Here is a 220,023-nt window from a genome sequence, read left to right as displayed (position 1 = left end):
GCGGCGGCGTCGAGGTGGCCGACGTTGCCCTTGACCGAGCCGAGGGCCCAGGACCCGGTGTCGCCGAACGCCCGGGACAGCGCCTGCACCTCGATCGGGTCGCCCAGCGAGGTGCCCGTGCCGTGCGCCTCGACGTAGTCGATGTCCGTGGGTGCGAGGCCCGCGCTGGCGAGCGCGGCGGAGATGACCGCGGCCTGGCCGGTGACGCTCGGGGCGGTGAAACCGACCTTCACCGCGCCGTCGTTGTTGACGGCCGAGCCCTTGATCACGGCGTGCACCGTGTCGCCGTCGGCGAGCGCGTCCTCCAGCCGCTTCAGCGCCACCACGCCGACACCCGTCCCGAAGACCGTGCCCCGGGCGTCCGCGTCGAACGGACGGACGTGCCCGTCGGGCGACACGAAGGACCCGTCCTGGTGCAGGTAGCCGGTGCCCGGGTTCGGGTCGACGTGGACGCCACCCGCCAGGGCGAGGTCGCACTCGCCGGCGAGCAGGCTCCGGCAGGCGGTGTGGGCGGCGACCAGCGCGGTCGCGCAGGCCGCGCGCAGTGAGACCGCGGGGCCCTTCAGGTCCAGCTTGTACGACACCCGGGAGGCCAGGAAGGCGAGTTCGTTGGCCACCAGGATCTGGGTCTGGCCCAGGGTGTCCACGATCTGCTGGTGCGAGTAGACGTGCTGCACATAGCGGTTGGTCCCCGCGCCACCGAAGACACCGATGCCGCCCCCGTACCGGGCGGCGTCGTAGCCGGCGTGCTCCAGCGCCTCCCAGGCCGTCTCCAGGAAGAGCCGGTGCTGAGGGTCCATCACCTCGGCCTCGCGGGCGGTGTACCCGAAGAAGTCCGCATCGAACAGGTCGCTGCCGGCGAAGGCGGGCGCGGCCTTGACGTAGTTCGGCTGCCCGAGGACTTCGGCCGGCACCCCGGCCGCCGTCAGCTCCTCGTCGGTCAGGGCGACGATCGACTCGACGCCGTCGCGCAGGTTCGACCAGAACTCGGTCAGGTCCCCCGCGCCGGGAAAGCGCCCCGCCATCCCGACGATCGCGACACCACCGCGCGCCGCCATCACCGCGTCGCCCGGAGGTTGTCGATGAGCGCGCCGAGGGTACGCACGGTGGGGCCCTCGTAGACGATGGTCAGCGGTACGGCCACCGCCAGCTCCTGCCGCAGTCGGTGGACGACCTGGAGGCCGAGCAGCGAACTGCCGCCCAGTTCGAAGAAGTTGTCCTGCACGCCGACACTCTCCATGCCGAGCAGCTCCTGCCAGATCTCCGCCACCCGGTGTTCGGTCTCGCCGTTCGGGGCGACGAACGGGTTGCGCAGGTTGGGGCGCTCGTGCCGTGCGGCCGGAGCCGGCACCTCGGCCACCGGGTCGGCCCACAGCTCCTGGCGAAGCGTCAGTTCACCGGTGGAGGTGATGATCTGCGCCTGGGGCACCGCGTCGAGCAGGGCGTCGAACACCCGCCGGCCCTCGGCCGGAGTGAGTGCCAACTCGCGCACCGCCGCGCCGAGTTCCGAATCCGCCCGATCGTCGTGCGAAAAGTACCAGGCTTCCCAGTTGACGCTGGTCCAGGGCAGGGCCGCACTGTGGTTCCGGTGGGCGAAGGCGTCGAGCGCGGCGTTCGCGGCGGCGTACGCACCGAAGCCGAGTCCGCCGAGCAGCGAGGCGATCGAGGAGCAGATGACGGCGAAGTCCACCTGCTGGTCGGCCAGCACCTCGTGCAGCACCTGCGTGCCGTAGAGCTTGGGGCCGAAGTGCCAGGAGGCCTCCTCCGGGCCCAGGGCCGCGACTTCCCGGTGGGCCGCCGTGCCGGTCGTGCCGGCGCAGTGCAGCACGCCGTCGATCGGGCCGAACTCCCGCAGGACACGCTCCTTCAGGGCGAGCATGGCCGTGCGGTCGGAGACGTCAGTGGCGGTCACCAGCACCTCGGAGCCGAGCGCCTCGATCTCCTGGACGGCACGGATCGCGGACCGGACCGCTTCCGGGTGCTGCGGATCGGCCCAGCTCTCCCGGGGCGGCAGACCCGTCCGTCCGAGCAGCACCAGGCGCACCTCGGCCCGGTCGGCGAGGGCGCGGGCCATCAGCAGGCCGATCTTCCCGAGGCCGCCGGTGACCAGGTACACCCCGCCGGGGCGGACCGGGGACCCGCCCCGCGGGCGCGGCGCGCCGGTCACGTACGTCGGCGCCCAGCGGTGCCGGCCGCGCAGCGCGATGGTGCGCTCGGCGGGCGGGGCGGCGAGGTCGGCCAGCAGCCGGTCGACCAACCCGGGTACGGCCTGCGGGCCTTCGGGGCGGAGGTCGAAATGGACGCAGCTGAGCGAGGGGTACTCCTGCGGCAGCACCCGGCACAGGCCCTGGACGGTGGCCTTCGGCGGGCAGAGCGGCTCGTCCCCGAGGACGGCGTGCACCTCGGAGGACAGCACGTCCCAGCGCTGCCGCCGTGTCATCAGCTCGGCTTCGGTGGCCTGGACCCAGTGGACCAGGCTGTCGAAGGAGCGGTGCAGCAGGGCCCGGACGTCCTCGGGCGCCGTGGCCCGGTCGGCGTCGTCGCCGACGCTCCAGCTGTGCACCACCCGGCCGGGCAGCGGCCCCTCGGCGCGAAGCGCCTCGGCGAGTCGGTCGAAGTGCTCCGGCCGGGCAGGGTCGAGGACGTACTCGCGCTCGCTCTTGCGGTGCCACTCGGCTCCCCGTGAGACCGTGCGCACGGTGGCGCCGAGACCTTCGAGGCGGTCGGCGAGGTGGTGGCCGACACCGGTCTCGTCCGCGAAGACGAGCCAGCGCTCGTCGGCCAAGCCGACCTCGGCGGGCTCCGGTGCGCCGGCCAGTCGCTGCCAGGACGGCGTGTAGAACCACTGGGGCAGGTCGCCGCGCCGCTGCTGGGCCGAGCCGCTGCCGGGCTGGGCGGTGCCGGGTTCGAGCCAGTAGGTGCGCCGTTCGAAGGGGTAGGAGGGGAGCGGGACCCGCCGGGCGCCGGCCGTGGCCGGGAAAGGGCGCTCCCGGCCGGCGAGCCAGAGGCGTCCGGCGGCCCGTAGGAGTGCGGTGCGGTCGCTCTGTCCGAGGAAGGCGCCGGGGAGGGACGGGAGGACGACCCGGTCGGTGCCGGCGGCGGCGGGGTGCTGGAGGGCCCCGGGGGTCAGGGTCGGCGCGGGGCCGATCTCGACGATCGCGATGTCCGGGACGGACCACAGGGTGGCCAGGCCGTCCGCGAACCGCACGCTCTCCCGTACGTGCCGGGCCCAGTACTCGGGGCTGGTGGCCTCGTCGTCGGTGATCCAGGTGCCGGTCAGGTTGGAGACGAACGGCACGGCCGGGGCGTTCAGCCGGACCGAGCGGACCAGTTCGGCGTATCGGTCGACGACCGGGTCCATCATCGGGGAGTGGAAGGCGAAGCGGGTGGTCAGCCGGCGGGTGGCGATGTCGGCGGCCAGCAGTTCGCCGGCCACCCGCTCGATGCCCTCGACGGTGCCGGAGAGCACGCAGGTCTGCGGGCCGTTGATCGCGGCGAGGCAGACCTCCGCGTCGGTGTACCGTGCGACGGCCTCCTCGGAGAGCGGCACGGCGAGCATCGCCCCCTCGCCCTGCTCCTCGATCAGCCGGGCGCGCTCCGCGACGAGGCGCAGGGCGTCGGGCAGCGAGAAGACCCCGGCCACACAGGCCGCGACGTACTCGCCCAGGCTGTGACCGATCATCACCTCGGGTTGGACCCCCCAGGCGGCCCAGAGCCTGACCAGGGCGTACTCGAGAGCGAACACCGCGGGGTAGCCGAGGCGTGGCTGGTCCAGCGGGTGCTCGCTGCGCTCCGGCTGGAGCAGCAGCCTGCTGAAGTCGAAGGGCTGCCCGGGGGCGGCGTCCGCGGACTCGTCGACGGTGAAAACGAGTTCGCGGATGTCCGTGCCGAGCAGCGGCTCCAGCAGTCCGGCGCACTCGTCCATCGCTGCCCTGAACTCCGGCTCCTGGGAGTAGAGTTCGCGCGCCATGCCGGGGAACTGGGAGCCGAAGCCGGTGAACATGAAGGCCACCGGCCGGTGCGGGGCCTCGGGCGCGGTCGCGGTGAGCAGCCGACCGTCGTCGCGGGCATCGAGCGCCACCAGCGCCTCCTCGGTGCCGCCCGCCACCAGCATCCGTCGGAACGGGAACGCCCGGCGGCCCTGCTGGAGGGTGAACGCGACATCGGCCAGCGGGAGTTCGGGGTGTGCCCGGAGGTGGTCGTACAGCTGGTCGGTGGCCGCCTCCAGGGCCTCCGGGCTCTTCGCGGAGAGCACCAGCAGCTGCTCGGCGCCGTCGGCCTGCCGGGGTTCGCGCGGCAGCTCCGGGGCCTGTTCGAGGATGACGTGGGCGTTGGTGCCGCCGAGGCCGAAGGAGCTCACCCCGGCGCGGCGCGGGCCGTCGCCCTCGGGCCAGGGCAGCAGCTCGGTGTTGACGTAGAACGGGCTGCCGGCCAGGGCGATCCGCGGGTTGGGCCGCTCGAAGTGCAGGGTGGGCGGCAGCTGCCCGTGCTCCACCGCCAGCGCGGTCTTGATCAGGCCGGCGATCCCGGCGGCCGAGTCGAGGTGGCCGATGTTGGTCTTGGCGGAGCCGAGGGCGCAACTGCGCTCCCGGACCCCGGAGTAGGCCGAGGCGAGTGCCGAGAACTCGATCGGGTCGCCCAGGATGGTGGCCGTCCCGTGCAGCTCGATGTAGCCGATGCTCTCGGCCGGCACGCCCGCGTTCGCCAGCGCGGTGGAGATGACGGCGGACTGGGTGGCGGCGCTGGGCGCGCTGAAGCCGGCCCGGCGGGAGCCGTCGTTGTTCAGCGCGGAGCCCTTGATGACCGCGTGGATGTGGTCGTTGTCGGTGATGGCGTCCTTGAGGCGCTTGAGCACCACCATCCCGACGCCGTCGCCGCCCACCGTCCCCTGGGCGCGGGCGTCGAAGGTGCGGCAGTAGCCGTCCGGCGAGAAGATGCCGTCCGGGCGGTAGACGTAGCCCTTGCTCCTGGTCCCGCCGACGGCGACACCGCCGGCCAGCGCGGTGTCGCACTGGTAGGCCAGCAGCGCCTGGCACGCCTCGACCACGGCGACCAGTGACGTGGAGCAGGCGGACTGGATGGTGAGGGCGGGGCCCTCCAGGCCGAGCTTGTAGGAGACCCGGCTGGCGAGGAAGTCCGGCCGGTTGCCGATCACCGTCTGCTTGTCGCCGAGGATCTGCGCGGCGCCGGGCTGGGAGGCGATGTTGAAGAGCAGGTAGGTGTTGTTGCCCGCGCCCGCGTAGACGCCGACCAGGCCGTCCTGCCGATCGGTGTCGTATCCGGAGCTCTCCAGGGCGGCCCAGGCGCATTCGAGCAGGACCCGGTGCTGCGGGTCCATGAGTTCGGCCTCGCGCGGGGAGTAGCCGAAGAAGGCGGCGTCGAACTTCTCGCTGTCCGCCAGCGGGTAGCCCGCGCCGACGAAGTCCGGGTCGGCCAGGGTGGCGGCGTCCACGCCCCGGGCGGCGAGTTCCTCGTCCTCGAAGCGGGTGACGGAGCAGACGCCCGCCTTGAGGTTGCTCCAGTACTCCTCGACCGTCCGGGCGCCGGGGAAGCGGCCGGCCATGCCGACGATGGCGATGTCCAGACTGTCGTCGAACTCGGAGAAGCCGTCGGCCGGTTCGGAGTACAGCTCGGAGTCCGGCTCGGCGCCCGCGGTGGGGTCCGGCTCGGGGGAGTACTCACTCATGGCGACCTCGCTTCGCTTGCAGCTGCTGTTGGCGGCGCTTCAGCAGGGCGTTCTGTTGAGTGCTCCTGCCGCGGGTGGCGGCCGGTGCCACCCCCTGCCCCTGCTGCGAGAGCAACTCGGCCTGGGCCCGGACGGTGGTGTGTTGGAACAGGTCGAGCAGCTCGACCTCCCGGCCGGTCGTCGCCCGGAGCCGGTGGTGCAGCCCGACCATGAGCAGGGAGTGCCCGCCGATGTCGAAGAAGTTCTGGTCGGTGCCGACCGCCTCGGTGTGGAGGACCTCCTGCCACACCTGCGCCACCAGCCGTTCCAGTTCGTTGCGCGGTGGAAGCGGCGCGGTGGCGGGCTCGGCGGGCCGGGGCAGCCTGCCGCGGTCGACCTTGCCGTGCCCGGAGAGCGGCAGCCGGTCCAGCGTCACCAGCGCCTGCGGCACCATGTGCGGGGAGAGCCGGTCCCGCAGGTGGCGCTCCAGCCCGGCGGTGCTGAACCCGGGGCCGTGCGGCTCGACGTAGGCGACCACCCGCCGGTCGCCCGGGACGTCCTCGCGGACGACGGCGATGGCGTGGCGCACCTCGGGGTGGCTCTTCAGTGCGGCCTCGATCTCGCCCAGGGCGACCCGGAAGCCGCGGACCTTGATCTGGTCGTCGCGCCGGCCGAGGAAGGCGATCGTCCCGTCGGCCAGGCGGCGGACGATGTCGCCGGTGCGGTAGAGGCGGGAGCCCGGGCCGCCGCCGAGGGTGTCCGGGACGAAGGCCGCCGCGGTGAGGTCCTCCCGGCGGTGGTAGCCGCGGGCGAGGTTGTCGCCGCCGATCAGCAGCTCTCCGGCGACGCCGACGGGCGTGGGACGGCCCGCGGGGTCCACCACGTGGGCCTGGGTGCCCGGGAGCGGAACGCCGATCGGCGCGGTCTCCCACTCCGCCTCCGGGTGGTCGGCCACGGCGAGGGTCAGCACACCGACGGTGGTCTCGGTCGGACCGTAGTGGTTGAAGACCCGGCAGTGCGGGACGAGGCGTTGGAGGGCGCGCAGCCAGCGCCAGTCGGAGGCCTCGCCGCCGACGACCAGCAGGCGGCGCGGCAGGAGTTCGGCGAAGCGCGGCGAGGTCTGGAGGGCCCGGAGGTGGGAGGGCGCGATCTTCAGGCAGTCGACCCCCCGGGTCTGCACCCAGTCGGCCAGCCTCTCCGCGTCCAGCGCGACGTCACGGGAGATCAGCTGTACCTCGCCGCCCGTGCACAGCGGCGGGGCGAAGGCCGTGACGCTGGAGTCCACCGTCAGCGGCTGCACCATCGCGTAGCTGAGCGGCCCGTCGATGCCGAGCCGCCGGATGACGGCGCGGGTGTAGCCGACGAGCTGGCGGTGCTCGATCACCACGCCCTTGGGCTTGCCGGTGGAACCGGAGGTGTAGAGCAGGTACGCGGCATCGCCGCTGGTCGAGCGCTCCGGCGGGCGGTTCTCCGTCGGGCGGCCCGCCAACACGGCCAGCTCGGCGTCGAGTTCGATCACCTGGTGGGCGGTGCCGAGCGGAGCCGTCGCCACCGTGATCCGCACGGCCGCGTCCGCGAGGATGCCGTCCCGCCGCTCGACCGGGTCGTTCGGATCCACCGGTACGTACGCGCCGCCGGCCTTGAGGATGCCGAGCACGGCCACCATCAGCCGCACGTCGCGATCGGCGCAGAGGCCCACCGTCACCTCGGGGCCGACCCCGGCCTCACGCAGCAGGTCGGCCAACTGGTTGGCCCGGGCGTTCAGTTCGCGATAGCTGAGGGCGGCGTCCGCGGCCCGGACCGCGACCGCTTCGGGGGTGCGGGCGGCCTGCTCCTCGAAGAGCCGGTGGAAGCCCACGTCCGTCGGCTCACCCGGGACGCCGTTCAGCCTGGCGACGGTCTCCTCCTCCTCGGCGGTGAGCAGGGGCAACTCGGCCACCGACCGGTCCGGATCGGCCGTCGCGCCTTCGAGGAGCCGGAGCAGGTGGTCCACCGCGCGGCGGGCGGTGGCGGGGTCCAGGACGTCGGTGGCGAACACCAGCTGACCGGTGAGTTCGCCGTCGGCGTGGCAGAGTTGGAGATCCAGGTCGCAGGAGGTGGTCTCGGGGGCGACGCGCGGTTCCGGTCGGCAGGAGAAGCCCGGCCAGAGGTGCACGACCTCGGCGGTACGGGCCTGCTCGGCCTCCGCCAGCCCGGTGCCCGCCAACCGGACCAGGTCCCGGAAGCTCCCGTCGGTCCGGGCGCGGACCGGCGTGGCCACCCCGGCGCCGTTGGTCACCCCGACCGCGAGCTCGGACTGTCCGCCGTACCGGTGCAGCAGTGCCAGGTAGAGGGCGAAGGCCGCCGCCGGGAGTCCCGCCCCGCAGGCTTCACCCAGCCGCCGCAGTGCGGCGGTCGCCCCGGCGGGGACGACGACGGGGACCGAGCCGGCCCGGTGGTCGCGCCGGGCCGGAGGCGTCCGGTCCAACGGGAGCTCCGGGGCGGCGGGCAGCTCGGCGGGGCGCCCCTCGGCATCGGGGCCGGGCACGGGAGGTGCGGGGTGGCGCAGTGTCATGAGGGAAGCCTTGAGGGGTCTGGGGGCAGGACGTACGTCACCCGTCTCGCCGGAACGGGCCACGGCTACGCGGATCGCTTGGTGCAGAGGTAGACCTGGTTGCGGCGGTGGTCGGCGGGGACGTCGATGATCTCGACCGACTCCGAGAGCGAGTGCAGCAGCGCCTCGAACGGGCCGGCGGCGTAGCGGTTGAGCCAGATGTAGCCGTCGGCCGTTTCCCGCCGAAGCAGCACCTCGGTCTCTCGCGGCACCTGGAACATGCAGATCACCACGGTGCGGCGGGAGACCCGGAACAGTTCGCGGACGGCGGTCTCGTAGTACGGCAGGCTCTCCAGCACGTGCCGGCAGTTCACCACGTCGAACGAGCCTTCGGGGTAGGTGAGGTCGGTGACGCTCATCTGCTCCCACCGGGCGTCGGGGTGGAGCGCGCGGCAGTCCTCGATGGCGGCCTCGTTGATGTCGATGCCGGTGTAGTCGACCGCCAGGCCCGCCGTCAGCAGGTGGCGGTAGGTGACCCCGGAGATGACACCGCAGTCGAGCAGTTCGAACGGTTCCTCGCCGTGCAGTGCCGCGATCCGCTCGGTCACGACCGCGTGCGAGGGGTGCCCGGCCCGGGACTCCTCGCCCATGTGAGCCATGTCAGAGGTGTGCGCCCAGAGCGATCTCGTGTTCACTGCGTTGATCCTCCGTACTGCTGAAGCGAAGCCGGACATGGCGGCACGGTCACCGGTCGGACCGTTCCGTGCTGGAGGCCGGGCGACGACCTGCTTCGGAGCGCCCCGTCGCGGCGGTCCCCGGGGCGGCCCGGCTGCCGTCAGCGCACCGGCTGGCGGTCAGAAAGCCGCACCTTCGGCGGACTCGGGGTCGTAGACGGCGTCCGGGCCGAACATCCGGGCGTGCTTCGCCGCGGCGAGGGCCAGCGTGCCGCTCGCGTCCCGGGCGGCCGCGACCTCGGCCAGCTGGTTGACCATGGCGGGCGTCGCCAGCCCCTGATCGCGCAGTTCGGGGGAGCGGGACATCAGGACCATGGCCGCGGTGGTGTAGCCCGCGTCGACCCAGGACTGCCAGATCGCGTCGCGGTCCTGCTCCTGGCCCGCGAAGAGCTCCTCGCGGCGGTCGTGCCGACGCGTGGGGACCGGGCTCCGGTCGCGGGCCTCCGTGCGCAGGCGGACCCGGCGGCCCGCGATGTAGGCGACGGCGGCGCCCTTGCGGATGGCGAAGTTCAGGGCCTGTGCCGCGGTGTCCACCACCGGCTCACCCTTGTCGTTCAGGGAGGTGTTGCACACCATCGGCACGCCCGTGGCCTGCCGGAACGCCTCGATCGCCCGGTGGAGCAGGGGGTTGGTCGCGGCGGACAGGGTCTGCCGCCGGGCCGAGCCGTCGAGGTGGAGGACGGCCGGGACCAGGTGGCGCTTCGACTCGGTGACGTACGCGGTTTCGAGCATGTAGGGCGAGGGCCAGGGGTCCTCGAACCACTCGCCGCTGTACTCCTCCAGGACGATCGGGGCGACCGGACGCCACCACTGCCGGCTCTTCCAGTCGTTCAGCAGGTCCTTCGACCGGGGTGAGCGGGGGTCGGCGAGGATGCTGCGGTGGCCCAGTGCGCGCGGGCCGATCTCGGCCGCCCCGTCCGCCCACACCAGCGGTCCGGCGGAGAGGTCCTCGACGAACTGGGCCTCGGTGAAGTCCTGGACGTCCTCGACGAAGTCCTCGAAGTGCCGCAGGGCGTCCTCGACATCGGTCAGTTGGGAGCCGTGGTAGGCGGATTCGAGCTTGAAGCCACCGCCCGGGAGCAGGCCCTCGCCGAGGAGGCCGAGGAGGCCGATTCCGAGGGACTGGCCGGAGTCGTTGGCGCTCGGCGGGGTGAGCAGGCCCTTGAAGCCGTAGCGGCGCAGGAGGAAGGAGTTGGTCGGGCAGTTGAGGGCGAAGCCCCCGCTCAGGGAGAGGTACGCCTGGCTCGGGTCCACCCCTGCCGACTCGAGCAGCCGGTCGACGTTGCGCACCATGACGAGCTCGCAGGCCGTCTGGACGATCTTCATGACGGCGGACTGCAGGTGCTCCTGCGCGCGGAAGCGGCTGTCCAACTCCATGGACGGCAGCTGGGATTCGGCTGCACGGATCACGGCCTGGACGAACGGGAGCGTGTCGACCAGCGGTACCCGCCGGCCTCCGTACAGTTCCAGCTCCCGCACCGCCGCCTCGGTGTCGAAGGCGATTTCGGTGGGGCAGGCCGACGCCAGGGCCATCAGGGTGCCGGGCTCCTTGTCGAACTCGGCTGACGCGGCGTCGTAGATGGGGGCCGGGGACTCGACCGGAGCGAAGTCGACGTCGCCCTTGGTGGACACGCAGCCGGTGTACCAGTACTTCTTGCTCGCCAGGTCGAGGCCGAAGTCGGGCCGGCCGTCCAGGGCGAGTCCGATGATGGTCTCGCTGCGGAACGCCTCGGAGTCGAGCAGCAGCCCGCTGTAGAGGTGGGCGAGGCTGTGGATCGGGAAGTCCTCGGCGCCGGCGGGTAGCTTGATGTCGGCGTGGTGCGGCAGGCCGGGCGTGCCCCAGGACAGGCTCACGTCCTCCGGGGAGAGCCCCTCGGCCGCGAGCAGCTCGGTGAGCACCTTGTGGTAGCGGTCGACGGTGAAGAGTGGCCAGAAGTGGTGCTTCTGTCCGCTGACACGCTCGAGCTCCCAGACCCTGACGAGTTCGACCCGCGAGTCGTGACTGCGCCAGAGCGCGATGTTCTGGTCATGGCGCGGTGCGATGACGGACAAGCTGCCGGGTGGGGAGATGTAGCTCGACAGGAAGTACTTCGCGGCTGGGTGCGCGGTCACGATGTCCCCTTCGGCGGTTGGACAGTGGCTACTTCTTCTTCGGGCCCGACGGTCCTGGAAACGGTCGGCGCAGGCGGTCGTGAGACTGCCGGGGCGTGCTCGACCGGGCCCCGGTGCGTACCGGCGGCGTCAGGTGCGACGGACTGCCCGGGCGGGTGCGATCGGCCTCGGGCCGGAATCCCGGCGGCCGCCTGCACGGAGGCTTCGGCCGGCTACGGGGCTGCGGGGTGGGATCGGCGGGGACGGACTCCGGTCCCCTCGTCCGGATGCGTCGGCCCCTGGGCAGGCGACGGGATCGCGTGAGCCCGGTCGTGCCGTCGTGCCGGAACTACTTCGAAGCGGCGATCCGCCCGTCGACGAGCTCGACCAGCTCGCCGACGTCGGCCACGGTGAACATGTCGACGACGTCCAGGTCGACGTCGAACGTGCTCTGGATCGAGACCATCAGGCGGAGCAGCGACACGGAGGTGGCTCCGAGGTCATCGAAAGTACTGTCCAGCGAGACCTCAAGGGGAGCGAATACTTCGGAAATCACCGACAGCAAGTTGCCGGGCTGCTCGTTCGACATTTCGTATTCCCAGATCTCTTCTATTCAAAGCTTATCCAGGTAATTGACCCTATGGCGTTGATGGCGCAGCGTCAAGACCCGTCTTTGGGTTGGGACGATACGTGGCACGATGTCCATATTGCGCCATGTAACACCGAGTGAAGGGGACTGAGTCTTCGGGTGCGAAACGGGCATGGCCAACGAACTGCCCTGTTGCTATATTCGGCCTGACCGGGGCTCGACAAGCCATGCCTACTCTGGGGTAGGCTGCCCGAGGTTTCACCGCACAGCCACAGTACTGGGGGTAGTGGTGTTAGAAATCAGCTTTCGGCCTCTCACGCCAATCACTGGCGCGGAGGTGGAAGGCGTCGATCTCGCTGCGGACCTGTCGCCGGCCGTCGTGGCCCGTCTCCGTGAGGCCCTGCTGCGTCACAAGGTCCTCGTTTTCCGCAATCAGCCGATGAACGACGCGCAACACGTCGAACTCACCAATGCCTTCGGCGGTGCCACTGCGGCCCATCCCATCGTGAACGGCCTGCCCGAAGAGCCCGCCGTGCTGCGGACCGCGCTGTCCGAGGAGCGGCGGGCGCTGATCGAGGCCGAGGCCGGCCTCAGCCACCCCTTGAAGGGGTCGACGCCGCGGCGCCTGCGGACCGAGTGGCATGTCGACAGCACCTTCGTGGTCAACCCGAACGCCATCACCATTCTGCGTGGTGTCGAGATTCCGCCGGCCGGCGGCGACACCCTCTTCGCCAATCTGGAAGCGCTGTACGAGGGGCTTTCGCCCTCCCTCCGGGGATACCTCGACACCCTCCAGGCGATTCACTCCCGGCATGCCCCGGAGGCGGCGCCCCGCCTCGACGGCAAGCCGGCCGGCCCCTTCGCGGCCGTCCATCCGCTGGTGCGGGTGCACCCCGAGACCGGTGTGCGCAGCCTGCTCGTCAGCGCCGTGTTCCTCCAGACCATCCGCGGTCTCAAGCCCCGCGAGAGCACGGCCCTGCTGGACTTCCTGCTCGACGAGCTCGCCGGGCGGGACGAGATCCACGCCCGGGTCCGCTGGGAGCAGGACACCCTGGTCATGTGGGACAACCGCGCCGTGGCCCACGCGGGGCCGGTGGACGGTCTGATGTTCCAGGAGGAGCGGATCGTGCACCGCACCACTGTCGTGGGCGACGTGCCCTGCGGGCCTGACGGCTTCGTCTCGCGTGCCCTCATGGGGGGTCGCTTCGACGCGCTGGCCTGAGCGCCGGCGCCGTGACACCAGGGCGGTCGTCCGAGCTCCGGCTTCGGTGCCGAGTTCCGGACCGGGGCCCCGAAAGGGCCATGCCGAGAAACGTCGTCGACGGGTCGCCCCGGTAGTCCATGTGCAGTCGAAACGGTCGTATGAAGATTCGCCGGCATCGGTACTCCGGCGTATGTCCGGGCCATTCGGTTCATTCTCCGGGAACCTTTGTAGGGGAAGCGCAAAATGCCGATCGTCAACCACCGTGAAAAGACCGAAGCACCACCCAAATACCACCTGTCATGTGTCGGCTGCGGCTGGACGTCCGATCCGGAGTTCAGGCTCCGATGTCCCCGATGTTCGAGTGCACTCGATCCCAGGCTGAACCTGGAGAACGTCACCGAACGTGACGGTGACCGGCCCGAGCTGACCTACCTGGACTTCCTTCCGGTCGAATCCGAGCACTTGCTAGACGCCGACGTCAGCGTGCGGACCCCCTGCCGTCCGGCCCCGCGCCTCGGAGCGGCCATCGGCCTGCCCCGACTCTGGGTGAAGGACGAGTCCCAGCAGCCGACGGGCACCACCAAGGACCGGCTGGCCTCGGTGGTCCTGGCCGTGTTCCGGCAGTTCGGGATCAAGGAGTTCGTCGCCTCCAGCACCGGAAACAGCTCCACCGCCCTGGCCCGCGCCGTGCAGCGCGACCAGTCGATGCGGGCCCACTTCTTCTGCGGCCGCGACTTCACCGGTGACCACGACATCGAGACCAACGACCGGGTGTCCCTCACCGTCGTGGACGGCAACTACGCGCAAGCCACCCAGGCGGCCCAGGAGTTCGCGGACCGGCACGGGCTGGTCTGGGAGGGCGGGTTCTTCAACTGGGCCCGCCGCGAGGGTCTGAAGCTCACCTACCTGGAAGCCTTCGACGCCATGGACGACGAGCCCGACGTGGTCGTCCAGGCCATCAGCAGCGGCATGGGGATGATGGCCGTACGCAAGGGCGTGGCAGAGTACCTCGCCTGCGGCCGGCTCACCTCCTCGCCCCGCTTCGTGATGGTCCAGCAGGACACCTGCGCCCCGATGGCCGTGGCCTGGCGGGAGGGACGGGCCGAGCTCACCGAGGACGACGTCATCGAGCACCCGACAGGTCTGGCCCGGGCCATCCTGCTCGGCGACGGCCGGGCCACCTATCCCTACATGCGGGACATCGCCGCCGAGAGTGGTGGCTCCATCGTCTCGGTGAGCCAGGACGAACTGGTCCGAGCCCGTACGATGCTCCGCGAGCTGGAGGGGCTGGACGTCTGCCACTCCTCGGCCGCGACCATCGCCGCGCTGCGCAACGAGGCCGCGGCCCGGCGGATCACCCCGGACCAGGTCGTCCTGGTCAACCTGACCGGCCGTGAGCGGTACACCGCCGCCGCCGCCGGACCGGCCCTCGCCACCGCCGCCACCGCCGGCTGAGCCTCCCCCTCTCCGAGCCGGATGCCACCGCTCCCGCCGGAGTGATGTGCCCGCCCCCACGTTCGCAAGGAATTCGTTGATACTCAGTCACCTCACCCCGCAGCAGGCCGAGCGCCACGCCGAGTTCCGTGCCTTCGCCGACCGTGTCCTGGTCCCGCAGGCGGACCGCTTCGATCGCGAGCAAGCGGTCTCCCGAGAGGTCGTCGCCGACCTGGCCGGGCAGGGCTACCTCGGCGCACTTCTCCCGAAGGAGTCCGGCGGCCTCGGCATGGACTGGGTCGAATACGGACTGCTCACCGAGGAACTGGGCCGGGGCTGCCAGTCGATCCGTAACCTCGTGGCCGTGGAGGACATGGTCGCCCACTCGATCCACAAGTGGGGAACGCAGGAGCAGAAGCAGCGGTGGCTCCCCCAGATCACATCGGGCCGAACGCTGGCGGCCTTCGCCCTGACCGAGCCGGACGTCGGCAGTGACGCCGCCGCCGTCGAGACCACGGCGACGGCCGACGGCGCCGATGTCGTCCTGCGCGGCACCAAGAAGTGGATCAGCTTCGCGCAGATCGCGGACCTCTTCCTGGTCTTCGCCACGTTCGACGGACAGCACACCGCCTTCCTGGTGGAGCGGGACGCTCCCGGCCTGTCGGTGGATCCGATCGAGGGCCTGCTCGGCCTGCGCGGCTCGATGCTCGGCCGGATCACCTTCGACGACTGCCGGATCCCGGCCGCCAACCTGGTCGGGCGTCCCGGCATCGGCCTCACCTTCGTCGCCTCCAGCGCCCTCGACCTCGGCCGCTTCAGCACCGCCTGGGGCTCGGTCGGGCTGGCCCAGACGTGCCTGGAGGCCGCGACGGAGTACGCCGGCCGCCGCACCCAGTACGGCACCGAGATCCGCAACCACCAGCTGGTCCAGCAGCTGCTGGCCGACATGCTCACCGACACCGTCACGGCCCGGCTGCTCTGCTACCACGCCGGGGTGAGCAAGGAGCGGGGGGAGACGGAGTCCGTCAACCACACCCTGCTGGCGAAGTACCGGACCTCGACGATCGCCGTCAAGGCGGCCGCCGACGCGGTGCAGATCCACGGTGCCCAGGGCATCGGCGCGGAGGCGTCCGTTCAGCGTCACTACCGCGACGCCAAGGTGATGGAGATCATCGAGGGCACCACGCAGATCCAGCAGAGCATGCTCGGTCAGTTCGCCGTCCGGGCGGCCCGGCTGTGAGCGAGCTCCGGACGGGGGCGGTGACCTACGGTCAGCTGTCGGTCCTGCGTTCGCTGGAGACCCACGGACCCGACCATCGGGCGGTCGCCAATCTGGTCAGTGTCTGGGAGGTGCCGTTCGGTCTCGGTGCGGCCCAAGTGATGGACGCATGGCTTCAGTTGGTGGAGAGACACGAGTCGCTGCGGACCACCTACGACCTGAGCGGCCCGACGCCGGCCCAGGTGGTCCACCCGTACCGCCCGTCCCGGGTGGCCGCGCTGGAGCTGGCCGAGGACAGCTTCGCGGCGGCCCTCCGGCTGGGGGCCGAGGCGGCCGTCGAGCCGATCGACATCGAGACCGAACTGCCGTGGCGCGCGTTCGTCACCACTCACCAGGGGGACGCGCTCCACCTGGTCACCGTGATCCATCATGTGGCGGCCGACAACGGTGCGCTGCGGGTGCTGGAGGAACAACTCGGTGTCCTCCTGGAGGGCGGGGCGCTCGGGCCGGTGGTGCAGCCGCTGGAGATGGCGCGGGAGCAGCAGGAGGAACCGGGCACCCGGAGCGTCCGGCACTGGACCGAGGCCTGGGGCCGGCTCGTCCCGGCGGACCGGGATCCGGAGGACGCCAGTGAGCGACGCCGGGCGTCGCTCTACAGCCTGGAGGGACTGACCGCCGCGCAGGAGCTCTCCGACCGGCTGAGGATCTCGGTCCAGTCGGTGGTGCTCGGCGTCGGCGCGCTCGCGCTGTCCCGGCTCAAGCGCGTCGAGCGGATGACCTTCGCGTTGATGGCCGCCAACCGGCTCACCCCCCGGTGGGTGCCGCTGGTCGGCTCGCTCAACCAGTTCGCCCCGGTGACCGTCACGGTCGACGAGGAGGCCCACCCGCTGGAGTACCTGCGGGCCTGCTACGTCCAGTCCATGACGGCGTACATGAACGGCTGCTACGACGTCGACGCGCTGAAGGAGAGCCTCCGGGAGGCCGGCCTGCCGGAGACGGACCCCACCGCCTTCGCCAAGCACTACAACTTCCTCGGCGATGTGGACGTGGAGCCGGCCGCCGGATCCCCCCTGCGCACCGGGATCGAGTGGCGTCCGTCCACCCAGCGATCGGGGCCGAACTTCCACCTGGCGGTGGCCACGGGGAAGGGAGTCCTCATCGGAGTGGGCGCGAGTCGCGACTATCTCGACGGAAACCTCCCAGCCGTTCTCGCGGCGTCGATCGAGGCTGGTCTGATCAATATGTCCAGAGGGTCCGAGAACTCCCTGGCGGATGTCTCGCTGGATAATCCGTGGCGAATTCTCTGAAGGGCAGCAGAATGCGGGGGGAAATGCTTCTCCCCCCGCACTCCGGCATCCTGCGGCCTGGTCGAGCCGGTTCTAGAAGCCTGCACAGATTCCGCGAAGCTGCTTCTTCATGATGAACACCTCCTGTCCGTGGTGACTATAGCCACAGGCGGTCGGGAGGTGGAAGGAAATTCTGGATAAGGACCAGGAAAGACGGTTAGGGTCTCACTCATGACGGATTCGTATGCCGACCCGGGAGCCCCGGATCACCGAAGTGCCGCGCGTTACCTGTGGTGGCTGACCATGAGTCAGCGCCGACGGGTGACAGGTGGTGCGGTGATCGGCACCCTCTGGATGGTCTGCCTCCTGCTGCCGCCGTACCTCATGCAGCGTGCGATCGACGACGGGCTCCAGCGGGGGAAGACCGGCGTCCTGGTCGGCTGGGTGGCCGCACTGGTCGGCGCCGCGCTGCTCAACGCATGGCTCGGCATCATGCGCCACCGCATCATGACGCGCGTCCGGATGGACGCCACCTTCCGGACCATCAAGGTCGTGGTCGCGCACTCCACCCGGCTGGGTGCCGAACTGCCCCGCAAGGTCACGGCCGGCGAGGTGGCCAGCATCGGTGTCGGCGACGTCGCGCAGATGAGCCAGACACTGACGATCACCGGCCCGGGCGTCGGTGCCGTCGTCGCGTACCTGGTGGCGGCCGCGCTGCTGCTGTCGGTCTCCGTCCCGCTCGCCCTCGTGGTCCTGCTGGGGGTGCCGTTGCTCGCGGTCGTGGTCGGGCCGCTGCTGGAACGCCTCCAGGGCGCGGAGTCCAAGTACCGCGCGCAGCAGGGGGCGTTGACCGCCCGGCTCGGGGACATCGTCGGCGGCATGCGCGTACTCAACGGCATCGGCGGTAAGGAGCTGCTGGCCGGCCGCTACCTGCGCGGATCGCGGGACCTGCAGTCCGAGGGCTACCGGGTCGGCGCCGTGACCAGCTGGATACAGGCGCTCTCGGTCGGCCTGCCCGCCCTCTTCCTCGCGTTGGTGACCTGGCTGGCCGCCCGGATGGCAGCCGAGGGCACCATCACGATCGGCACGCTGGTCGCCGTCTACGGCTACGTCGCCGTCCTGGTCGTGCCGGTCTCCAACTTCATCGAGGGCGGATACGACCTCACCAGGGGTCTGGTCGCCGCTCGACGGGTCGTCCGGATGCTCGACGTGAAGCCCGCCTTCGAAGACGCCGCGACACTCCGGCCGGCCCCTGGCGCACCGTCAGCGCTGTACGACGCCGACACCGGTGTGGAACTGGTCCCGGGTCGGCTGACCGCGATCGTGAGCGCTCGCCCGGCCGATTCCACGGCCGTGGTCGACCGGCTCGGCCGGTACAGCGCATCCGCTGCGACCTGGGGCGGCGTGCCGCTCGCCGAGGTCGCCCTGGCCGAGGTCCGCAGCCGGATCGTGGTGGCGGACAACGACGCCGACTTCTTCTCCGGCACGCTGCGCACCGTGGTCGAGGGCCGCTCCGAGCACTCCGACCCGTCCATCGCCCAGGCCGTCAGGGACGCCGCGGCGGAGGACATCGTGCAGGCACTGCCCGATGGCCTGGACACCGTGATCCAGGCCCAGGGCAGCAACCTCTCCGGCGGTCAGCGCCAGCGGCTGCGACTGGTCCGTGCCCTGCTGGCGGACCCGGAGGTGCTCCTGCTCGTCGAGCCCACCTCCGCCGTGGACGTCCACACCGAGGCCGCCATGGCCGCTGGGCTGCGCCGGGCGCGGACCGGACGCACCACCGCCCTCACCTCGACCTCCCCCGCCCTCCTGGAGCAGGCCGACACCGTCTGCTACCTCGTCGACGGCCGTCTGGCGGCAGCCGGCCCGCACCAGGAACTGCTCGCAACAGAGCCCGGCTACCGCGCGCTGGTGGCTCGCGGCGAAACCGCCACCGGGTCCACGCCCGCCGAGGAGGCCGTCCGATGACCGCTCAGACCGAGACCGACCCCGGACGGCTCCCGATCGCCGGTTCCGCCGAGGTCCGCCGGGCCGCCGTGCGTCTGATGGGGCAGGACCGCCGTGCTGTCGCCGCGATGCTGACCCTCAACGGACTGGCCGCGGCCGCCGGTCTGGGCGGCCCCTGGCTGCTGGGCCGGATCATCGACGACGTCCGGGGCGGCGCGGGGACCGGACACGTCGACCGACTCGCCCTCGGCATCCTCTGCTTCGCGCTCGCGCAGCTGCTCCTCGGCCGCTTCGCCCGCTACGCCGCCCACCGCTTCGGCGAGCGGACTCTGGCGCGGATCCGGGAGCGGTTCGTCGACCGGTCCCTCGCCCTGCCCGCTTCGGTGACCGAACGCGCCGGCGTCGGTGACCTGCTGACGCGCGGCACCGCCGACGTCGCCACCGTCGGCGCCACCCTGCGCGACGCCGGGCCGGAGGTCTCCGTGGCGCTCGTCCAGATCCTCCTGATCCTGGTCGCCATGCTCGCGGTCAACCCGCTGCTCGGCGTCTGCGGGTTGCTCTGCCTCTCCGGGGTCTGGTTCGCCACCCGCTGGTACCTGCACCGTGCACACGCGGGATACCTCGCCGAAGGCGCCGCCAACTCCGCGCTGATCGAGATCCTCACCTCCACCGCGACGGGGGCCCGCACCGTCGAGGCCCTGGGCCTCCAGGACCGCCGGATCGCCGCCACGGCCGAGGCTGTGGAGCACTGCCGGGCCACCCGTACCCGCACCCTCAACCTGCGCACCGTCCTCTTTCCCGTGGTCGAGTTCTCGTACGTCGCCCCGGTCGCCGGCATCCTGCTGCTCGGCGCCGCCCTGCGCGACACCGGCGCGGTCACCACCGGCGCGGTGGTCTCCTGTGCCCTCTACTTCTGGAAGCTCTCCGAGCCGATGGACAAGATCCTGCTCTGGCTCGACCAACTCCAGCGCAGCAACGCCTCCTTCGCCCGGGTCGAGGGCATCGGCCAGGTGGACGCCCCGGCCGTGACGGGCGGCGGCCGCCCCGAGGACGACCGGATCGACGTGGTCGACGTCCGGTACGCCTACCAGGGCGAGCGGGACGTCCTGCACGGCGTCGACCTCACCGTCCGTCCGGGTGAGCGGCTGGCCATCGTCGGCCCGTCCGGAGCCGGCAAGTCCACGCTGGGCCGGCTGCTGGCCGGGGCGGAGAGGCCGCGCACCGGACGGGTGACGGTGGGGCAGGTGCCTGTCGCCGAGCTCGACCCGGCCCAGTTGCGCCGACACGTCGTCCTGGTCTCCCAGGAGCACCACGTCTTCCTCGGCACCGTCCGGGACAACCTCCTGATCGCCGCGCCCGGCGCGACCGACCAGGAGCTGCACGCGGTGCTGGCCGCGGTCGACATCGACTGGGTGGACGAGCTGCCGGACGGGCTGGACACCGAACTCGGTGCCGGTGGGCTCCGTCTGGACGCCCAGCAGGCCCAGCAGCTCGCCCTGGCCCGGGTGGTCCTGGCCGATCCGCACACGCTGATCCTGGACGAGGCCACCTCCCTGCTCGACCCGACCACGGCCCGGCACACCGAGCGCTCGCTGGCGGCCGTGCTCAAGGAACGCACCGTGATCGCCATCGCCCACCGCCTGCACACCGCCCACGACGCGGACCGGGTCGCGGTCATGAACGGTGGCCGGGTGACCGAACTGGGCAGTCACGAAGAGCTGTTGGCGGCCGGCGGCGGATACGCCGGGCTGTGGAAGTCCTGGCACGGCGCCTGAGCGCCTTCCAGCCCTCCCGACCTCTCGACCAGTAGGAGCGGAACCCCATGCACTCGGCACCACCGCAGACGGCCCAGAGCTGGGTCCGGCCGATTCCCGGCCGGACCGAGCCCGGCCCCCTCCGGCTCTTCTGCTTCCCGTACGCCGGGGCAGGCGCCTCGGTCTTCCGGGGGTGGGGCGCCGGACTCCCGGAAGGAGTGGAGGCGTTCGCCGTGCAGCTGCCGGGTCGGGAGGACCGGTTCTTCGACCAGCCGATCGCGGACCTGGAAGAGCTGCTGGACGTCCTTCTCCCCGCCCTGCTTCCCTACCTCGACCGGCCGTTCGCCTTCTTCGGGCACAGCATGGGCGCCATCGTCAGCTGGGAGCTCGCCCGCAGGCTGCAGCGCGAGCAGGGGCTGGAGCCGGTCCGGATGATGGTGTCCGGCTGCCGGGCGCTACCGGCCCACGAGTCCAGGAAGCTGAGTGAACCCGACCTCTCCGACGAGGAGCTGATCAACGAGCTCCGCCGTCTCAACGGCACGCCGGAGCAGTTGCTGCAGAACCCGGACTTCGCCGCCTTCATCCTGCCGACCTTCCGGGCCGACCTCGCGCTGTTCGCCGGCTACGTCTACCGGCCGGGCGAACTGCTCACCTGCCCCGTCTCGGCCTTCGGTGGTGACGCCGACCCCAGGGTCGCCGAGGAGCACCTCGAGGGCTGGGCCGAGCTGACCACCGGTCGGAGCGAGGTGGAGGTCTTCCCCGGCGGCCACCTCTTCCTCAACGACCAGCGGGAGGCCGTGCTCCGGAGCGTGTCCCGGGCGCTCCCGGTCGTCGGCCACTGACCAGTACTTCCTTTCGATCCCAGGGGGCTCGCGTGGAGACAGTGTGGAATGTCGTCCAGGCTCAGGTGGAACGGACGCCCGAGGCAGTGGCCGCGCGGACGGCACGCACCTACACCTACCGTGACGTCGCCGCGCTGGCCGGAGACCTCGGCGAGCGGATAGCGGCGAAGGCCCGGCCGGGCTCCGTCGTGGCGCTCGACGCGTCCAGCCGGTTCAGTGGGGCCGTCGGCATCCTCGCCGCGAACGCCGCGGGCTGCGCCGTGCTGCCGCTCGACCGGCAGAGCCCGCCGGCCAGGCGGGCCCGGGTCCTCGACGACGCCCGCCCCGCCCTGCTGCTGCGCGAGCTGGCCGAGGGCGAGTTCGCCCTGGAGGAGAACGGACTTCCGTCGCCGCCGAGGGAACCGGACCTGGGTGAGATCGCCTACATCCTGTACACCTCCGGATCGACCGGGCAGCCCAAGGGCGTGATGGTGGGCCACGAGGCCCTGATCGACCGCCTCGCCGCGCTGGCCGAGCGGCCGGGGCTGGCGGCCGGCGAGAGCGTGCTGGCGATGGCCGCGCTGTCCTTCGACATCTCGCTGGTGGAGCTGATCCTTCCGCTGACCGTGGGGGCCTCCTTCACGGTGGTCCCGGAGGAGGTCCGGGCGGATCCGCTCACCTTCGCGGAGCTGGTGGCGGAGGCCGTGCCGGACGTCGTCCAGGCCACCCCCAGCTTCTGGCGGATGCTGACGGCCTCCGGCTGGAAGGGTGCGCCCGGAAGCCGACTGTGGACCGGCGGAGAGACGCTCACCCCGAGCCTCGCCCGGGAGCTGCTGCCCCGGTGCGGTGAACTCTGGAACGTGTACGGCCCCACCGAGGGAGTCCTCTGGTCCACGGCGGCGCGGGTGGAATCCGCCGAGCGGATCTCGCTCGGCGAGCCGCTGGCCGGGGTGGGCCTCCTCGCCGACGAGAGCGGTGAACTCCTGCTCTACGGGGAGGGGCTGGCGCACGGCTACCTCAACCGGGAGGAGCTGACGGCCGAGCGCTTCCTGCACGGCGACACCCCCGACGGCCGCCGCCGGGTCTACCGCACCGGGGACCGGGTCAGAACGGGGCCGGACGGCGCACTGGAGTTCCTCGGCCGCCTGGACAGCCAGGTCAAGCTGCGCGGACACCGGATCGAGCTGGGCGAGGTGGAGGCCGTCCTGGAGGAGCACCCGGAGGTCTCGCAGGCCGTCGTGCTGGTCCGGGACGCCGACCGGCCCGACACCGCGGCGCTGGTGGCCTTCGTGGTACAGCGCGCCGAGGCGGACCTCCAGGGCTGGTTGGAGGACCGGCTGCCGCCGAGCCACCACCCCGCCAGGATCACCGCCCTGCCCGCGCTGCCCCGCACCACCACAGGAAAGGTGGACCGGATCGGGTTGGCGGCCGGCCTGGCCGCCGGCGACCAGGTGGAGCCGGCTGCCGGATCGCCCGCCGCAGCACCCTCGGGGGACGTCCGGGCCCTGGTGGCCGAGGCGTGGCGGCAGACGCTCACCGCGGACTCCGTCGACGAGGACACCAACTTCTTCGACGCCGGCGGGAATTCGGTCCTCCTGACGGCGCTCCAGCGGCGGCTCACCGACGGCCTCGGCATCCGGGTGCCGATCAAGGAGATCTTCCGGTACCCGACCGTCGCCTCGCTGACCGACCACATCCTCCGTACGGAGATGCCCAATTGAACCTCTACTGCATTCCTTACGCCGGGTGCTCGGCACGCGTCTACGACCCGTGGCAGCGGCACCTGCCGGACGGCGTCACCGTCGTGCCGCTGGAGCTCCCCGGCCGGGGCTCACGCTGCGTGGAGGAGCCGATCGACGAGCTGGCAGCCCTGCTCGACGACCTGCACCAGCAGCTCGACCCGGCCTCGCCGTACGTGCTGTTCGGCCACAGCTACGGTGCTGTGATCGCCTTCGAGCTGACCAAGTCGCTCCGCTCCAGGGGCGCTCCGGAGCCGTCCGCGCTGCTGGTCTCGGCCAGCCGCGCGCCCCGGCTGCCGGCCGCCGACGCGGACAGCCACCTGCTCTCCGACGCCGAACTCACCGAGCGGCTGGCCGCGTTGGGCGGGACTCCGAGGGAGCTGCTGGAGAACGAGGAGCTGATGGAGATCTACCTCCCCGTGATCCGCGCCGACTACCGGATCCTCGGCGAGTACGGCACCGGCACCCCGGGTACGGTCGGCTGCCCGGTGGTGGCGTTCTACGGGGACGCGGACGACGAGGCGGACCTGTCTTCGGTCGAGGCGTGGGCGGACTACACGGACGGTCCCTTCCGCGTGGAGAGGATCCGCGGCGACCACTTCTTCCTGCACTCCGCCGAGCAGGAGCTCGTGGCCGCCGTCGCGGCGGTCTGTACGAAGGGGGAGCCGTGGTGAGTCCGGCCGTCGCACCGGTGGCCCCTGACCAGAACCCGGAGGGTACCAAGTGACCGCGACACAGGCCGCCCGCTGCCCCTACCGCGACGACGGCCGTCCGGCGGCCGACCCCTGCGCGGACTACCTCCCGCTGCGGGAGGAGGGGCCGGTCCGCTGGGACGAGGACCTGGGGGTGTGGATCGTCTCCGGGTTCCGCGAGACGACCGCCCTGCTGCGGCACCCCGCTCTGTCGGCCGCTTGGCCGCAGCGGGGCGCCACCACCCTGCACCGGGAGGGAGAGGGGGAGGGGCGGGCCGCAGAGGTCGTGCGCAGGTGGTTCATGTTCAACGACGACCCCGCGCACGCGGCAGCCCGCCGGGTCGTCGCGCCGCTCTTCGCGGCCGACCGGCTCGCCGCGATGCGGCCCGTCGTCGAAGAGCTGGTCGACGAGCTCCTGGCGGGGCGGACGGACCGGCTGGAGGTGATGGCGGAACTCGCCGTCCCGCTCTCCAGCCGGGTCATCTGCCGGATCCTGGGTCTGCCCGGGGAGGTCGCGCCCCGGCTGCACGACTGGTCTCCCGACATCGCGGCGCTGCTGATGGCGGACTACCTGCCGGAGGTCAGGACCAGGGGAAGTCGGGCCCTGCGGGAAATCGCGGACGTGGTGGACGAGGCCCTGCGCTCGGAGGTCCGCGAGGGCACCGGGCTCCGGCTGCTGCGCGACGCCCGCCAGGAGGGCGTCATCGAGGCCGCCGACATCTCGGCCACCGCGAGCCTGCTGATCTACGCCGGGTTCGAGACCACCTCGACCTTCATCGGCAAGGCGGTCCGGGCCGCGCTGCACGCCGATGCCTGGGCCGACCTGCGGAGCGGTGAACCGGGCGCGGCGGTCGACGAGCTGCTCAGGTTCGACACCTCCGTCCAGCAGGTGGCCCGGGTGGCCACCGCGCCGGTGGAGGCGGCCGGTCACCTGATCGCGGAGGGGGACCTCGTCCTGCTGATGCTCGGCGTGGCCAACCGCGACCCGGCCGTCTTCGCCGACCCGGACCTGCTGGACCACGGCCGCGAGATCAGGCGACACCTCGCCTTCGGCTTCGGCGCGCACTACTGCCTGGGGGCGGGGCTGGCGCGGATGGAGTCCGAGATCGTACTGGAGCGCCTCGCAGGCAGGTGGGCGGACCTCCACCTCGACGGGCCGCCGGTGACGAGGCAGCACTTCGGCTTCACCGTCCTGGAACGCCTGGCCGTGCGCGGCACGGCCTCGTGACGGCCGACCGCACGTCCCTGAAAGGAGAGTTGGGATGACACGAGTGACGAGCGGCTCCCCGGAACCGCGTGCCGGGGACAGGAGTGGTCTCTTGATGCAGGGCATCGTGAACGAACGGACGGTGGTCCGGATGCTCGGCGCGATCGTCGACGCGCATCCGGACGTGGTCGCGGTCGAGTGCGGCGAACGGAAGCTCACCTACCGTCAGTTCTGGGACGCGGCCGCCGCGGTGGCCGGGCGCATCCGGCAGGCCGAGGGCCACCGGAGCGGTTGCCTCGTCGGCCTGCTCTTCGACCGCGGCATCGAGGGCATCGTGGCGCAGCTCGGAAGCTGGCTCGCGGGTGCCGGGTACCTGCCGCTCGACCCGGCGCTGCCGGACGGCCGGGTGGCGGCGATCCTGCACGATGCCCGGCCGGTGGCCGTGCTGGCCCAGGAGGGGCTCGCCGGGCGGGTGCCCGCGGGCGTTCCGGTACTCGGCAGCGCCGGGGCGCCCCTGGCGTCGGTGTCGCCGGCCCCGCTGGCCTACGTCATCTACACCTCCGGTTCGACCGGTACGCCCAAGGGCGTCGAGGTCGGCCACGCGGGTCTGGCGAACCTGGTGTCCTGGCACCGGGAGACCTACGGCACCCGGCCCGGGGTGCGGGTCGGAGCCTTCGCCGGGCTGGGGTTCGACGCCACGGTCTGGGAGGTCTGGGCGGCTCTCGCGAGCGGGGCGACGCTGGTGCTGCCGACCGAGCGGCTGATCGTCGACAGCGCGGTGATCGCCGAGTTCATCGAGCGGAGCGCCATCACGCACTGCTTCCTGAGCACCCCGCTCGCCGAGCAACTGTTCGCCCTCCCGGCCCCGCCCGTCGGCCTGGCCGTCCTGTTGACCGGCGGGGACCGTCTTCGGGTGAGCCCGCCGGCCGGCTTCCCCGCCGCGGTCTTCAACCACTACGGGCCGACCGAGGCCACCGTGGTGACCACCGCCAGCGCGGACCTGCGCCGTGGCCCCACCGAGGGCGCGCCGGTGATCGGACGCCCCATCACCGGCGCGAAGGTCCGGCTGGTGGATGCCGACGGCGTCGAGGTCGCCGAGCCCGGCGTGCCCGGGGAACTGCTGATCGGAGGCGATGTCCTGGCCTTCGGCTACCGGGGCGACCCGGAGCTCACCGGCCGCAAGTTCGTCGCCGACCGGGACGGGAGCCGCTGGTACTCCTCCGGCGACCTCTGCCGCTGGACGGCCGACGGCGAGCTGGAGTTCGTCGAGCGGCGGGACGCCCAGGTCAGCATCCGCGGTCACCGGGTGGAGCCGGCCGAGGTCGAGCAGGAGATCCTGGCTGTTCCCGGAGTGGACCAGGCGGCCGTCGTCCACGTGCCGGACCAGGACGGCGGATCCTTGCACGCCTTCTTCTGCGGCGAGGCCGAGCCGGGCGACATCCGCGCCGCACTGACCGGTCGGCTGCCCGCGTACATGCTCCCCACCGGGCTGCACCGGCTCGTCGCGATGCCGCTGACACCCAACGGCAAGATCGACCGGAAGGCCCTGCCGGACACTCCGGTCGCAGCCGTGGCCGAGCCCTCCCCCCTCGGCGCCACCGAGGCGCGGATCGCCGAGATCTGGTCCGATCTGACCGGGAACCTCCCCCGCTCCGGGGACAGCTTCTTCGAGATCGGGGGGCACTCGCTGATCGCCGCCCGGGCGGTGTCCCGGACGCGTGAGAAGTTCGGAATCAAGATCGGGCTGCAGGTCATCTTCGACCATCCGGTCCTCGCGGACTTCTCCGCCGCGGTCGACGAAGCCCTCAGGAGTGCGGAGTGATGCAGGACCAACGGCCCGTTGTGATACTCGAGTTCGGGAACGAGGTGCCCCGGAGGACCTTCGCCGGCATCCTGCCCGACGGTTGGCGGGAGCGGACCCTCAGGATCGACCCGCTGCACTACCCCGGCCTCGCCGACGGAATCGTCGGGACGGCTGAGCAGGCCGCCCACTGGGCCGAGCGGATCACCGCTGCCGGGCCGCCCCCGGTCGCGGTGCTGGCCTACTGTTCGGCCGTCGGCCTGGCCTCGGCGCTGGTGCAGGCGCTGCCCGGGCCGGACGTCCCGCTCATCGTGCTCGACCCGGCAGCGGCCGACCCCAACGCTCCTCAGGCACTGCTGGACGACCTCGCCCTGGCCATGGACGAGTCCGCCGAGGTGCCCACGATCACCGGCCTGCCGCCCGGTGACGCGCTCACCCTGGCCGGCTCCTTCCTGCTCTCGGTGATCGACGGCTGCTCGCCCGGGCTCGACGAGGAGATCCTGGTCGAACTGACCGAGGGGCAGCGGGCCTGGCTCAGCTTCACTCTGACCGCGGCGGTGCCCCCGGAGGCCCCGCCGGCTCCCACCCACGTCCTGCTGAGCGAGGCGCTCGACTGGCCGGGCTCCGGGGCGGTGCACCGGGTCGATGCGACGGCGGAGGAACTGTTCCACGCGCCTGCCGTGAAGGTCCTGCTCACCGACCTGCTGGCCACCGGGGAGAAGGAGGCGCCGTCGCGGCCCGTCCCCGCAGAACGTGACGCCGGCCCGGCTGGTCCAGGCCGCGTCGGAAGCAGGGGAAGGTCTCTCTGAACCGGCCGTATCGGTCCGGGCGTTCTGTCAACCATTGATGTGAAGATTGGCTGGCCAAGTGGAAGACCCCTACGATTCCGAGGGTGACGGGGCCTGGTTCGAACTGTGGAACGGTCAAAGGGGGTTGTGGCTCCAGCACCAGCTGGACGAGGGCCGGGCGGACTCCAACCTTCCGTACTGGCAGCACCTGTACGAGGCGGTGGACATCGTCGCCGTGCGCCGTGCCGCGGCCTTCCTGATGGACCGGCACCAAGCGCTGCGGCTGTCCTTCCGGGACACTCCGGAGGGTCCGCGCCAGCGTGTCCTGCCCGAATTCGACCTGGACGTGCCGCTCGTCGACCTGACCGGCGCGGCTGATCCGACGGCCGAACTGAACCGGTGCGTCCGGGCCGAGAACGCGACCCCCTTCGACGAACTCGCCACCCCGCCGGTGCGGCTCAAGGTGTTCAAGCTGGCCGCCGACCACCACTGCCTCTACGTGAACGTGCACCACATCCTCACGGACGGCACCAGCATGGGCATCTTCATACGCGAACTGCTGCTCTGCTACCGAGCTTTCGCCGCGGGCGGAGAGCCGGAGCTGCCCCCGCTCCCGACGACCTACGACGCCTTCGTGCGGGGGCGGCGGGAGTGGCTGGCAAGCGACCAGAGCAAGGCCATGGAGGCGTACTGGCTCGACCAGCTGGCCGCCCCGCTGCCGCGGCTGCGCATCGGGGACTATGATGCGCCCGCCGACGAGGTGGTGAACGAGACGCTGGAGTTCGACGTCGAGGCCGACACGGCCGCAGGGCTGGCGGCACTGGCCAAGAAGCTGCGCGTCACGCCGCACATCCTGTTGCTCAGCGCCTACGCGGTCGCGTTGCGGGACATCAGCGGCGACGACGACATCGTGGTCTGCGTCCCGTTCTCCGGCCGGGACACCAAGGAGTCGGACGGGATGTTCGGCAGTTTCGTCAACCCGCTCCCCGTCCGGGTGCGGACGTCGGGTGCGGACCCCTTCGAAGAGGTCGTGCGCCGGACCAGGACCGTGAGCATCGGCGCCTATGCGCACAGCCGCTATCCGTTCACCCTGCTGCTCGAGAAGCTCGACGTGGAATCCCGACCCGGCCGGAACCCGGTCTTCTCGACCTCCTTCCAGTTCGCGGACTTCCTGCCCCCGGCCCGGCAGACCTCGCAGCTCGACCTCTGCCTGTTCGGCAAGCCGGACGGCGACCGGATCAGTCTGCGGCTCAACTACAACTCCCGACGGCTGGCGAAGTCCGAGGCCGAGGAGGTCCGGTCGGCCTTCCTGGCTGTCCTGCGGACGGTCGTCGAGGACGTGACGGTTCCGCTGGCCGCCCTGGCGGAGCCGCTGGCGCGGGCCCGGCGGGCCGCGCGGACCGTACCCGCCGGCCGTCGTCGGCTGGGTGCCCTGCGAGCCTCCCGGCCCGGGACGCCGAACGCCTGAACCGGTATCCCGCCATCTCACCGAAAGGAAGTGCCCATGGACGGACAGCGTGACGACGACGGCTATGTCGTGGTGATCAACTCCGAGGAGCAGTACTCCATCTGGCCGCAGGGCCGCGAGCTGCCCGCCGGCTGGCGGGAGACGGGCGAGCGGGGCTCGAAGGAGGCCTGTCTCGCGCACGTCGACGAGGTGTGGACGGACATGCGTCCGCTGACCCTGCGCCGGGAGATGGCGGGCGGGACCGACCGGTGAGGGTGGCGGTCAGGCCGCTCGCCGAGCGGCCACAGGCGGCCACGCGGCTGTTCTGCTTCCCGTACGCCGGCGGCGGTGCCTCGGTGTTCCGCGACTGGGCCGCCGCTCTGCCCGCCGACATCGAGCCGTGGTCGGTACAACTTCCGGGCAGGGAAGACCGGTTGGGCGACCCGCTGTTCGACCGGATGGGCGCGGTGCTCAACGACCTGGTGCCCTCGGTCATCCCGCACCTGGACCGTCCGTTCGCGTTCTTCGGCCACAGCATGGGCGCCCTGGTGGCCTGGAGCCTCACCCGCACCCTGCAGCGGATGGAGATCGGCTCACCCACCCGGCTGTTCGTCTCGGGGTGCGTCCCGCCCCAAGCCCGGGAGGAGACCGCGTTCCACGCCGGTCCGGAGGAGGAGCTGATCGGGAGACTGCGCTCCTGGTCCGCGACACCGGAAGCGGTTCTGGCGGACCCGGAACTGATGCGCCTGATGCTCCCGGTGATCCGGGCCGACCTCGCGGTGGTCGAGACCTACCGGTTCACCGGCGGGCCGCCGCTGACCTGCCCGGTCACGGCGTTCGGCGGGACCGAGGACGATCCCGCGGGCATCGCGGCGATGCCGCGCTGGGGCGAGCTCACGGCCGGCGGCTTCGACCTGCGGATGTTTCCCGGCGGCCACTTCTTCCTGCACTCCGCCCGCCCGGCCGTGCTCGCCGAGATCGCCGGGCGGCTCGCTGCCGTGCCCCGGCAGAACGGTCACTGACCCGGAGCCCTCCGAAACAACCATCCTCTCGATCGACGGAACTAGGTGGAACGACATGTCGCAGCGGTCCGTGATGGACGTCGTCTCGGATGTGTGGACGGCTGTCCTGCACACCGAGATATCCGGTCCTGACGCCAATTTCTTCGCGCTGGGCGGAAATTCACTGAAGGGTGCCAGAGCGATCAGCCGGCTGCGCGAGGAGCTGGGCATCCGGATCCCGCTCAGCGTGCTCTTCGACGCACAGACCCTCGTCGAGCTGACCGCGGCCATCGAGGCGATGCGGGAGACGGAGCCCGGCGCGGAGCAGACCATCGAGCCGTTCGAGGGGCGCTCGGACGAGGTCTTCCACGCGCCCACCTCGTTCACCCAGCAGCGGCTGTGGGTCGACGAGCACATCCAGGGCCCGAGCTCCCGCTACAACATCCCGATGGCGAACGAGCTCGTGGGCCCGCTCGACATCACGGCCCTGGGGCAGGCCGTCCAGGCGCTGGTCGACCGGCACGAGGTGTTCCGCACCACCATCAAGGCGGTCGACGGCTTCCCCGAGCAGGTGATCCGGGCCAGGGCCGAATCGCCGCTGACCGTGGTCGACCTCCGGGACGAGCCGGAGGAGAAGCAGGAGCAGGTCCTGGCCGGTCTGCTCCTCGACTCCGCCCAGCGGCCGTTCGACGTGGAGCAGGGGCCGCTGCTCCGGGTCGAGCTGTACCGGCTGGACGAGGACTGGCACGTCCTGCTCATCAACCTGCACCACATCACCACCGACGTGTACTCCTTCGAACTCGCCATCGCCGAGCTGCTGGAGCTCTACGCCGCCGCCGCCGGCGGCGGGATCCCGGCGGCCGTGAAGCCGCCGGTGCAGTACGCCGACTACGCCGCCTGGCAGCGGCGCACGGTCACCGGGACCACGCTCGAACGCCAACTGGACTACTGGAAGGACCGACTGCGCGGACCGCTCCCCGTACTGGACCTTCCGACCGACCTGCCGCCCCGGGAGACCGGCACGAGCCGGGGGGCGTCGGTGGACATCGAGCTGCCCCGAGCGGTGTCGCGGAGGATCCGCGAGCTGTCCAGGGAGCACAACGCCACTCCGTTCATGACCGTGATCACGCTGCTCAACGTGCTGCTCAGCCGGTACAGCGGCCAGACGGACATCGTGGTCGGCATCCCCAGCGCCAACCGTGACCTGCCGGAGCTCGAGTCCATGCTCGGGTGCTTCCTCAACACCCTCGCCGTGCGCAGCGACCTGTCCGGCGACCCGACGCTGGCCGAGCTGCTCGGCCGGGTCCGGGGCAGGGTCCTGGAGGCCTTCGCCCACCAGGACGTCCCCTACGAGCGGGTGGTCAACGCGGTCTCGACCGACCGTTCCTCCCGGCAGGGGCCGTTCCGGGTCATGCTGGCGTACCAGCACGCGGTCCCGGCGCCGGAGCTGGCCGGGATCACCGTCAACGACGTCGAGTTGGGCCTGAACCTTAAGGCGGTCAAGTTCGACCTGGTGTTCCGGGTCGTCGAGACCGAGTTCACGTACCGCCTCGCGGTCGACTACAACACCGACCTGTTCCTCGAGGACAAGGCCTGGCGCATCCTCGACCACCTGGCCGTGCTCGCGGCCGACGCGGTGGCCGCTCCCGCCAAGCGCCTCTCCGAGCTCACCATCCTCCCCGAGGAGGAGCGCCGTCAGCTCGAGCAGTGGTCCACCGCCGACTGCGGTCCCTACCCCACGGACCTCTTCCTGCACCGGCTGTTCGAGGCACAGGCGCTCAGGACCCCGGACGCGGACGCGGTGGAGAGTGGCGACGAGCGGGTCAGCTACCACGAACTCGACGGCCGGGCATCCCGGTTGGCCGACGAGCTGACGGCGCGCGGCATCGGCACCGACGACCTGGTCGGCCTGTGCGCGGACCCGTCGGTGGACCTCATCGTCGGCATCCTCGGCATCCTGAAGTCCGGTGCCGCCTACGTGCCGATCGATCCGCTCGCCCCCGTCGACCGGATGTCGTACGTCGTCGCGGACAGCGGGATGAAGGTCCTGGTCACCACCCCGGAACTGCGGGACCAGCTGCCGGCGGCCGTCCTGGAGGGCGTGGACGTGGTGAGCACCGCGCAGGACGGCGCGCGGGGCGGCGCCCCGGGGTCCGCGCTGCATCCCTCGCAGCTGGTGTACCTGATGTACACGTCCGGGACCACCGGCCGGCCCAAGGGCGTCGGCCTGCCGCACACCGCGATCACCCCGTGGATCCAGTGGGCCCAGGACATCCGCCCGATCGGGCCCGGCACCCGGGTGGTGCACAACCTCTCCTACCACTTCGACTGGTCCGTCGAGCAGATGTTCCACGCACTGACCGCAGGCGCCTGCCTGGTCATGCTGCCCCGTGAGGTCAAGGCCGACGGCCGGGCCACCGCCCGGTTCATCAACGAGCGGTCGATCCACATGCTGTACCTGACGCCGACCCAGATGCGCGGCATCACCGACGCCGGCCTGGAGATGCCGACGTTGCGGCACGTGTCCATGGGCGGCGAGAACCTGGACGCCGACCTGGTGGCACGGACCCGTGCGGTCGTCTCCGCCGGGTGCGAGATCTGGAACGAGTACGGGCCGACGGAGACCGCGGGCGCGGCCCTGGTCGGCCGGATGGGCGACGAGCCGCTGGAGCGCAGCTCCATGCCGCTGGGTGAGTTGATCGCCAACGCCTCCTGCGCGGTGGTCGACCGCTGGGGGAACCTGCAGCCCATCGGCGTGCCCGGCGAGCTCTGGATCGGTGGTGACGGCGTCGCCCGCGGCTACCGCAACCAGCCCGCCCTGACCGCCGACCGGTTCGCCCCGGACCCGGCCCGGCCCGACCGACGCCTCTACCGCACGGGCGACCTGGTGCGCCGCCTGCCGAACGGGGAGATGGAGTTCCTGGGCCGGGTCGACAGTCAGGTCAAGATCCGCGGCGTGCGGGTCGAGCTGGAAGAGATCGAATCGGTGCTGCGCGGTCACCCGGAGGTGGCGAACGCCGTGGTGCTCCTGGAGCCCGACCAGCGGCTGGTCGCCCACGTGGTCAGGACACCGGGCAGCGGGCTCGACGAGGCCGCGCTCCGTGCCCACCTCGCCCCGAAGCTGCCCATCGTCATGCAGCCGGCCGTGTTCATGTGGCTCGAGGCCATGCCGCTCTCCCCGACCGGCAAGGTGGACCGCCAGCGGCTGCCCCGGCCCGAGCCGATTCCTGTGCTCCCGACGGCCGTGACGCCGCCGAGCACGGAGACGGAGCGCACCGTCGCGGCGGCCTGGGCGGAGGTGCTCGGGTTCGCGGAGGTGGACGTGCGGGCCAACTTCTTCGAGGCCGGCGGGGACTCGTTCTCCCTGCTGGCGGTCGTCAGCCGACTGCGGGCCGAGCTCGAGCTGGACATCCCGGTGCGCGCCCTGGTCGACGCGCCGACCGTCGAGACGCTGGCCGCGCACATCGAGGCACTGCGCCGGGCGGCCCTCCGTCCGTCCGCGACGCCCCTTCCGTAGCGGACCCCAAGGTCCGGCGGTCAGTTCGACAACGATGGGAAGTGACGTCATGAGCGACACCGCGGCTCACGACATGGCGGCGGAGACCCTGCCCGATCTGTTCGCGGCCCAGGTGGCCCGTACCCCTGACGCCGTCGCGCTCGTCGGCGTCGACGGCTCTCTCACGTACGCCGAACTGGACGCCAGGGCCGGCCGGCTGGCGCGGTCGCTCATGGCCAAGGGGGTGGGGCCCGAAACGATCGTGGCGGTCGCGGTGCCGCGATCCGTGGAACTGCTGGTCGCCCTCTACGCGGTGCACAGGGCCGGGGCCGCGTACCTTCCGGTCGATCCGCTGCTGCCCGCCGAGCGTGCACGGGAGATGACCGAGGATGCCCGGCCCGTGCTGACGCTCGACAGCGAGGACGTCCGGCGGATGTCGGAGGAGGGCACGCCCGAGGCAGACGGGACCGGGTGGCCCTCGCCGCACCCGTCGAGCACCGCCTACGTCATCTTCACCTCGGGATCCACCGGCCGGCCCAAGGGGGTGGCCGTGTCCCACGAGGCCATCGTCAACCGCCTGCGCTGGATGCAGGCGGAGTATCCGCTGGGCCACGACGACCGCGTCCTGCAGAAGACCCCCGCCGGATTCGACGTCTCCGTGTGGGAGTTCTTCTGGCCGCTGTGCGTCGGTGCGCGCCTCGTCCTGGCCGGCCCGGACGAGCACCGAGACCCCACCCGGATCGCCGAGCTGATCCGCGCGGAGCGGATCACGACCGTGCATTTCGTCCCGTCCATGCTGCGCCACTTCCTCGAAGAGCCGACGACGGCCCGATGTGATTCGCTGCGCCGGGTGTTCGCGAGCGGCGAGGCGCTCTCGGCCGATCTGCGGTCACGGTTCTTCCGCGTCCTGGACGCCGAACTGCACAACCTCTACGGGCCCACCGAGGCCGCGGTGGATGTGTCCTACTGGCGCTGCGGCCCCGACGACCCGCCCGGCCCGGTGCCGATCGGTGCGCCGGTGCGGAACACCCGGCTGTACGTTCTGGACGAGCAGCTGAACCAGGCCGCGCCCGGTGTGGCCGGCGAGCTCTACATCTCGGGTGTCCAGCTGGCCCGGGGGTACGTCAACCGGCCGGGGCTGACAGCAGAGCGGTTCGTCCCCGACCCCTACGGCCCTGAAGGCAGCCGGATGTACCGGACCGGGGATCTCGCCCGGCGGGACACTGACGGGGTCCTGCACTACCTGGGCCGCACCGACCACCAGGTCAAGGTGGGCGGCGTGCGCGTCGAACTCGGCGAGATCGAGGCGACGTTGGCCCGGCACGCCGCGGTCGCCGACGCGGTGGTGGCCGCGAGGCCCGACGAGGCCGGCGAGACGCGGCTGACCGCCTACCTCGTACCCGACCCCGTCGAGGCCGCCGCGCTGCGGAACCTGTGCCGCCTCGAAGACGCCGGGCTCCTCGACCGGAAGGACCTGCAGACCCTACCGAACGGCATGGCCGTCGTCGCGTCCAACCGGTCGGAGGCGGACTTCCTGTACCGCGAGATCTTCGAGGAGGGCGAGTACCTGCGGCACGGGATCACGCTGCCCGACACCGGGGCCTGCGTCTTCGACGTGGGCGCGCACATCGGGTTCTTCTCGCTGGCGGTGGCCCGCTCCCGTCCCGGCAGCGTGGTCCATTCGTTCGAGCCGATTCCGCAGCTGTTCCGCATGCTCGAACTCAACACCCGGCTGCACGGAGTCGACGCCAGGCTGTTCCCGTGCGGCCTCGCCGAAGCGGCGGGTACGGCGTCGTTCACCTACTATCCGCAACTGTCGATCATGTCGGGGCGATTCGGTGACGTCGCCGAGGAGCGTGGTGTCCTGGAGGCCTTCGTCCGCAACGAGCAGCCGATGCGGGAAGCCCTTCCGCAGAGCGGTGCGGCGGATCTCGACGGTCTGCTCACAGAGCGGCTGCAACACACCGACGTGACCTGCGAGCTGCGCACGCTGTCGGACGTCATCGACGAGACCGGTGTGGACCGGATCGACCTGCTCAAGATCGATGCGGAGAAGAGCGAACACGCGGTGCTTCTGGGGCTCCGTGAGGAGCACTGGAACCTGGTCCGCCAGCTGGTGATCGAAGCGCATGACGCCCCGGGCCGGATCGACTGGATCCGGGGCCACCTGGAGGAGCGGGGGTACCGGGTCACCGTCGACGGGCTGGCGATGCTCTCGGAGACCGGTCTGGTCACCCTCTACGCGGTCCGCGGCGGGCAGCCGGCCTCAGGTGGCGGGGAGAGTGCCGCACCGGCGCACCGTGGGTCGGGTTGGTCGTCTCCGGACCTGTACGTCGAGGACGTGCGGCGCGAAGCGGAGCTCCGGCTCCCGCCACAGATGGTTCCGGACCACTTCGTGATCGTCGACGCGCTTCCCCTGACGGCCAACGGCAAGCTCGACCGGGCGGCACTCCCCGCGCCCCGGCGCCGATCGACCGGGAGAACGGCCGCTCCGCGCGACGCGACCGAGGTGCTGCTCCGCTCCTTGTTCGCCGACGTGCTCGCCGCACCCGACATGGGGATCCACGACGACTTCTTCCTTCTGGGCGGCAACTCGTTCGACGCGATCCGCCTGGTGGCCCGGATCCGTGAGGCGCTGGGCGTCGGAGTGACCGTCCCGAGCCTGTTCAAGGCCCCGACCGTGGCCGCCCTCGCCGAACTGCTGGCCCATGGATCCGACGGGGCCCCGTTCTCGCCCGACGCATGACCCTCTCGCGCGCCGCTCGCTTCCGCGGTGCCGTACCACTTCTGGTACCGCGGCGAGCCGACGAGCCCGGCGACGGCAGCACGTCACCGGGTGGTCATGCGGGAGCGTCCGAGGAGAAGGAGTGAGGCGTGGCCGACGGGGCGAGTTCGGCGAGTTGGCTGCCGAAGGCGCGCAGCAGATCGGGGAGCCGTCGCGACCAGGAACCGGTCAGCGGAGCCTGGACGACGCATTTCAGGGTCCCGTCGGGCAGTTCGCACAGCTGGAGCTGAACCTCGGCGACCGCGCCGACCGGCGGCACCGGAACGGTGTGCATCCTTACCGGACCGGCCGAATGCTCGACGCGCTGCCAGTTCTCGAAGGCGAACAGCACCTGGTAGACGGGCATCCGACCACCGGCGACGGTATCCACGGCCCGGACGATCTCGTAACGGGGCAGTGCGGAGCCCACGACACTCCGCCGCACGGCGGCCCAGACCCGCTCGACCACCCCGGGCGCGGACAGCTCGGGCATCCGCACCGGCAGGATGTTGATCAGGCAGCCGATCTCGTCCTGCTGCCCGGCCGAGCGGGCGGCCACCGGTGTGCCGACGCAGAAGTCGGAGCCGCCGGTGACCTCGGCCAGAGCCCGGCCGTACGCGGCCAGCAGCACCGCGAACGGTGAGCAGGCGCTGCGCCTGGCCTGGTCGCGCACCGCCTGCCAGGTGCTGGGCGGACAGGTGGTTCGGAGCTCGGCCGACCCACCTACAGCGAGCTCGTGCTGGTTCGGCGCCGGGCTGCCGTCCGGGGTGGGCAGGTCGGCCGCCCCCGCCAGCACGGCGCGCCAGTGCGTGGTGAGTTCGGCGTGTTGCGCCGGCGTGAGTTCCGCGGGCTCCACTCGTTCCAGCACGGGCAGATCGGTCGCGACGCCCTCGACGGCCCGTGCGTAGGCGCGCGCCAGATCGGCGGCGAACACCTCCTGGGAGAGACCGTCGAAAGCGATGTGATGGACCGCCAGGAAGACGGTGGCGCCCTGTGCGTCCGGGGCGACCGCGGCCCTGTAGACGCGGCCCGCGGCGATGTCGAAGGTGTCGGCGTTCAGCAGGGTGGCGGCCGCCTCCTCGAAGCCGGTGCCGGGCCCGAGGCGCAGCAGCGGCTCTGCGACGGGCTCCGCGAGGACCTTGCGGACCACCTCCTCGTGCTCGAACACGAAGGCGGTGCGCAGCGCCTCCTGGCGGCGCGCCACTGCCGACAGCGCTGTGTCGAGGGCGGGGAGGTCGAGCGGGCCGTCGACGCGGACCTGGGCGAGGACCCAGCCGGCGCGGCTCGCCGGGGCGATCTGCTCGGCGAGCCAGAGCTGCATCTCCAGAGCGGAGGCCGGCTGGACCCGCACCGTCGCGTGGTCAGTCACAGGAAAGCTCCTTGTCCGCGCCTGCGGGGTTGTCGGTGTCGATCGGAACGTCTGTGTCGCAGCTCGCGGTTTCAATCACGTCCGCGCCGTCGCAACGCGGCGCTCATGCGTTCCAGGGTCTCTTCCAGGACCTGCGGGGACGTGCCGAAATTGAGCCGTACGAATCCATCGCCGCCCGCTCCGAAGGCCGGACCGGAGAAGAGAAGCACCTTGGCCTCGTCGCGGAAGAAGGGCATGGGGTCCGGGCCGATCCCCACCTGCCGGCAGTCGAGCCAGGCAAGGAAAGTGGCCTCCGGAGTCCGGCATCGGATCCCCTCCGGGAGCCGCTCGGCCAGCAGCCGCCGGTTCCGGTCCAAGATGGCCAGAACCTCGTCCAGCCAGGCGTCGCCCGAGGTCCAGGCGGCCTTCAGCGCCTCGACCGCGAGCACTCCTACTTGGCCGAAAAGCAGCCCGCGCCGGGCGTCGACGGCATCCCGTACGGCCTGCGGTCCTATGTGTGCCAGCGCGCAGCGGATCCCGGCGAGGTTGAACGCCTTGCTCCCCGAGGTGAGGGTGACGGTGCGGGCGGCGATTTCCGGGCTGAGCGAGGCGAAGGGAATGTGCTGGTGCGGGGCATGGGTCAGATCCGCGTGCACCTCGTCGGAGATCACCAACAGGTTGAACCTGAGCACGAGTTCCGCGAGCGACTCCAGCTCGTCACGGCGGAACACCCGGCCGGTGGGGTTGTGGGGGTTGACGAGGAAGAGCACACGGCAGCGCCCCGAGCCCTCGTCCGCCGCGGTCCGCTCCATGAGTGCGGGATCGAACTCCCACCCGCCCTCGCCCTCCTGGATCGGAACGGTCAGCGCCCTGCGGCCGATCCTCTCGATGACCTCGACGAACGGCGGGCAAGCGGGGGTGTGCAGAAGTACCGCGTCGCCGGGGTCGGTGGCGATCTGGAGCGTCGCGAGCATCGCCTGGTTGATGTCCGTGAACAGCCGGACGTGCGCGGGATCAGGCCGATGGCCGTACCGGTGCCGCGTCCGCTCGGCGAACACCTCGCCGAGCGGGCCGCCGCGGCTCTCGTCGAACCACGGGGGGTAGCCGAGATCGCCGTCGGCGCGGCGCAGCAGGGCCTGGCGTATCGCGGGTGCGGTCGGGAAGTCCATGTCCGCGACCCAGGAGGCCAGCATGCCGTCGCCCGCGGTGGCCCACTTCTCCCCGTCCCGCTGTGACAGCCGGCTCAGTTCGAGGGAGTCGAGAGCGGTTGACGAAGTGTCGGCGTTCATAGTCCTGTTCCGTGTCGGTTGGATGGCGCAGCGTTGTGCGGACCAATGTCGGTGCAATGCCGCAGGACGGAGAGGAGGCCGGTACGGAAAGCCTGCGGCAGTAAACCGATCGCTCGGCAGAATTCCTGCGGTTCCGCTATCCCTCCAGTCGCATCCCCACAGTCCTGTCGGGCCGCAGGGGAGTTCCCCGAGTACTCAAGGGGAGCACACAAGGTTATGCGGCAGCCTTTGGCCTTGATGTGTGACGTCGGTCACATTGCGGGGTTCGCGACCCGCCGGTACTGTCGCCAACAGCGCCTTCCTCAGCCCGGATTAGACGCTGAGGCTAGTCGCTCGCAAAGCTTGGAGCCTCCTGGCCCGGCAGTCGGTGCGCACACGCGCCCATCCGATATTCACAGTCGAATTACATCTGCGATGTCGAGAATCTGTGACAGGAGTCAGGAATTGTCCTCCCATGCTGCCCAAATCCCTGCGGACCGGCCGCGTGGCGTCGATGCGCCCCGTTGCACGGGGGTGGTACGCCGAGAAATTCCCGGTCTCTACGCCGGCGCCGTCAGGGATGTGGCGGTGTCCTGCGCGACCGCCCCGGAGAGTGTGCTGCTCGCCGGCTTCGCCGCGCTGCTGTACCGGTATTCCGGCCAGAACCAGGTCGAGTTCCACGTGCGCCGCGACGGCGGTGAGGACTCGCTGCTCCGCTTCTCCGTCACCGGGGAGAGCACGTTCCGCGGACTGACCAGTGCGGCCGGTGCCGTGGCGGACCCCGGGAAGGAGCCCCCGCGCATCGGCGTACGTTTCGGTGCGGATCGGGCCGGCGAGGGCGGTCAGCCGTACGAGGTCGAGCTCGTGCTGCCCGTGGCCGAGGCGGCGTCCCGGTCGGCCGCTCTCCACTTCGACGAGCGACTCTTCGAAACGGCGACCGGCGACCGGCTGCTGGCCCACTTCCAGAACCTGCTCGAGGACGGCGCGAACCGGCCGGACCAGGCGGTGGCGGATCTCGTGCTTCTCACCGGGCCCGAGGTGCACCGGATCCTCGTGGAGTGGAACGACACCGCTGTCCGACTGCCCCGCGAGGAAGGCTGTCTGCACGAGGCGTTCGAGGAGCGGGCCGCGCGGTCCCCCGAGGCCGTCGCCGTGATCCAAGGAGCGACCCGGCTGACGTTCCAGGAGATCAACGTCGCGGCGAACCGGCTGGCACATCATCTGCGGGACCTGGGCGTCGGCCCCGACGACCGCGTCGGCCTCTACCTCGAGCACTCGCCCGATCTGCTGATCTCGATGCTCGGGGTACTCAAGGCCGGCGGGGCCTATGTGCCACTCGACCCCGGCTATCCGCAGGCCAGGGTGTCCACCATGATCACCGGTGCTTCCTGCGTGGCTCTGATCAGCCACAGCAAGCTCGCTGCCGCTCTGACCGGGGAGGACCCCGTACGGCGGGAACTCCTGGTGTTATTGGACCGCGAGACCGCGGCCCTGTCCGCTCGGCCCGATCACGATCCGAAGGCCCAGGCCGGGCCGGACAACCTCTGCTACGTCATCCACACGTCCGGTTCCACCGGAAAGCCGAAGCCGATCGCGCTGCGCCACCGGGGCGTGGTGAACAACATCGAGGATCTCAACTCCCGCTTCGCCGTGGGCGTCGGCGACAGTGTCCTCGGCCTGTCATCCCCGAGTTTCGACATGTCGGTCTACGAGTTCCTCGGGATGACGGCGGCAGGCGGCACTCTCATCCTTCCCGCGCCCGGCCGGGCCAAGGATCCGGCGCACTGGGCCGAACTGGCGGCGGACCACGGCGTCACGGTGTGGAACACCGCACCGGCGCTGCTGGAACTGGTACTCGATCACGTCGAGCGCGGCGGGGGCGGTGGGCCCTCACCGGTGAACGCGCTGCGGCTGATCATGATCGCCGGAGACTGGATCCCGTTGAAGCTGCCCGGACGCGCCCGCGGAGCCGCGCCCGATGCCAGGTTCGTCTCCCTCGGCGGGGCCACCGAGGCCTCGATCTATTCGACGATATTCGAGGTCGAGGCCACCGAACCCACCTGGAGGAGCATTCCGTACGGGCGCCCGATGGCCAATCAGCGCACCTACATCCTGGACGAGTCACTCCAGCCCGTTCCGCCGGGTGTGACAGGCGAGTTGTACCTCGCCGGCGTCGGCCTCGCGCTCGGCTACCTGGACCAGCCCGCCTTGACCGCCGAGCGGTTCATCGAGTGGACGTACGGCACAGTGGCCGATGAGCGGCTGTACCGCACCGGCGACTTGGCGAGGTTCGGTGCCGACGGACTGATCGAACTGATCGGCCGGACCGACCTTCAGGTGAAGATTCACGGGCTGCGGGTGGAGCTGACCGAGATCGAGTCCGTGCTCCGCGACCATCCTCTGGTCAAAGAGGCGGCGGTGACCGCACGGACCGACGCCGCCGGCGTCCCGGTCCTGGTCGGATTCGTCGTGCCGCGCGACGGCGAAGTCCTGGACCCGGAGGACGTCCGCAGGACCCTCGCGGCCAGCCTCCCGGCTCACATGGTTCCCGGCACCGTGCTCGTGCTGCCGGCCATGCCGCTGAGCCCCAACGGGAAGCTGGACCGCAAGTCGCTTCCAGCGGCCCCCTCACCGCACGGGGAGCGCCGTGGCGGCACCGTGCCCGAGGGTGCCGAGCCCAGCGGTCCGTGGGAGAAGTGGATCGCCGCCGTATGGCAGGACGTTCTGGGCATCGACGCGATCCGGCGTGACGACGACTTCTTCGCGTTGGGCGGCGACTCGATGAAGGCCATGCGCGGTATGGCGCAGGTGCCCGAGCTGACGTTGGTGGCTCTGCACAGCCATCCGACTCTGCAGAGCCTGGCCGCGTATCTTCAGGCCACGGCCGTTCTGCCCGGGGCGGCGAGCTCCGTCCCCGGACAGAGCGGGGCAGCGTAACGGGACGGGCCTGGCGGACGAGCCGTGGCGCACCGCTGTCCGCCAGGCCGCGTCGGGCCTCGGCCAGTCGTCGAGCAGCGCACGGTCCGTGGCGGTGGAGGTGTTCGGCCAGGCCGGTCGGCAGGTGCCGAGCGGTGCGGTCCACTTCTTCCGGCACGGCACGGCACGGCACGGACGGCTTCGGTGACCGGTTCCGGCCGGGTCAGGTCGCGCACCACAGCCCGTCTCGCCGGCCTCCCACCCACATCGCCGTCGTACCGCCCGGATCGCCCGCCCACGCGATCTGCGCGGCCGGAGACGGGACCTGTCCACCGGAACGGGCACGGAGCGACAACGGACACCCCGACAACCGCGTCGGTCCTGGCGATAGGCCGGATGGTTCGGGTGCGTCGAGTTCGCCGAGCTGTCGGGTGAGTTCTTCGAGGCGGGCCCGGAACTGACTGGATTGGCCGGCCGGTTCGCGTTCGCGGAAACCCCGGTCGAAACTCCCGGGCCGGCGCGCGCGCATGAATGGTCGAGGACTGGTGCGGGTGTGAAATTTGAAGACACGACCCAGTAAGGTCGAGTAAGATCTTACTGGTGAGTTCGAGGTCGTGCCGGGTGGGCCCTCGATTGAAGAGTTGCTGGACCGCCACACGAAGAATGCGGCCAGGCTTTGCGGACGTTCCGATCCTCGACGGATTGGGATGCGTGTTTTCCGGGAATCAGAAGAACGGGGGACTGATGGCCACGCACGCTATTCAGAAGATACACGCCGGGGGCGGCGACATTCAGATGCACCGCCCGGGGGAAGTGTCCGATCTGGACGCGTTCCGGGAACGGCGGCTGACGCGCAGGCGCCGGCTGTCGGATGACCTGGCGAGTGCGAGAACGGACAGCCGCTATTTCCCTGTGCTGTCGGTGCTGGCGCCCGTCATGACCCAATCCGAGGGTGAGATCACCTATCCGGGCGACCCGATGTGTCTCTACACGGCGCTGAGTGCTGCCGTGCACCGTGCTGTGGCGGACGCCGGCCCGCTGGAGGAAGCCGTGCACTACAGCGACCTCGCGCCCGAGTGGACACGGTTCCCGTCCAAGGAGTACCGGCTCTCCGCCAGTGACGACGGATACCGGGTCTACGGCACGTCACCCAACACCGACCAGACGGTGTTCGACCCCCGGGTCTGGGACGACGCGGCGCGCACGAGATGGCTGCGGCTACTGCGCGAGGTCCAGCCCAGGGTCGTGCTCATCAGCGCCGTGTCACCCGCGCACCGCTACGCGCTCGAAATCGCGAGGCTGGTCAAGTGCGAGGTCCCGGACGCCTTCGTCGTACTCGGAGGCCGTCATGTGGACGAGACCACCACCTGCACCCCCGACGGCCAGGCCCTGGTGCTCGAACCCAGCAGCACGGTGGCAGTCATTCAGGAGGGCAAGGTCCCCGGAGTGGTCGACGCCGTCGTCGGCGGCGAGGCCTACTTCGCTGTGGACCTGCTCATGCGGGCCCTCGCCCTTGCCACCGATCTCGACCGGCGTTGGGTGGACCGTGACCAGGTTCTGCCGTGCCTACAGGGGCTGCTCGCCGAAGAGGGCCCCGTGCCCGGCGCGTCGGTCGTCGTCCTGGCGGCGGGGAAGACCTTCGACGCCGTTCCGCTCCGTGGCCGAACGCTCGACCTCGCGTCTTTGCCCTCGCCGTACGAGGCATTCGCGATCCGGTCCCGATTCCCCATCTTCACCCGCCCCGGGACGGGGGAGGTGATGCGCACCGCGCACTTCATGGTGTCCAACGCCTGTCCGTACCGATGTAATTTCTGCTCCGAGTCGTCGCAGCTCGGCACTGGGCTCAAGCGGTTCAAGGACGACGCGATAGGTGCGGCGGCGGAGCGGGTCTGTGAATACGTCGGCTACGGCGCCGAGTCGCTCTTCTTCGACGACTCCGTCTTCTGGAGCGGTCGGTATCGGGACATCGAGAATTTCTGTGAAGAGCTCAGCCGGATCCGCCGGGACGAGAGCGGTTCACTCGAACCGCGTTACCGCAGGTTCGTTCGCGGGGAAGGCGATCTCCAGCGGTTGCGCGACCTCCAGTGGGGTGCTCAGCTGACCGTGGACACCCTTGTCGCGCTACATTCGGCTGAAGAGTCGTCAAAAATCCTGTGGAAGATGAAGGATGCCGGATGCAGCTACATCTACATCGGCATCGAGAGCATGTCGACGCAGGTCATGGACAACATTCACAAGAATATCCGCCGGGACGAACGGAAGCCCTGGCGGGAAAAGGTCAGGGAAGCTGCGGCCCTCGTCAAGGCGCAGGACCTGCAGCTGGGGACTTCCGTTCTCTTCGGTCTCGACGGTGAGACGCGGGACAGCATCGACGAGACCATCCATGAGGTGGGCCGTCTCATCGACGACGAGCTGATCGATCTGGCCAGCCCGAACATACTCACCTATCACCCCGCGACACCGGTCACGCGCCAGCACGGCATGCGGGACAAACTCGACTACCACTCCCCGCGCATCGACAACCGAAAGCCCTATATCTATTTCGAGGAAGCTTTTCCCGGTGTCGTCTCCGTCCTCCTCACCGAGGACGACATCTGGCACATTCACAGGGAGACCGAGAAACGCTGGGGCGGGGCCCGCAATGACGCTGCCGCGGTTCCTGTCCAGGAAGAGCGATCCGACAGCCCCGGCACGTCCACACCGGACAGCGGACTCCTCCGACGGCGGTGAGGAGATCTCGCCGCCACCGCACCGAAGCCCCGGTCCGCCGTGCCGCGCACGGCCGGCACCCGAACGCCACCGGTCCCGACCGGTAAGAACCCAGAAGGCGTCCATTGGTCACCATCGCACATTCCGAGCTCGACGTCTTTCCACTCTGCCTCGGCGGCAGCGTCTTCGGATGGACCGTCGACGAGCGGACATCCTTCCGCGTCCTCGACGCCTACGCCGCCGCGGGCGGGAACTTCATCGACACCGCCGACTCCTATTCCCAGTGGGCCCCCGGAAACACCGGCGGGGAGTCCGAGTCCATCCTCGGCAACTGGCTGGCCGCGCGCGGCCGGCGGGACCGTTTCGTCATCGCCACCAAGGTGGGCCGACTGAACGGACTGTCCGGGCTCACGGCGAAGGTCATCCGCCAGGCGGTAGAGGAATCCCTGCGCCGTCTGCGGACGGACCACATCGACCTCTACTACACGCACGCGGACGATCCGGAAACTCCCCTCGAAGAGACCCTCGCCGCACTCGACACGCTGATCACGGCAGGGAAGGTACGCCATATCGGCGCCTCGAACATCAGCGGCCCCAGGCTGGCCGAATCCCTTGAGGTCTCGAAGCGTTCGGGGCTCGCCTCGTACGTGGCGGTCCAGCCTCCCTACAACCTCATGGAACGCGAGCCCTTCGAGAGTGGGATCGCCCCGGTCTGCGAGCGCGAGGGCGTCTCCTGCGTCCCGTACTTCGCCCTGGCGCAGGGCTTCCTGACGGGCAAGTACCGCGAAGGCGCACCCGCCGTTCCCAGCGTCCGCGTCGACGCGGCACGACCGTACGGCGAAACGCCCCGCGGTCGCACGGTGCTCCGGACGCTGGACACGATCGCCGCCGAGCACGGCACCGCCCCCGCCGCGGTGGCCCTGGCCTGGCTGAGGGCGCAGCCCCATGTCGTCGCTCCGCTCGCCAGCAGCAGGACGCCCGAGCAGCTCGCCGAACTGATCCCGGGAGCGACCCTGGAGCTCTCGCCGGCCGAGGTTCACTCGCTGGATCTCGCCTCACGGACCACCGCGACGGACCACCACGCGCATGTCGGTTGACGGAGGAGGAGCTGCCGTGACCCTCACCCCCCACACCGCCCTGATCGGATTCGACGCCCTCAAGTCGTTCGTCTCCGTAGCGCGCGATGAATACGAGGCCTGTACCCCGCAGGAACCACCCTCCTGTTTCGCCCTCCTGCTCGGCACCGTCGACGACGGTGTCGCGGCCGTCACCTCGGTCCAGTTCGCGACCAACGTCCGTGCCACCGACCCGATGGCGCTCGAAGAGTTCTCGAGTTCCATAGCGCCGTGCTTCGGAAGCGCCTACCGAAACCCCCGCCGGGGATTCTGGTGCAGCTCGCAGGATCTGCTTCGTATCCACCGGCAGGCGGACCGTGACGGCGTCGAGATCCTGGGCTCCGTCCATCTGCATCCCGACTGGCACCGGATCGGCCCACCCGAAGAGCGAGGGCTGCGAATAAGCGAGGAGCCGACACCGATGGACCGCTACATGTTCGACAACAGTCGGTACCCGGTGAACATGATCTGCTATCTGGAATCCGGCCCACAGGGGGTTTCCGCCGCACTCGCGGCATGGGGCCCTCCTCCTGAGGACGAGGTCTCGGCGCCATGCCCGCGCCTCGTTCTGAGGTTCAGCGTGTCCTGACGAACGGCAGGCCCACCCCTCGCCACCGGCGGGACTCCGCCCGGTCACGCTCGCGGCTGTGGCGTGTTCCGGGCCCGCCCGCGGGCGGTGTGGACGGGCCCGGGTGTCGAGGGGCCGGGGCCGGCGTCGGCGTCAGAGCCGGGTGGCGGTGACGACGTGGTAGTCGAGGAGGCCGTCGCGCCAGGCGGTGAGGAAGTGGCGGGACCAGTGGGAGGGGGGGACGGCGCCGGTGAGGTAGCGGTCGAAGCCGGGCCAGACGTCGGCGCCGATGGACTGGGTGGTGGTGTCGGTGAAGCCGTGGCGGGTGAGGTCGGCGGTGAAGGCGTCGAGGGGGTGGGGGACGTCGAGGCCGTCGGCGAAGCTGGCGAGCATGATCTTGAGGCGTTCGGCGGCGTCGGGGCCGGGGGCGGTGAAGAAGGTGGTCACGACGAGGCGGCCGCCCGATCGCAGGACGCGGGCGGACTCGCGGGCGAAGCCGGTCAGTTCGCGGAAGTGCTGGGCGGCCTCGACGGAGAAGACGCCGTCCAGGTAGCCGTCGGAGAACGGGAGTTCGTCCGCCGAGCCCAGGGTGTAAGCCAGCCGATCGGGGTACGTCGCCAGGGCTCTCGCGTTGACGGCCCGGGCCCGCTCGATCTGGTCCGGGTGGATGTCCACGCCCGTCACCCCCGCGAAGCGGAACTCCCGCAGGGCGAGAGCACTCCCGAGGCCGCGCCCGCAACCCACCTCCGCCAGCCGCAGGCGCTCGCGCGGTTCGGGGAACTCCCGCAACACCCGCCGGTACAGCTGCTCCTGGCTGCGAACCCGGTCCTCGGGGGTCGGGGCGGCGAGGTCGATCCCCTGCCAGTAGCCGAAGTTGATGAAACCTCCGGCGAATGACGGGGCCGTGCTGAGGTCGTCGACGCCGTAGGTCTGGCGCACGGTCGGGGGGATGCGGTTGTGGTCCATGGGCCGCTGGGTCTCCTGGTCGGTGGGCGCCCGGCCGTCGGGCGTGCCGAGGTACGTACCCAAACCTGTGGTGGTCCGAACACGGTACGTGATGTCGGGGTCTCCGGTGTCCAGGGGGCGACGGGGGGCGTGGTGGTGCTCCGAGAGGACGCGGGGCACCACCACGCGACGGGGGCGGCGGGCGGCTACCGGGTGAGGGCGGCCGGGGCGTCGAGCCGGGTCAGCTTCTGCGGGTTGCGCACGACGTAGACCCGGGTGATCCGGCCGTCCTCCACCGCGAGGCTCACCACCGAGGGCTCGCCGCCGATGTCGATCCGGCCGGCCGGTGCGCCGTTGAGCCACACCGTGGCGGTGTCGAACGCGACCGGCAGCCGGCCGGTGCGCGCGAGCAGCGCCGCCACCGCCTCGGCCCCGTGCACCGGGGCGGCGGCGGCCGCCGCGATCCCGCCGCCGTCGGCGACCAGGACGACGTCCGGTGCCAGCACCGCCACCAGGTCCTGCAACCGTCCGGTGCGCAGGGTCTCCAGGAAGCGCTCCACCACCTGCTGCTGCTCGGAGCGGCTCACCCGCACCCGGGGCCGGCGGGCCGCCACGTGCCCGCGGGCCCGGCGGGCGACCTGCCGTACGGCGGCCGAGGTCTTGCCGAGGGCCTCGGCGATCTCCTCGTACGGCAGCTCGAAGACCTCGCGGAGCACGAACACCGCCCGCTCGGTCGGCCCGAGGGTCTCCAGCACGGTCAGCATCGCGAACGAGACGCTCTCCGCGAGTTCGACGTCCTCGGCGACGTCGGGGCTGGTGAGCAGCGGCTCCGGCAGCCACTGGCCGACGTACTGCTCGCGTCGGCGGGAGAGCGTCCGCAGCCGGTTGAGGCCCAGGCGGGTGACGGTCCGGATGAGGTACGAGCGCGGGTCCCGCACCCGGTCGTGGTCGGCCTCGGCCCACCGCAGCCAGGACTCCTGCAGCACGTCCTCGGCGTCGGCGGCGGAGCCGAGCAGCTCGTAGGCGACGGTGAAGAGCAGGGTGCGGTGGGTGACGAAGGGGTCCTCGGTCATGCCGGCGACGCCCCGGGCGCGTCGTCGGCGGCGCCGCGCCGGGCCAGGGGGGCCTCGCAGGAGTCCGAGAAGCCCTGGGAGCGGACGCCGTTCGCGGTGTTGTTCCTGGCGGCCATGTTGACGAAGGCCACGTAGGCGGTGAGTTCGACCATGGCCGCCGGGCCGAGCTCGTCCAGCAGGTGCTCGTACAGCTCGTCGGTGACGGTCGGCGGGGTCATGGTCATGGCCTCGGCGTACTCCATCACCTCCCGCTCCAGCGGCGTGAAGGCCCCGGACGCCCGCCAGTTCGGCACCTGGCCGGCCTTGGCCAGGTCCAGGCCCTGGTTCCGCGCCTGGAAGTAGCCGACGTCCAGGCACCAGCCGCAGCCGACCTGCGCGGCCACCGCCATGTGCGCGAAGGACTTGAGGCTCTCGTCGAGCGCGTCCCACTCGGCGATCCGGCGGGAGAAGTCCAGGTTCGCGGTGGCGACGCCGGGGTTGTGCCAGATCGCCTCGACGGGTTCGAGCTCCGTCCCGAAGCCCTTGATCATGTTCTCGCTCAGCTCGGCGGGCAGCTGGGCCTTCGGCAGTCGCAGTGCCATGGTGTCCTCCCGGTGCGGTGGTTCGGTGGTGCGGTGGTGTGCGGCGGGTTCGCCGGACATGAAGACACCGGAGGGCCCGCGGATGTGACAGGGCGATGCGAGAGCGGAGGAAAACGCTTTCCGGACGGGCCGGGTGGTTCGCTACAGTCCGCGGGTACCGCCGACCACCGCGAGGAGAACGACACCGTGACCGTCCCCGACGACCGCCCCGTCCCGCCGCTGACCGGCGGTGAGCGCGAGATGCTGCGCGGCTTCCTCGACTTCCACCGGGCGACCCTCGCCCTGAAGTGCGAGGGTCTGACCGACGAGCAGCTGCGGCTGTGCTCCAGCCCGCCCTCCACGCTCAGCCTGCTCGGCCTGGTCCGGCACATGGCGGAGGTGGAGCGGACCTGGTTCCGCCGGGTGATCAACGGCGAGGACCTGCCGCTGGTCTGGTCCGAGGACGGCGACTACCAGGTCGCGTACGACGCCGCCGGTGCCACCCGGGCCGAGGCCTTCACCGCCTGGCGGACCGAGGTCGAGCACTCCCGGCGCATCGAGCTCGCCGCCGAGTCCCTCGACGTCACCGGCCACCAGGCCCGGTGGGACGCCGAGGTGTCGCTGCGACTGGTGATGCTCCACCTGATCCACGAGTACGCCCGGCACAACGGACACGCCGACTTCCTGCGGGAGGCGATCGACGGGGTGGTGGGCGCCTGAGGAGCCCGGGGCCCGAGCCGCCCTACCAGCCGAGCAGGTGGGTGCGGTGGGTGAGGGCCGCCAGGACGGATTCGGCGGTGGTCTCGGGGGTGAGGGCGGTGGTGTCCAGGGCGTGGTCGGCGTCCTCGGCGGCCGGGCCGGCGTGCAGGACGACGTAGTGGAGGGCGGCGCCGGTGGTGCGGCTCTCGCGGCGGAAGGTGTCGAGGGCGGCCGGGACGGCGGGTGCCTCCACCACGACCTGGTAGCCACGGGTCGCGTAGGCGAACGCGGCCTGGGCCGCGGCGGCCAGGGCGGTGGCGTTCTGGCGCCCGGCCTCGGGCAGGTGGGGCGGTAGCTGGCCGCTGCGGATGACCCGCAGGAAGTCGTCCGTCCGCAGGTGGACGCTCGGGTTCAGCTCCCGGGCGAGCAGCTCCGCGACCGGGCTGTTCCCGGCCCCGTCCGGGTCGACGAGGACGAGGACGCCCCCGGCGCCCCGGCCGCCCCCGAGCTCCGGCCCACCTACGGTCGTACGGTTCACAGCTGCTGATCCCTTCGCGGGCCGGGGACGGTCGGGTAGCCGGGGGGCGGGGCGGTCGGCGTGCGAAGGGGCTGGTCGGCCCCTGTACCGGACAACCGACCGCCTCGTCCCTACGACTGATGCGTTTCGGGGATCAACCTAGTCCAAACGGGTGGCGGAGTCGTCCCCCATCCGGTTCCTGGGCGGGTCGGTGGGCCGGCGGAAGGCCGAGGTCCGGGGGTGGGGCCCTACCGGTCCTCGGTGCGCAGCACGATCGGGTTGGTGAGCGCCGCCATCGGCCCCCAGGGCAGGTCCGGCCCCATCGAGTTGCCCCTGCCCGGGGTGCCGTCCGCCTTCGGGTGGCGCACCTCGGCCCGGACGTAGGCGGCGAGCGAGGCGGTGGTGCGCCAGACCACGGTGCCGGAGCCGTCGGCGGGCAGCGACTCCTGGTGCAGCTGCCCCTCGTCGGTGAGGAGGCGGACCGTCCCGCCTGGCACCCCGGACACGGTGAGCCGGACGTCCAGCGGGGCGTCGGCCGGAACGGTCAGCTCCTCGCCGATGCCCGCCCGGCGGCCGTGTCCGGTGACGGTGAAGTCGAGCTGGACGGCGGAGGACTCGGCCAGCCAGCTGCGCCCGGCGCGCAGCCCGTCCAGGACCGCGTCCCGGGTGAGGTCCTCGGCCAGCACCACGGTGTGCGGGGAGCCGATGGGCTGCGGCTCGCTGTGCGCGTCGCTGTTGCCCAGGGCGGGCAGCCAGGAGCGGCCCTCGCGCAGGGCGACGGCGAGCCGGCCGTCCCAGGTGTCCACCGCCGACTCGTCGTCGTACGTCCAGGGGCCGTTCCACACCTCGACGGCGTCGGCCCCCTCGTAGCCGAACTTCCACTGGCAGGCGACGTACGGGCAGTACGGGTGCGCGGGCACCACCAGGCCGCCGGCCCGGTGGACCTGGCGGACGAAGCGCGGGTACTCCTCGTCGCGCGAGCGGTAGCGCCAGTCGACGAACTGGCCGGGCTCCAGGCCGAGGGCCAGCCAGTGGCCGTTGCGGGTGGTGATCTCCTCGCCCGCCAGGATCAGCAGGTCGGGGCCGGCCAGCGGGCCCCAGGAGGCGTGCGAGGAGCTGGTGTTGTGGTCGGTGGAGACGATGAAGTCCAGGCCGGCCGCGCGGGCCCCGGCCGCCACCTCCTCGGGCGTGCGCCGCCCGTCGGAGTGGACGGTGTGCAGGTGGCAGTCGCCCCGGTACCAGGCCCGGCCGCGGCCGCGGGCCCGCTCCGCCGGGTAGTGGGGGGTGAACCGCGGCCCGGGCGCACCGAACCGGAGGGTGACCTCGACGTGGTACTCCAGGCCCTGCGGGGCGATCTGGTAGGGGCCGAGGACCACGTGCCAGGTGCCGGGGTCGATCGGGCCGGGGAGGTAGCCAGGGGTCGCGGCGCCGCGGGAGAGGCTGAACTCGGTGCGGAAGCCGCCGGACCAGCCGCGGAAGCCGGGACCGCCGAGGTCGGTGCCCCGGTCGTCGAAGATGCCGATGTCGCAGGAGTTGCCGGGGGTGCCGGCCGGGACCGGGGGCTTGTCGTAGCGGTAGGAGACGGCGATCTCGCGGACGCCGTCGGGCACTTCGACGGGGAGGTGGACGAAGTCGGGGGCGCCGGTGGGCAGATGGCCGGTGAGGGTGAGGGTGCGGTCTGCGGGGGTGCCGCCGGGTGTGGTGCCGGGGGCGTCGGTGGGGGCGGCGCCGGCCCGGCCGGTGGTGGCGGTCAGGCCGAGGGCGGTGGCGGTGCCGGTGACGAGGCCGGTGCGGAGCAGGTCGCGGCGGGCGGGCTGTGAGTCCGGTCGGTCGGCGGGCTGGTCGGTCGGCTGGTCATGGCGCGGGGTGTGGGGCTCGGTCGGCATCGAGGTCTCCGGTTCGGGGCGGGCGGGTCGCTCGCGTGCCTACCCCGGCGAGTGAACCGGGGGTGAGTCGGGGTCCACGGCGGTGGGGCGGGCCGGTGAAGAGGCGCCGGGCGGGGGTGGGGGCGAGTTGCGGGGAGTGACGATTGGTCGGTTCATAGTCATGTCATCGGTTTATATGAGAACTAGTGCGAATGGGAGACGGATGTGTCGGTGAGGCGACGGACGCTGCTCATGGTGGTGGCCGGAGGAGCGCTGGCGGGATGCCGGACCAGGGCGACGGGCGCCGGCTCGCCCCTGCTCCCGCCGGCCGGCTCCGCTTCGGCGGCCTCGGCGATACCGTCCGACGCGCCGTCCGCTGTACCGTCCGCTGTACCGCTCGCGACACCCGCCGACGGGTCCGACGGGTCCGCCGAGGCCGCCGCCGCGCCGACGGCAGGGCCGGAGCCCACGCCCGCGCCGGGGGCCGCGAAGCAGCCGGCGCGGGAGCCGACCCGGGCCGAGGTGGTGGAGCGGTACGGCGGGCAGGCCCCGGGCGACTGGGGGCTGGAGGTGTCCGGGGTGATCACCGCGCTGCCGGACGGCGAGAGCGCCACGGCGCTCACCTTCGACGCCTGCGGCGGCCCGGGCGGCAACGGCTACGACGCCGACCTGATCGACTTCCTGCGGGCGCACGGCGTGCCGGCCACCCTCTTCCTGAACGCCCGCTGGATCGACGCCAACCCGGAGGAGTTCGAGCGGCTCGCCGCCGACCCGCTGTTCGAGATCGGCAACCACGGCACCGTCCACCGCCCGCTCTCGGTCACCGGCCGCTCCGCCTACGGCATCGCCGGCACGCGCGACGTCGGCGAGGTGTACGACGAGGTGGCGGGCAACTCCCACAAGCTCGCCGAGCTGCTCGGGCACCCGCCCCGGTTCTTCCGCTCCGGCACCGCGCACTACGACGACGTCGCCACCCGGGTGGTCGCCGACCTCGGCCAGCGGGTGGCCGGTTTCACCGTGAACGGGGACGGCGGGGCGACGCTGCGGGCCGCCGAGGTGCGGCAGGAGGTGGCCTCCGCCCCGCCCGGCGCGATCGTGATCGGCCATCTGAACCATCCGGGCGGCGGCACCGCCCCCGGGGTGGCGGCGGCGGTGCCGGGGCTGCTGGCGGCGGGACGGCGCTTCGTACGGCTCTCTGACGTGCTGTAGCCGGGCGGCGGAGGTCGTTCGGGGCAGGTGGCAGGTGGCAGGTGGCAGGTGGCAGGTGGCAGGTGGTTCGGGGCGGGCCGGCTGCGGAGAGCGGGCGGCTCAGGCCAGGCGCAGGCCGCCCGGGTGCTCCTCCTCGATGACCCGGACCAGCCAGTCGAAGACCGTCGGCCCCCGGCCCGCCCGGGCGGCGTCCAGCTGGGCGGTGATCTGCGCCCGGTTGGTGGGGTGGGCCCGCGCCAGCCGCAGCTCCAGCTGGCGGACCGTCTCCGGGTGGCCGAGGTGGCGGCGGGAGACCTCGTGGTGGCGCCACTCGATGACCCAGTCGCCGTCCTCGGGGGTGCCGTAGCCGCCGCGCAGGCAGTCGGCGAAGGCGTCGAGGTTGCGGCCGAAGTAGCCGTCCTCGCCGATGGTCCGTCCGACCGTGTCCCAGAAGTCCTCCAGGGTCTCGATCCTGTTGCCGTCGATCACATAGGTCACCGTCACGGGGTCGAGGATATGCGGCGCCGACGGCAGGTCAGGGGAGACGGCAGGTCAGGGAAGACAACGGGTCAGGGAGAGACGGCGATGGCGGTGGCGAGCAGCCCGTCCCGGACCGCCCAGCGGCCGTCGAAGCCGTCGATCCGGCGGCCGCCGACCACCGGGCCGGGGACGAGCAGCCGGGCGGTGAAGGTGCCGTCGGGGGAGAGGTCCAGTTCGGCCTCCGCGAAGTCCAGGAAGAGCAGGGTCAGCGGGAACCAGGCCTTGTACACCGATTCCTTGGCGCTGAACAGGATGCGGTCCCAGGGCACGTCCGGGTGCCCGGCGGCCAACTCGGCGAGCCGCTGCCGCTCCACCGGCAGCGCGACCGCCTCCTGGACGCCCTCGGGCAGCGGCAGCGCGGGTTCGGCGTCGATGCCGACGGAGGCGAGGGTGCCGGCCCGGGCCACGGCCGCCGCGCGGAAGCCGTCGCAGTGGGTGAGGCTGCCGACCACGCCGTCCGGCCAGCTCGGCGCGCCGCGCAGGCCCGGGACCAGCGGCCGGTACGGGACGCCGAGGCGGGCGAGGGCGGCCCGGGCGCAGTGCCGGACGGTGGTGAACTCGCGGCGCCGCTTGTCGACGGCCCGGGCGACGGCCGGCTCCTCCTCGGGCTCCAGCCGGGCCTCCGGCGGGTCGTCGTAGGCCACCTCGGTCACCACGACGTCCGGCAGCAGGTCCCCGATCATCCGTTCCCCCCTCGGTCGGCCGCGCGGGTGGTCGCCGCGCGGGACGAGGGTAACCCGGGTGGAGGGATCTTGGTGGGGGATCGGGGACCCCGGCCGGACGGCTCGGTCCGACCCGGCTGCTCGGAGGTGGCCGGACGTCGGCGCGGAGGCCGGCGCGGACGCTACTGCGTGAGCAGGCGGGCGAAGTCCAGCCCGAGGCTGCCGAGGACGGGCAGGGCGCCGAGGTCGGTCACGCCGGCCACCGGGATGCTGTAACCCTGGTTCACCTCGCGGGGTGCGGCACCGGCGGTGACGGGGGCGGCGGTCGGGAGCAGGACGGTGCCGAGGAGCAGGGCGGCGAGCGAGGTACGCATCTGAGGGGGCCTCCGGAGGCTCGGGTGACGGCCTGTCAACACCCTCCGTGGCGGGGCGGTCACGCATCTTCGCCCCTTCGGCCGCATTGGTAAAGATGCTTGCCTTGTGTTCATGGCAACATCGCGGAGGTCTGGACCACCTTGCGGTCGGGCGCATACGTTTCCTTCACGAGGGCGGACGTTCGGTCGGCGAACTGTCGTACGGGCGTGTCGAGTTCCGCCTGTCATGCACATGCTCTTCACCATGCCCTGCACCGCAACCGGAGGGAACGGACCATGCGCGCCATCGGAAAGAACCTCAGGATCCTCGCGGGCGCCCCGCTCGCCGCAGCCGCCCTGATCGCCCTCACGGCCGGCTCCGCCAGCGCCGCGATACCGATCAACAAGCCCATGACCGGCAAGGCCACCTACTACAACGACGCCGGCTACGGCGCCTGCGGCACCCAGATCAACGCCGCCACCCAGATGCTGGTCGCCGTCTCGCACACCTGGTGGACCACCGCCAACCCGAACAACGACCCGGTCTGCAAGGGCATTTCGGTCAAGGTGACCTACCAGGGCAAGACCATCACCGTCCCGGTGAAGGACCAGTGTCCCTCCTGCGACTCCACCCACATCGACCTCAGCCAGCCGGCCTTCGCCAAGCTGGCCCCGCTGGACAAGGGCGTCATCAGCGGCCTGAGCTGGCAGTTCGTCAAGGCCGGACGGAACGGCGAGACCGTCGAGCTCTCCGCCCCGATCACCGGCTCCACCCTCGGCTGAGGCCCCGGACGGCCGGGCCCGCCCCCGCCGGTTCGCGGGGGCGGGCACCGGGGCGGTCGCGGCCCGGGGGTCGGTCAGGTGGACAGCCGGTACTGCTCGGCCTGGCTCCCGCATACCGGCCGTTCGATCACAGCCGGATGCCGTCGCCCGGCGTCGGCGCCGGTGACTCCGTCGACGCCCGCGCCGCCCCGAGCGGCGGGGCCATCGCGAGCAGCAGCTGGACGGCCGGCGGCGCCGTGCGTGGGTTGTTGGCCAGCCCCAGGGTGACGGTCGGCACCGGGGTGGTGAGCCGGCGCAGGCAGACGCCGGGGATCCGGAACACCCGGGCCCGCCCCCCGGGGATCGGCGCGATGCCGTGCCCCGCCGCCACGGCCAGCAGCAACTGCTCGTCGTCCGGCTCCGCCCGGACGATCCGCGGCGCCCCGCCCGGCCACAGCTGCCCGGTGATCAGCGCGTGCATCCCGGGCCCGTTCTCGCGCGGCCACAGCACCGCCGGCTCGTCCGCGATCCGGTGCCGGCCGATCCGGGCCCGGTCCGGGCGAGCGGATGGCCGGCCGGAACGGCGAGCAGCAGCTCCTCCTCGGCGATGATCCGGCAGGCGAGCCCGGGAACGTCGAGCGGCGGCCGGACGAACGCCGCGGCCAGCCGCCCGGCGAGCAGCTCGGCGACGCCGTGCGACGTCCAACCGGTCTGCAGCGCGACGTCCAGCCGCGGGTACCGGTTGCGGAACTCCGTCACCAGGACGTCGCAGATCCCGCCCCGGGCGGACCGGGTGTACGCCACCCGTAGCCGCCCCTCCCGCCCCCGCGCCGCCGCCGCCACCCGCTCCTCGGCCGCCGCCACCTCCCGCAGCACCCGCCGTGCCTCCTCGGCGACCGCCCGCCCGACCGGCGTCAGCGCACAGCCCTTGCCGGTGCGCTCGACCAGCCGCGCGCCGAGCTGCCGCTCCCACGCCTTGATCTGCCGGCTCAGTGCAGGCTGCGCCACGCGCAGCCGGCCGGCGGCCCGGGTGAAGCTCAACTCCTCGGCCGGCACGGAGAAGTAGCGCATGCAGCGCAGATCCATCCGGCGATGACAAGGGCGGCTCATCGCTTCCGGACAGCACCGGTCTTGGACGGACTCCGGCGTGACCGGCTTTCCTGGAGACGGCCGCCGGCACCCCGGCGGGCCGCCCTTCGAGCGAGGAGTTCACGATGGACGTCGTCGTGGTCGGAAGCGGGATCATCGGGCTCACCACAGCGATCCGGCTACAGGAGAAGGGGCTTCGGGTCGTCGTGGTGACGGCCGACGGCCTGCTGTCGACGACCTCGGCCGTAGCCGCGGCCGTCTGGTTCCCGGTCGCCACCGGCACCAGCGGCCGGGTGGCCGACTGGTCCGCGACCGCCTTCGCCGAGTTCGCCCGCCAGGCCGCCGACGGCGTCCCCGGCGTCTCGATGCGCAGCACCCGCATGCTGGAGCACGAGGAGCAGCCGGCGGGCCTGCCCTGGTGGGGCGGCGCCGTCCCCGACCTGCGCCGGCTGACGGCCGTCGAACGCGGACCGGACTGCGCGGACGGCTGGTCGTTCACCGCCCCCGCCGTCGAGATGCCGCTCTACCTGCCCTGGCTGCTCGGCCGGTTCCTCGACCGCGGCGGAGGGATCGTCCACCGCCGCCTCGACACCCTCGACCAGGCCCGGGCCTGGGCACCCGTGGTCGTCAACGCCACCGGAATCGGCGCCCGGCAGCTCTGCGAGGACCCGGCCGTCCACCCGGTGCGCGGCCAGCTCGTCCTGGTCCGCAACCCCGGCCTGCCCACCTCGACGCGCATCCAGGACGACCCGTCCGGCTACACCTACATCTACCCCCGCAGCGCCGACGTCGTCCTCGGTGGCACCTTCGAACCGGACGACTGGAACACCGCACCCGACCCCGCCACCGCGGCAGCCATCCTGGCCCGCTGCACGGCCCGCATCCCCGCCCTCCGCGACGCCCGCGTCATCGGCCACGCCGTCGGCCTGCGCCCCGCCCGCCACGGCGGCCCCCGCCTCGAACCGGACCCGGCCGGCCGCATCGTCCACAACTACGGCCACGGCGGCGCCGGCGTCACCCTCAGCTGGGGCTGCGCCGACGCGGCGGCGGACTGCGCGGCCGCGCTCCGGGCGACCTGATGGGGCGTCATATGTGCGTCTGTCGACCGTATTCGCGAATTCTCGAGGCCGCGGTCCACTGTTCTCCGATCTTGACCGACGAGTAGGTCCCGGACCGGTCACGGACCCGTCACGGGATCCGCGCGGAACGGTGCGCATCGCTACGGTCGCTCCAACCAACCGCACCACGTCCCAGAGGAACCCATGCGTCGCACCGCCCTCACCCTGCTCGCCGCCGGCGCCACCGTTCTCGGTCTGGCAGCATGCGACCCCAGCACCACCACCAGCAGCAAGACCACCGCCCCGGCTGTCGTCGCGACCACCGCCGGCGCCCCGGCGGCTCCCGCCGCGGGCGACACCGCTCCCGCGGCCGCCCCGCCGGCCGCGGCCCCCGCCGGTGGCGGCGACGCCGTCAAGGACGCCGAGATCACCAAGTGCACGGTCAACGACGTGCTGAAGATGCCCGAGGCCGAGGTCAAGATCACCAACCACAGCAGCAAGAGCAGTAACTACATCGTGCAACTGGAGTTCACCGACGCCTCCGGTACCCGCGTTGCCGAGGGCGCCGCCGCGACCAACAACCTCGCCCCCAACCAGGCTGCCGTGCAGAAGGCCCCGGGGGCGGCGCAGGTGTCCGGCAAGGTCAACTGCCGGATCACCAACGTCACTCGCTACGCGGCCCCCTGAGCGAGTGCCGCGAAGCGGCCGCCGCACAGGAAGTCGGCCTACCCGACTTCCTGTGCGGCGGCGCGGGGATGGCGCGGTGCGGCGTGGGGCCGGTTCCGGCGCCCGCCGTCCGGGGCGGCTACCGGTCCGCGACGAGCCTGCCGGCCGCGCCCCAGTTCTCCGCCGGGTACTCCTGGATCCACACGTACACGCTCTCGGCGGGGACCTCCAGGGCCTCCACGAAGGCCTCGGTGACCCGCTTGACCAGCTCGCGCTTCTGCTCGACCTCGCGCGGGCCCTGCTGAATGGTGACGATCGGCATCCTCGGCTCCTGACCGGGTTGTTCCACCGGGATCTCCGGCTGGGAACAGTCCACCCCGGGCGGGCCCTCCGCACCCAGACCGGAATCGTTCTGGCAGCGATCACGAATCCCGATCGTCCCGGGTCGCCGTCGATCGGCAGGCTTCCAGGAGCAGCCGGGGGAGCGGGCCGGAACGCCGGACGGCGATCGAGGTCGGCAGCGCCAGCGGGGTCCGGCAGGGGCGGAAGGCGATCCGGCGGGCGTTCACCATCCGGGCGTTCGCGGCGTAAACCACCGTCCACATCGGCGTGCCGGTGCCGATCGACGCCAGGGTGTCCTGGAGCGAGCCGTGGGGCGGGCCGAGGGTCGGCTCGAAGCCGGCCCTCGCGCAGGAGCCCACCAGGTCCACCAGCGCCGGATGGTTGCGGCGTTCGGTCAACCGGAGCGGCAGGTCGGCGAGTTCCGCGAGATCGACCTCGGACCGGTCGGCGAGGGGGTGCCGGCCGGGAAGCGCCAGCACCAGCTCGTCCTGCCAGACGGGCAGGAACCGGAGCTCCGGGCTCTGCTCGGCGATCGCACCCCGGACGAACGCGGCGTCGAGGCGGCCGTCCGCGAGGCGGGCCAGCCGCTCCCGCACCGGGGCGTCCTGAAGCTCGACGCGCACCTCGGGCGCCCGCCGCTGGTAGGTGTCCAGGATCAGGTCGAGCCGCTCACCGAGCCCCGTGACGGTGCCGAGCCGGAGCGCGGCGGGCGCGGCCAGGCCGGCGGCCACGGCCCGGGCGGCGCTCTCGGCGGCCAGCACGTCCCTGGCCGCACCCAGGAAGCGCTCGCCGGCCGGGGTCAACCGGACGTACCGGGGCGACCGGTCGAACAACTCGACCCTCAACTCCCGTTCCAGCCGCCGGACCTGCTGACTCACCGCGGGCTGCCCGAGCAACAGCCGCTCGGCGGCCCGTCCGAAGTGCAGCTCCTCGGCGACGGCCACGAAACAGCGCAGCTGCCGTAGCTCCATGCGGTCCCCCTGCTCGATCGGCCCTCGACACCCCCATCGTCCCAGGCCGGGGCGGGTGCCGGAGCGGAGGGTTCCGCCGAGGTCGGGCAGCACGGAGCGGACCGGGCGGACGGCTTACTGTTCTGGGGTCCGCAGGTGGGCCGGGAGTGGGGAGTCCTAAGGTGTCCGAGGCGAAGAAGCCGGTGCTGTACGTGGTGGTGTGCGCGGCGGGGGTCGCGGGTGGGGTGGGGGAGCTGATCGCGGCCGCGCAGGGGCAGGGGTGGGACGTGGGGGTGGTGGCGACGCCCCACGCGATGCCGATGATCGACGCCGAGGCGATCGTCGCGCAGACCGGGTACCCGATCCGTTCGGCCTGGCGCAAGCCGGGCGAGCCCCGGCCGTTGCCGGATCCGGACGCGATCGTGGTGTCCCCGGCCACCTTCAACTCGATCAACAAGTGGGCCCTCGGCATCTCCGACACCCTCGCCCTCGGAATCCTCTGCGAGTCGTACGGCTGGGGTGTCCCCGTCGCCGTGCAGCCCTGCCTGAGCGCGGCGCAGTCGGCGCACCCGGCGTACGGGGAGAGCCTGGCGAGGCTGCGGCGGATGGGGGTGCGGATCGCGGACTTCACGCCGGGTTCGTACGACTGGACGCGGGCCCTTGAGCTGCTGCGGGACTGACAGGGTGGCTGGCGCGGCGCGCGGACCGACGTCTCCGGGCGCCGGGCCGCCGGGCGTTGGGAGGCGGACCCGCCGCCGGAGTCGCCGTCCCCCGTCCGCGACGTCGATCGTCCGTTCGGACGTGCCGCCGAGCGGAGTCGGCGCGCAGCACCGACGGTGAAGGCGTGCTGAGGAGAACGCCGCCGGCCCTCGCGGTCGCCCTGCTGCTCTGCGCGCCCGGGAACGGCGCGTGGGCCGGGTCCCCGGGCCGGCAGGTGGCGGTCGTGGACCAGGCCTCGCGCAGTGTGCTGGTGTTGCAGAGCGCCGAGGAGCTGATGGCCTACCGGGGCCCGGACCGGCTGCCGGTGGTCTGGGCGTGGAGCGCCGACCGGGCAACGGAGTTGGCGGATCTGGCACCCGCGCGCAGCTGGACCGACCCGGACGAGGTGAAGTCCCGGGTCCGGCAGGGCCGTCGCTATCTGCTGACCACCGCCTCCGGCGGACTGGCGGCGGTCGTGGAGACCACCACCGGCCGCGTCCACTGGGCCGCGGACCTGGGGACGGCCGCCAACCCGCACAGCATCGAGCTGCTGCCGGACGGCAACGTGGCCGTGGCGGCGAGCAGGGGCGGCTGGGTGCGGCTGTACGCGGCCTCGCAGGGGCCGCGGGCCGCGGCGTACGCGGAGTTCCCGCTGCCCGGCGCGCACGGGGTCCACTGGGACGGGCGGACCGGCCTGCTCCTGGTGCTCGGCGACACGGCGTTGACCGCGCTGCGGGTCGGGGGCACCCCGGCCGCGCCGACCCTCGCCGAGGTGCGGAGCAGCCCGCTGCCGGCCCGCGGCGGGCACGACCTGGCGGCGGTGTCGGCGTCTCCCGGCCGGTTCTGGGTGACCACGTCGGCCGGCCTGTGGCGCTACGACCCGGCGGCCGACCGCTTCACCGCCGTGCACCTGGCCGATCCGGCGGCCGAGCGGGACCTCAAGAGCGTCGGTGACGAGCCCGGCACCGGCCGGCTGCTCACGGTGGCGCCCGAACACACGGCTCCGTGCGACTGGTGCACCTCGGTGATCACCCTGCACCGGCCGGAGGGGACGCGGGTGCTGCGCGGCACGCACCTCTACAAGGCGAGGTGGTGGAGTGTCCGGTAGCAGATTTCGGACCCCGGGGGGCCGATCCCGGGGCGCGCGTCGGAGATACCACCCGAATTGCGGACGGCATTCGGCTGATGGGGCATATTGTGTACACCGACAAACTACTCCGATGGAGGTCAGTTTTCCGTCGCGGTCCGCAAACCATCCGTCGACCCCGGTCGGCTGGGATAGCGTCGTGGGGTCGGGGGGTCGACACCGATCCGGTGTATTCGAACGCTAGCTACTGGGCCGTAAAGGCCGAATGAGTCATGGAGAAAAACATGCGGAATTTCCCTGTGGAAACACGGCCGGATGGAGTTGACGACCTTCAGCTCGCGATGGAATCTCTGGCAGCCTTCCCGTCCCGGAACGCGGGAAGCGGGGCGGATGTGACCGAGCGGCTCGCGGCCGTTCACGACCTGTGCCGCGCGGTCGACGCGGTGCTGGACAGTCTGGTCGTCCAGGCCGCCGCCGAGGCGGCCGAGGAGGGGTGGACGGCGGCCCGGATGGCGGCCGAACACTCCGGCTACTACGCCAGGTTGCAGCGCGCGCTGCTCCCCGCCGGTGCCGGGCTGACCCGGCAGTGAGCGCGGTCCAGCCGGGCGTGCACGTGCTGTCCTGCCCCACCCGGTGGAGCGACGTCGACGAGAACGGGCACATCAACAACGCCCGCCTGGTCGGCTACGTCCAGGAGGGGATTTACGACCTGTTCTGCCACCACGAAACCGCCGTACGGGAGTCGCTGTTCCCGTCCGGATTCATTATCGCGCGGCACGAGATCGACTACCTCGAGCAGTTGCACCACCGGCCGGAGCCGTTGGCGGTGCGGCTCACCGTGGAGCGGCTCGGACGGAGTTCCGCGCAGGTCGAGGTGAATGTCTGCCGGGACCGGCTGACCTATATGCGGGCGCGGACCGTGGTGGTCGCGCGGGACCGCGAATCCGGCCGCTCGCGGGCGCTGAGCCCGGCCGAGCGGGTCTTTCTCTCGGCGTTCATGACGGAGGGGGCCCGCGCCCAGGCGGCCCTGGCGGCCACGACGGTGACCGCGGCGACGACCGTTCCGGCCGGGACGCCGGTGACGGCCGGTACGGCGGCGGGTGCCGCCACGACGGTGGCCGCGACGGCCCCGGCGCAGCGCGTACCGGCCGGTGCGGCCGGCGGTGGGCTGCTGCCGTCCCGGCGGCCGCGCAGGCGGTGCCACGCCTCGGCGGGCTGAACCGCCGACGCGGGCCGGTGGCGTGATCGACGACGGTGTCGGTCCGCCCGGTCGGCACCCCCGGGGCCCGGGCGGGCCGTGCGGTCCCACATTCCCAATGGCGGCAGGCAGGTTCCGAAGGCGCCGGCGCGAGTTACGCTGAGCAGCACGGGCACCGGTACGTCCCGCGGTGGTCACGGGCTGCGATTTCCCTCCCGGCTCAGGGCGAGCAGGCCGCCGTCGGTCCGGCCGGCGCCGACCGGAAGGAGGACGCGATGACCATCTCCTGGGAGGACTTCCTCGCCCGCGTCGTGGAGCGCGGCGAGTACCGGGGCGAGGCCGAGGCGGACCATGCCGCCCGGGTCGTGCTCGCCCTGCTCGGTGAGCACCTGGTGGGGTCCGACCGGAACGAACTCGCCGCCGTGCTGCCCGTCACCTATGCGTCGCTGCTGCGCGACGCCGGGCCCGCGGCCGAGCCGCTGAGCGCCGAGCGCTTCGTGGAGGCCGTGGTGGGGTGGATCGACGGGGCGACCCCGGCGACGGCGCAGTGGGACATCGGGGCCGTGCTCAGCACCGTCGCCGACCTGGTCCCGGGGGAACTGCTGGACCGGGTGATCGAGCAACTCCCGGACGGCTACGACCTGTTGTTCGGCCATCCCGCGCGGGCCTGAACCCGCGGCGGTGTCCCCGGGGGCGGCCGTCACCCGGGGTCGGCGGTGTCCCGGGGTCGGCCGCTACCCGGTGGTGGCCCGGAACAGCTCGGCGCCCGGGCCGGTCAGCTCGACCGGCCCGGCACCCGGGCGCAGGTAGGCCGACGCGCCCGCGGGGAGGGGGAGTTCGGCGCCGCCGGGGGCCCGCAGCCGGGCCTGCCCGGAGACGCAGAGCAGGATCTGCGGGGTGGGGAGGTCGCCCCGGACGGCGGTGGCGCCGGGGCGCAGCCGGGAGAGGCCGAACTCCTCGGCGGGTGAGGGGAACCGCTCCTCGGTTCCGGCACCGGTGCCGCTCCCGAGCGGGCGCGGCAGGAGCACCCCGGGCTCCCCGGGGCGGAAGGACGTGACCGCCAGCAGGCCGTCCGCGTCGACGTGCTTGGGCGTGAGCCCGCAGCGCAGCACGTTGTCCGAGTTGGCCATCAACTCCACGCCCACGCCCCGCAGATACGCGTGCGGCACCCCGGCGTCCAGGTACAGCGCCTGCCCGGCGGTGAGTCGGACGTGGTTGAGCAGCAGCGCGGCGAGCAGCCCCCGGTCGCCGGGGTACTCCTCGGCGAGGCGGGCGTACGCGGCGCAGCTCGCGGCGTACGGGCCCTCGGCGGCCGCCGTGCGTCGCAAGGCCCCGGTGACGGCGGTGAGTTCGCCGTCGGAGGCGTTCAGCCCGGAGCGCAGCAGGCCGGGCAGCACCTCCTCTGCGGGCCGGGTGCGCAGGGCGGTGGCCCAGGCGGGGAGCACGCCGAGCGCGTCCAGCAGCCGGGCGGTGCCGGTGGTCGGGCGGAAGCCGCACAGTGCCTCGAAGTCGCCCAGGGCGCAGATGAGTTCGGGCTTGTGACCGCGGTCCTTGAAGATCCGTTCCGGCGCGTCCAGCGGGATGCCGCGGGCCTGCTCCGCCGCGTACCCGGCCTCGGCCTGGGCGCGGGTGGGGTGGACCTGGAGCGAGAGCGCCCGCTCGGCGGCCAGCACCTTGAACAGGAACGGCAGTGCCGGGCCGAAACGCCGTACGGTGTCCGGCCCGAGCCAGCCGTCCGGGTCGGTGTCGATCAGCCCGTCCAGCGGCCGCGGGCCGTCCTCGCGGCCGTAGCCCTCGATGCCGCCGCTTTCGCCGCCACAGCCCTCGACGGTCAGCAGGGACGGCGCCGAGGGGTGGGCGCCCAGCCAGAGTTCGGCCTGCGGGGTGCCGTCGGGCGCGGCGCCGGTGAGCGCGGGGATGGCGGTGGTCGAGCCCCAGGCGTAGCGGCGGACGGGATTCCGCAGGAGGGCGAACGGGGGGAGGGCGGGCTGCGGCATGCGGGCGGCTCCGGGGAGGGTCAGCGGCAGAGCGCGGCCGCGCCGATCAGCCCGGCGTCGGTGCCGAGTTCGGCGCGGCGCACGTCCAGGCCGCGGACGTACGAGAGGGCGGCGTAGCGGTCCAGGTGGCGGGCGAGCGGGGTGAGCAGCACGTCCCCGGCGGCGGCCACGCCGCCGCCGATCACCACCCGGGAGAGGTCCACCAGGGCGGCCGTGGCGGCGATCCCGGCGGCCAGCGCCTGGGCGGCGCGGTCGAAGGCGGCGAGCGCGACCGGGTCGCCCGCGGCGGCGGAGGCGGCGACGGCGCGGGCCGTCCGGTCGCCGTCCACGGGCCGCCAGCCCTCGGCGAGCGCGTGGCGGGCGATCGCGGTGCCGCTGGCGAGGCCTTCCAGGCAGCCGCGCGAGCCGCACGGGCAGGGCTCGCCGTCCAGGTCGACGGTGATGTGGCCGAGGTGGCCGGCGTTGCCGCTGGGGCCGGGGCGCACCACGCCGTCGAGCACCAGCCCGGCGCCGACGCCGGTCGACACCACCAGGCAGAGCGCGTTGGCGGCGCCCCGGGCCGCGCCCTGCCAGTGCTCGGCGGCGGCCATCGCCACGCCGTCCCCGGCGAGGTGGACGGGCAGGGCGCGGACCGCCACCGCCGGGTGCGCGGCGACCTCGGCGACCAGCGGGAAGCCGCGCCAGCCAGGGATGTTGACCGGGCTGACGGTGCCGTCGGCGAGGTCGACCGGGCCGGCGCTGCCGATCCCGACGGCCGTCACGGCGGCCCAGTCGGCCGTGCCGGCGAGCCGTTCCAGCACCCGGTGCACGACGGCGAGCACGGCCGCGCCCGGCTCGGCGGCCGGGGTGGGCAGCTGGAGCCGGTGCCGCAGCCGTCCGTCGGCGTCGACCAGCGCCCCGGCGATCTTGGTGCCGCCGATGTCGACGGCGGCGAACAGCGGGGTGACGGGCACGGTGGGCTCCCAAGCGGTCGATGAGGGCGGCGCCCCGGCCGAGCGGGCCGAGGCGCCGAACAGCGTACGTCGGCCGGCGGACCAGCGGGCCCGGGGGCCCGCTGGCCCGTCGGCTCAGCGGGCCGCGCTGAGCCGCAGCGTGACCAGCTCGAACGGCCGCAGCGCGAGCCGCACCGCGCCGTCCTCGACCGCCACCTCGCCACGGGTGCCGTCCCAGGGGCGCTCCAGCAGGTCGCAGGGGACGGCGCCGGCCAGCGGGAAGGAGGTGGTCAGCCGGCCCCGGACACGGCCGCCGCCGGCCTCGTAGACCCGGACGATCAGGTCCCCGCTGCGGTCGTCGGCGAGCTTGACGGCACTCACCACCAGGGCGTCGTCGTCCACCTCCACCAGCGGCGCGACCTGCTCGGCGCTGCCGGTGACCCGTCGCTCGGGCAGGCCGATCCGGTAGCCCTCGCGGACGGCGTCGCCGATCGCCGCGCCCGGCACCAGGGCGTGCCGGAAGCGGTGCAGGCCCTGGTCGGTCTTCGGGTCGGGGAAGCGCGGGGCGCGCAGCAGCGAGAAGCGGACGGTGGTGGTGGTCCCGCCGTCCTCGGCGCGCACCGCGCGGGTGACGTCGTGGCCGTAGGTGGAGGCGGTGACCAGGGCGACGCCCCAGCCGGGCTCGTCGAGGTGGACGAAGCGGTGGTTGCAGGCCTCGAACTTGGCGGCGTCCCAGCTGGTGTTGGTGTGGGTGGGCCGGTAGAGGTGGCCGAACTGGGTCTCGGCGGCGTAGCGCTCGGTGTGGATGTCCAGCGGGAACGCGGCCTTGAGGAACTTCTCGGTCTCGTGCCAGTCGACCTCGGTGTCGATGTCCAGCCGCTGCTCGCCGGCCGGCAGGGTGAGGGTCTGGACGACGGTGGAGGAGCCGAAGGAGCGGGCGATCCGCACCGAGGCCGCGTCGGGGGAGCAGGTGGCGGTGAGCGAGTCCACGCCGGTCAGGTCGGTGACGGTGTTGCGGTAGAACTGGTCCACGTCCCAGGCGTCCCACATGTTGGGGAAGTCGGGGTGCAGCTGGAGCAGGTTGGCCCGGCTGCCGGGGGCGACGGTCTCCCGGCCGGTCGCGAGGTCGACCACCGAGGCGATCAGGCCGTCCGCGTCCACGACGACCTCCAGCAGGCCGTTGTGCAGGGTGAAGCCGCCCTCCGGCCGCTCGACCGCCTCGCAGCCGGCGCCCGGCGACGCGACCACGGCGGCCCCGCCCGCCGGAACCGCCGAGCGGGTGTGCGGCGCCGCGTTGAACACCAGTTCGCGCCCGCCGTCGGCGGCCCCGGCCAGCGCCTGCTGGGCCGCGCCGATCAGCCCCTCCAGCTCCGCGGCCAGCGCCGCGTACGTCGCCTCGGCCTCGCGGTGCACCCAGGCGATGGACGAGCCGGGCAGGATGTCGTGGAACTGGTGCAGCAGCACGGTCTTCCAGATCCGGTCCAGCTGCTCGTACGGGTACGCCGCGCCGGTGCGCAACGCGGCGGTGGCGCACCAGAGTTCGGCCTCGCGCAGCAGGTTCTCGCTGCGCCGGTTGCCCTGCTTGGTCCTCGCCTGGCTGGTCAGGGTGGCGCGGTGCAGCTCCAGGTAGAGCTCGCCGACCCAGACCGGCGGGTCCGGGTACTCGGCCTCGGCCTTGGCGAAGAACTCGGCGGGGTCCTCCCAGCGGACGGTGGCCGAGCCCTCCAGGTCCTTCATCCGGGCCGCCTTGGCGACCATCTCGCGCGTGGTGCCGCCGCCGCCGTCGCCCCAGCCGGTCGGGGCGAGCGAGTGCCGGGCGACGCCCTTGTCCTTGAAGTTCCGCGCCGCGTGGGCGATCTCGCTGCCCTTCATCGAGCAGTTGTAGGTGTCCACCGGCGGGAAGTGGGTGAAGATCCTCGTCCCGTCGATGCCCTCCCAGAGGAAGGTGTGGTGCGGGAACCGGTTCACCTGGCTCCACGAGATCTTCTGGGTCAGCAGCCACTTGGAGCCCGCGTTGCGGATGATCTGCGGCAGGCCGCCGGTGAAGCCGAAGGTGTCCGGGAGCCACGCCTCGTGGTTCTCCACCCCGAACTCGTCCAGGAAGAACCGCTTGCCGTGCACGAACTGCCGGGCCATCGCCTCCGAGCTCGGCATGTTGGTGTCGGACTCGACCCACATGCCGCCGGCCGGCACGAACCGGCCCTCCGCCACCGCCTTCCGGACCCGGGCGTACACCTCGGGGCGGTGCTCCTTGATCCAGGCGAACTGCTGCGCCTGGGACATGGTGTAGCGGAACTCCGGCTCGTCCTCCAGCAGCGCGGTCATGTTGGCGGTGGTGCGGGCGACCTTGCGGACGGTCTCGCGCAGCGGCCAGAGCCAGGCCGAGTCGATGTGGGCGTGGCCGATCGCGCTGATCCGGTGGGCGGACGGCGCGGCGGGCGCGGCCAGCACCCCTTCCAGCTGCGAACGGGCGGCCGCGGCCGTACCGTTGACGTCCTGGAGGTCGACCGCGTCGAGCGCCCGCTCGACCGCGCGCAGGATCTCCCAGCGGCGGGGGCCCTCCACCGGCAGCTCGGCCATCAGCTCGCCGAGCACCTCCAGGTCCAGCACCAGCTGCCAGACCGTCTCGTCGAAGACGGCCAGGTCCATCCGGGCCAGCTTGTACTGCGGCTGGTCGCCGGCCGTCTCCTTGTCGCCCAACTCGGTGGGCAGGAAGGGGTGGTAGTCCAGGATGACCGGGTTGGAGGCGGCCTCGACGTGCAGCAGCACCTGCTCGCCGCCGGCCGCCGGGGCGGCGATCCGCACCCACTGGTTCTGCGGGTTGAGGCCCTTCACCGGGGAGCCGTCCGGGCGGTAGACCAGGCCCTCGCACTGGAAGCCGGGCATGTTGGCGTCGAAGCCCAGGTCGATCAGTGCCTCGACGGTGCGCCCGGCCCAGGCCTCGGGCACGGTGCCGGTCACGGTGATCCAACTGGTGCCCCAGGGCGCGCCCCAGGCGTCACCGACCGCGATCGGGGTGCGCGGGGCGGCCAGGCCCTCGGCGACCGGGACGGGCTCGCCGGGCGCCGTCCAGATGCCGACCTCCAGCGGGACGGACTCGGGGTACACGGCCGGGCGGATGCGCTCGTCCAGGACGCGCTTGAGGCGGGACTCGACCAGGGTGCGGTCATCGTGCATGTCAGCGGGCTCCGTTGCGGGCTGGGGACGGTCAGGGGAAACGTACGTCGGAGGGGTGGACCACCTCGGTGATGCCACGCGCGGCGAGGTGCTCGCGGTCCTCGGCGTGCTCGGCGAGCACCGCGGTCGGCCTGGCACCGTCCTCGGCGAGGCGCATGAACGCCTCGTACACCGGACCGCCGGGGCCGCAGACCGCGCGCCGCGGCGAGGTGACCTCGTCGCCGGTGGCGACCACCACGGCGGTGCTGCGCGGCTTCGGCGGCTGCCAGGACCGGCGGGCCTCGGCGGCGGCCTCGGCGAGCCGGGCGCCGGCCGGCTTGACCTTCCGGTCGGTGGTCAACAGGCCGAGGCTGTACTCCAGCTCGGGGAAGTCGGCGAGCGAGCGGTCCACGTCGTGCGAGCACCACCAGGTCACCCCCCACAGGTCCGGGCAGTCCAGCACGGCCGCCACGGTGGCGCCGGTGAAGCGCGCCGCGTCCTGCGCGGTGATGTGCGGGGCGGGCGCGCCGACCTCCTGCAACCAGACCGGGCGGGCCGGGTCCTCCGCCCAGGCCTTGGAGAGCTCGACCAGGTACGCGGCGTGCTGCGCGGTGGCGGTGGAGTGGGCGCCGTAGCGCTGGGCGGTCCCGTTGAAGACCCAGGAGTGCACGGCGGTCGCGGCGCCGATCCGGGCCGAGTGCCAGGGGGTGAACGGGTGCTCGTCCAGGTACCAGGCCGCGTCGTAGGAGGCGTGCAGGTGCAGCCGGCCGGGGGCGCCCTGCTCACAGGCGTCGAGCATCCGGCGCAGCCAGGCCTCCGCCTCGGCGGGGGTGGCCCGGTCGGGGTCGGGGTGCGGGGCGCCGGAGAACTGGTTGATCTCGTTGCCGAGCGTCATCCCGAGGAAGTTGGGGCGCTCGCGCAGCGCTCCGGCGAGGGTGCGCAGGTACGCGGCCTGGCCGTCGAGAACCTCGGGGTCGGTGAAGATGTTGCGCCGGTGCCAGGTCCGCGTCCAGGACGGCAGGAAGTCGAAGCTGGACAGGTGGCCCTGCAGGCCGTCCACCGCGACGTCCAGCCCGCGCTCGCCGGCCGCGTCCACCAGGGCCGTCAGCTGCTCGACGGCGCGCGGGCGGATCAGGGTGCGGTTGGGCTGGAAGACCGGCCAGAGCGGGAAGACCCGTACGTGGTCCAGGCCGAGGGCGGCGATGGAGTCGAAGTCGGCGCGCACGGCGTCGAGGTCGAAGTCGAGCCAGTGGTGGAACCAGCCGGCGCTGGGGGTGTAGTTGACACCGAAACGGGGAGCGGTGGTCATCGGGCATCTTCCTCAACGGGGTCGGGGCGTACGGGCGGTGGGCTATCCCATTGACGGGCTATCCCTTGACGGCTCCCTCCTCGACGCCCTTGAAGAAGAAGCGCTGGCAGACGCCGAACACCACGACGATCGGCAGGAAGGCGATCATGGTGCCGGCCGCGATCAGCCGGGGGTTGGCGGAGAAGGTGCCGTTGAGGTACTGGAGCCCGACGGTGAGGGTGTACTTCTGCGGGTCGTTGAGCACGATCAGCGGCCACAGGAAGTCGTCCCAGGCACCGATGAAGGTGAAGATCACGATCACGCTGAGCATGCCGCGCACGTTCGGCAGACCGATGTGCCACAGCCGCTGCCAGACGTTTGCGCCGTCCACCAGCGCGGCCTGGTCCAGCTCGACCGGGACGGCGGCGAAGGCGGTGCGCATCAGCAGGACGTTGAGCATCGCGATCGAACCCGGTAGCGCGACGCCGGCCAGGGTGTCGGCCAGGCCGAGGCCGCGCACCAGCACGTACTGGGAGACGATGGTGACCTCGCCGGGCAGGATCAGGGTGGCGAGGAACAGGCCCAGGACGAGCTTGGCGCCGCGGAAGCGCAGCCGGGCGAGCGCGTAGCCGGCCAGCGTGCAGCCGACCACGTTGCCGGTGATGCAGACCGCGGCGACGATCACCGAGTTGAGCGCGTAGGTCCACACCGGGATGACGTCGGCGACCTTGCCGTAGTTGCCCAGGGTGGGCTGGTCGGGCAGGAAGCTCGGGGTGCGGGTGTAGACGTCCTCGGCGGGGCCCTTGAGGGAGGTGGACAGCTGCCACAGGAAGGGGCCGATGACCAGCAGCAGGACCAGCACCAGGAGCAGGTAGCGGGCGACGGTCTGGGCGGTGGAGGGGGTGTTGAAGCCCCGGGCGGGCCTGGCCGGCTTGACGGGCTCGGCCGTCCGGTCGGGTCCGGTCGGGTCGTCGGGCCTGGTGGCCCTCGTGCGGACGGTGGTCATGGGTCAGGCCGCCTTCCGGTTCAGCCGCATCAGGAACAGCATCGGGCCGAGGGTGATGACGAACAGCAGCAGGCTGAGCGCCGAGGCGTAGCCCAGGTGGCCGTTGAAGCCGCGGCTGTACATCTGGATCAGCATCACCACCGACATGTCCCGGCCGCCCGGGCCGCCCAGGCCGTTGGAGAGCACGTACAGCTCGGAGAAGACGCGCAGCGAGCTCACCGAGATCAGCGCGGAGATCAGGACCATGGTCGGGCGCACCCCGGGCAGGGTGACGTGCCGGAACCGGTGCAGCGGGCCGGCGCCGTCCACGGCCGCCGCCTCGTGCAGTTCGCGCGGGACGTTGGCGAGGGCGGACAGGTAGATGACCATGTAGTAGCCGAGGCCCTTCCAGACGGTCAGGGCGATCGCGCTGAACAGCAGCAGCCAGCGGTCGGTCAGGAAGGGGACCGGCGAGTCGGCCAGCCCGGACTGCCCGAGCAGGCCGTTGACCAGGCCGCGGTCGTCCAGCACCCAGCCCCAGATCAGCGCCACCACGACGGCGGAGGCGATCACCGGGGTGTAGAAGGCGGTGCGGAAGAAGGTGATGCCGGGCATCCTGCGCTGCACCAGCAGGGCGAGCAGCAGCGGCAGGACGGTCAGCAGGGGCAGGCAGACCAGCATGAACACGATGCTGTTGAGCAGGGCGTCGGCGAGCTGCTCGTCGTCCAGCAGCCGGCCGTAGTTCTCCAGGCCGGTGAACTGCCCGCCGCCCAGGGGCTTGGCGTTGGTGAAGGACAGGATCACCGTGTTGACGGCCGGCCAGAGATTGAAGACGGCCAGCCAGACTATCGCGGGCCCGGCGAGCAGCCAGGGGGTGAACCAACGCCGGTGGGTCATGCCGTTGCCTTCCTGGGGCCTGGGGGTGGTGCGGGTGATTCCCCGGGAGCGGCGGGGTGGGGGAGGCCCGCCGCTGTCGTCGGTACGGGGTGGGGCGCGGTGGTCGCGGGCCCGGTGGTCACGGGCCCGGTGGTCACGGGGCCCGGTGGTCACGGGGCCGGTGGGATCAGCCCTTCAGCAGCTTGTTGCACTGCTCGACGGCGGTGTCCAGCGCCTGCTTGGAGCTGGACTCGCCGCTGATGGCCAGCGCGAACTGCTGCTTGATGACGGTGGCCATCGCGTCGTCCACCTCGACGGGCTGGATCAGCTTGGCCTTGGCGAGCGAGGTGAAGGCGATCACCTTGGCGTCGCCCGCGTTGGTGCCGTCGCCCTTGCTGAAGAACGGGTCGTTCGCGGAGGCCTTGGTGGACGGGAAGACGCTGGTCAGGTGGGCGAACGCGGCCTGGTTCTCGGGGCTGGTCACCCAGCGGGCGAGGGCCACGGCGGCGGCCGGGTTCTTGGTGTTCTTCGGGATGGACAGGCCCTGGACGTACAGCGGCGGGGTGCCCATCGCGGTGGAGGGGACGACCTTCGGGGCGAGGGTCGGGTTGTCGGTGGCGAGACTGGTGATGAAGTTGCCGCCGCCGGTGGTCCAGGCCGCGGTGCCGGAGCTGAAGAGCTTGGAGTTGCCGGCGTAGGTGTCGGTCAGCACCCCGTTCGGCATCAGGCCCTCCTTGAAGGCGTCGCGGTACTTGTCGAGCAGCGCGGCGGCCTCCGGGGTGTTGAAGGTGAAGGTCCTGCCGTCGTCGGACATGATCTTCACGCCGATGTTGTAGAGGTCGCCGAGGCCCGGCTTGCGGCTCATCAGGTAGGTCTGGCCGCCGGACTTCTCCTTCATCACCCGGGCCTGGGCGATCAGCTCGTCCAGGCTGGCCGGGGGCTTCTGCGGGTCCAGTCCGTACTTCGTGAGGAGTTCCGAACTCCAGTAGTTCACATCGGTGTTGAGGTACCACGGGTAACCGAAGGTGCCCTGGTGGCCGTTGAACCGGTAGGCGTCCACGCCGCCGGAGACGTACTCCTCGGCGAGCTTCGGGTCGGCCTTGGCGACGTCCAGCAGGACGTCCTTCTTCGCCAGCGGGAAGGCGAAGTCCGGCGGGAGGTTGACCACGTCGGGCAGGGTGCCGGCGGCGGCCTGGCTGAGCACCTTGTCGGAGTACCCCTCGCCGGGCTGGTCGAGCCACTCGACCTCGACGCCGGGGTACTTCTTCTTGAAGCCGTCGATCACGCCCTGCATGTAGTCGGTGAACTTCGGCTTGAGCGCCCAGGTCTGGAGCGAGACCTTGCCCTTGACCTCGCCGGTGGCGGCCGCACTCGCCACCGCTTCGCTGTCCTTGGTGTCACCGGAACCGAGCCCGCAGCCGCTGAGCGCGGCGGTGGCGAGCGCGGTGGTGGTCAGTGCCGCCCAGATTCTTCGCATGAGGGTCTCCCGGTCCTGGGGGTGGGTGGGGGATCGTGCGCACTGCGGGGGTGGTACCTGCGGGTTCCGACACCAGGGGTCGTGCAACGGGGGGTTGTGCCGGATTCCGGAACCTGACTAACTAAACCGGTCTAGCTATGCCAGGGACTATGCTCCCGCCTAAACTTGGATGTCAAGAGAGGAGTCGGGTTCTGTGGGCAGACCGACGATCGCCGACATCGCCCGCCAGGCCGGTGTCTCCAAGGGTGCGGTGTCCTTCGCACTCAACGGCCGGCCGGGCGTGAGCGAGGCGACCAGGGCCCGGATCCTGCGGGTCGCCGAGGAGATGAACTGGCGCCCGCACAGCGCCGCGCGCGCCCTCGGCGGGGCCCGGGCCGACGCCGTCGGCCTGGTGATCGCCCGGCCGGCCCGCACCATCGGCGTCGAGCCGTTCTTCAGCCAACTGCTGTCAGGGCTCCAGGCGGTGCTCTCGGCCAGCTCGATCGCGCTGCACCTGATGGTGGTCGAGGACACCGCCGCCGAGATCCAGGTCTACCGGGGCTGGGCCTCCGAGCACCGGGTGGACGGCTTCATCGTGGTCGACCTCCAGGTCAGGGACCCGCGACTGCCGGTGCTGGACGAACTCGGGCTGCCCGCGGTGGTGCTGGGCGGGCCCGGCAAGGGCGGCAACCAGCTGCGGATCTGGGCCGACGACCGGGAGGCGATGCTCTCGATCGTCGACTACCTGGCCGCCGTCGGGCACCGCCGGATCGCCCACCTCGCCGGGCTGCCGCACTTCCAGCACACCCAGCGGCGGATCCGCGCGCTGCGCGACGCCTCGCGCCGGCTGGGGCTGGAGGAGGCGGTGTCGGTGCCCACCGACTTCAGCGACGCGGAGGGCGCGGCCGCCACCCGGACGCTGCTCTCCCGGGCCCGGCGGCCCACCGCGATCGTCTACGACAGCGACGTGATGGCCGTCGCCGGGCTAGGCGTGGCCGGGGAGATGGGCGTCGCGGTGCCCGGCGAACTGTCCATCGTCTCCTTCGACGACTCGGTGCTCGCCCGGATCGTCCACCCGCCGCTGACCGCGCTCAGCCGGGACACCTTCGCGCTCGGCGAGCAGGTCGCGCGCAGCCTGCTGGCGGCGCTGGACGAGCCGGGGCAGGGGCGCGACCTCCAGATGCCCACGCCGCGGCTGACCGTGCGGGAGTCCACCTCGCCGCCCGGGGCGGTCGGCCCGGCCGCTTCCCCCGCCGGGGTGGTTGCTGCGCACATCGTTGACAGCGGTTCTGAACCGGTTTAGCCTCGCAGCGCCGAGCGGGACCCGCTCGGCGCGCTCCGCCGCACTCCGCCCGGCGCCCGCTGCCCGATCCCGCTCCTCGTTCCGCCCTCGCCCCCCAGCGCGCCGCGGAAGTCCGATGACCCGGCCGGGCTTCCGGCCGGGGGCGGCAGCGGTACGACCTCGCTCGATCCAGCACCGGACCCCACTCGATCCAGCACTGGCACGCCCGCATGCAGCCGGCCCCCGTCCGCGACGGCGGGCCCGCCCCCACCCTCCTCCGCTCGATCGGAGCCACCGCATGTCACGACGCCTCCCCCTGCTGCTCAGCGCCGTCCTCGCGACGGCCGCGCTGACCACCGCCCCCGCGGCCTGGGCCGACCCGGTACCGGCCGCGGCACCCGCCGCCACCGCCGCGGGTTCGGGCAGCCAGCCCTTCGCCTCGTACTGGTACCCCAACAGCATCCTGAACTGGGACCCGGCGACCGACCCGGACGCCCGCTTCAACCGCTCCCGGGTCCCGCTCCAGCCGCGCACGAGCGATCCGGCACTGCGGGCCAACCCCAACGCCCGTACCGGCGAAGGGAAGATCGCCTCACTGGTCTCCTTCGGCCCCACCTCCAACAACCCCTCGCAGGGCTCCGCCGACCCGAACTACTACGCCTTCGGCTACTGGCAGTACGTCGACAAGCTGGTCTTCTGGGGCGGCTCGGCCGGCGAGGGCCTGATCCTCGCCCCCAACCCGACCGTGATCGACGCCGCCCACCGCAACGGCGTCAAGGTGTACGGCACGGTCTTCTTCCCGCCCGGCGCGTACGGCGGCCAGCTCCAGTGGGTGCGCGACTTCGTCCAGAAGTCCGGCAGCCGCTACCCCGTCGCCGACAAGCTCGTCCAGGCCGCGCAGTACTACGGCTTCGACGGCTGGTTCATCAACCAGGAGACCGGCGGCGGCGATTCGGCCCTGGCGTCCGAAGTGCGCAACCTGATGCAGTACACCAAGGCGCAGAGCGGCACCGAGTTCATGTGGTACGACGCGATGACCACCTCCGGCTCGGTCAACTGGCAGAACGCCCTCACCTCGGCCAACTCGCCCTTCCTTCAAGAGGGTTCGAAGCGCACCTCGGACTCGATGTTCCTGAACTTCAACTGGTCGGCGAGCGGCCTCGACTCCTCCCGGACCCTGGCCCGGCAGCTCGGCCGCAGCGAGTACGAGCTCTACACCGGCATCGACACCGAGGCCGGCGGCTACAACACCGGCGTGGACTGGAACACCCTCTTCCCGTCCGGGCGGCCGCACACCACCTCGCTCGGCCTCTACCGCCCGGAGTGGACCTGGAAGTCCGCCGCCGACCGCGCCGACTTCTACGCCAAGGACGCCCGCTACTGGGTCGGCGCCGCCAACGACCCGTCCAGGATCGACCTCTCGGCGAGCTGGCCGGGCCTGGCCGGCTACGTCGCCGAGTCCTCGCCGATCACCGCCAAGCCCTTCGTCACCAACTTCGACACCGGGCAGGGCGACTTCTACAACGCGGCCGGCACCCGGGTCGCCACCGGAGGCTGGAACAACCTCTCGCTCCAGGACGTCCCGCCCACCTACCGCTGGGTGGTCGAGTCGAGCGGTAGCAGACTCACCCCGTCCGTCGACTTCACCGACGCCTACCAGGGCGGCTCCTCGCTGCGGCTGAGCGGAAAACTGGACGCCGCCAACACCGTCCGGCTGTACCAGACCAAGCTGGCGGTCGCCGCGAACACCAAGCTGGACCTGGTGGTCAAGACGCCGGCCGCCGGGCCGACCAGGCTGAAGGCCGCCGTCTCCTTCACCGACGCGCCGGGCAGCTTCACCACGATCGACGTCGGCTCCAACTCCGGCACCGGCTGGGAGCGGCACACCCTCGACCTTTCCCCGTACGCGGGCCGCACCGTCGCCCAGCTGGCCCTGCGGGTCGAGGGCAGTGACCCGGCGTACGACCTGCGGGTCGGCCAAGTCGCCCTCTACGACGGCTCGGTGGAGAAACCGGCGGCACCGTCCGGCCTCACCGTGCTCGGCGCGAGCGACGTGACGCCCGGCTCCAGCCAGTCCCTGCGGCTGTCCTGGACGGCAGCGGCCGGCGGCAACGTGCACCACTACGAGGTGTACCGGCGCAACGCGGACGGCAGCCGCAGCTTCCTCGGCGCCACGCCCAACGACGCCTACTTCGTCGGACGGCTCGACCGGGCCGGGAGCGAGAGCGCCACCACGTTGGACGTCGAGGCGGTGTCCACCACCTACGGGCGCTCCGCCGCCGCCTCCACCACGGTGAGTTGGAGCGGCTCCCCGTCGACCTCCACCAACCTGGCGCTCAACCGCCCGGCCACCGCCTCCGGCCAGTGCAACGCCGACGAGGGCCCGGCCAAGGCCGTCAACGGCAGTGTCAGCGGCGGGAACGGCGACAAGTGGTGTGCCCTGACCGCCTCCAAGTCGCTGGAGGTGGACCTCGGTTCGGCGAAGCAGCTGTCCAGGTTCGTGGTCAAGCACGCCGCGGCGGGCGGCGAGAGCGCCTCGTACAACACCCGCGACTTCGCCATCCAGGTCCGGTCGGGCGTGAACGACCCCTGGACGACGGTCGCCGACGTCACCGGTAACACGGCCGGCACGACGAGCCATCCGGTGAACACCACCGCCCGCTACGTCCGGCTGGTGGTCACCACGCCCACCCAGACCGCCGACCCGGCTGCCCGCATCTACGAGTTCGAGGCCTGGGGCGCGTAGCCCCGTTCCCCCGTTGGAGAGGAAGCCCCCCGTGCCGGTCACCATCACCGCCGTCGAGAGCACCGACCTGTTCGTCGGCCCCGAGCACGCCCCGCGCCAAGTGCTGCGGGTGCGGCTGGAGGGCCCGGCCGCCCGGATCACCGTCAGCGGCCCGGGCGTCCGCGGCGAGGCGACCGGCACGGGGCTGGTCGAGGTCCCGCTGGAGATCAGCGGGGCCTCGCCCGGCGACCGACTGCCCGTGGTGGTCGGTGCCGAAGACGCGTCCACCGAAGGGGCCTCCGCCGAAGGGCCGGGCGAAGCCGCCTCGGCCGAGGGCCTGGTGGACGTCGCCGAGCCCGGCTGGACGATGTTCCTGGTCTCGCACTTCCACTACGACCCGGTCTGGTGGAACACCCAGGCCGCCTACACCTCCCCGTGGGAACTGCTCTCCGCCGATGCCACCACCCGGCCGCTGTGGGAGCGCAACGGCTTCGCCCTCGTCGACGCCCACCTGGACCTCGCCCTGCGGGACCCGGTGTACAAGTTCGTGCTCGCCGAAGTCGACTACCTGAAGCCCTACTTCGACCAGCATCCGGAGCGCCGCGAGACGCTGCGGCAGCTGCTGGAACGCGGCCAGGTCGAACTCGTCGGCGGCACCTACAACGAGCCCAACACCAACCTCACCGGCGCCGAGACCACCATCCGCAACATCGTCCACGGCATCGGCTACCAGCGCGACATCCTCGGCGGCGACCCGCGGACCGCGTGGCAGCTCGACGTGTTCGGGCACGACCCGCAGTTCCCCGGCCACCTCGCCGCAGCGGGCCTGACCGGCAGCGCCTGGGCGCGCGGCCCCTTCCACCAGTGGGGCCCGATCCAGAAGAACTTCCGCGAGGCCAAGGACGACGCCCGGGTGATGCAGTTCCCGAGCGAGTTCGAGTGGATCGCCCCCGGCGGCGAGGGCGTGCTCACCCACTACATGCCGCACCACTACTCGGCCGGCTGGTGGATGGACTCCTCCGCCGACCTCGCCACCGCCGAACAGGCCGTCTACGAGCTGTACCGCAAGCTCAAGCCGGTGGGCGCGACGAAGAACCTGCTGCTGCCGGTCGGGACGGACTACACCCCGCCGAACAAGTGGGTCACCGAGATCCACCGCTCCTGGGCCGCCAAGTACCTCTGGCCCCGGTTCGTCTGCGCCACCCCGCGCGACTTCCTCGACGCCGTGCGCGCCGAACTCGCCGCCACCGGACGCCGCCCCAGCCCGCAGACCCGCGACATGAACCCGGTGTACACCGGCAAGGACGTCTCGTACATCGACACCAAGCAGGCCCAACGGGCCGGCGAGGTCGCGGCCGTGGACGCCGAGAAGCTCGCCACGCTCGCCGCCGTCCACGGCCTCGGCCGCTACCCGGCCGCCGCCCTGGACAAGGTCTGGCGCCAACTCGCCTACGGCGCGCACCACGACGCGATCACCGGCTCGGAGTCCGACCAGGTCTACCTGGACCTGCTCGGCGGCTGGCGGGAGGCGTACGACCTGGCCTCCGGTGTCCGGGACGCCGCGCTGGACGCTCTGGCGGCGCGGATCTCCACGGCGGGGCCGGGCCGGGCGATCGTGGTGACCAACCCGCTCTCCTTCGACCGGACCGACCTCGTCACCGTCGAACTCCCGGCCGGTGCACGGTCGGTGAGGGTCCTGGACGACCGGGGCGAGGCGGTGCCGAGCGCCGTCGACCGGGGGACACTGCGCTTCCTGGCCGCCGACGTGCCCGCGCTCGGCTGGCGCACCTGGCGGCTGGTGGAGCGCGCCGCAGGCCCGGTGGAGGGCCCCACGAAGCCGGTGGAGGGCACCACGAAGCCGGTGGAGGGCGCCGCGGAGCAGCCGTGGACGGCCGCCGAGGGCTTCGTGATCGAGGGCGACCGGTACCGCGTCACCGCCGACCCGGCCCGCGGCGGCGGCCTGTGCTCGGTGTGGGACCTGCGGCACGACCGGGAGTTGATCCAGGACGGCCGGATCGGCAACGAGCTGCGGGTGTGCGAGGAGTACCCGCAGCACCCCGACTTCGGCGAGGGCCCCTGGCACCTGGTGCCCAGCGGCCCGGTGGTCGGCTCCGGGGACGGCGCCGCGTCGGTCCGCCGGGAGACCGGGCCGCTCGGCGAGCGCCTGGTGATCGAGGGTACGGTCGACGCGGTCCGGTACGAGCAGACCGTCACGCTCTGGCGCGGCCTCGACCGGGTCGACTGCCGCACCCGGGTGGTGGACTACTCCGGCGCCGACCGGCTGCTGCGACTGCGCTTCCCGGTGGACGTCCCCGGCGGCCTGCCGGTCAGCGAGGTCGCGGGCGCGGTCGTCGGACGCGGCTTCGCGATGCCGGACGTGGACTCGGCGGAGGCGCCGTGGACCCTGGACAACCCCGCCAACACCTGGTTCGGACTCGGCGCCACCGCGCGGATCGAGCTGACCGACGCCGCCGGGACGGCCGTCGGTTCCCGCGCCCTCGGCGTGGCGGAGGTCGTCGTCCCCGCGCTGGACGACGCCGCCGACGCCCGCCCACTGGTCGTCGCGCTCGCCCGGGTCGGCGTCACGGCCACCACCTCTGGCGCGGACTGGGCGCGGTACGGCTGGCTGGACGTGGACTCCAACCTGCCGGACTTCCGGATCGTCGTCGGCGGGCCGGAAGTCAACGAGGTGGCACGGGAGTTGCTTTCGGCGGCGGGGGAGGGGTACGAGGCCGCCCTGAAGGCGCACGGCGCGGTGTGGGTGCCGGCGCTGACCCCGCTCGCCGAGGTCTGGCGGCCGGACGCCGACCTGCGCGACCTGCGGGCACTGCCGGCACTCGTCGTCTCCGATGTGGCGGCGCTGGTCGACGACCTGGCCGACGCCCGGATCACCGCGGTCTGCCCGGCGGCGGTCCCCGACCAACTCGCCGACCGGACCGTGGCGTTGCTCAGCTTCGGCCTGCCCGGCTTCGCCGTCGACACCACCGGAGCCCTGCACCTGTCGCTGATGCGCTCCTGCACCGGCTGGCCCTCGGGCGTCTGGATCGACCCGCCCCGGCGCACCCTTCCCGACGGCGCGTCCTTCCAACTCCAGCACTGGACACACGAGTTCAGCTACGCGCTGGTCGGCGGGGACGGCGACTGGCGGAGCCAGACCCTGCCCGCCCAGGGGCAGGAGTTCAACCACCCGCTGTACGCCCGGATCGCCCCGGCCCAGGAGGGGCCGCTGCCGGCCACGCTGTCGTGGCTGCGGGTCGAGCCGCAGCGCGAGGTGCTGCTCGGCGCGCTCAAGCCGGCCGGGAACCCGATCGCCCGCGGGTCGGCGGCGCCGGCCGGCCCGGATCTGACCGTCCGCCTGGTCGAGTCGACCGGCCTCGGCCGAACGGCGCGGCTCAGCGGCGCGCTCGGGCTGGGCTCGTTCCAGGCCGCCGACCTGCTGGAACGGCCGCTTCCCGGCGATGACTCCGGGCTCGACCTCGCCGGCTCGCAGATCGCCACCCTGCTCGCCACTCCGGCCCTGTCGGCCGAGGAAGGCGGCCCGGTGCTGGGCCCGGTCGCCGAACCCGCCCAACCCGTCCACGCCCGCTACTGGCTGCACAACCGGGGCCCGGCACCGCTCGGCTACCTGCCGGTGTCCGTCGGCGCCTCGCCCGGGCTGCTGCGGACGACGGGGGAGCCGGTGACGCTCTCGGTCGCCCTCTCCTCCCAGCTGCGGGACGCGGCGGTCGAGGGCACGGCCGTGGTGCTGCCGCCCGAGGGCTGGACGACCAGCCTCGGCAGCCGCCCGTACCGGCTGGAGGCGGACGGGCACCTGCGCTTCCCGGTGACCCTCACCCCGCCGGTTGACACCGAACCCGGCCTCCACTTCGCCGCCGTCCGGATCGAGCACGACGGCCAACTGGTCGAGGACGTGGTGACCATCGCCGTCGGTGACCTGCCCGACCTGCTGCCCGTCCCCGGCGACACCCCCGAGGACTGGACGATCGCCCAGGGCACCAAGGCCACCACCGGCCGCGACACCGGCCTGTCCGTCGAGGTCGCGGACCAGACCCTGCGGCTCGCCCCCGGCGGCCGGTCCACCCTCAGCCTGAGCCTGACCAACCGCACGCGCGGTGAGATCCGGGGCGAGCTGCAACTGGTCTCCCCGTGGGGCACCTGGGAGGCCATCGCCGAGCCGGTCCGCGGCTTCACCGCCCCGGCCGGCTCCTCCACGCTGGTCGAATTCGCCATCGCCGCTCCCGAGTCCACCGACCCGGGCTCGTACTGGGCGCTGGCAAAGGTGATGTGGTTCGGCCGCTGCCAGTACGCCCCGACCGTCGCCCTGGTGGTGGAGGCATGACCCTCGGCCTGCTCGACGGACGCCCGCTCCCACGTACGGCCCTCGACCGCCGCCTCGCCGCCCTGCGGAACGGCCCGCGCGCCACGGCGCTGCCGCAGCCCGGCAGTTCGGAGGACCGCCAGCTGACCCGGTGGGTCGCCCAGGTGCTGCTGACCGAGGCCCTCTGCGAAGCGGTGGCCGCCGAACGCAACCTGCCCGTGGCCTCCGAGGGCCCCGCCCACCTCGACCAACAAGCCGCCGTCGAACTCGGCTCCATCACGGCGGCCGCCTACGAGGGCAACGCCGCCGTCCGCGCCGTCTACACCTCCGTGACGGCCGGCATCGAGCCCTCACCCGCCGACGTCGCCCACTACCGCACCATGACCACCCGCCCGACCACGGAACACTGGCACCTCGCCCTCCCCGACGGCGAATTCGACGCCGACCCCGACACCCTCCCCAAGGCCCTCGCCGAAGCCCTCCGCACAGCGCCGGAGGGCGAGTGGGTCACCGCCGGCCCCTGGCAGGCCGCCCTCCTCGCCACCCGCACCACCCCGCACGGCGACGACCCCACCCCCGCCCTACGCGACGCCGCCCGCCGAGCCGCCTTCGTCCGCTGGCTCGACCACGCCCGCGCCCACCGCCTCACCCTGGTCGAGGGCCTGGAACACCCGGGCGACCCCGCCCAACCCGACAACCACCACCGCCACTGAGCCGGCCCCTCCGGGCGGGCCCTTCGCCACGTGGAGCGAAGGGCCCGCCGGGGTAGGTGGTGTCATGGAGTCAGACGGATCCCGTGGTGAGGCAGCGGAGGGTGGGTCTGGGCGAACAGGGCGGTGGAGTAGGCACCGGTCTGCAGCAGACCGGGGATCAGGGACCCTGGAGGGGATGAGCCCCGGGCCCGCCGCCCTCGGTGTGGTCGTGCCCCACCGGCGGAGCCAGGACAAGACCGGGAATGCACCCGGCTGATCGTGCCCACGGGCGGGCCGGGCCGAGTCGTCCGACTCGGCCCGGCGGTCCGGCATCCGATCGCGCCCCGCCGCGCTCGGCACGAGCGCGGCGGGGCCGAAGGGGTCGGGCTCCGTATGTCAGATCGGGAGGTCCCAGCCGGGGCCGTCCTCGGTGCCGAGCCAGACCCGTTGGCCGGTGGGCGAGACCGTGATGCCGAATCCCTCCTGGTGGGGTTCGCCGGCGGCCTGCCAGTGGTGCACCGCCTGCTCGACCCGGTCCCACAGGCGGACGGGACCGCGCTGGACGACGGTCCAGCCGCCGTCGGGGCCGGGGGCGGTCCGGGCCTGGGAGCCGGTGGACACGTCCCAGAGGATCTGTTCCGCGCCCGCCCCCAGGCGTTCGGCCGAGGGCGCCGAGAGCTGGGCGACCCAACCGCCGGTCCAGTCGTCGAGCCTCGCGGGGTCGATCCGGCTCGGGCGCTCATCCCCGGGGAGGAGCGCCAGCGTCGGGCGGGGCGGCCGGTCGTGGGGGCGGGCGATCATGAAGCTGGTGCAGCCGGGCAGGAAGCGGCCCGTGGCCTCTCCCGGCCCGGTCACGTCCAGCAGCGCGAGGGCGTTGGCGTAACTCCATCCGGACAGGGTGACCAGGATCCTCCCACCCGGCTCCACCTGGTGCAGCCACGGCAGCGGGACGTACCGGACCGAGCAGGTGGCGATCAGCCGGTCGTACGGCGGGCCGCCCGGGTCACCGCGCAGCCCGTCGCCGATGATCAGCCGAGGCGCGAAGCCGGCCGCTTCGAGTGCCGCCGCGGCAGCCGTGCCCACCGCGGGGTCGTACTCGATGCTGGTGAGGTTGCCGTCCCCGAGGCGGTGCGCGCCGAGGGCGGTCGAGTAGCCGGTCCCGGTGCCGATCTCCAGCACCCGGTGCCCGGGCTCGGCGCCGAGCTGGTGCCACATGCGCAGCACCAGCGAGGGCAGCGTGGACGACGAGGAGGGGGACCCGTGCACGGTCCCCTCGGTCACGTCGTCGGGCCTGGTGCGGCCGTCGAGTTGAGTGATCAGCGTTCGGTCGGAGTAGACACCCTCCAGCCATCCGGGTTCGCCCTCGCGGACGGGCCGGTAGCCGGTGGGGACGCTGCCCGCCACCGGCCGGAACCAGGAACCGGTGAACAGTTCCCGGGGCACCGCCCTGACGGCGCTGATCCATTCGGGATCCGTGAGGGTGCCGTCCTCGGTGAGCCTGTCCGCCAGGGCGGCGCGAAGCCGGGTTGCCGTGTTCACGTGTCGGGGCCTTTCTCCAACTGGTCGGCGATGGCATGGGCGATCGCCGTCGTGGTCTCCGGCGGCTGCCACGCCCACTGGCCGTTCGGATTGCACTCGAGGAAGTACCAGTCGCCGGCGGTGGTGACGGCGAAGTCGAACGCGCCGTACGTCAAACCGAGTTCGGCCAGGTAGGCGGCGATCGGACGGGTGACCGACCCGGGTGCCTCGATCGGTCTGCACGTCATCAGCTCCTGGCGGTAGCGCCAGTCGAGATCGGGGCTGTCGATCCGGACCGCGAACAGTCGGCCGCCGACGGCGGTCACCCGTACGTCGAACGCCTTGTCGACCTTGGCCTGGAACAGGTGCGGGCAGACCGACACGGCGTCGGCGATCTCGGTCCCGAGAACCTCCCGGACCCACACGCTGTGCGGCCGGCCCGCCACTCGGTAGGGCGTGTTCCACACCGGCTTGTAGACCACCCCTGCGGGCTGACAGGTGGCGAACGCCCGCGCCTCGTCCGGGTCGTTGGTGATCACCGTGCTGGGCACCAGGAACCCGCAACGCTGCGCGGTCGAGAGCTGGCCGGGCTTGAACTCCGCGGCCCGGTTGTGCCACGGATGATTGAGGTAGCGCGCGCCCGGCAGTGACGTGAGGATGCCCCCGGCGCCCCACAGCGCCTGTTCTGCGGCGAACCGGCGGTCCTGGGCGCTCAACCCCTGCGGCCCCTCGTAGGGCGAGGGCCTGCGCACCCAGACGGACCGGATCCGAGTGGTGTCGATCTCCCGGCTTGCGGTCCGCAGGGTGCCCCGCTGCTCGCCCGTGCGGTACGCGGCGGTCAGCGAGGCGCCCGCGTGCAGGTCGGTGCCGGGGTCGAGGCGGACCACGGGTACCCGGCGGTCGGCGAGAAGCCGCAACACCACGTCCGCCGTCACGTCGTAGGCGTTGGTCAGCACCAGGACCGAGCTGCTGTCACCCATCAGCCGGAACTCTGGTCCTGGTCGTAGGACTCGGTGGTGTCCGCGTCGGTCGCGCCGCCCGGTCCGGCCCCGTCGCCCGGGGTGGTCGTCGTCGGTGTGAGGCCGCTCGTGCTGGTGCCGTGGCTGCCCAGCTCGACCGTTCGGCCGTGGTCGTCCACGATGACCGCGATCTGCGTCTCGGGGTCGATCACGGGCGTGTACGTCGGGATCGTGGTGGTGGCCGCGTACGGGGCCATCCGTCGCGTGCCCCACGGGGCGGGCGACTGCGTCATGTGTTCTGCCCCTCCGTTCCGTCCTGCGAAGGAAGTCCTGCGGTGTACCGCGAGTACACCGCAACTCGCCCTCGCCGACCAGGCACTGCCCGTTGTCCCGGGGTTGTCCCGCCCGTGTCGGCGGTATGCTCGCGGCCACTGCCGATGATGGGATTGGCTCGTGGACGACCTGATCCGGCACCCCCTCGCCCATGCGCGTGAACTGCGCGGCTGGTCTCAGGGAGAGCTCGCCGCCCGCCTCGACAGGGCCGCTCGTGGCCAGGGGCTGCGCTCCGGTGCCGACAAGACCGCCGTGAGCCGGTGGGAGAACGGGCACAAGACCCCGAACGCCGACTCCCAGCTCCTCCTCGCCGAGGTCTTCGGCGTCACGGTCTCGGAGATGGCCGCGTACGGCTGGCCCCACTGGCTGCCCGGCCGTGACGAGCCGCCGTCGTTGGGCGTCGGCCACACCGTCCAAGCACTCCACGACGCACAGAGAGCTCTCATGGACCGTCGCACCTTCATGACGTACAGCGCCGTTTCCCTGGCGGGGCTGGCCGCCCAGTGGGCGGTGATCGAGCCCGAGCGTCTGAGTTCCGCGCTGGGCGGCCGGCGGGTGGACGACGGGCTCGTGGACTGGCTGGTGGCGACCAGTAGGGAGTTGACGGCTCTGCCGACCGAACAGCGCCAGCACACCGCCCGGTTGCTGGACGCCCAGCTGGCCACGGTGACCGACCTGATCGCCGACGGCCGCTACGGCGAGGCCACCGGGCGACGCCTGCACCTGCTGGCGGCCTCGCTGGCCACCACCTGCGGCTGGTACCGCTTCGACCAGGGGCGGCACTGGGCGGCCGGCAAGCTGTGGGGAGCCGCCCTGCAGTCCGCCCACGCCGCGGGTGACCGCGACCACGGTGCCGGGGTGCTCTCGGACTTCGCCTACCAGTCGAACTGGCTCGGCCAACCGAAGGTCTCCGTCGACCAGCTCGGGTACGCCCTGTCCGGGACGCGGCACCCGACCGCCAGGTCGCTGCTGCTCCTGCGCCGCGCCAGGGCGTACGCCGCGCTGGCCGAGCGTACGGCCTGCTACCGGGACCTGTCGGAGGCCGAGACCGCGCTCGGGACGGATTCGGCGGACCCGGCCCCGGACTGGTGTGCGTGGATGGGCCCGGCCGACCTCGCCGTCGACTCCGGGCAGTGCCTGCTCGACCTCGGCCGTACCGGGGAAGCGCACGTGCGGATTGCCGAGGGCATGGCGCTGCTGCCCCGTGCCCGCGACAAGACGCGCGGGATCTTCCTGACGTACCAGGCCGGCGGCTACCTGCAGTCCAAGGACGTCGAGCGGGCGCTCGCCGTCACCCGGGAGTCGCTGGACCTGGCCACGCGCATCGGGGCCCCACGGTGCGTCGCCCTGGTGCGGGGCCTGGCGCCCGGTTTCAAGCCGTACCGCGAACTGGACGGCGTCCAGGAGCTCTTGACACGACTCAAGGCCAGTTGACGGTGGAAGGTGCCCGCCCCGGAACGTCACCCCCGGGCACGCCGGCCCGACAGCCGGCGGAACCAGCGGCGGCGCAGGCCACTGCGGGGCGGCGGTGGGAGTTCGGCCTCCATGGGGGCGGCGAAGGTGCGCAGCGGAGGGCCGGCCGAGCCCGGTGGTGCCGGGGGCGGCGGTGGCAGGGCAGCCGGCAGGTGGGCCGACGGGGTGTTCGGTGGGAGGGTCGGCGGTGCGGCCGGTGGCCGGGGCGGGGGCCCGTCGGCGCGGAGGTCGGCGGGCGCCGGGTCCGGCGGTGGTGGGGCCGAGGACACCTGCGACGACCACGCGGGCGGCCGGAGCTGAACGGTCGGCCCGCCCGGAGCGGGCCGCTGGACGGTGTCGGCCGTGGCCGGGCCCGGCGGTAGCGCGTGCGCCTGGGGGGCGGTGGTGGCCCGGGGCTGGTACGGGCGGTCGAGGTCGAGGACGAGCTGGGCGCGCCGCAGGGTGGCGCGGGAGACGGCGTCGGGCAGCCAGTCCCCGCGGGAGAGTCGCCGCTGTGCGGTGGCGATCTGGTGGCCGGAGAGCGCGGAGAGCAGGCTGTCGACGGTCGGCCGGTGCGCGGGGTCCTTGCTCAGGCAGGCGCGGACCCAGCCGTCGAGGTCGGCGGGGAGCGAGGAGAGCCGGGGCTCGTCGTGCAGCACGGTGTAGATCAGGCTGACGACGTTCTCCCCGCCGAAGGGCGGCGCCCCGGTCGCCGCGAAGCTCATCACCGCGCCGAGGGCGAAGACGTCGGCCTCGGCGCTCACGGGCCGGGCGGTGATCTGTTCCGGGGCCAGGTAGCCCGGGGTTCCGATGATCACTCCGGTGGACGTCTGCCGGGTCGAGCCGGCCAGCAGCGAGATGCCGAAGTCGATGAGCCGCGGGCCCTGGCCGGTGAGCAGGACGTTCGACGGTTTGAGGTCGCGGTGCACCACACCGGCCGCGTGGACGGAGTCCAGGGCGCTCAGGAGCCCGTACCACAGCGCGTACAGCGAGTCGGTCGGGAGCGGGCCGAAGGCGTCGACGCTCTGCTGGAGGGAGAGCCCCGGGATGAACGCGGTGGCCATCCACGCGCCGTTCTCGTCGGCCTCCGCGTCCAGGAGCGGGGCCGTGAAGTCCTCGGGGATCCGCGAGACCACGGAGATCTCGCGCCGGAAGCGTTCCTGGAGGTCCGGCTCGCTCAGCAGTTCCGGGCGCAGGACCTTGACGGCCGCGGCCCGGCCCATGGCCGAGCGCGCGAGGTACACGATGCCCATGCCGCCGGCGCCGAGACGGCCCAGCAGCCGGTAGGCGCCGATCTCCCGGCGGTCGGTGGACGAGAGCGGTGCCAGCCCGTCGGGCACGCCGGTCCGGTCGTCGGGTTCAGCCATCGCTCCACGTCCCCAGACCCCGCCGGTCGGTGGCCGGGTGGCCGCGGCCGAAGAGGATCTCCGACCTGAGCCGGCGGTCCGCCCGGCGGCGCCAGCGGGCCAGCAGGGCCTCGTTCGCGTGGACCTCGGGGTGGTCGGGGCCGAGGGCCCGGCGCAGGTCCGGCAGCACCTCGTGGAAGATCCGCAGCGCGGTGCGGACGTCGCCGTCGGCGCCGGTCCAGTGGGCGAGCCGGGCCCGGTTCACCAGCGTCACCTGGTCCTGCTCGCCGAGGATCCAGTCCAGGTCGTCGAGCAGCTGCCGGAAGAGGGCGATCGCCGTCCGCGGGTCGCCGGCCTCGCCGGTCCAGTGCGCGTGCTGGCTGCGGGCGAGGAGGGTCTCCCGGGCGTCCCGTCCGGCGACCCGGCTCAGGTCGGGCACCACGGCCGCGAACAGCCCGCGGGCCCCCTTGGGCGACCCGGACAGGCCGGTCCACTGGCCGAGCCTGGCCCGGCCGACCAGGGTGTACAGGTCGTCGGCGCCGAGCAGCCAGTACAGGTCGGGGACGAGCGAGTCGAGCAGGCGGACGGCATGCCGGGCCTGGCCGTCCCGTCCGGTCCACTGGGCCTGGTTGATGCGTCCGACCAGGGTGTCGCGGTCCTCCGGGCCGAGGACCCGGTGCAGGTCGGCCACCAGGAGGCCGGTGAGCTGCGCCGCGGTACCGGTGTTGCCGGTGACCCCGATCCAGTGGGCGTGCCGGCCCCGGCCGAGCAGCGTCTCGCGGTCGTCCGGGCCGAGGGCGCGGGTCAGGTCGGCGACCACCTCGCCGGTGAGGTACGCCGCCTCCGCCGGGCGGCCGGTCTCGCCGGTCCAGTGGGCGAGTTGGGCGCGGCCGACGAGGGTCACCCGGTTGTCGGCGCCGAGCACCCGGGTCAGCGCGCCCACCGCCGCCGTGGACAGGTCGAGCGCCTCGCGGACCTGGCCGGCAGCGCCCAGCCACTGGGCGTACTCGATCCGTCCGGCCAGGGTGTCCGGGTCGTCCGAGCCGAGGATCTGGGTCATCTCGTCGAGGACGCTGCCCAGCTCCGAGGCGGCGGACCGGGCGTGGCCGCCCTCGCCGAGGCGCCGCCCGGCCTCCACCCGGGACTGGAAGCGCTCCCGTTCCGTGACCGGCCCCTGGCTGCTCCCGGCCGGGACGCTCCCGCCCGGCCGGTCGGGGCGTCCGGCCCGCGGGCGGCTGAGGATCAGATTGGCGGCGGTGTCGGTGCCGCACTGCTCCGGCTCCGGCCACCCCCGGGAGCGCAGCGCGAGCCGCAGGTGGGGGAAGAGCGCGCCCAGCGACACCCCCTCCGGACCGGCCCCGTCGACCCCGTTGCGCAGCGCGCGCAGCAGTTCGCCGGTGAAGGCGGTGTGCCGCTTGCCCTCCTCGAAGTGGGAGGGCGAGTTGGGCGGCGACGAGACCAGGGTGTAGGCGCCGGCGATCTCCAGCTGTTCGGCCACCGGCGGGGTGCTCCCGGACAGTCCGCCCGCGACCGCCCGGCCGGAGAAGCAGCAGTCGAGGATGAGCACCCGGACGCGTGCCGGACTGGCCTGGAACGCCTCCCGGACGACGTCGAGCGGGCAGGCCGTCAGGGAGGGCATGCTCTGGTCGGTCTCGGTGAGCGCGAGGTAGAGCTCCCCCTTCTTGGAGCCGATCAGGCCGTGGCCGGAGTAGTAGACGAGGAGCACGTCCTCGGCGGCGGCCGCCGCCCTCAGCAGCGGCAGTCCGAGGTCCCTGGGCTGGCGCGGGTCCAGCACGGTGATGCTGCGCTCGGGGGCGAAGGCGCCCGGTTGTCCCTCGATCAGGACGTCGCGGAAGTCGAGCACGTTGTTCGCGACCGACGGCACGTCCGCGGGCCCGTCCTGGTGCGAGTAGTGGGCGGTGCCGATCAGCACCGCCCACGAGCGCGAGGCGTCGGGGAGCCGGAACACGGTCAGTCCGGGACGCGGTCGGTCCGCGGGTCGGTGTCGGTCGGGTCGGTGTCGGTGCGCGGGGCGTCGTGCAGGGCGGCCTTGAGCACCGTCTCCACGTCGGACCTGGCGACGTGCTCGGCGGTCACCTCGGTGCGGGTGCCGTCCGGTTTCACGGTCTTGAGCCGGATGGTGCTCGTGCGGGGCTGGCCCAGGTAGACCTTGAGCGAGGCGGCGAGGGTGGTGAGCGCCCCGCCCGCCCCCACCGCCACGACGAGGGTGTCGGACCAGGACCCGAGTTCGCCCGGGCCGGGCGTGGCCGCCGCGACGCGGACCCGGCCGCGCAGCGCCGGCTCGCCGGCCAGCCAGTCACGCAGGTCGAGGACGGCGTCGGGGCCGCCCGATTCCACCGCGAGCCAGGATTCCACCACAGCGATTCCCCCTTGGATCGAACCGGCGCGGGTTCTCCGCACCGGCTAAGACGGCGCTGCGGAGTGTTCTGTTCCCCGTGCGGCCGAAATGTTATGACTGACCGTCAGAAGATCGCCATCCGATAGGCCCGGTAGGGAGAACGGCCGTGAGCCGGCCGCCGAACTCCGGGCCGACGCTCGCGCAGGTGGCCGACCGTCCGGCCCACCCCGATGGTGCGGGACGTACCCCTTGGGTCGCCCGTGCCACTCCGGTGCCCCAGGGGCTTCACGCCAACGCACCTGATGCGAACCGCCGTTGACGGCGGTCGTTCGACTACGTCACGCTCGATGAACCGCCGAGGTCGGGGCCGTCGGCCGATCCACGAGCCGCGAGCGGCAGGCAGCAAGCCGCGTGCCGCCGCCCCACCCCCCCGGCCCGGATGTCCACCGTGCAACCGTGTGGAGGTACCGCCATGTCCAAGCGCCGTCTCGCCGTCCACGGAGCCGCCGTCGCCGCTCTGACCCTCGCCGCCCTGCTCGTCCCGCTCACCGGCGCCCACGCCGCCCCGCCCGCCGACTCGTGCACCCAGAACTGGAGCATCAGCTCCGGCCAGGGCTACGCGAACGGCAAGTGGTGCAACTACGACACCAAGGTCGTCGGCACGGTGCACGACACCAAGGCGGACGGCCGCTGTCCGTACGTGCGCGGCGGCCTCTCCAACGGCGGCTACGTCGACAGCGACTGGGCCGGCGGCAAGGGCAAGTCCCGCCCCATCACCCTCCACGCCCCCTCGGGAACCCGCTTCACCAGCCTCAGCATGCGCTCCATCGGCTGCTGACGCCGACCGCTGCGGCCGAACGACGAAAGGCGTCCCGCCGGACGGATCCGGCGGGACGCCTTCGTGTCGCTGAGTCAGGTGCGCCGTGTCACAGGCTCATGAGCTGCATGCGGCTGCACACGACGAAGCCCTCGTGAGTGCCGTCGGACAACAACAGGGTCCGGTAGAGTTCGCGGTCCTCCTCCGACAGGCCCACGAATTCGTCGATCTCGGGGACCGCACGGGCCTCGGAGATGTACAGATCCTTGAAGGTCCGGCGGAGCTTCATTCCCGTGACGCCTATGAACTCCAATTCCAGGACAGGCTGCCGGCTGTCCTCCCAGGTGCGCAGCACCAGGTGGCGGTGCGACACCGAGTAGGACCAGGGGCGGAACGCCCGACCGGTCCGCAGGGGCAGATCGTTCAGTCCTGCCAGGAACGTCGTTCCACCGCTCATGCGAAGGGCTCGTCTCTCGTCTCAGTCGAAGGGGCTTGTCGTCTCTTCACCGTTCAGATACCACTTCACACGATCCCGCACCTCCTTGGGCGCAGCCTTGATCTGTGCCGGCTCCCAGCCCGTAAAGGGCTTCACGTGAACCTCCATTCCCTCCTGTGCCTCGGCCCACTTCCGTGCCGTCTCCTTCCCGATGCCGTCGAGGTTGAAGAAGATATCGGTCTTCTTCCCCGGAGTGAGCGCGTCGCGGAAGGTCTGCTTCCAGTCTGTGCCGCTGGGGAAGGTCAGGTACGACTTCGCCTTGACCTCCTTGGCGAACAGGGACAGCAGCTCATCGCCCGTATCGGTCTCGGTGAGACCGAGGGCGAGACGTTTCGGGCAGTAGTTCGTCGCGTTGTGGACCAGGACCGGCAGGTTGTCCGCCAGCACGTAGGACGTGTGGAGGTCGTCGACGGTGAGGTTGTAGGCGGGTTGGAGGGTGTTCCAGTGCCGAACGTCCTCGACGTCGGCCGAATCCCGGCCGCAGCGGAGCCCAACGTCAAGTGACCTAGCAACAGAACGCCTATGAAGACCGGAAGTTGGATTCGAAGGCCCAGGCCTTAAAACGCCTCAGTCGGCCTATATTTCGGCAAATGTGTCGCACCGTCAGCTTGTGAGCGAATGCCTTCTATATCATGACAAGTTGTCCGTCTGACCTGCCGAAATGGGGGTTGGCGAGGCCTGGTTCGATCTGGTTCGATGGGGCGGTTTCCGCTCGTGGTCGAAGGGGTGGTCAGGCGGCCTCTCCGGAGCCTTTCCCAGCATTCATGACGCTTCATCACGTCATGTCGGTTCGCCTGCCGTCCGGGGTCTTCGTCCCATTCCGCGGATCTGTCGATCAGGGCAACACCAAGCGAACGAAGAGGACCAGGAATGTCAAAGCGCTTGTCCCGTTGGATCGTTGGCGGATCTGTAGCCGCGGCCGTCACGCTGGGTGTCACCGCGCTCGCCTCCGCCGACGGCACCCCGGCGGACAACTCGGCCGCGCCGCCCGCCGTCGAGGACTTCATGCACCCGGGTGCGGCCCCGTTCCCGAACGTGAAGCTGCTGCGCGGCGACGGCCACATCGTGCTGTCCGACTGCGCCGTCGACGACCAGATCAGCGTGCTGAGCTGGGACCTGCCCAACAGCAGCGGTAACAAGATCTGCTTCCGCGCCACCAGCAGCACCGGCTACCTCGCCGTCGAGGTGCCCAACGTCTTCCGGATCCGCACCGACGACTACGCCATCAACGCCAAGCTCACCAGCGACGGCGTCTCCCAGAGCGTCGACATCGCCAAGGGCACCGCCGTCCCCGTCGGGATCGGCAGCGGCTCCGGCAGCGGCAAGCCCGCCACCCTCCTCGAACTGCGCGTCACCGGCTGACCCCCACCGCCGCCCGCCCTCCCCATGGAGCCCCAGGTGACCCACCGACCCCTGCGCACCACCGCACGCCGCTGGCTGGCCACCGCCGCCGTGACCGCCGCCGCCGTCGGCGGCGCGACCGCGATCGCCTCCGCCGACACCACCCCGCCGCCCGCCGACAACTCCGCCGCCCCGCCGGCCGTCGAGGACTTCTCCTACCCCGGCGCCACCGCCATCACCAAGGTGAAGCTGCTGCGCGGCGACGGTCACATCCTGCTCGCCGACTGCAAGCAGACCACCCAGATCCAGATCGGCACCCTCGCCCCGGGCAACCCGGACAACCAGATCTGCTTCACCGTCGCCGGCACCACGGGAAACCTCTCCCTCCAGCTGCCCGACGTCTTCTACATCCAGACCAGCGGCGGCCGCTCCGTCCGCGCCGGCCTCACCACCGGCACCACCTCGCAGACCGTCGACGTCCCCACCAACGGCTTCAAGCCCGTCGGCATCGGCAGCACCGGCAACCCGGCCAGCCTCGTCGAACTGACCGTCACCGGCTGACCGTCTGCCCCCTGACGGTCAGCCGGCTGACCGCCATCCGCTGACCGTCACCGCCCCGCATCCGTCGCTCACGTTGGGAACACCACCTCATGCTTCGCAACTCCTCGTCCCGCAACCTGCGGGCGGGTGTGCTGGTCGCGGCCGCTGCCGCCGGCACGCTGAGCACGTTCGCTCCGGCGGGCGCCGTCCCCGGTGACGTCGCCGCCGCCGGCACCTACACCTCCACCGCCCGGATCGTCGTCGGTGACCACCTGCGCGGCTGCACCGGCGCGCTGGTGGACCGCTACTGGGTGCTCACCGCCGCCTCCTGCTTCGCCGACGACCCGGCGCAGCCGCAAGCGCCGGCCGCCGGTGCGCCGAAGTGGGGGACCACCGCCACCGTCGGCGACCGGTCGACGCAGATCGCCGAGCTGGTGCCGCGCCAGGACCGCGACCTGGTGCTGGCCCGCCTCGCCACGCCGGTGGACGGCGTCGCGCCGCTGCCGCTGGCCGCCACGGCCCCGACCGCCGGGCAGAGCCTGCGTGTTCCCGGTGCCGGCCGGACCAAGGACGAGTGGGCGCCGCTCCAGCTCCACTCCGGCGTGTTCAGCCTCGACACGGTGAACCCGACGGGCATCGGCATCACCGGTACGGGCGGCGCGGCGGTGTGCAAGGGCGACACCGGCGCCCCGGCGGTCCGGGAGGTCAACGGCAGGGCCGAGCTGGTGGCCGTCGCCTCCCGCTCCTGGCAGGGCGGTTGCCTGGGCACCCCGGCCACCGAGACCCGTACCGGAGCGTACGCCACCCGGGTCGACGACCTCGGCGACTGGGTGAAGGACCTGCGCTACCGCACGGCGGAGGTCCAGCGCGGCCTGCACGTGCAGATCGTCGATGTGGACAGCAGGCTGTGGGACACCTCCGCCGACTACACGGCCGGTACCGGCTGGCGCGGCACCTGGTCGCCGGTCAGCAGTGCCGGGCTGACCGCCGTGGACAGCGTCGCCATCGGCGACACCGTGCACGGCTACGCCATCGGCACCGACGGCAAGGTCTACACCCACGACGGCAGGGTCGGCGGCGGATGGACCCCGTGGGCTGAGGTCCCCGGCGGCGCCGGAGGTGCCAAGGGCATCACCGCCACCGTCCGCGGCAGCATCGTCGCGGTCCAGATCATCGGTTCCGACGGCTCGCTCTACAGCACCCATGCGGACTATGCCGCCGGTGAGTGGGCGAAGACCTGGGAGAAGGTCGGCACCAACAACCTGAAGGCCATCACCAGCGCCACCACCGCCGACGGCGTCATCCACGTCTACGCCATTAACGAGGACGGTCGCGTCTACACCCGTGACAACGGGACCGACGGCCAGTGGACGCCGGGGTGGGTCGAGGTTCCCGGCGGCGCGGTCGACGTCAAGGGCATCACCGCCGCCGCCCGCGGCAACACGGTCGACCTGCAGATCATCGGCTCCGACGGCTCCCTGTTCACCACCTACGGCCACTACGACCTCGGTCACTGGGACCAGCAGTGGCAGAAGGTCAGCGACAACCACCTGAAGGCGATCAGCAGCAGCACCGAGGGCAACGTCGTCCACCTCGTCGCCATCAACGAGGACGACAAGGTCTACCACCGCGACGCCGACTACAACGCCGGCCGGTGGACCCCGTGGGGCGAGGTCCCCGGCGGCGCCTTCGGCGTCAAGGCCGTCACCGCCGCCACCACCGGCTGACCCGAGCACGCGCCTCGTCCCGCCGGCCGCCCGCCACCCGGCCGCCGGCCCGGTGGGACGCCACCTTCTTGTCACCTCTCCAGGGGGGAATTCCCGATGTCCCGCAAGTCCCAGTCCCGCTACGGGCGGGCCGGCGTGCTGGTCGCCGCCGCTGCCGCGAGCACGCTGAGCACCTTCTCGCCGGCCCAGGCCGTGGTGGGCGACGCCGCTGCCGCCGGGTCCTACGCCTTCACCGCCCGCCTGGTGATCGGTGACCACCTGCGCGGCTGCACCGGCGCGCTGGTGGACCGCTACTGGGTGCTCACCGCCGCCTCCTGCTTCGCCGACGACCCGGCGCAGCCGCAGGCGCCGGCCGCCGGTGCGCCGAAGTGGGGGACCACCGCCACCGTCGGCGACCGGTCGACGCAGATCGCCGAGCTGGTGCCGCGCCAGGACCGCGACCTGGTGCTGGCCCGCCTCGCCACGCCGGTGGACGGCGTCGTGCCGCTGCCGCTGGCCGCCACGGCCCCGACCGCCGGGCAGAGCCTGCGTGTTCCCGGTGCCGGCCGGACCAAGGACGAGTGGGCGCCGCTCCAGCTCCACTCCGGCGTGTTCAGCCTCGACACGGTGAACCCGACGGGCATCGGCATCACCGGTACGGGCGGCGCGGCGGTGTGCAAGGGTGACACCGGCGCGCCGGCGGTCCGGGAGGTCAACGGCCGGGCCGAGCTGGTGGCCGTCGCCTCCCGCTCCTGGCAGGGCGGCTGCCTGGGCACCCCGGCCACCGAGACCCGTACCGGCGCGTACGCCACCCGGGTCGACGACCTCGGCGGCTGGGTGAAGCAGGTGAAGGCGTCCCGTCCCGGCAGCCGGCTGTTCGCGGTCGGCGGGGACAGCAGGATCTGGGCCAACGAGGGCTCGTACACCGCGGACGTGTGGGGCACCTTCGAGTCCGTGTCCGACAAGGACGGCATCCGGCAGGTCAGCGCCGTCACGATGGGCGACAAGGTCCGGCTGTTCGGGATCGGCGCCGACCAGCGCATCTGGACCGCCACCAAGGACACCGTCACCGGCACCTGGAGCCCCTTCGAGGCGGTGCCGGAGAACAGCGGCATCCAGCAGGTGACCGCCGTCGCCATGGGGGACAAGGTCCGGCTGTTCGCCATCGGCGGTGACGGGCGCATCTACACCGCGGAGGCCGACTACGCCGCCGGCACCTGGTCCGGGTTCGAGGCGCTGCCCAGCAGCGCCATCAAGCAGGTGACGGCGACCGTCGTCGGCAACACCGTGCGGCTGTTCGCGCTCGGCGGCGACGACCGGGTCTGGACCACCACCGGCGACTACACGGCCGGTACGTGGAGCACCTTCGAGGCCATCGAGAGCAGCGGCATCCGGCACATCGCCGCCACCACGATCGGCGGCACCGTGCGCGTGTTCGCCGTCGGTTCCGACCAGCGGATCTTCACCACCGACAGCACCGACAACGGCCCCTGGACCGCCTTCGACGCGGTGCCCGGCGGCAACGTCGCCAAGCAGCTGGCCACCACCACCATCGGTGACACCATCCGGCTGTTCGCGCTCGGCGGCGACGACCGGATCTGGACCGCCGACAAGAAGGCCGACGGCAGCTGGACCACCTTCACCCTGGTCGACAGCAGCGCCATCCGGGGCCTCGCCGCCACCGCCACCGGCTGACCCGGAACTCCCGTTCCCGCGGGGGCCGTCGTCGGCGCACGACCGTCGGCCCCCGCGGGCTCCCGCAGGCTCACCCGAAGGGGATTCCGCATGTCCCGCAAGTCCCAGTACCGCTCCCGGCGCGCGCGAGTGCTCGCGGCCGTCGCGGCCGCCGCCGGCACGCTGAGCACCTTCGCCCCGGCCGGCGCCGTCTCCGGTGACGCGGTGGCCGCCAACGCCTACCCCACCACCGCGCGGATCGTCATCGGCGACAACCTGCGCGCCTGCACCGGCGCGCTGATCGACCAGTACTGGGTGATCGGCGCCGCCTCCTGCTTCGCCGACGACCCGGCGCAGCCGCAGACCCTCGCGGCCGGTGCGCCGAAGTGGACCACCACCGCCACCGTCGGCGCCAAGTCGGCCCAGGTCGTCGAACTGGTGCCGCGTCAGGACCGCGACCTGGTGATGGCCCGCCTGGCCACGCCCGTGGAGGGCATCACGCCGCTGGCGGTCGCCACCACCGCGCCGACGGCCGGGCAGTCGCTGCGGGTGCCCGGCTACGGGCGCACCAGGACCGAGTGGATCCAGGACAAGGTGCACTCCGGCGTGTTCAGCCTCGACACGGTGAACCCGACCGGAGTCGGCATCACGGGGACGGGCGGTGCGGCGGTCTGCAAGGGCGACACCGGCGCGCCGGCGGTCCGGGAGGTCGACGGCCGGGCCGAGCTGGTGGCCGTCGCCTCCCGTTCCTGGCAGGGCGGTTGCCTGGGCACCCCGGCCACCGAGACCCGTACCGGCGCGTACGCCACCCGGGTCGACGACCTCGGCATGTGGATCACCAACGTCCGGAACTCCACCCCGTCGGGGACCGTGGTGAAGGCCTCGCCGTTCACGGTGGTCGACCCCGTCACCGGCCACCCGCTGACCTTCGTGCAGGACAGCGGGAACCACCTGTGGTCGGTGGATCCGAAGAACGAGGGCTGGCTCGACCTGGGCGGCTACGCCGCCACCCGACCCACCGCGATCGTCGACCCGGCCGACAACCACGTGGTGGTGTACGTCAACGGGCCGGACCACAGGCTCTGGTCCTACGACCGCACCGCCGGTCAGTGGACGGCGTTCGTGCCGACTCCGTCGGGGACGGTGCTGGCCCCCGACGCCGTACCGCGCACGGTCGTCGACCCGGCCACCAACCACCTGGTGACCTTCGTCCGCGACACCGCCCACCACCTGTGGTCGGTCGACCCGCAGGGCGAGGGCTGGTACGACTACGGCGGGCTGGCCGCCACCGACCCCGTCCCGATCGTCAACCCCAACGACGGCCACATCGTGGTCCACGTCAACGGGCCGGACAACCGGCTGAACTCCATCGACCGCAAGGGCGCGGGCCGGGTCGAGTTCGTCCCGCCGGCCCTGGCGCCCGACGCCGTCCCCTCGACCGTGGTCGACCCGGCCACCGGGCACTTCACCACGTTCGTCCGCGACGCCGCCAACCACCTGTGGTCCGTCGACCCGTGGGGCCCGGGCTGGCGCGACTGGGGCGTGACGGCCGCCACCGACCCGGTCGCGGTCGCCGACAAGGACGGCAGCCGGACCGTGGTGTACGTCAACGGCCCGAACAACCGGCTGCGGTCGCTGGACTTCTCCACCGGGACGTGGACCGGGTTCGACCCCACCCCGGCCGGCACCGTGCTGGCCGCGGACGCTGTCCCGCAGACCGTCCTCGACCCGGCCACCAGGCACCTGGTCACCTACGTACGGGACGTCAACGACACCCTGTGGTCGGTCGACCCGCTGGGCCCGGGCTGGGTCCGCTTCCACGGCGGCCCCTCCGCCCCCTGACCCGCCCCCGGCGCGGCCCGTGCGGCCCGCCCTGCCACCCGCAGGGCGGGCCGCACCGGTATGCGTGGAGCGGCCGGGCCCGGGTCGTCGTGCGAGCCGGCGGAACCGTCAGAGGCGTTCGGGCACCGGGTTGCCGACGGCCTCGATGGCCCGGCGGACCGGGACCTTCAGCAGGACGGCGAAGCCGACGACGAAGAAGACCAGCAGCGAGATGATCGCCGAGCGGTAGCTGCCGGTGAGCTGGTAGGCGAGGCCGAAGACGAGCGGGCCCATCCAGCTGGTGCCGCGGTCGCTGACCTTGTAGAAGCTGAAGTACTCGGCTTCCCGGCCGGGCGGGATGAGGTGGGAGAACAGGGAGCGGGAGAGCGCCTGGCTGCCGCCGAGGACCAGGCCGATCATGCAGGCCAGGGCGTAGAACCAGGCGGGCTGGTGGGCGGGCATGAAGTAGCCGAGGGCGACGGTGACGACCCAGCCGACCAGCGAGCCGAGGATGGTCCGCTTGGCGCCGTACCGGTGGGCTATCCGGCCGAGCAGCAGGGCGCCGCCGATCGCCACGACCTGGACCAGGAGCACGGCGGTGACCAACGAGGTCTGGTCCATGCCGAGTTCCTCGCTGCCGTAGAGCGAGGCCTGGGAGACGACGGTCTGGATGCCGTCGTTGTAGCAGAGGAAGGCGGCGAGGTAGAGCAGGGTGAGCGGGTGCTTGCGCATGCCGCGCAGGGTCCGGGCGAGTTCGCGCAGGCTGCCGCCGACGGGCTTGCCGTCCCCGGCCGGGGCCGGGTCCCCGGTGCGGCCGGGGGCGACGCCGGCCCGGGAGGGCAGCCGCAGCATCGGGACGACGGTGAACAGCGCCCACCACAGGCCGGCCGAGGCGAGGCAGATCCGGACGGCGGTGCCGGAGTCCAGGCCGAAGGCGTCGTGGCCCTGGAACAGCGCCAGGTTGGCGATCAGCAGCAGTCCGCCGCCCGCGTAGCCGTAGGCCCAGCCCGTGGAGGAGACCTTGTCGCGCTCGTCGGGCGAGGCCAGGGCGGGCAGGTAGGCGTAGGAGAGCGCGACCGAGGTCGCGTACGAGATGTTGGCGACCACCAGCAGCGCGCCGCCGAGCAGGTAGCGGTCGCCGTCGAGGAGGAACATCCCCATCGTGGCGAGCGAACCGACGTACGCGAAGCCGCACATCAGCTCCTTGTGCCGCCCGGTGCGGTCGGCGACGGTGCCGGTCAGCAGCATCACCCCGACCGAGAGCAGCACGGAGAAGGAGACCGTGTACGGGAAGAACGATCCGGCGCGGATCGACAGGCCGAGCGGGTGCACGTTGCCGGCCGCGTCGGCGGCCTCCTTGGCGACGGTGGTCAGGTACGGGCCGAGGAACACCGTCAGGACGGTGGCCGAGAAGGCGGCGTTCGCCCAGTCGTTGACGTACCAGCCGAACTGCATCCGGCGCAGGGACCGACCGTCGTCGGCTGAGGTGGCAGAGGCGGGGGTGGCGGCGGTGGCAGGGGCGGCGGCGGCCGCGGCCGTGGGGTCGGTCGGTGGGTCGTCCGGCAGGTGCGTCGCCGAGTTCGTGGTGCTCATGGGGTTCCCATCACCGTGCTGGAGCCCGTGCCGCCGTCCGTCCAGCAGCCGCGCTCGCCGAGGACGTCCCGCAGGACGTCGATGCGATCGGCCATGATGCCATCCACACCCAGGTCGAGGAGAGCCCTGATCCGTGTGGGATCGTCCACAGTCCAGACGTGCACCTGGAGCCCGAGCCGGTGGGCGGTGCGGACGAAGGCCCGGTCGACGACCCGGACGCCCCGGTGCCGCTCCGGCACCTGCGCGCACAGCCCGGTGAAGGGCGCTCCCGGGCGCCGGGACGACGGGCCGCGCGCGGCCGACGGCAGGAACGGTTCGGCCAGTGAGCGCAGCCGTAGCCGGGCCACCTCGCGCGGGCCCAGCGAGGTGGCCAGCCGGGGCCCGGCGGCGGCCCGGACGGCGGCCAGCCGGGTGTCGGAGAAGCCGCCGACGCAGACCCGGTCCCAGGAGCCGGTCCGGCGGATCGCCTCGACCAGCGGTGCGACGGCCGGCGCGGCCTTGACGTCGATGTTGAAGCGGGCCCCGGGGAACGCGCCGAGCAGGTCCTCCAGCAGCGGCACCGGCTCGGTCCCGCCGATCCGGGCCCGCCTGACGGCCTCCCAGGGCAGCTCCGCCACCGTCCCGGTGCGGTCGGTGACCCGGTCGAGGCGCGTGTCGTGGAAGGCCACCAGCACGCCGTCGGCGGTCGCGTGCACGTCCGTCTCCAGGTAGCGGTAGCCGAGCGCGACGGCGGCCTCGAAGGCGGCGAGCGAGTTCTCGGGGTGCCCGAGCTCGCCGCCCCGGTGTGCGAAGGCGAGCGGCCCGGGGTGGTCGAGGAAGGGGTGCATGTGCTGCTCCGAGCTGCGGGGAGGGGACCCGGCGGGCCCGCGAGGCCGGGATCCGTGGGCGTACCAGCGCGTTACAGTATTACGCACCCTGTCAAGCAGTAACGATCACCCGGCCCGCCCCTCACGTGCCCGCCCCTCACGCGCCCGCCGCCCAGCGGCCGTCGCTCAGCCGCCCGCCCCGGCGCGGACGTCCCGGCGCATGCCGAGGATCTCCGCGACGGCCTCCAGCCAGCGCGCGAGCAGCTGGTCCCCGTCGACGGTGGTGACGGTGGTGGCCGCCGAGCCCAGCCAGTCGCGGGCGAGCCGGGCCGGCTCCGCCCCGGGCAGCGGTTCGGCGAGGTCGGCGGCGTAGCGGGCGCCGCCGCTGCGCACCACCTCGGCGAGGAAGGTGAGCGACCGGGGCAGGACCCCCAGCCGGTCGGCGGCCAGGGCGGCCGCGATGGCGCCCTCGCCGAACAGCGCGGCCCGGTGCGGCCCCGCGAAGGCCAGGCCGTAGCGGAGCATGGCGGGCACGTCGAGCTGGAGCAGCTCCTCGTCGCTCTTGGGGCGGAAGCGGTCGTCGGGGCTCATCGGACCGTCACCGTGTAGGTGTTGCGCACGACCAGTTTCCTGTTCTCTTCGCCGGGGGTGGGCAGGTTGCAGTAACCGCGGAAGCAGTTGAGGAGGGTGACGGCGGTGGTCCCGCCGCCCTTGGCCTCGAAGGTGTAGAAGCGGGTGCCGCCGACGCCGTCCGAGGTCTTCGACGCCTTCGGGAGGTCGAGCTTCTCGTCGGCCAGGGCCGCGACCGCGGCGTCCGGTTTCGGGTCCGCGACGCTCCAGCGGTCGCCGGCCGAGGTGTTGTCCCGGACGGCGACCGTGAAGCGCTCGCCGACGGCGAGGGTCACCGAGCGCTCCTCCGGGCCGAGCAGCCGGCCGCGGTTCGAGCCGGCCGGTCCGCCCGACCCGCCCGGCCCCTCCTGTCCGCAGGCCGTCAGTCCGACCGTCAGCCCGGCGGCGAGTACGGCCGCCAGCGCCGCCGTACGCATCGGCCTCCTCGTGAACACCCTTGCCATCCCGGTCACTTCGGCATGTGGACGGCGTAGGCGGTGGGCAGCCGGTTGTCCGAGGCCCCGCCCATGCGGCCGTTGACGAAGTCGTCCTCGCTGACCCAGGTGGTGGTGCCCCACGGGTTGTAGATCTGCAGCATGTCGCCCTCCTGGCCGACGATCATCATGGCGTGGCCCGACCGCTTGCCGTCCTTGTCGTAGCCCTCCACCCCGACCGGCACCGGCTTGCCGTCGGCGACCGACTTCTCGATGTCCGGCAGCAGCTCGCGCCGGGAGTCGGCGTCCGGCATCTTCTTGTAGTCGAACTCGGCGCCGGTGTGCGGGCTGACCTCGTGCTCCAGCACCCGCTCCTTGCCGTCCGGCCCCATGCCGTCCCAGTTGTCGCCGCCGTCGCCCTCCCGGTGCACCCGGTGCTGCTCGGCGAGCAGCCGCTGCTGGAACGCCGCCGGGTCGTCCTCCTGGCCGGTCGGGCCGCCGGTCAGGTCCAGCGCGTAGAGCGGGTCGACCATCGCCCGGGCGGTGACGGTGGAGGAGGCGACGCAGGTGCCCTCGGTGTTCGCCTGCTGCCAGCGGGCGCCGTCGAAGGTCACCTCGTCCGTGTTCCGGTTGGAGCCGTCGTCGTTGGTCCCGCCGCTGGTGGTGTCGTCGTCCTCGGTGTGGACGGGCGTCAGGTGCGTCCGGAGCCACTCCGGGTCCTTGCCGTGGATCTTGCCCTGGAAGGTGCGGATCTCGTCCATGTTGTGACCGGCCGCCAGCGCCTTCATCAGATAGGCGCGCTCCTGCGGGGACTTGGAGTCGGCGAGCAGCTTCTCGAAGTCCGCCCGGTCCTTCTCGTTCATCTTGTCCAGGTACTCGCCGGACCGCTTCATGTCGTTGGCGGTCAGCAGCTCGTTCAGCTCGGTCGGACCGTCCGGACCGGAGGTCTCGGCGAGCACGATCTTGTCGGCGGCGGTGACCGCGTTGGTCTTCATCTTGCCCGCGCGGGCCTCGGAGGCCAGCTTGTTCAGGTCGCGGGCCGCGGCCCGGGCCGCCTCGTCGGCGTGTTTGGCGGCGGCCAGCATCGACTCGACGTACGGGGCGGCGGCCTGCTGCGCCTTCTTGCGCTCCGCCTCCTCGTCGTCGTACTCGACCATGTCGTCGAACCAGCCGTCCTCGCCGCCCAGCGAGCTCAGCACCTGCTGGAGCCCGGAACGCGCGGCGCCGTCCTGGCTCTGGGCGGTGCGCAGCGCGTCCGCGAGGTGGAGCAGGGCCAGCCCGCCGTTGTGCAGCGCGGTGGTCTGCTGGTCGACGGCGCGGGCGGCGGCGGCCACCACCTCGGCGGCCTTCGCGCCCGTCGAACCGGTCCAGACGTCCGGCAGCCCGGAGGTGGACACCGCCAGGACGTCCTGGTGGAGCTGGGTGGAGTCGGCGGCCGCGGTCTTGTAGCGGTTGCCGGTGGCCTCGATGGTGCCCACGTCCCCGACCGGGGCGTGCACCGCGAGGGCGCCCTTGATCGCGGAGATCAGGTCGTTCTTGCTGTCCGCCCCGCGGACGTCCTTCAGCCGTTCGCTCAGCGCCTTGCAGCGCTGGGTGGTGGATTCCCCTGCCATGGCGGCTCGTTCGCCCCCCTGCTTCCTTGCCCGTGGTGTGGTTCCTGCTGGTGCTGCTCGTTCTCACCGCTGCCCGGCGGCGGCCCAGTCGGCGGCCCGTCGGCCGCCCGGCCTCAGCCGAAGGGCCGGTACTCGCCGCTGCCCGCGGTCGCCAGGTCCTTCACCACGGTGCCGTCGGCCGACTGGTAGCCGGCCGAGGAGCTCCGCACCTTGCCCGCCAGCTCGCTCAGCGCGCTCTTGATCGTCGCGCTCTCCGCCTGCCAGGCGCTGCTGAAGTTCTGGTACGCCGGGTCGACGTCCTCGCCTCCGAACACGTCCGCGGTGTAGCACATCGGGTCGCTGATCGCCGACCCGATCCTGCCCTCGTCGCCGGCCGCCTTGTCCAGCGCCTTCGCCTGTCCCTCGGCCCCGCCGGCCTGGATCGCGTACCCCGACCCCTGCGCCATGGTTCACCTCTCGTGCGTCCCCCGAGCCGTCCGCGCGACGGCGTCCGAGCACCATACGGTCCCTCCGGTGCCCGGGCAATTCGTATCGCGCCTGGTCGGAGCGGTGTTGCCGATTCATGACACACCGTCCACCATCCGGTGACCACCGCCGCCGACGCCGCGTTCACGGCCCGCCCACGCCCCGTCCACGGCCCGTCCACTCCCCTCCACGGCCGGTGCCGCCGGCGCTGCGCCGGCCCGGCGACGGCACCGTCCTGTCAGCGCGGTGCCGGTGTCCTGTCAGCGGTGACAGCGCCCTGTCCACCACCTGCAAGTGGCCCGTCCCAGGCTGGGGTCGAAACGAGGCAGACAACCCATGGGAGGTCACCATGTCGAACAGCACCCACCCGCACTCCGGCCCGCGCACCACCTCGGTCCTGGTCTCCGGCGCCGGGATCGCCGGCACCGCGCTCGCCTACTGGCTCAACCGCTACGGCTTCCACGTCACCGTCGTGGAGCGGGCCCCCTCGCTGCGCGGCGGCGGGCAGGCGGTGGACATCCGCGGCACCGCCCTGACGGTGATCGAGCGGATGGGGCTGCTGGCGGAGGCCCGGGCCCGTCGGACCGGGCTGCTCGGGATGTCCGTGGTCGACGCGGACGGCCGCGAGGTGGGCCGCACCACCGAGTGGACGGCCAGCGGCGGGCCGATCGACGGCCCCGACGTGGAGATCCTGCGCGACGAACTCGCCGAGCTGATCGTCGGAGCGGAGAAGAGCGCGGAGGGCACCGGAACCGCCGGAACCGCGGGGCGCGCCGGGCCCGGCGTCGAGTACCGCTTCGACGACTCGATCGAGACCCTGGTGCAGCACCCGGAGGGCGTCGAGGTCCGGTTCCGCAGCGGCACCGAGCGGTCCTTCGACCTGGTCGTCGGCGCCGACGGCCTGCATTCGAACACCCGCCGCCTCGTGTTCGGCCCCGAGGCGGACTACCTGCACCCCATCGGCACCTACCTCGCCGGCTGGAGCGCGCCCAACCACCTCGGTCTCGACCGCTGGGAGGTCGCCCTCCGGGACAGCGCCGACCCGGACTGGTTCTGCATGGCGATGACCGTCCGCGACAACCGCGAACTGCGCGTCTTCGTCGGCTTCCACAGCGACGAGCCGCTCGACGACATGCTCCCGCGCGACCCCGCCCGGCAGCGCGCGCTGGTGGCCGAGCGCTCCGCCCACGCGCGCTGGGAACTGCCGCGCTTCCTCCAGGCGATGGAGGAGCCCGGGGCGGCCTTCCACTACGACGTCATCGCCCAGATCCGGATGGACCGCTGGTCCAAGAACCGCGTCGTCCTGCTCGGCGACGCCGGCTACTGCTGCTCCCCGGCCACCGGCCAGGGCACCAGCGTGGCCCTGACCGCCGCCTACGTCCTAGCGGGCGAACTGCACGCGGCCGACGGCGACCACCGCGCGGCCTACCCCGCCTACGAGCGGCGGCTGCGCGACCACGTGGCCGCCAACCAGGCGATCCTCGAGGTGACCGGGGACCGGAAGGCCCGGTCCCAGATGGTCACGGACCTCGGACAGGCCGACCCGAGGCTGGAGGCGCTCTCCCAGGCGGCCCTCGCCTTCGACCTGCCGGACTACTGACCGGTCGGGCCGACGGGCCGTGCCCGGTCGTCGGGTACGGCCCGTCCCGCGCCCCTACCGGCCGACGGTCGGGGAGAGCTCCGCGGCGAGCTGGCGCAGCTCGGGGCCGTACTCGGGGTTGGCGAGCGCGGCGGCGAACTGGGCGCGCAGGTAGGCGGCGGGGTTGCCGGTGTCGTACCAGGTGCCGTCGATGACCTGCCCGTAGACCGCGCGCCGGGCGGCGTAGGCGTTGATGGCGTCGGTCAGGTACACCTCGTCCTCGGGCTTCTCGTGCCACCGGAGGGTCAGCTCGCGCAGCTCGTCGACGATGCCGGGGGTGATGACGTAGCCGCCGATCGCCGCGTAGGAGGAGGGCGCGTCGACCGGCTTCGGCTTCTCGACCAGGCCGGTGATCCGCAGCGAGCCGCCGCCGAGGTCCTCCTTCACCACCGGCACGCCGTAGCGGTAGGAGTCCTCGGGCGCCATCGGCATCAGCGCGAGCACCGGCGCGTTGGTCTGCTCGTACGCCCGGATCAGCTGCTGCGCGCGGGGGACCTCGGCCACGAAGACGTCGTCGGGCCAGAGCACCAGGCAGGGCTCGTCGCCGAAGTGGCGGGCGGCGTTGAGCACCGGGGTGCCGTTGCCGTACGGGCCGTGCTGGTAGAGGTAGCTGATGTGGCCCTTGCGGGACAGCTCGCCGACCTCCTCGACCGCCGCCGCGAACGCCGCCTTGCCGTCCTGGCGCAACTGCTCGACCAGGACGGGGTTGGGGCGGAAGTGCTCCTGGATCAGGCCCTTGTCGCCGTTCACGACGATGGTGATGTCGGTGATGCCGCTCTCGATCAGCTCACGCACGGTGTGCTCGATCACCGGCTTGTCACCGACGGGCAGCATCTCCTTCGGGGTCGCCTTGGTCAGCGGCAGGAGGCGGGAGCCGAGCCCGGCGGCGGGGATGACGGCTCGGCGGATCGTCCTGGGGGCCATGTGACGCTCTCTCGTTTCATCGGTGCTGCTGCGCCGTGGTGACGCGGCGTTACGGTGCCGACGCTATCAAGGCCCGACCTGTCGTTAAGTGGACGGTCGGCGTACGGAAGTTGGCCCCCCGGAAGCCGTCCGGCGGTGCCGTGGGCACGGAGGAGAGTGGCGACCGGCCGGGCCCTTTTTGCTCCCGGGTCGTTGCCCACGGTGGCAGACCACCCGAGGACGACCACCGGAGGTTCCCCATGACGAACGAGCCCGAAGCGAAGGGCGAGCTCGAAGCGACGGACGGGCCCGAAGCGACGGACCGGCCCGAGCTGCCGCCGTACCGCAGCTACACCTGGGAGGGCGAGGAGGGGGCCGTCCACATCGCCCTCTACCCCGGCGAGGAGGAGGCCGACGAGGAGCGCAAGGCCGCGTTCCGGGCGAGGGGCGCCCGGATGCTGGCCGACCTGATCACCGACCGGGAGGCGGAGCACACCCCGCCGTATCCCGGCCTGCCGAACCTCCGCCTGATCCGCGGCGGGGGCTCCGCCTGAACTCGCCGCCGCGCCAGCGGACTTGCGCGCCCACCACCCCCGCGTACGCGCCCCCACGTGCACGCGGGGAGTGGTGGGCGCCGGATTCGGGCCGGCCGCCGTGAGCCGCCGGCTCAGCCCTTGCTGCCCGCCTTCAGCACCTGGGCCGCGGCCACGCCCGCCGCGCTGAAGCCGTGCCCGCCGCCCTCGACCTCGGCGGCGACGGCGAGGTCGCCGCGGTAGGCGATGAACCAGCTGTTGTCGTTCTGTCCGCCGGCCTCGACGGTGCCGGTCTTGGCGCCGATCTGGCCGGACAGGCCGGCCATCGGGGTGCGGGCGGTGCCCTGGGTGGCGGTCCTGGCCATCATGGCGCGCAGGTCCCGGGCGACGTCGGTCGGGAGCCTGCCGGGCGCCGTCGCGCGCTTGGCGTCCTCGCGCAGCACGGGCTGGCGGAACGTTCCGCTCTGCACGGTGGCGGCGACCGAGGCCATCAGCAGCGAGTTGACCTGGATCTGCCCCTGGCCGATGTACTGGGCCGCGGCCTCGTCCTTGTTGCCGGGCGCCGGGACGGTGCCGTCCCGGCTAGGAATGCCGATGTGCCACTCCAGGCCGAGGCCGAACTGCTCGCGGGCCACCTTGCCGAGGGTGCCGGGCTGGAGCTTCTCCAGGCCCTTGTCAATGAAGCCGGTGTTGCAGGAGTGGGAGAAGTCGTCGGCGAGCGTGTAGGCCGGGAAGTCGCCGCGCTCGTCGTTGTGCCAGGCACGCGGGGAGTAGGTGGTGTCCTTGCAGGGCACCACGGTGTCCGGGGTCACCCCGGCCTCCAGCAGGGCGGCCGAGGTGATCACCTTCATCGTCGAGCCGGGTGCCTGGCCGCCGGCGACCGCGCGGTTGAAGCCCCCCTGCGGGGCGCTCGCGATCGCCAGGATGTTGCCGGTGCTCGGCTGGACGGCCACCAGTGAGGCCGGATTGCCGTTCGCCGACTGCTGCTTGACCGCGTCCTCGGCGACCTGCTGGAGGTCGGCGTCCAGGGTGAGCCGGACCTCCGGGGCACTCGACGGCGTCAGCACGAACAGCTGCTCCGGCTCGCCGCCGGTTCCGCCGGCGTTCGAGAGCACCACGGCCCGACCGGTGGCGACGGCGGCGCCGTCCGGCGGCGCGATCTGGGGGAGGACGGCGCGCAGCGACGGGAAGGTGTCCAGTGGCCGGCCCTTGCGGTCGGTGGGCTTGGACACCGGGTGGGGCAGCGCCTTCACCCCGATGGTCATGCCCGTGGTGAGCCTGGGGTGGATTACGGACGGCCGCCAGCGCACCACGGGCCGCCCGTCCCGGGACCGGACGAAGCTCAGCACGCCGTCGTACTCCCAGGCGCCCGGGGTGCCCTCGAACTCGGCCTTCACCCGGAAGCCGAGGGCCGGTTCGCTCGGGCTGTCGGTCTGCGCGCGGCCCGTCCCGGTCAGGGCGAGCGAACGGGCGCCCACCTGCTCCTGGAACGAGGTCAGCGCGGCCCGGGCGCTCTCCGGCCGGTCCGTCAGTCCGGCGGCGGCCGTGAGGTCGCCGCGGCTCCAGGCCGCCAGGAACTCCCTGGCCGCCGACTCGGCCTGTTCGGCGGTCGGCGGGACCTGCGGGGTCTGCGCCGGGGCGCCGGAGCCCTGGCCGCCGCCGGAGGCCCCGTTGTCCGTCACGGCGTTCAGCACGTTGTAGGCGCCGTAGCCGCCGACCGCCAGCAGGGCGGTGAAGACCCCGCCGGCCGCCACCAGCGCGACCCGGCGCCTGGTCGAGCCGCGCGGGGCCTCGCCGCCCTCGTCCTCGTCGTAGGCGTCACGGACGTCGTACGGGCCGTCGTCGTCGGCGAGCTCGTCGTACCCCTGGTAGGTGCCGTGGCCGTCCGGCCCGTGGAACCCGTCGTCGTGCCAGTGATCCTCGCCGTACCGGTCGTTCCCCTCGTGCCGTTCGTTCTTCGGCTCCCCGGACATGCTTCCGCCCCCCGCGATCCTTCGTGTGCTGCGGGCGCGCCCCCTCCGGCATGTCGGCCCGCAGGCCCGATGACCGGACGAAGGTCCGTTCGGGCGCGGATCAGCCTATGCCGAGACAACGGACCGGCATACAGCGGGACGGCCCGCCCGGCCCCAGGCCGGGCGGGCGCCGGGGCCGGTCAGGCCCAGGGGTCGGTGAAGGAGCGGCCCGGGACGGGCTTGGCGACCAGGGCGATGGCGGTGAAGAAGTTGACCTGGCCGATGGCGAGCATCAGCGTGGTCAGCGCCTTGTCGTCGTAGTACCCGGCGACCTCGGCGTACAGCGCGTCCGACACCCGCTCACCGTGCGGGTTGGGCTGGAGGACGGCCTCGACCAGGGCGAGCGCGGCGCGCTCGGGGGCGGTGAACCAGGGCGAGTCCTGCCAGCCGGCCACCGAGGCGATCCGCTCCTCCGACTCGCCCGCCTTGCGCAGGAACCCGGTGTGCAGGACGGTCAGGTAGGTGCTGCCGGCGATCTGGCCGGCCCGCAGCTGGATCAGGCTGATGGTGCTGCGGGGGACCGAGTGGTTGCCGGTGGCCTTGAACAGGGCGGCCGAGACCTCGGCGATCTCGGGGACGAGCTCCACCGGGTCCTGGGCCAGGCGCGGGCGCAGCGGGATCTCGGCGGTGATCGGGCGGGCGTTCATCGTGGCGTTCCTCTTCTCGCGGGTGAACAGTGCGGTCACCGGTCCGACGGATCGCGGCGCCGATGTGTGACAGCCGGGGCCCGTTTTCGTAGAACACGGTTCGATGCCGTCCGACGCCGCCCGACGCCGCCCCCGGGGAACCCCCTCAGGCCAGCACCGCCGGCGTCGGCCCGTCCGGCCGCACGGTGATGCTGTACGCCGCCCCCGCGGGCCGCGACCGGAACTCCAACGGCCCCATCGACAGAAGGAGTTCCAGCAGCGCCGTGGTCTCGCGCAGCGCGAACCGGGTGCCCAGGCAGGCGCGGGCGCCGAGGCCGAACGGGAAGTAGGCGCCGTGCTGCCCGGGGCGGTCCGCGCCGGGGGCGAAGCGGGCGGGGTCGAAGCGTTCCGGGTCGGGCCACAGCGCCGGGTCGCGGTGGGTGAGGTACGGGCAGACCAGCACATCCGTCCCGGCGGCGATGCGGTGCCCGGCGACGACGTCGTCCTCGACGGCGTGCCGGGGGAGCAGCCAGGCGGAGGGGTAGAGCCGCAGCGTCTCGCTCACCAGGGCCTGCGGGTCGGCCGTCCGGGCCTCGGGGTAGCGGTCCAGCAGCAGGAACAGCCAGGTGAGCGTGGTGGCGGTGGTCTCGTGGCCGGCGACGAGCAGGGTGACCAGTTCGTCGCGGATCAGCCGGTCGGTGTACTCGGGGTACTGCTCGCCCGCCTCGATCAGCGTCCGCAGCACGCCGGGCTCCTCGGTCGGGCCGGCCGTGCGCGCCGCGTCGATCGCCGCGTGGGCCACCGCGTCGATCCGGGCGAGGTCCCCGGCGACGGCGTCCCGGGCGTCCGCCGCGTTGGTCGGCAGCGTCGGCATCGCGGCCACCACCCGTTCCACCGCGCGGAGTTCGCGGTCCGTACGGTCGTCCAGCGGCAGCCCGGTGAGCGCCCGCCAGACGGTGTCCAGGGCGAAGCCGCGCATCTCCTCGCCGACGTCGAAGGTCTCCCCGGTGCGCCGGTACCCCTCCCAGCGGTCGGCGGTCCGGCGGGCCGCCGCCGCGATCCGCTGCTCGTAGCGGCGCATCCCGGTGCCGGTGAACTGCGACTGCAGCAGCCGTCGTTGACGCTTCCAGGCGTCTCCGGCGGCGGACAGCACGCCGTCCCCGACGAGCATCCGGGCGCGGTGCGAGCGCTTGACGTACCGGTCCGGGTGGCGGCCCAGGACGTGCTGCACCGCGGCCGGGTCGGTGACCAGGACGGTCGGCGTCGGGCCGAGCCGGAAGGCGGCGACGCCGCCGACGCCGCGCTGCGCGCGGGCCAGCAGGTCGACGAGCTCGGCCTCCTCGGCCCGCCACCGCTCGACGATCTCGGCGGCCAGCTCCGGTACCGGGCGGGTGTCCGTGCTCACAGGTCGGGTCCTTCCGGTTCTGCTGACGGTTCGTCCGTTCCGGTCAGACTCTAGGACCTGACCGTCCCGGGCTGGTCCGTACGGGTGGCGGTCGGGCCGGGGCGGCGCGGTGGCCCCGCCCCGGCCGTACGCGCACGGATAGCCTGCGGCGGGGGCGACCGGCCCCCTGTTCGCTGCGCGGATGGGAGAACGCATGCCCGGGACCCGGCACTTCGGAGGCGGCAGGACCAGCCGCGCGGCCCGGTGGCTGGCGGCCGCCCTGCTCGTCCCGGCCCTGGGGGCCTGCGGCGGCGGCGACTCCGGCTCGACCGGCGCCAACCAGGCCGGGCAGAACGGCCGGAACAGCGGTTCGGGCCAACCGGACGACCAGCGGACCAAGGACGAGGCGAACCAGGGCGGGTTCCGCAACGCCGGCCAGCCCTCGGCGAGCGTCCAGGGCACCGACAACACCGCCCTGATCAGCCTCTCCTTCCCGTCGAGGACCAGCTTCGAGGCCGTCATCAGCAAGGTCGCCGACTGCGACAGCACGGCGTACGCCACCCCGGCCGCGCAGACGGTCCAGGTGACCGACGGCAAGACCGAGCCGGCCGAGTTCACCCTCCCGCAGTGGAAGCCGAAGACGAAGGCCCGGACCATCTGCCTCACGGTGTCGGCCGACGACTCCACCAAGCGGATCCAGGGCGATGGATCGGTGCAGATCATCACCCCGGACGAAGGGTCCACCACCGACGACGGCGGCACCCCGGACGACGGCGGGACCCCCACCGACGACGGCGGGAGCCCGGACGACGGCGGGACCCCCACCGGCGACGGGAGCACCCCCTGAGCCCTGCCGAGGAGGACCCCCCGGGCGAGCCCCGGCAGCCGGAGGCACGCTCCTGGACCGACTGGATCACCAAGCTCGCCTCCTGGGTCGCCCCGACCACCCTCCTCACCGCGCTGCTCTTCTTCTTCGGCTACGCCTACACCAGCTCGCTCTACGCCTACTTCGGCATCGACGCGGGCACGATCGGCTTCGCCACCCAGGACCTGCTGCTCCGCAGTTCGCCCGCGCTCTACGTCCCCGCCGGGGTCGCCCTGTGCGGGGCGCTGGTCGGCGCGCTGGCCTACCACCTCGCGACCAGGGTGGCCGGGGCCGGCGGGGGCGGCGCCCGGACGGTTCGGCGGGTATGCCTGGCCGTGACCGTGCTGGTCGTGCCGCTGCTGCTGCTCGGCTTCCTGGCCGGCTTCGAGGTGTTCGACGCCGGTGCGACGGGCACCCCGCTGCTGATCGGCGGCGCGCTGCTGCTCGGGGTCCTGGCCCGGATGATGTACGTGCGCGGCACCGGCGCGCCGTACCCGCTGCCCGGGGAGCGCGCGGCGCTGGGCATCAGCGTCGCGATCATCGTGCTCTGTTCGTACTGGGCGGTCGGCGGCTACGCCCAGCAGAAGGGCACGGCCGACGCCGAGCAGCTCGCCCACCACCTCTACCGGCGTCCGGCGGTCGTCCTGGACACCTCGGAGCGCCTCCACCTGGGCTGGCCCGGGGTCCGGGAGACGGCGCTGTCCGACGTGGAGCAGGGCGCGCGGTTCCGCTACCGCTACGAGGGCCTGCGGCTGCTCGCCCACGCCGGGGGGCGGATGTTCCTGGTCCCGCGCGACTGGACCTGGGAGACGGGCAACGGGCTGATCGTCCCGTTCGACGCCACCGTCCGGGTCGCCTTCCACCCAGGCTGAGTCCCCGTACGGCCCCGCATATCCGGCCCCGCACACGGCTGCGCCGCGGTCCGTCCCCCTCGACGGACCGCGGCGCAGCGGCTTCACACGGCGTCAGAGCGCCTCGGTCACACCTGCTGCCAGAGCGCGGGGACGATCGGCGGCTCCCAGCCGACCTGGGCGGTGTGGCCCTGGAGGCAGCGGTAGCTGACTCCGTTGTAGGTCACCACGTCACCGGCCTGGTAGGTGGTGCCGGCGGCCCAGGTGCCACCGGGGTTCGGCGTGTCGCTGCCCACCACCAGCGAGAAGCTGGTGCTGTGGGTGGCCGAGCCGGTCCCGGTCAGGGTGATGTTGTACGTGCCGGCGGCGGTCGAGGCGGAGGTGGCGACGGTGAGCGTCGCCGAGCCGCCGGACTGCACCGAGGACGGGTTGAAGGAGACCGTCACCCCGGCCGGGGCGCCCGAGGCGGTCAGGTTGACCGTCTGGGCCGAACCGGAGGTGGTCGAGGTGGCGACCGTCGCGGTGGTGGTCTCACCGGGCTTGACGGTGGCGGTGGCCGGGTTCACCGAGACGGAGAAGTCGTTGGTGGGCGTGGTGCCGCCGACCGAGGTCTTCCAGATGGTGTACGCCACGCCGTCGGCGCTGCGGTTCAGCACCGTCGCGTCGATGTTGGCGGTGGTGTCGCAGGAGGAGTGGTAGCAGGAGTCGTAGGAACGTCCCGCCGTGCCGCCCCACTTGGCCGCCTGCGCCGAGGTCTTGGTGTCGCTGGCGCCGGCCGCGTAGCCCGAGGTCGGGATGCCGGCCTGCTGGAAGGAGTAGTCGTCGGAGCGGCCCTGGCCCTCGACGTTCTCCTCCGGCTTGAGGTTCAGCGAGTCCCAGTAGGCCTTCATCGGCGCGGAGGCCGCGGAGTTGATGTTGTTGATGAAGTAGCCGGCGTTGGTCGAGCCGACCATGTCGAAGTTGTAGTACGCCTTGATCGCGGAGCGCTGGGCGGAGCTCAGCTGGCCGACGTAGGACTGCGAGCCCTGGAGGCCCTGCTCCTCACCGGTCCACCAGGCGAACCGGACGTGCCGGGTCAGGCTGGGGTTCTGCTGGGCGAGCGCGAGCGCGTTCTCCAGCAGGGTGGCAGAGCCGGAGCCGTTGTCGTTGATGCCGGGGCCGGCCGAGACGCTGTCCAGGTGGGCGCCGAACATGGTGACCTGGTCGGACGGGCCGCCGGGCCAGTCGGCGATCAGGTTGTTGGACTGGTAGGTGCAGGAGGTGCAGGTCTGTTCGGTGACGTTGTAACCGGCCGCCTGGAGCTTGCCCTTGATGTACGCCACCGACTGGCTGTGCCCGGCACTGCCCGCCCGGCGGTGGCCGCCGTTCTGGCTGGCGATGCTGTTCAGCTGGGACAGGTGGGCCTGGACCTTGGCGACGTCGATGTCGGGCGCGGGCCCGCCGGGGTTGCCCCCGCCACCGACCGTCAGGCCGTACTGGGCGGTGTGGCTGGTCGAGCCGGCGGTGCCGGTGACGGTGATCTGGTAGGTCCCGGCCACGGCCGCCGCGGAGGCCGCGAGCGTCAGCGTCGAGGAGGAACCCGCCTGCACCGACGAGGGGTTGAAGGTCGCGGTGACGCCGGAGGGCAGGCCGGAGGCGGTGAGGCTGACGGTCTGGGCGGTGCCGGAGGCGACGGCGGTGGCGACCGTCGCGGTGGTGGAGGCGCCGGGCTGGACCGAGCCGGAGGCCGGGTTGAGCGAGAGCGAGAAGTCGTTGTTCCCGGACGGCGTGCAGGTGGGGTCGCCGCTCTGGGCGGGGACGCTGACGGCGTCCCAGGCGGCCTTGGTGCGGGTGAAGAAGGTGCAGGTGGGGTCGAGGTTCTTGGCGGCGGTCAGGGTGGCGGTGCGGTAGCGCTTGTAGGTCATGCCGCTGGTCTTGAGGAGCATGCCGCCGTAGAAGACGCGGCCGGCGTCCTTGATGCCGATGCCGGTGACGGAGGAGTTGTTGCAGGTGGGGCTGGTGGGCTTGCCGCCGCCGGGGTTGGAGCCCTCGGCGAGGAGGTAGAACCAGTGGTTCAGCGGGCCGGCCGCCGCGTGCTCCTCGGTCTGCGGGATCGACGCCGAGTAGCAGTTGGGGTTGTTGCTCACCAGCGAGGGGTTGTACATGTTGCGGATCGGGCCGCTGCCGACCAGGTTGATCATCTCGCCGACGGTGTAGTCCGGGGCGTCGTAGGGGGTGCTCTGGTTGGCGTAGGACTCGGTGAGGGCGCCCATGATGTCGCCGGTGGCCTCGCCCAGGCCGGACTCGTTGTTGGCGCCGCCGGGGGTGTACTGGTCCAGGCCGTGGCCGAACTCGTGGCCCACCACGTCGATGGACGCGATCCACTTGTTGGCCTGGCTGTGGCCGATGGAGACCGTGCTGCCGTCCCAGTAGGCGTTGACGTCGTTGAGCCCGACCTTGACCGGCCAGCTGCCGCCGTTGCCGTTGTGCCCGTTGCGACCGAGCCAGTCGCGGAGCATGTCCCATTCCTTCTGGGCCGCGAACATCGCGTCGCCGCAGCCGGTCTCCTTGCTGGAGGCGCTGCCGGTGCCCCACGTGTCGCTGGACTTGGAGAAGACCTGGCCGGTGCCGTAGTCGGAGCAGGACAGGCCCGGTCGGTTGGGGTCGCGCAGCGAGTACGAGCCCCCCGAGTTGGTGGTGCTGATGCTCGGGGACGGACCGTTCCACTCGCTGTTGACGGTGCCGGCGCGGACGTCGTCGTAGCTGTCGATCACCTCGCCGGTGGCGGCGTCGACGAAGACGTGCAGCCGGCTGGGGGTGGCGCCGCGGTGCCCGGTGAGGACGCTCTCCCAGGCCAGTCGGGAGCCCTGGCCGTCCTTGACCCGGACGACCAGGCGGGGGGCATCGGCGGAGTCCACCGTCGGGAGCGCGGTGCGGGCGGTCCTCGCGGCCTGGTCGGCGGATATCCGGGGGGTGGTGGAGCCGCCGACGGGGCCGGGGGCGGCGGACTGCAGGCCGCGGACCCTGCCCTGGGCGTCGGCGAGGACGACCGCGTCGCCGCCGACCACGGGCAGGCCGTGGTAGCTGCGCTCGTAGGCGACGGAGTAGAGGCCGGCGACCCAAGGGGTGACGGACTTGCGTTCGTAGGTCTCGTCGGGGCCCTTGGCCAGGGCGTCCAGGCCGGCCGCGGCGGCGGCGTCGGCCGCGTTCACGGCCGCGGCCAGCGCGCTCGGCGGGGCCGGGGAGGGGGCGGGCGCGGCGGTGGCCGGCCCCGCGGTGGCGGCGATCATGCCGGCCAGCACGGTCAGGGTGGTCGCCGTGGTCAGCAACCTGCCCGCGGAAATCCTGCGTTGCATCGAGGCTCCTCGCATGTGGGGGTCCTCGACCGCGGACGGTAGGGCTGGTGGCACACCGCAGGGCCGCATGGGGAGGACGGCCGTGCGGACCGTCCGCGCTCGGGTGCCCCGAACCCTCACACGGCGTCATGCCCGGGTCAATGCCTGGTGCGCGGCGGGAAAGGGGTTGGCAAATTCCGTCAAGCTGGGGTTTTCTTCAAGTGGTTGAGACCACGTCATGTACGGGGCGGGTGGCGATCGAGTACCGTCCTCGTCATCGGAGTCATCGGAGTCGTCGGAATCACAGGAATCGGCGGCAGGCCCTGCGACCGGCCGCCGGGGGCGACGCGCCCGGGGAGGCAGCCGTGCAGCGGAACCGTGTGGCCCCTGCGGCGGCGGTGCCGGCACCGCCGACCGGCCGCGGGCAGGACGCCTGGCGGGAGTTCGGCGCCCGGCTGCGGCACTGGCGGCGCCGGGCCGGCCTCACCCAGGCCCAGCTCGGCGCCGGGATCGGCTACGACCACACCGCGGTCAGCAGGATCGAGCACGGCGCCCGCCGGGTCACCCCCCGGATCGCCGACCGGATCGACGACCTCCTCGGCGCCGGTGGCGAGTTGAGTGCCGCCTGCCAGCGCGCCGAGAGCGCCGAACTCCACGTCCTGGACGCCCTCCCGCCCGCGCTGCTCCGGCCCCCGCTGCCCGGCGGGGCGCCGACCGGCGCGCCCGTCCCGCTCCCGGCCCCCGCTCCGCCGCGGCTGCCCGACTACGGCCTGCTCTGCCCGTTGCACGGCGCCGCGGGCTGTACCGTCCCGGAGCGCGGGGAACTCGCGGCCCTGCACGCCGAGTTCTGCGCCCCCGAGGCGCTCGCCGACCCGGCCGCCGCGCCCCCGCTGGACGCCGTCACCGCGCACGCCCTGACCGGGCTGCTCGCCGCCCACCTGCGCTCCGGCGAGACCGGCGACCGGCCGGGCCTGGCCGCCGCCGTCGAGCGCACCCTGCGCGCCGTGCTCGCCCGGCTCGCCGCCGCCCCCGCCGCGCAGCGCGGCCCGCTGGTCCGGCTGGCCGCCGAGCACGCCCACGCGGCCGGCGCGCTGCGGATGCAGGACGGCCGCAACGCCACCGCGATGGCCTGCTACGACCGGGCCCTCACCTGGGCCGGGCTGGCCGCCGACCAGGCCACCCAGGTCGGCACGCTCAGCGACATGAGCATCCTGGCCCGGCTGGACGGGGACCCGGTCGCCGCCCTCGGCTACGCCCGCGAGATCGAACGGGTCGCCCCGGACCGGCACTGGGCCGGCGCGATGGGCCGGATCAGCCGGGCCCGGGCGTACGCGCTCACCGGCGACGTACGGGCCACCGTCCGGCAGATCGGCCTGGCCCGGGCGCACCTCGACCACATCGGGGCGGAGGACGAGGTCGACGTGCCGTGGCTCTCCATCGCCTCGATGCGGATGCGGGTCGAGTCCGCGGCGGCCGCCGCCCTGCGCGACCTCGCCGCGGCCACCGACGACCCGCGGCTGGCCCGCCGGGCGCTGAACGCCACCGAGACCGCCCTCGGCCTGCTGGGCCCGGACCAGCTGCCGTCGAGCCGCCTGCTCTTCACCGTCCGGGCGGCCGACTGCCACGTCTGCGCGCACGACCCCACGACGGCCGTCGAACTGCTCGGCCCCGCCCTGGCGGCGACCGGCGCGACCGCGCTGCCCGCGCTGGTCGAGTACGAGCTGCGCGGTCTGCGCGACCGTCTCGCGGCGCATGCGCCCCGTGCCGCACACCGACTGGTGGAGTCGGTCCGGTCCTGATCCGGTACCGATCCGGTGGTGGTGCCGGAGCCGCGGCGACGAGCCGTCCGGTTGGCCGGATCGGTAGCGGCGCAGGGCGGCGCGGAAGGGGCGCACACCGGCGCCCGTGGGCCTGAACGGCCGAGTCCGCACACCGCCGATTCCCGCTCCAACTTGAAAATGCGCCCCCTTCACGCCGTCCAGACGTCAACTTCGTGCGCGTATAGTCCGCCGATCGGGTCATTCATGGAGTTAACACGTCGAATGACTGTCACGACGCGTGTCTGCCGCTAGAGTCTCTGACGTTTCCAGTCGTTAGTCCGCGAAGAACGGGGGGCGCGTGCTGTCAGCCATTGCCCGCCGGCTCGCCCATCCGCTGCTGCTCCTGGGTGTGCTGTGCACGGCCGTCGCGACCCTGCGCTTCCACTGGGCGCCGGACCGGGTCTCCCCGCTCTTCCTGGTCGCCGTCATCGGATATCTGGCGGTCCTGGAGCGGGCGATCCCGTACCGGACCGAATGGCATCCGAGCCGACGTGAACTCGGCTGGTACAGCGTCTACTTCGTGCTGAGCATGGTCGGCGGCGCACTGGCCCAGGGGCTGGTCGCGACGCTGGTGGAGGTGCTCGGCCCGGCCCACCCGGCGCTGCCGTTCGCGGTGGAGATCCCACTCGCGCTGCTGGTCGGTTCGCTCGGCGACTACCTCGTGCACCGCTGGTCCCACCGCAACCGGTGGCTCTGGCGGCTGCACGGGGTGCACCACGTCCCGGACAAGGTGAACGTCGCGAACAACGGCGTGAATCATTTCCTGGACGTCCTCGTCGCGCAGTCCGTGGTCCAACTGTCACTGGCGCTGATCGGATTCTCGCCGGATTCGGTGTTCGTGGTCGGAATATTCGTGCTTGCTCAGGGGTATTTCGTCCACGCCAACATCGACGTCCGAATCGGACTGCTCGGCCACGTCCTGGCCGGCCCGGAACTCCACCGCCTGCACCACAGCACCGACCTCACCGAAGCGGGCCACTACGCCTCGGATCTCTCGCTCTGGGACCACGTGTTCGGGAGCTTCACCTGGCGGCCCGGCAGAGTGCCGAAGGCCGTCGGACTCACCGACCCGGCCGCGTTCCCCGCCACCGGGGAACTCGGCGCCACTCTGCTGCACCCCTGGCGCCGGGCGAAGACCACCGAGCAGTCCGTCTGAACCCCGGCCCGTGAGGCCGCCCCCACCTGCCCGTGCCCCCGGCGCCACGCCTTCACCCTCGGAATGGATCATGACCTCCTCGCCCTTCGCCGTGCCCCGCGAGCGCATCGCGATCACCGGTATCGGCTGCCGCCTGCCGGGACACGCCAACGACCACCGCTCCTACTGGCGCAACCTGATCGAGGGCCGGGACTGTCTCACCGACACACCCGCCGACCGCTACGACACCGGCACCCTGGGCAGCAGGGACCGGGCCAAGCCGGGGCGGCTGATCGGCGGCCGCGGCGGCTACATCGACGGCTTCGACACCTTCGACCCGGACTTCTTCGGGATCAGCCCGCGCGAGGCCGAGCACATGGACCCGCAGCAGCGCAAGCTCCTGGAGGTCAGCTGGGAGGCCCTGGAGGACGGCGGCCTGCGCCCCGGCGAACTGGCCGGCCGGGAGGTCGGCGTCTACATGGGCGCCTTCACCCTGGACTGGAAGATCCTCCAGTTCGCCGACCTCGACTTCGCCACCATCGCGGCGCACACCGCCACCGGCACCATGATGACGATGGTGTCCAACCGGATCTCGCACTGCTTCGACTTCCGGGGGCCCAGCGTCTCGATCGACACCGCGTGCAGCTCCTCGCTGGTCGCGGTCCACCTCGCCTGCCAGAGCCTGCTCCGCGGCGAGACCGAACTCGCCCTGGCAGGCGGCGCGTTGCTGCACATGGCGCCGCAGTACACGATCGCCGAGACGAAGGGCGGCTTCCTCTCCGCGGACGGCCGCTCGCGCGCCTTCGACGCCTCCGCCGACGGCTACGTCCGGGCCGAGGGCGTCGGCGTGGTCGTGCTCAAGCGGCTCTCCGACGCGCTGCGCGACGGGGACCCGGTGCACGCCGTCATCCTCGGCACCGGCGTCAACCAGGACGGCCGCACCAACGGCATCACCGTCCCCAGCGCGGACGCCCAGGTCACCCTGATCGAGCGGGTCTGCGCCGAGGCCGGGGTGCGGCCCGGCAGCCTCCAGTACGTCGAGGCGCACGGCACCTCCACCCCGGTCGGCGACCCGATCGAGGCCGCCGCCCTGGGCCGGGTGCTCGGCATCGGCCGCCGCGCCGGGGACCGCTGCTACGTCGGCTCGGTCAAGACCAACATCGGGCACACCGAGGCGGCGGCCGGCGTCGCCGGGCTGATCAAGACCGCGCTCGCGATCAAGCACCGCCGCATCCCGCCGCACCTCAACCTGGAGCAGCCCAACCCCGGCATCGACCTGGACGCGCTGCCGTTCGAGATCCCGACCACCCCGGTGGACTGGCCCGAACACCGGGGCCCGGCCCGCGCCGGCGTCAACTCCTTCGGCTTCGGCGGCACCAACGCCCACGTCCTGCTGGAGGAGCCGCCGCGGCCCGCGCCCGCCGCACCGGTGGCCGAACCGGCCCGCACGGTGCTGCCGCTGAGCACCAGGGACGCCGCCGGACTGCCCGAACTGGCCGCCGCCGTACGGCAGGAGCTCGCCGACGGGACGTCCCTGGCCGACCTCGGCCACACCCTGGCGCACCGCCGCCAGCACCTGCCCGAGCGGCTCGGCGTGGTCTACTCCACCCGGGAGGACCTGGCCGAGGCGCTGGCCGCGTACGAGCGCGGCGAGGAGCACCCGCGGGTGGTCCAGGGCCGCGCCCGGGAGCGCCGGCAGCGCCGACTTGCCTGGGTGTTCACCGGCATGGGCCCGCAGTGGTGGGGGATGGGCCGGGGGCTGTACGAGCACGAGCCGGTCTACCGGGAGGCCGTGCAGGCCGTCGACCGGGAGATCCGCGCCCAGGCCGACTGGTCGCTGCTGACCGAGCTGGACCGCGCCGAAGCGGACTCCCGGATGGCCGAGACCTGGCTGGCCCAGCCCGCCAACTTCGCCGTCCAGGTGGGGCTTTCGGCGCTCTGGCGGAGCCACGGCGTGCGCCCCGACGCGGTGGTCGGCCACAGCACCGGCGAGGTCGCCGCCTTCCACGAGGCCGGGGTGTACGACCTGGCCGACGCCGTCCGGGTGGTGCTCGCCCGCAGCCGGCTCCAGCAGCGCCTGGCCGGCACCGGCACCATGCTCGCGGTCGGCCTGCCGGAGGCCGAGGCCGAGCGCCGGATCCGTCCGTACCGCTCGCAGATCTCGCTCGGCGCGGTCAACAGCCCCTCCGCGGTGACCCTGGCCGGGGACGCCGCGGCGCTGGCCGAACTGGCCGAGGAACTGCGCGGGCAGGGCGTCTTCGCCCGCCTGCTGGACGTCGAAGTCCCGTACCACAGCGTGCGGATGGACCCGATCCGGGACGAGCTGGTGGCCGCGCTCGCCGCCATCAAGCCGCAGGAGGCGCGGCTGCCGCTCTACCTGACCGCCCGCGAGGGCCTGGCCCGCGGGCCGGAGCTGGACGGCGAGTACTGGTGGCAGAACGTCCGCAACCCGGTGCGCTTCCGGGCCGCCGTCGAGCGGATGGCCGAGGACGGCCACGGGCTGTTCCTGGAACTCGGCCCGCACCCGGTGCTCGGCCACGCGATCCGCGAGTGCGCCGAGCAGGCGCACACCCTGCCGTCGATCCGCCGGCAGCAGGACGAGCCCGAGCGCTTCGCCCGCAGTCTCGCCGAACTGCACACCCTCGGCGTCGAGTTGAGCTGGAACGCGCTGCACCCCGGCGGCCGCCCGGTGCCGCTGCCCGGCTACCCCTGGCGGCGCGACCGGTACTGGGTGGAGCCCGCGCCGGTCGCGCAGGTCCGGCTCGGCCGGCTCGACCACCCGCTGCTCGGCCGCCGCACCGCCGGCGCCCAGCCCGGCTGGACCGGCGCGCTCGACCCCGAGCGGCTGCCCTACCTGACCGACCACCGGATCGAGGGCCAGGTGGTCTTCCCGGCCGCCGGGTACCTGGAGATGGCCGCCCAGGCCGTCCGCGCCCTGACCGGCGGCACCGAGGTGACGCTGGCCGAGGTCGAACTCAACCGGGCGCTGTTCCTCTCCGAGACCGAGCCCGTTCCCGTCCAGCTCGGCTACTCGCCGGAGGACGCCCGCTTCACCATCGCCTCCACCCCCGCCGGCGGCGAGCCGACCGTGCACGCCGGCGGCCGGGTCCGCACCGGCCAGCGCCGCTCCTACGGGCCCGCGCTGGACGTGGACGCCCTGCGCGCCCGCGGACGGCACCTGGACGGCCCGGACTGCTACCGGCGGCTGGCCGGGCGCGGCTACGACTACGGGCCCGCCTTCCAGGCCATCGCCGAGGTGTGGGCCGGCCCCGGCGAGGCGCTGGCCCGGATCCGGCCGACCGCGCAGCTCGGCCCGGACGCGGCCGACCACCACCTGCACCCGGTGCTGCTGGACGGCTGCTTCCAGACCCTGCTCACCACCCAGCTGGAAGCCCCCGAGGGCGGCAGCGTCCGGCTCCCCGTCTCGATCGAGGAGGTCCGGCTCGACGCCATCGGCGACCGACCGCTGTGGGTGCACGCCACCGTCACCCGGGACAGCGGCGAGGAACTCGTCGGCGACCTCGCGCTCTACACCGAGGACGGCACCCCGGCCGGCCGGGTCACCGGCTTCCGGGTCGCCGACGTCGCCCAGGCCCCCGCCTCCGTCGGGCTCGCCACCATCGACGGCTGGCTCACCGAGGTCGCCTGGGTGGCCGCCGCCGAACCGGCTGCCGACGAGGACCCCGGCGACCTGCTGCTGTTCGCCGACGAGGGCGGCCTCGCCGAGCGGCTGGCCGCACTCGCCGCCGGGCGCGGCGCCCGCTGCCACCTGGTCCGGCCCGGCACGGGGTACCGGCACGACGAGGGGCACTCCACCGTCCGGCCCGACTCCGCCGAGGACCTCCAGCGGCTCTTCGCCGACCTGGACAGAGGATTCGGCACCGTCGTCCACCTCTGGAACCTCGACCAGCCCGCCCTGGCCGCCACCACCGCCGACCGGCTCGGCCCGCTCGCCACCCTCGGCGCCTACTCCCTGATCACCCTCGCCCAGGCCCTGCCCGCCGCCCGCCCGGACGGCCGGCTGCACGTCGTCACCCGGGGCACCCAGCCAGCCGCCCCCGGCGACCGGGTCGAACCGCTCGGCGCCCCCGCCTGGGGCATCGGCCGGGTGCTCTGGCAGCAGGAGCTGGTCGCCCAGCACGGCACCCTGATCGACCTCGACCCGGCCGTCGACGCCGCCGACCAGGCCGAGGCGCTGCTCGCCGAACTCGCCGCCCGGGACGAGCAGGAGATCGCCCTGCGGGCCGGCGGCCGGTTCACCAGCCGGCTGCGGCAGGCCGAGGGCCTCACCCGCCCGCTGCCGCCCGTCCTGCGCCCCGACGGCAGCTACCTGGTCACCGGGGCCTTCGGCGCCCTCGGCCGGCTGCTCTGCCGCACCCTCGTCCGGCGCGGCGCCCGGCGGCTGGTCCTGGTCGGCCGCACCGCCCTGCCCGAGCGCTCCCAGTGGGCGCACACCGACCCGGACACCCCCGTCGGCGAGCGGATCGCCTTCCTGCGCGAACTCCAGGCGCTCGGCGCCGAACCGCTGCTCGCCCCGGTCGACGTCACCGACGAGACCGCCCTCGCGGACTGGCTCGCCGACTACCGGGAGCGCCAACTCCCGCCGATCCGGGGCGTGTTCCACCTCGCCGGGCAGGTCAGGGACACCCTGCTGGCCCAGATGGACCGCCCGGCCTTCGACGCCGGCTACGCCCCCAAGGTGATCGGCGGCCACCTGCTGCACCGGCTGCTGCGCGACGAACCGCTCGACCACTTCGTGCTGTTCGCCTCCGTCGCCTCGCTGCTCACCACCGCCGGACAGACCAACTACGCGGCCGGCAACGCCTTCCTGGACGCCCTCGCCCACCACCGCCGGGCCGCGGGACTGCCCGGCCTCAGCCTGGACTGGGGCCCCTGGGCCACCGGCATGATCGAGGAACTGGGCCTGGTCGCCCACTACCGCGACGCCCGCGGCATGAGCTCGCTGCCGCCGGACGCCGGAACGGCCGTCCTGGAGCGCGTCCTCGGCCAGGACCGCGCCCAGCTGCTGGTCGCCACCGTGGTCGACTGGCCGACCTTCCTCGCCTGGTACCCGGCGCCGCCGCCGCTGGTCGCCGACCTGGCGGCGAGCGCCGCCGAGCAGGCCCCGGTCGAGACCGGCGGCTTCCTGGACGCCTACCGCGCCGCCGACCCGCAGGGCCGCCGGGAGCTGGTCACCGAGCGGTTCACCGCCGCCGCCGCGGCCGTGCTGCGGATCGGCGCCGAGCGGATCGACGCGGAGACCAGGCTCGGTGCGCACGGCCTGGACTCGCTGCTCGCGATGGAGCTGCGCGCCCGGGTGCACGGCGAACTCGGCGTCGCCCTGCCGGTGGTGGCGCTGCTCAGCAACGGCACCGTCGGCGACCTGGTCGACCTGCTCACCGAGGGCCTGACCGAGCGGCTCGCCGCCGACGGCGGCCCGGCCGAGGCCGAGGTGGAGCTGTACACCGACGAGTCCCGCTTCCCGCTCACCCACAACCAGCAGGCGCTCTGGTTCCTGCGCCTGCTCCACCCGGACGGCTTCGCGTACAACATCGGCGGCGCCGTCGAGGTCCGCGCCGAACTCGACCCGGAGCTGATGTTCGGGGCCTTCCGCTTCCTCGTCGCCCGGCACCCCGAGCTGCGCGCCGCCTTCACCGCGGAGGAGGGCCGTCCGGTCCAGCGGATCCGCGAGGACGCCGAGGCCGACACCGGGCTGTTCGACGTCGAGGGCCGGCCGTGGGAGGAGATCCACGACCTGATCGTCCGCGAGTACCGGCGGCCGTACGACCTCGCCGAGGACCCGCTGGTACGGCTGCGGCTGTTCCGGCGCGGGCCGGACCGCTGGGTGCTGATGAAGGCCGTCCACCACATCGTCTCGGACGCGATCTCCACCTTCACCTTCATCGAGGAGCTGTTCGAGGTCTACGAGGCGCTGCGCCAGGGCCGCACCCCGGAACTGCCCCCGGTGCCCGCCCGCTACCTGGACTTCCTCAACCGCCAGAACCGCTTCCTGGCCGGGCCCGAGGCCCGCCGGATGCTCGACTACTGGCGCGGCCACCTGCCGGCCGAGATGCCGGTGCTGGCGCTGCCCACCGACAAGCCGCGCCCGGCCGTGCAGACCCACAACGGCGCCTCCGAGTTCTTCCGGCTCGACGCCGACCTCACCGCCAGGGTCCACGAGTTGGCCCGCGCCAACGGCGCCACCCCGTTCATGGTGCTGCTCAGCGCCTACTACCTGCTGCTGCACCGCTGGTCCGGGCAGCCGGACATCGTGGTCGGCAGCCCGGTCACCGGCCGTACCCAGGAGGAGTTCGCCTCCGTCTACGGCTACTTCGTCAACCCGCTGCCGCTGCACGTGAGCCTGGCCGGCGAGCCGACCGTGGCCGAGCTGCTGGCCCGGGTGCGGGAGAGCGTGCTCGGCGGGCTGGACAACCAGGAGTACCCCTTCCCGCTGCTGGTCGAGCAGCTCGGGCTCCAGCACGACCCGAGCCGCTCCGCGGTGTTCCAGGCGATGTTCATCCTGCTCACCCACAAGGTCGCCGTGGAGCGCTTCGGATACCGCCTGGAGTACATCGAACTCCCGGAGGAGGAAGGGCAGTTCGACCTCACGCTGTCCGCCTACGAGGACCGTTCGGACGGCTGCTTCCACTGCGTCTTCAAGTACAACTCCGACCTCTTCGAGCCCGCCACCGTCCAGCGGCTGGCCGCCCACTACCGCAACCTGCTGGACGCCATGACCCGCGCCGCCGAGAGCGAGCCGGTCGGCCGGCTGCGGATGCTGGGCGAGGCCGAACGGCGGGAGATCCTCACCGGCTTCAGCGGCGCCGAGCACCGGATCGAGCACGACACCCCGGTGCCGGAGCTGATCGCCAAGGCCGCCGCCGAGCGGCCGGAGGCCGTCGCGGTGGTCGCGCCCGGCCGGGACGGCGTCCGTCGGCTGACCTACGGCGAACTGGACCGGCAGGCCCAGCGCGCCGCCGTACGGCTGCGCGAACTCGGTGTCGGCGAGGGCTCGGTGGTCGCGGTCTGCCTGGACAAGTCGCCGGAGCTGATCACCACCCTGCTGGCGATCTGGCGGGCCGGCGCCGCCTACCTGCCGCTCGACCCGGGACACCCCGCCGACCGGCTCGCCCACCAGGTGACCGACGCCGGAGCGGCGCTGGTGGTGGTCGACCAGCGGCGCCCGCTGGTGGCCGACCTGCCCGCCCGGCCGGTCACCCTGGAGGAGCTGGACCGGCCGGTGCCGGACGGCGCCGGGTCGCTGCCCGCCGCCGACCCGGACCGGGCCGCCTACGTGATCCACACCTCGGGCTCCACCGGCCGCCCGAAGGGGGTCCGCGTCGACCACCGCAACCTGGCCGCCGTCACCGCCGGCTGGCGCGCCGAGTACCGGCTGGACACCGAGGTGCGGGTGCACCTCCAGATGGCCGGCACCGCCTTCGACGTGTTCTCCGGCGACCTCGCCCGGGCGCTCAGCACCGGCGGCACCCTCGTGCTGGTCGACCGGGAACTGCTCTTCGACACCGCCCGGCTGTACCGGGTGATGCGCGAGGAGGCCGTGGACGGCGGCGAGTTCGTGCCCGCGGTGGCCCGCGCCCTGCTGGCGCACTGCGAGCGCGAGGGCCTGACGCTGGACTTCCTGCGGCTGCTGATCGTCGGCTCCGACTCCTGGAAGGCCGCCGAGCACCAGCGGGTGCGCGCCCTGTGCGGCCCGCGGACCCGGCTGGTCAACTCCTACGGACTGACCGAGGCCAGCGTCGACAGCACCTACTACGAGGGCGCGACCGACCGGCTGGAACCCGGCCGGATGGTGCCGATCGGACGGCCGTTCCCGAACAGCGCGGTGTACGTCCTGGACCCGTACGGGGAGCCCGTCCCGGTGGGCGTGCCCGGCGAGCTGTGGATCGGCGGCGCGGGCGTGGCGGCCGGCTACCCCAACGACCCCGAGCAGACCGCCCGGCGCTTCGTCACCCTGGAGCTCGACGGAACGCCCGTGCGGCTCTACCGCACGGGCGACCTCGGCCACTGGGACACCGCCGGCACCCTGCACCTGCTCGGCCGGATCGACAACCAGGTCAAGGTCCGCGGCCACCGGATCGAGCTGGGCGAGATCGAGGCCCACCTCACCGCCCGCCCGGAACTCGCCCAGGCCTGCGTGGCGGTCCGCCAGGACGCCCGGGGCGAGGCCGTCCTCGCCGCCTACGTGGTGCCCGCGGAGGGCACCGCGCTGGACCGCCGCGAACTGCGCCGCCACCTCGCCGAGCACCTGCCCACCGTGATGATCCCCTCCTACCTCACCGAACTGCCCGCCCTGCCGCTCACCCCGAACGGCAAGGTGGACCTCGCGGCGCTGCCCGAGCCGAAGGCCGACACCGCCGGGGCCCAGCACGAACCACCCGTCACGCTCTACGAGACGAGGGTCGCCGAGCACTGGCAGAACCTGCTCGGCCTGGACCAGGTCGGCCTCCAGCACGACTTCTTCGAACTCGGCGGCAGCTCGATCCGGCTGATCGAGCTGATCCACCACCTCCAGAGCGAGTTCAACATCAGCATCCCGGTCGGCCTGCTGTTCAAGGTCACCACCCTGCACGGGATGGCCCGCACTGTCGAGCAGATCATCACCGGCGAGGTGGCCGGCGGCGAGCCCTACCTCTGGTTCAACGCCGGGGCGCCCGAGGAGCGCACGGTCTTCTGCTTCCCGCCGGCCGGCGGCCACGGGCTGGTCTACCGGCAGCTCGCCGCGCACCTCCCGGCGCACCGGATCGCCTCCTTCAACTACCTGAGCGGCGACGACAAGACCGCCCGCTACGCGGACCTGGTCGAGGAGCTGCACGCCGCCGGGCCGTACGTCCTGCTCGGCTACTCGCTCGGCGGCAACCTCGCCTTCGAGGTGGCCAAGGAGCTGGAACGGCGCGGACGCACGGTGGCCTCGGTGCTGCTGGTGGACGCCTACCGGGTCACCGAGGCCTTCGACCTCGGCGAGGAGCACCTGGCCGTCTTCGAACGCGAGCTCCACGAGCACCTGCACCGCCACACCGGCTCACGGATCGTCGCCCAGGAGACCCTCGAACAGGCCAGGGACTACCTCGAGTTCAGCAGCCGAACGCCCAACACCGGCACCGTGAAGGCCCAGTTGGACGTGGTCTGCGAACCCGACCGGCTCTCGGTGCACGTGGCCGGCGAGCCCGGCTCCTGGCACGGCGCCTCCACCACGGGCACCGCGGTGTACGTGGGGCACGGCGCCCATGCCGAGATGCTCGACGGCGAGTTCGCGGCCCGCAACGCCCGGCTGGCGGGCTCCATCCTGGCCGGAGGAACCGCCGATGGCCGCGGCTGACCGCGGACCGGACTGGTCCACCAGGGAGCGGGCCCCCGGGAGCCCGCCCCGGGTCATCGTGATCGGGGCCGGCCTGGCCGGCCTCGCCACCGGCTGCTACGCGCAGATGAGCGGCCTGGAGACCCGGATCTTCGAGAAGCACGTGCTGCCCGGCGGCTGCTGCACCGCGTGGTCCCGGCACGGCTACCTGTTCGACTACTGCATCGACTGGCTGATCGGCACCGCCGAAGGCACCGGGGCGCACCAGGTCTGGAGCGAACTCGGCGCCCTGGACGGCAAGTCGGTGACCCGCTTCGACACCTTCAACCGGGTCGTCGACGAACACGGCCGGGCCGTCACCTTCTACGGCGACCCGGACCGGCTGGAGGCCCACCTGCTGGCCCTCGCGCCCGGCGACGCCAAGCCGATCCGGGCCTTCTGCCGGGACCTGCGCCGCTTCGCCGCGATCGAGCTGCCATGGGACCTCACCCCGCCGCCGCTGCGCACCGCGGCGGAACGGCTGCGCACCCTGCGCACCGTCCTGCCCGCGTTCCGGCTGTTCTGGCGCACCGCGACCACCCCGATGAGCGGCTTCGCCGAGCGCTTCCAGGACCCGCTGCTGCGGCGGGCGTTCCCCAACATGTTCCTCCAGGAGCCCGCGGGCTTCCCGCTGCTGCCGTACCTGTACACCCTGGCGGCCGCCCACAACGGCAACGCCGGCTTCCCGCAGGGCGGTTCGCTCGGGCTGGCCCGCTCGGTGGAGGAGCGCTACACCTCGCTCGGCGGGGTGATCGGCTACCGCTGCCGGGTGGAGCGCGTCCTGATCGAGGACGGGCGCGCGGTCGGGGTGGAACTCCGGGACGGCTCACGGCACTTCGCCGACCACGTGGTGGCCGCCTGCGACGGTCCGACGGTGCTCGAGCGGCTGCTGGAGGGCCGCTACTCCAGCCCTGCCACCGAGAAGCTTTACGGCGAACTGCTCGACAAGCCGGGCAACCTGTACCCGGCGGTGGTGTCCGCCTTCGTCGGCATCGACGGCCCGCTGCCCGAGGGCGAGCCGCACAGCACCACCTACCTGCTGGCCCCCGAGGACGCCGAGCGGCTGCCCGGCTCGCTCCAGCGCAGCCTGGTGGTGCAGATGCGCTCCTCCTACGCGGACGGCTTCGCACCGCCGGGCAAGTCGGTGCTGCACTGCACCTACTTCAGCGACTACCGCTCCTGGAAGGACCTGCGGACCGAAGACCGCCGGGCCTACCGGGCGCGCAAGCAGGAAGTCGCGGCGTTCGTCCGCGAGTTCCTGGAGCGGACCTACCCCGGGCTCGGCGGGCGGATCGAACTCGTGGACGTGGCCTCGCCGGTGACCACCGAGCGGTTCACCGGCAACACCTACGGCAGCATCCTCGCCTGGCAGGCCTTCTCCGAGGCCGAGGACGCCGCCAACCGGCTGGTCAACCGGGACCGGATGCGGCTGCCCGGGCTGAGCGGCTTCTCCATGGCGGGCCAGTGGACCGCGCTCGGCGGGCTGATCCGGGCCGCCACCAGCGGGCGGTTCGCGGCGCAGTACCTCTGCCGGGAGCTCGGCCGGCCGTTCCGGGCCTGGCCCAGCGACAACCGGGAACCCTGGCACGCGGGCAAATGGGGCCGCCTGCCGCAGCTCGACCGGGCCACCGTGGGGCAGCCGGACGTGGGAGTGGCGGAAGTGGGAGTGGCGGAGTGAGCGGGACGACGACCGGCGGCCGGCGGAGCATGGTCATCATCGGTGGGGGGCTCGGTGGGCTGTCCACCGGCTGCTTCGCGCAGATGAACGGCTACCGCACCCGGATCCTGGAGATGCACGAGATCCCCGGCGGCTGCTGCACCGGCTGGGACCGCGGCGAGTTCACCTTCGACTGCTGCATCAGCTGGCTGCTGGGCAGCGGGCCGGGCAACGAGATGCACCAGATCTGGCTCGAACTCGGCGCGCTCCAGGGCAAGCGGATGCGCAACTTCGACGTCTTCAACGTGGTGCGCACCCGGGACGGCCGGGCGGTCTACTTCTACTCCGACCCGGACCGGCTGGAGGCCCACCTGCTGGAGCTCGCGCCGGAGGACGCCCGCCGGATCCGGCAGTTCTGCGCCGGGCTGCGCAAGTTCCGCCTGGCGCTGGCCCGTTACCCCTTCCTCAAACCGGTCGGGCTGATGGGCCGGTGGGAGCGGATGCGGATGCTGGCCTCCTTCCTGCCGTACTTCAACGTGATCCGGCGCTCGATCACGGTGCTGATGAGCGACTACTCGGCGAAGTTCCGGAGCCCGCTGCTGCGCGAGGCGTTCAACTTCATCCTCTACGAGAAGCACCCCAACTTCCCGGTGCTGCCCAACTACTTCCAACTCGCCTGCCACGCCGGGCAGTCGGCCGGGGTGCCGGAGGGCGGATCGCTGGGGCTGGCCAACTCGATCGAGCAGCGCTACCTGCGGCTGGGCGGCGAGATCTCGTACAACACCAAGGTGACCGAGGTCCTGATCGAGGACGACCGGGCGGTGGGGGTGCGGCTGAGCGACGGCCAGGAGGTGCGGGCCGACATCGTGGTGGCCGCCTGCGACGGCCGGACCACCATGATGGACCTGCTCAAGGGCCGCTACCTGAGCGACACCTACCGCCGGCTGTACACCCAGACCATCAGCGAGCCGGGCATGGTCTTCCCCGGCTACGTGACCGTCTTCCTCGGCCTGCGCCGGCCCTTCCCGGCCGGGGACCCGTGCACCACGTACCTGCTGGAGGACGAGGTCGCCGAGCGGCTCACCGGCATCCGGCACCCGAGCGTCAACGTCCAGTTCCGCAGCCGCCACTACCCGGAGCTGTCGCCCGCCGGCACCACCGTGGTGTACGCCAGCTACTTCTGCGACATCGAGCCGTGGCGGGAGCTGAGCACCGGGCCGGAGCAGGAGCCCCGGGTGCGGCGCGGCGAGGAACTGCACACCCTGCCGGTCGGCCGGGGGCGGGAGTACCAGCGGGCGAAGCGCCGGGTGCGGGACACCATCGTCGACTTCCTGGACGGCCAGCACCCCGGGCTCCGGGACGCGGTGTCGGTCAAGGACGTCTCCACCCCGCTCACCCAGGTCCGCTACACCGGCAACTACAACGGGACGGTGCTGGGCTGGCAGCCCTTCGTGGAGAGCGGCGAAACCCTGGAGGAGGAGGTCAAGCGCAACGGCCCGGGCCTGCCCGGCCTGGCGAACTTCTACCTCTCCGGCGTCTGGGCGACCACCGGCGGTCTGATCCGGGCGGCGGCGGCCGGCCGGCACGTCGTCCAGTTCATCTGCCGGGACGACGGCAGGCCCTTCACCGCCGAGGTGGACGACAGTGCCCCGCCGCCCACCCTGCTCATCGAACCGGTCGGCCCCGCCGTCCGGCAGTTTGGAGTCACCTCGTGAGGATCGAGAAGTGGGTCGTCCAGGAGCACGTGGACGGCGTGCCGGACGTCGAGCGGATGTACCGGAAGGTCGTGGAGGACCTGGACGTCCGGCTCGCCCCGGACGAGATGCTGCTGCGCACCCGGTACGTCTCGGTCGACCCGTACCTCCAGGGGATCGCACTGGACACCCCGATCGGTGACTACATGGGCGCGGACTCGATCATGGAGGTGCTGGAGGCCGGGCCGGCCGCGCGGTTCGCGGTCGGCGACCTGGTGCAGGGCTTCGCCGGCTGGCGCAGCCACCTGGTCAGCAACGGCGAGCCCCGGCTGTGGCGGACCGGGACGTTCCCGATGGTCTTCCCGGCCTTCCGCCGGCTGGATCCGGCCGACTACGACGAGGCCCTGCCGCTGTCCACCGCGCTCGGCATCCTGGGCGGGCCCGGGATGACGGCCTGGGGAACGGTCGAGAAGTTCCTGGACGTCCGGCCCGGCTCGACGGTGCTGGTCAGCGGCGCGTCGGGGGCGGTCGGGTCGCTGGTCGGGCAGCTGGCCAAGCTCCGGGGCGCCCGGGTGATCGGCACCACGGCGACGCCGGAGAAGGCGGCGCGGCTGTGGGAGCTGGGCTTCGACGGGGTGCTGCTGTACCGCGACGGCGACGCGCCGGAGCGGCTGGAGAAGGAGCTGGCCGAACTCGCGCCGGAGGGCGTCGACCGCTACTTCGACAGCCTCGGCGGGACGCTGACCGACGTGGTCTTCGGGATGCTCGCCGTGGAGAGCCGGGTGGCGGTCTGCTGGCAGTGGGGGAGCCAGGTCGGCGGGGACTGGACGGGCCCCCGGCTGCTGCCGATGATCATGTATCCGCGCACCACGATCCGCGGCATCTTCTCGCTGGAGTGGTTCACCGAGGAGAACTGGGCCGCGCTGCGGCGGGACCTCGGGCCCCTGGTCCGCAGCGGGCGGCTGTCGTACCGGCAGACCGTGCACCAGGGGTTCGACAGCATCCCGGCGGCCTACCGTGGTCTGTACCTGGACCGGGCGGCCAGCCGCGGCAAGGTGCTGGTCGAGCTCTGAGCGAGGCGGGTGCATGACGGGGGCCTTCGGCATGCGTGCCGAAGGCCCCTTTCCGCGCTGCTAGTCGAGTGCGAACCAGGTGCTGCGGGACTTCTTCCACTCGGGGTGGGTGAGGTCCTTGGCGGCGGTGCCGTCGCCGTAGAGGTCGGCGGAGCCGTCGTCGGTGATCAGCTGGGCGCGGGCACCGGGGGCGTCGAGGTCCGGGACGTCCACGACGGCCTCCCAGGCGCCGTAGTCGCTGGTCGGCAGGTCGGTCAGCTTGGTCGGCCGGGAGCCGGGCTGCCCGTCCCAGCGGTAGAGCGCGTACGGGGCGGAGTTGTCCTCGGCGGCCCAGGAGCCGGCCACGATCAGGTACTGGCCGAGGTCGTTGCGGCGGATGTCGCGGACGGACAGCCCGCCGAGGTCCAGCTCGATCGCGTCCCCGAAGGTGGCGTGCGCGGCCGAACCGTTCAGCAGCGACGGGAGGTCGGTGACCGGGACGAGCAGCGCCCGGCCGCCGGTGACCGCCGGGGTGAGCGGCGCGCGGAAACCGACGTAGGCGGTGCTGGTGCTGCCGGGCGCGAACTCCAGGCCCTCGACGTTGAACCCGTCGATCTGCTTGGGCGCCTGGCCGTCGGCGGCGCCGGCCGCGAAACCGTAGCGCCGGCCGTGGGCGTCGTCCCAGGCGATCAGGTCGTCGCGCAGGCCGTCGTACGAACCGGCCAGGGACAGCTGGGTGCCGGCGCCGGAGCCGGTGACGGTGGTGGCGAAGACGGTGTGCCGGTCCGGCTTGATCACGCCGTCCTTGTTGTTGCCGAGCGAGCCGGTCCAGTAGATGGTGTCGCCGACCCGGGTGGCGCCCTCGATGTCGATCTCCTTGGAGACGCCGAGGGCCGAGCTGAAGTCCCAGGTGCGGACCGGCGCACCGGAGTTGCTCCGGTCGTACAGGCGCAGCGTGTTGGACTCGTCGTCGCCGACCACGAGGTAGCCGCCGCCCGCGTCCACGGCGGCCGAGGCGTCGCTGGAGCCGGTCAGGTAGCGGCTGGTGGCGGAGTACCGGACGGCGGGCGAGGCGGCGTAGTGCAGCGTGCGGGTGGCGCTCTTGCCGCCGAGGCCGGTGACCTTGATGGTGAGGTCGGCGTAACCGACGCCCTGGGCGGCGACCGCCAGGGTGCGGGTGGCGCCGGTGCCGCTGACCGTGACGTCGCCGGTGCGGGCCACGGCGCTGCGGGTGGTGGCGGAGGCGGCGACGGTCAGCGCCGAGGCGGAGGCGCCGGACTGGGCGACGGTCACCGTCACGGTCGGGTCGCCGGTGGCGCCGACCGCGCCGGACAGGTACCCGGCCGAGAAGGTGATCGTCGGGGTGCCGTACGTGACCGCGCCGGCCGGGAGGGCGGGCAGGGCGAGCACGGGCACCGCCGCGACGGCGACGGCGAGCGGCAGCAGGCGGCGGAGGGAACGCGACACGGTGGCAACCCTTCGGCAGGTGGGCGGACTCGACGGAAGGTGCAAGCCTGGTGGCGCTCGGCGAACACCGACCCTACGGCGACCTTACGAGCGTGGACGGGCCGGCGAACAGCAGGCCTTGCGGGCGGGCGCCGGTCGGGGCCGCCCGGCCGCGGGCCGTCTGCTCGGGTCGCCCGCCCGGGGTGTGCGGTCGAGGCGTGCGGTCGAGGAGTGCGGCTCAGCCGGTGATGCCGGCCGCCCGCAGCCGGACCTCGACGGCGTCCCAGTCGGCGGCGACCGGCTCGGTCCGGTGGGTGCCGACGCCCTTGTCCTTGAAGCCGCTGGAGGTCGACACGCAGACCACCGGGCCGTCCGAGAGGTCCGGCTCGCCGAGGCTGCGGAGTCCGGCCAGACCGGCCGCCGCGGACAGCTCCGCCCACAGCCCGGCCCGGGCCAGCTCCCGCTGGGCGTCCGCCAGTTGACCGTCGTCCAGGGTCAGCGCCCGGCCGCCGCTCTCCCGGACCGCGAGCACGCCCCGGTAGCCGCTGACCGGGGAGCCGATCGAGTAGGCGTCGCTCGGACCGACCGTCACATGGGCGGCCGGCAGGCCCTCGGCGATCGCCCGGGCGAGCGGCCCGGAGGTGGCCGTCTCACAGGAGTGGATGCGCGGCACCCGGTCGGTCAGGCCCAGCCGCCGCAGCTCGGTGAAGCCCTTCCAGACGCCGAACAGCAGCTCGCCGTAGCCGGTCGGGACGAACACCGCGCTCGGCAGGCCGACGTCCTGGAAGATCTCGTACGCGACGGTCTTGTAGCCCTCGGGGCCGTACGCGTGCCCGGTGTGGGTGGTGGTGAGGTTGCTGACCGGGTGCAGGCCCAGCCGGTCGACCGCCAGGCGCAGCAGCGGCCAGCGGGCCTCCCACGGCACCGGGAGCACCACCGCGCCGTAGGCGTTGAGGAAGGAGTCGACGTTCGGCGGCACGTCCGGGCCGGTGAACACCACGCAGCGCAGGCCGGCGCGGGCGGCGTAGGCGGCGGCCGAGGCGCCGTGGTTGCCGGAGGAGGCGACCGCGAGGCCCGGCGCGCCGGCGCCCACGGCGGCGCTGGTGGTGCAGCGGTTCAGCCGGTCCTTGTGGCTCCAGGTGGGGTTGCGGGACTCGTCCTTGACGTACACCCCGGGCTCGATCTCCACCAGCGCGGTGGCGCCCTCGCCCAGGCCCGGGGCGAGCAGCGGCGGCAGCAGCGGGGCCCAGCGCTCCAGGCCACCGCGCACCGGGGCGGGGGCGAACAGCCCCGCCACGTCGACCTTGTCGTACGCGTAGTCGACCTCGACGGGGTAGGAGACGTCCTCGGTGCTGGTGCGCGGGCAGCCGGCGGTGAGCGGGGGCCGGAGCGGGTAGTCGAGGGCGGGGTCGCCGAGGGAGCGCTGGCCGGTCGCGAGGGAGTCTTCTGTTGGCATGCCAGGAGACTAGCCGGGCGGGCGCCGTGCGGTCCGGCGGTCGGCGGGGCTGCGGCGGGAACCCGTTCGTGGGGGACCGGTTCCGGCCGTTCCGGGCGGTCGGAACCGGTCCGGCCGGCTAGCCGCCCTGGCGGATCGCCGAGATGTCGAACTCCAGGACGACCTTGTCGCCGACCAGGACGCCGCCGCCCTCCAGTGCGGCGTTCCAGGTGACGCCGTACTCCTTGCGGCTGATGGTGACCGAGCCCTCCAGGCCCACCCGCAGGTTGCCGTAGGGGTCGACGGCGTTGCCGGTGTACTCGAAGTCGATGGTGACCGGGCGGGTGGTGTCCTTGATGGTGAGGTCGCCGGTCACCCGGTACTCGGAGTCGGAGCGCACCTCGACCGCGGTGGAGCGGAAGGTGATGTCGGGGAAGTTCGGCGCGTCCAGGAAGTCGTTGGTGCGCAGGTGCTGGTCGCGCTGCTCCACGCCGGTGTCGATGCTGCCGGCCTTGATCACCACCTGGCCGGAGGAGCGGGTCGGGTCGCCGCCGTCCAGGTGGGCGGTGCCCTCGAAGTCGTGGAACGCGCCGCGGACCTTGGTCACCATGGCGTGGCGGGCGACGAAGCCGATCCGGGTGTGGGCGGGATCGAGGACGTAGTCGCCGGTGAGCTCGGAGAGGTTGGCGGTCATGGTCGGCATGCCTCCTGGTGCGGGGCCCGGGTCTCGGCCCGGGAGTGGTCGGGCGGTCCCCGGACCAGGCTAGGGGCAGCTCCCCGGGGCCGCGCGTTGTGCGGGCCCCGGATGGCCGGTGGCCGGTGGCCGGTGCCCTGCGTCGGGGGCACCGGCCGCGCCGGTTCAGCGGTGGCTGGGGAACTGCACCACCTGCTGGTAGGTCGGACGGTTCTGCCAGGTGGTCTTGGCGTCCGTCACGCCGCCCAGCGGGCGCTGGATGATCGTGTCGGCGCACCACTGGTCGCCGGCCGCGCAGTCCGCGTCGCCCGGGTAGACCTGGGCGGGGGTCTGGGCGGCGGCCTGCTTCAGGGTGTTCAGCAGGACGGTCCGGCAGGCCGCGAGGTCGCCGCCGCCGCAGAACGGCCGGGCCAGCGGGCCGGCCACCTGGTCGCCGAGGACGGCGCGCAGGTCCTTGTCCAGGTAGCTCCACCAGCCGTACTGGAAGGCCGAACCCTTGTGCGGGATGGCCTCGTTGGCGCTCACCGGGCCGGTGGCGGCGCCGGTCTGGCCGCCCGAGGGGGACTCGTTGATCTGCAGGGCGCCGGTCAGTGCGCCGAACAGCTGGTCGCCGAGGCCCGGCCGCATGACGCCGTCGGCGACCAGCGGCCACCAGGCGTCCATCACCCGGATCGCGGTGGCGTCCGCGTAGCCGTGGCTGCCCGGTGAAGTCTCCTTCCGCAGGGCGCCGTCGGCGAGCCAGGCCTTCAGCTGCTGGAGGGCGGTGAGGGCGGCCTGGTCGGTGACAGGGGCGCTGCGCAGCACGCGGATCAGGGAGGGCAGCACGTCCTCGGCCCGCAGGTCGGCGAGGGCGGCGCTCTCCATGGCCTGGGTGAGCGAGACCCGGCTCGCCCTGCCGCCGTTTCCCAGCAGGGACTTGACCCGGTCGTCCAGCAGGTTGCCGCGGTGCACCGAGCCGTTGCCGAAGCCGGCCGAGGTGTAGCCGTTCGCCTGCTTGTTGTTCCAGGAGATGTAGTAGTCCTGGTTGACGGACTGCGGGTGCTCGGCCGCCGGGGTGTACCGGGCGGTGTTGGCGACGGGGTCGAAGTCGGCCCACTCGTACGCGGGTCGGGCCTGGACGGGCAGGCCCGGGTCCACCCCGGGGGCGCGGACCGGGTTGCTGCCGGAGTTGTAGTACGCGATGTCGCGCGAGTCGGCGTAGAACCAGTTGAAGGTGTAGTTGATGTCCTGCGCGGCCTGCTGGAAGCCCGCGGCGTCGCGCACCGCGCCCGGGTCGTTCAGCTCCTGGAAGCCGATGATGGAGTCGGCCTCGTGCCGGTAGGTGGAGCGCAGCGAGGTGAAGGCGACGGGTGCGCCGCCGACCGTGCCGCGGGCGGTCACCAGGCCGTACCGGGAGCGGTGCATCACCAGGGTGTAGGAGCCGGCCGGGGTGGAGTCGGCGGTGGTCGGCTTCCACGCGTTCTTGCGTTCCAGCCGGTCGAAGGGCAGGCACTGGCCGTGCCAGAGGTAGGAGTCGGCGGCGGTGGTGACCGGGGAGCCGTCGGTGGTGCAGAGCGGGACGGCGTAGGTGTCGGTGATGTCCTGTCCGGCGGAGGTGGCGCTCCAGGCGTAGTCCTGGCCGCGGCCGAGCTGGACGTAGAAGCTCAGGCCGGCGAAGGCGGCGCCGCGGGCGCTGATCCCGGGGCCCTGGATCTCCTCCAGCATCAGCAGCTGCGGGGCGAAGTAGCCGGTCTGCGGGCCGAACACGGCCACCGGGTGGCCGTCGTCGGTGTGTGCGCCGGAGACCAGCAGGGCGTTGGACATGCCGTGTTTGGCGGTGAGCAGGTTTCCGGGCAGGACGCCGTTCGCCGCGGTGGTGGCGGAACCGGCCGAGCCGGTGGCGTCGTAGACCACCCGCTCGGGCACCACCGAGCCGGGGTCGGGCAGCGCCGCGCCCTGCGGGTGGTCCGGGACGGTCGCGTACGGGAAGCTCTGGCCGTCGTGCAGGGTCTGGACGGCCTCCGGGTCGTCCGCCTCGCGCAGCGACTTCCAGACCGCGTCCCCGGCGTCCTTGCCGTACCGGGCCTCGGCGGCCGACTTGACCTGGGCGGAGGAGAGTTCACCGCCGCCGCCGGAGCCGAACAGGGCGCCGACCACGGAGGCGAGGGCGACCAGGTCGGTCAGCTTGAACGGCTCGATCGAGCCGGCGTTGGTGATCGGGTCGATGTGCCCGGTGAGGTCGTACTCGCCGGGGAAGGTGCGGGCGTCGTAGGACTCCTTGGCGTACCGGTTGACGCCGTCGAGGTAGGCGGTGGCGTCGGCGAGGGCCTGGGTGGCCCGGCCGCCGCGGGCGGCGATGGCGTCGATCTGCTGTTGCAGTTCCGCCTCGGTGTACGGCGCGGCCTGCCAGAAGGTCTGCTCCAGCTGGCGGTTGGCGGCGGCGCCGCCCGCGAAGCCGGACAGCTGGCCGCGGCCGACGTGCCGGAAGAGGTCCATCACCCAGAGCCGGTCCTGGGCGGCGGCGTAGCCCGCGCCGAACTCGGTGCCGTAGCGGGTGGTGCCGGTGATGTGCGGGACGCCGGTGGCCTTGTCGCGCACGATGGTGACGTCCGGGCGCGGACTGGTGGTGCTGGCCACCTGGTCGGCGGGGACGCCGAAGGAGGCGTCGTTGAAGAAGTCGCGCAGCTTGGCCTCGGTCAGGCCGGGGTAGCCGGAGGCGAGGGCGGCGTAGGGGCCGAGCTGGTCGTCGGTGTGCGCGGGGCGGGTGCCGAAGGCCCGGTTGAGCAGGATTTCGGCGAGGGTGGCGTTGCCGTTCTCGCCGGGCGGCAGGATGTCGGCGCAGCGGCCGCCGCAGTAGTCGGAGGCGGCGGCGGCCGCCGCCGCGGGGGTGGGCGCGGCGGTGGCGGCGGGGGTGGTGGTGAGGGCGGCGGTGACGAGCAGGGCCGAGGCGAGGGCGGCGGCCGGGAGTCGGAGGGAGCGGGGGCGGGGGCGTTGGCGTGAACGCAAGGCGGACTCCTCCGTCGAAGTCTCACGGAAGAGTCGACGGTAGGGGCGCTACTGGCCGGTTGGCTAGTGGCGTGCATGCCATTTTCCCTGCGGGGTCCGGGAGTTGGGGCCGGCGCTCGGGGGCGGAGTGACCGGAGTGGTCGGGGAGGACGGCGCCGCACCGGCCGGGCTCAGTCCGGCAGGTGCAGCGCCGGGTCGGCGGGGCCCTGGGTGAAGCGGGTGAAGCGGACCTGGAGGCCGGCGCGTTCGGGGGAGCAGCAGTACGGGCCGGCGGTGGCGGTCGCCCCGGGGGCGAGGGGCGCGAGGCGGACCAGGCGCCAGGGACCTTCCTCGCAGCGGGCGCGGACGGTCACGGCGTCGCCGGTGCGGCTGGCGCGGACGGTGACCGGGCGGCCGTGCCAGTCGGGGACCGGGGCGAGGGACCAGTCGGAGACGCCGTGGGTGACGACCGCCCCGAGGTGGGGGACGCCGTCGCTCAGTTCCACGCCGGCCTTGATCCACGTCCGGGGGTCGACCCGGATCAGCAGGCCGGCCTGGTCGTAGAGGGCGGCGAAGTCCGCGACGAAGGTGACCTCGGTGGCACTGCCCGGCGGGAAGCCGGTGAGCAGTGCGTGGCCGTCGTCGCGGACGAAGCCGTAGCCGGTGGTGCGCCAGAAGTCGCTTCGGCCGCGGGCGGTGACCAGGAGGTCGGTGCCGTCGGTCCGGGCGTGTTCGGGCTCGTTGAGCCAGCTGCCCTCGTGCCAGGGGATGTCGCGGGGCGGGCGCACGGGACTCATCCTTTCATCAGCTTGCTGAAATTGCTGAAAGGATATCCGGATGCTCGCCGGCTCCGGCTCCGGCTCCGGCTCCGGCCCCGGTGACGGGGAACGGCTCGGTCAGGGCTTGAGCACCAGGCGGATCGGGTTGCCCTCCTTGCGCTCCAGCGCCTCGACCGCGCGGGCCGCCTCGGCCAGCGGGAAGGTGCCGCTCACCGAGCGGGAGAAGTCGAGCCGGCCGCCGCGGACCAGGTTGACCAGGTCGATGACGTCCTGGCCCTCGGAGCCGTAGTGGCCGCGGATCTGCTGGCGCAGGTAGCTGACCAGGGTGCCGTTGGTGACGGTCAGCGGCTTGTCGGTGAGGCCGACCAGCACCAGGCGGCCGCGCTCGCCGAGCGTGGCCATGGCCTGTTCGCGCACCGGGGCGACCCCGGCGAAGTCGAAGGCGACGGACAGCGGGCGACCGCCGGTGGCCTCGCGCAGCAGCTCGGTGAACCGGGGGTCGGCCGGGTCGAGGGCGGCGTCGGCACCGAAGGCCAGGGCACGCTCGCGGGCGGCCGGCAGCGGGTCGACGGCGACGATCGGGAAGGCGCCGACGGTCCGCAGCAGCTGGACGCCGTGGGCGCCGAGGCCGCCGACGCCCCAGACGCCGACCGCCTCGGCCGGGCGCACGGCCCCGGTGGCGGTGATCGCGGCCCAGGGGGTGGAGACCGCGTCGGGGATGAAGCAGGCCTGCTCGAAGGGGAGTTCGTCCGGGATCGGTACCAGGGTGGTGGCGGTGGCGAGCGCGTACTCGGCCCAGCCGCCGTCGTAGTCCACGCCGCGGGTGTGCACGACGCCGTCGCGGGTCTCGCCGGCCTGGAGCAGCACCCGGTCGCCGACGGCCGCGGTGGTGACGCCCTCGCCGAGGGTGTGCACGGTGCCCGCGACCTCGTGGCCGAGGGTGACCTTGGCGCCCTGGAGGAACAGCGGCTTGAGCATGCCCTCGATCAGGTGGACGTCGGAGAGGCAGACGCCGGCGGCCTCCACCTTGATCAGCACCTCGCCCGGACCGGGCGCCGGGACGGGGACCTCCTCCACGGCGAAGGCGCCCTTCGTGACGTCGAGCCGGCCGGCGAGCATCGTGGCGGTCATCGGACTTCCCTTCTCGCGGGGGCGGTGGGTCGGGGGAGTGCCCGCCGCTCCGGAAGTTACTTGTTATCCAACAAGCAAGTTCACACTAGCATGGTGTTATGTCTACGCACGATGAGGACCGAACGGGTGGAGTCGGGGAGACCGGGGAGATCCGGGGGGCCGGCGAGGCGCCGGCGCGCCGCACCCAGGCCGAACGGCGGGCCCGGGCCGAGTCCGCGCTGATCGCGGCCGCCGCCCGGCTGATCGCCGAGCACGGCAGCACCGGGGTCACGCTCGCCAGGGTGGGGGAGGAGGCGGGCTTCAGCCGGGGCCTGGCCACCCACTACTTCGGCTCGAAGGCCGCGCTGCTGGCGCGCTTGCAGGAGGCGGCGCTGACCGAGGCGATGGCGGCGGCCGCGCCGGAGCGCAGCGGGGCGGGGGCGGTGGACGAGCTGTGCGGGTTCGCGCGCGGCTGCCTGGAGGGCGTGCGCCATCCGACCGACCTGGGCCGGGCCTTCGTGGTGCTGGGGGCGGAGGCGCTCGCCGGGGCGTCGGAGCTGACCGCGGCGGTGGCGGAGCTGGACGCCCGGACCCGGACCTGGGCGGCCGAGGTGGTCCGGCAGGGGCGGCGGGACGGGGAGGTGCGCCCCGGCGTGGACCCGGAGGCCTTCGCACTGGCCTTCGTCGGGCTGCTCAAGGGGCTGGTGGTGCAGGCCGCGGCGGCCCCGGAGGCCTTCGACGTGGGAGTGGCGGTCGTGGAGTCCGAGCGCTGGATCCGGCTCGCGCTCACGGCGGGCTGAGGGATTCGATCGGGGGCGGCCGGGGGCGCGGGCGGCCGGGGCGGATGCGGCGCCGCCGCCGCACGGTGGCCGTGCGGCGGTGGGCGGGGGTGGGCGCTCGGCCGCCCGGGGTGAGGTCAGGCCCGCCGGGTCGGCGAACTCCGGCGCGCGGGCGGCGTGATGCGCACCCGCTCGGTGGCGGGCGCCTTCTCCAGGTCGTCCAGCTGGGCGAGGAGGGTGGCGCGCAGGTCGTCGTCGTCCTCGAAGTGGTGGTCGTTTAAGAGGGTGTAGCCGGACCACATCAGGTTGGCGCAGACCCGGGGCGGGACCTTGCCCGTCCGGGCGCCCATGCCGACCAGCGCGACCGACTCGATGGAGCCCGGCCGCAGCCGGTTCTGCCGGTGGACGGCCTGGAAGGCGGCGGCGCAGGCCAGGGCCACGTTCAAGGTCTCGCTGACGTTCTGCGAGGAGGTCTGCATCGTCGGGGCCGATATCAGGAACCCGGGGTTGACGGCGCCGGACGGGACGCAGACCGCGCTGCCGACCGGGAGGCTGCCGGCGTGCTGCTCGCGGATCGCCTTCTGGACCCGCAGCTGGATGCCCGCGCCCAGGTGGCGCTTGATCGCCGCGTCCGTCCCGCCGTCCATCCGGCCGCGGGAGTTGGTGGGACTGACCCAGGCGTCGACCTTCGCGGTGAGGATGGAGGCGTGCCGGATCTCGATCCCGGGAACGTCGGCGAAGGCCGCCCGCCAGGACTCCACGACCGTCGCGTTGAGGTCGGTCAGCACCACCTTGAGCGGCGACTGGGTGCGGTCCGTGGTCATGCTGGGCTCCTGTCGGTGGGGTGGCCGGGTGGTGGTCCCGCGGGCGGGCCGGCGGGCGGGCCGGCCGTGGCCGGTCGGACCGGTTCCTTGGTGACACCGACGAAGCTAGCGCCCGGCACTGACAATCCGTCCGGCCCCCGTCCGCCCTGGTCCGCGCCCGTTCGGGGCGGCCGGGACTGTCAGTGCCGGCTGGTAGGACTGTGGTGTCCGCCAGGGAAGCTGACGGTCCATCACCTGCCGTTCGTCTGTTGTTCGTACGGTCCGACCAGCCGGAGTAGCACCACCATGAGCGCTGTCGACACCCCCGCCACCCAGCCCGACCCGAACGACCCGCTCGCCCTCGCGGAGCTCTTCACGGGCGGCGGCGAGCCGTGGCTGCCGCTGCTGAAGCCGGTCATCGAGGCGCAGCCCGGCGCGGCCTCGTTCATCGGCCCCGGCCGCAGCCCGGAGGTCGTCCCGGTCCGCGAGCTGACCTTCCAGGCGCTCAAGCCGCACGCGCCGCACAAGTGGAAGGTCGTGGTCTTCGGGCAGAACCCGTACCCGAGGCCGGAGAGCGCCACCGGCATCGCGATGTTCGACAACACCTTCCACGACTGGAAGGACAGCCAGTTCGGCCGGGTGATCAGCATCCGCTGCCTCATCAAGGCCGCGGCGATGTGGAAGTACGGGATCCCCAAGAAGACGCCGATCGCCGACATACGGGCGCTGCTGAAGAAGCAGGAGACGGTCCAGCCGCCGGAGTGGTTCCAGGCGATGCTCACCCAGGGCGTGCTGCTGCTGAACGCGGCGCTCACCGCGAGCGGTGACGGCGCGATGGGGCCGGACCAGCACACCGGGTTCTGGCGGCCGGTCGCCGAGCGGATCGTGGAGGAGATCCTCCGGGCCAAGCAGCAGGCCGCCGAGGAGGACCGCTTTGTGGTCTTCGCCTGGTGGGGCGCGCACGCGCGCAGCCTGAAGAACGTCGTCCTGCGGCTGCAGAAGAGGTACCCAGAGGTCGAGGTCCGGCACATCGACCACGCCAACCCGGCGGCGCAGGGCGACATCTTCTGCGACGGCGAGCACTTCGCCACGGTGAACGCCGCCCTCGCCTCGCTCGGCGCCGACGAGGTCGACTGGCTGCCCAGCACCGGCTGGGACGCGGCGTCGGCGCCGGGCGGCGGGGCGGCGGACGGGGTCGCCGAGCGGATGGGCGCCTTCATCGCCTCCACCATGGAGCTGCACCAGCTCTACCTGGACCGACTCGCCGGGGTGAAGGACGAGGGCCTCGTCCTGCCCGCCATCACCGGCGTGTTCGACACCCCGCTGATGGGCTTCCGGGAGGCGGTCTCGCCGGTAGCCGAGCTGCTGCGCGGCCTGGACCGGCACGTCGCGCTGTCGCACGACTTCGGCAAGCGGCGGGCCGACGAGGCGGCCACCGGCCTGTCCGCCGACGAGGTCGCCGCGCTGTACCTGTACACCTGCGAGTCCGCGTTCTACCGGGAGATCAACGCGGTGCTGCGCTCGCCGGACCGCGGCCGGCTGGTGCCCTACCTGCCGTACCTGCGGCTGCTGTTCGCTGCGGTGTCGCGGCTGCCCGTCCGCACCGCGCCGCTGTGGCGCGGGGTGTCGCTGGACCTGCGGCGGCAGTACCCGCTCGGTAGGACGGTGACGTGGTGGGGCGTGTCCTCCTGCACCTCCAAGCTCGGGGTGGCGCAGTCCTTCCTCGGCAGCCGGGGCAAGCGGACGCTCTTCGAGGTGCGTCCGGTGCGGGCCGCCGGCATCCAGAAGTTCTCGGCGTTCACCGGCGAGGAGGAGTTCATCCTGCTGCCCGGCACCCAGCTGGAGGTCACCGAGGTGCGGGCCGAGCGGGGCGGCCTGTGCACTGTGACGCTGACGGAGCTGGAGGAGGCGCCCCTGGTGTCCTGAGAGGTCCGGGCCGGACCTGCCTTCGGAGCGCGAAGTCATTAACCAAGTCAGTATTTTTACTGGGTTAAGTTATGCTGGGACTTCGAGCGACAGGTGAGCCCGTAGTGCGGGAAGGGACGCGAACGATGACCTCGGAAACCCACGCCCTCGACGGCGAACTGGAACGGGAGCGGGCCTACGTCGAGGTCTGCCGGGCGGCGACGGCCCGGCAGGTCGAGGACGCGGGCCACCAGGTCGTCGCCGGGGAGGACGTCTCCGGCGACGGCGCCAGCGCGGAGGCGCTCGGCCGGTACCTGCGCACCCGCGCCAAGCGGATGGGCGAGCTGCCGGAGAGCCCGTCGTTCTTCGGCCGCCTCGACTTCGCCGACACGGCGGAGGCCGGCGACCACCGGCGCCAGCGCTACTACGTGGGCCGCCGGCGGATCTCCGACGACCCGACGGTGCCGCCGCTGGTGGTCGACTGGCGGGCCCCGGTCTCCCGGGCGTTCTACCAGGCGAGCGCCCACGCCCCGCTCGGGCTCGCGCGGCGCCGCCGGTTCGGCTGGGCGCCGTGGAGTCTGGGCGCGCCCGAGGAACTGACGGGGCTGGAGGACGAGCCCCTCGGCGGCCCCGCCGGGCCCCGCGGAGCCGGTGGCGCCGACGGCTCCGCCGGTTCCAGCCGGGCGGGTGGCATCCTGGCCGCCGAGATCGAGCGGCCACGCACCGGCCCGATGCGGGACATCGTCGCCACCATCCAGCCCGAACAGGACGTCCTGGTGCGGGGCGAGCTGAGCGAGTCGGTCTGCGTCCAGGGCGCGCCCGGCAGCGGCAAGACGGCCGTCGGACTGCACCGCGCCGCGTACCTGCTCTACAGCTTCCCGCAGCGGATCCGGCGCAGCGGCCTGCTGGTCATCGGCCCCAATCCGACCTTCCTGCGCTACATCGCCGAGGTGCTCCCCGCGCTCGGCGAGATCGACGTCACCCAGAGCACCGTCGAGGACCTGGTCGCCACCCGGCCGGTCACCTCGGTGGACGACGAGCGGGCCGCCGCCGTCAAGCAGGACGCGCGGATGGCGACGGTGCTGCGCCGGGCGCTGTACGGCCGGATCCGGACGACGGGCTCGGAGCCGCTGGTCGTCCCGGACGGCTCCTACCGCTGGCGGGTGTCGCCGGAGCGGCTCGACCGGACGATCGCCGAACTGCGCGAGCAGGCGCCGCCGTACGCGATCGGCCGGGAGAGCCTGCGCACCCGGGTGGTGGCGATGCTCCAGGACCAGGCCGAGCGGCGGACCGGCGTCCGGTCCGGCGCCTGGTCGCGGAGGACCGGCCGCTGCAAGCCGGTCGCGGCCTTCCTGGAGGCCGCCTGGCCCCAACTGCGTCCGGAGGCCGTGGTCGCCGCGCTGCTGAGCGACCCGGCCGTGCTGGCCGAGGCCGCCGACGGGGTGCTGGGTCCCGAGGAGCAGGCGGCGGTCCTGTGGTGCAGGCCGCCGCGCTCGGAGAAGAGCGCCAGGTGGTCCGAGCACGACCTGATGCTCCTGGACGAGGTGGCCGGGTTGATCGAGCGCCCGGCCGGCTTCGGCCACGTGGTGGTGGACGAGGCCCAGGACCTCTCCCCGATGCAGTGCCGGGCGATCGCCCGGCGCAGCGCCTTCGGCTCCCTCACCGTCCTCGGCGACCTCGCCCAGGCGACGGCCCCGTGGGCCGCCCGCAGCTGGTCCGAGCAGCTCGCCCACCTGGGCAAGCCGCAGGCCGCGGTGGTGCCGCTGACCACCGGCTTCCGCGTCCCGGCCGCCGTCATGGCACTGGCCAACACCCTGCTGGGCGCCCTGGACGTGGACGTGCCGCCGGCCGTGTCGCTGCGGCAGGACGGCGAGCTGACGGTGCGGCGGGTGGCCGGCGGCGGCCTGGGCGGAGCTGCGGTGGCGGCGGTACGGGCCGCGCTGGGGCGCGAGGGCTCGATCGCGGTGATCGCGGCGGACGGCGCGGTGGCGGCGGCCGCCGAGGCGCTCCTCGCCGCGGGCATCCCGACCGGGGCGGCCGAACAGGTCGGCACCGCGACGCGGGTGACGGTGCTGCCGGCCTCGCTGGTGAAGGGGCTGGAGTACGACCACGTGGTGGTGCTGGAGCCGGCCGCCATCGTGGAGGCCGAGCCGCGCGGCCTGCACCGGCTGTACGTGGTGGTGACCAGGGCCGTCTCCCGGCTGGACGTCCTGCACTCCCGTCCGTTGCCCGCGCCGCTCGGCGGGTGAGGGCGGGGCGCGTTCGGGGCGGGTGGCGGCGCGGTGCGGGAGGGCGGGATAGGCGGCGGGCCCGTGATCGCGCCGAAGCCGCCGACCGCGGAGATCGCTCCTGTCGGAGTCGATCACATGTGAAACAAGTGGTTTGAAAAATTCTTCAAGTTCATACATGCTGGCGTGCCGTTGGATCGGTCGGACCGGTCCGAGGCGCACGGTGGCGATCGCAGTCGGCCGGCCCCGGCACCCGCACTGACCTCCGCACTCGTCCCGCGGATCCCTTCGAACACCCTGGATGCCTGAACCCATGAGCGACAACCTCCCCCCGTGTCCGCAGTGCTCCAGTGAGTACACCTATGAGATGAACGCCCTCATGGTCTGCCCCGAGTGCGCCCACGAGTGGGTGCCCGGCGGTGCCGACCAGGCCGGTGCGCCGGCCGGCGAGCGCGTGATCAAGGACGCGGTCGGCAACCCGCTGAGCGACGGCGACACCGTGACGGTGATCAAGGCGCTCAAGGTCAAGGGCAGTGCCTCCGGCATCAAGGCCGGTACCAAGGTGCGCAACATCCGCCTGGTGGACGGTGTCGACGGGCATGACATCGACTGCCGCATCGAGGGCTTCGGGGCCATGCAGCTCAAGTCCAGCGTGGTCAAGAAGGCCTGACCCGCGGTCCGAACGGCCGCGCCCCGCCGAGGAGATCGGCGGGGCGCGGCCGTTCCGTTTTCGGGGCCGGTCGGGGCCCGTCGGGGCCCGGTCGAGGGTGGAGTCGCCTCCCGAGTTAGTTGTATGCTCACAATGATTACAGCAATACAACTAACCGTTGGAGCGTCCGTCATGCCCCCTGCCGCCCGAACGCGGCCATGGCTCGTGCTCGCCATCTGCTGCATGAGCCTGCTGATCGTCAGCCTCGACATCACCATCATGAACGTGGCCCTGCCCGCGATCCGGCGCGACCTGGACACCTCGGTGTCCGGACTCCAGTGGACGGTCGACGCCTACACCCTGGTGCTGGCGAGCCTGCTGATGCTCTCCGGCTCGACCGCCGACCGGATCGGCCGCCGCCGGGTGTTCCGGATCGGCCTGGTGGTGTTCACCGCGGCCTCCCTGCTGTGCAGCCTGGCCCCCGGGCTCGGCTGGCTGATCGCCGCCCGGATGCTCCAGGCGGTCGGCGGGTCGATGCTGAACCCCGTCGCCATGTCGATCATCAGCAACACCTTCACCGACTCCCGCCAGCGCGCCCGCGCGATCGGCGTCTGGAGCGGCGTGGTCGGCATCAGCATGGCTGCCGGGCCGATCATCGGCGGGGCGCTGGTGGAGTCGGCCGGCTGGCGGGCGATCTTCTGGATCAACGTCCCGATCGGCCTGGCCGCGCTCTTCCTCACCACCCGCTACGTGCCGGAGTCCCGGGCCGCCCGCACCCGCCGGGTGGACCCGGTCGGCCAGCTGCTGGTCGTCGTGCTGCTCGCCGCCCTCACCTGCGCGATCATCGAGTCGCCGGAGCGCGGCTGGACCTCGCCCGTGGTGCTCGGCTGCACGGCGGCGGCGCTCGGCGCGCTGCTGGGACTGCTGTGGTACGAGCCCCGGCGCACCGACCCGCTGATCGACCTGCGGTTCTTCCGCTCCGCGCCCTTCTCCGGCGCCACCGTGATCGCGGTCGCCGCCTTCGCCGGCCTCGGCGGCTTCCTCTTCCTCAGCTCGCTGTACCTCCAGGACGTCCGCGGCCTGGACCCGCTGCACGCCGGGCTGTTCATGCTGCCGATGGCGGTCATGTCGCTGCTCGCCGCGCCGCTGTCCGGCCGGATGGTCGCCACCCGGGGGCCGCGCACGCCGCTGCTGCTGGCCGGGACGACGCTGACCGCGAGCGCGGTGCTCCAGGCGGTCGGCTACTCCGAGCACGTGCCGAGCGGTCTGCTGGTCCTCGCCTTCCTGCTCTTCGGCACCGGCTTCGGACTGGTCAACGCGCCCATCACCAACACCGCCGTCTCCGGGATGCCGCGCTCGCAGGCCGGGGTGGCGGCCGCCGTCGCCTCCACCAGCCGGCAGGTCGGCCAGTCCCTGGGCGTCGCGGTGATCGGCGCCCTGATGGCCGGGGCCGCCCAGGCGGACCCGGCGGCCTTCACCGGCGCGGCCCGGACGGCGTGGTGGATCATCGCCGGCTGCGGGGCCGCCGTGCTGGTCACCGGTACGCTCACCTCGGGCCGCTGGGCCCGGGCGACGGCCGAGCGCACGGCGCAGCGGCTCGCCGCCGAGGAGGCGGCCGAGGGAACCAAGGACACGAAGGAGACGGTGGACGCCTGATGGAGCGCCTGGAGGCCGGTGGGCACCCGGAGGGGGACGAGGCGGACGCCGGAACGGCGGCGCGGGTCTGGCAGGGGATGAACGCGCTCGTGCTGGAGCGCCACGACCGCCGCAAGACCGTCGCCGAAGCCCTCGGCATGAGCTTCAGCCGGGTCCGGGCGCTGCGCCGGCTCGCCGCCGGCCCGATCACCCTGCGGGAGCTGGCCGAGCGGCTGACCGCCGACCCGCCGTACACCAGCGTCATCGTGGACGACCTGGTGCGGCGTGGCCTCGCCGAACGCATCACCAACCCGGCCGACCGGCGCTCCAAGCTGGTCCATCTCACCGAGGAGGGCGAGGCGAAGGCCGCGCTCGCCACCGGGATCCTCACCACCCCGCCGGACGCGCTGCTCGCGCTGCCCCCGGAGGACCTCCGGGTGCTCGACCGGGTGCTGGCGAAGCTCCTGGGCTGACCTGCCCCCCGGGCCGCCGCCGCTGAACCGCCGACCGCTCGGGCCACGGATCCGGCGTTCCGGTTCCGGCGCTCCGGGGCCGGGGATCAGTGGGCGACCCAGCCGGCGGTGAGGGTCTGGACGGCCGAGCCGTCGAGGTCCTTGAGCTTCGTGCCGGCGAAGGCCCGGGCGGCGTCGGAGGTGAGCAGGCGGAAGGCGGGCCGCTCGGCGGTGAGCAGCCCGAGGATGCGGGCGGCGACGTCCTCGGGCGCCTGCGCGGCGGCGAAGGCGCCGCGGGTGCGCTCCAGGTAGGCGACCAGGGCCGGGGCGTACGGGCCGGCCTGCTGCGGCGCGTCGTCGGTGAGGCCCACGTTGTCGACGAACTCGCTGGCCACCGCGCCCGGTTCGACGACGCTGACGGACACGCCGGCGGTGGCCGCGACCGGGGCAAGGGACTCCATGAAGCCCTCGACCGCGAACTTGGCCGCGCAGTAGGCCTCGTTGAAGGGCTGGCCGACCACACCGCCGACGCTGGTCACGGTGAGCAGCCGGCCCCGGCTCGCCCGCAGCAGGGGCAGGGCGGCCTTGGTGACGTTCAGGACCCCGAAGAAGTTGACCTCCATGACGGCGCGGACGGCGTCCACGCTCTCCTGCTCCAGGGTGCCGATGTGGCCCGCGCCGGCGTTGTTGACCAGTGCGTCCAGCCGGTCGAGGCCGGCCAGGCAGGCCGCGACCGACGCCGGGTCGGTCACGTCCAGTGCGCGGACCTCGACGGTGACCCCGGCCGCCGTCGCGGCCGCCAGCAGCGCGCCGGCCTTCGCGGTGTTCCGCATGGTGGCGATCACGTGCCAGCCGCCGCGGGCGGCGGCGACGGCGGTGGCCAGGCCGATGCCGGAGGAGGTGCCGGTGATCAGGACGGTCCTGTCGCTCATCTCGCTGTACCCCAGATGCTTATGGATCATAACCAATATGAGCCATAACTATGTGCCCTGACATTTCACTCTGTCAAGCACCTGGCTACCCTGGTCGACATGTCCCACCCATCGGATGACCTCACCAGCGAGATCGTCGGACTCTTCGCGGCCGTCAACCGCCGCTACGGCCGGGAGTCCGAGGCCGCCGCGGCGGTCCACGACCTGACCCCGTTGCAGGCCAAGGCGCTGCTGGCCGCCGAGGCGCCGGTCCCGACCCGCCGGATCGCCGAGCGGCTGCACGCCGAGCCGTCCAACGTGACCGTGATCATCGACCGGCTGGAGGCCCGGGGCCTGGTCGAGCGCAGCGTCGATCCCGGCGACCGCCGCGTCAAGCACGTCGCCGCCACCGCTGCCGGGCGGGAGGTCGCCGCCGACCTGCGCGCCCGGATGCCCTTCGCCGGCGACCCGCTGGCCCGGCTCGGCGAGGGGCAGCGCGAGACCCTGCGGGAACTCCTGCGGCTGGTCCTGGAGGCCTGACGGCCGCCCCCGGAGGCGGAGGCTCCGCGGTCACTCGTACGGGACGACCGCCACCGGGCAGTGCACGTGGTGGATCGCGGCGTGCGCCACCGGGCCGAGGTGGTGGTGGAGCAGCGGCAACCGCCGCAGACGGCGGCCGACGACCAGCAGCCGGGCCGTCGCCGCGGCGTCGACCAGGCCCACGGCGGGCTTGCCCCGGAGCAGCTCCGTGGTCACCTCCACCTCGGGGTACCGGGCCCGCCAGGGCGCCAGGGCCTGCTCGAGCCCGCCGCTCTCGGCCGCGGACGCCTCGCCCTCGAGACCGCCGATCGCCCCGAACGCCATGTGCTCGCTGCCGGCCGGGGGCGGCCAGACGTGCACCACCCGCAGCGGCGCCGAGCGGACCGCGGCGGACTCGAAGGCGAAGGCCAGCACGCCCTCCGCCGGCCGGGCGAGGTCCAGGCCGACCGTCACCGCGCCCGCGGGCTCCTCCGCGTCGGCGCGCACCAGCACCACGGGGCAGGCCGCCCGGCGCAGCACCTCCTGGCTCACCGAACCGACCAGGAACCCGCGCAGCGTGCCCAGCCCGCGCGAGCCCAGCACCAGGACGGCGGCCTCCCGGGAGGCGGCCTCCAGCGCCTCGACGGGGTCGCCGGCCACGGACCCGGCGGTGACCGCCACCTCCGGCGCGAGGGCCCGCAACTCGCCCTCGTGCTCGGCGAGTTGCGCCAAGGCCTGGTGGTCGCCCGAACTGCTCCCCGGCGCGAGGTGTTTCGGCCGGGGCCAGGCCTGGAGGACGTCCAGCCGCAGGCCGCGGCGCTGCGCCTCGCGGGCGGCCCACGCGGCGGCGGCCAGGCTCGGGGGAGAGCCGTCGAATCCGACGACGACGGCTCCGGTGGGTCCGGTCACGGTGTGCTCCTCGGTTCCGGCGCGGCCTCGGCATCCCCGTACGGCCCCGGCATCGCGGTCTCGGTATCCCGGCCCCGGCATCCCGTACGGCCTCGGTATCGCGGCCTCGGCATCTCGTAGGGCCTCGGTCCCGGCCTCGGCATCGCGGCCCCGGCATCCCGTACGGCCGCGGCCTGCGGAGGTTCCGGTGCGGCCCAGTATCCGCGCCGCCCCCGGTCGGCGCCTCCCGGCGCCGGGGCCGCCGTACGGAGGGTGACCGGGCGGCGCGCCCCGCCGGGTCGAGGCCGTTGCGGGCGGTGCCGGTGCCGGCGCCGGTTCCGCCGTCCGGCTGGTCGGCCGGCCGGCGGCGCGGCACACCCGGGCCGGCCGGGGGTGCCCGGGCTAGGGTCGGCCGGACCGTCCGTCCCAGCCCGGGAGAACGATGCCGAGGGTTCCCGCTTTCCGCTCGCGGTGGGCGAGCGCCGCCGCCGGACTGGCCGTGCTCGCCTCCGCCCTGGCGGGCTGCGGGGGCGGCGGCAGCGGCGGCCCGGTGGTCCTGAACTGGTACAACTTCCCGGACGACTCGGGCGCCCTCCAGCAGGCCGCCGACCGCTGCGGGCGGCAGTCCGGCGGCCGCTACGCGATCCGCTACAACAAGCTGCCCCGGGGCGCCGACGGCCAGCGCCAGCAGCTGGTGCGCCGGATGGCGGCGCACGACGCCGACGTGGACATCCTGGGCCTGGACGTCACCTGGCCCGCCGAGTTCGCCGAGGCCGGCTGGATCCGCGAGTGGACGGGGGAGATGCGCGAGCGGGCCACCGCCGACACCCTCGACGCGGCGGTGCGGACCGCGACCTGGCGGGACCGGCTGTACGCGGTGCCGTACAACTCCAACACCCAGCTGCTCTGGTACCGCGACGACCTGGTGCCCACCCCGCCCCGGACCTGGGCGGAGATGCTCTCCCTGGCGCAGGGGCTGGCCCGCGAGGGCAAGCCGCACCTCGTGGAGGTCCAGGGCTCCCAGTACGAGGGGCTGACGGTCTGGTTCAACACGCTGGTCACCAGCGCGGGCGGGACGATCCTCACCCCGGACGCCCAGGCGCCCTCGCTCGGGGCGCCCGCCGTCACGGCCGCCGGGGTGATGCGCGACCTGGCGGCGTCCGTGGCCGCCGACCCCTCGCTGCCGAACCAGATGGAGGACCAGAACCGGCTCGCCATGGAGTCCGGCACGGCCGCCTTCGAACTCAACTACCCGTTCGTCTACCCGTCGATGAAGGCCAACCGGCCGGAGCTGTTCCCGCACTTCCGCTGGGCCCCGTACCCCGCGGTGAGCGCCGACCGCCCCGCCAGCGTCACCATCGGCGGGATCGACCTCGCGGTGGGCGCCTACGGCCGGCACCCCGACCTCGCCGCCGAGGCCACCCTCTGCCTGCGCGACCGGGACAACCAGCTCACCAACGCGCTGAAGGGCGGCCTGCCGCCCTCGCTGCGCAGCCTGTACGGGACGGCCGAGCTCACCGCCAGCTACCCGTTCGCCGCCGACGTGCTGGCCGCCCTCGACTCCGCCAGCGTGCGCCCGCAGACCCCGGCCTACCAGAACGTCTCCATCGCCGTCTCGCACACACTCTCCCCGCCCGCCGGCATCCACCCGGAGAAGGACGTGGCCGACCTCCGCGGGCAGATCCGGGACGCCCTCGGTTCGAAGGGGCTGATCCCGTGACACCGTCCACCGAGACCGCCGCCGCAGCCGTACCGGCACCCGCCGGGCCGTCGAGCGGAGCCCGCCAGGAGCGCAGGCTGGGCCTGCTGCTGTGCGCCCCCGCGGTGATCGTCATGCTGGCCGTCACCGCCTATCCGATCGGCTACGCCGTCTACCTGTCCCTCCAGCGCTACGACCTGCGCTTCCCCGAACAGGCGCACTGGGTCGGGCTCGCCAACTACGGCGCGGTGCTGACCTCGCCGGTGTGGTGGCAGGCGCTCGGCGTCACCGTGCTGATCACCGTGGTGTCGGTGGCCGCCGAGCTGGTGCTCGGCCTGGCGCTCGCACTGGTGATGCACCGCACGGTCTTCGGACGCGGCACCGTGCGCACCGCCGTGCTGGTGCCGTACGGGATCGTCACGGTGGTCGCGGCCTACTCCTGGCAGTACGCCTGGACGCCGGGCACCGGCTACCTGGCCGCCCTGCTGCCGGAGGGCAGCGCCCCGCTGACCGAGCAGTGGCCGGCGGTCGGTCTGATCATCCTCGCGGAGGTGTGGAAGACCACCCCGTTCATGGCGCTGCTGCTGCTCGCCGGCCTGGCCCTCGTCCCGGAGGAGACGGTCCGGGCGGCGATGGTGGACGGCGCGAGCTCCGGGCAGCGGCTGCGGCTGGTGGTCCTGCCGCTGATGAAGCCGGCGATCCTGGTGGCGCTGCTGTTCCGCACCCTGGACGCCTTCCGGATCTTCGACAACATCTACGTGCTGACCAGCGGCTCCAACGGCACCGGATCGGTGTCGATCCTCGGCTACGACAACCTGTTCACGGCGCTCAACCTGGGCATCGGCTCGGCGATCTCGGTGCTGATCTTCGTCTGCGTGGCGCTGATCGCCCTGGTCTTCGTCAAGCTGTTCGGCACGGCGGCACCCGGCGCGGAACCGGAGCGGCGATGAGCGGCCGGCACACCCGGACCCTGACCGGCTGGGGCGTCGCCAACCTGGTGGTCGTGCTCTACGCGCTCTTCCCGGTCTGGTGGATCGTGGCGCTCTCCTTCAAGGACCCGAGCACCCTCTCCGACGGCGACTTCGTGCCCCGCCGGTGGACCCTGGCCAACTACCGCGGCATCTTCCAGACCTCGGAGTTCACCCGCGCCCTGGTCAACTCGGTCGGCATCGCGGTGATCGCCACCACCGTCGCCGTCGTGCTCGGCACCATGGCCGCGTACGCGGTGGCCCGGCTGCGCTTCCCCGGCAAGCGGCTGCTGATCGGGGTGTCCCTGCTGATCGCGATGTTCCCGCCGATCTCGCTGGTCTCGCCGCTGTTCGACATCGAGCGGGTGCTCGGCCTGTTCGACACCTGGCCCGGGCTGATCATCCCGTACATGACCTTCTCGCTGCCGCTGGCGATCTACACGCTCTCGGCGTTCTTCCGGGAGATCCCCTGGGACCTGGAGAAGGCGGCCAAGGTGGACGGCGCCACGCCGTGGCAGGCGTTCCGGCTGGTCATCGCGCCGCTGGCGGCACCGGGCGTGTTCACCACCGGGATCCTGGTCTTCATCTTCTGCTGGAACGACTTCCTGTTCGCGATCTCGCTGACCTCCACCACCTCGGCCCGGACGGTCCCGGCCGCGATCGCCTTCTTCACCGGGAGCTCCCAGTTCGAGCAGCCGACCGGCTCGATCGCGGCCGCCGCCGTGGTCATCACGATCCCGATCGTGGTCTTCGTGCTGCTGTTCCAGCGCCGCATCGTCGCCGGGCTCACCGCCGGCGCAGTCAAGGGTTGAGACCGACGTGGGACCCGACGCGGGGCCCAACGGATGAGCCCGCCCCACCCGGCGGACCAGGAAGGCGGATCGTGGCCGAGATCGTCCTCGACGGCATCACCAAGCGGTACCCCGACGGCGCCCTCGCCGTCCACGACGTCAACCTCACCATCGCCGACGGCGAGTTCGTGATCCTGGTCGGCCCGTCCGGCTGCGGCAAGTCCACCACGCTCAACATGATCGCCGGGCTGGAGGACATCACCGAGGGCACCCTGCGGATCGCCGGGCAGGTGGTCAACGACCGCGCGCCCAAGGACCGCGACATCGCGATGGTCTTCCAGAGCTACGCCCTGTACCCGCACATGAGCGTGCGCGACAACATGGGCTTCGCGCTGCGCCTGGCCAAGGTCGACAAGTCGACCATCGCCGCCAAGGTCGAGGAGGCCGCCCGGATCCTGGACCTCACCCGGCACCTGGACCGCAAGCCCGCCAACCTTTCCGGCGGGCAGCGCCAGCGGGTCGCGATGGGGCGGGCGATCGTCCGCGACCCCAAGGCCTTCCTGATGGACGAGCCGCTGTCCAACCTGGACGCCAAGCTCCGGGTGCAGATGCGCACCCAGATCGCCGCCCTCCAGCGCCGCCTGGGCACCACCACCGTCTACGTCACCCACGACCAGGTCGAGGCGATGACGCTCGGCGACCGGGTGGTGGTGATGCGCTCCGGCGTCGTCCAGCAGGTCGGCTCGCCGCAGGAGCTGTACGACGAGCCGGTGAACCTCTTCGTCGCCGGGTTCATCGGCTCGCCCGGCATGAACTTCCTCGGCGCCGGGCTGGAGCGGGGCGCTCTGCGCACCGCGTTGGGCGACCTGCCGCTGGACGACCGCACCCGGCGCGCCCTGGAGCGCGCGGACGCGCCGCGCGAACTGATCGTCGGCATCCGCCCCGAGGACTTCGAGGACGCCGCCCTGTCCGAGGGGCACGCCGGCGGGGTCACCGTCACCGTGACCGTCGAGGTCCGGGAGTCGGTCGGCTCGGACGTCTTCGTCCACTTCGCGCAGGAGGGCGGACCGGCGGCGACCGAGGAACTCGCCGAACTCGCCGCCGACTCGGGCCGGGCCGACACCGGCATGCGGGAGCACGGGATGGTCGCCCGGCTGAACCCCGCCACCCGGGCCGCCGAGGGCGGGCCGCTGGAGCTCTGGGTGGACACCACGCGCATCCACGTCTTCGACCCGCGCGACGGGGCCAACCTGACCCATCCCGAGCGTTCGTAGCGGTGGTACGGAAGGCCCAACCGCTCGACGGCGCGCGGTGTGCCTGAGCGTCGGTGTTCGGAAGTCGACCTACATTGCCCGGCTATGAGAGAAAATGTCGGAATCAGTCGCCGATCGATGCTCAAGGCCCTCCCCGCAGCCGCCGTCCTCGTGGCGGCCTCCGACGGCATCCTCGCCCGGCCCGCGCTGGCGGCGGCGCCCCCCTTCCCGCAGCCGGCCGTGCGGAGCCCGCGGCGGGCCTCCGGGGCGCGGCGGGCGGTGCTCGACCACAAGCTCGACGTGCGGTTCACCGAGACCCGCGTCCCGGGCTACGGCACCGTCACCACGCGCACCTACAACGGGACCATCCCCGGTCCGACCCTGCGGGTGCGCGGCGGCGACACCCTGCGGCTCACCCAGGTCAACGGACTGCCGCCCAATCCGGCGTACAGCGGCGGCCACAACCGCCCGCACCGCCCGAACAGCTTCAACCTGCACACCCACGGCCTGCACGTCTCCCCGTCCGGGGACGCCGACAACGTGATGCGCGAGTTCGCGCCGCGCACGGCCGAGGAGGTCGAGGCCGGCGCCGCCGAGCCGGAGTACCTGACCGTCATCGAGATCCCGGCCGACCACCCGGCCGGCACGTACTGGTACCACCCGCACGCGCACGGGGCCACCGCCGAGCAGATCGGCGGGGGGATGGCCGGGGTCATCGTCGTCGAGGGCGACGTCGACGAGGTGCCGGAGATCGCGGCCGCCGCCGACCTCGTGGTCTGCGTCAACGAACTCCGGCTCCGGGACGGCAGGGTCCCCGAGTTCACCGCCGACAACTCGCTCACCGGCGCCCCGGCCACCTTCACCGTCAACGGCGAGGTCAACCCCGGGCTCGTGCTGCGCCCCGGCGAGGTCCAGCGCTGGCGGTTGGTGGCGGCGACCGGGTTCACCACGCTGACGCTCCAACTGATCGATGACGATGCCGAATTGACGATGCATCAGATCGCCCGGGACGGCGTGACCTTCCCCGGGCCGGTCGCCGCCGAGACGGTGCTGCTGGCCCCCGGCAGCCGTGCCGACGTGCTGGTGCGCGGCGGCGAGGCCGGGACGTACGAACTGCGCGCCGAGGGGGTCTCCGTCCCGCTGATGACGGTCGAGGTGGCGGGGGAGGCCGTCGACCCGCCGATGGAGTTGCCGACCGCCCTGCCGCAGGGCAAGCCCTTCCTCGACGAGGAGGACATCGCCAACCCCGACGGGGACCGCACGGTGGTCTTCCACGTCGACCCGGGCGCCTTCGACCGGCCGTTCCCCAACGCCTACCGCATCCTCGGCAGCCACCCGACCCCGGCCGCCGGCACCACGGCCGACGATGGGGGAGACGGCGGGGCCGACGGTGAGGCCGCCCTCGCCCGCGACCCCGCCTACGGCATGTTCGACCCCGAGTACGTCAACCACACCCTGGAACTCGGCACCGTTGAGCGGTGGACCCTGCGCACCGACGACACCCAGCCGGTCTTCCACCACCCCTTCCACCTGCACACCAACCACGTCCTGGTCACCCACCGCAACGGCGAACGGCTCGACCCGCCGGTGTGGCAGGACACCGTCGACCTGGCCGGCGGCAGGCCCGGCGACACCGTCACGTTCCTGGTCAGGTACGAGGACTTCACCGGCCGCACCGTCCTGCACTGCCACCAGCTCCAGCACGAGGACCTCGGCATGATGCAACTGGTCGAGTACGTCGAACCGCGGCGGCCGGGCCGGCGGCCGGTGCCGGGGCGGGCGGGGGAGGCCGCGTCGGGCCGGGGCTGATCAGCGGCGGGTCCGGCCCGTCCAGGCCAGCAGCCGTTCGCGCGGCCAGGTGGTGACCAGCCGCTCGGGGCCGAGGCCGAAGCGGGCCGCGCGGGCGTAGCCGGAGGTGAGCCAGTGCAGCTGGTCGGGTGCGTGGGCGTCGGTGTCGACGGCGAACAGGCAGCCCGCCGCGGCGGCCAGGCGCAGCAGGTCGTCGGGCGGGTCGCGGCGCTCGGGGCGGCAGTTGATCTCCACCGCCGTCCCACTGGCGGCGCAGGCCGCGAACACCGCCTCGGCGTCGAACCGGGACGGCGGGCGGCCGCGGCCGGTGACGATCCGGCCGGTGCAGTGCCCCAGGACGTTGGTGCGGGGCGCGCGGACCGCCGCCAGCATCCGGGCCGTCATCGGTCCGGGTTCGGAGCGCAGCTTCGAGTGGACGGAGGCCACCACCAGGTCGAGCCGGTCGAGCAGGTCGGGCTGCTGGTCAAGGGAGCCGTCCTCCAGGATGTCGCACTCGATCCCGGTCAGCAGCCGGAACGGCCCGTTGTGGGCGTTCCAGGCCGCCACCGCGTCGAGTTGGCGGCGCAGCCGGTCGGGTTCGAGACCGTGCGCGATGGTCAGCCGGGGGGAGTGGTCGGTGAGCACGGCCCAGTCGTGCCCGAGGTCGCGGGCGGCGCCGGCCATCTCCTCGAACGGATGACCGCCGTCGGACCAGTCGGAGTGCAGGTGGCAGTCGCCCCGGGCCGCCGCCAGCAGGTCCCACCCGGCGGACGCGGCGGGCCCGGCCTCGGCCTCCAGCCGGGCGAGGTACGGCGGGGTCGCGCCGGCCGAGGCCTGGGCGATCACCGCGGCGGTGACCGGTCCGACGCCCCGCAGCCGGCGGACGTCGTCGGCGTCCACCGGGCCGGGCGGCAGTCCGCGGACGGCCTCGGCCGCGGTGTGGAACGCCCGCACCCGGTAGGGCGAGGCGCCCTGCCACTCCAGGAGGAAGGCGATCCGCCGCAGCGCCTGTGCCGGGTCCACGGTCGCGCCCGCCTCACCGCACCGCCGCGGTGGGGGCGGTGCCGGTGGTCACGGTGCGCGGGCCGGCGGGTGTGTCGATCCGCATGAGGGGCGCCTTGCCGGGCGGAGGCCGTTCCAATCCCCGCCCGGAGGTCCTTCCGCGCGGGCCGGGACGGGTGCCTCCGGTTCCCGCCCGGAGGGCGTGTAGCCGGGGCCGGGGCGGGCAGGCGCCGGTCATGGACGACGACGAGGCGAGCCGGCCCACGGCTCGGCGGGCGGGCCGCGCGACGCCGAGCCCGCCGCGCCATCCGGGCCGACGTGAGGAGATCGGGCATGGACCGTTACGGACGAGTGCCGCTGCCGGGGCCGATCGGGACACCGGACCCGTTCGGGGCGCTGTCGCCCGTGCGGGTCCCGGGCAGGGACGAGACCAGGCGGTTGGTGTTCTCCGGCCGGGTGGGCGCCGTGCAGGCCGGCCGTGACTTCATCCGGGAGGCGCTGCGGTCCTGGCGCTGGCTGCCGACCGCGGACGGGGAGCGGCTGACGGTGGCCGAGGACGTGCTGCTGATGGTCTCGGAGCTGGTCACCAACGCGTGCCTGCACACCCGCGGCGGGCCGGACGAGCTGCGGCTGAGGTGGGACGGGCGCCGGCTGCGCGTGGAGGTCGCGGACTCCAGCCCGGTGCTGCCCGAGCTGCGCCCGTACGCCGACCCGGCCCGCCCCGGCCGGCACGGCCTGCGCGTGGTGGAACGGCTCGCGCGGTCCTGGGGCTCCGCGCCGGAGGACGGGGGGAAGCAGGTCTGGCTGGAGGTCGCGCTCCCGTCCGTCGGGCTGGACCGCCACGGGCGCCTGGCCTGACCGGCCGGTCGGGGGCTCCTCGGCGTCCGGCCGGGGAGGCCTCCAGCGGTGACAGCGCGGGAAAAACCCCTGCGCGGGTGTTCGGACCCGGATCCCGGGGTAGAACCTGTGGAGCAGCGGCCGTGATCGAACCGGCTGCTCCCGCACCGTGGACGGTGCCACCGGGACCGCGCTTGAAGAAGCCGGGCACAGGTCCTGGGGGAAGAGGTCCGCGACGCACGAGGTGCGAGTCCGCACGCGTCGCAGGGCGATGCCCCGCATGCCCAGGAGCGATCAAGTGTCCACCTACCTGGAAACGACCGACCGGGAATTCGTGCCGTCGGACCTGCCGTCCGACCTGCCGCCACGACCGACGGCCGCCGAACTGCGCCGGATGGGGAAGTCCGAGGCCCGCGAACTGAGCGACGCGCTGTTCGAGCGGCTGTCCGGGCTGGCTCGGGAGACCCACGCCTACAGCTACGTCCGCGGCACGATCATCGAGCTGAACATGCCGCTGGTGCGCTTCATCGCGGCCCGCTTCCGCCACCGCGCCGAGGACATGGACGACATCCTCCAGGTCGGCACCATCGGTCTGATCAAGGCCGTGGACGGCTACGACCCGCGGCGCGGCGTCGAGTTCGTCACCTACGCGATCCCCACCATCACCGGCGAGATCAAGCGGTTCTTCCGCGACACCTCGTGGCCGGTGCGGGTCCCGCGCAGCATGCAGGAGCTCTACCTGTCCGTCGCCCGCGGCTCGGACCGCCTGGAGCAGGAACTCGGCCGGCTGCCGCAACCCGAGGAGATCGCCGAGGACCTGCACATCACCGTCGAACAGGCCGCCGAAGGCCTGACGGCGGGCCGGGTCTACCGCCCCAACTCCCTGGACGCGCTGCGCGACCAGGACACCGACGAGACGGGCAGCGCCCTGCTCGACCGCCTCGGCGGCTGCGACCCCGGCATCGAACTCGCCGACTTCCGCATCGCCGTCCGCCCGCTGCTGGCCCGGCTGCCCGAACGCGAGCAGACCGTCCTCAAGCTGCGGTTCTGGGACGGCCTGACGCAGTCCCGGATCGCCGAGCGGATCGGCGTCTCCCAGATGCACGTCTCCCGGCTGCTCAGCGCCACCCTGGACTGGCTGCGCCAGGAACTGGAGGACCGGGACGCGCCCGGCTGGGCCGAGGAAGCCGAGCAGGCCGAGCAGGCCGTGCGGGCCGGGGAGGCCGGCTGAGCCTCAGGCGGGCCGCAGCTCCAGCGTGCAGCACTTCGGCCCGCCGCCGCCCTTGAGCAGTTCGGGCAGGTCGACGGGCACCGGGACGTATCCCTCCTGGTGCAGTCGGCAGGCCAGCCCCCGGGCGGCGGCGGGCAGCACGACGTGCCGCCCGTCGCTCACCGCGTTGAGGCCGAACGCCGCCGCGTCCGGGGCCGAGGCGAGGATCGCGTGGGGGTAGAGGGTGTGCAGCAGCCGCCGGCTCGCCGGGGCGAAGGCCGGCGGGTAGTACATGATCTGCTCGTCGTCCAGGACGGCGAGCGCGGTGTCCAGGTGGTAGAAGCGCGGATCGACCAGCGTCAGGCTGACCACCGGGCGGCCGAGCACCAGCCGGGCCTCGCGGTGGGCGGCCCGGCTGGTGCGGAAACCGGTGGCGGCCAGGATGCGCGGCCCGGCGAGCAGCAGGTCGCCCTCGCCCTCGTTGACCGGGCCGGCGGTCCGTACCGGCCGCCAGCCGGTGGCGGCGAACCACCTGCGGTGGGCCTCGGCCTCGGGCGCACGCTCGGGGTGGCGGAAGCGGGCCACCAGCACCCGCCCGTCGACCACCGTGGCCCCGTTCGCGGTGAAGACCATGTCGGGCAGCCCCGCCACCGGGTCCAGCAGGTCGACCTGGTGGCCGAGGGAGCGCAGTGCTTCGCGAAACCGGTCCCACTGCGCCTGCGCCGCCCCGCGGTCGACCGGCCGGGCCGGGTCCATCCACGGGTTGATGGCGTAGTCGACGGCGAAGTGGGTCGGCGGGCACAGCAGGTAGCGTCGGCGACGGGCGGTGCGCGCGGGAGGAGGTTCCATGCGCCCGCGCGTGCCCCGGCCGCGCGGGCGGAAACCTGGCGGCACGGAGGGCTGTGCCGTCCCCGGCGAGGGCCGACCGGCGGGAACCGTCGGACAGGTCCTAGCCTGGGAGGGGAAGCCCGGGCCGGGGCGTCGGCCGGGCCCGGCAGCGAGGACGGTCCGGATGAACGACTCTCGGATGGCCAACGGGTGGACGGTGGTCCCGCTCAGCGGGGACCTCGACGACCTCTCGGCCCGCGAGGTGCGGCGCCTGTTCGACGCCCTCGCGGACACCGGCACCACCCGGGTGGTCGTGGACCTCACGGCCGTGGGCTTCCTGGACTCCACCGGCCTCAACGCGCTGCTCGGTGCCGCCCGGCGGATGCGCCGGGAACGGGGCACCCTGCGGCTGGCCGGCGCCGCCCCGCGGGTACGGGACCTGCTGGAGCTGAGCGGTGTCGACAGCGTGCTGCCGCTCTTCCCGGACGTGGCGGCGGCCTGTGCGTGAGGACCGGACCCCCGAGCAGCCCGTCCTGCCCGACGACGCGGCCGTGCTGCGGGAGGCGGTCGACCGGCTGCGCACCGAGGCCGAGGGCCTGCGGCGGGCGATGCGCACAAGGGGTGTCATCGAACAGGCCAAGGGCATGCTCGCCGAGCGGCTGGACTGCACGCCGGAGGAGGCGTTCGGCCACCTCGTCCGGCTCTCGCAGGACACCAACCGCCGGCTCGCGGACATCGCCGCGGGACTGGTCGGCCTCGCCGCGCCGCTGACGGACCCGGTGGACCCGGTGGTGGACCCGGTGGACGAGCCCGACGCCGCGCCCGGGCGCCCGGCGCCCGGCGCCTCGGCATGTCCGGAGCCGCCCGCGACCACCCCCCGTGAGGCCGCCGGTGTGACCCCCGCCCCGGCCCCCGCCCCCGCCCCCGCTCCCGGACCGCGGACGGCTGCCCCGGCCGTCGCGGTGCCCGGCCTCGCCGCGCGCTACCACCTGGCGGCCTCGGCCCTGGCCAGTGCGGAGACGCCCGAGGAGCTCGCCCGGCTGCTGCACCAGGTGGCGCTGGCCCCGGTCGGCGTCGTCGCCGTGGTGCTGGGCCGGCTGGAACCGGACGGCGCGCTGCTCCTGGTCGGCAGCCACGGCGTGGAGTCCCGGCGGATCAGCCAGTGGCAGCGCATCCCGCCGGAGACCGGCGTGCCGCTGGTGGCCGCCGCCCACGGCGGCAGCCTGGTCTGGGAGTTCGACCGCGGCCACCGCGGCGGCCGCGCACCGGGCAGCGGACGGATCGTCCCCGGCCGCAACGCCTGCGCCGTGCCGCTGCGCTGCGGCGAGCGGATCATCGGCGCGATGAGCCTCGGCTGGGACGTACCGGCCGCCCGGGCCCGAGCGGCGACCCGGTACGTGGACGCGCTGTCCGGGCTCGTCGCGGGGCACCTGCTGCGGTTCAACGGCACGGGCGAGGACGAGCCGGTGCCGGCGGTGCCCGGTGGCGAGCACTGGTTCCGCGCCGTCCTGGACGCCGTGTTCGACCCCGTCCTGGTGCTCACCGCCGTGCGCGGGGCCGTCCCCGGCGGTGCGATCACCGACCTGCGGGTCCGGTACGCCAACGCCGCGGCCGGTCTCGGCGCGGCGGGCGGCCGACGCCTGAGCGAGCTCCACCCCGGACTGGTCGCGACGGGGCACTTCGCGCGGATCCTGGAGGCCGCGACGACCGGCGCCGGCTACGAGGGTCGGACCGAGGACTTCACCGGCGCCGGGCCGGACCGGACGCTGGTCCTGCGGGCGGAGCCGTTCCTCGACGGCGTGCTGCTCACCTGGCACCCCGGCGACGGAGCCGAGCGCGCCGCCCGGCTCCACCGGGCGCAGCGGCTGGCCGGCCTGGGCAGCTTCGAGTGGACTCCCGGCTCGCCGCCGGAACTCTCCGGGGAGGCCCTGCGGCTGCTCGGCCTCGGCCCCGACCGCACCGACCCGGTCCGGCCGACCGAACTGGTGGCCCGCGTGCGCCCCGCCGACCGCCCGGCGGCCCGGCGGTTCCTCCGCCGGCTGCTGGCCGGGCGGCGGACGGCGGCCCTGGAGTTCGACGCCGAGGGGCCCGGCGAGGCCGCTCGCACCGTGCGGGTCACCGCCGAGGCGGTCGGGGACCCGGCGAGCGGTCGCCCGAGGGTGATCCGGGGAGTCCTGCAGGACGTCAGCCGGTGGCACCGCACCGAGCTGGCCCTGGCCGGCGCCCGGGCCCGGCTCGCCGAGCAGCGCCGCCGGGCCGCCGCCGAACACCGTACGGTGCGGGCCCTGCAGAACGCGCTGGTGGCCGCGCCCCACGAGCCCGGGCCCGACCCCGCCGTCCTCGACCACGCGGCCCGCTACCTGCCCGCCGGGGACCGGCCCCGGGTCGGCGGCGACTGGTACGACCTGGCCGGTCTCGCCGACGGCCGGATCCTGCTCGCCGTCGGCGAGGTCAGCGGCCACGGGCTGGCCGCTGACGTCGGTACGGCCGAGCTCCGGCACGCGCTGCACGGGCTCTGCTACACCGGCCAGGGGCCGGGCGAGATGCTCGGACGGCTCAACACGATGCTCTGCCACCAGGGCGGCAGCCGGATCGCCGGCGTGCTGTGCGGCCTGCTCGACCCGGAGGCGGCGACCCTCACCTGGAGTGCGGCCGGGCACTCGCCGCCCGCCGTGGTCCGGGGCGCCACCGCCGTCCTCGCCGAGGGCCCCACCGGGACCGTCCTCGGCGCCCTGCCGGAGAGCCGCTACGTCGACACCGTGCTGCCGCTGCGGCCGGTCGAGGACACCGTGCTGTTCTGGACCGACGGCCTGCTCAACCGGCGCGACGACGGCACCGTCCGCCCGGACCGGCTGCTGCGCGCGGCCGAGGAGTGCGCCGGCCGTGCGCCGGCGGACTGCCTGGAGCACATCACCGTCCGCCTCGGCGGCCCCAACCCCGACGACGACAGCTGCCTGCTGGTCGTCCGGCTGCGGGCGCGCCCGGGGCGTTAGCGATCGCGCATCCGGGGTAATCGCTGCGGCGGACCACGGGGGGCGGCGCAGCGAGGAGGCGGACGGCATGGACGGACAGGAGCGGGCGGAGGCGCGCGGAACCGGACGGCGGGCGCGCCGCGCTCCGGACCCGGAGCCGCTGCTGCGCGCCGTCGGGCTCGGTCTGCGCGGCCGCGCCTGGGACCTGGTGCGCGGGCTGCGGCCGCGGACCGTCCTCGGGCTCGCCCTGCTGTCGCTTGGCCTGCTGGCCGCCGGGCTGGGGGCGTCGGCGGCCCCGTTCCGGTGGGGCCTGACGGGCTGCTGGGCCCTGGCGCTGGCGGCCGCCTCCGCGGTGCTCCGCGGCTGCGCCGACGGCCGCCGGGCCGGGCGCGGACGCCTGCGCTCAGCCCTGCCCGACGACCCGGGCTGAGCCCTGGCCGTCCGTGTCCTGCTCGCCCGTTCCCCGGTCGCCGGTACCCCGTGGCGGGCGGCCGTGCCGCCGGTGGCTGGTGTCGCAGAACGGGTAGGTGCGGCTGCGACGGCAGGCGCACAGGGCCACCACCGGGCGCTCGGAGACCCGTACCGTGCCGTCCGGCAGGACCACCTCGACCGGCCCCTCCACCAGCAGCGGACCGCCCGGGACGACCACCACCCGGGTCGCGGCCCGGTCAGCGTTCGCGGACACCGCGCACCACCACCAACTCCTCCTCGCGCTCGCCCGGCCGGATCAGCCCGCGCCGCTCGAACAGGGCGGCCCGGGCGGACATCACCGGTCCGAACTCCTGCCGCCGATGCGCCGTCACCTCCGCGCGCAGCCCGGCCGCGCGCAGCAGGACGAGCGTGGCGCGGACGTCCGCGAGCGCGGACTGCACCACCAGCAGCACGCCGCCGGCGGCGAGCAGACCGGGCGCCTCGCGGCAGATCCGGTCCAGGACCAGCCGCCCGTCCGGGCCGGCGTCCCAGGCCAGGGCGGCGCCGCGGCCGACGGCGCCCGCGCCGTCGCGGACCGGGACGTACGGCGGGTTCGCGGTGATCAGGTCGTAGCTCCGTCCGGCCACCGGGGCCAGCAGGTCGCCCCGGCGCACCCGCACGCGCCGGTGGTGGAGGCGGCTGTTGAACCAGGCGGTGGCCGCGGCGCGGGCGGACAGGTCCACCGCGGTGACCCGCGCCCCCGCGCGGGCCGCCACGAGCGCGACGGCGCCCGTCCCGGTGCAGAGGTCGAGCACCCGGCTGGAGCCGTCCAGCGGCTCCCGGCGCACGCACGAGGCCAGGAGCGCGGTGTCGCCCTGGGGCGGATAGACCCCGGGGGGCCGGAGCAGTAGCACGGCGGTCACCACGCTCCCCGCGCGGTGACCGCCGGCCGGGCACCGGCGTCCGGCGGCGCGGCGGGCCGGACGGGTGCGCAGGGACGGGGGCGGTCCGGGTGGTCGGGGCTGATGGCGGTCATGGCTGCTCCTCGGGGGTACGCCGGTCGGTGACGGTCGGTCAGCCGGCTCCTGGCAGCCGGACCTCCAGGTGTCCGGAGAGCACCCGGGTCTCCAGCACCGGCTGGGGCGCGGTGGCCGGGCCGTGCACCACCTCGCCGTCCCGCAGCCGGAACTCGCTGCCGTGCCACGGGCAGCGCAGGCAGCCGTCCACCAGGGAGCCCTCGGAGAGCGGCCCGGACAGGTGGGTGCAGCGCTCGGCCAGCACGTGGCACTGCCCGCCCTCGCGGACCACCACCACGGCCAGCTCGCCGGCCATCGCGCGGACCGGCTGCCCGGGCGGGAAGTCCTCCACCGCGCCGAGGCCGACCCAGTCGCCCGGCGCCAGGCGGGGCACGGCGGCGGCCCGGTCGGGGCCGGCGGCCAGCCGGTAGGTCAGGTGCCCGCCGAGCGCGGCCCCGACCGAGACGGCGGTCAGCCCGGCCAGGCCGAGCAGCCGGCCGCGCGCCCGGTGCCCCCGGCAGCGGGCCAGCAGCGAGCCGCCGTACAGCAGCACGCCGGTGGTGTTGCAGAGCGCGTGCACCAGGCCGGTGCGCCGGCGCGGCGGGTCGAGCCGGGCCCAGTCCACCCACCCGGTGAGCGCGGTGGGCCCGGCGGCCAGCAGACCGGTCGCCACCAGGGCGTCGGCGGACCGGCGCCCGCCCGGGAGGAAGTCCAGCAGTCCGGCGGACATCCAGCAGCCGAGCGGCAGGTGGATCAGCGCCGGGTGGAGCGGGTGCCCGAGCCACACGCCGTGCAGGGCGTCGCGGTACGGTCCCAGCGGGAGCGCCTCGACCGCTTCGGCGAGCGGCCGGGCCGGGGCGTCCAGGACGTCCCAGTGCGCCGGTGCGTCCAGCGCCCGGCGGAGCTTGCGGGACCACCGTCGGGTGTGCAGCGATGTGGTGTCCATGCCCGGGCGGCTAACCGCTCACCGGCCCGTCAAACCCGGGTGCCGGGGTGTGTCGCGGACCGCGCCGGGTAGGCGTGCGACGTGGCCGTACGCGTGGAGGCGGCCGGGGCGTGGGCGGCCGGACGTGGCCGAACGCCCGGACAGCCGACCACCGGACGACGGTGGCGGGACGGAGGAAGAACGAGGCGCGGAAATGGCCGATCTGACGCGCATCGCGCAGATCGTGGCCGAGGCCGTCAACGGCCCGGGCCGGCCCTCCCTGCCCGAGCGCGCCTGCGCGGCCTGCGTCGACGCGCTGGCCGCCGACGCCGCCGCGATCACCCTGATGGCCGACCCCGGGTACCGCGCCGGGGTCTGGGCCAGCGACGAGAGGGCCCGGCGGATCGAGGAGCGGCAGTTCGGCCTCGGCGAGGGCCCGAGCGTGGACGCCTTCCGCACCCGCGGCCCGGTCGCGGTCGCCGACCTGCTGTCGCCCGAGGAGGTGCGCTGGCCCGTCCTGGCCGTCGACCTGGCCTCCTCGGTGGCCCCGCCCGGGGCCCCGCTGCGCAGCGCCTACGCCTCCCCGCTCCACCTGGGATCGTCCGGCATCGGCGTCCTCAGCCTCTACGGCGCGCGACCGGGCGTCCCGGAACCCGAGGAGGCCGCCGACATCCAGGTCGCCGCGACCGGCGTGACCCTCGCGATCGTCGGCTCCTTCCTGGGCCCCTCCGACGGGCGGCCGGAGCAGCCGTGGCCGGACGAGGCGGCGTCCGACGGTGTCGAGGTGGACCAGGTGATCGGCATGATCATGGTGCAGCTCGGGGTGCCCGCCGGGGAGGCGCTGGACCGGCTGCGGGCCCACGCCTTCGCCCACGGCCGGGAGATCGACGAGGTCGCCCACGACGTGGTGGAGCGGCGGCTGCGGTTCACGGAGGAGGACCGGTGAGGGACGACCGGCTCCGGACCTCCGGCGCGGCCCTGCCGGACCCCGAGGTGGACCGGACGTCGTCCAGCCGCTCGCGGACCCGGCGGTGATCGCCCTGCTCCGGCGCCGGTACGGGCGGGAGCGGACGGCCGCGGAGGAGATCGGGGGGCCGTGCTCCGCTCCCACGCCGCCCGCCGCCGCCCGCCGCAGCGGTGGCGCGGGGCCGAACGCCGGGGCGGAGTGCCGAGGGTGAGGCGGCAGGCGGCGCGGTTTCGCTGCGTGATCGGCGCATACTTTCCGTAAACAAACGGAGGTGCTCATGCCCATGGTGGATGTCGCTGCCCTCGGCCGACTGGTCGCGGAGTACGAAGCCCTGTCTCCGTCGAGTTCGCCGGAGGCCGGGCAGCGGCTGCGTGACGTCTGCTACACGATCGGCGTCTACACCGGGGAGGCCGACGCGGTCCGCGCGGTCGCCCGCGCCCGCCTGCTGCTGAGCCGTCAGGGCGCCGCCGATGCCGGCGGGGCGGCGGCCGGGGCCCCGGCGACGGACCGGACCCGCGCGGCGCTGCTGGCCGAACTCGGCGAACTCGCGGCCCGCGAGCGGCTGCGGCCCGCGCCCCTGCCGACCCTGAACGACGTGGTGCAGCTGACCCGCGTCACCGTCCCGGACTGCGTGGGCGCCGCCGTGAGCACCTGGCACGACGACGGCTCGGTCGAGACCTTCGCGGCGAGCCCGTCGTACCTGCTGGCCCTGGAACGCGCGCAGCGCGGGTCGGAGGAGGGCCCGCTGCCCCGGCTCCGCCACCAGGGCGAGGGGCAGGTCGTGGTCCGGCTGGACCCGGGCCGCCCCGGGCGGTTCGCCGACCGGGCCCGGCGCTGCGGCGTACGGGTGGTGGCCGGCGCCCACCTGCGCACCCACCCGCACGGCTGCACGGTGTTCAGCGCCTACCTGCGCGCGCCGGTCGAGCCCGGCACGCAGGCCCTCGGGCTGGTCGAGGTGCTCGCCCTCCAGGCGTCGGCCGCCCTCGACCGCTACGCGCTGTCCAGGGCGGTGGCCGACCTGCTGGACCGCCGGCACGCCACCGGCCTGGCCATCGGCCTCACCGCCGAGCGGTTCGAGGTCACCCCGCACACCGCGCTGGGCCTGCTGGTCGGGGCCGCCCAGCGGCTGGGCACGGACCTCGACACGGTGGCCCGGCACCTGGCCGACGGCGACCGGGCGCGGTCCGGGCCCGGCGAGCGGAGCGGCCCGTAGCGGGTGCCCGGGTGCGTGCCGGGCCCGGCAGCCGGCCGGGGCCGGACCGGCGGGATGGTTGCGCCGGTGCAGGCCGGGCAGGCGCACAGTCGGCCGGGACGGGCCCGGCCGCACCGTACGAGGAGGCCAGGATGAGCATGGTGAAGGAGTCCGTGGATGTGGCCGTGCCCCTGCACACCGCCTACAACCAGTGGACGCAGTTCGAGGAGTTCCCGCGCTTCATGGAGGGCGTCGACTCGGTGACCCAGCTGGACGACCGCCACAACCACTGGCGCACCAGCATCGGTGGTGTCACCCGTGAGTTCGACACCGAGATCGTCGACCAGGAGCCCGACGAGCGGATCGCCTGGCGGACCGTGGACGGCGACGTGGACCAGAAGGGCGTGGTGACCTTCCGACGGCTCGACGAGGGCCACACCCGGGTCGCCATGGCCATCGACTTCCGGCCCGAGGGCATGGCGGAGCGGGCCGCCGATGTCACGGGCGTGGTCGACCGCCGGGTCAAGGGGGACCTGAAGCGGTTCAAGGAGTTCATCGAGGAACGCGGCCGGGAGGAGGGCGGCTGGCGGGGGCGGATCACCCCGGGCTGAGCCCGCTGTACGTCCGCTCGCCACACGTCCGCTCCCCCCGTCCTCTTGCCGCACGTTCGCGCGTACGTCCGCTCGCTGGACGTCCGCTCTTCGCATGCCCGCTCTTCGCATGTCCGCGCGACCCCGGCCGCCGATGGTCCGGCCGGGGTCGCGCGGTGCCGTCAGGGCGAGCGCTGGTCCCCGAAGGTGTCGTGCCCGCTGACGTGGTCCCGCAGTGCCGCGATCGCCCCGGTCCCGGGCGGGAGCCCCCACAGCGGTGAGCCCGGCCGACGGGCCCGGCACTCGCCCATGCGGCGCTCGCAGGTCCGCAGATCCCGCGGCGCCGCACGGGCGCGCAGGGCGGGGAACAGCCGCTCGTCCTCGCCCCGCAGGTGGGCGCGGAGCAGGACGACCAGCACGGCCGTGGCGTGACGGCGCCCGCCGACGGTCAGCCGGTCGTCCTCCGCCCGGTCGAGCAGCCTGCGGATCGCCGCGTGGCTGCGGGCGGCGGCGTCCGCGAGAGCGTCCCCGGTGGTGAGGCACCGCCGGGCCAGCGGGTACAGGTGGGCCTCCTCGGTCAGCAAATGGGGGGACAGGAGCCGCCGCAGGGAGCCCAGCAGCCGCAGGGTCTCCTCGTCGGGGGCGCCGGCGCGGGTGGTGGTGCGGTTCAGCTGGCGCAGCAGCGTCTCGATGGCCCGGTGCTCGGCGGACAGCCGGCTCGGGAAGCCCTCGACACCGTTCATGGCGGTCTCCGTCTCCACCCGGCCGTGGTCCGACCGGGTGCGGGCACGCGGGGGAAGGTCGGCGTCCGCCCGCTCCGCGTGCCCGAAACCGTCCGCGGGCGGCCCGCCGGGCGCCGTTCAGTCGGCCACCACGCGCAGGGTGGCCAGGGAGTCGTCGGCGGCGTCCGGGACGACCATCCCGGCGGCGGTCCCGGAGCGCAGGTAGTCCACGACCTCGCGGTTCAGCCGTTCGCCGGGCAGGGCGGCCGGGATGCCGGGCGGGTAGGGGGTCAGCACCTCGGCGGCGATCCGTCCGGCCGCCCGGGCCACGGGCACCGCCTCGGTCGGGCCGAAGAAGGCCTCGCGCGGGGACAGCGCCTGTTCCAGTCGCAGTTCGGACGGGTCCGGCACGTCGATGCGGGCCGCGGGCCGGAGTTCGTCGACGTGGTCGACGAGGTCCCGCAGCGCGGTCACCAGCGCGTCCACGGTGTCGGGGCCGTCGGCGTGGCTCAGCTGGGCGCCTATCCGGCGGTGGTCGGCGAGGTGGAGGTCGACCTGCCGGTGGGCGCGCAGCCAGTCGGCCGCCTGGTAGCCGTCGGTGCCCAGCGCGGCCAGGTCCACGACGAGCTGGAGCGGATCGAAGTCGGCGGCCCGGTGCGGCGCGCAGAACTCGGCGTCCCCGTACAGCCGCAGTCCGGGCACCAGCGGGATCCGCTGTCGGGCGGTCCCGGCCAACCGCAGGGCGTGGTCGAACAGTTCGCGGCCGTGCTGGACCATCTGGCGGCGCCAGCCGTCCAGCGCCGCGTACATCAGGACCGAGGGGCTGGTGGTGCCGAGCAGGTCGGCCCGGGCCTTCAGCTTCGCGGGATCGACGCGGTCGCCGCGCAGGTGGTAGACCGAGCTCTGTTCGAGCCCCGAACCCATCTTGTGCACCGAGGTGACGCACAGGTCCGCACCCACGTCCATCGCCCAGGCCGGCAGCCGGGGGTGGAAGGGCAGGTGGGCGCCCCAGGCCTCGTCCACGACGACCGGCAGGTCGCGCTCGTGGCAGACCCGGACGATGCCGGCCAGGTCCGCGCAACCGCCGTACGGGGTCGGGCTGGTGACCAGGGCGCCGGTCGCGTCCGGGTGGTCGGCGAGGGCCTTGGCGAACGCCCCGGCCGACGGCGGGTGGGCGAAGTGCAGCTGGGGATCCCACTCGGGGTCCACCCACACCGGGCGCACGCCGGACAGGATGAGGGCGGCGGCGACGGACTTGTGCACGTCACGGCCGAGCAGCAGCTGCTCGCCGGGCGCGGCCACGGCGAGCATGGCCGCCTTGACCGAGAGTGAACTGCCGCAGGTGGAGAAGTAGGTGAGGTCCGCGTGGACGGCGTCGGCCATCAGCTCCTCGGCCCGTTGGAGCACCCGGCCGGTCGAGCGGCGGTCGTCCAGCCCGCCGGTGGCGAGCAGGTCGGCGCGGAACAGGGCCTCCCCGAGGAGGGCCACGACCCGTGGGTCGGCGCCCCGGCCCTGCCTGTGGCCGGGCGGCGTGTACGACAGCCGACCCTTCTCGTGGTGGTCGGCGAGTGCTTCGAGGACGGGTGCGCGTGAGTGGTCCATGTACGGCGGCTGCCCGGACGCGGTGGCGGGAAACCGGGACGCCGGGGGCCGGGCGGCGAGCGGGTGCGCCACGCCCGGCCGCCGGAGCGGAGCAGCCGAGCAGCCGAGCAGCGGAGTTTGACCGGAGGGCGTGAGGGGACACGCGCAGAGGCGGAGGGGAATCCCGCCGAGCGGGCAGGAGGAGGGCGACCGGTCCCACCGCATCGCCAACGCACCGGGAGGGCCGACCGCCCGCACGCAGGAAGGACACCACCCGTGCCGTACGACGAAGACCTGTTGGAACAGCTCACCGCCGACCACCGGTCGGTACTGGTCCCCTTCAGCGAACTCAGCGGCATCCCCAGCAGGGACCCGCAGCGCAAGGAACTGGTCGACCTGCTGACGGACCAGCTGGTCCGGCACACCCGGGCAGAGGAGGAGCACCTCTACCCGCTCGTCCGCGAGCGGCTGGCCGACGGGCCGGCCGTGGTGGAACGTGAACTCGCCGACCACCGCGGGGTGGAGGAACTGCTCGGGGAACTCCGGCCGACCCATGTGACCTCGCCCCGGTTCGACCGCCTGGTGGCCCGGCTGGCCGAGGAGGTCACCCGGCACGCCGGCGACGAGGAGGCCCGGCTGTTCCCGGCCCTGCGCGCCGTGACCACCGAGGCCGAACTGCACGCCCTGGCGGTCCGGGCCCGCGAGACCAAGGAGGCCTCGACCGGCCGGCCCCGCCACCTCCCGCCGACCGATCGGCCGGCGGACCGGCTCCCGCCGCCCGAGCGCTCGGTCGTGGAGCGGGTGCGGGACTTCCTGACGCCGGGCGGACCGCACTGAGGCGCCCGGCGGGGCCTCCGCTCGAACTCCGGTTGAACTCCGATCGACTCCGATCGAACCCCGGTCGAACCGGCGCGGGCCCCTCCGATCGAACCCGGGAGGTACGACGTGCGGGAACGAGTGGACCGGATCGCCGAACCGTGGGGCGACCGCACCCCCTACGGCCCCGGCCGGCCGTGGCCGGTGCGGGTGGACGCCTTCCTGGAACCCGGCGTCGACGCCGACGAGGTCCAGCGGTGGGTGCGGACGGCGTCGCTGCTGCACTCCAACGGGGACGCGATGGACGTCGCCGTCGCCGACGGGCGGATCGTCGGCGTCCGAGGACGCGCCGGGGACCGGGTCAACCGGGGGCGGCTCGGGCCGAAGGACCTGTTCGGCTGGCAGGCCAACCGCGCCGCCGACCGGCTGACCCGGCCGCTGCTGCGCCGGGACGGCCGACTGGTCGAGACCGACTGGGCGACCGCGATGAACGCCGTCGTCGAACGCTCGAAACAACTGCTGCGCGAGCGGGGCCCGGGCTCGATCGGCTTCTACACCAGCGGCCAGCTGTTCCTGGAGGAGTACTACACCCTGGCGGTGATCGCCCGGGCCGGCCTCGGCACCAACCACCTGGACGGCAACACCCGGCTGTGCACCGCGACCGCCGCCGAGGCGCTGAAGGAGACCTTCGGCTGCGACGGCCAGCCCGCCTCGTACACCGACGTCGACCACTGCGACACGCTGGCGCTGTTCGGACACAACGCGGCCGAGACCCAGCCGGTGCTGTGGATGCGCGTCCTGGACCGGCTGGCGGGGACCGACCCGCCCCGGCTGCTGTGCGTCGACCCGCGCCCGACCCCGGTCGCCCGTCACGCGACCCTGCACCTCGCCCCGCGCGCCGGCACGAACGTCGCCCTGCTCAACGCGCTGCTGCACGAGGTCGTCCGGACCGACCGGGTTGACCACGACTTCGTCGAGCGCCACACCGTCGGCTACGACGAACTGGCCGAACGGGTCGCCGAATGCCCGCCGTCCTGGGCCGCCGGGATCTGCGACGTCCCGGCCGCCCGGATCGAGCAGGCGGCCGAACTCCTGGGCGGCGCCGAGCGGTTGCTGTCCACCGTGCTTCAGGGTGTCTACCAGTCCCACCAGGCCACCGCCGCCGCCTGCCAGGTCAACAACCTCCAGCTGATCCGCGGCATGCTCGGCCGCCCCGGCTGCGGCGTACTCCAGATGAACGGCCAGCCCACCGCCGAGAACACCCGCGAGTGCGGGGCCGACGGTGACCTGCCCGGCTTCCGCAACTGGGAGAACGACCGGCACGTCGCCGAACTCGCGCGGGTCTGGAACGTCGAACCGTCCCGGATCCCGCACTACGCGCCGCCCACCCCGGCGATGCAGATCATGCGGTACGCCGAACAGGGCTCGATCCGGATGCTGTGGATCACCGGCACCAACCCGGCCGTCTCGCTGCCGGAACTCCGCCGCATCCGCGACATCCTCGGGCAGGAACGGCTGTTCACCGTCGTCCAGGACCTCTACCTCACCGAGACCGCCCGGCTCGCCGACCTGGTGCTGCCCGCCGCCACCTGGGCGGAGAAGACCGGCACCTTCACCAACGCCGACCGCACCGTCCACCTCTCCGAGAAGGCCGTCGACCCGCCCGGCGAGGCCCGCTCCGACCTGGAGATCCTGCTGGACTACGCCCGCCGGATGGACTTCCGCGACCGGGACGGCCGCCCGCTGGTCCACTGGCACGACGCCGAGTCGGCGTTCGAGGCGTGGAAGGACTGCAGCCGGGGCCGGCCGTGCGACTACTCCGGCCTGGACTACGAACGGCTGCGCGGCGCGAGCGGCATCCAGTGGCCCTGCACCCGCGAAGCGCCCGAGGGCACCGAACGGCTCTACACCGACGGCATCACCTGGGCCGCGCCGGACAGGTGCGAGACGTACGGCAAGGACCTGGTCACCGGTGCCGCCGTCTCCGAGACCGAGTACCGCGCCCTCAACCCGGACGGCCGGGCCGTGCTGAAGGCCGCCGAGTACCTGCCGCCGCACGAGTCCACCGACGCGGAGTGCCCGCTCCAGCTGACCACCGGCCGGACCCTCTACCACTTCCACACCCGCACCAAGACCGGCCGGGTCCCACAGCTGAACGCCGCCGCCCCCGACGTCTGGGTGGAGCTCTCCGCGGCCGAGGCCGCGGCTCGGCGGCTCGGCGAGGGCGACCTGGTCGAGGTCACCAGCCGGCGCGGGTCGGTGCGCGGCCGCCTGCGGATCACCGGCATCCGCGACGGCACGGTTTTCCTGCCCTTCCACTACGGCTACTGGGACACCCCGCAGGGGGACCGGCCGGGCGCGGACGGCGGGCGGGCCGCGAACGAGACCACGATCACCGACTGGGACCCGGTCTCCAAGCAGCCGCTGTTCAAGACCGCCGCCGCCCGGATCGCCCTGGTCGCCCGCGCCGACGGGCACCGCGCCCCCGCGCCCACCACCACGGCCTCGGCCCCGGTCGACGGCGCGTCCGTACCGCCCACCACCGGTGGGCCGGAGGCGGTCGCCGCCCAGAGCGCCGACGCGCCGGAAGGAGACGGATCGTGAGCGGCACCACGGACACCCTCCGCGCCCTGCACGACGGGGAGTGCCGCCTGGAACGGGCCCTCCTCGCGGCGGCGGACCGCCACCGCGCCGACCACGAGGTCCACCACGTCGCCACGGACCTCGCCCGGTGGTCCGGCGAGCACGCCCGCCGGATCGCCGACGCGGCCCACGACCGCGGGCTCGACCTGCCCGGGCTGCCCGGCTCGCCCGACGCGTTCGGCCCGCCCGACGCGCTCGGCGCACCGTGGCAGCAGGCCGGCGCGGTGCCCGGGCAACACCCCGAACCAGGCCTGCGCCTGCTCCACGACCTGCGGGACCTCCACCTCGCCGCGACGGCCAACTCCCTCCACTGGGAGATGCTCGCCCAGGTGGCGCAGGCCACCGGCGACGACGCCCTGCTCTCCCTCGCCACCGCGTGTCACCCCCGGACCCTGCGCCAGATGCGCTGGAGCAACACCATGCTCAAGACCCTCTCCCCGCAGCTGCTCTCCAGCCTCTGAACGGTCGACGACCGCATCCCGGGGCGTCGTACGCTACTTCGGCAGTTCGGCGGACGAGTCCGGGGCGTCCGGCGGCATCGGCGGCGGCCCGTCGAACCCGGTGCCCCCGTCCCCCGAAGGCCCCGGCCCGGCCTCCTCACACACGGCGGCCCCCTCCTCCGGCACCGGCATCGGAGGGTGCGCCGGCACCCTGGTGGGCCCACGGGAGCCCAGGCCCCGTTGGCCGCGCCACCGGCTCTGCCGGTCGCGCGGGATCCGGTCGCTCACGGCGTCCTCCTTCGCGTCGCGGCCACCATTGTGGCCCGGACGGCGAGCCGTACCGAACACCCGGCCATGCCGCTGACTGTCAGTCAGTCACAGGATCCAGGGCCGGGACTCCGGCGCCGAGAGCGGCACCGGTCGGAGGCCGTGGGTGGGGTGGTGGCCCGGTCGCGAGGGGGTCGGGTGCGGGGTAGCGTCACTGCTGGTCACCAGGGCGTCACGGGATGCCTCCTCGGGTGGGGCGCCGGCCGGGCCCTAAAGCAGACCCCCCGTCGTTCCGACCGTCCCGACCTGACAGGAGCCTCCCCGTGGCCGGGGCGCACCTACCGGTTCGTCCACGGCAACGACATCGTGCCCGAGCTCCCCCCGGAGCCCGCCTTCACCCACGTCGAGGTGCTGCGCCACATCGACTCCGCGGGCCGGGTGAAGGAGAAGGCGGGGCTGGTCTCCGCCCTGACCGACCGGGCCAAGGGGCTGGGCGCCGCCGCCTTCTCGCCGGACGGCGAGGGCATCCGCGACCACATGATGCGCAGCTACCTCGCCGCGCTGGAGAAGGCCCTGGCCTGACCGGGGGAGGGGGTGGCACCGGCCGGGCGGGGGAACGGCCGCCGTCGGGGTGTGCGGCGGCCGTCGCCCGGCGTGGGCGGGGGCGTCGACGGCCGCCCGCCACGGGGGCGGATTCGATGCCGTGGCGACGGGTGACGCGGAACCGGGTGCCGAGGTGGGGTGCGCGCGAGGCGTCCGGCCGGTGATCTTGGACGGATAGGCTGCCGTGATGTCAGGTCCTCAGGGTGAGGACGGAGCTGATGACGATCGGTGGTGTACGGACATGATGGGACCGGCGCATTCGCTGTCGGGTGCGACCGCGTGGCTGGGGGTGGGCGCGGTGGCGGCCGGGATGGGGGAGCCGATGCCTTGGCCGGTCCTGCTCGCGGGGGCGCTGATCTGTGCGGGGGCGGCGCTGGCGCCGGACCTGGACCACAAGGCGGCGACGATATCCAGGGCGTTCGGACCGGTGTCCCGGGTGCTCTGCGAGGTGATCGACAAGCTCTCGTACGCGGTGTACAAGGCCACCCGGGGCAAGGGCGACCCGCGGCGGTCGGGCGGCCACCGGACGCTGACGCACACCTGGCCCTGGGCGGTGCTGTGCGGGGCGGGCGCCTCGGCGGTGGCCGGGTACGGCGGTCGCTGGGGTGTCCTGGCGGTGCTGTTCGTGCACATGGTGCTGGCGATCGAGGGCCTGCTGTGGCGGCACGCCCGGGTCTCCAGCGACGTCCTGGTGTGGCTGCTGGGGGCGGCCGGCGCGTGGATGCTCGCGGAGGTCCTCGACAAGCCGGGCAACGGCTCGCAGTGGCTGTTCGAGGCGCCCGGGCAGCAGTACCTGTGGATCGGGCTGCCGATCGCGCTCGGCGCGCTGGTGCACTGCCTGGGCGACGCGCTGACCGTCTCCGGCTGCCCGGTGCTGTGGCCGATACCGATCGGCCGCCGGCGCTGGTACCCGATCGGGCCGCCGAAGGGCATGCGGTTCCGGGCCGGAAGCTGGGTGGAGCTCAAGGTGCTGACGCCGGTCTTCATGGGGGCCGGCGGACTCTGTGCGGTGGGGGCGCTCGGCTTCTTCGGCAACAGCTAAAGGCCGGCAGCCTTTGGAATAGCAAGAGTTGGCGGGGTGTCGGCTGATGTGGCGCCGACTGCCCCGCCCGCTCAGCGCGCCCCGATCAGGCCGTCCACCAGGGCGTCGAGGCCCTCCCGGTAGGTGTCCTGGGCGGTGAGCGGTGCCCAGCGGTCGGCGAGCCCGGCCAGACGGGGCAGCCGCTCCGGGTCGAGCCCGGCGAAGACCTGCTGACGGTGGGTCGGGCCCTCGTCGGCCGCCCGGCGGCGGGCCGCCGCCGCGCGGACCATGATCTCGCCGGCGGTGTAGTACCAGATGGCGCGGTAGCCCTGGACGGCCCGTTCCGGCGACAGGCCGCAGTCGACCAGGCCGTCGACCATCTGCTCGACGAACCACAGGGAGTGGGCGGACATCAGGCTGTCCCCGGTCAGCACCCCGACGATCCACGGGCAGGCGGCGAGCGCCCCGTGGATGGCGGCCGCCGCGGCGACGACCCGTTCGCGCGGCTCGGCCGGCAGGTCGGTCGGCCGCAGCGTCCGAGCCGCGTAGTCGTCCAGCAGCAGGACGAGCAGCTCCTCCTTGTCGCGGACGTGGTGGTAGAGCGCCATCGGCGTGCTGCCGATCTCGGTGGCCAGGCGGCGCATGGTCAGCCGCTCGACGCCCTCCTCGTCCACGATCCGGCGGGCCGTGGTGACGACCTCCTCCCGGGAGATGCGGGGAGGCCGGCCGGTGGCCTTGCGCGGCGCGGCGGACCGCGGTGCGGCGGCCCGCCGCGCCGACGGCTGCGGCGCGGGCGGTCCCGGCGCGGGCGACTCCGGCGCGGACGGCGGCGATCCGGCGGGCTGCGGGGCGGAGGGCTGCTGCATGCCCCCATCATCCCCCGGGACTCGACAGCGGGGATCGTCCGGGGCTACTTTCTATACATGTACAGAAACTTACCGGGGCGGCGCCCCGGCCTGGTGCCGGCGGCAGTGACCGTCGCTCAGTTCGTCTTCGCCCTGGCCACCGTCGCCGCCCACCGCACCGGCGGCGCCGCCGACCCCGCCGCCCTCAACGGCGGCTACGCCACCGGACCGGCCGGCACCGCCGGGCTCTTCGTCCTCGCCGCGCTGGTGGCGATCGCCGTGCTGCCCGGGCGGCGGCCGGAAGCCTCCCACCCGCTCACGCCCGCCGACCACCGACTGGAAGGAACCCGCTCGTGACGACCACTCCGATCGCGCCCGTGGGCCTGTTCGCCTCGGCCCTGCACATCCACCCCGACGGCGGCCTCCGGGCCACCGAGCGCCGGATGACCGGCGGTGACCCCGGGGCCTGGCAGATCGCGACCTTCCACGTGGAGAGCGACGCCGACGTCCACGCCGACCACTGGGAGATGCACCCCGAGGCCGAGGAGGCGGTCTGCTGCCTGGCCGGCGGCGTCCGGCTCCACCTCCGCGCGGCCGGGCCCGGCGAGCCCGGGGCCATGGTGCGACTGGCGCCCGGCAGCGCCGTGGTCGTCCCCCGGGGCCGCTGGCACCGGCTGGAACTCGACGCCCCCAGCGACCTGATGTCGATCACCCTCCGCACGGGCACCCGGCTGGAACGGCGCACCGAGGCCGGCTGACGGAGGCGCGGGCCGGGTGGCCCGGTCGGAGGACCGGACCACCCGCACCGTCCTCCTGCTACGCCTTGCGGAGCCGGTCGATGATGCCGTCGATGTCGCGCCGGAACATGTAGTCGCGGATGACGTGGCCGCCCGGCTCCTCGTACGCCTCGTACGGGACGCCCGCGCCGTCGAGCAGGGCGCGGAACTCCCGCTGGCCGGCCAGCACCTCCGTCTCGTTGAACCGGTCGAAGGGGTTGGTCGGGTCGGGGCTGGTGCCGGCGACCAGGAAGATCCGCTTGTTCCGGTAACTGTCCAGGCGTTCCATCGGGTTGTCGGCGCTGACCCTGGCCTGGTCCCACAGCGGCGCGCCGTAGATCGTGCCGCCGGCCAGGTCCTTGGCCGCGGCGGAGACGTTGGCCCAGTGCACGACCGCGCCGTTGTCGCGGCGGAGGCTGGCCGGGCCGGAGTGGGAGCTCACCGAGGCGAAGTGGCCCCAGTACTTGGCCGCGTACTTCAGGGCGCCGAACCCGCCCATGGAGAAGCCGGCGACGGCCCGGCCGTCGTACTCGGCGTAGGTGCGGAAGTTGGCGTCGATCCACGGGACCAGCTGGTCGAGGTGGAAGCTCTCCCAGTTCCGGGGGCCGACGTTGGTGCTGACCGGGTTGGAGTACCAGCCCGCCTGCCCGCCGTCGGGCATCACCACGATCAGCGGCTTGCCGGCCGTCCAGTCGCGGACGCCCTGGCGGTCGAACTCGACGAAGTCCTGGAGCCCGCCGTGGAGCAGGTAGAGAACGGGGTAGGTGCGCCCGCTGGTGTGGTAGTCGTCGGGGAGCAGCACGTTGACGGCGGGCTGCCAGCCGATCTCGGCGGTCGCGAAGCGGTAGTACCGCATCCGGGCGTCGGCCTCGTCGCGGTCCGCGATGTGCAGCCCGAAGCCGTCGTCGGCCGCGCGGGCCGCCGAGGCCGTCGCGAGGACGTTCGCGCCGCCGAGCGCCAGTGCCGCGGAGAGGCCGCCGGCGGCCTTCAGGACGTTCCGCCGGGTGGGACGGTGGGTGCTCAAGTCAACCTCCTGGTCGGGGGCGGGCGGTCGACGAAGTGGTGTCCGCCGTAACGGTCGTGTGGGGCTTCGCCCGCCCGCCCGGCGCATCCAGGGTGGGGCGCGGGGATGCGCCGTTCACGAAGATTCGGCGGCCTGTCCGGAACGTGGGCCACGACTGTCCGAAATCACTTCGTGGCCGAACGGGTATCTGATGTGATCGCTTCCGTGTGCGACGTCCAGGGGTGTGCGCGGCGTCGGTCGCCGCCCTCCGCCCGCGGTCGTCAACCCGGCTTCCGGTGCCTCGCCCTGACGTGTGAGGCGCCGTTGCCGGGTGACGCGGAGCGGGGGACAGGGCCCGTCCCACCGCCACGGTGCCGCCCCGGCCCGCCCGGGGCGGCACCGTCGCACCCGCCGCCGCGGGGCGCTCCCGGCCGGAGCCGCCGGACCCCGTGCGACCGGTCGCCTACCCTACGAACGGACCTGCCGTCCAGGCCGTGGCCGCTCTAGGAGGAGTCCCGTGTCGTCCTGTGACCCCCAACACGCTCCCGTCGGCGATGTGAGCGCAGCGCTCATGGTGATCGACTCCCGGCTCAAGTCCGTCTACGGCGGCAAGTCCGGGACGGACCCCGAGCACCAGCGGATGGTCGACCAGCTCACCGCGTCGTTCGGCCCCGAGGAGGCCGAGGCGCTGGTGGACGGCGCCTGCACGCTCGTCTACATCTACATGAACTGGCTGCGCTCGGCCTTCGAGCAGCAGGAGGAGGACGTGATCGAGCACGCCGTCCCCAGTCTGGTGGCCACCATGCGGATGATGCCGAGGACCTTCCGCCCCGAGGTGATCCCCATGATGGCCGGTCTGCTCGTCGCCGCCGGCACCGGACTGAGCCCCAACCTGTGGCGCGCCCAGTACGGGGCGTGGACGAAGGAGGAGATGAACCCCCTGGAGGCCACGGTGGTGCTGCTCGCGGAGTACATCAACCGGATCTCCGGCAAGGGCGAGGACTTCGCCACCAAGCTGGTGTCCGACGCGCTGTCCCAGCTGGACTAGGCCGTTACGTTCGGAGGCTCAGGCAATGGCGCGGCCTGGCCAACCGCTACGACAGGACCGCCGCTGTCCACCTCGCCGGACTCCACCTGACCGCCGTCTTCATCCGGTCGGCACGACGATCCAGAGAAAGCGCCCTAGCCGATGAGGGCCTCGGTGATCTGACGGGTGGTCTGCGCGGCGACTCGGGGGTTGACGGCGGCGTAGTGGGTGTAGGCGTTCAGGGCCGTGGCCAGCGCCCAGCCGCGGCCCCGGACCCAGGTGGCGTCGTCCACGCCGAGCGCGGCGCGGAAGGCGGCCCGGCTCTCCGCCGACATCAGGGTGAAGGCGATCACCAGGTCGCAGGCCGGGTCGCCGACGCCGAGCCCGCCGAAGTCGATGACCGCGCTGAGGCGGCCGTCGACGGTCAGCAGGTTGCCGGTGTGAAAGTCGCCGTGGAACCAGACCGCGGGACCGTCCCATCCGGGGGCGCTGATCGCCGCTTCCCACAGCTCGGTCATGGCCGCGGCGTCGAAGGAGCCGTCGACCTCCGCGATGGCGGCCCGCGTCGCCCGATCCCGTGCGACCAGCGGCCGGGCGGTGAGGTCCTCGCGGCCGTCCAGGACCCGCACCTCCCCGGGCTCGAACCGCTGGAGAGCGGTCAGGAACCCGGCCAGTCGGACGGCGGCCTCGGACGAATCGGCCAGTGCCTCGACGGTCCCCGTCTCGCCGTCCAGCCAGCGGGAGACCGCCCACGGCCACGGGTAGCCGAAGCCCGGCTCCCCCACCCCCACTGGCACGGGGACGGCCAGGGGCAGGTGCGGGGCGAGCCGCGGCAGCCACTCGAACTCCTTCCGCGCCTGCCCGACGGCGCCGGCATGGCGGGGCAGCCGGACGGACAGCTCCTCGCCCAACCGGTAGATCACGTGGTCCGAGCCGGCCGGGTCGAGCGACTCCAGCGGCAGACCCGCCCACTGCGGGAACTGCGTATCGACCAGGCGCCTGACCAGTGCGGCATCGATCACGGGGCGGATGTCCGCAGTTCTCTCGGTTGCCACGAGCAGCTCCTGGAATCGGCCCGGCCCGTGCGGCAAGGCAGTTGGGGCCATCACAGTGCGCCGCAGATCTCCTGTCGACCGGTTTTCCCCGCCGGCCTCATCCGCCACGGGGTTCCGCGCGGGCCCGGCCGAGGACCTTCGATACTCCCGACCGGGGCCCCCGTCGACCTTTCGATCCGTCGCGTCGAGCTGCGCGGTCCGCTCTCCACACGGGACCCGAGCGGTCAGGGCAGGGTTCGCCAGGACGGCGTCAGGTCAAGCGGCAACGGTGTCGTCGACCGGGGTGGCCGCGGGGGAAGGCGGTGCTCTCGTCGAACCGCTCGTGGGGCTGAAGACAGTGGGAGCTGTCCGAGTAGACGGTTGGAGAGGTGGCGTTCAGGTGCCGTCGAGCCGGTGGCGCCGCCCTCACCGGGGCGGCGCCGCAGCCCCGAGTGGAGCGGCCGCTCAGCCGTGCATCACCCCGGTCTCCAGGGCCAGGGTGTCCAGGCCGTACCGGGTGATGTGCTCGACGTTCTCCAGGTCGATGGTGCGGACGCCCTCGGCGGCGAGCCGCTCGTTGATCTCGTCCAGGTGCTGTTGGACGGTCTGCTTCTCCGCCTCGGTGGTGCGGCCCTTGTGCGGCCGGCCGGCGTGCTCCAGGCTGGCGTAGTCGACCCGCTCCCGGCCGGCGGCGGCCGACGCCCCGTGGTCGGCGGCCCGGGCGGCCGGCCTGGCACCGCGCAGCACCTCGGCCATCGGCGCGGCCGAGGCCAGCCGGTCGAACGTCGCGGCCTCCATCACCACCGTCTGCGGCTCCGCCCGGTCCGGGTGGTGCAGCTCGACGGTGACCAGGTCGAGTGCCAGCTCCCGCACCCCGGCCAACTCCCCGGCGAGCGCGTCGATCTCGACCGGACCGTCCGTCAGGTCGGGGTGCCGGAGCACCACGATCCGCACCAGGTCCCCGTCGCTCTCCGCGTGCTTGCCGGTCAGGTCCGAGAATCGGATGATCTTCTGGCCCATGTCTTCCTCTCCTGCCCCTGTGCTCAGCCGAGAGCCTACGCCCGGATGATCATCCCAGCCGCCCGGTCTCGCCTGCCCCCGGTCCGGAGCGGGCGGCCGCGACGGGCAACCTCCGTGTGGGCGGCGGCAGTTCGGCCCGGTCCCGGATCGCCAGGGGTTCCTTCCCGGCGGGTCGCCGCCGAACCCGGTCCGGCAGGTGGAGGGGGGTGGCCGGTTTCGGGATTCGCCGACGGGGCGTGCGGGTACCCCGTACGCTCGGGGCGCAGGCGGTCGGCCGCCGCCCGGGACCCGGAGGAGGACGGCGTGGACACGGCTGCCGCACGGCGGGACCCGGCTGCGGAGCGGCCGCCCGGTGAGCCCCGGATCGACCCGCTGCTCGCCGACCGCGTCACCGAGGCGCTCCTCCTGGCCGGCCTGCCCGTCGGGTACGGCGGACACGGGCCCGGCGTCCAGCTGCGCCCGGCCCGGCCGTACGACGACTCCGACGACTGCGCGGGCCTGATCGCCCTGCACTGGGAGCCCGGGCCCCGGCTGGCAGCCGCCGCGGCCATGGAGCAGCCCCAACAGCCGGCCGCCGCCGCCCGGCGGATCGTCGGCAGCACCATGCGGAACGCGCTGGCGGAGTTCCTGCCGGCCTTCGGCATCGAGGTCGTGGCCGGCCGGCTCGACGGGGAGACCAGGGTCGGCCGGACCGTCGGCCCCGTCCCGGCCACCGGCCGGGACGCCTCCGCGCCCGCCCCGGCCGGGTCCGGCCCGCAGGACCTCGGCATCGGCGCGGACGTCGTCCACGCGGTGCGCCGCGCCGCCGCGCTGGCCGGGCTGCCGGTCGCCGACCACCTGTACGCGCCCGGCATTGCCCTCACGCCGTGCCGGCCTGTCGACGACGGCGACGACACCACCGGTGTCGCCGACCTCCGCTGGAACCCCTCCCGGCGCCTGGCCGCCGCGGCCGAGGGAGACACCCCCGCCGCCGAGCGGGCCGCCCGCGCCCGGACCGCCGTCCAGGACGCGATGCGGCACGCCTTCGGCGCCGCCCTCGGCGCCTGCGGCCTCGACCTCCAGTGGCGCCGCCCGGCCGCGCTCCCGTACCAGCTGCGCGCCTACGGACCTGCCGAGCAGGCGCCGATCCGGCGCTGAGGGGCGGGAGCCGGGCGGGCCGGCTTCCGGCCGCAGGTCGGTTGTCGGTCGGGGGTGTTGGTGATACCGCCGGGGCGAGGGCTACGGCACCTCCGTCTGCACCCGTAGTTGCCGCGCGCCGTGCGGCAGTTGTCCGGGGGAGCCTCGACCGGCGGGGGTCGGGCGGGGCGGGCCGGTTTCCGGTCACAAGTCGGCTGTCGGCAGGGGGAGTTGATGCCCCCGCCGGGCGACGGCTACGGTACCTCGGCCTGCTCCCGCGGTTCCCGGACGCCGTGCGGGAGTTGACCGGCAGCGGCGTCGACCGGCGGGCGCCGCAGGGGCGTTCGGAGGCGGTGGGCGAGGGCGCTGGCCGCCACGCAGAGCGCCAGGGCGGCCCAGAGCAGCGGGGGGTTCTGCAGGCCCACGCCGATGACGGCCGGGCCGACCGCGTAGGACAGCGTCCAGGTCAGCTGGAACAGGGACATGTACGGGCCTTCGTCGCCCTTGGGCGCGAGGCCGACCGCCGCCGCGGCCGCGGTCGGCTTCGAGGCTAGCTCGGCCAGCGCCAGCACCACGGCCACGAGGACGGCGAGCAGCCCCTGGAGGGCGTGCGGGGCGCTGGAGACGGTCGCGGTCAGGGCGATGGCGCAGGCCGCCGCGCCGATCGACAGGCCCAGCACCCGTGACCGGGTCCAGCCGGACAGCCGACGGCTGATCCGCATCTGCAGGGTGGTGGCGGTGGCGTAGCGGACGGCGACCACGACGGTCGGCCAGTAGGCGGCCTGGTGGAGCGTCTCGACCAGGTAGACGGGGAAGGCGACCGTCGGGATCAGCCAGGCCGCCGACAGCAGCGTCTGGGACGCCACCAGCGACAGGAAGGGCCGGTCGCCGAGCGCCGCCCGGGCGTCGGACCTCGCCGTCCTGGGCCCGGGCAGCCCGCCGCCCGGCACGGCGACCCCCAGCAGGAGGACGGCGGCGAGCAGGGAGCTCGCGCTGTTCAGGGCGAGCGCGACCTGGAGGCCGGGTCCGCCGGCGAGCGCCATCAGGGCGGTGGCCCCCAGCGTGCCGACCCCCAGGGAGGTCGTCTTGAGCACGGTGACCGCGGAGAACCACTCGGTGAGCTCGGCCGGCTTCGCGAACCGCGCGACCAGGGTGGGCCAGGCGGCGCCGTAGAGCCGGTCGGCGGCGGTCACCACGAAGGTGACGGCCGCCACGGTGACGAGGTTCCCCGCCGCGAAGAACAGGCCGAACCCGAGCGCGGTCAGGACGTTGCCGACCAGCAGGCAGGACTTGGGCCCCAGGGCCTGGACGAGCCGTCCGCAGAGCGGCACGACGGCGAAGGACGCGAGCGACCCGACCGTCACGGCCGTGCCCGCGGAGGCCGCCGGGAAGCGCTGGACGGTGACGAAGTACAGCAGCGACAGCGGCAGGAAGACGCCGGAGCCGAACGTGTCGACCGCCACCGAGAGGAACAACCGCCGCTGCCGGCGGAACCGCCCGGCCCCCGTCACGCCAACCCCACCACGATCGAACCCGCCCCTCTGCAACCCACCCCGGTCGCGGTACGGCCTACCGCGTGTCGCGCAGCTTGAGAATGTACGTCGCGGTGAGCGAGACCGCACGGTCCTCGTCCCGCGCCAACCCCTCCAGGGCGCGGGACGTCGTGCTCCCCGGGACCTCCGCGAGCGCCTGGGTCAGCCGCCGGCGGGCGTCCGGTCCGACGGCGTCGTGGGCGAGGCGGTCGACCAGCCCGGTGGCGATCCGCTCCGCCAGCGCGGGGTCGCCCGCCAGTGCGCCCAGCGCGTCGGCCGCGTCGGCGTCGTTCACCGCCTCGACGATCATGCCGATGAGCGTCGGCACGGCCTCGGCCACGCCCCGGGCCCCGAGCGCCAGGGCCGCGTACCGGCGGACCACGGCGTCGGGGCTGCCGAGGGCGTCCCGCAGCAGCGCGGTCGCCGTACCGTCCGGCAGCTCGGCGAGGGAGCGGACGGCCCGTTCGCGCACCTCGGCCGCTGGTGCGCGCAGGCCCTCCGCGAGCAGGGCCGCGCCGTCCCCGCCGGCCTGCGCCAGAGCCCAGCGGAGCGCTCCGGCGACGTGCGGGTCCGACTCGCCCAGCACGGCCTCGACCAGCGCCTCCACCGGCACCGGGACGGCCTCGCCGACGGACAGGGCCGCGCGCTGCCGGGTCCCCGCGCTCTTCGACTCCAGGCCCTGGAGCAGCGCGACGACCCGGAGGGCCTCCTCCCAGCCGGCGGGTTCCGCGGCGTCGATCCGGCGCAGCCGGGTGAGCAGCTCCGTCTCCGCCGCGATGCGCTCGCGGGTCCGGCGGATCAGGTCGTCGACGAGCTCCGCGGGCGCGAACCCGGGATCGTCGAGCGCCCGCCCGACGTCGCGCAGCGACAGGCCAAGCGACCGCAGGCTCTCGATGTGGAAGATCCGCCGGATGTCCTCGTCCGAGTACCGGCGGTAACCGGAGTCGGTACGCCCGGTCGGCCGCACCAGTCCGAGTGATTCGTAGTGCCGGAGCATGCGGGCGCTGACCCCGGACCGCCGCGCGACCTCGCCGATCAACACTGCCTACCGTCCCTCCCGGCCGCCCCCGCCGAGGGCCACCGTGCGCTTCGCCTCCTCGACCGCGGACTCGAAGCCGGCGTCCGGGTCGCGCCACAGCCGTGCCGTGGCGAGCGCGTGCGCGCGCACCCGGGGGTCGCGGTCCGTCGCCGCGGTGGCCAGCGTCGGCAGCGCCACCTCCCCGAGCGCGACCAGCGCCCTGCTGAGGCTCAGCCGCGTCTCGCGTCCGCCGCGTCCGAGCTGAGCCGCCAAGACTACGGCCAGCTCGCGTTCGCCACCCTCGGGCACCAGCACGACGGCGGCCCGCCAGGCGCTGCGGGCCACCTCCTCGTCGGCGTCGGCCAGCAGCGCCGGGGTGATCGCCGGCCAGGCCCGCCGGTCCCCGATCTTGGACAGCGTGTGCAGGGCCTGGCTCCGGGCCTGCGCGCGCTCCGAGCGGACCTCGCCGAGCAGCAGCGGGACCGTCACCGCCGCCTCGTAGCGGGTGAGCGCCCAGGTGAGCATCTCCCGTACGAGGAACTCCGGTTCGACCGCGCACCGCTCGACCAGCCCGCCGACGAGCCCCGGGTGCGGGCTCGTGCCGACGGCCAGCGCCGCCCGCAGCCGCACCGACGGGTCGTCGTGCGCCAGCCCCCGGAGCGCCCGCACCGTGTTCGTGTCCTCTTCCGCCCTGGTCATCAGGACCACCTCCTCGGCCACAGTGAAGGGCTTGTCACCGTGACAAGGTCAAGCAGATCCGGGCACGCGGCCCACGGCGGCGGGATGGGGAGTCCGGTCTTACCGTGAATACGGGGCTCCGCCGTCGCGGGTGCACGTCCCCGCGCTCCCCGGAGCACCTCCGCCCGGCTGCTCTCCCCCCGTCTCCCCGTGTCCGCGAGGCGGCCGCCACCGAAGGAGCCCATGTCATGGCCAGTAGTGCTACCGGATCCGGCCCCGTCGCCAGGGGCCCTGAGCGGTACCCCCATGCGAGTGGGTGGACCGTCTTCGCGGGGGTCATGCTGATCACGGCCGGCATGATGGCGGTCTTCCAGGGTGCCGCCGCCGTCCGCAAGGACGGTCTGCTCATCGTCACCCGCAGCTACGTGTACTCGATGAACACCGAGGGGTGGGGATGGATCCACCTCATCCTCGGCGTCGTCGTGGTCGTGGCCGGTGTCGCGGTCTTCAGCGGTGCCGTCTGGGCCCGCATCATCGGCGTCGTCGTCGCCGGACTGGGCATGCTCGCCAACTTCCTCTGGCTGCCCTACTACCCCTTGTGGGCCGTCGTCCTGATCGCGATCGACGCCCTGGTGATCTGGGCGCTGTGCGTCGGACGGGTGGACAAGCCGGCCTGACCGGTAGCGCACCGTTCCGCCCGATCCGCCGCCTGCCGGACGACCCGTCGTCCCGGCAGGCGGCCGCGTGTGGGGACGGGGGGGGCTTGCCGAGCGCCCCGGGGAGTCTTGTATCGTTCCTCGCGAATCATCCAGAGGGGTGGAGGGACCGGCCCTACGAAGCCCCGGCAACTCCCCGTTCGACCCGGCGTCCGAAGTACGCGCCGTGCCGTCCGGGGGCAGTGCCAACTCCGGCCTGTCGCCACTGTGGCGCGGGAAAGATGAGGAGACACGGTGCTCTCTGTGCTGTCCTTCGCCCGGGCGCTTCCCGCCCCGGCCCTTTCGCGTACCCGTCTCGTGCCCGGCGCAGGCAATCGGCCGACTTCCCCGGCCCGTCCTCGCTGACCACCCTCCCCGGCTCCCCACCCGGAGCCGCCGGTGAGCAGCGCCGACCCGCTGCTCCCGGGCCCTGAGACTGGAGTACCCCACCCATGGAGAACACGAGCGGCGTCGGCGTGCTCGACAAGGTCACCTCGATCCTCGGCATCCTGGAGGCCGGCCCCGTCACCCTGGGCGGCCTCGTCGCCGCCACCGGCATGGCGCGGCCCACCGCCCACCGACTGGCCGTCGCACTCGAACACCACCGCCTGGTCAGCCGGGACATGCAGGGCCGGTTCATGCTCGGCCCCCGGCTCGGCGAGCTCTCGGCGGCCGCCGGCGAGGACCGGCTGCTGGCCGCGGCCGGCTCGGTGCTCACCCAGCTGCGGGACGTCACCGGCGAGAGCGCCCAGCTCTACCGCCGCCAGGGCGAGGTGCGGATCTGCGTGGCCGCCGCCGAGCGGCTCTCCGGCCTGCGCGACACCGTGCCGGTGGGCATCACCCTCCCCATGAAGGTCGGCTCCGCCGCCCAGATCCTGCTCGCCTGGGAGGAGCCCGAGCGCCTCCACCGCGGTCTGCAGGGCGCCCGCTTCACCGCCACCGCCCTGAGCGGCGTACGGCGGCGCGGCTGGGCCCAGTCCGTCGGCGAGCGGGAGCTCGGGGTCGCCTCGGTCTCCGCGCCCGTGCGCGGCCAGTCCAACCGGGTGGTGGCCGCAGTGTCGGTGTCCGGCCCGATCGAACGCCTCACCCGTCACCCCGGCGCCGCCCTCTCCCAGGCCGTCGTCGAGGCGGCCCACCGCCTCACCGAGGCCCTGCGCCACCCCTGAGAAGAGCTCCGGGCCCTGGGACGCACCTCCGCGCGCCCCAGGGCCCGGTCCCCGCAGTAGGACATCGAAGCCGGCCTCGGCGGTGCGGATCCGGCCCCCGGATCCGCACCGCCTCGCGCCGTCACGGGCGGACGGTGAGCACCAGCTTCCCCGTGACCCGGCCCGTGCCGCCCTCCGCGTGGGCCTTCGCGGCCTCGGCGAGCGGGTAGGCGGCGGAGACGTGCACCCGCAGCTGCCCGGACTCGGCGAGCGAGGCGATCGCGGCCATGCCCGCCTGGTCGTGCTCGACCAGCAGGGACCGCACCGACACGCCCAACTCGGCGGCGCGCTCGGCCGGTTCCTCCAGGCCCTGGGGCAGGATCGTCACCAGGACGCCGCCCGGCCGGAGCGTCTCCAGCGAGCGCAGCCGGTCGTCCCCACCCAGCGGGTCGAGGACCACGTCGATGTCGCGGGCCTCCTCCACGAAGTCGGCGGTGCGGTAGTCGATCACCTCGTCCGCGCCCAGACCCCGGACGAAGTCGTGCTTGGCGGCGGACGCCGTGCCGATGACGTACGCGCCGCGCGCCTTGGCGATCTGCACGGCGACGTGCCCCACGCCGCCGGCCGCGGCGTGCACCAGGACCCGCTGCCCCGGCTGGACCCGAGCCGTGTCGACCAGGGCCTGCCAGGCGGTGAGCGACACCAGCGGAAGCGCGGCGGCCTCGACGTGGCTCAGCGCGGCCGGCTTGGGCACGAAGGCCCGGGCGGGGCCGGCGACGTACTCGGCGTGCGAGCCGACGCCGTACGGGTACGGCAGCATGCCGAACACCTCGTCGCCCGGCGCGAACAGCGAGACGCCGAGGCCGACCGCCTCGACGGTGCCGGAGACGTCCCAGCCGAGCGTGAACGGCGGCTGCCCGAGGAAGTAGCCGTGCTCGCGGTGCTTCCAGTCGGTGGGGTTGACGCCCGCGGCGTGGACGGCGACGAGGATCTGGCCGACGCCGGGCTCGGGTCGTTCGACCTCGGTCTCGTGGAGGACGTCCGGGGCGCCGAGGGCGGTCTGGGTGATGGCTCGCATCGTGTTCGTGGTCATGGATCAAGCCTGAGGTCACGGCCCTGACCAGGGAAATGGCAAGATTGCCAAAGACCGATAGGATCGTGCCATGCCCGCGATCGAAACCCTCGCCTTCCGCGACCGGCCGCCGCACCGTGTCGTCGTCCTCGCCCTCGACGGCGTCTACCCCTTCGAGCTGGGCATCCCCAACCGGGTCTTCCCCGGAGTGCCGGGGGCGTACGAGGTGGTGACCTGCGCCGCCACGGAGGACCGGACGGTCGCCACCGTGGCCGACTTCACGATCACCGTCGGCCACGGGCCCGAGGCGCTGGAGAGTGCCGACACCGTCGTCATCCCGCCCTACGACCTGCACCGCGTCACCGCCGACCTGCCGGAGGCGGACCGCGCGGCGCTCGCCCGGATCCGCCCCGGCACCCGCATCGTCTCCATCTGCACCGGGGCGTTCGCCCTCGCGGCCGTCGGCCTGCTCGACGGGCGTCCCGCCACCACCCACTGGGCGCTGGCCCCGGCCTTCCGCCGGATGTTCCCCCGGGTCCGCCTGGACGCCGACGTGTTGTTCGTCGACGACGGCGACGTCCTCACCTCGGCGGGCGCCGCGTCCGGCCTCGACGTGTGCCTGCACGTGGTGCGCTCCGACCACGGCAGCGCCGTCGCCAACCAGGTCGCCCGGCAGTGCGTGGTGCCGCCGTGGCGCGAGGGCGGCCAGGCTCAGTACATCGAACAGCCGGTGCCCCCGGAGGGCGCCAACGGCACCGCCGCGACCCAGGCCTGGGCCCTGGAACACCTCGACCGTCCGCTCGCGCTACGGGAGTTGGCCGCCCACGCGCGGATGAGTCCGCGCACCTTCGCCCGCCGCTTCCAGGACGAGACGGGCACCAGCCCGGGGCGCTGGCTGATCCAGCAGCGGGTGCACCGCGCCCGTCACCTGCTGGAGACCAGCGACCTCCCGGTCGACCGGATCGCCACCGAGATCGGCTTCGCCACCGGGGCGTCGCTGCGCCAGCACCTGCACGCCGCGATCGGTGTGTCGCCCCAGGCCTACCGCAACACCTTCCGAGGCCAGTCCGCCGCCGCTCCGAGCGGGGCCTGAGCGGCTTCCGGGCGGGCCGGGCGGACGGCGGGCGAGGGCCGGTCCGTCGGTGAGGGTGCGCAGGAAGTCGGCGGGTCCGACTTCCTGCGCACGGCAGGCCGGGGTCAGTCGTGGAGGGTGACGTCGGGCAGCGGGCGGCCGGTGGCGTCGAACAGGGCGGTTCCGCAGTCGCAGTGCTCGTCGGCCAGGGTCTCGGTCGGGGGGAGGTCCCAGACCAGCATCTGCGCGCACCCCGGGCAGTTCAGACTGACCAGGGCCACCTCGGATTCCGATCCCCAGGCCCGCACCGGGAGGCCCTCGTGCGTCAATCCGGCCGGCTCGCGCTCACCGGTCGGCGCGACCAGCAGCTCGTAGGTGTCGGTGCCGTCCTCCCACACCAGGAGGGTGTAGCCGAGCTCCGCCAACGCGTCGGCCAGGTGGTCGAGTCGGCGGGCCGGGAGATCGCCGCGGCGCAGCGCCGGGCCGTCCTCGGCGGCCCGGCGGACGGCGTCGGTGTCGACACCCGTCGGCTCGGCCCCGAAGGCCCGTACCCGGCCGGCCGCGAACTCCGCCAGTCGGCCCGGGTGGTCCTCGCCGGCCCAGTCCATCGTGAACATCACCCGGTCGACCCGGATTCCCCGTGCCCGCTCGTCGGGGGTCAGGACCAGTTCTTCCAGCTCCGTCATGGCGGTCACGCTATCAACGTGCCCGGCGGCGCGGCCCGTTGGCCGCCGGCCGGTGGCCCGGTGGGGCCGGGGAGCGCTCCGACCTGATCGGCCCCCTTCACGGTCCAAACACCGGACAACCACAGGTGCTCCCCACTAGGGTGAGGCCCGATCCACTGCTCGGCCATCCCCGCGACCAGCGGGCATCCAGCATGCCCGCCGCCACGACTGGAGTGAACCGACCATGCATCCTCGTCCCCTGTGGAAGCGCCTCACCGGCGCGATCGTCCGCCGCGGCATCGGCGCCACCATAGGCGCGTTCGCGCTCATCGCCGCTTTCGTCCTCGCGGGCACCGCCGCCGGCACCTCGACCGCGGCCGCCCAGCCCGCCGCGGTCGCCAGCACCGGCCAGTGGGCCTGCTCCGGCGCCGCCATCCCGGACGGCTGGGCCATCACCGCCTTCAACAAGGACGGTTGTAGCGGCTGGGGCTCGTGGTTCCAGCAGCCGGAAGCGGACGGGCTCTACTCCTGCGGCGGCTCCCCGATCTACTCGGGCTACGTCGTCACCGACTACATCAAGTACGGCTGCAACGGGATGGGTTCCTGGCGGCACAACCTCGTCAAGGACGGGATCTGGACCTGCGGCGGCTCCCCGATCGTCCCGGGCTACGTCGTGACCGGCTACCAGGTCCCGGGCTGCAACGGCGTCGGCGCCTGGTACCACCAGATCGCCCGGGTCGGTCTGCTCACCTGTCCCAACTCGCCGATCCCGCCGGGCTTCGTATCGGGCGCGTACTGGGGATGGGGCTGCACCGGCCACGGCGGCTACTACCTCTCCAAGGCCTGACCTCCCGCACCACGTCCGGCACACCGGGGGCACCGCACGTCGTGCGGTGCCCCGGCACGTCCGGCGGGGCCGCCACCTTCCTGATCGCCGGCTCGCCATGACGCGCCAACTCCACTGCGCGGCAGTGGTGTTCGAACGAGCTATGGGTCGATACGCTGATCCGGTGCCGACCGGCCGGGTTCGAGTCGCGAACGAGCGCGGAGCTGCGGCTGACGGGGGCGACCGGGGAAGGCTGGTGCGCATGGTCCTGGGCAGGCGGAAGCGGCGGGAAGCGGACGAGGCACGCGCGAAGTTCATCGCCAACCGGGAGAAGGTCCGCTCATGGACCGGGCGTTGGGACTGTCCCGAGGTGGACTGGCCGGCCTTCGAGGAGGTCCCGAGCCCCTGGCTGGTCCTGCCGCGCGAACGCGACCGGTGGCTGGACGTCCACGCGCCCTTCCTGGAGCGGTACGACTGGCTCCTCGAAGCCACGCCCCGGGCGAACGGCGTCGACGAGCTGTGGGCGCTCTGGGAGTTCGGCGCGGGCCACGCGTTCGAGCGTCTGACGATCCGCTTCCGCAGCGTCCTGGACCCCGAGTACCTGGCCGAGAAGCTGGCCCTCGGCATCGAGGCGGCGGCCCTCCCGGGGTGGCAGGACGGCGACGCCCAGAGCGCCTACGACTGGTTGTACGAGGGGGCCGCCGGCTTGGTCGGCACCGGCATGGTGCGCGGGAAGCACCGCTTGGGCTTCGTCCTGCTGGAACTGACCTGCGCGGCGGTCGGCCGCGCCGACGTCATCACCGAGCTCCGCGCCTCGCTCACGACCACCTCCCTGGAGGGAAGACCCCTGAAGCCCGACGGCAGGGACTGATACTCCGGCCGTAGATCGTGGTCTTCATGGTTGTTGGTGGCTTGTCACTGGTAGTGGCTGGTGCGCGAGGGCGCCAGACCGGCTGTCCGCTGTCAGAGGGTGGCAGCACGCAGCACGATCAGGGCGACGGAGGCCATGGTGAGGACCACCGCCGGGGAAGCGCCCTTGCGGTCGCCGACGCGCAGGTGGAAGGCGACCGCCCCGGCGAAATAGAGCGTCAGGCCGACCGCGGCGGCGATTCCGACGGGTCCCCACCAGAGTCCGGCGATCACGCCGGCCGCGCCCGCGATCTGAGCGGCGATCAGGAAAGCCATCATGCCCTGCGGCACTCCGAGGGTGGACATCTGCTCGGTGATGTGCCGCGTCCGCAGGGACTTGGCCCCGGCCGACACCAGGAGAAGCGCCGACATGAACACGGTGACGGCGGCAAGGGAGACGAACATGGCTGAAACCTCAATCGTGCGAGATGCGAGTAGGGGGCGTGCGCACCTCGACGACGATAGGCGGCCAACAGGTACCTCCAGGTAACCTTCGGGGCATGAGCCCACGAGCCGGAATCGCCTTCCTCGCCGATTGTCCCGCTCTCCTGGCCATGGAGATCATCGCCAGCAAGTGGTCCATGGTCACGCTCTTCGCGCTGACCGACGGCCCGTTGCGCCACGGCGAACTGGTCGAGCTGAGCGGTGGCATCTCGCGCAAGGTACTGACCCAGACGTTGCGCCGGCTCCAAGCCAACGGGCTCGTCGAGCGCCGCGCCTACGCCGAGGCGCCGCCGCGCGTGGAGTACGGCCTGACCGATCTCGGGCGAACCCTGGAGGAGCCCATCAGGATGCTCACCGCATGGGCGCGGGAGAACGGCGAGGCGGTCGTCACCTTCCGGGAAGCAGCCGAGGCGGCCAGGATCATCGAGGCGGATCAGGCGACGGTGAAGACCCCTCGGGCCACCCGTGATCGACGACGGGCGGCGGCAACGACAGGTCGCTCCGCAACAGTGATCAAGAACTACCTGGAGCACTAAGGGCTGCCCCACGATTGGCCGTTGAGATGGCCGGGCGCTCTTCTCGATTGCGACCCGCCGCAGGGCTTGACGGACGGGATCCGACGTCGTGCCATGAGAGGTCACACCGCGAACGGGGGACGACACGATGGCGGCAGAGAGACGCGCCGGACCCGGTGGCGAGCCCGGCAGCCGCCATGGGGTTCCACAGAGGAGCGCTCCGAAAACCCCGTCCCGCATCAACGAATGGGTCGGTCATGTAGTCGTGATCGTCCTGGCTCTGATCGTCGTAGCTGTGATCGTCCTGGCGCTCGTCGTCCTGGTGATGATCGTGAGGAGCGCGGCATCCAGCGGATGCTCTCCTCACTGCGCCGCCAACACGCCCTTGTGGCACTGATCACCGACCTGCCCGCGAACCCGGGCGCCACCGCGGCGGCGGCCACCACCGGTTCGCTGCCGCGGCGCCATTGCCGGCGCGATCTCTTTGGGATTACCTGATCGGCGTTTCAAAGCATCCATTTCGGTTGCGTGGAGGGCGCGTCTCCGCAGCCCGGACGTCGGATTTCCGTGGGACCATCTCCATTCGAGAAGACCGTGGGCGAACGCCGAAGGGTGCACAGTGTCAGACTCCGCAAAACTTCGTATTTTCGCAATGCTGGACGCGAATGGTGACGGTGTCATTTCCAGGTCGGAGTACCTCGCGAGGGTCGACCGGGTGGTGTCGGCCCTGGGGTTCGAGGCCGGGCATCCTGTCGTGGTCGCGGCCAGGGCCGCCCATGAGGGGGTGTGGCAGGACATGGACGCCGACCAGGACGGCCGCGTCACCTTCGAGGAGTACCGAGAGTGGGCCGGGCCAGAGGCGTTCGAGCGGTCCTGCCGGGCCGTCCTCGGCTCCATGTTCGACATCGCGGACGCCGATGCCGACGGGCGTCTGACCCGCGAGGAGTTCGTCCGCCTGCGGACGGCGATGGGGAACGCGAGGGCGGATGTCGACACGGCGTTCGAGAACCTCGACACCGATCGTGACGGCTTCGTCGACCGCGACGCGTATCTGGAGGGGATTCGCGATTTCGTGCTCACCGGAATCTCCGCCATCGCCCCCGTGTACGGAAATGCCGACGCTCCGCAGGAAGTGCGGTCGTCGCGCTGACGTTCCCCGGCGCCGGCGTCGATTCGACCGTGGTGCTCCGGCTGCCCCGGTGACCCCCGGGTGCGCAGGAAGTCGACCCCACCGACTTCCTGCGCACCCGGGGGTCAGGTGTGTGCGGTGGCTTCCTGGGTCCGGGTGCGGCAGTGGGTGAGGGCGTTCTTGAGGCGGGGGTCGGGGTTGGGGGTGGCGGTGAGGAGTTCGCCGGCGGTGGTGAGGGTGGTCCAGTAGGTGGTGGGGTCGCCGGTGCGGGGGAGGGGGTGGGCGGCGGTGAGGGAGAGGTAGGCGGCGGTGAGGTTGCCGGTGGTGAACCAGCGGTTCAGGCCGTGCTGGTGGCCGGGGCGGATGCCGCCCATGGCGTCGATGGCGACCAGGAAGAGGCTGACGACGGCGAGTTCGGTTTCGGTGAGGGGCTTGGGGATGTCGAAGACGCCGAGGGCTTCGAGGAGTTCGCCGGTGTCGTGTTCGGAGCCGGGGCGGGGGTCGGCGAGGAGGGCGTGGTAGCACTCGTCGAGGCGGCGGGTGGCCTCGGCGAGGGGGATGGCCAGGGCGAGGCAGACGGCTCGGGCGCAGGGGAGGGGCTGGTGGCCGAGGCGGGCGATGAGGGCGTAGGTGGTGGCGGGGGTGGCGCCGCGGGAGAGGGTGTGGCGGGCGAGGGTGGTGAGGTGCATGGGGGTTCGGGCTTTCAGGCGCAGGTGGTGGAGGGGGCGATGAGGGCCCAGATGAACTTGCCGATGCCGCACGGGCGGTTGGCGCAGCCCCAGCGTTCGGCCAGTTCGTTGACGAGGAGCAGGCCGCGTCCGTGCTCGTCGTCCGGCGCGGCGGTACGGAGGAGGGGGCGGGTGGTGTCGGCGTCGTGCACTTCGATGCGGAGCAGGTGGTCGGGGGTGAGGGTGAAGCGGATCTCGATGTGGCGGTCGTCGGGGGCGTCGGAGTGCTGGACGGCGTTGGCGAACAGCTCACCGAGGAGAAGTTCGGCCGTGTCGCGATAGTTGTCGCCGGCGGGGAGGCCGGAGAGGTAGGCGCGGAGCAAGTAGCGCGCCAGGGGCGTGGATTCGGTCCGCGAGTCCAGGCGCGCGACGAACATGCGGGGGCGACGGGCGGTGAGCATGGGGGAATACCTCACGGGGGCGGAAGGGGCGTGCGACAGGAGAGCGCACCATCACGCTGCGCATGCAGATGATTGCGTTCCGGTCTCAATGATCAGGCGATGGGACTACGGTTGCGACCAAATCGGAGTGCGGGGATCCGCAGCACCTGAGGGGAGTCGGGATGTCACATCGGCGCTTGGAGAACGGACTCACATCGAGCCCGGCGGTGATGTTCGGCGAGGCGCTCCGGTTTGCGCGGGAGCAGGCGGGCTACACACAGGAGGAGCTGGGCAGGCTCCTTCACTGTCACCGAACGGTGATCACCCGATTCGAGAGCGGCAAGCGTTCGATGGACCGGGACACCGTCGGGAGGGCCGACGAGGTGCTCGCTATGAGGGGCCTGCTCGTGCGGCTGTGGGAAAGGGTGGACTGGCATGCGGACATCGAGCACCCGGACTGGTTTCAGAAGTACGTCGAGCTGGAAGAGGAAGCCGCGGCGGCCCGGGTGCTTCAGTACATGAGGATCAATGGTCTGTTGCAGTGCGAGGAGTATGCCTACGAGATCTTCCGTCTTGGTGATGCCCGAGATCACCCGCAGTGGTTGGCCGAACGGGTGGCGGCTCGGCTCAGTCGCCAGAAGCGATACCTGACCGATGACGGCCCGTCAATGATCGTCGTTCTTCACGAGAGTGCGATCCGCAGCGTCATTGGCGGACCGGGTGTCATGAGGAAGCAGATGGAGCACCTGCTCGCCGTTGGGGAACGGTCGAACGTGCTGATTCAGGTAGCGCCGTTCGCCTTCCGGGCCCGGAAGTCGCCAACCACATCCGTGGTACTGCTGGAGATGCCCGATGGGAAGGAGTGGGTCTACTCGGAGAGTCTGTATCGAGGACACTTCAGTGACGCTCCTTCGGTCGTACAGCAGACTCGCCGGGACTTCGATCTTGTGCGTGGGGCTGTACTCTCGGTCGACAATTCCCATGCGCTGATCACCGAGGTAACGGAGGAATACCGCTATGCAGAACGTCGAGCTGAGCGAGGCGTCGTGGCGCAAGAGCAGCTACAGCGGGGACAACGCGGGCGAGTGCATCGAGGTGGCCCCCGGGTTCCCCGGTCTCGTCCCCGTGCGTGACTCCAAGGATCCTCACGGCCCGGCGCTCGTCTTCCCTGCCGCCGCCTGGGACTCGTTCGTCACCGCGATCCGGGAGGGCGAGTTCCCGGTCGGCGGCTGACGGGCCGGGCCGCCGGACAGCGGAGGCGGCTCAGGCGCGCAGGTGGGCGAGGAGGGGGTCGCCCGAGGGGTAGGGGCGTTCGGTGGGGAGGAGCTGTCGGGCGGCGTCCAGGTCTCCGGCCCGTACGTGGGCGTGGACCGTGTGCGCGAGCTCGGTGACGTCGGTGACCGAGACGATCCAGTGGTCCGCGTAGCGCGCGGCCGCCTCGCCGGCGAGGCCGAGCTGGAGGGAGCGGTGGGCAAGCGGTTGCAGGCGCAGGCCGCGTTCCGGGTCCCACTGGACGCGGGCCGGGGAGCGCTTCAACTCCCGTTTCCAGGTGGCCTGGTCGGGGTGCAGCTCGGGTACGTAGTGGGACAGGCAGCTGTTCCGCAGCGCCCATTCGAAGCCCTCGCGCGTGATCTCGACGGCGAGGACGGTCTCCTGGCCCTCCTTGGCCGCCCATCCGCAGCGGTACATCATCCAGAGGAACGACGGCTTGATCCACGTCATCCGGTCCCTCTTCCACGCCGCCGGGAAGCGGCCGTCCCGGGCGGCGGGCAGGCCGATCTCCGGGGCGTACGCCTGGTAGACGGTGACGGTGGTGGCGGTGTGGAGGGCGCGGATCCGGTACTTCGGTTCTGGCACGGTGATCAGGATCGACGCCCGGCGATCGTCGCGCCAGCGGATTTCCGGGGGCCGGTCCCTGAGCGGAGTACGAGCAGGGCCCCGACCGCGGGTGCGGTCGGGGCCCTGTGGTGTGCCGTCCGGTCAGTCGAGCGGCGGCGTCAGCTCCACCTCGTAGCGGTAGAGCCGGCCGTCCACCCAGCAGGCCAGGTCGGCGCCGGCGGTGTGCCGGGCGAGGTCGGCGAGCAGGCGCTCGGTGAACCCGCCCAACTGCCGGGCGCCGACCGGGGCGCCGCCGGAGCGCGCCCCGGCGGCGAAGGGGAGTTCCTCCGCCCGGGACGACACGGTGTAGGTCACCGGGTCGCCCGCGTCCTGCGAGGGGACGAGGTGACGGCCGGGCTCGTCCTCGGTGAAGACGAGTCCGGTGCCCGACGCGGCCCGGTTGGCGGCCTCGACCAGCGAGAAGCCCGGCTCCGCGGGCGGAGCCGCGCTCCCCAGCCGCAGGTCCACCACGCCCTCGGACGGCTCCGGGAGAGCCCGGTAGCCGTAGGCGTCATCGACCTCGGACACCGACTCCGCCTCCGGCCACACAGCGTGCAACCGCGCGACGAGGGATCGGCAGAACGCCCGCAGTGACCCGATGCTGTCGTCGGTCTCCTCGGTCGTCCAGTAGACGGACACGTGGACGAAGCAGTCGTAGTCGCGCTCCCCGTCACCCGGTGACCCGCCGGGCGCGGGCCCGGAGAGGTCACCGGGCTCGGTGCTCAGCCGGAGCCGGAACTTCGAGCCGTCCGCGCCCACGACGTGGTGCCACGGATCCGTGAGCGGATCGGTGGTCAGCGTGAGGACGTCGGAGATCTCCCGGGCGGTGAGCGGGGGACCGGACGGTCGTCTCACCAGGATGGCGGCATCGGTCGACACGGCCTCAGCACCCGTGGCCCTTGCACTTGTAGTCGCCACCGATCGTGCCGCTGATGCTCCAGCCGCCAGGGTCTCCGGCCGCCCAGATGTGGTACTCCTGGAAGTCCGAACTGCGCTTCCCCAGGTAGTCGTTCAGGCTCGCCATGGCCGTCTTGGCGGAGTAGCCGTCCGGCATGCGGATGTAGGTGCGCACCGCGCCCTTCCCGTTGGACTTCCTCATGTTGTCGTGGACCGCGGTCGGCCCGTTCTTGGTCTCCTTGAACTCGGACGGCACCCCGTCGACCCAGGCGTCGAAGCCCTTGCCGGACTTTCCGCCGTCGTCCAGCGTCGCCTTGACGTGGTGGCCGCCCTGGGCCAGCTGGAAGGCTATCGCGTACTCGCTGTTGCTGAGCGACCAGGTGGTGAGGTTGCTCCCCTTCTTGGTCAGCGTCTTGAACCGGTTCTCGTCGAAGGGGGTCTCGGACTCGTCGATCCGGCCGGCGATCTCCTCGACGTAGTTCTTCTCCTGGATGTCCTGCGCCAGGTTGGCGAAGGCGCAGCCGTCGCGGGCCGAGCGGTGGCAGTACTTCTTGTTGATCTCGCGGATCTTCTCCAGGTACTCGCCGATGATCGGGTTGTCCGGCTGCATCAGCCAGGCCACCCGGGCCTCGTGCCACCTCTTGCGGTTCTCCGCGCTGCCCGAGGTGGTGCGGGCCGGGGACGGCGAGTCGTCGCCGCCACCGCCGCCACGGGTGCTGGGGGACTCGTCGTCGTCACCGTCGTCGGAGCAGTGGGTGACGCACTCGTCGCCCATGGTCGGCTCGCGGAAGACGCCGTCCGGCCCGACCCAGCCGTGCAGGGCCATGTCGCTGCCGGAGCAGTCGTCGGCGCACATCTTGCGGCCGTCGGGGTCGCTGGTGCTGGTCGGGTTGCCACCGGAGTAGGCGTACCCGTTCAGCTCCTTGGGGCTGGTCGGGTCGAACAGCGGGTCGATGCTGAGGAACCGGCCCAGCGACGGGTCGTAGTCGCGGGCGCCGAGGTGGACCACGCCGGTGGGCTCGGTGACACCGCCCACGAAGCCGTGGCTGCCCGACCAGGTGGCCGGTGCCGTGCCGCGCTGCTCGCCGTACGGAGTGGTCCGCCTCTGGGCGACCGCGCCGGTGGCCGCGTCGACGTTCAGCTCCGCGGTGGAGTGGTGGTCGGCGACCTGGAAGGCGACCTTGTTGTCGTCCGTCCGCACCGCCGAGGCCTGGCCGAGCGAGTAGTACCTGGTGGCGGCGGGCTTGGCCGCGCCCTTGGTCAGGGTCAGCTCGGTGGCGCCGAGGTAGAGCGTCCAGCTCTCGGCGCCCGGGTTGGCGCTGTCCAGGACGTGCGCGGTCAGCCGGCTGCCGCTGGGGTCGTAGAGGTACTCCGTCGTCTTCGTACTGGTGACGGGCCCGTTCTTGACGGTGTCGACGACCTTGCCGAGCTTGCCCTCGGCGTCCCAGGTCAGCGCCTGGTCGCTGGTGGCGCCGGCGGCGAGCTCCTTGTGGCGGGCGATGGTGTTGCCCGCCGGGTCGTAGCCGGCGGTCTCGGCGAGCACGCCGGTGCCGCTGGTGCTCTTCAGCGTGTGCGGCTGGGCCGCCGTCGGGCCGGGGTAGTTGTACTTGGTGGTGACGTCCTTGGCGGAGTCACCGGTGACGTCGTGCCGGGTCTGGGTGTCCCGGGTGCTGTCGGGGTTGAACTTCCAGCTGGTCCAGTACGGGGCTGGGCCGCCGAGCGCCTTGGCGTCGGGCGTGGCCGGGCAGCTGGTGCCGCTCGGGGTGAACGCCTCGGTGAGGCGGGCCAGGTAGTCGTACTGGAAGCACTGCCGGTCGGTGCCGGAGCGCGAGGTGTCGGTGATCGAGGTGACGTTGCCGGCCTGGTCGTAGGTGTAGGCGGCCGCGCGCAGCGGGCTCGCCTGGCCGTACTGGTCGGTGCGGCTGGAGGCCAGCCGCTGGGTGCCCCACTCGTAGGAGTTGGTGATGTAGAGCTGCTTGTTCGCCGTCCCGTCGGACAGCGTGCTCTGCAACGGCTTGCTGGTCAGGCTGTAGGTCTGGTTCGTGAGGTAGCTGCTCAGACCCTGGGCCGTGGTCATCCGGGTGAGGCCGTCGTAGCCGAACGCCACCGACTCGGCGGCGAGGTTGCCGGCCGCCGGGTAGCTGATGCTCTGCTGCTTGCCGTCGAGCCGGTAGATGGTGCCGCTGACGTAGTTCCCGGCGAGGGCCTCCTGGCCGGGGACGGACGGCACGCTGAGCGTGCTGCGGGTCGGGCGGCCCAGCGCGTCGTACAGCGACCAGGTCGTGGTGTACGGGTAGGTGACGCCGCCGACGGTCGTGTACCGGGTCGCCGAGGAGATCAGGCCCTTGTTGCCGGACGGGTCCCAGGTCTGCGAGGTGAGCAGCGGGCCCGAGACGGAGCCGGAGTGCAGCTCGGTCTGCCGGTCGAGGTTGTCGTAGACGTACGCCAGGGTCTGGTTGTCGCCGTCCCGGCTGGTGGCCAGCCGGCCGCGGTCGTCGTAGGTCCTGACGGACGTGCCGGAGTCGGGGTCGACGGTCTTGACCTGGCGGCCCTGCTGGTCGTACGTCCAGCTCCACTGCGTCCCGTACTGGTCCGTCAGCTGGGTGGTGTGGCCGGCCGGGTCGTAGCCGTAGCGGATGCTGTCGTACGCGCCGCCCGGGGTGCCCCCGCGGTACTGCCGGATCTCGGTGGTCCGGCCGCGGGCGTCGGTGACGGTCGTCGCCGGGGTGCCGCCGGTGGGCGGGGTGACGGTGACGCGGTCGCCGCCGTACTCGGTGAGGGTGGTGGCGATCGGGGTCCCGACGCCGTTGCCGGCCAGGGCGGTGGACTTGACGACGCGGCCGAGGCCGTCGAAGGTGCTCGCGGTCTGGGTCTCGACACCGGTGGTGTCCTCGACCTTGAACAGGGTGCCGGCGGGCGCTCCGGTCGCGTAGTAGCCGGCGTAGGCGAGCGCGGCGTGGCCCTGCTCGTCGTAGAAGGTGTCGGTCAGGACCCGGCCGCCGTTGTCCCCGGGGGACTGGGTCTGCCGGGGCCGGCCGAAGCCGTCGTACAGGGTGTACGCGGTGGCCTGGGAGCCGTCGGCGTTGAGCGCCTTCGTGGCGACGACGCGGATCTGGCCGTCGTTGTCGGTGTAGCCGAACTCGTGGTTCGGGGTCTGGCCGGTCGCCTTGGAGCGGTTCGGCAACCAGACCTTGAGCGTCCGGCCGAGCGCGTCGTACAGGCTGTCGGTGCGGCGGTTGTTGGCGTCGATCGTGTCGACGGTCTGGCCGCGCAGCAGGTCGAGGTCGACGACGGTGACCATGGCGGTGGCGGGGTTGCCCGCGACCACCGGCGGTCCGGTCGTGGTGACCCTGGTCGGCCGGCCGTTCGCCGGGGCGAAGCCGGTGGTGGTGGTCTGCGCCAGCGGGCCGGCGGTGGTCACGGGTGCCGTGGCGCCCGTGGTGTCGAACACCGTGGTGGACGCCAGCTTGGTGGTGCTGTCGGCGCGGCCGTAGGCGTCGTAGTGGGTCGTCCCGTCCAGGTAGGTGGCCCGGTTGCCGGTGCGGGACTTCAGGGTGTGCACGGTGGTGGCGTCGCCCCGGACGGGGGCGGCGCCGTAGGCCTGGCCGTCGTAGCGGGTGCGGATGTCCGACAGGACCGCCGAGGTCCCGTCGGCCTGGGTGTCGCGGTTCACGGCCGCCGAGCAGTTGGCGGCGACCATCTCGATCTGGACGGTGCCGGTCAGGATCCAGGCCGCGGTGTTGTCGGCGTACGTCGTGCGGGTGCAGGTGTCGTCGGTGGCCACCGCCACGTCGGCGAGGTCCTCGCTCTGTGTCGTACGGCCGTAGTCGTCGAACGTGGTCGAGGTGCGGGTCTCGCGCCAGGCGGCGCCCGCGCCCTTGTCGAGCGAGGTGAAGGACCGGCTCGCCTGGGTGCCGGTGAGGTTGGCGGTGGTGGTGCCCCAGTCGTTGGAGCGCTTGGCGGTCTCCTTCTTCCACGGGGTGCTGACGGACTTGGCGAGGATCACGCCGCCGGGCTTGTCGTACTGCTCGCTGCGGTACTCGTAGCCGGCCCAGGCCTGGTCGTCGGTCAGGACGGTGCCCTGGCCGTCGTCGACGGTGACGGTGCGCTTCCTGGTCTTGTCAGCGGGGTCGGAACGGTCGCCGTCCATGCCGCGCAGGAAGTAGTGGTCGGCCTGCGTCGACATGCCGGTGACGCCACCGGTCTCCACCCTGGCGTGGGCGTAGCCGCGCCACTGGGACCAGGTCTTGAGCTTGGCCGGGGTGAGGCCGTCCTCGTCGTCGAAGTGCCAGGCGGCGTCGCCGAGGTAGGTGTAGCGGGTGACCATGTCGGGCGCGCCGCCGGTGCGGTCGGTGGCGATGACCGTGTCGACGACGTACTTGTTGAACCACTCGGTGGTCACCGGCACGTCGTTGGACGGCTGGTACATCTGCGGGAAGCAGCGGGTGGTGTTGCTCTGCGGGGTGGGCAGGGCGTTCCAGTCGCAGGCCGCGGCCGAGTAGTTGACGTCGATCTGGCCGCCGAGCTCGTCGGTGACGGTGCCCAGGCGCTGCTTGATGAACGGCATGCGGCCGTCGCCGACCTTGTCGAGCCGGTTGGCCAGCTGCTTGTAGGCCAGGGTGGTCTTCGGCAGGGTGATCGCCGGGGTGGCGGAGGAGCCGGTGTGCTGGATGGAGTCCAGCAGGAGCTGGTAGTCGAAGTCGGCGGTGCCCCACTTGTGGTTCAGGGTCCACGTGTCGACGGTGGCGTACCCGCCGTCGGCCTGGAGCGTCTTGGCGGTGACGGAGGTCAGGCGGGTCCGGGTGAAGTACGTCGGCGAGTACTGGCCGGTGCAGTCGGTGCCGTCCTTGCAGTTCTGGTCCCACGGGGTGTCGTACCAGTACTGCCGGTTGGTGTCGATCTTCGCCGGGTCGCAGAGGCCGGCCGTGGTCTCCAGGCAGCGCTCGGCGGTGCCGAAGTCGACCCGGGCCATCGGCTTGACGGTGGCGGAGTAGAGGTCGCCCTGCTGCTGGCCGTACTCGATGTGCTCCAGATGGCCGCCGCGCACGTACGGGGTGCGGTCGGTGGCCTTGAGGTTGCGGCCGTAGTTGTTGGTCTCGGGGGTGTACCAGTAGGTGATGTCGTTGCCGTGGGCGTCGACCACCAGGTCCAGGTTCCACCGCCAGCCCTGCTGGCACCACGACGACGCGAAGTCGGCGCCGTTGCACGGCTCGCCCGCGTTGTTGCCGTACACCGGCACGGTGTAGACGGACTTGGTCTCCGGCTTGCCCGCCGACCAGTTCGGCAGGCGGTTGTAGCCGAAGTAGTAGCCGGTGCCGTCGGCGGTGACGGCGCGGAAGTACTCGCCGTCGTTGTCGCCGTTGCCCCGACCGGTGTCGCGCAGGCGGGTGACCTTGGTGTTGTCGTCGCCCTTGATGCGCCACTCGTCGCCGGAGACCGGGATCAGCTCGCCGGAGTGGCCGCCGAAGCTGATGGTGCCGTTGTCCGTGCCCCAGCACAGGTCGCCCGGGCTGTTGGTGCCGGTCTTGGGGGCGCCGTCGTCGGCGCACGCCTTGTAGCTGCGCTCGACGAAGCCGGGGGAGAGCTCGAATCCGTCACCGGCCCAGGAGGCCTGGTTGTTGCTGCTCGCGGTTCGGCCGTCGATGCTGCCGGAACTGTACGACAGACCGATCTTCGGCGTGAGGTTGCCGGGCATGGCCGTGAGCGGCATGTCGTACGACCAGCTGAACGACCCGCTGTTCAGCGACGTCGACCAGGAGGACGCCGGGGTGAGCGGCGTGGCCTTGTAGTCGCCGCTGGGCCCGGCGCTGCCGGTGGTGGCGGCCAGCACCGTCGCACCGGAGGTGGACTGGAGGCGCATCGACCCGGCCGGGGCCGCCGTCAGCGCGTCCGCGGCGACGGTCTGCTTCGCGACGTCGTTGCCGCCCGGCAGCGGGGTCTGCACCCGGCACTCGGGCAGTTCGGGCGTGGTCAGCGCGCACTCGGGCAGCCGGACCAGCTTCAGGCGCGAGCCGAAGCCGGAGCCCGCCGCCTGGGCGAAGGACGAGTAGTCGACGGCCAGGCCGCTGTTCTCGTCGGCGCCCGTGACCGTCAGCAGCACGCCGTTGACGCCGGCCCTGGCGGCGGCGTCCTGGCCGAGCAGCTCGACCTTCGCCTTGCCCGCAGAGCCCGAGGAGGAGAGCGCGACCGGCAGCTTGCCGGCCCTGACGGCCTTGCCCTTCTCGCCGGGGACGTCGACGGTGGCGCTGCCCGCGCCGGGCAGGGCGCCGTGCTTGCCGTCGGCCTTGCTGACGGTGGTGTCGGCCTTGCGGCCCTTGGTCTTGGCGTCCGAGCCCTTGACCGGCTTCTCGGGGGAGACCGCCGAGGGCTTGGTGTACGGTTCCGCGGCCGCCGCGGCGGCGGCCAGTGGCAGTGCCGGCAGCAGCGACCCGACCAGGGCGCCCGCGATGACCGCGGACACTCTGGTGCGGGCCGGCAGCCGAGGCACCGACCTCTTCGTGCTCATGGGTGACACAACTCCTCGAGGAGAAAACGGGTGTGACGGACCACGGGCCGGGCGGCAGGTAGCCGCCCGGCCCGTGGAGAAGGGGGGATCAGACGCCGGTGGAGGTGTCCAGCTCGACGTTGTAGTCGGCGAGCTTGGCGATCTGGGCGGGGCTCAGCACGCCCTGGTACAGCCAGACGTCGTCCAGCTCACCGGAGAAGTACTCGCCCCAGGCGCCGGACTCCTTGTTCCGGCCGAACTGCACGCCGCCGCCCGCCTCGTAGGGCTGCGGGGCGCTGGTCCAGGAGATGTGCGGGGTGCAGCCGGTCGAACCGTCCGGGCAGCCCTGGTTCTCGATCTGGCCGCCGACGTACAGGGCGAGCCGGTCCGCGAAGGCGTCGTAGCTGACCGCCAGGTGTGTCCAGTTCTCCAGGACGGAGGTGGCTGGGCTGTGGGCGGTCAGGGTGCGGACCGCGCCGGTGGCGTCGGAGTCGCGCACCTCGGCCTGCCACTGGCCGGTCGGCTGGCCGTTGGCGTCGTTGCCCAGCGGGACCCAGCGCACGGTGACCGCGCTGTTGGCGGCGCCGGCGATCGACAGGGCCGTCATCTTCCGGGTCGGGACGCCCGCGGTGTTCGCCCAGCCGGCCAGGGTGAAGCTCTGGCCGGTGTGCAGCGGGGTCGAGCCGGTCGCCGCGTAGCCGGTGGAACCGTCCAGCAGCAGGGTGCCGGGCGCGGGCAGCAGGCCGCCGTCGGCCTTGACCGAGGCGCCGCCGCCGAGCTGGGCGCCTGCCTTGGCCGGGCCCTCGTCCGGGGTGACGGCCGGGGTGCCGGTGGCCGAGGAGAGCTTCCAGCGGCCGGCCAGCTGCGGGCGCTGCTGCACCATCGCACTGGCCTCCGGGCCGGTGACGACGCGGTCGTACAGGCGCACGTCGTCGATGTCGCCGCCGAAGAACTCGCCGTTGGCGCCCTCGCGGCTGACGGCGCCGATCTGGATCGGGCCGGGGTTGGCCCACGGCGCGTTCTGGGTGTAGTCCGACTCGCCGACCAGGAAGCCGTTGATGTAGAAGCGCAGCTTCTTGGCGGCGGTGTCGGAGACGCCGAGCAGGTGGGTCCACTCGCCGGTGGTGCCGGCGAAGCACGGCGCGCCGTTGATCTGGGTGCCCGGGGTGCAGTCGGGCTGCCAGGTGCGCACCAGGGTGTCGGCGGAGGTGTCCTCCTTGTAGCGGCCGAAGGCCCAGCGCTTCCAGTAGGTGGAGTAGTACAGCGAGAACTCGCTGTTGTGCTGGCCGATCTGGCTGACCGCGATCTTCGCGGTGGTGTCGTTGGCGGCGGGCGCGGGCAGCTTCACCCAGGCGGAGACGGAGAAGTCCCGGCTGCCGTCGACCTGCGGGCGGGTGCCGCGCAGGTAGTCGTCGACGCCGTCCAGGTGGACGGCCTTGTCGGCGATGCCGGGGCGGCCCAGGGCGACACCGCTGTAGGCGGTCAGGTTGTCGGTCTCGGCGGTGCCGACCGGCTTGGCGGAGGCGCCGTCCAGGTGCCAGACGGACTTGGCGGGACGGCGGGTGGGGAGCGGCTTGTCGGCGGCCACGTCGGTGGCCTCGGCCGCGGTCAGGGAGCGGTCCCAGAGCCGGACCTCGTCGACCGAGCCCTTCCACGGGTCGGTCATGTTGCCGTGCCACTTGGAGCGGCCGAACTCCAGCGGGCCGCGCGCGTCCCAGGTGGCGGTGACGGCCACCGGGGTGCCGGGCACGCCGTTGACGTACAGGGTGCTGGTCCTGGCCACCGGGTCGTAGACGCCGACCAGATGGGTCCACTGGCCGAGCACCACCGGGGCGTCCGAGCTCGCCGTGTCCAGGGTGTAGACGGCGTCGGTGTCCTGGCTGGAGGTCCACATCGCCCACTTGCCGCTCATCACGCCGAGGGCGAAGCGGGCGGCCCAGTTGCCGTTCTCACTGACCGCCACCCGGTTGCGGGTGGTGTCGCCGGTGAGGTTGACCCAGGCGGAGACGGCGAAGCCGCGGGTGGTGTCCAGCACGTTGCCCTGGGTCTCGGCGTAGCCGTTGGCGGTGCCGTCCAGGCTGAGGGCCTCCTTGAGGTGGCCGGGCGCGCCCGGGGCGGCGCCGGAACCGAGGGTGGCCTCGAAGCCGCCGCCGGCGCCGGTGACGCCGGTGCCGCTCGCGTCGTCCATCGACCAGCCGGTGCGCTGGGTCTGGCCGGAGAGCACGTTGAAGTAGTACGTCTCGGGCTGCGAGGCGTTGCCCGCGCCGTCGACGGCCCGGGCGGAGAGGAAGTGCGCGCCGGCGGTCTGCGGCTGGACGCGGACGGTCTGCGCGGCGCCGCCGCTGGTGGCGGTCTCGTTCGCCGCGGACGGCGAGGTGTCCAGGCCCCACTGGTACTTGACCACGTCGGTGGCGGCGGACTTCAGGGTGAAGTAGCCGTTCCTGCCGACGCCGTCGGTCCACGGGAGCGCCGCGGTGGCGTCCTTGGAGCCCGGGTAGGCGTCCGAGGTGATCGCCGGGCCGTCCGGGGCGGAGGTGTCGACGGTGAAGTAGCAGCCGGTCGGGTCACCGTCGGAGGACCACGGCCCCCACTGGGCGCCGTCCCAGGCGCGGGCCTCCCAGTCGAGCTGGAGGTTCTGCGGCAGACCGGTCGGCAGCGGCCAGGAGAACATCGAGCCGGAGGCCTTGAAGGTGTCCCCTCCCGGTGCGGCGTCCTCGGAGCCGGTGGACCACCAGCGGCGGCGCAGGCCGGTGCCGTCGTCCCAGCCGACCGCGAACTGGACGCCGATCGCCTCGCCGTCCGGGTCGGAGGCGCGGGTGGTGACCTGCGGCATCTTGTTGATCTTGATGCCCGGGTACTGGCAGACCGAGCCCGGCGACATCGTCATGTCGGACATCGGGATCTGGTTGGGCCGCAGGTTGTAGTACACCGACAGGTAGGCGTCGTCGGTGAAGCGCTTCCAGGCGAGGGTGTCGCCCTCGTTCTGGGCCTTCAGGCCGAAGCTGATGGTCGGCCAGCCCCAGTTCGCGGCGTCCTGGACGAGGTTGCGCACCGCGCCGTCCTGGCCGTACTCCAGCCAGCCGCCGGGGCAGCTGCCGCTCCAGCCCTTGGCGGTGTTGATGGTCTGCAGGTAGCGGCTCCAGAACCCGGAGGCGTTCTGGCCGTTCCAGGTCAGGCCGGGGGCTATGTAGCCGGTGTTCCACAGCTCGACGGGCCGGGCGTCGCAGGAGTACGACCAGCTCTCGTAGGTGCCGAAGGTGGCGGCGAGGATCTGCTTGCCCACGAAGGGGTTGGAGACCTGGAAGAAGGCCCGCTTCACGTCGGTGGGCGCGCAGCGCGAGGTGTCGCCGCAGTAGCCGACGCCCCAGTCGTGGACGTAGTTGCTGTTGTACGTGAAGTGCCAGTACGCCTGGTTCGGGTAGGTGCGCGAGACGCCCGCCCAGTCACCCGCGTGCGGGGTGTTCCACGCCGGGTCGATCATCACCGGGTAGACGGTGTCCGGGGCGTCCAGCATGGCCTGGTCGGGGGACAGCACGAGGCCGTCCTTGGGCAGGTCGACCTTGAGCCGGGTCATCTTGGCGCCCTCGCCGGGCAGGTCGCCGTAACCGGCGGCGGCGGGGTCGGTGGGGCCGGTGGGGCCGGCGGCGGGGGCCTGGGCGGCCGCCTCGGTCTGCGGGGCGGCCTTGGACGACTTCGGGGCGGCGGGGGCTGCGGCCGGAGCGGCCGCGGCCGGCTTGGAGGAGTCCCACATCACCGGGACGGGAGCCTCGAAGACGGTGCCGCCGCCGGAGGGGTCCTTCGCCGTGAGGGTGCCGTCGGCCTCCTGGGCGACCGTCAGGCCGGTGCCCTGCAGGCCGAGCCGGAGCTGGTCCAGCTCGGGGTTCTTCGCGGCCTCGGCCGTGTGCACCACGATGACCTGGGTGAACCCGGTCCTGGTGGCGGAGAGCCGCAGGTCCACGTCCGGAAGGATCGAGCGGTACTCGGCGGTCGCGCCGTTGACCGTCGGCTTGGGCAGCGGCTTGGGCCAGCTGAGGTTCAGCTCCTTGCCGGCCCGGGCCATCCGGACCAGCGGCTCGCTGCCGCCACCGGAGAACCGCACGTCGGCGGTGGACCCCTTGGGGGCGACGGCGCCGCCGGGCAGCGTCCGCAGCGTCGGGTCGAGGTCCACCCAGGCGCCGTTCTTGCGCACGCGCTTGGGCTGGACGTAGGTGGTGGTCTTCAGCTTGCCGTCGGGCTGGGCGACGGTGTCACTGGTCTCGCTGCGGCTGGCGAGCACCTCGACCGGCTTGCCGGTGCGGGTGGCCTCCTTGACCGCCAGGGTCTCGGCGGTGTCCTGCTGCCCCGCCGGGCCGCGCGGTGGCGTCCCGCCGACCGCGGCGGCGGGCACCACCGCGGTCGCGGCCAGCGCGACCGCGGCGAGTGCCGCGGCGAGCAGGCCGCCCGACCGTCTTGCTGCTGTTCTCACTGTGCGTAAGCTCCGACTTCCGGGATGTGGGCGAAGTTTGAGCGGATCTTCATGGACGCTTAACGGGGTGTCAAAGGTTCATGAGAAAGGCGTGCGGATGTGCGTACTCGTCGACCTGTGGCCAGAAGGGGAGCAGCGCAGGTAAAACCGGATAAACCGGCCGCCCGGCTGTGACGGAAGTCATGCCGTGAAGCGGAGGAGAAAGGTCCGGTTCCTGCTCCTGGCGACGGTGGCGGATGGTGACGGGCGGCGTCGACGCGGCCGGCGCATGGTTGGCCCACGTCGCAGTTCCGGGGCATCCTCGCTGGTCATCGGCGGTGCCGCGGCCCGGTCGGCGGGTCTCGGCAGACGGCCGTGGCCCCGCGCACGAGGTGTGCGCGGGGCCACGGCCGCGAGGGGCGGGCGGTCCTACCGGTCGTGCAGTGCCGAGGCGCTGCTGTCGACCCGGGTGGTGCCGGGCAGGGCGATGAGCTCCGGTTTGAACAGCGGCTGGGCGTCCATCGCGGGCTCCCAGGTCGCCAGCTTCTCGTCCTGGGGGACCTCGATCCGCCGGTCCGCGGCGAGGTCGGCGACCACCTTCAGCAGCAGTCGCACGCCGAGCGGGGCCAGGTGGTCGCGCCACAGGCTCTGCGCGGTCGACCCCGGCGGCACGAGCAGGTGCTCCTGGGCGGCGAGCGGGCCGCCGTCGGTGCGCTCGGTGAGGTGGTAGACGCTCCCGCCCGTCACCTTGTCGCCGTCGCGGATGGTCCACCGGATCGCGTCCCGGCCGCGGTGCAGCGGCAGCAGGCTGGGGTGGTACCCGATGGTCGCGACGGAGGCCCTGGCACGCGTCTGGCGGCCGAGGAAGGCGTGCGAGTGCGCGGCGACGATGATGTCCACCCCGTCCGGGATGTGCATCGCGCGCAGTTCGGCCGAGTCCGTCCAGGGGATGTCCCGGGGGAACGCCCAGGCCCGCAGGCGGTCCCAGGACATCGCGTCGCCCTCGTCGGACTTGCCCTTGCGCAGCCGGGGTGCGGCCGCGCCGACGATCTTGTGCCCGTTGTCCAGCAGGGCTTCCGCGACCTGGACCGCGAACGCCCCCTGTCCTGACATGTAGATGTTCATCCGCACTCCCGCGGTCGCAGTCCGGAGTGGTCGGGCTCGAAGCGCACCGGCATGGTGGAGAACCCGGTCAGGAAGTTGGACCGGATCCGCTGCGCCTCCTCGGTCTGCTCGAACCCGAGGGTGAAGTCCCGCAGGGCCCTGAGCAGTTCGGCGATCTCGACCTTGGCCAGGTACGAGCCCACGCAGAAGTGCGGGCCGTAGCCGAAGGCCAGGTGCTTGTTGGGGGTGCGGCCGAGGTCGAACACCTCGGGCCGCGCGAAGACCCGTTCGTCCCGGTTGCCGGAGGCGTGCCAGAGCGTGACGATCTCGCCCGGCCGCAGCCGTACGCCGTGCAGTTCGGTCTCCCGCTCGACGCTGCGCCCGAAGTGCATGGTGGGCGAGGCCCAGCGCAGCACCTCGTCCACCGCGGTCTCGACCGCGACCTCGCCGTGCTTGAGCCGGCGCCACTGCTCGGGCTGGGAGGCCAGCGTGCGGACGCAGTCGATCATCGTCAGCCGGCTGGTCTCGTCGCCCCCGATGATCAGGCTGTAGCAGTTGAGCACCACGTCCTCGTCGGACAGCGGCACACCGTCGATGGCGCTGCCGATCAGCATGCTGATCACGTCGTCGCCCGGTGACTCGCGCCGCTCCTCGACGACGTCCATGAAGTACATCAGGATCTCGTTGCGGGCCATCTCGGAGTCGACCTCGTCGACGTCCTCGTCGTCCGCCGACAGCGCGGTCTTGGTCAGCGAGAGCAGGTAGTCCCGGTCCCGCTCGGGCACCCCGAGCAGGTTCGAGATGGTGGTCATCGGGATCCGGCTGGCGATCTGCTCCGCGAAGTCGCAGCCGCCGGACTCGACCGCCTCGCGGATCCACAGCCGGGTGTTGACCCGGACGGTCCGCGCGACCTCGTCGAGCACCCTCGGCGACAGCACCCGCTGGAGGATCTTGCGCAGCTCCAGGTGCCGGGGCCCGTCGGTGACGGCCAGCATCCGGCCGGCCCCGGCGTCGCCGCCCTCCAGGAGGGTGACGAGCACGTTGCCGCGCTGGGACGTGAAGTTCACGTTGTCCCGGTAGGTGGCCATGATGTCGTCGTAGCGGGAGAGCACCCAGAACCCCCGGCGGCCGCCGGCCGGCGGGTTCCAGTGCAGCGGCGCGGTGTCCCGCAGGGTGCGCCAGAACCCGTCGAGGTCGTGGTCCGCGAAGGTGGCCGGGTCGCCCAGGTCCACCGTGTCCAGTGCCGGTGCGCTCATGCTCACCAGTCCGTACGCCAGAAACGGCGGGGCTGGAAGGGGTAGGTGGGCAGTGGCACGCGCCGGCCCGACCCGTCCCGGTGCAGGGCGTCGAAGTCCACCTGCTGGCCGGTCACCCAGGCGGCGGCCAGGTCGGCCAGTGCGGGTGCGTCCTGGCCGGACGGGACGATCCCGGCGTCGTTGCGCTCGAAGGCGCCGGGGTCCGTCCGCGGGGCGGCGGCGGTCGACGTGACGGGGCCGCGGGCGTCGTCGGACAGCGCCGCGACCAGCTCCTCGCGGCTGCGGACCACGGCCGCCCACCGGCGGCCCATCACCTTGCGGCCGAGGTTCAGGGTGAAGCAGACGTCGTCCAGGCGCAGGCCGGGGTCGGCCTCCAGCCACTCCCTGAGCCGGGTGCGCTGACGGGCCAGCGCCTCGTCGTCCATCGCGGACAGGGTGGCCAGCCGCGGCCGGCCGGTGTCCTCGGGGGCGCGCTCGGCGGGCGCCGGCGCCTCCTCCAGCAGCAGGTGGGCGTTGTAGCCGCCGCCGCCGATCGAGGTGATGCCGGCGCGGCGGATGCCGGCCTCCGGCTCCCAGGCCGCGCCCTCGATCTGCGGCACGAACGGGGTGCTGGGGAAGTCGAGGTCCTGGTTGACCTCGGTCAGGTTGATCGTCGCCGGGAGGGTCTTGTGGTAGAGCGCCAGCGCGGCCTTGATCGCGCCGAAGCCGCCGGAGACCACGCCGCCGTGGCCCACGTTGCCCTTGACCCCGCCGATCGAGGTGGTCGCGGTCTGCTTGCCGAACGCCATGGTCGCGGCGTGCACTTCGAGCTCGTCGGTCATCGGCAGGCCGAGCCCGTTGGCCTCGTACATGGACACCGTGTCCGGGGTGACGCCGCCGACCTCCATGGCGGCGGCGATGCAGGCGCTCAGCCGCTCGGGCTGGGCCAGGCCGTACGCCATGGCGCTGACGCCGTTGTTGTTGACGGCCGAGCCCCGGACCACCGCGTAGACGTGGTCGCGGTCGGCGACGGCCCGGCCCAGCGGCTTCAGCAGCACGGTGACGACACCGCTGGACAGCGCGGTGCCGGTGCCGTTGGCGTCGAAGGGGCGGCAGTGGCCGTCCTTCGACAGGATGCGGTTCTCCTCCCACAGGTGGCCGCGGGGGTGCGGCAGGCGGACCATCGAGCCGCCGGCGATCGCCATGTCGCTCTGGCCGAGCAGCAGCGACTGGCAGGCCAGGTGCACCGCGTAGTGGAAGCCCGCGCAGACGGCGGCGACGGTGACGGCCTCGCCGGTGAGCCCCATGTAGTACAGCGCGTTGGAGGTCATGGTGTCCGGCGACCACGCCAGGCTGGCCTCGATCGCCTCGGGGCCGACGGAGACGCGGTCCGGCGGGGAGCTGTAGAGCGCGGCGGTCTGCGGGTTGTTGGCGCCGTACATGCCGATCTCGGCCTTGAGCCGGTCCGGGTCGTAGCCGCCGTCCTCCAGCGACTCCCAGGCGCTCTCCAGGTACAGCCGGTTCTCCGGGGTCATCGCGGCCGCCATCCGGTCGCTGATCCCGAACACCGACGGGTCGAACTTGTCGTACGTGTCGAGGACGCCGCAGGCCCGTACGTAGAACGGGCTGTGGATCAGGGTCTCGTCGACGTGGATGTCGTCCTTCGCCAGGAAGGAGACGGTCTCCCGGCCGTTGACGAGGACGTCCCAGAACTGTTCCTTGGTACGGGCTCCTGGTGCCCGCAGGGACATGCCGATGACGGCCACGTCACCCGGGTCGTACTCCTGCTCGGGGCTGTCGGTCATGGGAAGGCTCCTGCTCCGGTTGCTTCGGTTCGGGTGGGGGTGACGGGGCTCAGCGGCGGGTGGCGCCGCCGCGGCCGCGCAGCGCGGCCCGGCGGGCGCCGGCCCGCTCGCGGGCCGACTGGACCACCTCGGGGGTGGCGCCGATCTCCTCGTCGAGCCAGCGGGCGAGCGAGGCGATGTCGCGGAAGCTGAAGAGGTCGGGCACCCGGACGCGCCGGTCGAAGCGCCGGGTCATCAGCCGGGCGAGGCGGACCAGCAGCAGCGAGTCGCCGCCGAGGTCGTAGAAGGCGGACTGCACGTCGATGCTCGACGGTTCGAGGTCGAGCAGCTGGCCCCAGATCTCCGACAGCGCCACCTCGGTCGGGGTGGCGGCGGCGGTCAGCGGCCGGTCGGTGCCGGCGGCCGGCGGCTCGGGCAGCGCGGCGCGGTCGAGCTTCCCGCCCGGGCCCAGCGGGAGCGCGGGCAGGGACACCAGCGTCGCGGGCACCATGTAGTCGGGCAGTTCGACGGCGAGCCGGCCGGTGACGGCGCTCTGGAGCGCGGCGTCCACCCTGGGGCCGTCCTGCGGCGCGCCGTCGCCCGTGGGCACGACGTAGCCGATCAGCCGGTTGCCCCGGACGACGGCGGCCGCCTCCCGGACCTCGGGGCAGGCGGTCAGCCGGGCCTCGACCTCCTCCAGCTCGATCCGGTAGCCGCGCAGCTTGACCTGGTGGTCGGAGCGGCCGAGGAACCGGAGTTCGCCGTCCTCGGTGAACGCGACGACGTCCCCGGTGCGGTACATCCGCTCGCCGCTGCGGAACGGGTCCGGTACGAACCGCTCGGCGGTGGTGCGCGGCCGGTTGACGTAGCCGTGCGCGAGGCCGACGCCGCCGAGGTAGAGCTCGCCGGACTCGCCGGCCGGCAGCGGCTGGAGGTTGTCGTCGAGCACGTAAACCAGGTCGCTGGTGGTCGGCGGGCCGATGGTCGGCTCGTCGGTCCCCTCCTCGGGCACCAGCCCGAACGAGCAGAAGACCGTCCCCTCGGTGGGGCCGTAGGCGTTGAACACCCGGGTGGCGCCGGTCTCCCGGTAGGTCCGGTCCACCAGCTTGCGGCGCAGGGCCTCGCCGCCGAACACCACCGAGCGCACGTTCGGGGGCAGGGCGCCGGCGTCGAGCAGGCCGTTCATCACGGACGGGACGACGGTCAGGTGGGTGATCCGGTCCACGTACCGGCTCTCCGGCAGGTGCACGGCGCTCTCGACGAGCACCACGGCGCCGCCGCGGCACAGCGCGTTGAAGACCTCCATCACGGACATGTCGAAGCAGACCGAGCTCGCCGCCGAGACGCCGCTCAGGTCACAGCCCTCCAGGACCCGGTCCATCTCGGCGAGCATCGCCACCGCGCCGGCGTGCCGGACGGCCACGCCCTTGGGCCGGCCGGTGGAGCCCGAGGTGTAGATGACGTACGCGGTGTCCTCGGGCACGACCGCCACGGGCTTGGCGCCGGGCTCGGTCGTCACGGTGTCCCCGAGCACGACCACCGTCGGCCCGGGCGGGCAACTCGCCCGGGACGCGGGCGTGGTGAGCAGCAGCCGGGTGCCGCTGTCCTGGACCATGAGGGTCAGCCGGTCGGCGGGGTAGTTCGGGTCCAGCGGGAGGTAGCAGGATCCGGCGCGCAGCGCGGCCAGGACCGCCACGAGCAGGTCGGGGGTGCGTTCGACGCAGATCCCGACCGGGACGCCGGGGCCCGCGCCGTCGGCGACCAGCCGCTCGGCCAGTACCCGGGACCGCTCGTTCAGTTCGCCGTAGGTCAGGACGCCCGCGTCGGAGTAGACCGCGGTCGCGTCGGGGTTCTTGACCGCCTGGGCGACGAACTCGGAGTGCAGGGTGTCGCTCACTGGTGGGTCTCCTCGGGGAGGCCGGTCGACGCGAGGTCGCCGAGGGCCTGGTCGGGTCGGGCGATCGAGTCGAAGAGCACGGTGCGGTACAGCGCGAGTAGTGCCGTCACGGTCTGCCTTTCCAGGTAGCTCGGTTTGAACTGGACGTGGCCGGCCACCCTGCCGTCGATGTCGGCCATCGAGATCTCGAGGTCGAACTTGGCGAGGTGCCTGCGCACCTGGAGCGGTTCGAGCGGCAGCGCGCCGTCCGGGGTGAGCGTCTCGCCGACGCCGTGGAAGAGCTTCACGGAGCGGGGGAAGGCGTCCGAGGACAGCCAGTTCACCACCACGTCGAACCAGGGGGAGCGGCCCTCGGCGCGCGGCGGCTTCAGCTGGGAGGCCAGCAGGTCGAGGGGGTAGTTCATGTGTTCCAGCAGGCCGAGCGAGAAGGCGTGGACCTCGCGCAGCAGCTCGCGGAAGCTGCGGTCGGCGGCCGGGTTCGCCCGCACCAGCACGGTGTTGAGGTAGTAGCCGATGGCGGACTCCCAGCCGGGCTCGGCCCGTTGGGCGATGGCGGTGGCCAGCACCGCGTCCTCGGTCCCGGCGGCGCGGTTGAGGGTGGCGAAGAACCCGGCCAGCACGACGGTGCTGATCGACACGCCCTCGCGCACCGCGAACTCCCGCAGCAGGCGGGTCTCCTCGGCGCTCCAGCGGAACGCGATGTCGCGGCCCTCGTAGGTGACGCCCGGCGGCCGCTCCTTGCTGGAGAGGTCGAGGTGGGCGGGCGGGTCGGCCAGCTTCCGCGACCACCAGTCCAGCGCCGCCTCGGCGGCCGGCCCGGCCAGCCACTGCCGCTCCCACTCGACGAACTCGGTGTACGGGGCGACCGGCGCGCTCGCGGCGGGGTCGGCGCCCTCGTAGTACTCCTGGAGCTCGCGGATCATGACGTCGGCCGACGCCGCGTCCGAGGCGATGTGGTGGACGAGCACCATCAGGTAGTGGTCGGCCGGCCCGCGCCGCATCAGGACGATCCGCACCAGCGGCCCGTTGTCCATGTCGAGCGGCTCGTGCCCGTACTGGGCCAGTTCCTCGCGGGCCTGTTCGTCGTCCAGGTCGGAGGTGTCCACCACCAGGAACTCGTACACCGGCTCGTCCAGGATGACCTGGTAGGGGTTTCCGCCCGCCTCCACGAAGACGGTGCGCAGCGCGGGGTGGCGGTCCAGCACGGCCCGGACGGCGCGCTCCAGGGCCTCCTCGTCGACCTCGGCCCGGATCCGGGCGGTCACCATGAAGTTGTAGGGGACGGCGTCCGGCGCGACCATCTGCATGAACCAGAGCGAGGCCTGGCCGTGCGAGGCGGGCGCCACCTGGAGGCCGAGGCCTTCGGCGCGCAGCTGCTCCAGCGCCGGTGCGTCGGTGGCCTCCAGCAGCCCGCGTGCGTCGAGCTCCTCCACCAGCTCCTCGGCGTCCAGCTCGGACAGGTCCGCCAGGAAGGAGGGCTCCGGTTCGGCCACGGGAGCCGGGGCCGGAGCCGGAGCCGGGGCGGCCGGGGGCGAGGCGGGCGCCGGCGCGGCCGGGCCGCCGGTGATCTCGACGAAGTGGTCGACGACCTCGGCGATGGAGCGCCCGTCCAGGAAGACCACCGGCGAGACCCGGTGCCCGAGCAGCGCCTGCATCTTGTTGACGAGGCGGATCGCCAGCATGGAGTCGAGGCCGAAGTCGCGCAGACCGGCGTTCGCGTCGAACCGGCCCACCGGCACGCCCAGCGCGTCGGCGAGTTCGGCGAGGACGACCTCCGCGACCGGCCGCTCCGCCGCCGCCTGCGGGGCGGCGGGCCGCGCCTCGACCGCCGTGGCCGCCGGGGCGGCCACCGCCACGGTGTCGGCGGCCGGGGCCGGGGCGGGCTCGCGGCGGGGCTCGGTGTCGATCCAGTAGCGCTCCTTCTGCCACTGGACCAGCGGGGTCTCCACGAGCTCGACGTCGTCGTCGAAGAGGGAGTCGAAGGTCAGCGGCACGCCCCGGACGTACAGCGAGGCGGCGGCGCCCAGCAGGCAGCGGACGTCGCTCTCCTCGCGCCGCAGGGAGTTGACCGCGTGCACCTGGACGCCGCGGGACAACCCGATCTCCTCGACCGC

General features: G+C 73.1%; 170 protein-coding genes, 2 pseudogenes and 1 riboswitch (1 of these 173 running past the window's edge). Of the genes and pseudogenes, 89 read left to right on the top strand and 83 right to left on the bottom strand.

Annotated elements, in window-relative coordinates:
- The 6 genes from ACZ7RU_RS14415 to ACZ7RU_RS14390 all read right to left on the bottom strand — a co-directional run.
- On the bottom strand, window positions 1-1,025 hold a 1,025-nt coding region (locus tag ACZ7RU_RS14415; protein ID WP_470341233.1), incomplete at its 3' end, for a beta-ketoacyl synthase N-terminal-like domain-containing protein.
- Window positions 1,026-1,057: 32 nt separating this feature from the next.
- The gene (locus ACZ7RU_RS14410; RefSeq protein ID WP_470341232.1) at window positions 1,058-5,686 is read right to left on the bottom strand and encodes a type I polyketide synthase; all 4,629 of its coding nucleotides are present in this window, start codon (window positions 5,684-5,686) and stop codon (window positions 1,058-1,060) included.
- The gene (locus tag ACZ7RU_RS14405) at window positions 5,679-8,219 is read right to left on the bottom strand and encodes a non-ribosomal peptide synthetase (RefSeq protein WP_470341231.1); all 2,541 of its coding nucleotides are present in this window, start codon (window positions 8,217-8,219) and stop codon (window positions 5,679-5,681) included. The genes ACZ7RU_RS14410 and ACZ7RU_RS14405 overlap by 8 nt, the downstream gene beginning before the upstream one ends.
- 65 nt (window positions 8,220-8,284) lie before the next feature.
- Complete coding sequence (locus ACZ7RU_RS14400; protein ID WP_470341230.1) at window positions 8,285-8,893, bottom strand: class I SAM-dependent methyltransferase; 609 nt, start codon at window positions 8,891-8,893, stop codon at window positions 8,285-8,287.
- 159 nt (window positions 8,894-9,052) lie between these two features.
- The gene (locus ACZ7RU_RS14395; protein WP_470341229.1) at window positions 9,053-11,044 is read right to left on the bottom strand and encodes a carbamoyltransferase C-terminal domain-containing protein; all 1,992 of its coding nucleotides are present in this window, start codon (window positions 11,042-11,044) and stop codon (window positions 9,053-9,055) included.
- A 328-nt stretch (window positions 11,045-11,372) separates the two neighbouring features.
- On the bottom strand, window positions 11,373-11,612 hold the full coding sequence (locus ACZ7RU_RS14390) for an acyl carrier protein (RefSeq protein WP_470341228.1): 240 nt from the start codon (window positions 11,610-11,612) through the stop codon (window positions 11,373-11,375).
- A 286-nt stretch (window positions 11,613-11,898) separates the two neighbouring features.
- Here ACZ7RU_RS14390 and ACZ7RU_RS14385 point away from each other — a divergent pair, with 286 nt between their 5' ends.
- The 17 genes and pseudogenes from ACZ7RU_RS14385 to ACZ7RU_RS14305 all read left to right on the top strand — a co-directional run.
- Window positions 11,899-12,834: a TauD/TfdA dioxygenase family protein gene (locus ACZ7RU_RS14385; protein WP_470341227.1), complete on the top strand. Its 936-nt coding sequence runs from the start codon at window positions 11,899-11,901 to the stop codon at window positions 12,832-12,834.
- A 444-nt stretch (window positions 12,835-13,278) separates the two neighbouring features.
- Window positions 13,279-14,271 (top strand): threonine synthase, encoded by a 993-nt coding sequence (locus tag ACZ7RU_RS14380; RefSeq protein ID WP_470341226.1) that lies wholly within the window; start codon window positions 13,279-13,281, stop codon window positions 14,269-14,271.
- A gap of 76 nt (window positions 14,272-14,347) precedes the next feature.
- On the top strand, window positions 14,348-15,490 hold the full coding sequence (locus tag ACZ7RU_RS14375) for an acyl-CoA dehydrogenase family protein (protein ID WP_470341225.1): 1,143 nt from the start codon (window positions 14,348-14,350) through the stop codon (window positions 15,488-15,490).
- Window positions 15,487-16,776: a condensation domain-containing protein gene (locus tag ACZ7RU_RS14370; protein ID WP_470341224.1), complete on the top strand. Its 1,290-nt coding sequence runs from the start codon at window positions 15,487-15,489 to the stop codon at window positions 16,774-16,776. The genes ACZ7RU_RS14375 and ACZ7RU_RS14370 overlap by 4 nt, the downstream gene beginning before the upstream one ends.
- A gap of 210 nt (window positions 16,777-16,986) precedes the next feature.
- Window positions 16,987-18,723 carry an ABC transporter transmembrane domain-containing protein gene (locus ACZ7RU_RS14365; protein WP_470341223.1) on the top strand — a complete coding sequence of 579 codons (1,737 nt, stop codon included), beginning with the start codon at window positions 16,987-16,989 and terminating at the stop codon, window positions 18,721-18,723.
- Entirely contained in the window at window positions 18,720-20,477 is a 1,758-nt protein-coding gene (locus ACZ7RU_RS14360; RefSeq protein WP_470341222.1) for an ABC transporter ATP-binding protein, read from the top strand. Before ACZ7RU_RS14365 ends, ACZ7RU_RS14360 begins: the two co-directional genes overlap by 4 nt.
- A 47-nt stretch (window positions 20,478-20,524) precedes the next feature.
- Window positions 20,525-21,298: a thioesterase II family protein gene (locus ACZ7RU_RS14355; RefSeq protein WP_470341221.1), complete on the top strand. Its 774-nt coding sequence runs from the start codon at window positions 20,525-20,527 to the stop codon at window positions 21,296-21,298.
- A gap of 32 nt (window positions 21,299-21,330) precedes the next feature.
- Window positions 21,331-22,998 carry a non-ribosomal peptide synthetase gene (locus tag ACZ7RU_RS14350; protein WP_470341220.1) on the top strand — a complete coding sequence of 556 codons (1,668 nt, stop codon included), beginning with the start codon at window positions 21,331-21,333 and terminating at the stop codon, window positions 22,996-22,998.
- Window positions 22,995-23,690 carry a thioesterase II family protein gene (locus tag ACZ7RU_RS14345; RefSeq protein ID WP_470341219.1) on the top strand — a complete coding sequence of 232 codons (696 nt, stop codon included), beginning with the start codon at window positions 22,995-22,997 and terminating at the stop codon, window positions 23,688-23,690. Before ACZ7RU_RS14350 ends, ACZ7RU_RS14345 begins: the two co-directional genes overlap by 4 nt.
- A gap of 49 nt (window positions 23,691-23,739) precedes the next feature.
- A complete protein-coding gene (locus ACZ7RU_RS14340; RefSeq protein WP_470341218.1) occupies window positions 23,740-24,936 on the top strand; it encodes a cytochrome P450 in 1,197 nt (398 codons plus the stop codon).
- A gap of 94 nt (window positions 24,937-25,030) precedes the next feature.
- Complete coding sequence (locus ACZ7RU_RS14335; RefSeq protein ID WP_470341217.1) at window positions 25,031-26,737, top strand: non-ribosomal peptide synthetase; 1,707 nt, start codon at window positions 25,031-25,033, stop codon at window positions 26,735-26,737.
- A gap of 20 nt (window positions 26,738-26,757) precedes the next feature.
- On the top strand, window positions 26,758-27,525 hold the full coding sequence (locus tag ACZ7RU_RS14330) for a hypothetical protein (RefSeq protein ID WP_470341216.1): 768 nt from the start codon (window positions 26,758-26,760) through the stop codon (window positions 27,523-27,525).
- Window positions 27,526-27,649: 124 nt separating this feature from the next.
- Window positions 27,650-28,972 carry a condensation domain-containing protein gene (locus tag ACZ7RU_RS14325; protein WP_470341215.1) on the top strand — a complete coding sequence of 441 codons (1,323 nt, stop codon included), beginning with the start codon at window positions 27,650-27,652 and terminating at the stop codon, window positions 28,970-28,972.
- Window positions 28,973-29,008: 36 nt separating this feature from the next.
- Window positions 29,009-29,224 carry an MbtH family protein gene (locus ACZ7RU_RS14320; protein ID WP_470341214.1) on the top strand — a complete coding sequence of 72 codons (216 nt, stop codon included), beginning with the start codon at window positions 29,009-29,011 and terminating at the stop codon, window positions 29,222-29,224.
- Window positions 29,221-29,973 (top strand): thioesterase II family protein, encoded by a 753-nt coding sequence (locus tag ACZ7RU_RS14315; RefSeq protein ID WP_470341213.1) that lies wholly within the window; start codon window positions 29,221-29,223, stop codon window positions 29,971-29,973. Before ACZ7RU_RS14320 ends, ACZ7RU_RS14315 begins: the two co-directional genes overlap by 4 nt.
- 55 nt (window positions 29,974-30,028) lie before the next feature.
- Window positions 30,029-33,469, top strand: a complete 3,441-nt coding sequence (locus ACZ7RU_RS14310) for a non-ribosomal peptide synthetase (protein ID WP_470341212.1) — start codon at window positions 30,029-30,031, stop codon at window positions 33,467-33,469.
- 64 nt (window positions 33,470-33,533) lie between these two features.
- Window positions 33,534-36,194, top strand: a pseudogene (locus ACZ7RU_RS14305) (amino acid adenylation domain-containing protein); the annotation flags it as partial.
- A gap of 94 nt (window positions 36,195-36,288) precedes the next feature.
- On the opposite strand, the gene ACZ7RU_RS14300 reads toward ACZ7RU_RS14305, so the two are convergent.
- A complete protein-coding gene (locus tag ACZ7RU_RS14300) occupies window positions 36,289-37,581 on the bottom strand; it encodes a condensation domain-containing protein (RefSeq protein WP_470341211.1) in 1,293 nt (430 codons plus the stop codon).
- A 71-nt stretch (window positions 37,582-37,652) separates the two neighbouring features.
- On the bottom strand, window positions 37,653-38,729 hold the full coding sequence (locus tag ACZ7RU_RS14295) for a MalY/PatB family protein (protein WP_470341210.1): 1,077 nt from the start codon (window positions 38,727-38,729) through the stop codon (window positions 37,653-37,655).
- 687 nt (window positions 38,730-39,416) lie between these two features.
- Between ACZ7RU_RS14295 and ACZ7RU_RS14290 the strand changes: the two genes are divergently transcribed.
- From ACZ7RU_RS14290 to ACZ7RU_RS14275, 4 genes are all read left to right on the top strand, one after another.
- Window positions 39,417-41,765 (top strand): non-ribosomal peptide synthetase, encoded by a 2,349-nt coding sequence (locus ACZ7RU_RS14290; protein WP_470341209.1) that lies wholly within the window; start codon window positions 39,417-39,419, stop codon window positions 41,763-41,765.
- A 723-nt stretch (window positions 41,766-42,488) separates the two neighbouring features.
- On the top strand, window positions 42,489-44,474 hold the full coding sequence (locus ACZ7RU_RS14285) for a B12-binding domain-containing radical SAM protein (RefSeq protein ID WP_470341208.1): 1,986 nt from the start codon (window positions 42,489-42,491) through the stop codon (window positions 44,472-44,474).
- Window positions 44,475-44,578: 104 nt separating this feature from the next.
- The gene (locus ACZ7RU_RS14280; RefSeq protein WP_470341207.1) at window positions 44,579-45,550 is read left to right on the top strand and encodes an aldo/keto reductase; all 972 of its coding nucleotides are present in this window, start codon (window positions 44,579-44,581) and stop codon (window positions 45,548-45,550) included.
- Window positions 45,551-45,566: 16 nt separating this feature from the next.
- Complete coding sequence (locus ACZ7RU_RS14275; RefSeq protein ID WP_470341206.1) at window positions 45,567-46,157, top strand: MPN domain-containing protein; 591 nt, start codon at window positions 45,567-45,569, stop codon at window positions 46,155-46,157.
- Window positions 46,158-46,289: 132 nt separating this feature from the next.
- Here the strand turns inward: ACZ7RU_RS14275 and ACZ7RU_RS14270 are convergent, their stop codons facing one another.
- From ACZ7RU_RS14270 to ACZ7RU_RS14260, 3 genes are all read right to left on the bottom strand, one after another.
- The gene (locus tag ACZ7RU_RS14270) at window positions 46,290-47,165 is read right to left on the bottom strand and encodes a class I SAM-dependent methyltransferase (protein WP_470341205.1); all 876 of its coding nucleotides are present in this window, start codon (window positions 47,163-47,165) and stop codon (window positions 46,290-46,292) included.
- Window positions 47,166-47,287: 122 nt separating this feature from the next.
- A complete protein-coding gene (locus tag ACZ7RU_RS14265; RefSeq protein WP_470341204.1) occupies window positions 47,288-48,154 on the bottom strand; it encodes an RNA polymerase sigma-70 factor in 867 nt (288 codons plus the stop codon).
- Window positions 48,151-48,735, bottom strand: a complete 585-nt coding sequence (locus tag ACZ7RU_RS14260) for a carboxymuconolactone decarboxylase family protein (RefSeq protein ID WP_470341246.1) — start codon at window positions 48,733-48,735, stop codon at window positions 48,151-48,153. Before ACZ7RU_RS14260 ends, ACZ7RU_RS14265 begins: the two co-directional genes overlap by 4 nt.
- A gap of 240 nt (window positions 48,736-48,975) precedes the next feature.
- On the opposite strand from ACZ7RU_RS14260, the gene ACZ7RU_RS14255 reads away from it, so the two are divergent.
- Window positions 48,976-49,434: a DinB family protein gene (locus ACZ7RU_RS14255; RefSeq protein WP_470341245.1), complete on the top strand. Its 459-nt coding sequence runs from the start codon at window positions 48,976-48,978 to the stop codon at window positions 49,432-49,434.
- 22 nt (window positions 49,435-49,456) lie between these two features.
- Here the strand turns inward: ACZ7RU_RS14255 and ACZ7RU_RS14250 are convergent, their stop codons facing one another.
- Window positions 49,457-49,951 (bottom strand): hypothetical protein, encoded by a 495-nt coding sequence (locus tag ACZ7RU_RS14250; protein ID WP_470341203.1) that lies wholly within the window; start codon window positions 49,949-49,951, stop codon window positions 49,457-49,459.
- 227 nt (window positions 49,952-50,178) lie between these two features.
- Window positions 50,179-51,816: a CehA/McbA family metallohydrolase gene (locus ACZ7RU_RS14245; RefSeq protein ID WP_470341202.1), complete on the bottom strand. Its 1,638-nt coding sequence runs from the start codon at window positions 51,814-51,816 to the stop codon at window positions 50,179-50,181.
- A gap of 210 nt (window positions 51,817-52,026) precedes the next feature.
- Here ACZ7RU_RS14245 and ACZ7RU_RS14240 point away from each other — a divergent pair, with 210 nt between their 5' ends.
- Entirely contained in the window at window positions 52,027-53,004 is a 978-nt protein-coding gene (locus ACZ7RU_RS14240; protein ID WP_470341201.1) for a polysaccharide deacetylase family protein, read from the top strand.
- A gap of 99 nt (window positions 53,005-53,103) precedes the next feature.
- Here ACZ7RU_RS14240 and ACZ7RU_RS14235 read toward each other — a convergent pair whose 3' ends face one another.
- The 3 genes from ACZ7RU_RS14235 to ACZ7RU_RS14225 all read right to left on the bottom strand — a co-directional run bounded on the left by ACZ7RU_RS14235 (window position 53,104) and on the right by ACZ7RU_RS14225 (window position 54,559).
- Entirely contained in the window at window positions 53,104-53,487 is a 384-nt protein-coding gene (locus ACZ7RU_RS14235) for a barstar family protein (RefSeq protein ID WP_470341200.1), read from the bottom strand.
- A 65-nt stretch (window positions 53,488-53,552) separates the two neighbouring features.
- Window positions 53,553-54,206 (bottom strand): 4'-phosphopantetheinyl transferase family protein, encoded by a 654-nt coding sequence (locus ACZ7RU_RS14230; protein WP_470341199.1) that lies wholly within the window; start codon window positions 54,204-54,206, stop codon window positions 53,553-53,555.
- Window positions 54,207-54,367: 161 nt separating this feature from the next.
- Window positions 54,368-54,559: a hypothetical protein gene (locus ACZ7RU_RS14225; protein ID WP_470341198.1), complete on the bottom strand. Its 192-nt coding sequence runs from the start codon at window positions 54,557-54,559 to the stop codon at window positions 54,368-54,370.
- A 276-nt stretch (window positions 54,560-54,835) separates the two neighbouring features.
- On the opposite strand from ACZ7RU_RS14225, the gene ACZ7RU_RS14220 reads away from it, so the two are divergent.
- Window positions 54,836-55,321 carry a cysteine/serine endopeptidase inhibitor gene (locus ACZ7RU_RS14220; RefSeq protein WP_470341197.1) on the top strand — a complete coding sequence of 162 codons (486 nt, stop codon included), beginning with the start codon at window positions 54,836-54,838 and terminating at the stop codon, window positions 55,319-55,321.
- 127 nt (window positions 55,322-55,448) lie between these two features.
- Here ACZ7RU_RS14220 and ACZ7RU_RS14215 read toward each other — a convergent pair whose 3' ends face one another.
- Complete coding sequence (locus tag ACZ7RU_RS14215) at window positions 55,449-55,781, bottom strand: type 2 periplasmic-binding domain-containing protein (RefSeq protein WP_470341196.1); 333 nt, start codon at window positions 55,779-55,781, stop codon at window positions 55,449-55,451.
- A complete protein-coding gene (locus tag ACZ7RU_RS14210; protein ID WP_470341195.1) occupies window positions 55,769-56,386 on the bottom strand; it encodes a LysR family transcriptional regulator in 618 nt (205 codons plus the stop codon). Before ACZ7RU_RS14210 ends, ACZ7RU_RS14215 begins: the two co-directional genes overlap by 13 nt.
- Window positions 56,387-56,514: 128 nt before the next feature.
- Here ACZ7RU_RS14210 and ACZ7RU_RS14205 point away from each other — a divergent pair, with 128 nt between their 5' ends.
- Entirely contained in the window at window positions 56,515-57,468 is a 954-nt protein-coding gene (locus ACZ7RU_RS14205; RefSeq protein WP_470341194.1) for an FAD-dependent oxidoreductase, read from the top strand.
- A gap of 183 nt (window positions 57,469-57,651) precedes the next feature.
- Window positions 57,652-58,134, top strand: coding sequence for a hypothetical protein (locus ACZ7RU_RS14200; RefSeq protein ID WP_470341193.1), 483 nt, complete (start codon window positions 57,652-57,654; stop codon window positions 58,132-58,134).
- 118 nt (window positions 58,135-58,252) lie between these two features.
- Here the strand turns inward: ACZ7RU_RS14200 and dmpI are convergent, their stop codons facing one another.
- Window positions 58,253-58,435 (bottom strand): 4-oxalocrotonate tautomerase DmpI, encoded by a 183-nt coding sequence (gene dmpI, locus ACZ7RU_RS14195; RefSeq protein WP_401114267.1) that lies wholly within the window; start codon window positions 58,433-58,435, stop codon window positions 58,253-58,255.
- A gap of 100 nt (window positions 58,436-58,535) precedes the next feature.
- A complete protein-coding gene (locus ACZ7RU_RS14190) occupies window positions 58,536-59,426 on the bottom strand; it encodes a LysR family transcriptional regulator (protein ID WP_470341192.1) in 891 nt (296 codons plus the stop codon).
- Window positions 59,427-59,587: 161 nt separating this feature from the next.
- Here ACZ7RU_RS14190 and ACZ7RU_RS14185 point away from each other — a divergent pair, with 161 nt between their 5' ends.
- The 5 genes from ACZ7RU_RS14185 (at window position 59,588) to ACZ7RU_RS14165 (ending at window position 63,060) form a co-directional block, all read left to right on the top strand.
- Entirely contained in the window at window positions 59,588-60,085 is a 498-nt protein-coding gene (locus tag ACZ7RU_RS14185; protein ID WP_470341191.1) for a flavoprotein, read from the top strand.
- A 164-nt stretch (window positions 60,086-60,249) separates the two neighbouring features.
- Window positions 60,250-61,212, top strand: a complete 963-nt coding sequence (locus ACZ7RU_RS14180; RefSeq protein WP_470341190.1) for a DUF6528 family protein — start codon at window positions 60,250-60,252, stop codon at window positions 61,210-61,212.
- A 371-nt stretch (window positions 61,213-61,583) separates the two neighbouring features.
- On the top strand, window positions 61,584-61,781 hold the full coding sequence (locus ACZ7RU_RS14175; RefSeq protein WP_049657510.1) for a hypothetical protein: 198 nt from the start codon (window positions 61,584-61,586) through the stop codon (window positions 61,779-61,781).
- On the top strand, window positions 61,778-62,410 hold the full coding sequence (locus ACZ7RU_RS14170) for an acyl-CoA thioesterase (RefSeq protein ID WP_470341189.1): 633 nt from the start codon (window positions 61,778-61,780) through the stop codon (window positions 62,408-62,410). Before ACZ7RU_RS14175 ends, ACZ7RU_RS14170 begins: the two co-directional genes overlap by 4 nt.
- A 254-nt stretch (window positions 62,411-62,664) precedes the next feature.
- Window positions 62,665-63,060: a DUF2267 domain-containing protein gene (locus tag ACZ7RU_RS14165; protein WP_470341188.1), complete on the top strand. Its 396-nt coding sequence runs from the start codon at window positions 62,665-62,667 to the stop codon at window positions 63,058-63,060.
- A 63-nt stretch (window positions 63,061-63,123) separates the two neighbouring features.
- On the opposite strand, the gene manA is transcribed toward ACZ7RU_RS14165, so the two are convergent.
- The 7 genes from manA to ACZ7RU_RS14130 all read right to left on the bottom strand — a co-directional run bounded on the left by manA (window position 63,124) and on the right by ACZ7RU_RS14130 (window position 73,100).
- Complete coding sequence (manA, locus tag ACZ7RU_RS14160) at window positions 63,124-64,386, bottom strand: mannose-6-phosphate isomerase, class I (RefSeq protein WP_470341187.1); 1,263 nt, start codon at window positions 64,384-64,386, stop codon at window positions 63,124-63,126.
- Between the two features lie 20 nt (window positions 64,387-64,406).
- Window positions 64,407-65,339 (bottom strand): ROK family protein, encoded by a 933-nt coding sequence (locus ACZ7RU_RS14155; protein ID WP_470341186.1) that lies wholly within the window; start codon window positions 65,337-65,339, stop codon window positions 64,407-64,409.
- 114 nt (window positions 65,340-65,453) lie between these two features.
- Window positions 65,454-68,495 (bottom strand): alpha-mannosidase, encoded by a 3,042-nt coding sequence (locus tag ACZ7RU_RS14150; protein ID WP_470341185.1) that lies wholly within the window; start codon window positions 68,493-68,495, stop codon window positions 65,454-65,456.
- Between the two features lie 31 nt (window positions 68,496-68,526).
- Window positions 68,527-69,783 carry a glycoside hydrolase 5 family protein gene (locus tag ACZ7RU_RS14145; protein ID WP_470341184.1) on the bottom strand — a complete coding sequence of 419 codons (1,257 nt, stop codon included), beginning with the start codon at window positions 69,781-69,783 and terminating at the stop codon, window positions 68,527-68,529.
- Between the two features lie 58 nt (window positions 69,784-69,841).
- Window positions 69,842-70,768, bottom strand: a complete 927-nt coding sequence (locus ACZ7RU_RS14140; protein ID WP_470341183.1) for a carbohydrate ABC transporter permease — start codon at window positions 70,766-70,768, stop codon at window positions 69,842-69,844.
- Between the two features lie 3 nt (window positions 70,769-70,771).
- Window positions 70,772-71,644 (bottom strand): carbohydrate ABC transporter permease, encoded by an 873-nt coding sequence (locus ACZ7RU_RS14135; RefSeq protein WP_470341182.1) that lies wholly within the window; start codon window positions 71,642-71,644, stop codon window positions 70,772-70,774.
- Between the two features lie 166 nt (window positions 71,645-71,810).
- On the bottom strand, window positions 71,811-73,100 hold the full coding sequence (locus ACZ7RU_RS14130; RefSeq protein ID WP_470341181.1) for an ABC transporter substrate-binding protein: 1,290 nt from the start codon (window positions 73,098-73,100) through the stop codon (window positions 71,811-71,813).
- A 193-nt stretch (window positions 73,101-73,293) separates the two neighbouring features.
- On the opposite strand from ACZ7RU_RS14130, the gene ACZ7RU_RS14125 reads away from it, so the two are divergent.
- The 4 genes from ACZ7RU_RS14125 to ACZ7RU_RS14110 all read left to right on the top strand — a co-directional run bounded on the left by ACZ7RU_RS14125 (window position 73,294) and on the right by ACZ7RU_RS14110 (window position 82,117).
- Window positions 73,294-74,382, top strand: coding sequence for a LacI family DNA-binding transcriptional regulator (locus ACZ7RU_RS14125; RefSeq protein ID WP_470341180.1), 1,089 nt, complete (start codon window positions 73,294-73,296; stop codon window positions 74,380-74,382).
- A gap of 277 nt (window positions 74,383-74,659) precedes the next feature.
- A complete protein-coding gene (locus ACZ7RU_RS14120) occupies window positions 74,660-77,107 on the top strand; it encodes an endo-beta-N-acetylglucosaminidase (protein WP_470341179.1) in 2,448 nt (815 codons plus the stop codon).
- Between the two features lie 31 nt (window positions 77,108-77,138).
- Window positions 77,139-81,425, top strand: a complete 4,287-nt coding sequence (locus ACZ7RU_RS14115) for a glycoside hydrolase family 38 N-terminal domain-containing protein (protein WP_470341178.1) — start codon at window positions 77,139-77,141, stop codon at window positions 81,423-81,425.
- Window positions 81,422-82,117, top strand: a complete 696-nt coding sequence (locus ACZ7RU_RS14110) for a DUF7158 domain-containing protein (protein ID WP_470341177.1) — start codon at window positions 81,422-81,424, stop codon at window positions 82,115-82,117. Before ACZ7RU_RS14115 ends, ACZ7RU_RS14110 begins: the two co-directional genes overlap by 4 nt.
- A gap of 375 nt (window positions 82,118-82,492) precedes the next feature.
- Here ACZ7RU_RS14110 and tgmC read toward each other — a convergent pair whose 3' ends face one another.
- The 3 genes from tgmC to tgmA are packed head-to-tail and all read right to left on the bottom strand — an operon-like array spanning window position 82,493 to window position 84,866.
- The gene (gene tgmC, locus ACZ7RU_RS14105) at window positions 82,493-83,635 is read right to left on the bottom strand and encodes an ATP-grasp peptide maturase system methyltransferase (protein ID WP_470341176.1); all 1,143 of its coding nucleotides are present in this window, start codon (window positions 83,633-83,635) and stop codon (window positions 82,493-82,495) included.
- Window positions 83,632-84,594 (bottom strand): ATP-grasp ribosomal peptide maturase, encoded by a 963-nt coding sequence (gene tgmB, locus ACZ7RU_RS14100; protein ID WP_470341175.1) that lies wholly within the window; start codon window positions 84,592-84,594, stop codon window positions 83,632-83,634. The genes tgmC and tgmB overlap by 4 nt, the downstream gene beginning before the upstream one ends.
- Window positions 84,594-84,866 (bottom strand): putative ATP-grasp-modified RiPP, encoded by a 273-nt coding sequence (tgmA, locus tag ACZ7RU_RS14095; RefSeq protein WP_470341174.1) that lies wholly within the window; start codon window positions 84,864-84,866, stop codon window positions 84,594-84,596. The genes tgmB and tgmA overlap by 1 nt, the downstream gene beginning before the upstream one ends.
- Window positions 84,867-85,026: 160 nt before the next feature.
- Here tgmA and ACZ7RU_RS14090 point away from each other — a divergent pair, with 160 nt between their 5' ends.
- Window positions 85,027-86,340, top strand: coding sequence for an XRE family transcriptional regulator (locus ACZ7RU_RS14090; protein WP_470341173.1), 1,314 nt, complete (start codon window positions 85,027-85,029; stop codon window positions 86,338-86,340).
- A 26-nt stretch (window positions 86,341-86,366) separates the two neighbouring features.
- Here the strand turns inward: ACZ7RU_RS14090 and ACZ7RU_RS14085 are convergent, their stop codons facing one another.
- Genes ACZ7RU_RS14085 through ACZ7RU_RS14075 form a run of 3 tightly spaced genes read right to left on the bottom strand, consistent with a single transcriptional unit; the run spans window position 86,367 to window position 90,083 of the window.
- The gene (locus ACZ7RU_RS14085) at window positions 86,367-87,725 is read right to left on the bottom strand and encodes a serine/threonine-protein kinase (protein WP_470341172.1); all 1,359 of its coding nucleotides are present in this window, start codon (window positions 87,723-87,725) and stop codon (window positions 86,367-86,369) included.
- Window positions 87,718-89,673 carry a caspase, EACC1-associated type gene (locus ACZ7RU_RS14080; protein ID WP_470341171.1) on the bottom strand — a complete coding sequence of 652 codons (1,956 nt, stop codon included), beginning with the start codon at window positions 89,671-89,673 and terminating at the stop codon, window positions 87,718-87,720. The genes ACZ7RU_RS14085 and ACZ7RU_RS14080 overlap by 8 nt, the downstream gene beginning before the upstream one ends.
- Window positions 89,674-89,675: 2 nt before the next feature.
- Window positions 89,676-90,083, bottom strand: coding sequence for an effector-associated constant component EACC1 (locus tag ACZ7RU_RS14075; RefSeq protein WP_470341170.1), 408 nt, complete (start codon window positions 90,081-90,083; stop codon window positions 89,676-89,678).
- 452 nt (window positions 90,084-90,535) lie between these two features.
- On the opposite strand from ACZ7RU_RS14075, the gene ACZ7RU_RS14070 reads away from it, so the two are divergent.
- On the top strand, window positions 90,536-90,901 hold the full coding sequence (locus tag ACZ7RU_RS14070) for a hypothetical protein (protein ID WP_470341169.1): 366 nt from the start codon (window positions 90,536-90,538) through the stop codon (window positions 90,899-90,901).
- A gap of 88 nt (window positions 90,902-90,989) precedes the next feature.
- Here the strand turns inward: ACZ7RU_RS14070 and ACZ7RU_RS14065 are convergent, their stop codons facing one another.
- Both ACZ7RU_RS14065 and ACZ7RU_RS14060 read right to left on the bottom strand, forming a co-directional pair.
- The gene (locus ACZ7RU_RS14065) at window positions 90,990-91,337 is read right to left on the bottom strand and encodes a hypothetical protein (protein ID WP_470341168.1); all 348 of its coding nucleotides are present in this window, start codon (window positions 91,335-91,337) and stop codon (window positions 90,990-90,992) included.
- A gap of 21 nt (window positions 91,338-91,358) precedes the next feature.
- Complete coding sequence (locus tag ACZ7RU_RS14060) at window positions 91,359-91,763, bottom strand: hypothetical protein (protein ID WP_470341167.1); 405 nt, start codon at window positions 91,761-91,763, stop codon at window positions 91,359-91,361.
- A 483-nt stretch (window positions 91,764-92,246) separates the two neighbouring features.
- Between ACZ7RU_RS14060 and ACZ7RU_RS14055 the strand changes: the two genes are divergently transcribed.
- The 5 genes from ACZ7RU_RS14055 (at window position 92,247) to ACZ7RU_RS14035 (ending at window position 98,479) form a co-directional block, all read left to right on the top strand.
- Window positions 92,247-92,738: a hypothetical protein gene (locus tag ACZ7RU_RS14055; protein WP_470341166.1), complete on the top strand. Its 492-nt coding sequence runs from the start codon at window positions 92,247-92,249 to the stop codon at window positions 92,736-92,738.
- A 36-nt stretch (window positions 92,739-92,774) separates the two neighbouring features.
- Window positions 92,775-93,278 (top strand): hypothetical protein, encoded by a 504-nt coding sequence (locus ACZ7RU_RS14050; RefSeq protein WP_470341165.1) that lies wholly within the window; start codon window positions 92,775-92,777, stop codon window positions 93,276-93,278.
- Window positions 93,279-93,367: 89 nt separating this feature from the next.
- Complete coding sequence (locus ACZ7RU_RS14045; RefSeq protein ID WP_470341164.1) at window positions 93,368-94,984, top strand: trypsin-like serine protease; 1,617 nt, start codon at window positions 93,368-93,370, stop codon at window positions 94,982-94,984.
- Between the two features lie 96 nt (window positions 94,985-95,080).
- Window positions 95,081-96,658: a trypsin-like serine protease gene (locus ACZ7RU_RS14040; protein WP_470341163.1), complete on the top strand. Its 1,578-nt coding sequence runs from the start codon at window positions 95,081-95,083 to the stop codon at window positions 96,656-96,658.
- 90 nt (window positions 96,659-96,748) lie between these two features.
- On the top strand, window positions 96,749-98,479 hold the full coding sequence (locus ACZ7RU_RS14035; protein WP_470341162.1) for a trypsin-like serine protease: 1,731 nt from the start codon (window positions 96,749-96,751) through the stop codon (window positions 98,477-98,479).
- A 108-nt stretch (window positions 98,480-98,587) separates the two neighbouring features.
- Here ACZ7RU_RS14035 and ACZ7RU_RS14030 read toward each other — a convergent pair whose 3' ends face one another.
- The 6 genes from ACZ7RU_RS14030 to ACZ7RU_RS14005 all read right to left on the bottom strand — a co-directional run bounded on the left by ACZ7RU_RS14030 (window position 98,588) and on the right by ACZ7RU_RS14005 (window position 103,959).
- Window positions 98,588-99,913, bottom strand: coding sequence for an MFS transporter (locus ACZ7RU_RS14030; RefSeq protein WP_470341244.1), 1,326 nt, complete (start codon window positions 99,911-99,913; stop codon window positions 98,588-98,590).
- A gap of 134 nt (window positions 99,914-100,047) precedes the next feature.
- Complete coding sequence (locus ACZ7RU_RS14025; protein WP_470341161.1) at window positions 100,048-100,878, bottom strand: glycerophosphodiester phosphodiesterase; 831 nt, start codon at window positions 100,876-100,878, stop codon at window positions 100,048-100,050.
- A 165-nt stretch (window positions 100,879-101,043) separates the two neighbouring features.
- The gene (locus ACZ7RU_RS14020) at window positions 101,044-101,448 is read right to left on the bottom strand and encodes a hypothetical protein (RefSeq protein ID WP_470341160.1); all 405 of its coding nucleotides are present in this window, start codon (window positions 101,446-101,448) and stop codon (window positions 101,044-101,046) included.
- On the bottom strand, window positions 101,445-101,903 hold the full coding sequence (locus tag ACZ7RU_RS14015; RefSeq protein WP_470341159.1) for a protease inhibitor I42 family protein: 459 nt from the start codon (window positions 101,901-101,903) through the stop codon (window positions 101,445-101,447). Before ACZ7RU_RS14015 ends, ACZ7RU_RS14020 begins: the two co-directional genes overlap by 4 nt.
- A gap of 32 nt (window positions 101,904-101,935) precedes the next feature.
- On the bottom strand, window positions 101,936-103,513 hold the full coding sequence (locus ACZ7RU_RS14010; RefSeq protein ID WP_470341158.1) for a peptidoglycan-binding protein: 1,578 nt from the start codon (window positions 103,511-103,513) through the stop codon (window positions 101,936-101,938).
- A 113-nt stretch (window positions 103,514-103,626) separates the two neighbouring features.
- Complete coding sequence (locus ACZ7RU_RS14005) at window positions 103,627-103,959, bottom strand: hypothetical protein (RefSeq protein ID WP_470341157.1); 333 nt, start codon at window positions 103,957-103,959, stop codon at window positions 103,627-103,629.
- A gap of 368 nt (window positions 103,960-104,327) precedes the next feature.
- Between ACZ7RU_RS14005 and ACZ7RU_RS14000 the strand changes: the two genes are divergently transcribed.
- Window positions 104,328-105,578 (top strand): FAD-dependent monooxygenase, encoded by a 1,251-nt coding sequence (locus tag ACZ7RU_RS14000; protein WP_470341156.1) that lies wholly within the window; start codon window positions 104,328-104,330, stop codon window positions 105,576-105,578.
- Window positions 105,579-105,632: 54 nt separating this feature from the next.
- Here the strand turns inward: ACZ7RU_RS14000 and ACZ7RU_RS13995 are convergent, their stop codons facing one another.
- Window positions 105,633-106,541 carry a UTP--glucose-1-phosphate uridylyltransferase gene (locus ACZ7RU_RS13995; protein WP_470341155.1) on the bottom strand — a complete coding sequence of 303 codons (909 nt, stop codon included), beginning with the start codon at window positions 106,539-106,541 and terminating at the stop codon, window positions 105,633-105,635.
- A gap of 239 nt (window positions 106,542-106,780) precedes the next feature.
- Between ACZ7RU_RS13995 and ACZ7RU_RS13990 the strand changes: the two genes are divergently transcribed.
- A complete protein-coding gene (locus ACZ7RU_RS13990) occupies window positions 106,781-107,074 on the top strand; it encodes a hypothetical protein (protein WP_470341154.1) in 294 nt (97 codons plus the stop codon).
- A gap of 113 nt (window positions 107,075-107,187) precedes the next feature.
- Here the strand turns inward: ACZ7RU_RS13990 and ACZ7RU_RS13985 are convergent, their stop codons facing one another.
- The 3 genes from ACZ7RU_RS13985 to ACZ7RU_RS13975 form a co-directional block, all read right to left on the bottom strand.
- Window positions 107,188-109,026 carry a penicillin-binding transpeptidase domain-containing protein gene (locus tag ACZ7RU_RS13985; RefSeq protein ID WP_470341153.1) on the bottom strand — a complete coding sequence of 613 codons (1,839 nt, stop codon included), beginning with the start codon at window positions 109,024-109,026 and terminating at the stop codon, window positions 107,188-107,190.
- A 179-nt stretch (window positions 109,027-109,205) separates the two neighbouring features.
- Window positions 109,206-109,712: a carboxymuconolactone decarboxylase family protein gene (locus ACZ7RU_RS13980; RefSeq protein WP_470341243.1), complete on the bottom strand. Its 507-nt coding sequence runs from the start codon at window positions 109,710-109,712 to the stop codon at window positions 109,206-109,208.
- Window positions 109,713-109,857: 145 nt separating this feature from the next.
- The gene (locus tag ACZ7RU_RS13975; protein ID WP_470341152.1) at window positions 109,858-111,096 is read right to left on the bottom strand and encodes a cytochrome P450; all 1,239 of its coding nucleotides are present in this window, start codon (window positions 111,094-111,096) and stop codon (window positions 109,858-109,860) included.
- A 606-nt stretch (window positions 111,097-111,702) separates the two neighbouring features.
- Here ACZ7RU_RS13975 and ACZ7RU_RS13970 point away from each other — a divergent pair.
- The gene (locus ACZ7RU_RS13970; protein ID WP_470341151.1) at window positions 111,703-112,812 is read left to right on the top strand and encodes a hypothetical protein; all 1,110 of its coding nucleotides are present in this window, start codon (window positions 111,703-111,705) and stop codon (window positions 112,810-112,812) included.
- A gap of 107 nt (window positions 112,813-112,919) precedes the next feature.
- On the opposite strand, the gene ACZ7RU_RS13965 is transcribed toward ACZ7RU_RS13970, so the two are convergent.
- Window positions 112,920-116,126, bottom strand: a complete 3,207-nt coding sequence (locus ACZ7RU_RS13965; protein ID WP_470341150.1) for a M28 family peptidase — start codon at window positions 116,124-116,126, stop codon at window positions 112,920-112,922.
- A gap of 344 nt (window positions 116,127-116,470) precedes the next feature.
- Between ACZ7RU_RS13965 and ACZ7RU_RS13960 the strand changes: the two genes are divergently transcribed.
- The 6 genes from ACZ7RU_RS13960 (at window position 116,471) to ACZ7RU_RS13935 (ending at window position 132,839) form a co-directional block, all read left to right on the top strand.
- Window positions 116,471-117,904, top strand: coding sequence for a helix-turn-helix domain-containing protein (locus ACZ7RU_RS13960; protein ID WP_470341149.1), 1,434 nt, complete (start codon window positions 116,471-116,473; stop codon window positions 117,902-117,904).
- 319 nt (window positions 117,905-118,223) lie between these two features.
- Entirely contained in the window at window positions 118,224-119,081 is an 858-nt protein-coding gene (locus ACZ7RU_RS13955) for a sterol desaturase family protein (RefSeq protein WP_470341148.1), read from the top strand.
- A 70-nt stretch (window positions 119,082-119,151) separates the two neighbouring features.
- Window positions 119,152-128,397 (top strand): non-ribosomal peptide synthetase/type I polyketide synthase, encoded by a 9,246-nt coding sequence (locus ACZ7RU_RS13950; protein ID WP_470341147.1) that lies wholly within the window; start codon window positions 119,152-119,154, stop codon window positions 128,395-128,397.
- Window positions 128,384-130,093: a phytoene desaturase family protein gene (locus ACZ7RU_RS13945; RefSeq protein WP_470341146.1), complete on the top strand. Its 1,710-nt coding sequence runs from the start codon at window positions 128,384-128,386 to the stop codon at window positions 130,091-130,093. The genes ACZ7RU_RS13950 and ACZ7RU_RS13945 overlap by 14 nt, the downstream gene beginning before the upstream one ends.
- A 29-nt stretch (window positions 130,094-130,122) precedes the next feature.
- Window positions 130,123-131,787, top strand: a complete 1,665-nt coding sequence (locus tag ACZ7RU_RS13940; protein WP_470341242.1) for a phytoene desaturase family protein — start codon at window positions 130,123-130,125, stop codon at window positions 131,785-131,787.
- A complete protein-coding gene (locus tag ACZ7RU_RS13935) occupies window positions 131,784-132,839 on the top strand; it encodes a zinc-binding dehydrogenase (RefSeq protein WP_470341145.1) in 1,056 nt (351 codons plus the stop codon). Before ACZ7RU_RS13940 ends, ACZ7RU_RS13935 begins: the two co-directional genes overlap by 4 nt.
- A 60-nt stretch (window positions 132,840-132,899) precedes the next feature.
- Here the strand turns inward: ACZ7RU_RS13935 and ACZ7RU_RS13930 are convergent, their stop codons facing one another.
- From ACZ7RU_RS13930 to ACZ7RU_RS13905, 6 genes are all read right to left on the bottom strand, one after another.
- Complete coding sequence (locus tag ACZ7RU_RS13930; protein WP_470341144.1) at window positions 132,900-134,285, bottom strand: hypothetical protein; 1,386 nt, start codon at window positions 134,283-134,285, stop codon at window positions 132,900-132,902.
- Window positions 134,286-134,502: 217 nt separating this feature from the next.
- On the bottom strand, window positions 134,503-135,720 hold the full coding sequence (locus tag ACZ7RU_RS13925; protein WP_470341143.1) for a threonine synthase: 1,218 nt from the start codon (window positions 135,718-135,720) through the stop codon (window positions 134,503-134,505).
- Window positions 135,721-135,838: 118 nt separating this feature from the next.
- Window positions 135,839-136,393, bottom strand: coding sequence for a YceI family protein (locus tag ACZ7RU_RS13920; protein WP_470341241.1), 555 nt, complete (start codon window positions 136,391-136,393; stop codon window positions 135,839-135,841).
- A gap of 165 nt (window positions 136,394-136,558) precedes the next feature.
- Window positions 136,559-139,378, bottom strand: a complete 2,820-nt coding sequence (locus ACZ7RU_RS13915; protein WP_470341142.1) for a penicillin acylase family protein — start codon at window positions 139,376-139,378, stop codon at window positions 136,559-136,561.
- Window positions 139,379-139,548: 170 nt separating this feature from the next.
- Window positions 139,549-140,145 carry a DUF1349 domain-containing protein gene (locus ACZ7RU_RS13910; RefSeq protein WP_470341141.1) on the bottom strand — a complete coding sequence of 199 codons (597 nt, stop codon included), beginning with the start codon at window positions 140,143-140,145 and terminating at the stop codon, window positions 139,549-139,551.
- A 108-nt stretch (window positions 140,146-140,253) separates the two neighbouring features.
- The gene (locus ACZ7RU_RS13905; RefSeq protein WP_470341140.1) at window positions 140,254-141,267 is read right to left on the bottom strand and encodes a zinc-binding dehydrogenase; all 1,014 of its coding nucleotides are present in this window, start codon (window positions 141,265-141,267) and stop codon (window positions 140,254-140,256) included.
- Between the two features lie 98 nt (window positions 141,268-141,365).
- Here ACZ7RU_RS13905 and ACZ7RU_RS13900 point away from each other — a divergent pair, with 98 nt between their 5' ends.
- Window positions 141,366-142,046: a TetR/AcrR family transcriptional regulator gene (locus ACZ7RU_RS13900; RefSeq protein ID WP_470341139.1), complete on the top strand. Its 681-nt coding sequence runs from the start codon at window positions 141,366-141,368 to the stop codon at window positions 142,044-142,046.
- Between the two features lie 116 nt (window positions 142,047-142,162).
- On the opposite strand, the gene ACZ7RU_RS13895 is transcribed toward ACZ7RU_RS13900, so the two are convergent.
- Window positions 142,163-142,849 (bottom strand): macro domain-containing protein, encoded by a 687-nt coding sequence (locus tag ACZ7RU_RS13895; protein WP_470341138.1) that lies wholly within the window; start codon window positions 142,847-142,849, stop codon window positions 142,163-142,165.
- Window positions 142,850-143,134: 285 nt separating this feature from the next.
- Here ACZ7RU_RS13895 and ACZ7RU_RS13890 point away from each other — a divergent pair, with 285 nt between their 5' ends.
- The 5 genes from ACZ7RU_RS13890 to ACZ7RU_RS13870 all read left to right on the top strand — a co-directional run bounded on the left by ACZ7RU_RS13890 (window position 143,135) and on the right by ACZ7RU_RS13870 (window position 149,718).
- On the top strand, window positions 143,135-144,754 hold the full coding sequence (locus ACZ7RU_RS13890) for an ADP-ribosyltransferase domain-containing protein (protein WP_470341137.1): 1,620 nt from the start codon (window positions 143,135-143,137) through the stop codon (window positions 144,752-144,754).
- 125 nt (window positions 144,755-144,879) lie between these two features.
- The gene (locus tag ACZ7RU_RS13885) at window positions 144,880-146,982 is read left to right on the top strand and encodes a HelD family protein (RefSeq protein WP_470341136.1); all 2,103 of its coding nucleotides are present in this window, start codon (window positions 144,880-144,882) and stop codon (window positions 146,980-146,982) included.
- 292 nt (window positions 146,983-147,274) lie between these two features.
- Entirely contained in the window at window positions 147,275-147,631 is a 357-nt protein-coding gene (locus ACZ7RU_RS13880) for a zinc ribbon domain-containing protein YjdM (RefSeq protein ID WP_470341135.1), read from the top strand.
- 171 nt (window positions 147,632-147,802) lie between these two features.
- Window positions 147,803-149,266, top strand: coding sequence for an MFS transporter (locus ACZ7RU_RS13875; RefSeq protein WP_470341134.1), 1,464 nt, complete (start codon window positions 147,803-147,805; stop codon window positions 149,264-149,266).
- Entirely contained in the window at window positions 149,266-149,718 is a 453-nt protein-coding gene (locus ACZ7RU_RS13870) for a MarR family winged helix-turn-helix transcriptional regulator (RefSeq protein ID WP_470341133.1), read from the top strand. The genes ACZ7RU_RS13875 and ACZ7RU_RS13870 overlap by 1 nt, the downstream gene beginning before the upstream one ends.
- Window positions 149,719-149,804: 86 nt before the next feature.
- Here ACZ7RU_RS13870 and ACZ7RU_RS13865 read toward each other — a convergent pair whose 3' ends face one another.
- The gene (locus ACZ7RU_RS13865; protein WP_470341132.1) at window positions 149,805-150,629 is read right to left on the bottom strand and encodes an SDR family oxidoreductase; all 825 of its coding nucleotides are present in this window, start codon (window positions 150,627-150,629) and stop codon (window positions 149,805-149,807) included.
- A 99-nt stretch (window positions 150,630-150,728) separates the two neighbouring features.
- Here ACZ7RU_RS13865 and ACZ7RU_RS13860 point away from each other — a divergent pair, with 99 nt between their 5' ends.
- Window positions 150,729-151,148: a MarR family winged helix-turn-helix transcriptional regulator gene (locus tag ACZ7RU_RS13860; protein WP_470341131.1), complete on the top strand. Its 420-nt coding sequence runs from the start codon at window positions 150,729-150,731 to the stop codon at window positions 151,146-151,148.
- A gap of 30 nt (window positions 151,149-151,178) precedes the next feature.
- Here ACZ7RU_RS13860 and ACZ7RU_RS13855 read toward each other — a convergent pair whose 3' ends face one another.
- Entirely contained in the window at window positions 151,179-152,036 is an 858-nt protein-coding gene (locus tag ACZ7RU_RS13855; RefSeq protein WP_470341130.1) for a universal stress protein, read from the bottom strand.
- Window positions 152,037-152,457: 421 nt separating this feature from the next.
- Here ACZ7RU_RS13855 and ACZ7RU_RS13850 point away from each other — a divergent pair, with 421 nt between their 5' ends.
- From ACZ7RU_RS13850 to ACZ7RU_RS13830, 5 genes are all read left to right on the top strand, one after another.
- Entirely contained in the window at window positions 152,458-153,735 is a 1,278-nt protein-coding gene (locus ACZ7RU_RS13850; RefSeq protein WP_470341129.1) for an ABC transporter substrate-binding protein, read from the top strand.
- Complete coding sequence (locus ACZ7RU_RS13845) at window positions 153,732-154,664, top strand: carbohydrate ABC transporter permease (RefSeq protein WP_470341128.1); 933 nt, start codon at window positions 153,732-153,734, stop codon at window positions 154,662-154,664. The genes ACZ7RU_RS13850 and ACZ7RU_RS13845 overlap by 4 nt, the downstream gene beginning before the upstream one ends.
- On the top strand, window positions 154,661-155,494 hold the full coding sequence (locus ACZ7RU_RS13840) for a carbohydrate ABC transporter permease (RefSeq protein WP_387747252.1): 834 nt from the start codon (window positions 154,661-154,663) through the stop codon (window positions 155,492-155,494). Before ACZ7RU_RS13845 ends, ACZ7RU_RS13840 begins: the two co-directional genes overlap by 4 nt.
- A 71-nt stretch (window positions 155,495-155,565) precedes the next feature.
- Window positions 155,566-156,747, top strand: coding sequence for an ABC transporter ATP-binding protein (locus ACZ7RU_RS13835; protein WP_470341127.1), 1,182 nt, complete (start codon window positions 155,566-155,568; stop codon window positions 156,745-156,747).
- 117 nt (window positions 156,748-156,864) lie between these two features.
- A complete protein-coding gene (locus tag ACZ7RU_RS13830; protein ID WP_470341126.1) occupies window positions 156,865-158,535 on the top strand; it encodes a multicopper oxidase family protein in 1,671 nt (556 codons plus the stop codon).
- Here ACZ7RU_RS13830 and ACZ7RU_RS13825 read toward each other — a convergent pair whose 3' ends face one another.
- Window positions 158,536-159,537 carry a PHP domain-containing protein gene (locus ACZ7RU_RS13825; RefSeq protein ID WP_470341125.1) on the bottom strand — a complete coding sequence of 334 codons (1,002 nt, stop codon included), beginning with the start codon at window positions 159,535-159,537 and terminating at the stop codon, window positions 158,536-158,538. It lies immediately after the preceding gene.
- Between the two features lie 312 nt (window positions 159,538-159,849).
- Here ACZ7RU_RS13825 and ACZ7RU_RS13820 point away from each other — a divergent pair, with 312 nt between their 5' ends.
- Together ACZ7RU_RS13820 and ACZ7RU_RS13815 are read left to right on the top strand one after the other, a co-directional pair.
- Window positions 159,850-160,374, top strand: a complete 525-nt coding sequence (locus ACZ7RU_RS13820) for an ATP-binding protein (protein WP_470341124.1) — start codon at window positions 159,850-159,852, stop codon at window positions 160,372-160,374.
- A gap of 277 nt (window positions 160,375-160,651) precedes the next feature.
- Entirely contained in the window at window positions 160,652-161,584 is a 933-nt protein-coding gene (locus ACZ7RU_RS13815) for a SigB/SigF/SigG family RNA polymerase sigma factor (RefSeq protein ID WP_470341123.1), read from the top strand.
- A gap of 3 nt (window positions 161,585-161,587) precedes the next feature.
- On the opposite strand, the gene ddaH is transcribed toward ACZ7RU_RS13815, so the two are convergent.
- Complete coding sequence (gene ddaH, locus ACZ7RU_RS13810; RefSeq protein ID WP_470341122.1) at window positions 161,588-162,412, bottom strand: dimethylargininase; 825 nt, start codon at window positions 162,410-162,412, stop codon at window positions 161,588-161,590.
- A gap of 163 nt (window positions 162,413-162,575) precedes the next feature.
- Between ddaH and ACZ7RU_RS13805 the strand changes: the two genes are divergently transcribed.
- The 3 genes from ACZ7RU_RS13805 (at window position 162,576) to ACZ7RU_RS13795 (ending at window position 165,793) form a co-directional block, all read left to right on the top strand.
- A complete protein-coding gene (locus ACZ7RU_RS13805) occupies window positions 162,576-162,899 on the top strand; it encodes an STAS domain-containing protein (RefSeq protein WP_470341121.1) in 324 nt (107 codons plus the stop codon).
- Window positions 162,892-165,384 carry a SpoIIE family protein phosphatase gene (locus ACZ7RU_RS13800; protein ID WP_470341120.1) on the top strand — a complete coding sequence of 831 codons (2,493 nt, stop codon included), beginning with the start codon at window positions 162,892-162,894 and terminating at the stop codon, window positions 165,382-165,384. The genes ACZ7RU_RS13805 and ACZ7RU_RS13800 overlap by 8 nt, the downstream gene beginning before the upstream one ends.
- A gap of 67 nt (window positions 165,385-165,451) precedes the next feature.
- Complete coding sequence (locus ACZ7RU_RS13795; RefSeq protein WP_470341119.1) at window positions 165,452-165,793, top strand: hypothetical protein; 342 nt, start codon at window positions 165,452-165,454, stop codon at window positions 165,791-165,793.
- Here the strand turns inward: ACZ7RU_RS13795 and ACZ7RU_RS13790 are convergent.
- From ACZ7RU_RS13790 to ACZ7RU_RS13780, 3 genes are all read right to left on the bottom strand, one after another.
- Window positions 165,767-166,048 carry a CDGSH iron-sulfur domain-containing protein gene (locus ACZ7RU_RS13790; protein ID WP_470341118.1) on the bottom strand — a complete coding sequence of 94 codons (282 nt, stop codon included), beginning with the start codon at window positions 166,046-166,048 and terminating at the stop codon, window positions 165,767-165,769. The two genes, ACZ7RU_RS13795 and ACZ7RU_RS13790, sit on opposite strands and share 27 nt — an antisense overlap.
- On the bottom strand, window positions 166,032-166,697 hold the full coding sequence (locus ACZ7RU_RS13785; RefSeq protein WP_470341117.1) for a HemK2/MTQ2 family protein methyltransferase: 666 nt from the start codon (window positions 166,695-166,697) through the stop codon (window positions 166,032-166,034). The genes ACZ7RU_RS13790 and ACZ7RU_RS13785 overlap by 17 nt, the downstream gene beginning before the upstream one ends.
- A gap of 151 nt (window positions 166,698-166,848) precedes the next feature.
- Window positions 166,849-167,736 carry a Rieske (2Fe-2S) protein gene (locus ACZ7RU_RS13780; protein WP_470341116.1) on the bottom strand — a complete coding sequence of 296 codons (888 nt, stop codon included), beginning with the start codon at window positions 167,734-167,736 and terminating at the stop codon, window positions 166,849-166,851.
- Window positions 167,737-167,929: 193 nt separating this feature from the next.
- Between ACZ7RU_RS13780 and ACZ7RU_RS13775 the strand changes: the two genes are divergently transcribed.
- The 3 genes from ACZ7RU_RS13775 (at window position 167,930) to ACZ7RU_RS13765 (ending at window position 170,485) form a co-directional block, all read left to right on the top strand.
- Complete coding sequence (locus tag ACZ7RU_RS13775) at window positions 167,930-168,661, top strand: GAF and ANTAR domain-containing protein (protein WP_470341115.1); 732 nt, start codon at window positions 167,930-167,932, stop codon at window positions 168,659-168,661.
- A gap of 304 nt (window positions 168,662-168,965) precedes the next feature.
- Entirely contained in the window at window positions 168,966-169,895 is a 930-nt protein-coding gene (locus ACZ7RU_RS13770) for a DUF5133 domain-containing protein (RefSeq protein ID WP_470341114.1), read from the top strand.
- Window positions 169,896-170,026: 131 nt separating this feature from the next.
- Window positions 170,027-170,485, top strand: coding sequence for an SRPBCC family protein (locus tag ACZ7RU_RS13765; protein ID WP_470341113.1), 459 nt, complete (start codon window positions 170,027-170,029; stop codon window positions 170,483-170,485).
- Between the two features lie 161 nt (window positions 170,486-170,646).
- Here the strand turns inward: ACZ7RU_RS13765 and ACZ7RU_RS13760 are convergent, their stop codons facing one another.
- Both ACZ7RU_RS13760 and ACZ7RU_RS13755 read right to left on the bottom strand, forming a co-directional pair.
- Entirely contained in the window at window positions 170,647-171,207 is a 561-nt protein-coding gene (locus ACZ7RU_RS13760) for a hemerythrin domain-containing protein (RefSeq protein ID WP_470341112.1), read from the bottom strand.
- Window positions 171,208-171,324: 117 nt separating this feature from the next.
- Window positions 171,325-172,788 carry an aminotransferase class I/II-fold pyridoxal phosphate-dependent enzyme gene (locus tag ACZ7RU_RS13755; RefSeq protein WP_470341111.1) on the bottom strand — a complete coding sequence of 488 codons (1,464 nt, stop codon included), beginning with the start codon at window positions 172,786-172,788 and terminating at the stop codon, window positions 171,325-171,327.
- A gap of 255 nt (window positions 172,789-173,043) precedes the next feature.
- Here ACZ7RU_RS13755 and ACZ7RU_RS13750 point away from each other — a divergent pair, with 255 nt between their 5' ends.
- The 5 genes from ACZ7RU_RS13750 (at window position 173,044) to ACZ7RU_RS13730 (ending at window position 178,578) form a co-directional block, all read left to right on the top strand.
- On the top strand, window positions 173,044-173,604 hold the full coding sequence (locus tag ACZ7RU_RS13750; RefSeq protein WP_470341110.1) for a hemerythrin domain-containing protein: 561 nt from the start codon (window positions 173,044-173,046) through the stop codon (window positions 173,602-173,604).
- A gap of 108 nt (window positions 173,605-173,712) precedes the next feature.
- Complete coding sequence (locus ACZ7RU_RS13745) at window positions 173,713-176,187, top strand: molybdopterin oxidoreductase family protein (RefSeq protein ID WP_470341109.1); 2,475 nt, start codon at window positions 173,713-173,715, stop codon at window positions 176,185-176,187.
- The gene (locus tag ACZ7RU_RS13740; RefSeq protein WP_470341108.1) at window positions 176,184-176,687 is read left to right on the top strand and encodes a hypothetical protein; all 504 of its coding nucleotides are present in this window, start codon (window positions 176,184-176,186) and stop codon (window positions 176,685-176,687) included. Before ACZ7RU_RS13745 ends, ACZ7RU_RS13740 begins: the two co-directional genes overlap by 4 nt.
- 612 nt (window positions 176,688-177,299) lie before the next feature.
- Window positions 177,300-177,515 (top strand): hypothetical protein, encoded by a 216-nt coding sequence (locus tag ACZ7RU_RS13735; RefSeq protein ID WP_470341107.1) that lies wholly within the window; start codon window positions 177,300-177,302, stop codon window positions 177,513-177,515.
- A gap of 262 nt (window positions 177,516-177,777) precedes the next feature.
- On the top strand, window positions 177,778-178,578 hold the full coding sequence (locus ACZ7RU_RS13730) for a metal-dependent hydrolase (protein WP_470341106.1): 801 nt from the start codon (window positions 177,778-177,780) through the stop codon (window positions 178,576-178,578).
- Window positions 178,579-178,649: 71 nt separating this feature from the next.
- Here ACZ7RU_RS13730 and ACZ7RU_RS13725 read toward each other — a convergent pair whose 3' ends face one another.
- On the bottom strand, window positions 178,650-179,270 hold the full coding sequence (locus tag ACZ7RU_RS13725; protein WP_470341240.1) for a TetR/AcrR family transcriptional regulator: 621 nt from the start codon (window positions 179,268-179,270) through the stop codon (window positions 178,650-178,652).
- A 258-nt stretch (window positions 179,271-179,528) separates the two neighbouring features.
- Here ACZ7RU_RS13725 and ACZ7RU_RS13720 point away from each other — a divergent pair, with 258 nt between their 5' ends.
- Both ACZ7RU_RS13720 and ACZ7RU_RS13715 read left to right on the top strand, forming a co-directional pair.
- Complete coding sequence (locus tag ACZ7RU_RS13720) at window positions 179,529-179,759, top strand: hypothetical protein (protein ID WP_470341105.1); 231 nt, start codon at window positions 179,529-179,531, stop codon at window positions 179,757-179,759.
- Window positions 179,756-180,160, top strand: coding sequence for a cupin domain-containing protein (locus ACZ7RU_RS13715; RefSeq protein WP_470341104.1), 405 nt, complete (start codon window positions 179,756-179,758; stop codon window positions 180,158-180,160). Before ACZ7RU_RS13720 ends, ACZ7RU_RS13715 begins: the two co-directional genes overlap by 4 nt.
- 58 nt (window positions 180,161-180,218) lie before the next feature.
- Here ACZ7RU_RS13715 and ACZ7RU_RS13710 read toward each other — a convergent pair whose 3' ends face one another.
- On the bottom strand, window positions 180,219-181,202 hold the full coding sequence (locus ACZ7RU_RS13710) for an alpha/beta hydrolase (RefSeq protein ID WP_470341103.1): 984 nt from the start codon (window positions 181,200-181,202) through the stop codon (window positions 180,219-180,221).
- 550 nt (window positions 181,203-181,752) lie between these two features.
- Between ACZ7RU_RS13710 and ACZ7RU_RS13705 the strand changes: the two genes are divergently transcribed.
- Window positions 181,753-182,229 carry a hypothetical protein gene (locus tag ACZ7RU_RS13705; RefSeq protein WP_470341239.1) on the top strand — a complete coding sequence of 159 codons (477 nt, stop codon included), beginning with the start codon at window positions 181,753-181,755 and terminating at the stop codon, window positions 182,227-182,229.
- Window positions 182,230-182,363: 134 nt separating this feature from the next.
- Here ACZ7RU_RS13705 and ACZ7RU_RS13700 read toward each other — a convergent pair whose 3' ends face one another.
- Window positions 182,364-183,263 carry an aminoglycoside phosphotransferase family protein gene (locus ACZ7RU_RS13700; protein ID WP_470341102.1) on the bottom strand — a complete coding sequence of 300 codons (900 nt, stop codon included), beginning with the start codon at window positions 183,261-183,263 and terminating at the stop codon, window positions 182,364-182,366.
- A 444-nt stretch (window positions 183,264-183,707) separates the two neighbouring features.
- Window positions 183,708-184,262, bottom strand: a complete 555-nt coding sequence (locus tag ACZ7RU_RS13695) for a hypothetical protein (RefSeq protein ID WP_470341101.1) — start codon at window positions 184,260-184,262, stop codon at window positions 183,708-183,710.
- A gap of 303 nt (window positions 184,263-184,565) precedes the next feature.
- On the opposite strand from ACZ7RU_RS13695, the gene ACZ7RU_RS13690 reads away from it, so the two are divergent.
- Window positions 184,566-185,399: a hypothetical protein gene (locus ACZ7RU_RS13690; RefSeq protein ID WP_470341100.1), complete on the top strand. Its 834-nt coding sequence runs from the start codon at window positions 184,566-184,568 to the stop codon at window positions 185,397-185,399.
- 233 nt (window positions 185,400-185,632) lie between these two features.
- Here ACZ7RU_RS13690 and ACZ7RU_RS13685 read toward each other — a convergent pair whose 3' ends face one another.
- From ACZ7RU_RS13685 to ACZ7RU_RS13675, 3 genes are read right to left on the bottom strand one after another with little or no spacing between them, the layout of a single operon-like run.
- A complete protein-coding gene (locus ACZ7RU_RS13685) occupies window positions 185,633-186,889 on the bottom strand; it encodes an MFS transporter (RefSeq protein WP_470341099.1) in 1,257 nt (418 codons plus the stop codon).
- 58 nt (window positions 186,890-186,947) lie between these two features.
- A complete protein-coding gene (locus ACZ7RU_RS13680) occupies window positions 186,948-187,952 on the bottom strand; it encodes a HEAT repeat domain-containing protein (RefSeq protein WP_470341098.1) in 1,005 nt (334 codons plus the stop codon).
- Between the two features lie 3 nt (window positions 187,953-187,955).
- Complete coding sequence (locus ACZ7RU_RS13675; protein ID WP_470341097.1) at window positions 187,956-188,627, bottom strand: HEAT repeat domain-containing protein; 672 nt, start codon at window positions 188,625-188,627, stop codon at window positions 187,956-187,958.
- Window positions 188,628-188,854: 227 nt separating this feature from the next.
- On the opposite strand from ACZ7RU_RS13675, the gene ACZ7RU_RS13670 reads away from it, so the two are divergent.
- The gene (locus ACZ7RU_RS13670; protein WP_470341096.1) at window positions 188,855-189,283 is read left to right on the top strand and encodes a DUF7144 family membrane protein; all 429 of its coding nucleotides are present in this window, start codon (window positions 188,855-188,857) and stop codon (window positions 189,281-189,283) included.
- A 124-nt stretch (window positions 189,284-189,407) separates the two neighbouring features.
- A riboswitch (SAM riboswitch) is annotated at window positions 189,408-189,550 on the top strand.
- Between the two features lie 203 nt (window positions 189,551-189,753).
- Window positions 189,754-190,467, top strand: coding sequence for an IclR family transcriptional regulator (locus tag ACZ7RU_RS13665; RefSeq protein WP_470341095.1), 714 nt, complete (start codon window positions 189,754-189,756; stop codon window positions 190,465-190,467).
- 121 nt (window positions 190,468-190,588) lie between these two features.
- On the opposite strand, the gene ACZ7RU_RS13660 is transcribed toward ACZ7RU_RS13665, so the two are convergent.
- On the bottom strand, window positions 190,589-191,539 hold the full coding sequence (locus ACZ7RU_RS13660) for an NADP-dependent oxidoreductase (protein ID WP_470341094.1): 951 nt from the start codon (window positions 191,537-191,539) through the stop codon (window positions 190,589-190,591).
- Between the two features lie 70 nt (window positions 191,540-191,609).
- Here ACZ7RU_RS13660 and ACZ7RU_RS13655 point away from each other — a divergent pair, with 70 nt between their 5' ends.
- Window positions 191,610-192,611 (top strand): GlxA family transcriptional regulator, encoded by a 1,002-nt coding sequence (locus ACZ7RU_RS13655; RefSeq protein ID WP_470341093.1) that lies wholly within the window; start codon window positions 191,610-191,612, stop codon window positions 192,609-192,611.
- 104 nt (window positions 192,612-192,715) lie between these two features.
- Here ACZ7RU_RS13655 and ACZ7RU_RS13650 read toward each other — a convergent pair whose 3' ends face one another.
- Window positions 192,716-193,276 carry a DUF6630 family protein gene (locus tag ACZ7RU_RS13650; RefSeq protein ID WP_470341092.1) on the bottom strand — a complete coding sequence of 187 codons (561 nt, stop codon included), beginning with the start codon at window positions 193,274-193,276 and terminating at the stop codon, window positions 192,716-192,718.
- Between the two features lie 223 nt (window positions 193,277-193,499).
- On the opposite strand from ACZ7RU_RS13650, the gene ACZ7RU_RS13645 reads away from it, so the two are divergent.
- Complete coding sequence (locus tag ACZ7RU_RS13645; RefSeq protein ID WP_470341091.1) at window positions 193,500-194,102, top strand: hypothetical protein; 603 nt, start codon at window positions 193,500-193,502, stop codon at window positions 194,100-194,102.
- A 235-nt stretch (window positions 194,103-194,337) separates the two neighbouring features.
- On the top strand, window positions 194,338-194,952 hold the full coding sequence (locus tag ACZ7RU_RS13640) for a hypothetical protein (RefSeq protein ID WP_470341090.1): 615 nt from the start codon (window positions 194,338-194,340) through the stop codon (window positions 194,950-194,952).
- 92 nt (window positions 194,953-195,044) lie between these two features.
- On the opposite strand, the gene ACZ7RU_RS13635 is transcribed toward ACZ7RU_RS13640, so the two are convergent.
- Window positions 195,045-195,395, bottom strand: coding sequence for a DoxX family protein (locus ACZ7RU_RS13635; RefSeq protein WP_470341089.1), 351 nt, complete (start codon window positions 195,393-195,395; stop codon window positions 195,045-195,047).
- A gap of 95 nt (window positions 195,396-195,490) precedes the next feature.
- Between ACZ7RU_RS13635 and ACZ7RU_RS13630 the strand changes: the two are divergent.
- Both ACZ7RU_RS13630 and ACZ7RU_RS13625 read left to right on the top strand, forming a co-directional pair.
- A pseudogene (locus ACZ7RU_RS13630) lies at window positions 195,491-195,844 on the top strand (winged helix-turn-helix transcriptional regulator); the annotation flags it as partial.
- 724 nt (window positions 195,845-196,568) lie between these two features.
- Window positions 196,569-197,099 carry an EF-hand domain-containing protein gene (locus ACZ7RU_RS13625; RefSeq protein ID WP_470341088.1) on the top strand — a complete coding sequence of 177 codons (531 nt, stop codon included), beginning with the start codon at window positions 196,569-196,571 and terminating at the stop codon, window positions 197,097-197,099.
- Window positions 197,100-197,203: 104 nt separating this feature from the next.
- Here the strand turns inward: ACZ7RU_RS13625 and ACZ7RU_RS13620 are convergent, their stop codons facing one another.
- Window positions 197,204-197,767 carry a hypothetical protein gene (locus tag ACZ7RU_RS13620; protein ID WP_470341087.1) on the bottom strand — a complete coding sequence of 188 codons (564 nt, stop codon included), beginning with the start codon at window positions 197,765-197,767 and terminating at the stop codon, window positions 197,204-197,206.
- A 14-nt stretch (window positions 197,768-197,781) separates the two neighbouring features.
- Window positions 197,782-198,207, bottom strand: a complete 426-nt coding sequence (locus tag ACZ7RU_RS13615; protein ID WP_470341086.1) for an ATP-binding protein — start codon at window positions 198,205-198,207, stop codon at window positions 197,782-197,784.
- Window positions 198,208-198,383: 176 nt separating this feature from the next.
- Here ACZ7RU_RS13615 and ACZ7RU_RS13610 point away from each other — a divergent pair, with 176 nt between their 5' ends.
- Both ACZ7RU_RS13610 and ACZ7RU_RS13605 read left to right on the top strand, forming a co-directional pair.
- Window positions 198,384-199,319 (top strand): helix-turn-helix domain-containing protein, encoded by a 936-nt coding sequence (locus ACZ7RU_RS13610; protein ID WP_470341085.1) that lies wholly within the window; start codon window positions 198,384-198,386, stop codon window positions 199,317-199,319.
- Window positions 199,282-199,419 carry a DUF397 domain-containing protein gene (locus ACZ7RU_RS13605; RefSeq protein ID WP_470341084.1) on the top strand — a complete coding sequence of 46 codons (138 nt, stop codon included), beginning with the start codon at window positions 199,282-199,284 and terminating at the stop codon, window positions 199,417-199,419. The genes ACZ7RU_RS13610 and ACZ7RU_RS13605 overlap by 38 nt, the downstream gene beginning before the upstream one ends.
- A gap of 30 nt (window positions 199,420-199,449) precedes the next feature.
- Here ACZ7RU_RS13605 and ACZ7RU_RS13600 read toward each other — a convergent pair whose 3' ends face one another.
- The 9 genes from ACZ7RU_RS13600 to ACZ7RU_RS13560 form a co-directional block, all read right to left on the bottom strand.
- On the bottom strand, window positions 199,450-200,043 hold the full coding sequence (locus ACZ7RU_RS13600) for a DUF4291 domain-containing protein (protein WP_470341083.1): 594 nt from the start codon (window positions 200,041-200,043) through the stop codon (window positions 199,450-199,452).
- Between the two features lie 123 nt (window positions 200,044-200,166).
- Window positions 200,167-200,943 carry a hypothetical protein gene (locus ACZ7RU_RS13595; RefSeq protein ID WP_470341082.1) on the bottom strand — a complete coding sequence of 259 codons (777 nt, stop codon included), beginning with the start codon at window positions 200,941-200,943 and terminating at the stop codon, window positions 200,167-200,169.
- A 4-nt stretch (window positions 200,944-200,947) separates the two neighbouring features.
- Window positions 200,948-207,466, bottom strand: coding sequence for an RHS repeat domain-containing protein (locus ACZ7RU_RS13590; protein WP_470341081.1), 6,519 nt, complete (start codon window positions 207,464-207,466; stop codon window positions 200,948-200,950).
- 88 nt (window positions 207,467-207,554) lie between these two features.
- Window positions 207,555-211,910 carry a LamG-like jellyroll fold domain-containing protein gene (locus ACZ7RU_RS13585; RefSeq protein WP_470341080.1) on the bottom strand — a complete coding sequence of 1,452 codons (4,356 nt, stop codon included), beginning with the start codon at window positions 211,908-211,910 and terminating at the stop codon, window positions 207,555-207,557.
- A 408-nt stretch (window positions 211,911-212,318) separates the two neighbouring features.
- On the bottom strand, window positions 212,319-213,014 hold the full coding sequence (locus ACZ7RU_RS13580) for a formyltransferase family protein (RefSeq protein WP_470341079.1): 696 nt from the start codon (window positions 213,012-213,014) through the stop codon (window positions 212,319-212,321).
- A complete protein-coding gene (locus ACZ7RU_RS13575; RefSeq protein ID WP_470341078.1) occupies window positions 213,011-214,249 on the bottom strand; it encodes a cytochrome P450 in 1,239 nt (412 codons plus the stop codon). Before ACZ7RU_RS13575 ends, ACZ7RU_RS13580 begins: the two co-directional genes overlap by 4 nt.
- Window positions 214,250-214,251: 2 nt before the next feature.
- Window positions 214,252-216,033, bottom strand: coding sequence for a beta-ketoacyl synthase N-terminal-like domain-containing protein (locus ACZ7RU_RS13570; RefSeq protein WP_470341077.1), 1,782 nt, complete (start codon window positions 216,031-216,033; stop codon window positions 214,252-214,254).
- 49 nt (window positions 216,034-216,082) lie between these two features.
- Window positions 216,083-217,909, bottom strand: coding sequence for a non-ribosomal peptide synthetase (locus tag ACZ7RU_RS13565; protein ID WP_470341076.1), 1,827 nt, complete (start codon window positions 217,907-217,909; stop codon window positions 216,083-216,085).
- Window positions 217,906-220,023, bottom strand: partial view of an acyltransferase domain-containing protein gene (locus ACZ7RU_RS13560; RefSeq protein ID WP_470341075.1) — the end only. 3,909 nt of this gene lie beyond the right edge of the window; 2,118 of the gene's 6,027 nt are visible here — the last part of the coding sequence; its start codon lies off the right edge, out of view; its stop codon occupies window positions 217,906-217,908. Before ACZ7RU_RS13560 ends, ACZ7RU_RS13565 begins: the two co-directional genes overlap by 4 nt.

Source organism: Kitasatospora sp. NPDC114501 (genome assembly GCF_055633695.1).
The sequence above is the reverse complement of the archived record's forward strand: the minus strand, read 5'-3'. Positions and strand labels throughout refer to the sequence as shown.

Excerpts from the sequence above, each read along its gene's own strand:
- ACZ7RU_RS14295 (WP_470341210.1), bottom strand. The coding sequence starts at position 38,729 with ATGGACTTCCCGACCGCACCCGCGATACGCCAGGCCCTGCTGCGCCGC.
- ACZ7RU_RS14355 (WP_470341221.1), top strand. The coding sequence starts at position 20,525 with ATGCACTCGGCACCACCGCAGACGGCCCAGAGCTGGGTCCGGCCGATT.
- ACZ7RU_RS13920 (WP_470341241.1), bottom strand. The coding sequence starts at position 136,393 with ATGACCGCCAACCTCTCCGAGCTCACCGGCGACTACGTCCTCGATCCC.
- ACZ7RU_RS13775 (WP_470341115.1), top strand. The coding sequence starts at position 167,930 with ATGGCCGATCTGACGCGCATCGCGCAGATCGTGGCCGAGGCCGTCAAC.
- ACZ7RU_RS13945 (WP_470341146.1), top strand. The coding sequence starts at position 128,384 with ATGGCCGCGGCTGACCGCGGACCGGACTGGTCCACCAGGGAGCGGGCC.
- ACZ7RU_RS13675 (WP_470341097.1), bottom strand. The coding sequence starts at position 188,627 with ATGACCAGGGCGGAAGAGGACACGAACACGGTGCGGGCGCTCCGGGGG.
- ACZ7RU_RS13940 (WP_470341242.1), top strand. The coding sequence starts at position 130,123 with ATGGTCATCATCGGTGGGGGGCTCGGTGGGCTGTCCACCGGCTGCTTC.
- ACZ7RU_RS13840 (WP_387747252.1), top strand. The coding sequence starts at position 154,661 with ATGAGCGGCCGGCACACCCGGACCCTGACCGGCTGGGGCGTCGCCAAC.
- ACZ7RU_RS13575 (WP_470341078.1), bottom strand. The coding sequence starts at position 214,249 with ATGAGCGCACCGGCACTGGACACGGTGGACCTGGGCGACCCGGCCACC.
- ACZ7RU_RS14405 (WP_470341231.1), bottom strand. The coding sequence starts at position 8,219 with ATGACACTGCGCCACCCCGCACCTCCCGTGCCCGGCCCCGATGCCGAG.
- ACZ7RU_RS13795 (WP_470341119.1), top strand. The coding sequence starts at position 165,452 with ATGGACGGACAGGAGCGGGCGGAGGCGCGCGGAACCGGACGGCGGGCG.
- ACZ7RU_RS13865 (WP_470341132.1), bottom strand. The coding sequence starts at position 150,629 with ATGAGCGACAGGACCGTCCTGATCACCGGCACCTCCTCCGGCATCGGC.
- ACZ7RU_RS13820 (WP_470341124.1), top strand. The coding sequence starts at position 159,850 with ATGGACCGTTACGGACGAGTGCCGCTGCCGGGGCCGATCGGGACACCG.
- ACZ7RU_RS13650 (WP_470341092.1), bottom strand. The coding sequence starts at position 193,276 with ATGACGGAGCTGGAAGAACTGGTCCTGACCCCCGACGAGCGGGCACGG.
- ACZ7RU_RS14055 (WP_470341166.1), top strand. The coding sequence starts at position 92,247 with ATGTCAAAGCGCTTGTCCCGTTGGATCGTTGGCGGATCTGTAGCCGCG.
- ACZ7RU_RS13730 (WP_470341106.1), top strand. The coding sequence starts at position 177,778 with ATGATGGGACCGGCGCATTCGCTGTCGGGTGCGACCGCGTGGCTGGGG.
- ACZ7RU_RS13615 (WP_470341086.1), bottom strand. The coding sequence starts at position 198,207 with ATGCTCACCGCCCGTCGCCCCCGCATGTTCGTCGCGCGCCTGGACTCG.
- ACZ7RU_RS14335 (WP_470341217.1), top strand. The coding sequence starts at position 25,031 with ATGCAGGGCATCGTGAACGAACGGACGGTGGTCCGGATGCTCGGCGCG.
- ACZ7RU_RS14260 (WP_470341246.1), bottom strand. The coding sequence starts at position 48,735 with ATGGCACTGCGACTGCCGAAGGCCCAGCTGCCCGCCGAGCTGAGCGAG.
- ACZ7RU_RS13875 (WP_470341134.1), top strand. The coding sequence starts at position 147,803 with ATGCCCCCTGCCGCCCGAACGCGGCCATGGCTCGTGCTCGCCATCTGC.
- ACZ7RU_RS13985 (WP_470341153.1), bottom strand. The coding sequence starts at position 109,026 with ATGTCCGGGGAGCCGAAGAACGAACGGCACGAGGGGAACGACCGGTAC.
- ACZ7RU_RS13885 (WP_470341136.1), top strand. The coding sequence starts at position 144,880 with ATGACCTCGGAAACCCACGCCCTCGACGGCGAACTGGAACGGGAGCGG.
- ACZ7RU_RS14220 (WP_470341197.1), top strand. The coding sequence starts at position 54,836 with ATGCGCGCCATCGGAAAGAACCTCAGGATCCTCGCGGGCGCCCCGCTC.
- ACZ7RU_RS14065 (WP_470341168.1), bottom strand. The coding sequence starts at position 91,337 with ATGAGCGGTGGAACGACGTTCCTGGCAGGACTGAACGATCTGCCCCTG.
- ACZ7RU_RS14150 (WP_470341185.1), bottom strand. The coding sequence starts at position 68,495 with ATGCACGATGACCGCACCCTGGTCGAGTCCCGCCTCAAGCGCGTCCTG.
- ACZ7RU_RS13620 (WP_470341087.1), bottom strand. The coding sequence starts at position 197,767 with ATGCACCTCACCACCCTCGCCCGCCACACCCTCTCCCGCGGCGCCACC.
- ACZ7RU_RS14190 (WP_470341192.1), bottom strand. The coding sequence starts at position 59,426 with ATGGAGCTACGGCAGCTGCGCTGTTTCGTGGCCGTCGCCGAGGAGCTG.
- ACZ7RU_RS13780 (WP_470341116.1), bottom strand. The coding sequence starts at position 167,736 with ATGGACACCACATCGCTGCACACCCGACGGTGGTCCCGCAAGCTCCGC.
- dmpI (WP_401114267.1), bottom strand. The coding sequence starts at position 58,435 with ATGCCGATCGTCACCATTCAGCAGGGCCCGCGCGAGGTCGAGCAGAAG.
- ACZ7RU_RS14255 (WP_470341245.1), top strand. The coding sequence starts at position 48,976 with ATGCTGCGCGGCTTCCTCGACTTCCACCGGGCGACCCTCGCCCTGAAG.
- manA (WP_470341187.1), bottom strand. The coding sequence starts at position 64,386 with ATGCCGCAGCCCGCCCTCCCCCCGTTCGCCCTCCTGCGGAATCCCGTC.
- ACZ7RU_RS14025 (WP_470341161.1), bottom strand. The coding sequence starts at position 100,878 with ATGCACCCCTTCCTCGACCACCCCGGGCCGCTCGCCTTCGCACACCGG.
- ACZ7RU_RS13660 (WP_470341094.1), bottom strand. The coding sequence starts at position 191,539 with ATGACCACGAACACGATGCGAGCCATCACCCAGACCGCCCTCGGCGCC.
- ACZ7RU_RS14130 (WP_470341181.1), bottom strand. The coding sequence starts at position 73,100 with ATGCGAAGAATCTGGGCGGCACTGACCACCACCGCGCTCGCCACCGCC.
- ACZ7RU_RS13870 (WP_470341133.1), top strand. The coding sequence starts at position 149,266 with ATGGAGCGCCTGGAGGCCGGTGGGCACCCGGAGGGGGACGAGGCGGAC.
- ACZ7RU_RS14215 (WP_470341196.1), bottom strand. The coding sequence starts at position 55,781 with ATGCACGCGCTGATCACCGGGCAGCTGTGGCCGGGCGGGGCGCCGCGG.
- ACZ7RU_RS14360 (WP_470341222.1), top strand. The coding sequence starts at position 18,720 with ATGACCGCTCAGACCGAGACCGACCCCGGACGGCTCCCGATCGCCGGT.
- ACZ7RU_RS13880 (WP_470341135.1), top strand. The coding sequence starts at position 147,275 with ATGAGCGACAACCTCCCCCCGTGTCCGCAGTGCTCCAGTGAGTACACC.
- ACZ7RU_RS13965 (WP_470341150.1), bottom strand. The coding sequence starts at position 116,126 with ATGCAACGCAGGATTTCCGCGGGCAGGTTGCTGACCACGGCGACCACC.
- ACZ7RU_RS14205 (WP_470341194.1), top strand. The coding sequence starts at position 56,515 with ATGGACGTCGTCGTGGTCGGAAGCGGGATCATCGGGCTCACCACAGCG.
- ACZ7RU_RS14165 (WP_470341188.1), top strand. The coding sequence starts at position 62,665 with ATGACCATCTCCTGGGAGGACTTCCTCGCCCGCGTCGTGGAGCGCGGC.
- ACZ7RU_RS14265 (WP_470341204.1), bottom strand. The coding sequence starts at position 48,154 with ATGACCGAGGACCCCTTCGTCACCCACCGCACCCTGCTCTTCACCGTC.
- ACZ7RU_RS13695 (WP_470341101.1), bottom strand. The coding sequence starts at position 184,262 with ATGGGCCAGAAGATCATCCGATTCTCGGACCTGACCGGCAAGCACGCG.
- ACZ7RU_RS14000 (WP_470341156.1), top strand. The coding sequence starts at position 104,328 with ATGTCGAACAGCACCCACCCGCACTCCGGCCCGCGCACCACCTCGGTC.
- ACZ7RU_RS13805 (WP_470341121.1), top strand. The coding sequence starts at position 162,576 with ATGAACGACTCTCGGATGGCCAACGGGTGGACGGTGGTCCCGCTCAGC.
- ACZ7RU_RS14410 (WP_470341232.1), bottom strand. The coding sequence starts at position 5,686 with ATGAGTGAGTACTCCCCCGAGCCGGACCCCACCGCGGGCGCCGAGCCG.
- ACZ7RU_RS13995 (WP_470341155.1), bottom strand. The coding sequence starts at position 106,541 with ATGGCCCCCAGGACGATCCGCCGAGCCGTCATCCCCGCCGCCGGGCTC.
- ACZ7RU_RS14210 (WP_470341195.1), bottom strand. The coding sequence starts at position 56,386 with ATGGATCTGCGCTGCATGCGCTACTTCTCCGTGCCGGCCGAGGAGTTG.
- ACZ7RU_RS13590 (WP_470341081.1), bottom strand. The coding sequence starts at position 207,466 with ATGAGCACGAAGAGGTCGGTGCCTCGGCTGCCGGCCCGCACCAGAGTG.
- ACZ7RU_RS14135 (WP_470341182.1), bottom strand. The coding sequence starts at position 71,644 with ATGACCCACCGGCGTTGGTTCACCCCCTGGCTGCTCGCCGGGCCCGCG.
- ACZ7RU_RS14320 (WP_470341214.1), top strand. The coding sequence starts at position 29,009 with ATGGACGGACAGCGTGACGACGACGGCTATGTCGTGGTGATCAACTCC.
- ACZ7RU_RS13860 (WP_470341131.1), top strand. The coding sequence starts at position 150,729 with ATGTCCCACCCATCGGATGACCTCACCAGCGAGATCGTCGGACTCTTC.
- ACZ7RU_RS13655 (WP_470341093.1), top strand. The coding sequence starts at position 191,610 with ATGCCCGCGATCGAAACCCTCGCCTTCCGCGACCGGCCGCCGCACCGT.
- tgmB (WP_470341175.1), bottom strand. The coding sequence starts at position 84,594 with ATGGGTGACAGCAGCTCGGTCCTGGTGCTGACCAACGCCTACGACGTG.
- ACZ7RU_RS14085 (WP_470341172.1), bottom strand. The coding sequence starts at position 87,725 with ATGGCTGAACCCGACGACCGGACCGGCGTGCCCGACGGGCTGGCACCG.
- ACZ7RU_RS14070 (WP_470341169.1), top strand. The coding sequence starts at position 90,536 with ATGTCCAAGCGCCGTCTCGCCGTCCACGGAGCCGCCGTCGCCGCTCTG.
- ACZ7RU_RS14015 (WP_470341159.1), bottom strand. The coding sequence starts at position 101,903 with ATGCGTACGGCGGCGCTGGCGGCCGTACTCGCCGCCGGGCTGACGGTC.
- ACZ7RU_RS14020 (WP_470341160.1), bottom strand. The coding sequence starts at position 101,448 with ATGAGCCCCGACGACCGCTTCCGCCCCAAGAGCGACGAGGAGCTGCTC.
- ddaH (WP_470341122.1), bottom strand. The coding sequence starts at position 162,412 with ATGGAACCTCCTCCCGCGCGCACCGCCCGTCGCCGACGCTACCTGCTG.
- ACZ7RU_RS13770 (WP_470341114.1), top strand. The coding sequence starts at position 168,966 with ATGGTGGATGTCGCTGCCCTCGGCCGACTGGTCGCGGAGTACGAAGCC.
- ACZ7RU_RS14040 (WP_470341163.1), top strand. The coding sequence starts at position 95,081 with ATGTCCCGCAAGTCCCAGTCCCGCTACGGGCGGGCCGGCGTGCTGGTC.
- ACZ7RU_RS14145 (WP_470341184.1), bottom strand. The coding sequence starts at position 69,783 with ATGACCACCGCTCCCCGTTTCGGTGTCAACTACACCCCCAGCGCCGGC.
- ACZ7RU_RS13765 (WP_470341113.1), top strand. The coding sequence starts at position 170,027 with ATGAGCATGGTGAAGGAGTCCGTGGATGTGGCCGTGCCCCTGCACACC.
- ACZ7RU_RS13570 (WP_470341077.1), bottom strand. The coding sequence starts at position 216,033 with ATGACCGACAGCCCCGAGCAGGAGTACGACCCGGGTGACGTGGCCGTC.
- ACZ7RU_RS13900 (WP_470341139.1), top strand. The coding sequence starts at position 141,366 with ATGTCTACGCACGATGAGGACCGAACGGGTGGAGTCGGGGAGACCGGG.
- ACZ7RU_RS13645 (WP_470341091.1), top strand. The coding sequence starts at position 193,500 with ATGCATCCTCGTCCCCTGTGGAAGCGCCTCACCGGCGCGATCGTCCGC.
- ACZ7RU_RS14035 (WP_470341162.1), top strand. The coding sequence starts at position 96,749 with ATGTCCCGCAAGTCCCAGTACCGCTCCCGGCGCGCGCGAGTGCTCGCG.
- ACZ7RU_RS13580 (WP_470341079.1), bottom strand. The coding sequence starts at position 213,014 with ATGAACATCTACATGTCAGGACAGGGGGCGTTCGCGGTCCAGGTCGCG.
- ACZ7RU_RS14010 (WP_470341158.1), bottom strand. The coding sequence starts at position 103,513 with ATGGCAGGGGAATCCACCACCCAGCGCTGCAAGGCGCTGAGCGAACGG.
- ACZ7RU_RS14225 (WP_470341198.1), bottom strand. The coding sequence starts at position 54,559 with ATGCGTACCTCGCTCGCCGCCCTGCTCCTCGGCACCGTCCTGCTCCCG.
- ACZ7RU_RS13635 (WP_470341089.1), bottom strand. The coding sequence starts at position 195,395 with ATGTTCGTCTCCCTTGCCGCCGTCACCGTGTTCATGTCGGCGCTTCTC.
- ACZ7RU_RS14005 (WP_470341157.1), bottom strand. The coding sequence starts at position 103,959 with ATGGCGCAGGGGTCGGGGTACGCGATCCAGGCCGGCGGGGCCGAGGGA.
- ACZ7RU_RS13895 (WP_470341138.1), bottom strand. The coding sequence starts at position 142,849 with ATGACCACGGACCGCACCCAGTCGCCGCTCAAGGTGGTGCTGACCGAC.
- ACZ7RU_RS13850 (WP_470341129.1), top strand. The coding sequence starts at position 152,458 with ATGCCGAGGGTTCCCGCTTTCCGCTCGCGGTGGGCGAGCGCCGCCGCC.
- ACZ7RU_RS13755 (WP_470341111.1), bottom strand. The coding sequence starts at position 172,788 with ATGGACCACTCACGCGCACCCGTCCTCGAAGCACTCGCCGACCACCAC.
- ACZ7RU_RS14110 (WP_470341177.1), top strand. The coding sequence starts at position 81,422 with ATGACCCTCGGCCTGCTCGACGGACGCCCGCTCCCACGTACGGCCCTC.
- ACZ7RU_RS14030 (WP_470341244.1), bottom strand. The coding sequence starts at position 99,913 with ATGCAGTTCGGCTGGTACGTCAACGACTGGGCGAACGCCGCCTTCTCG.
- ACZ7RU_RS13830 (WP_470341126.1), top strand. The coding sequence starts at position 156,865 with ATGCTCAAGGCCCTCCCCGCAGCCGCCGTCCTCGTGGCGGCCTCCGAC.
- ACZ7RU_RS13950 (WP_470341147.1), top strand. The coding sequence starts at position 119,152 with ATGACCTCCTCGCCCTTCGCCGTGCCCCGCGAGCGCATCGCGATCACC.
- ACZ7RU_RS14310 (WP_470341212.1), top strand. The coding sequence starts at position 30,029 with ATGTCGCAGCGGTCCGTGATGGACGTCGTCTCGGATGTGTGGACGGCT.
- ACZ7RU_RS14245 (WP_470341202.1), bottom strand. The coding sequence starts at position 51,816 with ATGCCGACCGAGCCCCACACCCCGCGCCATGACCAGCCGACCGACCAG.
- ACZ7RU_RS14390 (WP_470341228.1), bottom strand. The coding sequence starts at position 11,612 with ATGTCGAACGAGCAGCCCGGCAACTTGCTGTCGGTGATTTCCGAAGTA.
- ACZ7RU_RS13925 (WP_470341143.1), bottom strand. The coding sequence starts at position 135,720 with ATGCCAACAGAAGACTCCCTCGCGACCGGCCAGCGCTCCCTCGGCGAC.
- ACZ7RU_RS13890 (WP_470341137.1), top strand. The coding sequence starts at position 143,135 with ATGAGCGCTGTCGACACCCCCGCCACCCAGCCCGACCCGAACGACCCG.
- ACZ7RU_RS13990 (WP_470341154.1), top strand. The coding sequence starts at position 106,781 with ATGACGAACGAGCCCGAAGCGAAGGGCGAGCTCGAAGCGACGGACGGG.
- ACZ7RU_RS14045 (WP_470341164.1), top strand. The coding sequence starts at position 93,368 with ATGCTTCGCAACTCCTCGTCCCGCAACCTGCGGGCGGGTGTGCTGGTC.
- tgmA (WP_470341174.1), bottom strand. The coding sequence starts at position 84,866 with ATGACGCAGTCGCCCGCCCCGTGGGGCACGCGACGGATGGCCCCGTAC.
- ACZ7RU_RS14285 (WP_470341208.1), top strand. The coding sequence starts at position 42,489 with ATGGCCACGCACGCTATTCAGAAGATACACGCCGGGGGCGGCGACATT.
- ACZ7RU_RS13670 (WP_470341096.1), top strand. The coding sequence starts at position 188,855 with ATGGCCAGTAGTGCTACCGGATCCGGCCCCGTCGCCAGGGGCCCTGAG.
- ACZ7RU_RS13905 (WP_470341140.1), bottom strand. The coding sequence starts at position 141,267 with ATGACCGCCACGATGCTCGCCGGCCGGCTCGACGTCACGAAGGGCGCC.
- ACZ7RU_RS14365 (WP_470341223.1), top strand. The coding sequence starts at position 16,987 with ATGACGGATTCGTATGCCGACCCGGGAGCCCCGGATCACCGAAGTGCC.
- ACZ7RU_RS13980 (WP_470341243.1), bottom strand. The coding sequence starts at position 109,712 with ATGAACGCCCGCCCGATCACCGCCGAGATCCCGCTGCGCCCGCGCCTG.
- ACZ7RU_RS13760 (WP_470341112.1), bottom strand. The coding sequence starts at position 171,207 with ATGAACGGTGTCGAGGGCTTCCCGAGCCGGCTGTCCGCCGAGCACCGG.
- ACZ7RU_RS14200 (WP_470341193.1), top strand. The coding sequence starts at position 57,652 with ATGCGTCGCACCGCCCTCACCCTGCTCGCCGCCGGCGCCACCGTTCTC.
- ACZ7RU_RS14120 (WP_470341179.1), top strand. The coding sequence starts at position 74,660 with ATGTCACGACGCCTCCCCCTGCTGCTCAGCGCCGTCCTCGCGACGGCC.
- ACZ7RU_RS14140 (WP_470341183.1), bottom strand. The coding sequence starts at position 70,768 with ATGACCACCGTCCGCACGAGGGCCACCAGGCCCGACGACCCGACCGGA.
- ACZ7RU_RS13705 (WP_470341239.1), top strand. The coding sequence starts at position 181,753 with ATGGTGATCGACTCCCGGCTCAAGTCCGTCTACGGCGGCAAGTCCGGG.
- ACZ7RU_RS13665 (WP_470341095.1), top strand. The coding sequence starts at position 189,754 with ATGGAGAACACGAGCGGCGTCGGCGTGCTCGACAAGGTCACCTCGATC.
- ACZ7RU_RS14230 (WP_470341199.1), bottom strand. The coding sequence starts at position 54,206 with ATGATCGGGGACCTGCTGCCGGACGTCGTGGTGACCGAGGTGGCCTAC.